We start from the raw sequence: 230,686 nt of genomic DNA on the forward strand, positions 1-230,686 counted from the left end.
GACAGACGGTCGTGGCAAAACGTCTTTACGGCATTGAAGTCGACCGACCACATGTGGCGGCTGAGATGCACGTTGCGGTAGTCGCCCGGACTCTGGTAGTCGGCTGTGACAAAGAATGAAAGCGTGCGCCCCAACCGGAAGTTGTTGGACAGCTTGACTATCCATATCGGGCTGCCCAAGCTGCAAGTGCCCATGCTCGTTGTCAGGTTCAGAAACTGCTTGTTAACCACCGTAGTAACCTGTGGCGTCCATGCCCCAAAGCTCTTTGAGACAACCACCGCCAGCCGCATCTCCTTGACCGAAGGCAGGTTGCGGTAAGACATTATTGACAATGCGCCCTGTGCATCCGACTGAGTACCCCAGTTGATGATTGCGTTGCGTGTGTCGGAGTAACCCAGCTGAAACTGCACCATACGCCACACGCCTTGCAGCGTCAACCCATGCACATACTCAGGTTGCAGCATTGGGTTGCCCATCTGCCACGTATAACGGCTGCCATAGAGCACATTCTTGCTCAATTGGCGGTATGTGGGGCGGTTTACTTCAGTGGAGTAAAGCAACTGGGCCTGCAACTGCCCTACGCGGATGCCCCACGACAGGTTGGGATAGACCTTGGTGAATGACTGGCTCACATCCCCCTCGCCATTGCCGGGATGAAAGGTGAACCGCGCATTCTCCACGCGGACGCCGAGACCGAAGAGGCCCACACGGGTAAGCACCGAATAGTCGGCAAAAGCCGCGCGCTGCGTCTCCCTGAGCAGGCTCTGCGCTGTGGGCATCTCGTCAAGGGTGCTGAGGTAGTTGTCGTTTCGCCGTGTGCGGACATACTCCACCCCCACGGTTGCATCGCCGCGCCACAGCTTGTGGACTGCCGAGGCGCGCAGCGACATCATCCGGTTGTTGACACGGCTGACAGCCGTGAACGCGCGACTGCTGCCGGCCCGGCTGGCCTCATCATATTCATTGTCTGTCTCGGTAGTGCTGCGGAGGTAGTCGAAGTCGGCATTGGCCTTGAAGCCGCCAATGGCCCCGGAATAATATGCGTTGACAAAGTGGCTGCGGTTGCCGTGCCCACGTTGCAGCCCTGTGGTAAGCAGCTGGTCGTATGGCTTGCCGTCTGCATAGACACTGTTGTCTGAGCTCAAATCCATTCGGCTGTAGGTATCGAATGTCAACATGTAGCGCCCGCCTACATACGACTGCCGGCCTATCTGCCAATCAATGCCCGTGGTGTTCTCTATGCGGTTGTGCCTGCGGTGCTCCTGCTCATTGCTCACTTCATTCCACAACGTGTCGGCATATACAGTCTGGGTGAGGTCTTTCCATGTCAGGTCGTTGTCAGAGCGGTATTCAAGGTTGTTGTATGCCGTCCACCGTTGTGCGCTGTAGCGCAAGCCCAACTGCTCTACCACACTGGCATTGCGGTTTTGGTACCATGTCGAGCGGGCATCCACGCTCAGCCCCCGTGCAAAGTTGGCATAGGTGGCAATCCTGACCACAGCCTTGACAGAAGCATCGTATTCAGAGCCCGGATTGGCAACCACCTCGATGCTTTCGATGTCAACAGACGAGAGACGGTCGAGCTCCGACAAATCGTATATGCGACGATTGTCAACAAAGAACACGGCCTGCCCCCGGCCCATCACATCGTATCCGCTTCCGGTCTTTCGCACAAGCGGCATCGAGGCCAACACATCTTCGAGCCTGCCGGCATGGGCCAGAGCCGTGCCACGTATTTTGTAGCGGAAGCCGCCGGGAGTGAGCTGCGACACCGGGCGCGAAGACCTGACCGTAACCTCGCCCAACCGATGCTGCGCCTCGATGAGAGTGACGGCCACCGAATCGCCATCCGGCCTGACCACGGCGGTCTCATAGCCCAGGCACGACACGGCCATCATCCATTTGCACCGGGGCCGCGGCATCACAAACCGGCCTTGTGCATCGCTCACACCGCCATTGATGTAGGCAGAGTCGGCACTGCTAAGCATTACGACTGTCGCTCCGGCAATAGCATTGCGTGAAGCGTCATACACATATCCCGTTATCTTCTCTTGCGCTACGATGGCCACCGACCACGAGGCTGCCAAAGCCATTGTCAATATCCTTATCATCTAATCAAACTAATTAATTGCCCGGTCTTCACCAAAGTTACACGCAGAAGTAACGCCTGTACAAAACACGGGGAAGACAAAGTAAAATCCAAATCCAATGGATTTTGCAATATCTCATCCCCGCTACTTCTCCAGATGTTTTCTTATACCGAATCCTTTTGTGATTTAGGTGCCGCCCTGATGCTTCAGGCATTGCGTTCTTTCTACGCCAAAATTAGTCAGAGATACAGATACGACAAAACAAATTCATATTTATCTTTGGCTTTTACTCAAAAAATCATACTTTTGTATAAGGCAAACATACCATACATTAAGTAAATCATACAAGGTATGACGATACAAGAAATAATGAAAGGCCTGCAGCAGGACGGCCATGGCACAAAGGCAATGGGAGGACAAGTTGCAGACGACATTCTCCCTTATGTGAAAAGTGCCCACGCCCTCGACAGGCTTGGGCATGGAAAGATTGTCGTGATTGATTTCGTGCATTGCTCATTCCCGTATGTTTCGCCATCCATTTTATTAAAATTGCAACAAATAAGGAATGCAAGGACAAAGGGCGACGAAGACTTAATTGACGACAGGCAGCTGTTTGACATAAAAAACATCATAAGCTCTTATTTCTCATTGCTGAAAAAAGCCAACACCATATCGGAGTCATCGGTCTTGCATTTTGACTTATCAATAGAGGCAACAGTATGCAAGGAAATGATACACATATCGTTAAGTCCCTGCCTATGCAATACAGAAAAAAGCGTAATACTCGGGGTGTGCATGCTGACTTATTCGGCGAGGAAACGACCGGGGAATGCTCTTGTAAAATTACCCCAGGCAGATGAACACTATGAATACAGACACGATGGATGGGTTCTGGCCAAGAACTCACATTTGACCAACATGGAAAAAGTTGTCATTGTGAATAGCATAAATGGTAAAAGCATAAAAGACATAGCAAAGATTCTGTCGGTTTCGATTGTTACTGTCAAGGCCCACAGAACCAACATATTCAAAAAGCTGAGGGTCAAAAACATTACCGAGGCTGTACAATATGCCGAGGATTACAATCTAATTTGAATGTCCGCAAGCTGCCTGCCGGTTACAGGCAGGCAACGGGAGCCCTGAGTTAGCTGACGCAAGCATTCCACGAGGCCCGCGGGGCTCACCTGATAAATCCTGGAGGCTTTTTTTAGAAGTTAAGAAGTTAGGAAGTTAAGGAGTTAAGACAATAGCTTTTGTGTATAATGAAGTTAGAAGGAGGGAGAAGGAGGGAGAAGGAGTTAGAGGACAATAGCTTTTGTGTATAATGAAGTTAGAGGGAGGTAGAAGGAGGGAGAAGGAGTTAGAGGACAATAGTTTTTGACTATCATCGCGCAGACCTTTTTAAATTCATAATTTTTAATTCTTTGCTCGGAGTACAGACTATAGTTATAGAACATGGGAGTTCTGGGAGTATGGGAGCTCTGGGAGCATGGGGAAAGTGTTGCAGGAAGACAGTCAAATACTATTGTCTTAACTCCTTAACTTCCTAACTCCTTAACTCCCTAACTCCTTAACTTCCTAACTCCCTAACTCCCTACCTCCCTAACTCCCCCCTATGTTTATTCGGGTGGCCCGCCCGGGCGTCAGAGCCACGTGAGCGCGGCAGCCACCACGCCCACGACCGCGGCGGCCACAGCCATGACAACCGCGCTGAGCCACAGCAGCCGCCGGGGCACGCCGCCGGCCATGCTCACCATGCCTTCGGAGCGCAGCTCAACGCCCCGTGGGCGCCCATTGTCGGAGTGTTTGTTTCCGTTCATAGCTCAAGCTGGTTTTTTACAAGTTGATAGTAAGCCCCGCGCATGGCGGTGAGCCCCTCGTGGGTGCCGCACTCCACTATGCGGCCACGGTCCATCACGGCAATGCGGTCGGCGTTTCTCACCGTGCTCAGGCGGTGGGCTATGACGAGCACCGTGCGCCCGCGCAGGAACTCGCCGAGGCTCTCGACGATGGCCCTCTCGTTGCTCGCGTCGAGCGAGTTGGTGGCCTCGTCCATGAACACATACTCGGGGTCTTTGTAGACGGCCCGCGCTATGAGTATGCGCTGCCGCTGGCCGGCGCTGAGCCCCATGCCGTTGCGCCCTATGCGCGTGTCGTAGCCCAGCGGCAGCGAGGCCACAAAGTCGTCGACGCGGGCCATGCGGGCGGCTGCCACGAGCCTGTCGGCGTCTATCTCGCCGTCGCCCACGGCGATGTTGCGCGCCACCGACTCAGAGAATATCACACCGTCTTGCATCACCACGCCCAGGCGGCTGCGCCACCACTGCGGGTCGTAGTCGGCGAGCGGGCGCCCGCCCACGGTAACCTGCCCGCCCTCGGGCGTGTAGTAGGCCAGCAGCAGCTTGAGCAGCGTGGTCTTGCCGCTGCCGCTGGCCCCCACTATGGCCGTGGTCTTGCCCTGCTCTATGTCGAGGCTTACGTCTTGGAGCGTGGGGCGCAGGGCGTTGCGGTCGTAGCGGAACGACAGCCCCACAACGCGTATGGTGCGGTCGGCCGAGGCGAAGGCCGCCATTGCGCCGTCGCGGCCCTCGGGGCGGGCGCGGTGTATCTCGTTGATGCGCTCGAGGCTCAGCCTGACGTCTTGCCACGAATAGACAAAGCCAAGCAGGCTGTCGACGGGTACGGCCAGCTGGCCCATGATGTACTGCACGGCGAGCATCTGGCCCAGCGTCATGCGCCCGTCGATCACGGCCATGGCCGCCATGACGGTTATGATGATGTCTTTGACGCTGCTTATGAGCACCCCGCCGGCCTCTTCGGCCTGCTGCAGCCTGAGAGCCTTCATCCTAATGCCAAACAGGCCGAGGCGGGTTTGCTCCCACTCTTGGCGGCGCCGGCGGCGGCAGTCTTGCAGCTTTATCTCCTGCATGGCCGTAACCATCTGCCATGTCTTGTCGTGGCTGTCGGCCTCGCGCTCAAAGCGCTCGTAGTCGAGCACACGACGGCGTCGCAGGAAGGCCGCCATCCACAGCCCATAGACCGCGCTGAAGGCCGCGAAGACGAGGAACAACACGGCGTCGTAGGCCAGCAGCATACAGCCGAACACGGCAATGGTCATGGTAGAGAAGAGCACCGTGAGCACATGGCCGGTGAGAAACTGCTCCACGCGGTCGTGGTCGGCCATGCGCTGCAGCAGGTCGCCGGTGTGCTTGGTGTCGAAGAAGGGCATGGGCAGGCTGAGCAGCTTGGCGAAGAAGTCGGACAGTATGCTAAGGTTGACCCTCATGCTGACGTGCGTAAGCAGCCAGCGGCGCACGAAGTCGAGGGCCGTGGCGCTGAACGTGAGCATGAGCTGGCCCGCCAGCACGAGCCACACAAAGCCAATGTCGCGCAGGGCTATGCCCCTGTCTACCACGGCCTGGGTGAGCAGGGGCAGCAGCAGCTGTATGGCACTGCCTATGGCCAACCCTGCCAGCACATGGGCGAAGGCAGCCTTGTAGCGGCGGACATAGGCCATCAGGAAGCGCACCGAGCCGGTGTCGCCGCCACGCTTGCCGGTGGCTGCCTCGGCGAAGGCCGGGGTGGTTTCCAAGAGCATGGCTATGCCCTTGTCTTCGCCATCGGAGCGCGAGCTGAGCCATCCCTCCTCAAGCTCGGCGCGCGAATATTCCACGAGGCCCTTGGCCGGGTCGGCCACACAGTAGCGCAACCTGCGCCCGCGCCCCCTGATGCGGTAGAGCACCACAAAGTGGCGCTGCCGCCAGTGGAGTATGCAGGGCAGAGGGGCCTTGGCAAGCATATCCACCGGCAGGCGCCCGCTGACGGTGTGCAGGCCCAGGGCCTCGGTGGCACGGCTCATGCCGAGCAGCGAGACACCCTCGGCCGTAGACGGACACAGCTCCTCGACCTCGGCCGCCGACATCTTGCGGCCGTGGTATTCGCACACCATCTGCAGGCAGGCTATGCCGCACTGCATGGCGTCGTGCTGCATGCGAAAGGGGAAAACGGACATTGAGAGCTTTGAGTTATGAGTTATGAGTTAAAAATTAAGAGTTAAGAACTTGATAAGTTAAGAATTAAGAATTACGAAAAGGCTGCGCGGTGATAGTCAAATGCAAATGTCTGTACTCCTACACTCCTGTCTCCTGTCTCCTGTCTCCTAAAGACGCATCCCGATGCAAATTCTTAAACATTTCACATCTTCATGATTCCCGACGAGCCACGGTCAACCTCAAGCTCGGTGCGCTCCACCTTCTTGCGGCCGAAGTCGAAACTGTAAGAAATCTTCAACCAAGCCGAACACATGTTGTTGTAAACGGTGGCTCGGTCATAGCTGTAAGTGCCGAAGTCAAACCATTGCCGCTTTTTGTAATCCTTGTCGAAGATGCGCTGGCATCCTATCTCTGCGTATAGCCCCTTGTGGTGCCAGGATGCAGTGAAATAGTATTGCGCCGGAGTTTCATTCCATTGCGAACCGGACAGTTCACTCATCTTTGAGGAATACATTGCCGTCAAGGTGAAGTTTTTTATATAATAGTTTGTTGACAATGAAAACAGCATACAGTCATTGTGTGCGGAATATACGCCTGTTAACCGTTGTCCTTTGTACATCAGTTGCCCCGACAATTGCAGTGAGCGGTTAAGCAGGCTCCACGCCACGGCTCCGCCGGCGATGCAAGAGTGCAATGCCCCGTCTGACATGTATGTGCTAACCATCGTTTCGCCTTCTGTCGTGTAGAAATCTTTCGTCAAGTCTGCGGCGATGAAGTAGTCTCCGAACAAAGACAGGTTGACATTCTTCAGTGCCAGGCTGTAGCCTATGTCAAAAAAGTGCAGCTTCTCTATCTCAAGGTTCGGGTTGCCGCGCTTTATGGTATATTGGTTTACCCTCTGCTCCGTGTTGTTGTAGAGATCCATGGTAGGCACGCTCGTACCCATCGACCAGTTGGCATACAGAGAGTTTTTGCTGTTTATGCTGTAGCTTGTTGATATAGTGGGGCGCCCTTGTATCTTTCTTGTTGCCCCTATTCCCTTTATGTAGTATCTCTCCCAATACAAACCAGGCTGTATGCCGATGCGCAGCTTTTTGGCGAATGTGTGGGTGTACATCGGCAGCAACTGCAATCCTCCGTCTTGAATCTCCTGTCCGGCGTCAATGGTTCCGATGTAGTCTGCCTTGCTCCATGTGTTGAATCCCCAAATGAATAAGGTTACGGAGTTGTTGTGGCGCAGGTCGGCCGTATATTTAACATGCGCGTCAAAGTTGTTTCTTATTTCCTTTGTGTCGGTGATAACAGGCGTCAGGCCACCCTCGGTGTAGTCGCGCCGGTAGGTGTTGTTGCCGTATGCGTAATTGGCCTGCACCCGCAACGTCTGCCCTTTGCCCGGCCTTGTCTCCATGAAGAGTGTGGCCTGCGGTGTTGCGTTGCGGCTTTGCGTCGTGGTTGTTGCCATGGCATCAGGGTATGCCTGAGGCGAATAGACTACAAGAGTGCTGTGCCGGTCGGTCGGCGTTTCACCCCAGCCAAGGCCGATGTCGGCGTATGCCGTTGTCTTGTCCGTCCGGTACGTCATGCGCATCTTGCCGTAGTAGTTGCGTTGCTTCGTCAGTCCGTAGGTGGCTGTGGTCTGCTTCGTGAAGGGCGCGTCAAAGGCATAGTGCTCCGTTCCCGATGTTCCAACAGCATCTTCACGGTCGAAGTCGGTACCGGCCAGCAGTGTTATGTTCATTTTGTTCATGTCAAAGCCAACCTGAGCCGAGTATCCTCCAACATTCAGCCCGGGATGGAATGTAGTCGACGTGCGCACGTCAACATACCCTCCGCGCCCATACTTTCTTGTTATGAAGTTCAGCACGCTCTGCTCTCCCGGAAATTCATCCGACGGTTGGTCATAGTATTCCACGCGCACAATGTCCTTCGGCCTCAGGCGGTCGGCCTCCATGGCATCGGCCTTGCGGTTGTCAATATATATTGTTGGAGCGGTGTTGTTGGCATTCTTTACTGTTCCGCTAACCCGGTCAACCGTCAGCTTGGGTATCATCATGTTGGCCAGCAAACCTATGCCCGAGTTGGCCGCGTCCACCTGCCGTTGCGTTGGCATGTAGGCGGTGTAGTCGCCTTTCTGTATGGCCGTGCGCCCCTCTACGGTGACGCCGCCAAGCTCCATCTGCCGGTATATGCTGTCACTTGCCGCCGGGGCGGTTTGCGTGCTGTCGGCCGGGACGGTCTGCGCCGATGCGCCGGCACAACAACATGCCAACGCCACTGATGCCAAAATCTCCTTCTCCATAATGCGTGTCTGTTTTATTGAATTAATGAACGTTAGCTTGCCCGGCAGCAGCCCCCTGATGCGGTAGAGCACAAAGAATTGACACAGCCGCCGATGGTGCATGCAGGGCAGAGAGGCCTTGGCAAGCATGCCCATCGGCATTGTACAGAACAGGCAAATACGCGGCCGCAAAGCTCAGAACGTGCCTTTGTCTGTATCCCGGTTTGTTATCTTCTTTCTTATCTTGCTGTCCTTGCCCTTGAACAGCGTGTAGCTTGCCCCTATGACAAACATAGAGGCATTGTCGTTGATGATGTTGGTAGATGAGTGAGCGATGATGTCGTTGGGCAATGTCTCGGAATGGTATTTTGACCTTGAGAACGCCCAGTAGCAGCCGACGTTCAGCATAAGCTGCTTGTGACGGTAATAGACCATGACGTGGCCAGCGTTTTCGTCGTCGGAGAGGTAGGGCCCGCTTATACACCTCGACACGATGTTGCCGGTATAGTAGGCCCCAAACCGCCCGTGGCTGAGGTTGACCGTATACCACAGCGGCGTATACCATTTTGAGCTCACCCCCATCAGCCTGCTGTCAATGCGCTGGTTGACAGCCTTTCCGTAGAGGTTAACCGTGAGAATCCCAGAGGAGAACGGGCGTATGGCAACAGAGTATGTGGCACCCATTTGCCTGAAGCTCTCGGCGTTCTCGTATGTCTGCACCACGCTGCCCGACTCTGTGGCATGGTAATACGTATTGATGGGGTTGTTGGTGAACGATGCAAGCATCGAGACGTTGAGGTCTATCCACGACAGGCGGTGGCCAACGCTAAGCGAGCATGAATATGTGTTTGAGCTGCGCAAATAGGGATTACCCCGCTTCACCAGCCTGTAGGCCAGCTGCACGGCGTTGTTGCTGAGCTGGGATATGCCGGGTGGCTCTGATTGCGACGACAATTCCAACCTCACAATGCCGTTTTTGTATGAATAAGACAGCAAAAGCTGAGGCGAGAACACCACTGATGTTTGATGGGTGTCGTCGTTGGAGGTGCGCAACAACGTTGCTCCTGCGCTCACCCTATATCCCAGCCGCTTATGTGAGCCGCCATATTCGGCGTAAGCGTAGTGGCTGCTGTTGGCCGAACGGTAGCGGTATTCGCGGTTGTCGCTGAGCGTGTTGCTGATGTAGGCCGTCGACCGCCCGGCCATTCCCCTGTATCCTATGTTCATTGAAGAGTTCTTCCACGATCGCGTATACATCATTTCCGCTATCAGCGAAACCTTGTGGTTGCGCGACGTCATGTTGTCGTCAAGCATTGTGGCGCCGTCATCGCACGCCCACTGCCTGTTGCTCTCGCTCTGGTCATTATGATAGTATGTGCCCACCACATCTGCAATAATCTCATGTTTTTTGCCAATCTTCTTGTTCAGATAAACGTTGACCGTAGGCCCAAATGTGTTGAGCTTTCTGTGGCTCTCGCCGTTTCCCCCGGCCCAGTTGTCATCACCAATGGTGGTGACCCGCATGTCGGACTGGCTGAACGAGTGTGACAGCGACGGGCTGAAGGCCACCTGCATCACCAGGTCTTCGGGCTTGTTGTAAGTGTATTTCAAGTCGAAGTCATTGTTTGTATATCCAAAGGGCCGGCTGTTATGGTATATGTAACTCGCCCCCTTGCCACTGCCGGGAATGTCGAACCGCTCTGTCCACTCGCAGTCACTGTAGTTACGGTAAGACAGCGAGTAGTCGAAAGACAGCTGGTGGCGCCCGGATGTGAGGCGCAGCCATGTGCCGGCATCGCCAAACTTTGTTGTCAGCGCGTGCTGTCCTCCGACACCAAGGGCAAACCCATTGTCAAGGCGCTTGGTGATTATGTCGACCACCGTTCCCATGCCAACATATTTGGCCGGTGGCACAACATATTGCTCCACCCTTATTACCTTGTTGGCAGGCACAGACTTCAAGTCGTAGTCAGAGCAAGGCACACCGTTGAGCAACAGCATAACCTTGCCACCGTCCATCATCTTCAGCCTGCTGCTCACAGGGTCAACATGAACATCACGCAATGTGGCCACGAGGTCGGCCGCATGCTGAGCTTTCTCCACCTGCTCTTCGGTAAACGTATACGTGTCACGGTCGGCACGGGTGGTCTTGCGGCTGCCTTTTACTGTCACTCCTGCCAGCTCCATCTGTCTGGACACACTGTCAAGGCTCACAGCCTCACGGGTGCTGTCGGCGGCGTTCACGTTTGCTTCTGCCCGCGTGCTGTCGGCCGGGACGGTCTGCGCCGATGCGCCGGCAAAACAACATGCCAACGCCACTGATGCCAAAATCTTCTTCTCCATAATGCGTGCTGTTTTATTGAATTGTTGAACGTTAGCTTGCCCGGATGTCAAGCACCCGGCAGCAGCCCCCTGATGCGGGCCTCATTGACAACATGACTCTCGGCGTAGTGCGGAAACCTATCCATGAAGCAATCTGGGCAGCCATAATTTATTGCATACCGGTGCAGCCTATCGGCATGGCTGCAATCTAATGACAAAAAGCAGGATTGTCTGCAACAGGACACCACTGCACAAAGTAACCACCTACCACTCCTCCGGCCACATGGGGTCTGTTATCCGTCATTGAGGCGTTGCATTATGGCTACCTCGTTCAACTTTTTATTTGTTTCCATTGTTTCTGGTTATTAATCGTAATTACCTACTCATATAGCTTTTCGGTTTCCGCTCCTTTTGGGTCTGGTCCATGCTTTTATCTATGCGCAGTAATAAAAGTCGGTATGTCGGAATTAGTCCCTGCGGAATGCGGCTCAGGGCCGGTATCATATAATCAATCAAACAGACGTGAGTCAAATATCTATATATCGCAAATATACAACATATTTTTTAAGTTTAGTTGTTTTGCCGCCATTATTTTTTATACTTATAAGCATTTGGCGGGTTATCGACCCATTGACATGACATTGCCACCAACAAGGCGTGATGCAGCAAGCACTCGGCGCCCAACCTTTAATTCTTAACTTTCAATTCTTAGATTCTGGCTGTCCTGTCGAGCCTCCACCGCGCTATGTCGGAGGCAAAGAACAGCACATCGAGAGCCACAAGCCAGAGCGGAAGCCAATGCCCCGGCTGAAAGTCTGAGCAACAGAAGGCATAAAGCATGATGGCCATGAACGCCAAGTCGAGCTCAAGGCCCACGCGGAGTTCGCGCCTGAGGCCGCCCCCAGCCGAACGCGGGCGCACCACAACCGCCAGCAGGCAGACGCAAAGCAACGACAGAACCACGGCCAGAGGCCACCTCCACGGCCCGACGCCCGAGGCAAAGGCCACGACGCCAACACCAACCAGCAGGGCCACACCAAGCACAAGCTGAGCCACGAACGACGCCACGACGCCACGGCCGGCATCGGCAACGGCACCATCAGACAGGCTGCCGCGCCACTGGCGGAACCACGCCGCCACGTCGGCGCACAGGAACACAGCCAAGGCGGCAAACACCATGTTGACCACCAAGGCCGACTGCTCAAGGCTGAGGCAGGCCAGGATGCCAACAAGCAGGATGCCGTCGACCATCAGCGTCTGGCCGGAAAGACGGCGCAAAAGCCCGCGCAGGCCAAGGGCAACCACCCCACATACGGACAAGCCCACAAGGGCCAAGGCCCAAAAGCCCCCGGCAATACTACCGAGCCACACGCCAAAAGCAGCAACGGCACAGCCACCCGTAAGCAGCAGCAACGATTTCCTGTCAAAATCTCCCATATTCAATATTCTAATCATTAATAAAAAACACTGTTTAACCAACATTTCAACCCATGGCTTAAAGACAGCTACAGCTGATTACCACTACTCAAAGAACCCGCTAAAACTATTCTTGCCGTAAGACAACTCAATGCTGTATTTTTCGTTGTCGTCAGGCAACGGTATCACACTTGCCGACGGTGACAGAGGCATGGCACCATGATAAATCACCTTGTTGGCAGAATCCTTTATGACAATGTCTACATTGGGAAGCAAATCCTTGGATTTTATCCATACATTATTTTCATCATAATTTACTGTGGGAGCTACGCTGCGATGACCTTTATTTGATGTTTCTTCATCATTATTTTCATTCAACTCCACTTCTTTTATATCAGCAAAGCAATTTGCCGAAACAAAAAGTCCAATTAACAATGTTGCAATTCTTACCATATCAGTCCTTTCTTTTTTATGGCAAAGTTAGCATTTTCAGAAGAAAGAGGAAAACTATTGGGTTTTCAAAAGTATTTTCAATTGGTTGCGACTGTTTTCAAAAGTGTTTTCATAAGAGCAACTAATTGATTTACAAATAATTACAAGCAGAACGCAAAGTAAGCGTAAAGTGTCAAAAATGGCATAACAGCCATGTCCACACGTCAAAGAGACTGTATGAAATTATCCCAATCGCTTCCGTTGCCGTCAACTCCGAAAATCTTACGGAACAATCGCCTGCGTATATTGCTTATTGTAGACGCCTCTTTAAATGTAAGCCGCGCTATTTCTGCCGGCTGCAAATCAATTTTTATAAGCAGGCAAACGTGATATTCTATTTCTGATATCCTCGTCTTTGACAACAGGCAATTCTTAAATCCTGGGTATATCTTGTTCACGCAGTCGTCCAATTCAGCCCAGTCATCATCCGTGAGCCTGTTTTCATTGCCTGCAGAGCATTTTGTATTGTCGTTTTTAATTCGTGTTATTTTCCGAACTATCGGCGTTGCCATCAAACGCTGTTTGCGTTCTGAAACAGAGACATCGGCACCATCTAGCGCTTCATCCATTCCATGCCCTACACGAACACGGTTATTACGAAGATGTTTCTTCAAAGACTTAAACACCAACATTGCCACAATCAAAGCTACGGCAGTGACCAAAAAGGCGGCATACCGATCTTTGCTTTCTCTTTTCCATTCGTTGTATTCTTCTTCAAATCTTATCTTTGCCAAGCTCTCTATGGCCCTGATTCTGTCTATGGAATCTGTCAGCTGCTTAAAATGCCTGAAATGGTAAGTGGCGGAATCCATCATGCTGTGTTTTGAATAAAACTCAGACAGATTGGCATGTGCATTTTGCTTGCCATACAGATTACCCATTACAACAAGCCGCTTATAGCATTCAATAGCCTTAGCCTCGCGATTCGTATCCTTGTAAAGACGCGCAGCTATAGACAAGACGGAAGTCCTGTCTACTGAATCGTCATAGGCTATAGCAACATTGAGCAAACGTTCTGCATCTGTGTATTTTCTCATATCGAGGTATACACGCGCCTTTTGAGCGCTTATTGAGGCTCTCATTGACTCATCACCACGCTCTACAGCCAACTTTAGACCTTTATTAAATAAGCACAACGCACTGTCAAATTGGCCAAGTTCACTATAACAACACGCCAAGTCGCGAAAATCGAACATCATTCCAATTGAATTTCCACGCATTGAATCACACAACAAAGCCTCGCGGTATGACTTTAAGGCCTCTTCGTAAAGCCTGTTCATGTAAAGCAAATTGGCTATTTGCGCATGGCACAGCGACATTATCTTCACGTCGCCGTATTCTTCTGCCACATCGATGGCGTTATATAAATACCTCAAGGCAGCGGCCGGCTTGTTCATGTCGCGATATGCACTGGCTGCATAATAATAGGCTGTGGGCAGCAGACGGCGGTCGCCGCCATGCTCGTAATAGCTCACGATACTGAGTATACCGTCGGTGGTGTCGTTAGGCTGGTAGGCCTTGTCACGGGCCTTTACCCTCAGCAGGGCGTAATACATGCTGTCCTGCAGGGGCATTGCGTGGGCGCTGTCGGCTATAGTGTCGAGCAAGGCCAGGGCGCTGTCGGCGTTGCACTCAGCAAGGCTGTCAGCAACCAGGAGCGACCGCGGATAGATGTGCCTGGTGTCGCACGACATGAAAACAGCCATGACAACTGCTGATGCAAACAAGAATAGCTTGGTGACAATACTCATAACAAATGCAAAAGTAACAAAAAAACTTTATAGTCTGTTATTATTTTATCAGAATTGTATGTTAAATACTCATTGAATCCACCTCATTGCACACCAAGCCGAAGCAGCAGAAGCGTCAGACACAGCCCCTACGCCACACATTTAATTCTTAACTCTTAATTCTTAATTTTCAATTCTTAGATTCTGGCTGTCCTGTCGAGCCTCCACCTCGCTATGTCGGAGGCAAAGAACAGCACATCGAGAGCCGCAAGCCAGAGCGGGAGCCAATGCCCCGGCTGAAAGTCTGAGCAACAGAAGGCATAAAGCGTGATGGCCATGAACGCCAAGTCGAGCTCAAGGCCCACACGGAGTTCGCGCCTTAGGACGCCCCCCGCCGAACGCGGGCGCACCACAACCGCCAGCAGGCAGACGCAAAGCAACGACAGAACCACGGCCAGAGGCCACCTCCACGGCCCGACGCCCGAGGCAAAGGCCACGACGCCAACACCAAGCAGCAGGGCCACACCAAGCACAAGCTGAGCCACGAACGACGCCACGACGCCACGGCCGGCATCGGCAACGGCACCATCAGACAGGCTGCCGCGCCACTGGCGGAACCACGCCGCCACGTCGGCGCACAGGAACACAGCCAAGGCGGCAAACACCATGTTGACCACCAAGGCCGACTGCTCAAGGCTGAGGCAGGCCAGGATGCCAACAAGCAGGATGCCGTCGACCATCAGCGTCTGGCCGGAAAGACGGTGCAAAAGCCCGCGCAGGCCCAGGGCAACCACCCCACACACAGACAAGCCCACAAGGGCCAAGGCCCAAAAGCCTCCGGCAATACTACCGAGCCACACGCCAAAAGCAGCAACGGCACAGCCACCCGTAAGCAGCAGCAATGATTTCCTGTCGAGATCTCCCATAATTATTGCTTGTTTATTTGTTACACATAACAACAGACAGCCATCGTTTGAACAAAAAAATTTTGCGACAACCCACGTTGCGATTACAAATATACAAAATAAACGGCTGTCTGCAAAACAAATTGCAACAAATGAAAAGACTTCACCGACAAAAGAAACAAAACCCACAGGCAATCAACCACGGCCAGAGCCCCCGCCATAAGCTTGGGCCACAACCTCTGTTTGGGATGGTGAAAGACCCAAAGGCAAGGCCGGGGCAAGTTGCAAGCAGCACCATGCCCCCGGCCCTGCCTTTCAGCGGGCAACTGACGGCCCGGCACCGCCACCTCCGCCCACCACGAGGGTGTTGGTGGTCATGCGCGTCATGTATTGCTGTATGATGGCTTTCAGCTCGCGCTCCATCGCTGCCTGCTCGCTGACGCGGCCCACGAGGTTGTGCTCAAGCAGCAGGTCGGTGCGGAAGCGGTAGACGGCCTTGGTGCGGCTGCCGTCGAACTGCAACAGGTAGTCGCCCTTGACATACTGGTAGATGCCGTTCAGGTAGTTGACGGCCCATGTGTCTTGCGGTTCGGTGTTGAAGAGGTCGCAGCCGAAGGCCACATACGGGCGGTCGTAGCCCAGGTAGCCCAGCACCGTTGGCATGATGTCAATCTGCTGCGCTATGGCGTCGCGCATTCCCGGCTTTATCTCGCCCGACGGGTCGAAGAATATGATGGGCGAGCAGAATCCGCCCAGGTCGGTCTGGTAATAGTCGTGGTCAGAGAGGTTGGTGTGGTCTGACGTTATCACGAAGAGCGTGTTTTTGTACCACGGCTGGCGGCTGGCTGTGGCGAAGAAGCGTCGCAGCGCGTTGTCGGTGTAGCGAATGCACTTGTGTATGGCTATGCCCTCCTCGGGGTAGACGTCTTTGTATTCGTCGGGTATTACGTAGGGGTGGTGCGACGATGCCGTGAACACAGCCGACATGAACGGCTGGCGGAACTCCGACATCTTGAGAGCGTAGAACTGCAGGAAGGGCTCGTCCCAGATGGCCCACATGCCGTCGAAGTCGCGGTCGCCGCCAAAGCGCTTGTCGTCGTTATACTCCGTGCGCCCGAAGTAGTCGTCGAAGCCCGTGGTGCGCGCAAAGGCCTGGAAGCCCATCGAGCCGTTCTCGGCCCCGTGGAAGAAAGCCGAGTAGTAGCCCTTGTGCTTAAGCTCGCCGGCCAGTCCGCTCACGTCGTTCATCGACGAGGGCGTGAGGAAGAACGGCTCCACAAACATTGGTATGCCCGAGAGTATGCTCGGCATGCCGTCGATGCTCTTGCGCCCGTTGCAGTATGAGTAGAGCCACGTGGCGCTGTGCTGCATTAGCGAGTCGACGAAAGGCGTATATCCCTTGTACTTGCCCCCGTCGAGCCAATGGTTGTAGCCCCCGATGTACTCGCGGCCGAAGCTCTCGACAATGAGCACCACCACATTCTTGCGGCGGGCCACCGCGCTGTCTTGCGGCATGTGCACCGGGGTGTATATGGCGTCGAGCTCGGCCGGGGCGAAATAGCCGGGCACGGTGAACACGGGCTTGTTGAACGTGCGTATGAGCGAGAACGGCGTGTTGAGCACCACGGCGGCCTCGAGCGGGCGGTCAACATACTGGTTGGCGTTGCTTATGGTGATGGGGCGCACGGCCGTGGTGGCCCCTCCGCGCATACCAATCACCGTCAGCGGCACATAGGCCAGCAGCCACAGCAGCTGAACGCCGTAGTAGGCCAGCGCAGGCTTGAGCCTCAGCGGCTTGCCCACACAGGACGGGCGCGGGCCCGAGGGCATGAAGTAAAGCCGCCACAGCCCCCACACGAGCACGGCGGCAAGCACCACGAGGTACCAGTGGCGCAGCAGCTCCACGCCTACCACCGAGCCGATGTTGTGCTCGGAGGCAAACTCTGAGAACACTGTCACCGTGGTGCGGCGCCCCGTATACTGGAAATATACCGAGTCGGCAAGGTTGGCCACTATGCACACGGCGTTGCACACCACGAACACCCAGCGCGCCACGCGCTGCCAGGCGTCGGTCTCCTTGTAGTGCAGGGGCAGCAGCATCAGCAGCGCGTAGAGCGCGTTGGTGTAGAGTATGGCCGACGTGTCGAACACCAACCCGCCGTGCAGCATCTCAAAAAACTTGCCCCACGTAAGGCTTGGGGCGAACGCCTGCCAGTTTTCAAGCAGGAAAGCCAGCCGGCACACCTCGTAGACCACATAGACGAGTACGAGGTTCATCACCAGGCACAACGGCCCGGAATAAATGGATTTGCGTATTCTGTTCATTGCTATCATGAGGCCCCTTTCCCGTCTCCCCTATGGGGAGAAGACCTGGGTGGAAGGGTGGCGGCCCCTCTCCCGTCTCCCCCGTGGGGAGAAGACCTGGGTGGAAGGGTGGCAGCCCCTCTCCCGTCTCCCCTATGGGGAGAAGATCTGGGCGGAAGGGTGGCAGCCCCTCTCCCGTCTCCCCCGTGGGGAGAAGCTCTGGGCGGAAGGGTGGCGGCCCCTCTCCCGTCTCCCCCATGGGGAGAAGCTCTGGGCGGAAGGGTGGCAGCCCCTCTCCCGTCTCCCCCGTAGGGAGAAGAGCTGGGCGGAAGAGTGGCAGCCCCTCTCCCGTCTCCCCCGTGGGGAGAAGAGCTGGGCGGAAGAGTGGCAGCCCCTCTCCCGTCTCCCCCGTGGGGAGAAGAGCTGGGCGGAAGGGCGTTCTGTTAATTAATTGTTTATATTATTATATTCTATTCTATCTTACCTGTGGGCAGCCTCACGTAGGCAGCGTAATATCCCACGTGGAAAGCTCCTCATCGGAAACGTTGTATTCCACGTGGAAAACTCGTCGGCATCGTAGCTTCTCCCCACGGGGGAGACGGGAGAGGGGCTTTACCTATACACCATCCTCAGTATGAGGAAGTTGGTTGGCACGGCCACCATCAGCACCAGCACCGGGGCCACGAGCCGGTGGATGCCCACGGCCACGAAGATGTTGAAGAGCACTATGTGCAGCGAGTAGTTCACCAGGTGGCTGAAGCCGAAGCCCGCCGCCTTGCCCGCCGATACGTGCGACCTGAAGGTGAAGTGGGTGGTCATGAAGAAGTTGCACACCAGGCTCACCACATATCCCACGGTGTAGTCGACGCTGAGCCACACGCCCCCCTTGAGGAAGAGCTGCATCAGGTAGTATACGCCGTAGTGTATGGCGGCGGCCACTGTGCCCACGATGCAGAACCTGACAAACTGCATCAGCTTATCTCTGCCGGGCATTCTCATGGGCTCGTAATGTTGTTGCGGCCGTGCGCGGGGCATAGTCGCGGGTTGTCATCTCCACCACGAGCTTTATCCATATCAGCACACAGGGCAGCGCCTTGAGCGCGTAGGGTTGCACGTAGTGCTTGCGCAGGTATGCGGGGAAGAGGTCGGAGGGCGACATCGACGTAAGTATGAAGGCGAAGACCATCAGCGCCACGTCGAGCCGCGACCGCTGCCACGGCGCCTTGACATACCACAGCGCGGCGCCCGTGAGGGCTATGATGTATGTCGACGACTCGCTGCCTGTGCTGAAGAGCACCACGAAGAGCAGCGTAGAGGCCAGGAAGGCGCACCGGAAGGCCTCGTGGCGCCACTGCCCCCGGCGCAGGTATGGCAGGGCAAAGGCCGCCAGGCCGGGCACTATGAGCCACAGGTCGGAGTACGACGGGCACCGGCTTATCTTGCGCACCAGGCCGAGCAGCGACTGGTTCTGCCCGCCGCTGAACATGTTGTCGGCGTTTTTCTCGGTCAGGCTCACCCACCACGCCTTGTACTGCCCCACTATATACTCGGGGCTGCTTATGGCCATGGGCAGCACGAAGAACACCGCGGCCCACACGGCCAGCCACATGGCGAAGCGGGCCTTGTGGCGCGAGAAGAAGAAGAAGGCCAGGCCCACAATGCCGTAGAGCTTGACAAACGTGCCGAGCATGACGAGGAAGGCCGCCGTGCCCTCGCGCTCGCGCTCCACGCAGACATAGGTGCCCACGATGATGGCGGCAATGGCTATGTTGAACTGGCTCATGAACAGGGCCGTGAGCAGCTCGTGGGCGCAAAACCAGTAGACAAACACCTGCTTGCGCCACTCCATGGGCAGCCGCCTCACGGCCACATAGAGCGACATGGCCAGCATCACCTCCCACAGGAGCAGGCCCAGCCACTGGGGCACCACGGCAAAGGGGGCTATCACCAGGCTGAACGCCGGGCCGTAATGGTTGGTGTCAAAGTATTCGGCCGGATAGGGCTCGTAGAGCGGCAGCTGCCCCCATGCATGCCAGAAGACATACTTGAAGATAAGGAAGTTGTTGCACTTGCTCAGCTTGAGCAGCGCGGCAATCACGGGCAAGAGCAGCCACAGGCCCACCAGCGTGCGCGGGTCGGTGAAGAACGGCTTGCGGAAGAAACGCCGCAAGGCTTCGGTCGTATTGTTCATCTCGCATTCAAATTTCATGCAAAAGTAGCTATTTTTCCCGAAATGATGCCGTTATCTCAATATTTTTGCATAGTTTTGCTTATCATTAAAAACAAAGCCACGACATGAGAATAGGTTTCGACGCCAAGAGAGCCGCCCAGAACCGCACCGGCCTGGGCAACTACAGCCGCTTCGTGGTGCGCATACTGTCGCAGGCGGAGCCCGCCAACGACTACCACCTCTACACCCCCAACGCAAGGCGCACGCCCTACCTGGGCGAGATACCCACGCTCGGGGCGCTCCACCTGCACACCCCCTGCCAGGCGGTGTGGCGGCGCCTTGGGTCGTTGTGGCGCGTGTGGGGCGTGGCCTCCGACCTGCGGCGCGACGCCATCGAGCTGTACCACGGGCTGAGCAACGAGCTGCCGCTGACCATAGGCAGGGCGGGCTGCCGCTCGGTGGTGACCATCCACGACCTAATCTTCATCCATTGCCCCGAATACTACCACCCCATAGACCGAATGATATACAACTACAAGTTCCGCCGCGCCTGCCGCGTGGCCGACAGGGTGATAGCCGTGAGCGAGTTTACCAAGCGCGAGCTGGTGCACTACTACGGCATCGACGAGGGCAAGATCGACGTGGTTTACCAGGGGTGCGACCCGGCCTTTGCCGCCGACATAGCCCCCGAAGCCCTTGCCGACGTGAGCCGCCGCTACTCGCTGCCGCCGCGCTTCGTGCTCTACGTGGGCAGCATAGAGCGGCGCAAAAACCTCATGCTGGCGGCCCGCGCCGTGGCGCTGATGGCCCGCCGGGGCCGGCAGGCGGCCGACATCGTGCCTGTGGTGGCCGTGGGGCGGCACACCGACTATGAAGACGAGCTGCGCAGCTACCTGCGCAGCGAGGGGCTGGAGCAGTCGTTCCGCTTCGTCCACGGTGTGCCCTTTGCCGACCTGCCGGCGTTCTACCGCCTGGCCACGGCCTTTGTCTACCCCTCGCGCATCGAGGGCTTCGGCATACCCATGCTCGAGGCCATCACCAGCGGCCTGCCGGCCATAGGCTGCACAGGCTCGTGCCTCGAGGAGGCCGGCGGCCCACACTCAATATACGTAGACCCCGACGACGCCGGGGCCATGGCCGACGCCATCGACACGGCTTGCACCGACGGGCCGCGCCGGCAGCAGATGATTGACCGCGGGCGCGAATATGCAGCACGCTTTGCCGACAGCCGCCTGGCTGCCGACCTCATGGCCGTCTACCGCAAGGCCATGGCCCGCGGCTGACAGGGACGGCAACCGCGCCGCTATTGGCACCGGCACGCACAAGGCAGTAACTCAACAACAAAGATATGGGAAATGAAAGCCACGCCGATGGCATATCGGTGGTTATCAACACTTACAACGCCTCGAGGCACCTCGACAGGGTGCTGCAGTCGGTCGGCGGCTTCGACGAGGTGGTGGTATGCGACATGGAAAGCACCGACGACACGGTGGCCATTGCCCGCCGACACGGGTGCAGGGTGGTGACGTTCGAGAAACGGGGGTGCAACATAGTGGAGCCCGCACGCCAGTTTGCCATCGGACAGGCCTCACGGCCGTGGGTGCTCGTGGTCGACGCCGACGAGCTTGTGCCCGAGGCGCTGCGCCGCTACCTCTACGAAATCATTGGCAGCGACGGATGCCCCGACGGACTGTGGATTCCGAGGAAGAACTACTTCATGGGCAGCTTCCTGCACAGCTGCTACCCCGACTACATACTGCGCTTCTTCAGGAAGTCGGTCACTACGTGGCCGCCCGTAATCCACACCGCCCCGCAGGTGGAGGGCCGCGTGGAGCGCATACCGCGCAACCGAAAAGACCTGGCCTTCGACCACCTGGCCAACGACAGCGTGGGCACCATACTGCGCAAGACCGACACCTATTCAGACCACGAACTGCCGCGACGCCGCCACAAGGGCTACGGCACGGTGGCGCTATTGGTGCGCCCCGCGTTCCGTTTCTTCAAGTCGTATGTTATAAAGAGGGGATTTCTCGACGGGCGGGCCGGCCTCATCCACGCCATGCTCGACGCCGTCTACCAGTTTGCGGTGGTGGCCAAGCTCATCGAGGAGCGCCGCAGGCAGTGAGCCGCCACGGCCCACATCGCCCTTGCCTAAGGCTCAGGGCCGTTCCACAGCCGGTCGGTGAACGTTGGCGGGTGTGCCCCACCGTCGGGCTTTATCTTGTATGTCAGCTTGTGGATGAACGAGCCACTGGCGGCCTCGGCCATCAGCTTGCCGTCGTAAGCCCGCCCTTCCTTCATGTATCCCAGCAGCACGTGGGTGGGAGCCTCGCCCACGCGGGCCATGCGCCCGTATTCCTCGCGCGCCACGGGGTCGGCCTCGACCATGGCCTTGAACATAAGGTGGAGCTGGAAGTAGTGCAGCAGGCGGGCGTCGGAGGCCCACAGCTCCTCCATGAGCTGGCGCCAGCGGCAGATGAGGTAGTTGCCCGCCGCGGCCCTGATGAAGCAGCTCTGTATTAGCGTATAGCCAAACTCGCCCTCAGAGTGGAACACGAAGAAGCCGGCGCGCGATATGCTCTCGGGTATTGGGGCGGTCATGAGGCAGGTGGCGTCGATCCAGAAGCCGCCGTAAGCCGACAGCAGCCATACGCGAAGCAGGTCGGAGAACTGGGCGTCGGCAATGCGCCCGGCGCGCCGCAGGGCCGTGATGCCCTCGGGCAGCGCCACATAGTCGGCATAGTTGGCCTCGGTGACGAGCACCACCTGCTGCCCCGGGGCGGCATGGCGGCGCACGGAGTCGAGGCAGCGGCGCACAAGGGCGGGCATTCGTTCCTCGCCCTGCAGCCAGCACTGCCATATATATTCAACCCCCGCCGACGGCTCGCGCCTGCGCTCCACAGACAATGCTGCGGGCGGCGTGCGCTCAACGTAGCGCCGCTTGAAGTAGGCCACGCACCGACGGTCGTTGAGCGGGTGCAGGCAGTAGCGCACGCGGTGGCGCGCCTCCCTGGCGGGTATGAGCGCCGAGACGCAGGTGGCCAGCAGTTTCTGAAGCCTTACGCGCAGTGTGTTCATGTCTGTTCTTATTATTGTTTCAGGTATTTGTCTATCCCGTTGTCACAGCGGCTTATGCGCCCCTGCTTCACCCTCTCCAGCTCGTCGAGGTGGCGCTGCTCGCCCGAGCGCGACGCCTCGGGGTGGTAAAGGTGGTAGACGCAGCCGCCCATCTTGAGCGACTTCTTCCCCACCCCTGCAAAGTGAAGGCGGAATGCTATCTCGCCGTCTTCGTGGCCCCACTGCGTGAGGTCTTCGTTGAAGCCGTTGACCCGTATCAGGTCGTCGCGCCAGAAAGCCATGTTGCAGCCCCTGAGGTGGTCTATGCGGCGGCCGTAGCGGGTGGCCATCCAGTGCCTCAGCAAGCGCGAGCGCAGGCTGTTGGCCGCAAAGCTCAGCGGCATGTTGAACAGCGTGGGCCTGAAATGCTCATCGGAGAGCACGCGGCGCGTCACCTCGGGCGAGAGCCTAACGCGGCTGCCGCATACGAAGAAGCCCCGTTCGGCCAGTTCAAGGTGGTCGCTGACGAAGTGGCGGCCCAGCAACACGTCGCCGTCCACCTGCAGTATGTAATCGCCCGACGCCCTGGCTATGGCCCTGTTGCGTATGGCCGAAAGGCGGAAGCCCCTGTCCTCTTGCCAGACATGCAGCACGGGTATGCTGCTCGCGCCCGCCAACGCCTCGACAACCGCACGTGTGTCGCCGGTGGAGCCGTCGTCGGCAACGATGATCTCATCCGGCGCGACTGTCTGCCTCAACATGCTCTCAAGCGAAAGCCTCAGGGCGTCGGGCCGGTTATACGTAGTGACTATTATACTCGTCGAAGGGGTGCTGGTTCTTTTTTCCATTGTCAATATCTTAATGATGCTACAATACGCCCTGCAGTTCACACATCCATGAACACATCGGCAAAGCGGCAGAAGCTACCTTCGGTGAGCTCCCCGCCCCTGCCGTCCATCCAGTGGAGCGGGCGGTCGTGGTAGAAAGCGGCCACGAGCGAGAAGGTGCTCTTCGGCCCCATGATGTAGTCGCACTCTGAGAGCAGGTAGAGGTCTTCGCCGGGGTTGCCCCGTGTGAGGTGCATGTCGGCCACGCCCGAGCGGCTGCGCAGCAGGCCCAGGTCGACCCGGGGGTCGTTGGTGGCCACGAGCACCTGCACTCTCTTGCCCGGGAAGAGGGCCGCAAACTGCCTTACGCGCTCTGCATACTCGTCGTCGGCGAAGAAGTAGGCCCCGCCCTGCCAGCGGGCGTAGTCGCCCCGGCGTATGTGCAGGCCCAGGCGCACGTCGGCCCCGGGCAGCGAGCGCAGCCATGCCGCCTTGGCCGCCACCTTGGCGGGGCGGAAGGCGAAGAGCGAGGCTATCTCGGCCCTGTACTTCATGAACAGCTGCGGATGGCGGAAGCTCCATCCGTCGGCGGCTATCAGGGGGCTGCGGCTCAGCAGGCGGTGCACCTCGGGGTCGGTGCGCTGACGCGGGTGCTGCAGCCACAGGCAGCGTATGAGCCTTGTCTTTATGAGCAGCTTGGCCGCAAGATAGGTGGCGGGGTTGTGCCACGGCGTTTCGCAGATGTGGAAATAGCGGTACTTGTAGGCGAAGCGCATCGACACCGTGCGCACCCCGTACTCCCTGCCCCATGCGTAGATGTGGGCGTACTGCAACCAGTTGTTGCACATCTGCCCATAGCCTTTTACGAATATCATTGGCTGTCGGTCGTTGTTATACAGCGGCAAAGGTAATAAAAAAAAACGAACGGCGGTCCGATGTGCATATTATATTCACCGCCTGCCGCCTACATTACAAAGGCCGCCAACAACCGGCCTGCGCCATATTCACCACCCAGAACACGTGCCAAAGCCATGTAGGCCAGCCACGGTGTGGGCCACATGTACCGTTCCGCAGTGCAGAACGGCACGTATTACGATGTCAAACGGGCCGTTTTGCGTTCCCAAACGGCACAAACGCTGCCGCATTACGGCCCGTCGCCCGGCAGCGGCTTGCCACTGCATACCGCACGGCACGCTTCCATCCGGTTTCAAAGCCATACTTTTTTACAGTAAACATCTTCCACGTGTTTCTTTTTTCACTATCTTTGCATACGATAAAGCTGCACTCGGAAGACTGAGAGCAAGCTCTCTCTTCGCTCGTTTGCATTATCCTTGCATACGATGAAGCTACACTCGGAAATGTGAGGGCAAACCCGAGCGCAGGCTGAATGCACTATGGCGGCCAATGGAATGACCACTTCTTAACAAAGGAACAAATGGACAACGGAATCGGAAACACAGACGTGGTAGGCGTGATTGTGACCTACAACCGCCTCGCCCTGCTGAAAGAGACAGTCGGGGCGGTGATGGGGCAGACGCACCCTCTGCGCAAGACCATCATAATAGACAATCACTCGACAGACGGCACGGCCGAATACCTGGCGTCGATAGGCGGCAACAAGGCCATAGAGACAGTGCGCCTGGCCACCAACACGGGCGGGGCCGGTGGCTTTGCCGAAGGCATCAGGAGGGCTGCGCTGTGCTCGCCGGGATGGATATGGGTGATGGACGACGACACGGTGCCCGCCCCCGACGCCGTGGAGCGCATGGTGCCGTTCATGGGGTGCAGCGGCGTGGGCTTCCTAAACAGCAAGGTGGTGTGGACCGACGGCAGCCTGCACCTGATGAACCTGCCCGGCCGCATCGACGACGAGGCCCGGCGCAAGGCCGCGCTCGAAAGGCTCGGGCTGGGCGAGGGCTGCGGGGCGGAGCCCATAGAGGGGGCGTCGTTTGTGTCGCTCTTCGTCCGCGGCTCGCTGCCGCGCGAGATTGGGTTGCCCTACAAGGAGTTTTTCATCTGGAGCGACGACGCCGAATACACCGAGCGGATAACCCGCAACGGATATGCCGGGCTGCTGGTGGAGGGCAGCGTGGCCACCCACAAGACGGCCGAGAACTATGCGGCATCGATAGACACGGTGCCGGCGGCGGCGGCATGGAAACTGTATTACGGCGAGCGCAACCAGTCGTTCATGCGCCGCGAGCGCAAAGGCGCATTGGCCTTCTTCTTCTCGCAGCTCAACGCCCTGCGGCTGCACGCACGCAAGATACGCAGGCGCAAACTGCCCAAGGACGAGGAGCGCAAGCTGCTGGCGGCCTGCCGCAAGGGGCTGCTGGCGGGCTTCACGTTCAGGCCAAGGGTGGAATACATAGACTGAAGGCCGGACGGGGTGGCCTACGGGGCGCAAATGGCAATGGCATTTGCGCGGCGCGCGGCGGCAAAAGAATCGGCAAAGAGATGCGCAGGCACTGTCAGCCCCGCGAGAGGGCAAACAGCAGGCGGGCCGAGGCCACCTTCAGGGGATTGACAAACAGACGCTCCAACCATCCGGCAAGCCGCCCCTTGACACGGCCGTTGCCCCGCACCTGCCCGTTGGATATGCGCGAGGCAAACACGGCCTGGCCGCCGGCATGGCGGCGCTCCACCTTCTCGACGTCGAGGCGGAAGGCGCGCGGCCTGTCCGATGCGCACACACAGGCCGTGAGCACAGCCTGGTCGTGGCGGTGCTCGCGGAAGCGGGGATGTTGCTCAGAACCAGCTGCGGCATCTACGAACAGCTCGGGGTGGGCGACGGCAAGGTCGTACCACCGCCTGAGCACCTCGTTGCGCCCACTCTTGCGGGCGATGATGAACGTGGCCTGCACCTGGCTGGCGTTCTTCCATGCGTCGCGCCTGGTGCCGAAGTAGTCGAACACCTCTTTCTTGCACCACTTGGCGCTCTTGCCCTCGGCCAGGAAGAACAGCTCCTCGCGCCCGTCGACGGCGTCGAAATAGCGCTGCCAGTCGGCGTGGGGCATCAGCGTGCACCCGGCGTCGGCATACACCACAATGTCGCCCTCGGCCGCACGGTCGAGCTCGCTGACAATCACGAAGGGCTTCCACAGCCAGTAGCCCCCGCCGCGTGGGTAGGCGCGGGTGTACGAGGCAAACGGCTCGGGCAGGTCGGCAGGCGTATAGAGCCTCACGGAGTCGAACACCCCTGTGGCCCGGGCCTCGCGCCCTATCCTCTCGAGCGACTCGCGGTAGTTGTCGTCGCCGTATGTCACAAACGTCTTCTTCATGCCCTCAAAGCCTGCTCAGCATCCGCCTGCGCTCCTCTTCCGAATACTCTTTGTTGAACTGCTCGCGCGTGCGCTTCCACCGATTGTGGCTCCACAGCCAGTACTGCGGCGCGCGGCGTATGCTGTCTTCGAGCATACTGAAGTAAAGGCGGGTATAGTGGAACTTGACATATCCGCCCGGCGGCAGCGGCATGGGCTTGAACGTACACACGTAGTAGCCCCGCCTGGGGCGCTCTATGTCGGCGTAGAACACCTCGGCGCCCGTGAGCATGGTTATCTTCTCAGCCCCGGTGAACACCGGCGTGTCGTGGTTGAGGAAGTCGACCCAGCAGTGCACGTTGTGCAGCCCCGGCACCTGGTCGGCAATGTAGCCCACGATGTTTGGCCTCTGCTGCTTTTTCCATGTGACGATGGTGCGGAACGAGTTGTCCATCTCTATGTTCGTACAGCCGAAACGGCTCCTGAGGCGCTGGAAGAGCATGTCGATGCCGCGGTTCTCGAGCGGGTGGTAAATCTGCGAGCAGATGCCCTCGTCGACCAGCAGCGGCAGCGACGTTATCCACTCCCAGTTGCAATAGTGGCCCAGGTATAGCGAGCACGTCTTGCCCTGCCGCAGCCTCTCCGACAGCTGCTCATGGCCCACGAAGCGCATCCTGCGGCTTATCTGCCGCTTGCTGATGGTGAGCAGCTTTAGCGTCTCTACGAAATAGTCGCAAAGCCAGGCGTAGAAGGCCCTCTCCACGCCTGCCACCCACTCTGCCGTCTTGTCGGGAAACGAGTCGGTGAGGTTTTTCCTGACAAGCGGGCGACGGTATTTCACAACATGGTATACGATGAAGAACAGCACGTCTGACAAACAGTAGAGCACCCTGAGCGGCAACAACGACACCAGGCAGCAGACTGCGTATATAGCGTGATAAGCAAAATTCATTATGACAAACTCTTTCGTTCCGTAATTGACAACAATAAAGCACTGCGGCAACAACACCGCCAGAGGGAGGCCTGCCGCCGGCACGGCCCCGCCAAGCACGCCCCGGGGCCGTTGGCGATGCAAATATATACAAAATAATCTGATTAGAAGCCTGCGGGAATAAAAATAAGAACAAAACTCTGCGAAATAGCGGCCAAAAGGGCCCCTGGGCACTTTTAACCGAAGAAAAACGGCGCGGCATTGGCCGATGACGATTTTTTCGACTATCTTTGTGCGACACAAGCCGCAACCGGCAAACGGCTGCCGGGCACGCCCGGCGCCAGAAAGCGGCACCGACGGCATAACAAACAAAACACGAGACAGATGAAAGCAATACAAAGGATGGCCCTCGCGGCCGCGACCCTGGCCGCATCGGCCACGGCGCAAGCACAAGACACAACATTCAAAATAACAGGCACCGCCCCGAAAGGCGCGCATACCATATACCTGTATGTGGCCGGAGAAAAGGACGCCGCCGACAGCGCGGCCGTGAGAGGCGGGCGGTTTGAGCTGAGCGGCAGGAGGCAGCTGAACGCCGCGCTTACCGTGGCCGACAGGCAGGAGGGATGGACGCTGTTCAACGACGGCACGCCCGCCGACTTAGACATGCGCACGCTCGAGGCCAAGGCGTCGCCACTCAACGAGCGCCTGTTCGGCGAATACCGCCGCATAAAGGCCCTCGACGACCGCGGCATGGAAATATACAACGAGTTTGAGAAGATAATGCAGGGCACCACGCCCGCCGACCAGGCCGAGAAGAGCAGGCTGTCGGCGCAGATGGACGCGCTCAGGGACTCGATGATGGCGCTCTACATGGAGATAATAGACAGCAACCGCGACAACCTGATAGCGGCCGTGTTCATAGACAACATTTACCGCGCCACCGACTACCAGACGCTGAAAGGCATGCTCGACCCGGCAGCGCCATACTACAGCCACCCGCTGCTCAACAACGCCAAGACGGCGCTCGCCGACATGGAGGCCAGCATAGCCAAGCGCAAGCCGGGCACCATGGTCACCGACATAGAGATGGCCGACACATCGGGCAAGGCGCGCAAGCTCAGCGAGTGGTGCGGCCGGGGCGGCTATGTGCTGATAGACTTCTGGGCCAGCTGGTGCGGGCCGTGCCGCATGGAGATGCCCAACGTGGTGGCCAACTACAAGAAATACCACCCGAAAGGCTTCGAGATAGTGGGCATATCCTTTGACAAGGACGCCTCGGCATGGCAGGACGCCATCAAGAGCATGGGCATGGAGTGGCCCCAGCTGAGCGACCTGAAGGGCTGGAACTCGGCCGGCTCGTCTACCTACGGCATACGGTCGATACCGTCGAGCATACTCGTCGACGGCTCCGGGCGCATTGTCGACGTAGACTTGCGAGGCCAGAGGCTCGGCCAGAAGCTGAAGGAAATCTACGGGTTCTGACAGCGCCGCCGGCAGGCGGCAGCCCCGGAGCGGGGCTGTCAGCGGCCGGCGAGGTACCACTCGGGCTCCTTGCGTTCGCGGCACAGCTTGGTTATCTTGCGCTGCGCCATCTTGTACATCATGCCCGAGAAGCACCGCGTGTGCTGGGAGCACACCTCGACGCACCTTCCGCACGACATGCAGATGTTGCCGTCGGTGCGCGTGGGCCGCAATGGCGAGATGGCATGGACAGGGCACAGGCGCACGCAAAGCTCGCAATGGGTGCACTTCTTGCGGCTGCCCGACGGGTAGATGGGTATGGCCCCGGGCGTCTTGTAGGGCCTGTTGCCCGGGACGGCCGGCGGCACCAGCCCGTATACCGACGGCAGCGAGGCCAGCAGCGAGGCGCAGGCGTCGCCAAAGCGACCTATGGCGGCCATGTCGGCCTCGTCGGGGCGTCCGGCCGCTATCGACGTGAATATGGAGTGCCGGGCCACAAAGGCCCCCGCCGCCACCACGCCGAAGCCGCCGTCGCCGAGCAGGTCGCACAGCTCCACCAGCGCGTCGTCGTAAGCACGGTTGCCATAGACACACACCGCAATGGCCGGGGTGCCCCTGCCGCGGAAGCGCAACAGCGCGTCGGCCGCCATGACAGGCACCCGCCCGGCATAGACCGGCACCCCCACCACCATGAGGTCGCCGCGGTCGGAGAGCGCCACGTCGTCGGGCGGCTCGAGGGCCGTGATGTCGTGCTCAACAACCGTGCCCGGCAGCCGAGCGGCCACCGCCCTGACCACCTTGCGGGTGGTGTAGGTCGCACTGAAATAAACAAGATGTACGTTCTCTATATTCATACTTCAGACTATCGTTGTGCGGCCGGGGCGCCGCCGGCCACATAGGCCTCGCGATGCCCCGCGCCCCTATATAAAATATGTACAAAACGATGCAGCCACACAACAGGCATCGTGCGGCTTGGGCAATGCAAAGATAATGAATTATGGCCAATAACCGGCCAACAGACAGAAAAAAGCATCAAAAAAGCTCGCCAAAGTTGCACAATCACCATATCTTTGTGCAAAAACAGATGCTTTTTACCCAAATTATTTGCGTAAGTGGATAAAAATTAGTTACTTTGCACCCGAATTTTTTGAGAATAGAAGTCATTATTAACATTTTAAAATTTACAATCATGTCAGAAATTGAATCAAAAGTTAAGGCAATCATCGTAGACAAACTTGGTGTAGACGAGGCAGAGGTAAAGCCCGAAGCAAGTTTCACAAACGACCTGGGCGCCGACTCTCTGGACACTGTTGAGCTCATCATGGAATTTGAGAAGGAGTTCGGCATTTCCATTCCCGACGATAAGGCTGAGAAGATTGCCACTGTTGGCGACGCAATAGCCTATATCGAAGAGAACGCAAAATAAATTTTTCTCACCGTCCGGGAATTGGGAAATGAGAGTTATGGCCATTGCCTGGTGGCTGTTTGCCCCGGCATGCGCATGATTCTCATTTCCGAATTCTCTTTTTTCAATTCATAGCATGGAACTAAAAAGAGTTGTTGTAACAGGGCTCGGAGCCGTGACACCGGTTGGCAACACTCCCGAAGAGACCTGGAACAACATGGTCAACGGAGTGAGCGGAGCCGCCCCTATTACATTATTTGACGCTTCCAAGTTCAAGACCCACTTTGCCTGCGAGGTGAAGGGGCTCAACGTGAACGACTACATAGACCGCAAGGAAGCCCGCAAGATGGACCGCTACACCCAGCTGGCCTTCATCTCGGCCATCCAGGCAGTCAACGACAGCGGCATGGACCTGGATGCGACAGACAAAGACCGCGTCGGCGTGATATTCGGCGTTGGCATCGGAGGCATCAAGACCTTTGAGGACGAAGTTGGCTACTACGGCGCCCACAAGGAAGACGGGCCCAAGTTCAACCCCTTCTTCATCCCGAAGATGATAGCCGACATAGCCGCCGGCCAAATCTCGATACACTTCGGGTTCCACGGCCCCAACTATGCCACCACATCGGCCTGCGCGTCGTCGACCAACGCCCTGGCCGACGCCTTCAACCAGCTGCGCCTGGGCAAGGCCGACGTGATACTGGCCGGAGGCGCCGAGGCCGCCATCTGCGCCTGCGGCGTGGGCGGGTTCAACGCCATGCACGCCCTGTCGACGCGCAACGACGACCCTGAGCACGCCTCGCGCCCGTTCAGCGCCAGCCGCGACGGATTCATCATGGGCGAGGGCGCAGGCTGCCTCATACTCGAGGAGCTGGAGCACGCCAAGGCCCGCGGAGCCAAGATATACGCCGAGATGGTGGGCGAGGGCGAAAGCGCCGACGCATACCACATCACGGCATCCCACCCCGAGGGTCTCGGAGCCAAGCTCGTGATGGAGCGCGCCCTGCAGGACGCCGGCCTGAAGCCTGAAGACATTGACTACATCAACGTACACGGCACATCGACGCCCGTGGGCGACGTGTCGGAGGCCAAGGCCATCAAGCAGGTGTTCGGCGACGCTGCCTACAAGCTCAACATCAGCTCTACGAAGTCGATGACGGGCCACCTGCTCGGAGCCGCCGGCGCCGTGGAGGCCATGGCAAGCGTGCTGGCTGTGCAGAACGACATCGTACCGCCCACCATCAACCACGAGGAAGGCGACAACGACCCCGAGATAGACTACAACCTCAACTTCACTTTCAACAAGGCACAGAAGCGCGAGGTGCGCGCCGCCATGAGCAACACGTTCGGATTCGGCGGCCACAACGCTTGCGTCATATTCAAGAAATATGCTGCTGAATAGTGACTTGATAGACAGGATAAAGCTCCCTTTCCGCAAGGACAAGGAGCTTTATTCTTCGCTCAGGGCCATCATGGGCTTCTACCCGCGCAACATTGAGCACTACAAGCTGGCGCTGATGCACAAGAGCGTGGCACGGCGCAACGCCAAGGGGCGCCCGCTGAACAACGAGAGGCTGGAGTTCCTGGGCGACGCCATACTCGACGCCGTGGTGGGCGACATAGTATACCGCCACTTCGAGGGCAAGCGCGAGGGCTTCCTGACCAACACTCGAAGCAAGCTCGTGCAGCGCGACACGCTCAACAGGCTGGCCCAGGAGATGGGCATCAACCAGCTCATTCTCTCGTCGACCCACTCGAACGCGCACAACAGCTACATGGGTGGCAACGCCTTCGAGGCACTGGTGGGCGCAATCTACCTCGACAGGGGTTACGACGCCTGCATGCGATTCATGCAGAACCGCATACTGTCGCAGATAATCAACATCGACAAGGTGGCCTACAAAGAGGTCAACTTCAAGAGCAAGCTGATAGAGTGGAGCCAGAAAAACCGCGTCAACCTCGAGTTCGCGCTCGTGAGCCAGTCGAAAGAAGACAACAGCAGCCCGGTGTTTGTATACAAGGCCGTCATCGAGGGCAAGGAAGCCGGCACAGGCAAGGGATACTCAAAGAAAGAAAGCCAGCAGCTGGCGTCGAAGGAGGCACTGCAGAAACTCCGACGCGAGCCGCAATTCATCGACGCCGTGTTCGCCGCCAAGGCCGAGCGCACCAAGATGGAAGAGGAGCCCGTGGCCACCGTGCCCGCCACCGACGACAAGGCCGACTTCATCATAGCCAAGGGTGAGGCCGCCGCCGCGCAGCCCAAGAGGCGCAAGCCGCAGGCCGAGAAACCGGCCGAGGCCCCCAAGCAGGCCGAGGCAGCCGACGACCACGACGAGTTTGACCTGTCGGACATCACGGCCACGCCCAAGGAGATGTCGCGCGAAGAGATAATAGCAATGGCCGAAGCGGCCGCCTTTGCCGAAGGCGAAGGCAGCAAGCCGGCACAACAATAGCCCCGCTGGGAAAGAGCAAGCCGGGGGATGCAGCAGGCAGGCAACCGCAACGGGCGGTAGGGCCGGGCCGGGCTGCATCCCCCGGCTTTTTCCATGCCCGGGCCTGCCCGCCATGCAGCCCCGGCCCTACGGCTCAGCAGACAAATCCAGAGGCTTTTTTAGGAGTGCAGGAGTACAGGAGTGCAGGAGTGCAGACAATAGTCTTTGTGTATAATGGAGTTAGAGGAAGGCAGAAGGAGCTACAAGGAGTTAGAGGACAATAGCATTGACTGTCTCTTCCTGCAATACGCTCCCCATGCCCCCAGGGTTTCCGTGCTCCCAAAACTATAGCCTAAACTCCTTAACCTCCTAACTCCTTAACACCAAAATATATACTAAACTATTGTCTGTACTCCTGCACTCCTGCACTCCTGAATTCCCAAGAATACACAAAGACTATTGTCTTAACTCCCTGACTCCCTGTACGCTTAAGCACCCTATGTTTATCGGGTGGCCCGGCCCTACGGCCGCGCCCTGCAAAACGGCCCCCGTCAGGCCGCAAAACGGGCCGTACGGCCACCCCAAACGGCCCTTTTCGCAGGCCGACGGCGCCACCCCCGGCAAAGGCCTGCACCACAGGCAGATATGCAAGCAAGCGCCACCGGACAGCCGGCAGCCACGGAACACCCGCGGCGGCACCGCCGAATGCAACCGTTTGCATAGATTTTTACACCCCGGGATATTGCATGGCAGGCATGATTGTCGTATCTTTGCAGAAGACAAGGCGGCACTCGGCAATGTGCGACCGATGTTGCATCGCGCCCGTTTGCAATGCACTTGCGGAAGGCAAGGCGGCAACAGGCACAGGGCGACACGGCTCGCCACCGCCCGGCCGCCATCGACACGGAAAGAAAGCCAACCAAGACAGACTGGCAAGCCACGGCCTCGGCCAAAGGCCGGGCCATTGCAACTGAAACAAACTGCTTAAGGGCCGGACAGGACAAAGCCTGAAAACGGCCCACCGCCACAGACGGTGGCGGCACATCAATATAAAACCAATAACTGATATTCTACAAATGACCAAACTGAAGACTATTGGAAGGACGGCACTTACAGTGCTGACGGTGGCCTCAATGACGACCGCGACGGCCGCCGAAGTTGAGTGGTACGACGGCACAAAGGCCGTGACTTACAGCGTGCAGAAAAATACCGACCCCGTGGTCGACATAGCCCTGCAGATGTTTGCATCCGACATGGAGGCCGTGACAGGGCGCAAGGCCGTGGCCGCCCCCGAAAGCAGTGCCGCCATACGGCTGGTGGAGCTCAACAAGGCCACGTCGGCTGTGCGCAAGAAGCTGGAAAAGAGCGGCGTGCCCGTCGACGAGCTTGAGGGCAAGACCGACGGGTTCCACATCTCGGTGGAAGGCAGCCAGGTGACCATCGTGGGCACCAACGGCCGAGGCACGGCCTACGGGCTGCTGGAGATGTCGCGCATGGCGGGCGTAAGCCCGTGGGTGTGGTGGGGCGACGTGGTGCCCGAGCGCAGGCAGCGGCTCACCATCGACAGCGAGTTTGAGACGCTGCAGGGAGCCTCGGTAGAGTACCGCGGCATATTCCTCAACGACGAAGACTGGTCGCTGCGCCCGTGGAGCTACGGCAACTACGAGCCGGGCAAGTTTGGCGAGATAGGGCCGAAGACATACAAGAAGGTGTTCCAGCTGCTGCTGCGCCTGCGCGCCAACGCCATCTGGCCCGGCATGCACACCGGCACCGTGGCGTTCTTCAAGATAAAAGGGGCAAAGGCCATGGCCGACAGCTGCGGCATAGCCATTGGCACGAGCCACTGCGAACCGCTGCTGAGGAACAACGTCGACGAGTGGGACACCAAGGAGCGCGGCCGCTTCAACTACATCACCAACAAAGACGCCGTGCAGCAGTACTGGATAGAGCGGCTCAAGGAAGTGAAGGGCTCGGCCGGCGGCAACATGTTCACCATCGGCATGCGCGGCATACACGACGGCTCGATGGAGGGCGTGAAGACCATGGACGAGAAGTTCAACGCCCTGCAGCAGGTGATAGACGACCAGCAGGAGCTGCTCGGCAAGTACATAGGCGACCCCGAGAAGCAGACGCAGGTGTTCGTGCCCTACAAAGAGGTGCTCGAGATATACGAGCGTGGGCTCAAGGTGCCCGACTATGTCACGCTGATGTGGTGCGACGACAACTACGGATACATGACACGCCTGTCTGACGAGGCCGAGCAGCGGCGCAGCGGAGGCGGCGGCGTATACTACCACCTTAGCTACTGGGGCCGCCCCCACGACTACCTGTGGCTCACCACCACCCAGCCGGGGCTGATATACAACGAGATGCGCGCCGCCTACGACCACAACGTGCGCAAGATATGGATAGTCAACGTGCACGACCCGAAGGTGGCCGGCTACGACCTCGAGCTGTTCCTCGACATGGCTTGGGACATCAACAGCGTCAGCGCATCGACCATAGCCGACCACTACCGCGCATGGCTGTGCCGGCAGTTCGGCAACGAGGCCGGCAACAAGCTCTATCCCGCCATGCACGAGTTCTACCGCCTGTGCGGAGAGCGGCGGCCCGAGTTCATGGGGTGGAGCCAGACAGAGCTGTCGAAGGCCACCTTCGACCGCGGACTGAGCCCCGTGCGCAACACACAGTTCAGCACGACGGCCTTCGGAGGCGAGCTCGACAGGTACCTGGAGCGCTACGCCGGTGTGGCCAAGACGGTGGGCGAGGCCGAGGCCCTGGTGCGGCCCGAGCTCAAGGACGCCTATTTCGCAGCCATAAAGTACCCGGTGCTGGCAGCCGAGGCCCACGCCCGCAAGATGCTCGAGGCCCAGCGCGCACGCCAGATGGCCAACGGCAGCACCACGAAAGGCATGTTCGACAGCAACCCCGCGCTCTACACGGCCGTGGCCAAGAGCCAGAAAGCATACGAAGAAATAAGGAAACTGACGGAATACTACAATGAGAGAATGTCTGGTGGCAAGTGGAACCGCTCCATGAACATGCGGCCGCGCGACCTGCCTGTCCATGGAGCGCCACTGCTGCCCACCATGCTGACCGACGAAGAGGTTGACGAGTGGCTGGCGAAAGCCCCCGTCGGCAAGGCCCACCCGGTGGAAGCCGACGGCACCGTCACCCGCAACGCCTGCGACTACCAGCAGGCCACCGAAGGGGCGCAGCCCGTCGAGATGCTGGGCCACAGCATGAACGCCGTGGCACTGCCCAAGGGCGGCACGCTGACATACACGTTCACCACGGCTAAAGACGGCGACGCCGTGCTCCGCACAGCCCTCATACCGACACAACCCAACGACAAAGGCGACATAAGGTTCAGCGTAAGCGTCGACGGGGCCGAGCCCACCGTCTACACGCTGAAGGAGAAGTTCCGCTCGGAAGGCTGGAAGCAAAACGTGCTCAGGGGCCAGGCCGTGCGCACGCTGAAGCTGCCCGGACTGGCGGCAGGCCAGCACAAGCTCGAGATAAAGGCCTTGGACAACCACATCGTGGTAGACCAGTGGATGGTTGACTACGACGCCGACCGAAAGTTCTACCTGTTCCCTACAACCGGCGAGAAATGAAACACTACATCATAACGCTTTCACTATTGGGCTGCTGCGTCATGGCAGCAGCCCAAAACACTGAGGTACAGTATCTTTCTGGCCGCGACGCGTCGGCCACCGTCGAGTGGAAGTTCTTCTGCTCGGCAGGCCAGAACAGCGGCAAGTGGCGCAAGATAGCCGTGCCCTCGTGCTGGGAGCAGCAGGGATTCGGCGAATACACCTACGGCAGGTGGTACAAGAAACCGGGCGGCAAGCCCAGCACCGAGACAGGGCGCTACCGCCACGAGTTCCGCGTGCCGGCCGCATGGCAGGGCAAGAAGGTAGAGATAGTGTTCGACGGCGTGATGACCGACGCCACGGTGAGCGTCAACGGCAAGACAGCCGGGCCCACCCACCGCGGGGCCTTCACGCGCTTCGCCTACGACATAAGCCGGCTGATAGACTACGGAGGCAAGAACACGCTCGAGGTGACGGTGAAGAAGCAGTCGGACGACAGCTCGGTAAACAACGCCGAACGGCGCGCCGACTGGTGGCTCTTCGGCGGCATCTACCGCCCGGTCTACCTGCGCGCGCTGCCCAAGACGCACATTGCCCACACCGGCATTGACGCAAAAGCAGACGGGACGCTCACGCTCGACCTCACCACAGAGGGCCTCGCCGACGGCTACAAGCTGGCCGCCTCGATAAGCCCCCTGCAAAGCCAAACCGCCCAACAATCACCGCAAAAATCAGTCTCGCTGTCTTCCGGGAAACGCCAGCGCGTGGCCTTGCGCTTCGATGGCGTGAAGCCATGGGACCCCGAGCACCCCAACATGTATGTGCTCACGCTCAGCCTCGTGGCGCCCGACGGCTCGGTGGCCCACCGCACAAGCGAGCGCGTGGGCTTCCGAACCATTGAGTTCCGACCGCGCGACGGCTTCTACCTCAACGGCACAAAGCTGAACATCAAGGGAGTGAACCGCCACTGCTTCTACCCGGAGACGGGGCGCACGCCCGACAAGAGGCGCGACATAGCCGACGTGCGCCTCATCAAGGGCATGAACGCCAACGCCATTCGCTCGCACTACCCGCCCGGAAGCCCCTTCCTCGACATCTGCGACTCGCTCGGGGTGCTATACTTCAACGAGCTGCCGGGCTGGCAGAACCATTACAGCACCGCCACCGGCACGCAGATACTGGGCGAGATGATGGCCGCCGAGGCCAACCACCCCTGCATCTTCGTCTGGGGCAACGGCAACGAGGGCGGCAACAACCTTAAGCTCGACCCGCTATTCGCCGAGCTCGACCCGCAACGGCGCCACGTGGTGCACCCGTGGGCACTGTGGAACGGCGTCGACTGCCACCACTACCCGGCCTACCAGACTGGCGCCGGGCGGCTGCACAACGGCACCGAGGTGTTCATGCCCACCGAGTTCCTGCACAGCCAGTATGACAAGGGTGGCGGGGCGTCGCTCGACGAGTACTGGGCGCAGTGGTCGCGCAACCCGCTCTTCGCCGGAGGCTTCATCTGGGCATGGGCCGACGAGGGCGTGATGCGCACCGACAGGGGCGACAGCATCGACACCGACGGCCCCAACGCACCCGACGGCATAGTGGGCCCGCACCGCGAGAAGGAGGGCAGCTGGTATACCATACGCGACGTATGGTCGCCCATACAGATTGCTCCCATGACCGTCAGGCCGCAATGGGACGGGCGCTTCAAGGTGGCCAACCGATTCCTGTTCAGCCGACTCACCGAGTGCAGCATGAGCTACAGCGTGACCACGCTGCCCTCGCCTGCATCCGACAGGAGGCGCACCGTGGCCGAGGGCACCGTGGCGCTGCCCGACATCGCGCCGGGCGAGACAGGCACGGCCGCCATCACACTGCCCGAAGGCTTTGCCGAGGGCGACGTGCTCACGCTGGTGGCCACCACGGCGGCTGGCGACACAATCAACACCTGGGCCTACCCCATGCGCTACGCCGACGAATACTATGCCTTGGCCAAGCCTGCGGCAGTGGCCGGACGGGCTGCCACGGCGGACGGCACAACCCTTGAGGGGGGCGGGGTGCGAGCCGAGTTCAACCCCGACGATGGCATGCTCAAGAGCGTCACCGTCGACGGAAAGGCGTTCCCCCTGTCAAACGGCCCGCTGCCCGTGGGCATGAAGATGAAACTCAAGGGCATCACGGCCCGCCAGGAAGGCGCCGACGCGCTGCTGGTGATGCGCTACCAGGGCGCGGCCGACTCGATAGTATGGCGCATGACGCCCGCAGGGGTGCTCGGCATGGACGCCGTGATACTCAACCGGCGCGACGGCGGCAAGTTCGGTGGCGAGTTCTTCGACCCCAAGGTGCGCAACCTCGGCTTCAGCTTCTCATACCCCGAAGAGGCAGCCAAGGGAGTGCGGTGGGTGGGCAAAGGCCCCTACCGCGTGTGGCGCAACCGCCTGCGCGGCCCGGTGTTCGGCCTGTGGCAGAAAGACTACAACAACACCGTGACCGGCGAGGGCGCCGGCAGGCTCGACTACCCCGAGTTCAAGGGTTACCACGCCAACGTCTACTGGGCCGAGATGCAGTCGGACACGGCACCGTTCAAGGTGTACAGCGAGACCGACGGGCTCTACCTGCGCCTGTTCACGCCCGAAGAGCCCAAGCACCGCAACGAGCGCACGATGCAGCCCTTCCCCGAAGGCGACATATCGTTCCTGCTCGAGATACCGGGCATGCGCTCATACAAGCCCATAGAGCAGCTCGGCCCCGAGGCGCAACCCAGCGGCATACGCATCAACAAGGGCGACGACGGGCTTAGGATAAAGCTCTGGTTCGACTTCAGGTGACGGCCGCCACAATGCGGCATAGGGCCCGGAAAGCGCCCGCCCCCGCCACGACACGCGGCAGGGGGCGGGCGCTTTTTTCAACCATACACGGCCCCCGACGGCCGCCACAAGGGCGCGGCAGCCCGGCAAACGGACACCACGGGGCCGAAAGCGGCCGCAAACGGCAGGCCGGGCTGCAAACAACGGACAGAGCGACGGGCCGGACGGCGGCCTGCCACCATGGGCGGCAAGCCCACGGCAAGCCCACGGCGGGGCCACGGCGAAATGAAAACATATACTAAAAGTGAGGCCATTATTTTGCCATACGGCAAAAAAACAGTATCTTTGCCTTATGCTGGCGGCTGCAGGCGCAACCGACAGCCACGCACACAAGCGCTGAAACAAACAAAGACAACAGACATAAACAACAGCTAAGATTATGAAGACAAACTATGAGATTCGCTATGCGGCCCACCCCGAGGACGCAAAAAGCTATGACACCAAGCGCATCAGGCGCGACTTCCTCATCGAGCGCGTGTTCGCAGCCGACGAAGTGAACATGGTGTACTCCATGTACGACCGAATGATAGTAGGCGGGGCAATGCCCGTCAGCGAAGAGCTGAAACTCGAGGCCATCGACCCGCTGAAGGCCGAATACTTCACCACGCGCCGCGAGGTGGGCATATTCAACGTCGGGCTGGGCGAAGGCACCGTTAAGGTGGGCAGCGAGACGTTCACCCTGGGCTACAAGGAAGCACTCTACATAGGCCGCGGCGACCGCGACGTGGTGTTCTGCAGCACCGACCCGCAGAAGCCGGCAAAGTTCTACTTCAACAGCGTCACCGCCCACAAGGAGTATCCCTGCAAGAAGGTAACCAAGGCCGACGCCGTGGTTGCACACATGGGCTCGCTCGAAATGAGCAACGAGCGCGACATCAACAAGATGCTCGTGAGCCAGGTGCTGCCCACATGCCAGCTGCAGATGGGCATGACCGAACTGGCGCCCGGCAGCGTATGGAACACCATGCCGGCCCACGTGCACAGCCGCCGCATGGAAGCCTACTTCTACTTCGAGGTGCCCGAGGAGCAAGCCGTATGCCACTTCATGGGGCAGGTGGACGAGACACGCCACATATGGATGAAGGGCGACCAGGCCGTGCTGTCGCCCGAGTGGAGCATACACAGCGCCGCCGCCACACACAACTACACATTCATCTGGGGAATGGGAGGCGAGAACCTCGACTACGGCGACCAGGACTTCTCGAAGATAACCGACCTCAAGTGACAACAACGCAAACAGAAACGGAAAGGAACAAAAGACAATGGAACCGATACTGAGCAAATTTTCGCTCGAGGGCAAGGTGGCCCTCGTCACGGGAGCAGCCTACGGCATAGGCTTCGCCATAGCCGAGGCATACGCCAACGCAGGCGCCAAGATAGCGTTCAACTGCCGCAGCCAGGAGCACATGGACAAGGCTCTGGCCGACTACAAGGCAAAGGGCATCGACGCCAAGGGATACATCTGCGACGTAACCAACGAAGAAGAGGTGAAGGCCATGGTGGCCGACATCGAGAAGGAGCTGGGCGTGATTGACATACTGGTCAACAACGCCGGCATCATCAAGCGCATCCCCATGACGGAGATGTCGGTCGAGGAATTCCGCCAGGTGGTAGACATCGACCTCAACGCGCCCTTCATTGTGTCGAAGGCCGTCATACCGGGCATGATAAAGAAAGGCCACGGCAAGATTATCAACGTCTGCTCGATGATGAGCGAGCTGGGCCGCGAGACCGTCTCGGCCTACGCTGCCGCCAAGGGAGGCCTGAAGATGCTCACACGCAACATCTGCTCTGAGTTCGGCGAGCACAACATACAGTGCAACGGCATAGGCCCGGGCTACATAGCCACACCGCAGACCGCGCCGCTGCGCGAGCGCCAGGCCGACGGCAGCCGCCACCCCTTCGACAGCTTCATAGTGTCGAAGACACCGGCAGCGCGCTGGGGAACACCCGAAGACCTAATGGGCCCGGCAGTGTTCCTGGCATCCGACGCCTCAGACTTCGTCAACGGGCACATCCTCTACGTTGACGGAGGCATACTGGCATACATCGGCAAGCAGCCATGACACGCCGCGGGCAGCAAGCCCGGGCATGAAAACACATCGGGCAGGCACTCTCACGAGTACCTGCCCGACGTTATTCTGGAGCACGATCAATTGATGGCATCGGCAAGCTCGGCACCTGCCTTGAACTTGACGAGCTTCTTGGCAGCAATCTGTATCTTCTCCTTTGTGGCCGGATTGATGCCTTCGTGAGCAGGGCGCTCGCTCACGCTGAATGTACCAAAGCCAACAAGTGAAACCTTGTCGCCTGCAACGAGTGCAGCCTGGATGGCCGATACCGCTGCCTCAAGCGCCTTCTTGGAGTCCGTCTTGGTCAGGCCTGAGCCTTCAGCGATCTTGTCGATTAATTCTGTCTTGTTCATAAACTTGATTTTTATTAAATAAATATGGTTGTAAATGAGGATTGCCCGATTTGTTCACGCAAATATAGGAGAAACAATTCAGAAAACAAACAAAAAATAAAAAAAAGTGAGTTTTTTGTTGAAAAAAGCCCCGAAACGCCCTTGTACAGTATAGTTTGACGGATATTTTTAGTAATTTTGCCCCCCGACAACAAGTATTCAACAACGAAACGACACAACGACACAGATATGTTTAATACACCCACAATCACAAAAAACCTGCTGATAATAAACGTGCTGGCATTCGTGGCCACACTGGTGTTCCCGAGCCTGGGCGACCTTGGCGGCCTTCACTTCTTCCTGGCCAGCGACTTCCACGTCTACCAGCTGCTCACCTACATGTTCCTCCACGCCAACTTCACCCACATACTCTTCAACATGTTTGCCCTGTGGATGTTCGGCCGCGTGATGGAAAGCGTGTGGGGTCCTAAGAAGTTCCTGTTCTACTACATCTCGTGCGGCATCGGCGCCGGCCTGATGCAGGAGATAGCCCAGTTCGTGCAGTTCTACCTCATCATGAAGGGAGAATTCCCCATGGGCAGCATAGCCGACATCTTCGAGATCGGCAAGTACAACGCCATGTACCTCAACGCCTGGACCACCGTGGGCGCGTCGGGCGCCATATACGCCATACTGCTCGCCTTCGGAATGACATTCCCCAACGAGCGCATATTCATCTTCCCGCTCCCGCTACCCATCAAGGCCAAGTGGTTCGTCATATTCTACGCAGCCATCGAGCTGCTATCGGCCGTCACCGCCTCGGGCGACGGCGTGGCCCACATGGCACACCTGGGCGGCATGCTCTTCGGCTTCCTCATGATACGCTACTGGCAGCGCCATCCCGGCGCCTACTACAGCAGGAGCAACGGCGCGCAGTTCTTCGAAAGCCTGAAGAACAAGTTCGACCAGTACCGCGAAAAGTACGACAGGGGCGGCCAAGGCAGCCACGGCGCCACCCAGGGCGGCGCCACCCGGCATGAGACCGACTGGGAATACAACGCCAAGAAGAAAGCCAACCAAGACGAGATAGACCGCATACTCGACAAGATACGCAAGAGCGGATACGACAGCCTTACCAAGGAAGAGAAGCAGAAACTGTTTGACAGCAGCAACAACGACTAACGACAGACGATGCTGAAGCAACTCAAGACATTCACAACCAACATGATAGCCGGGGCGAACATAGCCACCGGCATCATCATGTGGCTGGTGGGATTCTCCGACTACGCCAATCCCGCCACCCACCCCTACATTGCCACGGCGGGCCTGGTGTTCCCGGTGCTGCTGGCCATCAACCTGGCTTTCCTCGTCTTCTGGCTCGTCTTCAAGTGGAAGATGGCCGTGATACCCATAGCGGCCTATGCCGCCGCCATAGTGCCCATACGAATATACATGCCCATCAACCCGGCGTCGGAGCCACCGCAGGGCGCCATCAAGGTGCTGTCGTACAACGTAAAGAACTACTCGGGGCTGCCGGGGCACGACAAGCCCTACGACGACATGGTCGACTACATCAGCCGGAGCAAGGCCGACATTGTGTGCTTCCAGGAAGACGTCGACGGCAGCGGCAAGATGAAGCCCAGGATGGACAGCCTATACGCACACACCGACACCACCTACGTGGGCGACGAGGCAAGGCGCAGCAACGCCCTGGGCATATACACCCGCTTCCCGATATTGCGCAAGGAGCGCATAGAATACGAATCGACGGGCAACGGCAGCGTGGCCTACTACCTCAGGATAGGGCGCGACACGGTGCTCGTCATCAACAACCACTTCGAGAGCAACCACCTCGACCCCGACGAACGCCAGCGCTACAAAGACATGCTCAAGGGCGAGATGGCCCAGGACACGGCACGGGCCGAGTCGAAGAAACTGATAAAGAAGCTCGGCGACGCAGCCAGGATACGCGCCCGCCAGACCGACGCGGTGTATGCCTACATAAAGAACCACGCCAACTATCCCACAATACTGTGCGGCGACTTCAACGACACGCCCATATCCTACACACGCCGCATGATGGCCAAAGACCTGACCGACTGCTACGTGGCCACCGGGCGCGGCATTGGTTTGTCGTATAATCAGAAGGGATTCTACGTGAGGATAGACAACATAATGTGCTCTTCGCACTTCAAACCGTTTGGCTGTAAGGTCGATAGCAAAATCAAGGCTTCCGACCACTATCCCATTTATTGTTGGCTTAAAATGAAATAAAAGGCGTGAAAAATGGCGATAAATTTTCAACAATGTAAAAAAAATGCTATATTTGCAAGCTAAAAATGGCATAACAGGGAAATAATAATTAAAAAATAACATAACAACAGAAATGCAAAACAAAGGAATTGTAAAGTTTATCACACTTCTGCTTGTGCTTGTGTGCATATTCTACCTCTCCTTCTCGTTTGTGACGCGCCATTATGAGAACAAGGCCGCTGCCATGGGAGAAGAGGCGGGGCAAGAATATCTCGACTCAATCATGAACGAGAAAGTGTACCTCGGCATCTACTCGCTGAAGCAGTGCCGCGAGATGGAAATCGGCCTCGGTCTCGACCTGAAAGGCGGTATGAACGTTGTCCTCGAGGTGTCGGTGCCCGACGTGATATCCGTGCTGGCCGACCACAAGACCGACCCGGCCTTCGTCAAGTCGATGAACGAGGCGAAGCAGGAAGAGGAGACCAGCCAGGACGACTTCATCTCACTCTTTGTCAAGAGCTACCATAAGAACGCCCCGGGCCACCGCCTGGCCGAAATCTTCGCCACGCAGCAGATGAAGGGCAAGGTTAGCACGCAGAGCACCGACGCCGAAGTGGAGCGTGCCCTGCGCGCCGAAGTGCAGTCGGCCGTTGACAACTCGTTCAACGTGGTGCGCAACCGTATCGACAAGTTCGGCGTGGTTCAGCCCAACATCCAGAAGCTTGAGGGCCAGACAGGCCGCATCATGGTCGAGATGCCCGGCATCAAGGAGCCGGAGCGCGTGCGCAAGCTCTTGCAGGGAAGCGCCAACCTTGAGTTCTGGGAGACATACAACAGCCAGGAGATAGTGCCGTCGCTGGCACAGCTCAACCAGCGTTTTGCAGCTCTCGACAGCACATCGGCCACTGCAGCACCCGCCGACACGGCAAAGGCCGACACAACGGCAGCCAAGGCCGGGGCGGACAAGGGCTCGCTCGCAGCAGCGCTGGCCGCCAAGGGCACTGCCAAGAAGGCCGGCAGCAAGGACGCCGACGCCCAGGCCGAGCAGATACGCAGGCAAAACCCGCTCTTCTCGGTGTTCCAGCCTATGCAGGGCAACGCCCTCAGCGTGGTGGGATATGCCGTTGCGCGCGACACGGCCGACGTCAACAAGATAATCTACTCTGACATTGCACGCCAGGTGCTGCCCTCCGACCTGAAGCTGGTATGGAGCGCCAAGCCCGTCGACTTCGACAAGACCGGCACCATCTATGAGCTCCACGCCATCAAGGTGACCGAGCCGTCAGGGCGCGCACCGCTCGAGGGCAACGTGATCACTACCGCCCGCGACGGCTTCACCCAGATGGGACAGCCCTGCGTGACCATGCAGATGAACAGCGACGGCGCACGCCGCTGGGCACAGCTCACCAAGGCCAACATCAACCGCGCCATTGCCATAGTGCTCGACAACAGCGTATACAGCGCACCGAGGGTAAACGGCGAGATATCCGGCGGCAACTCAGAGATAACCGGAAACTTCACAATCGAGGAGACGAAAGACCTTGCCAACACGCTCAACTCAGGCAAGATGCCCGCCCCGACCCGCATCGTGCAGGAAGAGGTGGTGGGCCCGTCGCTCGGCATGGAGTCGATACAGCAAGGCTTCGTGTCGTTCATCATAGCCTTCGTGCTGCTCATGATCTACCTCATCATCCTCTATAACGTCATACCGGGCATGCTGGCCAACCTGGCCCTGCTGTTCAACCTGTTCTTCACGCTGGGCATCATGACCTCGTTCCAGTCGGTGCTCACCATGCCGGGCATTGCCGGATTGCTGCTCTCGCTGGGTATGGCCGTCGACGCCAACGTGCTCATCTACGAGCGCGCCAAGGAGGAGCTTGAGACAGGCATAGGCGTGAAGGAAGCCATCAACCGTGGTTACACCAACGCCTTCTCGGCAATCTTCGACTCCAACCTCACGTCAATCATCACCGGTGTCATACTGTTCGTGTTCGGCACAGGCCCCATCCGAGGCTTTGCCACCACAATGATTATCGGCTTGTGCTGCTCGTTCTTCACGGCAGTCTACATGACCCGCATCGTCTACGACCATCAGCTCAAGCGCGACAAGTGGCTCAACCTCACGTTCACCACTGCCATTTCGCGCAACATGATGAAGGACACCAAGATCAACTTCATGGGCAAGTACAAGAGCTCGTTCGCCATCTGGGGCATCGTAGCGCTCGTGTTCATAGGCAGCTTCGTGGTGCGCGGCTTCAGCCGGAGCATCGACTTCACCGGCGGACGCAACTATGTGCTGCAGTTTGAGAAGCCCGTGTCGCCCGAACAGGTGCGCGAGGTTCTGCAGGGCGCCTTCGGCGAGTCTACGTTCAGCGCCATAGCCCTCGGCACCGACGGCCACACCATCCGCATCTCCACCAACTACAAGATAGAGTCTAACGACCCCAACGTGGACAGCGAGATAGAGAACATACTCTACAAGGAGCTGTCGGCCGACGGGCTCGTCACCCAGAAGAGCGTCGAAGCCTTCAAGAACCCCGACATACGCGAGGGAGGCTCTATCATAAGCAGCTCAAAGGTGGGGCCGGCCATAGCCAAGGACATCACCTACGGTGCAATAGTCAGCGTGGTGATAGCCATCATAGCCATCTTCCTCTACATACTGTTGCGCTTCCGCAACGTGGCGTTCTCGCTGGGCTCTACGGTGGCCCTGGCCTTCGACACGCTCTTCGTGCTCGGCGTCTACTCTCTGCTCTGGGGAATGGTGCCCATGTCGCTCGAGATAGACCAGACGTTCATCGGAGCCATCCTGACCGTCATCGGTTACTCAATCAACGACAAGGTGGTGGTGTTCGACCGCATACGCGAGAACATGCACCTCTACTCCAAGCGCAACCTGTGGGACTTGTTCAACGACTCGCTGAACCAGACGCTGGCCCGTACCATCAACACCGGCTCGTCAACGCTGCTCGTGCTGCTCGTCATCATCTTCTTCGGAGGTGAGAGCATACGCAGCTTCTCGCTGGCAATGATACTCGGCATCGTGTTCGGTACGTTCTCGTCGATATTCATTGCAGCCCCCGTGGCCTACTTCACCATGGGCAAGGGCAGGCGCAATGCCGACAAAGAGATTGCCAAGGCATAAAAAATTGCGAATAACTAATACGATTTATATATAACTGTGGCGGCCGCTCTATGTGAATAGGGCGGTCGTTTTTTTATGCCATACCGGCCATGGCACGGCTTAGAGACCCAGTGATGCCGCCGCCCTGAGGCCTGCCCAGTTTGCCGGAGGGGCAGCCGTCGACGCCAAGTCCGGGCGGCACAGGCACTCAAGGCAACGTGATGAAATGCCCGGGGCGCTAACAAGCAGCTGTTCAAAATCAACCGATACAATTGACTTTGCAGGTGTACTCTATATATTTGCCACCATCTTGTGCGCTCTTTCGGGCCGCATACCAATGCCTCATCGGTAGCGCAGCCCGCCACTATCTCTCGCGGACTTTGGCATGCGGCCCGAAAGAGCGCACAATTTGATAGCAATTAGTTTTGAACACCTACTTACTCCATTTTGCAAAGATAAATGCGGGCAGTCGGGCTGATGCGCGAAGTTAGAATGAATTAGAGGAGTTAGAGGGAGTTACGATGAGACATGTGGTGCTGGTGGACATCAACTGTGAAAGCCGCCGGCCGCCACCCCCGGGCCACCGCAAGGAAACTCAACTCACGCTGACCACCCGTGACTACCCGGCAACATGCAGACATCCACATTGCACAGCATCTTTACACGGCTGACATCACCGAAGGCCGTCCCACGGCTTGTGGCTGCCATCACGCCCGACACCACGCAGACTGATGCCCTGCCGGGGGATTGCCGAGCGGCAAACCGACGGCAGGGCATCGGCGGCCAACTGCCGTGCAGACCGGACTGAGCGACCCCAAACCCCAAACGGGCCAAACGGCCGTGCAATACGGGCTGTTTCACACTGCAATACAGGCCGTTTGGCAGTGCAAAACGGCCTCCGCCGCAAGCCTGCTGCCACCAAGCCTGCAACTGCCTGTGGCTCAGCGGCTCTGCCCAACGGCCGGGGCGGGCGGCTGATGGATGGGTACGCAAAATGCCGCGAACGCGGTTTTCAACTAAAACAATAGTTAAATAATCGGCCGGAAACTTGGAAGCTATTGATAAATTAACTATATTTGCAGTCGAAACGACCAACAGGCAAAACCTTCAGGCCACAGGTTTGCATGCCACGAGGCAGCTGCACCGCATGGCAATCCGCCCCGGCCGGCATATCCGCACGGCCACCCAAAGGCCACAGCGCAGCCTGGACGCCACTAACAACAGACAAGAAACAAACCAATACGACTTAAAAACCAAAGGCAATGGAGAGACTGACTGCAAAAGAAGAGAGCATCATGGAGATGATATGGCAGATAGGAAGCTGCACGCCCAAAGACGTGCTCGCCATGATGCCCGAGCCCCGCCCGCACATCAACACGGTGTCGACGATAATCCAACTGCTCGAGAAGAAAGGCTACCTCACCCACCGCCCCCACGGCAGGGGCTACCTCTACATACCCGCCGTGAAGAAAGAGAACTACGGACGACGCAAGTTTGAGTCGTTTGTAAGCCGCTATTTCGGCAACTCCTACATGAACGTGGTGTCGGCGCTTGTCAAGGAGGAGAAGGTGAGCGAGAAGGAACTGATAGACTTTGTCGACAAACTGAAACGCGAGAAATGACATGGCAGCAGCTATAATCTACATCATCAAGTGGGCGGTGGCACTCACGCTGTTCCACTCGCTCTACGGTCTCTTCATGCGCCGCGAGACGTTCCACGCGCTCAACCGCGCCGTGCTAATTTTCATCCTCGTCGCCTCGGCTGCACTGCCGCTGTGCCACATCGAGACTTCGAGGCCCAGCCCAATAGCCGAGGCCACGGCCAGTGCCGAGACTTTCATCATCGAGCAGGCCTACGACGAGCCCGCAACCACAGCCGCCACAACCACGCAGCCACCGCGGCTGGCACTGTGGCCCCGACTGCTGGCCATGGCCTACGCCGCCGGCGTGGCCGTGGGCTGGCTGGCCTACATGCGCTCGCTGGCCTCGCTATGGATGCTCATGGCGCGCAGCAGGCGCATACGCACCGCCGCGGCGCCCCGGAGCGCGTCCGTGCTGGTGTCGGGCCGCATCACCGTGGCCTGCAGCTGGATGCGCTGGGTGATACTGCCCGAGGGGCTCGAAGGCCGGCAGCTGCGCTCGGTGCTCACCCACGAGCTGTCGCACGTGCGCCTGGGCCACTCGTGGGACATGCTGCTCTGTGAGTTCACGGCTCGCATGCTGTGGTTCCTGCCGTCGGCATGGCTGCTGCGCAAAGACCTCAGAGACGTACACGAATACCAGGCCGACAGCCACGTGCTGGCCAGCGGCATTGACAGCGACAGCTACCTGCGACTGCTCATAGCCGCAGCCGCCGGCAGCAGCGCAAGCCCGGCAGCCAACGCCTTCAACCACAGCCCCATCAAGAAGCGGCTCTACATGATGTGCCGCAAGCCATCGGCCAAGGCCGCGGCGCTCAAGGCGGCCTACCTGCTGCCCATCGTCGGCATGGCCGTGGCGGCCTTTGCCCGGCCCACAATAGTGGCCGACATCGGGCAACGACTGGCCACCGAAGAGGCCGAGGCGCCGCTCTTGTCGCCCAAGGCGCTCAACGAGGCCGTGGCCGGGGCCACAGCGCAACCGCCCGCCGAGGCCGCCGAGCCCGGCACACCGGCCGTCGACGAGCCTCAACCGGAACCGGTGGCCGAGCCCGCCCCTACCGAAGACTTCTCTACCGACCGCGCCATCCATGTGGTAGACAGCATAGCGCAAGGTCTGGGCATGAGCAAGATAGGCAGCGGCACATACCTGCGCAGGGCTGAAGGCAGCATCCACGCCGACACCATACGCATAGGCGAAATCTACCTCGACGGCAGTTTCCTGCTCAGGTTCAACAAAAACGCCGCTGCCAAGCCCACGCGCCGCAGCGGCGGGCAGGGCAACGCCCAGACCTTCAACGTGCACATCAAGCGGGGCGGGCCTACGGGCTACACCTGCGCCGGCTTCTCACCTGTCGGCGGCGACGGCCCGGCCAAGCCGGCCGACAAGCCACAAGCGGCACCGGGCAAGCCTGTGCGCGAGCTCGACGACACAGAAATCGTGCCGCTCACACTGAGTGAATACCGCCGCATGCACCACAAATACTGGATTGAGACCTATCCCGACGAGACCCACCTCGTGATGCTCAAGTACGTAGACAGAGACCGACAGCTCTTCCGCCTCGACGGCGTGACGCGCTACATCGAAGACCGCAAGACGGGCGACCGTTATATGTGCCGCGGCATCAAGGGCTATGGCAAGACGCAACTCGAGGGATATATCACGGGGCGGAAGGGCTCGATAGTGAAGTTTACGCTCATTTTCCCGCCTCTCGACAAGCATGTGGAGACCATTGCCGTGCGCAAGAAAGACGAGAGGTCGGTAACGCCGGTCCGACTGGACGACGTGATCCGCCGGCCGGCAAAGATAATAAGATGACACTTTAACAAACCCACTGAAATGACAAATCTACTGACACGAATGGCCCTCGCGGCCGCCACTGCCGCCTTGATGTGTGCCTGCGCCGCCTCACGGCAGGCCGCATACGACCCAAGGCCCGACAACATCGAACCGAAGCTGACACAGCCGCAGGCCGAAAACTATGACATCGACGACGCAAAGACTTTCGCCCGATACAGCTATCCCTACTCGGTGACCAGACCGGCCGGCCTCAGGCTGTTCCACTTGGCCTACTACCAGCTTTACCGGACGAAGGACGCCACCTACGTAACTGCCACATACGCGCATAACGACCGCAAGTTCTACTACTTCAACTCGGGCTGCACCATCATCGACAGCGACACCGGCGACCAGTACATGCTGCGCCGCCTAGAGTATTTCCCCACCGATACCTTCTTCTGGATTGATGCTATCGACGGCAACTTCGTGCGCTTTGTGCTCGTCTTCCCGCCGCTGCCGGACAACGTGGAGACCGTAGATTTCTTCATGCCGAGCAGCCCCGAGCGGCGCAATTTCAACGGAGAGGCCATGAGCGAGCGCGGCCTCAGCGTGAAAAATCTGCGCAAAGACGTGGACAAGACGTACAGGCAAACTCCGCTTAAGCGCGGACGCATCATCTACTGACGCCCAGACCGACGGCCGCAACGCGCAATCCTCCACAACCATGCACGCCCCCTCACCGGGCCCCGGCAACAGCCTTGGGGCTCCGGCAGGCGGAGATTGTCAACCATAAAAATGCTAACGGAATATGAACAGACTGCTCAACATCATCCTGGTCGCCGCACTTGCGGCCGCAATGCCATCGGCCGCGCAGGCCGCCGGCGGCAAGAAAGCCAAGGCAGATTCAGTATATGTCGGCGGCGAAGTCTACGACTCGTTCACCAAGGCGCGCATTAAGGCCGTGGTAACCATCACGAGCGAAGATTCCGCCCTGGCCAAGACAGACACATGCTACATCTGGCGGACAAGCTCAAGCTTCGGCTTCCGCGTGCCGAAGCGCCCCATGCGCTACTTCATCCGCGCCGAGGCCGAGGGCTACAAGACCCTGGCCGACACCTTCGACCTGAAGCCGCGGGGGCGCAAGGGCTATTACACCATACCACGGCTGCTCATGAAGCGCGGTCGCGACGACATATACAAGGACGTGGGGCTCAACGAGGTGGTGGTCCGCGGCACGCGCGTGCAGATAGCATACCGCGGCGACACCATCGTCTACGACGCCTCGGCGTTCAACCTCCCCGAGGGTTCGATGCTCGACGGGCTCATCCGCCAGATGCCGGGGGTGGAGCTCAAGGACAACGGCGACATATACGTCAACGGCAAGAAGGTTGACTACCTGCTGCTCAACGGCAAGGACTTCTTCAAGGGAAAGAACAAGGTGATGCTGGAAAACCTGCCTTATTTCACCGTGAAAAACGTCAAGGTGTATGACAAGAGCACCGAGAAGAGCGAGGCACTGGGCCGCGAGGTCGAGCCCAAGGACTTCGTGATGGACGTCAACCTGAAGCGGGAGTACGCCCGGAGCTACATTGCCAACGCCGAGGCGGGCGCCGGAACAGACAACCGATGGGCCGCCCGCGCCTTCGGACTCTACTTCGACGACCATACGCGCGTGGCCGTCTTCGGCAACGCCAACAACGTCAACGAGAACCGGCAACCCGGCAGCGACGGCGACTGGTCGCCCGCCAAGATGCAGCGCGGGCTGCTCGCCACCAAGCAAGCGGGGCTCAGCCTGCAGACCGAAGACAAGGACAAGCGCATCAAGGACAACTTCGACGCCCTGGTAAGATGGAACGACTCTGACAACGAGCGCCACAACTCTGTTGAGACATTCGCCTCAGACGGCAACATCGTGCGCGGCAGTTCGGCCTTCAACCGCAACAAGGACTTCAACCTGAACATCAACAACTACTTTACGCTGCCCAAGCTCCACATCTACAGCTACGCCTACCTCGACTACACAAACAGCAGCAACACCTCGTGGGGACGCGACTCAACGCTGCGCGACACGCTCACCAACCGCTCGTGGAGCGAAGGCCTCGGCCGCTCGCGCAGGCTCTATTTCAACGGCTATACGGGCTGGTCGCAGCCGCTGCCGTGGGGCGACTATCTCGTGCTCTTTGCTGACTACTCGTACAGCAGGCGCCGCCCCGCCGAGAGCTTCAGCCTTACTGGCACGCAGTATGCCGCCGACGGGGCCACCGACCGACGCAACAACTACGCCGACACGCGCTCCGACAACTACTCTTACGGCTTCAGCCTGAACTACGACTTCGCCCTGCCCGACCACTGGGCGGTGCGCCCGGGCGTGGCCTACCGCCAGGACCGCGAAATCAACGACAACGCCCACTACCGCCTCGACCGCCTTGCCAGCGACCGCTACGACGAACTTGGCCTGCTGCCGTCCACGCGCGACTCGCTGCTGCTGGCCCTCGACGCCGACAACAGCGCCTATACCAACGTGCTCACGCGGTCGTATGGCACGCATCTGGAAATCATGCACCCCATGGCCAAGAGCTATGTCTACGTGCGGCTGCCGTTATATTTCAGGCGCGAGGGAATGCACTACCGAAGCGGCGGGCTCGACACCGTGGCCTCACGCTCATACACCGACTTCGAGCCTTATGCACATATGGAGTTCAGCAAGGGCAAAAACAAGTTTGAACTGAACTACCGCATGCGCGTCACCCAGCCCGAGTTCCAGTCGCTCATGCCCTCCGACGACACCACCGACCCGCTGGCCCTGCGCATCAACAACCCCGACCTGAAGGCCATCACGCGCCACTGGCTGGGCGGAAAGGCCACGTTCCGCTGCGACTCCATAGACCTTACGTGGTACGCCGGGGCCCAGGCCTACATCGTGCGCAACGACTTCGGCACGCGCACCACATACAACTCGCAGACCGGCGCATACACTTACATAGACGACAACGTGGACGGCAACTGGGACTTCGAACTCAATGGAGGGCTCAACGGCACGTTCGACAAGAAGCGGCGGCTGCGCTATGTCTTCGACGCGAGCGTGAAATACATTCACAGCGTTGACTTCGACGTGGCCTACGACACCTCGGACGACGTGCTCAGCACGGTCGAGACAATGCGCACCAATCTCAACCTGAACCTCACTTACACGCTGGGAAAGCTCACGGCGGGCCTCGCGGGCAAGCTCACGGCGCGCAACAGCCGCAGCGACCGGCAAGGCTTCGAGGCCATAAACGCCTACGACTACCGGTACGGAGCAAACCTGAAGTACACCATCCCCGTGCTCAACCTCGACCTGTCGACCGACTTCAACGTGTTCAGCCGCCGCGGATACGGCAGCGCCGAGATGAACACCGACGACCCGGTGTGGAACGCCCAGCTCTCGAAGTCGTTCTTCAAGGGCAGTCTCGTGGCCAAGCTCACGGCCTACGACCTGCTACACCAGCTGTCAACCAAGAGCTACTCCATCAACGCACAGGGCCGCACAGAGACGCGATACAACTGCATTCCGCGCTACTTAATGTTCTCATTGGCATATAAATTCACAAGGAAAGCGAAACAAAACGATAAAAATTAACATACGGAAAGACAATTGCCAGTATGATTATAATATTTAAATGAATTTCACGTTGTATTAACATGAATACCAAAATTTATTTAACAATCATATTGACAATGCTGCTTGCCGCAGCAATGCCAGCCATGGCGAATGGCGCCGGGCGGCCCGCAAAGAAGGAGCGCACGGTGTTTCTCGGCGGCGAAGTCTACGACTCGTTCACCCGCACACGCGTAAAGGCCGTGGTGACGCTGCTGAACGCCGACTCGGCCACCGTCGACACAGACACGTGCGACCTGTGGCGGACATTCGCGAGCTTCGGTTTCACGGTGCCGCGACGCCCTGCCCGCTACGTGCTGAAGGTAGAGGCCGAGGGTTACGAGACGGCTTTCGTGCCCTACGACATGCAGCCCCGCGGCCGCAAGGCCGAATACCTGGTGCCCACCATACACATAAAGCGCGCCCAAAACGACATATATAGAAATGTGGGGCTCGACGAAGTGGTGGTCAGCGGCACGCGCGTGCAGATAGCATACCGCGGCGATACCATCGTCTACGACGCCTCGGCGTTCAACCTGCCCGACGGTTCGATGCTCGACGCGCTCATCCGCCAGATGCCCGGGGTAGAGCTCAAGGACAACGGAACGATATATGTGAACGGCAAGAAGGTAGACTACCTGCTGCTCAACGGCAAGGAATTCTTCCGCGGCAAGAACAAGGTGATGCTCGAAAACCTGCCTTACTTCACCGTGAAGGAAATCAAGATGTACGACAAGAGCACCGAGCGCAGCGAGATGCTCGGGCGCGACATAGAACCCAAAGACTTCGTGATGGATGTCAACCTGAAGCGTGAGTACGCCCGGAGCTACATTGCCAACGCCGAGGCGGGGGCCGGAACCGACAACCGCTGGGCCGCCCGCGCCTTCGGGCTATACTTCGACGACCGCCGCAGGGTGGCCGTATTCGGCAACGCCAACAACGTGAACGAAGACCGGCGGCCCGGCAGCCGGGGCGACTGGTCGCCCGCCAAGATGGAGCGCGGGCTGCTCGCCACCAAGCAGGCGGGGCTGAGCCTGCAGACCGAGACGGAGGAGAAGCGCGTGATGAACGACCTCGATGCCACCGTGACATGGAGCGACGCCGACAACGAACGGCACAACGCCACCGAGACCTTCGCCGCCGCCGGCAACATATTCGGCGGCAGCTCGTCGTTCAGCCGCGCCAAGGATTTCAACACTTCCGTAAGCGACTTCCTGCGCTTGCGCAAGCTCCACATACAGAGCCGAAACGCATTGCATTACACCAACAGCCGAAACACGGCGTGGGGGCGCGACTCTACGATGCGCGACACGCTGCTCAACCGCTCGTGGAGCGACGGTCTGGGCCGCTCGCGGTCGCTGTCGCTGAACGGCATCACCATGTGGTCGCAACCGCTGCCGTGGGGCGACATACTCTCAATAGACGCACAATACATGTGGCAGAAGCGCACTCCCGACGAGCTGTTCGGCCTCAGCGGCACGCAGTATGCCGCCTCGCTGCCTGCCGACCGCCGCAACTACTACACCGATGCCGCCGACGAGAGCTACAGCTACTCTATACAACTGGGCTATATGTTTGCCCTGCCCAAGGGCTGGTACGTGGAGCCCAACTTCACTTACGGGCAATACTGGCACTCGGCATCCACGAGCCGCTACCGCCTCGACCGCCTCGGCGATGGCTGGACCGACGCGACAGGCCTGCTGCCCTCGACCCGCGACTCGCTCCTGATGGCCTTCGACTGGGACAACAGCGACTGGGGCAACTCGCTGACGCGCTCATACTCTGGAGAGATATCAATACAGAAGAGCACCGACAACATGGAGTTCTTCCTCTCCCTGCCCGTGAAGCGCAGCCGCGAGAGGCTGCATTACAACGACTACTCGGTAGACACCGTGGCCACGCGCTCCTACACCGAGTTCAGCCCATGGCTTGAATACCGCTACAACAAGGGCCGCCAGCGCCACGAGCTGTCATACCAGATGCAGGTGGCGCAGCCCGAGTTTACGGCGCTCATGCCCGGCGACGACACCACCAACCCGCTCGCCCACATAGTGAGCAACCCCGACCTGAAGGCCCGCACCGACCACAGGCTGTCGTGGCAGACCACGCTGCGCTGCGACTCGGCGCGGCTAACGTGGTACGTGGGGGCCGACGCCACCTTCACCCACGGGGCATGGGGCGTGCGCACCACCTACGACACGCAGACCGGGGCATACACCTATACCGACGACAACGTTGACGGCAACTGGCAGACGGCCGTGAAGCTCGGGGTCAACGGCGCCCTCGACAGCAAGCGGCGGCTGCGCTATGCCGTAGGCGCCGCCACCAGATACGTGCACAGCGTAGACTTCGCCGTGGCCTACGACACGCCGTCCGACGACCTGAGCCGGGTCAACACCGTGCGCACGGGCCTCGACATGAGCCTCACCTACACCCTGGGCAAGCTCACGGCGGGCCTTGCCGGCAAGTATGCCTCGCACCACAGCCGCAGCGACCGCGCCGGTTTCAAGCCCATCGACGCGTTCGACTATCAGTACGGGGCAAGCCTGACATACACCATCCCCGTGGTCGACATCGACCTGTCGACCGACTTCAACGTGTTCTGCCGCCGCGGATACGGCAGCGCCGAGATGAACACCGACGACCCGGTGTGGAACGCCCAGCTCTCGAAGTCGTTCTTCAAGGGCAGCCTCGTGGCCAAGCTAACGGCCTTCGACCTGCTTCACCAACTGTCTAACAAAGACTACTCCGTGAACGCCCAGGGCCGCACCGAGACGCGATACAACAGCATCCCACGCTACCTCATGCTGTCGCTGGCCTACAAGTTTGCCCGCAAGGCAAAGCACTGAAGCCTCCGCCAGCCAACGGCGTGACTCAAAGTCAGGGCCGGGTGACAGTATGACACAATGTCGCACCAACCGTTTCCGGGGCAGGCCTGCACCAGACTGCCCCGGCATCGTGGGCGCGGGGCTGCACGGGGAGCACAGCCGTCGCAAGTCACCAATAATTGGTATGCCTGCAAAACGGCCCGTTTCAAGGTGCAAAACGGCACGTTTTAAGGTGCAAAACGGCCCGTTTTGCAACACCGAATGACCCGTTTTAGAACACCGCAACCGTTTTCCCGCCTCCATGCCCCTGCGCCGGGCATCACAGAGCGTGCCCCGAAGCCAGAGCCAACAGCCCGCACAGGCCTCCGCCGGGCGCGCCACAGCCGCTGCCCACGGCCAAAATACCTATTTATTATGATGCCCGTTTTTTTGCCGCCACGCTTTTTGGCACTATCTTTGTAGTCGTTTCAGCAAGAGACCATTTATTCAATTAAACGACAAATTAAAACATATAAGATTATGATCATCGAGAAAATCCACGCAAGAGAGATTCTGGATTCAAGAGGAAATCCAACGGTTGAGGTAGAAGTGACGCTCGAGTCGGGCTTCACCGGCCGCGCATCGGTACCGTCGGGAGCCTCGACAGGCGAGAACGAGGCGCTCGAACTGCGCGACGGCGACAAGCAGCGCTATGGCGGCAAGGGCGTGCTCAAGGCAGTCGAGAACGTCAACAAGGTGATAGCCCCCGCCCTTGTGGGCATGTCGGTGCTTGAGCAGCGCGCCATTGACCACAAGATGCTGGAGCTTGACGGCACCAAGACCAAGTCGAACCTTGGCGCCAACGCCATCCTTGGCGTGTCGCTGGCCGTGGCCCACGCAGCCGCCAACTACCTGCAGATACCTCTCTACCGCTACATAGGTGGCGCCAACACCTACGTGCTGCCCGTGCCGATGATGAACATCATCAACGGCGGAGCGCACTCAGACGCCCCCATCGCCTTCCAGGAATTCATGATACGCCCCGTCGGAGCGCCCTCAGAGCGCGAAGCCATACGCATGGGCGCCGAGGTGTTCCATGCCCTGGCAAAGCTGCTTAAGGGCCGCGGGCTCTCGACGGCCGTGGGCGACGAGGGTGGATTTGCCCCCGCACTGAACGGCATCGAGGACGCCCTCGACAGCATCTGCCAGGCCATCCGCGACGCAGGCTACGAGCCGGGCAAGGACGTTACCATAGCCATGGACTGCGCAGCCAGCGAGTTTGCAGTGCAGGAAAACGGCCAGTGGTTCTATGACTACCGCCAGCTGAAGGACGGAAAGAAGAAAGACCCCAACGGGCGCAAGCTCACGGCCGACGAGCAGATAAAGTATCTTGAGGAGCTGATAACCAAGTATCCCATCGACTCCATAGAGGACGGACTCGACGAGAACGACTGGGACAACTGGGTGAAGCTCACTGCCGCCATCGGCGACCGCTGCCAGCTGGTGGGCGACGACCTCTTCGTGACCAACGTAGACTTCCTTGCCAAGGGCATCAAGATGGGCGCAGGCAACGCCATTCTCATCAAGGTCAACCAGATAGGCTCGCTCACCGAGACGCTCGACGCCATCGAGATGGCCCACCGCCACGGCTACACCACAGTGACCAGCCACCGCTCGGGCGAGACCGAAGACACGACCATAGCCGACATTGCCGTGGCCACCAACTCCGGCCAGATAAAGACGGGCTCGATGAGCCGCACAGACCGCATGGCCAAGTACAACCAGCTGCTGCGCATCGAGGAGGAACTCGGAGCCACGGCAGCCTACGGCTACAAGAAGCTGAGGTAAGCGCGGGCCTCGCTTACAGAATGTTTATTTTACCTTTTCCTCAAAGGATGAACGGCGGAGACGCTCCCCCCGGGAGCCATCTCCGCCGTTTTGGATATGGCGGCCTGCCCCGCCCGCGCCGCCCACGGGTGCCTACGGTCAGCCCCTGGCATACTTCCCCGGGGGCACGCCATACTTTTCCTTGAAGCACTTGAAGAAATACGACCTGTTGTCCATGCCCACCTTATAGCCTGCCTCGCTCGCGGTGAGCCTGCCCTCCGACAGCAGCCGCGCCGCCACCTCGAGCCTCACGTCGAGTATGTAGCGGTTTGGCGTGGTGCCAAACAGCTCTTTCATCCTGCCGTAAAGTTTTGTCCGGCCCATGCACATGGCATCGGCCAGCTGGTCGACGCCGAAGCCCGGCTCGCCCAGGCGGGCCTCAACCACACGCCGCACGCTGTCCATGAACACCCTGTCGGCCCGTGCCGTCACCACGCCGCCCTGCCCCTCGGGCCGCCCTCCGGCAGCCTCGGCCCTGCCCTGCGACCGCCAGGCCATGAGCCGGGCGGCCTTGACGGCCAGCAGGGCAAAGTTGCAGGGCTTGCCCATATAGTCGTCTGCGCCAGCCTTGTAGCCGCGCAAGGCGTGCTCATCGTCGTCGAGCGCGGTGAGCATTATCACCGGCACCGACGCCGTGGCGGCGTTGTGGCGCAGGCGGCGAACCAGTTCGTAGCCGTCGATGCCCGGCAGCATCACGTCGCAAACCACCAGCGCCACACCCGAAGCGGCCAGGCCATCGGCCGCGCTCTCGCCGTCGGGATAGCACTCCGTGCGGAAGTAAGCGCCAATCTCGGTGCGCAGCTGCTCCATCATGTCGGGGTCGTCTTCCACTATGGCCACCGTCACATCGTTGAGCGGCTCGGGCAGCAGCTCGCGCACGTCGCCGCCAGCGCCGGGAGTGCCGGTTTCGTCGGCCGGAGGCTCTGCCCCGTAGTCGCCGGCGGCATACACCGACTCGTCGGCAGGCAGCTCCACGGTGAACACCGTCAGGCCCGCAGCCCTGCCGTAGGTAAGGTCGCCCTTGTGCAACAAGGCCATCTGCCGCGCCGTGTACAGCCCTATGCCCATGCCGCCGCTGCCTACATAGCCATGCATGAAGGGGCTGAACAGGCTCTTCTGCTGCTCTTCCGACAATCCGGGGCCGCTGTCTTCCACGCTGATGAGCACCTTGCGGCCGTCGAGCCGCAGGCGCAGCGTCACCGAGCCGCGCCTCGGCACATACTTGATGGCGTTGCTCAGCAGGTTGTAGACCATTGTCTCGACCATCCGCCGGTCGAAGGCCATGGTGTAGTCACGCCCAAAGGGCACCATGGTGAAAGCCACCTCTTTCTGCCGGGCCGCGCTGAAGAAGTCCATGTATATGCCCCTGACGAAGCCCACTATGTCGCCCCAGACCAGTTGCAGGCGCGCGTTGCCCGTGCTAATGCGCCTGAACTCCATGAGCATGTTTACCTGCCGGAGCAGCCGCGAGGTGCCCCGGCGCACCGTCTGCAGCGCCGAGCGCGACGGCGGGCGGCCGTCGTTGCGTGCCAGCCTGTCGGCCGCGCCCTGTATGAGGGCCAGCGGCGTGCGGAACTCGTGGGCTATCTGGGTGAACAGGTTCAGCCTGAACTCGCCCATGCGCCGCTCCGTCAGCACCTGCTGGCGCAGCCTGAAGCCACGCAGCCACAACAAGTAGAGCCAGGCCGACAGTGCCACCAGCACTACGGCATACACCACCCAGGCCCACCACCTGAGCCACCACGGATGCAGTATGGTTATGGCGAGCGTGGTGTCGGGGCTCCACCGCGTGTCGGCGGTCATGGCCCTTACGCGGAACGTGTATGTTCCCGGCCTCAGGTTGGCATACCGTGCCACCGCCCTTCCGTTGGCAGTGTGCCACTGGCGGTCTTCGCCTTCGAGCCTGTACATGAAGAACGACGACTCGGCGTTGGCGTAGTCCATGTTCGAGAAGCACAGCGTGATGTTGCCTTGGTCGTGCCCCAGCTCTATGCTCCCCGACATTCCGGCCCCGTAGGCCATGGCAGCCAGCGCGGTGTCCTGCCACGGTTCGAGCCCGTTGACCATTATATTGGTTATCAGCGGGGGCCGCGCCCTTGTCATGTCGCGCTCAGGGTTAACGGGGCTCACGGCCAGCATGCCGCCGAAAGTGCCGAAGAGCAGCGTGCCGTCGGGTGCCGCCACCGCCGCGCCCTCAGAGCAGATGTTGCCCTCCAAGGTGGTTCCGAAGCGGTAGCTTGTGGCAGTGTTGTTGCTCGGGTTGACCCTCGAGACGCCCTCTTCGGTGCCCGCCCAGATGTAGCCGTAACGGTCTTCCACCACCGAGCGCACGTTGTCGTTGACAAGCCCCTGCGCCATCGTTATCTGCTCATACTCCGGCCGGGCCCCGCCCTTGCCCGGAATGACCTTTATCAGGCCACACCCGAGCCCGCCGGCATATACGTTGCCATCCCTTGCCACGGTGAGGCAGATGATGTTGGTGGCCGGCAGCGACCCGTCGGCAGCGGCCAGACGCGTGAACGAGGCATTGTCTATGCGCCCCTGCCTTGTGTCGGCGGTGTAGAGACCGTTGCACGTGGCCACCCACGCCCGGCCGCTGCCGTCGATGCACACGCGGCGCACGCGCCTCTCGTCGCGCGTACGGTTGAGCATGGCCCTGAACCTGATGGGGCGCTGCCCGGGGTTGTCGGCCACGAGCAGCCCGCCGTCCCATGTGGCCACATAGATGCGGTCTCGGCCGTCTTGCGCCACGTCGTAAATGTCGTTTGACGGAATATGGCGCGCGGTCTCGTCGGTTGCATAGCGCAGACCGTCCACATAAAGGCCGTCGCCGCGCGTCCCAAGGTATGTATGGCCGTGCCTGTCGGTAAAGAAAGCGTAGGCGCAGGCCCTCAGGCGGCCTGTGGGCAGAAGCCCGCCCGTGGCCGGATTGTAGTCGTATATGGAGTTGTCCTTGGTGCTGACAAACATTTTCCCGTCGCCCCGCGTGGCAATCTGCCTCACGGTGTTGGCCAGACTGCCCATGCCGCCCGGCTCGGGCAAGATGTAGCGGGCCTGTGTCTGCCGGCCGGGAATGACGCACGTGACGCCCGCCGCCTCGTCGCCCACCAACAGGGTGCCGTCGCCTGTGGCCATGATACAGAGCAACATGTCCGACAGGGCGTCGGTGCCGACGGGCTCCTCCACCCGCGAAGGCATGGCGCCCCGGGCGGGGTCAAGGCAGAAAAGGCCGTTGCCGTTGGTGGCAATGTACAGGGCCTTGCCTGCCGCAGCCACCCTTATCTTCACACCTCCCTGCGAAGGGTTGAGCCCTCCGGGCAGCAGGTTGAAGCGCGAGGCCAGCCCGTCGGAGCGCAGAGTGAGCACGTCGCCCGAGCCGTTGGCCACTGCCTGCCAGCCGGGCGAGCTGCCCGGGCAGGCCACGGCGCCGGCTATCTGAAGGCTGTCGGGGCGGTACTGCCGCCCGGTGGCCATGTCTACGGCCAGCGTGCCGCCCGCTGTGAACAGCAGCAACTGCCCGCGCCACTCGCAGCAGTGGGTGAGCCGCCCGGCGCCGCGGTCGCCCACGCCGTCGGCCCTCAGCCGCCTGGAAAGCCTCAGCCGGCCGTCGTAGATGCCGATGGAGCCGTCGGCGCCAACGAGGGCCATGCCCCCGCCGACGGGCGCCATTCATTACGTCAACCCCAAAAAGGCCGTTTTACACAGTCGAACGTGCCGTTTTGCATGACGAAACGGCACGTTCGGGAAGCCCAAACAGGCCGTTTTGCAACACGCTGGCAATCAGGCCGTTGCGCATGGCGGCAGAAACGGCGCCGAAATCCAGCCCGTAAGGCTTAGGCGGGACGCCGGGGCGGTGTTGCCGGAAAACGGCGGGCGGGAAACAATATGAAAACAAACAAACTGCTATATGACAATATTCAACGACACAAAAAAACTTATCAACTGCGCAGTAGGCATCTTACTGGCTGCCTGCGCCGCGGCAATGAGCGCCCTGCCCGCGCTCGGCGCCGGCGAAGAGACGCGCTTTTCGCATGAGCCAATATACCCCGTGAGGGAGCGGATGGAGGTGACGAGCCTCGACGGGACGTGGCGGTTTAAACTCGCCAAGGGGCTTGAAGTGCCCCCAGAGTGGCTCGCGCCCGGGTTCGACGACAGCAGATGGGCGGGCATTGCCGTTCCCGGCACGTGGGAGACACAGGGATTCAAGGCCCCGGAATACGGCACCCGGCTCGGCGAGTGGATCGGCGTCTACCGCCGCTCGTTTGCCTACCGACCCGAGTGGCGGGGCCGACGGGTGGTGCTCAGGCTCGACGGTGTGGCCCAAGGATGCCGCATTTATGTCAACGGACACGAGGCGGGGGAGTGGGGTTCAAGCTTCACGATGTGCCAGACGGACATCACCCGGTGGCTCAGCGATGGCGAAAACAAGCTCTGCATAGTGGTGAACACGCGCTCAAGGGCATGGAAGTTCGACACGTTCGACGCCTGGTCGTTTTGCGGCATCACGTGCAGCGTCGAGCTGTTCAGCGTGTCGCCGCGCGGATTCCTGCGCGATGTGCGCTTCGTTTCCAACGTAGGGCCCGACAATTCGGCCAACATCACGGTCAAGGTGGTGGCGGGATGCTCCGAAGGGTCGGCCGACGGGCTGCGCGTGGAAGCCTCGCTGACAGACGAGGCCTACCGCCACGTGGCCAACATGCGCTCTACCGTAAGCGGCGCCACGGCCTCGCTGCGGGCACACCTGGCCGCGCCGAGGCTGTGGACGGCCGAGACCCCGACGCTCTACCGCCTGAACATAAAGCTGAAAGACGCCCGCGGCAACACGCTGCAGAGCGTAAACAGGCGCGTGGGCATAAGGGAAGTGCGCGTGGACGGCACCCGGTTGCTGCTGAACAACCGCCCCATCTTCCTGCGCGGAGCGTGCCTCTGCGAGTCTGACGCGCTGGAAGGCAGCGCCATGAGCTACGCTACCCGCCGCGCACAACTGGCAATGATGAAGCAGGCCAACATCAACTTCATTCGCACGGCCCACTATCCGTTCGACCCCACTTTCACCGACCTGTGCGACGAGATGGGCTTCTACGTGTGCGACGAGGTGCCTTTCGGCTCGCGGGGAGGCGAATACCTGAATGACACCACGTACCTGCGGGAGCTGACGGGGCGCGCCCAGTCGGCCATTCTGCGCGACTGCAACAGCCCGGCGGTGATAATGTGGAGCGTTGGCAACGAGAACAAGTTCAACAGCGCGGGCGACTCCGTGCTGGCATACGTGCGCAGCGAAGACCCCACGAGGCCGCGCGGCTGCCCGCAGTCGGTGGGCGCGTTTGGCAGTTTCGTGGCCAAGCCGTCGCCAAACGCCAACCTGCTGATGGGCCATTACCTCAACGACACGCGGCTCAACAACGCTGTGAGCAAGGCCACGATGCCCATCATCAACACCGAGTACGCCCATTCGCTCGGCCTGGCCTTCAGCGATCTCGAGGCCAAATACGCCCGCTACCGCCGCGAAGAGAAGATTGCGGGCGGCTCGGTGTGGTGCTTTGCCGACCAGGCCGTGCTCACCCATAACGACAACCAGCGCTCGCAGACGCTGAAGAGCGTGCGCGTAGACTCACTAAGGTTCATCGACACATACGGCCTCAACGACATACCAAAGGGCGTGAACGAACGCAACAAGGAGGGCGCCGACGGCGTTGTATTCGGCGACGGCTACCCGCAAGAAGACTATTTCCTGCTGTCGCAGGTCTACTCTCCGCTCGTGGTGACGACCGACAGCGTAAGTGCCGAGGCTGGGCGCAACACGTTCGCCATAGCCGTTGACAACCGCTTCGACTTCATTTCCGCCCGCGGCTACACCCTGTGCTGGCAGCTCTGCAGCCTCGACAGCATCGTCGGACAAGGCAGCGAGCCACTGTCGGCCGAGGCGGGCGAGACCGAGAGCGTGGCCATCGCGGCCGATGTGCCGGCCAACGTGCCCTTCGCCGACATGACGCTAAGGCTCGAAGTGCGCCGCCCCGACGGTTCGCTGTGCTACCACAAGGCTGTTACAGTGGGCCTGCCCGACGCCCGCGCCGACTACGCCGGGCTGCTGGTGCAGGCCGACGGGCAGAAGGTAAAGGTGAAGGCAACCGCCGACGGGCGGCTCACCGTGACCAAGGGGCGCGCCACTCTGCTCGACTCGCCGCTGCTGCTCCGCGTGGGCCGGAAGCCGTCGATTACCCTTGAGTGTCTCACCGGAGGCAAGCCATACGGCTGGCAGCCATACATACTCAACCCCAAAGTGCTCGGGGTGAAACGCAGCGGGGGCGGCTATGACGTGGAGTGCCGCTGGGAGCGCAAGCCCGGAAGCGCCCAGTATATAGACGGAACAGTGAGCATCTGCCTGACGGAAGGCGGAGCTGTGAGCATAGACTACGCCGTTTGCCCCTCCGACAGTGCCGAAGGCAGCCTGCTCGAGTACGGCATCACGCTCTCGCTGCCCTCCTCTTACGACACGTTCCACTGGCTCGGGCAAGGCCCTTACAGCCATACGCCGGGCAAGACAGCGTTCAACGACCGCGCACTGTGGCATCTTAACAAGTGCGACATACGCTTTGAGGGCAATCGCGGAGGCGTGGATCTCGCTGCCGTGACAGGCGGCCCGATGCCCATCGCGGTGGCCGTAGGCGGCGGAAACGCCGGCCTTGAGAACATTGACGGGTGCATAGTGCTCACCCAAAACCTTGCCGTGGCGGGCTACGGGGCCAAGTTTGTGGCGCCGCAAAGAGCGTTGCGGGCAGGCAAGGCAGGCCGAATGGTTGGCCGAATGGTGCTCGGCTTCGGAACGGAACGGCTGCTCCGCAATGTTTTCGGAACCCTGGAAGCCGCCAACGCCGAGCGTCCTTATATGGAGAATTATGGTAGATGAAGGTGAGAAAAGGATTTTTTAAGGAGTCAAAGGAGTTGTAACAAGTTATCGCTCCGCTTCGTTCCGCTTTGGAGTTAGAGGACAATAGTAGCCCCTCCCCAACCCTCCCCCATGGGGAGGGGGCTTATAAGACATTGGAATAATTAATGAATATGAAAAGAAAGACACTATCACTGCTGATTGCGCTGGCCGCCGTAGTGGCGGCGCAGGCGCGCGAGAAAATCAACATCAACCTCGGATGGAAGTTCATCCGCGAGGCCATCGAGGGGGCGCAGACCCCGGAATACAACGACGCGAAGTGGCAGACGGTAGACCTGCCGCACGATGCCGCCGTGCACCACGAGTTCCAGAAGAAGGGCGACGGGGCATCGTCGCGCGTCGGCTTCCTGCCGCTCGGGCGCGGATGGTACCGCCGCCACATTGCCTACGACAAGGCTTGGCAGGGCAAGCGCGTCATCATAGAGTTTGAAGGCGTATACCGCGACGCCCGCGTCTACGTCAACGGGGTGGACTGCGGCGGCCGTAACCCCAACGGATACCTCGACTTCGAGTATGACATAACCGACATGCTGCGCGACGGCGACAACGTGGTGGCCGTGTCGTACGACAACACCTTCAGGAGCAGTTCGCGCTGGTACAACGGCGAGGGCATCAACCGCGACGTGTGGCTCCACGTGGTCGACCCTGTTCACGTGGCCCGCTACGGTACCTACATCACCACCTCAAAGATATCGGCCGACCGCGCCCTCGTGGCCATAGAGACCTCGGTGCTCAACCGCCGGCGCGACTCGGTGCTGTGCCGGCTGGTCACCGACATTGTCGACCCGCAGGGACGGGTGGTGGCCTCGCGCGAGGCCGTGGCCCCGTTTGCCGCCGGCGAGACGTTCACCTTCCGCCAGGAGCTCAGCGTCGGGGCCCCTCAGCTGTGGGAGGTGGGCCGCGGCGTGCTCTACAAAGCCGTAAGCCGGGTGTATGTCGAGGGCCGCTATCCACAGTTCTCCCAAAACTCCCAGCCCTCCCACAGCTCCCAACCATCTGATGTTTACGAGACTTCTTTCGGCATACGCGACATAGAGTTCACGCCCGAACAGGGCCTGCTGGTCAACGGCAAGCGCGTCTACATAAACGGCGTATGCCTGCACACCGACCTGGGGCCGCTCGGCACGGCATCGTTCAGCGCCGCATGGGACCGCCGTCTCGAGGCCGTCACGCGCGACATGGGCTGCAACGGCATACGGCTGTCGCACAACGCCTACCCGAAATACGTGCTCGACTGGGCCGACCGCCACGGAGTGCTTGTGGTGGATGAGTTCTTTGACAAGTGGGAAGAGAGCTATTACGGGCCGAAAGCAAAGATGGGCGACCTGCACCTGCGCGACATACGCACGCAGATGGAGCGCGACCGCAACCACCCCTCGGTGTTCCTGTGGAGCGTGGGCAACGAGGTGTACCAGCAAATACAGGCCGACAAGACACGCAACGGGGGCGTCAACATGCTCAAGATGCTCGTGTACCACACGCGAAAGATTGACCCCTCGCGCAAGATAACGTACAGCCAGTATCCCAACCGATACGGAGACACGCGCAAGAAGAAGGATGTGAAAGCCTTCCTCGCGTCGGATCCCCACCAGTTTGAGTACTATTCGGACATCGTGAGCACCAATTACCTTGAGAACTTCTGGGACGAAGACCACAAGAAATACCCGCAGATGATGTTCATGGCGGGCGAACTGGCCGTGGGCGACCTTGGATACGACTACTTCAACTACGACCACTCGTACCCAATAGGCCACTTCTACTGGGGCGGCACCGACTACATTGGCGAGTCGTTCGGCTGGCCGTTGAAGGGCTGGACGCGCGGACTGATCGATTTCACCAACCGCGTGAAGCCGCTGGGGCAGAGCGTGCGCAGCTTCTACTGGCCCGAACCTATGGTCAAGATAGTGACGCGCCCGACCTCGGAACAAAGCTCGCTGGTATGGAACGACCTGAAGATGACGTGGACTAAGCTCGAGGAGCACTGGAACTACCGCCCGGGCGACACGCTCACGGTGCAGGTGATGAGCAACTGCGACGAGACGGAGCTGACGCTCAACGGCCGCTCGCTGGGCCGCAAACGGCTGCCGGCAGCAGGCACCCCGCCCGAGCTGACATGGCGGGTGGCATACGCCGAGGGCGAGCTAAAGGCCATAGGCTACAGGAACGGGGCCAAGGTGGCCGACGACGTGATACGCACCGCCGGCAAACCGGCACGCCTCGTGGTGAGCGCCAGCACCGACACGCTATGCGCCGACGGCCTCGACCTGGCCTACATAGACTATACGGTGGTTGACAAAGACGGCAATGTGTGCCCGGTGAACGACGTCAAGATTAGCTTCGACGTGAAGGGATGCGGCACCAACGCGGGCGTGGCCAACGCCGACATGCTGAGCAACGAGCCGTGGCAGGCCGACAGCCGCACCACCTACCAGGGCCGCGCGCAACTCATTGTGCGCTCAAAGGCCACGGAAGGGAGCATCAGCGTGAGGGCCAAGGCCAAAGGGCTGAAGGCCGTCGACACGCAAATCAGCGTGGCAAAACGCTGACACCACACCACGCAAGGCCACAAGGCGGGCCGCCGCGGCATTCCGATTGGCATGCCGGGCGGCCCGCCTGCCATATCGGGACAACCGCAACAAGCCGTGGCCCAGCGCCAAAACAGCAACAGCCGGCCAAGCATTAAAGGTGAGAACAGCAACAGAAGCAGGCCAAATACGGCATGGCCATCGGCGTGAATTTATTTTACAACAGCATAGGCAAGGCCGTTCCGTGGCGCAAGACGGCCCGTTTGGCCGCCCCGAACAGGCCGTTTTACACTGCAAAACGACCCATATTGCAGTACCGCGGGGCCACGTCGGCAAGTGGCTGTGGCACAGGGCATAAGGCTATAGGGGCGAGGCGCGAAAACATTTTACACCAAACATGGCTGCCGCCGCGGCCCTGGCAGCGCCGGGAATACCGAAAACAAAATGCCGCCCGGGCCTTGGAGCCCGGGCGGCACGGCATGAAAGCGGCGCTTGGCGTGCAGCCGCTGTGTCACTTGACGGCAAACTTGTATGTGGCGACAGAGCCGTCGGCGGCCTTCACCGTGGCCACATACACACCGGGCTGCAGCCCGGCAAGGCTCATGGTGCAGCCCCATGCCGTGCGCACGGTGCGCCCGCCCATGTCGGCCAGGGTCACCGACAGCGTGCCGTCGGCGGCCCGCAGCGAGCCGTCGCCCACCACGATGCCCGTCAGGCCATTGTCTACGGAGCCTATGCCCGACGCGGTGACTCCGCCATACAGTCCGATGTTGTCCATGGTCAGCGCGTCGCCGTTGGCCGTGACAAGGCGGAAGGCCAGGCTGAGGTCTTGCCCGGCATAGCCGGAAAGATTCAGGTAGCGCTCCGTCATGTATGCCGACTCGCCCTCGACGCTGTAGGCCGACACATAGTCGGCCACGCTCTCGCCTGCCGTCGAGGCCATCACCTCATAGCTTTCGGGGTAAGCCTCGTTGTAAGAACTGGCCGACCAAACAAGGTAAGCGCCATCGCCGGCCACGTGGACAGTGGGCAGCACGAGCCAGCGGTCGGCCCTGTCGGTGCCCTCGAGCCACGAGGTGAGCGCGAGCACATACTCGCCGTGATACTCGTTCTCGGCAATGTTGAACAGGCCCCAGCCCTCGGGCGTAAACTCGCTGCCAGCATCGGGGCTCACCGTGCCGCCGTCTTCAACCCTCATGCGCAGGTCGGAAGGCAGGCTGCCGCTCTCGAAGTCCCACAGCATGACAGGCTTGCCGAGCACCACAAAGTCGAGCGTGGCGGCGTTGTTGGTGGCGTCGGCATCGCCATCGGCAGCCACACTCACCTCCAGCCGGTGGTTGCCGGCAGCCAGGGTCTCGGTGACTCCGGCCATGGTGATGGTCTTTTGCTGGTTGGCTGCCAGGCTTACGGTGGTGTCTTTCACTGCCACCCCGTCTACCGTGGCGGCTATGCGGCCCACCATGTCGGTGATGCCGTTGTTGCTAACGCTGAATTCCACCCTGCCGTCGGCCTCGGCACGCACCACGCCCACGGGGTTGCTGATGCCGTCGACAGACAAGTCGGCGGCGGTGTCCTCAACCTTCACGAGCGACACATCGTCGATAGTAATCCAGTTTTGGTTCTTCGGGCTGTAGCAATGGAAGCCTATGCAGATGTCCTGCGGCTCTGTTATGTGCAGTATGTTGACAGCTTCCTGGTAGGCGCCCTGCTTCACCTCGGGGAAGTCGGCGAGCTTGTGGGCCATTGCCTGCGGCGTGGAGTCGTTGCCATAATACACCGCAAAGCTCTCAGTGTAAGAGTCGTCGCCCGAGTACCAGTAGTGAAGGGCGTAGTAGCCGGGCTCGTCTATCGATATGGGCTCGAGTATAGCCCAGTCGTCGCCGGCGTTGTCGCGGTCGTAGTTGTAGCCCAGCCATCCGTCGCCGGTGCGCGCCATGCTTATCCATCCGCCACCGACCTCGATGCCCCACGTGCCTCCGTCGCTGTTGAGGTTGAAGATACGAATCTCGTCGGTGTACTCATCGGGCTCGAAGCCCATGTAGTATGGCACCGTGGCCGGAGCGCGGTGGCGCACCCGTACCAGGCAAGTGTCGTTGCCGTGGTCAATGTCTGAGTCGAGCGTCGACCACACCTTGATGTCATAGTCGTGGCGCGGCACCGACAGGTCGGCCTTGGCCGAGAAGGTATAGTCCATCGACTCGCCGGCCTTGAGCGTGGCGCCTACGGCCTCGGTGGCCACGGTCTGTCCGTCGACGGCAAACGAAAGGCTGAAGCCCGAGGCGTCGGCACGGCCACGGTTCTCAACGCTCACCGTCACCGTCTCGTCGCCCAGAGAGCTGCCCGTGACCGGGCTCTTTACCTCGCCGATGGCCAGGTCGACCGGGTTTTCAACCGTCTCGACCTCGACCGAGCACAGGTAGAGCCTGAACAGATAGGCCGTCGACGTGGCCCTGAAGCCCACGCGGAAGGCCTGGCCGGGGGTGGCGTCGACGAGGAAGTAGCCCGTCTGCATGGAAGCCGGTATGGAAGGATAGGCTGCCTCGAGCCTGGTCATTGACTCGGGAGTGGTGCCCGTGCCCGAATAAACCTCCATGCTCTCGCCGTAACTGCTGCCGTAGAAGGAGTAACGCACGATGAGCGTGCCACCGGCGTCAGGCGTTATCTCGGGCGAGATGAGCCAGTCGTCGCCACTGTTGAAGTAGTCGTAGGAGTAGTAAACCTTCGAAGGGGTGCCCTCTTCGTCGAAAGTCCACTTGCCATCGTCATTGTTTGCATTGACAAGCGTCCACCGGCTGAAGTCGTCTGCCGTGGCAAAGGATGTGGAAAACAACGCGTCGGCAAGCGAAGGAACGGCCGACATGATCAGCAGCAACGCTAAAGTAAATGTTTTCTTCATAGAAAAGCGCAGCGGGTTCTGCTGTGAAACAACAATGCCCAAGAACGCCGACGGACCAGAACCCATTACATCCGACAGACTGTCCAGGAGCACATCATATTATGCAAATGTATGAAAATAATCTATAAATAGGTGAATTAGACTAATAATTTTAACTTCATTTTACCTTTGAACAAATGCCTTATGCCGTCTGCAAAGCATTCGCCGCAGACAGAGGCACGGCATCCGCGGGCGGCACGCCAACCGGCCGGCAGGCTGGCGGCAGCGGCGGCACGGCGGTAAACAATATTTACAGGCACAACGGCCTGACCGTACGGCCGGGCTAAACGGCCCGTTTGGCCGCCCCGGAGAGGCCGTTTTACGCTGCAATTCGGCCCGTTTCGGAGCGCCGCGGGGCCCGCGCCGCAAGCAGCTGTGGGCCAACGTGTTGCGCAGGCGGCGCGAGATGCGAAAATAGCCGACATGCCGCCGACATGAGCTACGGAGGAAAAGACGATGCAGACTGTGGCGCGCCGCAGGCGAGCAAAGGGCACCCGGCAGGCACGCCACCGCCGGCAAGGCCACTTTTCGGGCCGAAGGCTTGGCCGTGAGGCCAAAAAACCGTAACTTTGCGCCACCAAACCTACGACACGACAAACTATGAAAATGAAACTTGCTACAATCGCGGCAGCGACGATGCTGCCCCTGGCGGCCGCGGCACAGGCCGGGGCCGGGGCCATAATAAACGGTGTACCATGGTACGACGACCGCGACAGCGTGGTGAGCGCCCACGGGGCCAACATTGTGGCCGACGGCGGACGCTACTACATGTTCGGCGAAAACAAGACCGACAGCGCCAACACTTTCACCGGGTTCAGCTGCTATTCGTCGGCCAACCTCGTCGACTGGAAGTTCGAGCGCATAGCCCTCAAGACGCAGGCCGGCGGCAGGCTGGGGCCCGGCCGCGTGGGCGAGAGGCCCAAGGTGATGCGCTGCCCGCAGACAGGAGAGTATGTGATGCTGATGCACTCTGACGACTTGCGCTACAAAGACCCGTGCGTGGCCTATGCCACAAGCGACAGCATAAACGGCGAATACACCTTCCGCGGGCCGCTGCTATACAAGGGCAAGCCGATAAGGAAGTGGGACATAGGCGCGTTTGTCGACGACGACGGACAGGCTTACCTGCTCGTGCACCACGGATACATATACCGGCTGGCGCCCGACTTCCACTCGGCAGACTCGTGCCTCACGGCGGGTGTGAAGGGCGCGGGCGAGTCGCCGGCCATGTTCAAGCACGACGGCACTTACTACTGGCTGTCGTCGCACACCACGAGCTGGGAGCGCAACGACAACATGTACCACACGTCGAAGTCGCTATCGGGGCCGTGGCAGATGCAAGGCCCGTTCTGCCCCGAGGGCTCTCTGACCCACAACTCGCAGACAACCTACGTACTGCCGCTGACGATAGAGGGCCGGCAGGTGCCCATGTTCATGGGCGACAGGTGGTCGTTTCCAAAGCAGCACTCGGCTGCCACATACGTCTGGATGCCCATAACCATGGAAAACGGGCGCATGTCGATACCCGAGCTGTGGCAGGCATGGGACCCGCAGACAGGCCGGCAGGCCGACATCGGCATGCGCCCTGTGGGCCGCCGGTGGGCCTCGGACGCCGTGGGCGACACCATGTCGGTGGCCTTCAGCGGCTGCCGCGTGGGCCTCAAGGGCACGCTGGGCCCCGACTGCGGATACGCCCTGGTGAGAGTGACCGACGGGCAAGGGCGCACCGTGCAGAGCCAGACGGTAGACTTCTACGCCAAGAAAGCGTCGACAGGGCTGCGCTTCGTGAGCCGGCGGCTGCCCGAGGGGCGCTACACGCTGACCGTGACGGTGACGGGCTTCAGGCCGAACTGGACAGACAAGTCGAAGACCGTATACGGCAGCCGGGGCACATTCGTGCGCATCGACGACGTGGTGGTGATAGACTGAGCCGCCCCACGGCCAACGCGGCAAAAAACAATGCGCGCGGGCATCCGATGGCGGAGCCCGCGCGCATTTTCAGAAACGGCCTCGTCGGCCCATGGTGTCACCTCACCGTGATGAGGTAATAGTTCTTCTTGCCGCGCTGCACAAGCAGGTACTTGCCGTCGATGAGGTCGTCGGCCGTGACAGGGCGGTCGAACTCAGACAGCTTCTCCTTGTTGAGCGACACGCCGCCGCCCTGCACGAGCTTGCGCATCTCGCCCTTGCTGGCAAACACCGGGGCGGCCTGCGTGAAGAGCTCTACGGCGGGCTGGCCCAGCTGGTCGGCCGCAACGTCAAACTGCGGCACGCCCTCGAAGATGTCGAGCAGCGTCTGCTCGTCGAGCTTCAGCAGGCTGTCCTTGGTCGATTTGCCAAAGAGTATGTTGCTGGCCTCTATCGCCGCGTCGAACGCCTCGCGCGAATGCACCATCACCGTCACCTCTTCGGCCAGGCGGCGCTGCAGCGTGCGGCGGCCCGGATCCTGGCGGTGCTCCTCGACCAGGGCCTCGATGGTCTCGCGGTCGAGGCTGGTGAATATCTTGATGTAGCGCTCGGCGTCGTCGTCGCTGACGTTGAGCCAGAACTGATAGAACTTATACGGCGACGTGCGCTTGGGGTCGAGCCAGATGTTTCCGGTCTCGGTCTTGCCGAACTTCTTGCCGTCGGCCTTGGTGATCAGGGGGCATGTGAGGGCGAAAGTCTCTACCTCGTTGCCCAGTGTGCGGCGTATCAGTTCGGTGCCGGTGGTCATGTTGCCCCACTGGTCGTTGCCTCCGAGCTGCAGCTTGCAGCCCTTGTGCTGGTAGAGATACAGGAAGTCGTAGCCCTGGAGCAGCTGGTAGGTGAACTCGGTGAACGATAGTCCGTCGCGGGCGGTGCCGTTCAGCCGCTGCTGCACGCTCTCCTTGGCCATCATGTAGTTGACGGTGATGTGCTTGCCCACCTCGCGCGCAAAGTCGAGGAAGGTGAAGTCTTTCATCCAGTCGTAGTTGTTCACCATCTCAGCGCTGTTTGGCTCGTTGGTATCGAAGTCGAGGAACTTGGCCACCTGGGCCTTTATGCACTCTTGGTTGTGGTATAGCGTCTGGTCGTCGAGCAGGTTGCGCTCCTGGCTCTTGCCCGAGGGGTCGCCTATCATGCCCGTTGCGCCGCCCACAAGTATGATGGGCTTGTGGCCGCAACGCTGCAGGTGGCGCAGCATCATGATGCCGCAGAGGTGGCCTATGTGCAGCGAGTCGGCCGTGGGGTCGGTGCCGAGATAGGCGGTTGTCATCTCTTTCTGGAGCTGTTCTTCCGTTCCCGGCATTATCTGCGCGAGCATTCCGCGCCATCTCAGTTCTTCTACAAAGTTCTTTGTCATTGTATAATTGATTTTAATTTGTTTGTTATCTCGTTCTCGCGGAAGCCTGTCCGGCTGTAAACGCACTCGCCATCTTTGTCGAGTATTAGGTAAGAGGGCCAGCCGGAGAGCTTGTATCTCTCATACAGGTTGGCCGTCTGGGCGCCGGTGAGGCGGTAGTGGTGGCCCGGAATGCCGCTGGCCATGTTGCCCCACTCGTCTTCCGGCGACTTGTCGTCGGTGATATATACAAACGCCACGCCCTGCTCCATCAACCGGGCCTTGCCTTCCTCGAAGCGCTTAATTGCGCTTCGGCACGGCAAGCACCACGTTCCCCAAAAGTCGACGAGCACCGCCCGGCCCGCGTATTCGGCGGCTATGGCGGCCAAAGCCTCATCCCCGCTGCCTGCGGGAGCGGCGTGCATGGTGTATGTCCCGTTGCCCTTGCGGGCGGCGAGCGCTGCTTTCAGCTCCTCGTTGCGAGCCAGGTAGTAATCCCGTATGGCGGCGTTGGGCTGGCTGGCGAGCAGCTTCAACTGCTCGTCGGCAAACGGAGTCTGCCGGTTCATGCGTTCGGAGAAGTCGACGGAGAGCATCAAGTCGAACAGCGGGCCGTCGGTCCAGCCGAACACGCCGGCACGGTATTCGCGGTCGAAGGTCCGCACCGCCTGCATTGCAAAGTCGACGGCAGTGGGCGAGGCGGAGCGGTATATACCGCTCACCTTGTTGAAGTAGGCCGTGTCGCCGTTGAGAATGTATTGAAAACAGTTGGCCATGGTGTCGAAACTGCCGCTGTATGCCATCATCATGTCGTTTATGCCAAGCTGCCGGTAGGCGTCGAAGATGGAGCTGTCGAAGAGCGTCCGGCCTTCGGCATCGGCCTCGACGAAGCCTTCCCGCCACATCAGCGAGTACACGGTATGGTATGTCTGGACAGCCCGCATCACCTCTCTCGCCGAGCGTGACGGGCAGATGGAGTCGGCCGCCTTGAGGTTGTCGGCGTGCCACTGCATCACCTTTGCGCAATAGTCCTGCGGAGAGTACAGCGCGCCATCGGCCGGACGGTTATCTTTTGCCACACGGAAATCGCATGAATCCATGAGCTTACGCATAGCGGGATCGGCCAGCCGGTTGTTTACACCGGCCATGTCGCCGGCGAAATAAAGGCGATTCAAACCGCAGAGGCGGCCCTGGCCGGTGGCAGCCCAGTCCTCGGGCGAAACGCTGTGGCTGCCTTCCACGAGGTCGGCATACACCTCGCAGGTGCCTCCCTGGCGCACCACGACATCGCAACCGATGCCGTTCAGGCGCAACGCTACGGTCTGGCACGTTGCATACATAGGCACTTCGATGCAGAAAGTGCCGTCGGGTGCCACCGCTGTCTCAATCAAGTTGTCGCGTCTTGGGTCGATGGCCAGACCGGGAAACAGATTGATTTTTGTATTCATCTCGGGGCGGTAGCCGTACAGGCGGCCGCGTATGGTGGCCTTGCCATACTTCCATTGAGGCACAGGAAGGCCGCCGCCGGCATCGGCGGGGCTCAACGCAGCTGTCCTAACGGACTCGGGCATGCCCTCATAGTGGGGCTTGCGGCCTTCGGCAAGGCTTATCCCGAACACTTGGAAATCCCCTTCCGACTCGCCTTCAATGAAATCCACGGTCTCGGCATCGGCCGCCACGGGTGGGAAAACGAGCGTAAAGCGGCTGCACTTGGCTGTGTCCATGCGTACATTGCGCCCCGGGGTGATGCCTTCCGCGCGCCTCAGAGCCAACCGCTCAGCGCCAACCTTCAGGCTGCTGCCGGCGTCGATACTGTAACGGAACCCAGCCGGAAGATGCAAAGCGCAATGCAACAACGTGGCGGTGTCGCCCAGTTCAACGCCCTCAACAACAAAATTCGGATTCGTGCTCACGGCAAACTGCGGCGCGGCCACCACCCTCTTGCCTGCCATGCAGGCTGCGGCGACGGCCAAAAACGCGAAAAAAACAAGTTTCCTAAGCATAATTTTTGGGTTTTAAGACGTTTGAATGCGAAACCGGGCGGCGGCATTTCACGGCACGGGGTCGTAGCCGCTGCCTCCCCACGGGTGGCAACGCAGGATGCGGCGCAGGGCCAGCCACGTGCCACGGAGCGGCCCGTGCTTGATGATGGCCTGCCTGGCATACTCCGAGCACGTAGGTGTGAAGCGGCAACTTGGCGGCGTAAAGGGCGAGATGCAGCGCTGGTAGAACACGATGGGGAGGCAAAGGAGCTTCCCCACGAGCCCGGCCAGCAGCCTTAGAGGATGGTCTGGTGTGGCCTTCATAGCTTCTCGGCCATACGGCGCAGCAGAGAGGCCACGCTCGCATCGACGGTACGGCTGTCATGGAGCGAGTCCGACAGCCATAGGAAAGCGATGGCAAGGGCGGTGCCGGGCCTTTCCCGCAAGGCGTCACAGATGATGTGCTTGTTCTGCCTGAACGCCTCGCGCACCTGGCGCTTGGCCCTGTTGCGCTTCACGGCACGCTTGAAATGCCGCTTCGAGACGCTCACGAGCACCTGAACTGGCGCCATCTTGCTGTCAGCGGGCATTTCCATGAAGACCGCACGCACCGGGAAGGCCGCCATGGAACGATGGCCTCCGGCGAAGAGCTGCTCCATAAGCTTGCGGCTGGTCATGCGCTCTTGCTTGCTGAACGTGTGGCTTGATGGGTCAGGCATAACATTTTTATATTGTCACCGGCTGCCTGCAGGCATCCGGCTGGGGTCATCCCTGCTTCTCGAGCAGGTAGTGCTGCAGTGCTCCCGTCATCGAAGGGTACTTCTCTGAGGGTGCTTCGAGGTCGAGGCGCAGCCCGGCATCCTTTACGGCCTTGGCCGTGGTGGGCCCGAACGTGGCTATCGCGATGTCGCCCTGGTTGAAGTCCGGGAAGTTCTTTATGAGCGAGTCGACCCCCGACGGACTGAAGAATATGAGCATGTCGTAGTCGAACGTCTCGACCTCCTCCTTTGTGAAGTCGTTGCTCACGGTTCGGTACATCACGCACTCTTTGTGGGTCAGCTTCTTCGAGTCGAGCAGGTTGGCCACGCTGTCGTTGTGTACGTCGCTCATGGGGACGAGGTATCGCTCGCCCTTGTGCTTGACCATGGTGGGCAAAAGGTCGTCTATCTTGCCCGTGTTTCCAAAGAACACTTTGCGCTTGCGGTACTGGACATACTTCTGTATGTACAGGGCTATGGTCTCGGTAACGCAGAAATACTTCATGTCTTCAGGTATTGCGACCCTCATTTCCTTAGCCAGCGTGAAGAAGTTGTCTATGGCATGGCGCGAGGTGAACACTATTGCGGTGTAGTCCAAGATACTTATTTTCTGCTGACGGAATTCTCTTGGCGTCAATCCTTCTACCTTGATGAACGGGCGGAACACCAGTTCCACCCCGAAACGGGAAGCAATGTCAAAGTAAGGCGACTTCTCACTGCTCGGCTTGGGCTGCGAAACCAAAATCTTCTTAATCATTGGTGAGCTAAAAATTTATTTTCAAATAATTACCTGTTATTACCAAAGCGCCCCATAAGGTTGCCAGTGGTGCTGTTTCGAGGGCACAAAAGTACAAAATTATTTGCAGAAAACCGTTAAGCCCTCTGAAAAAGATGATGTAACACTTATAAAACGTCAGTATTTTAACGATAATCAATATAAAGAGCACGCTGTACGCCACTCCATGCGGAGACAGGTCGAAGTAAACCATGAGCAGCACGACAGGAAGCAGCAGCACCCCTTCGACGGATGTCACGAAGAGCAGGGACTTAAGCCAAAGCAGGTTTCGCCGCCACCCGAAGAAGGTGGTGTTGACAGCTGTGTAGAGCAGTCCGCGCAGCATGAAATAGGCCACGAAGTAGGCCAGGTAGATGGCCATGAGCTGGTATGGCGAGTCGAGCACGAACGTTGTGCCGATGTAGTTGAGCGTGTATGAATACTGCAGCAGCGAGAAGAGCAGGCATGTCTGCAGCACGAGGAATGCCTGGAAGCGCACCTCGCCCGATGTCTCGGTGATGCTGGTTTCCTCGCCCCGTGGCGCGTAGAAGAAGCTTTTGGCCTGCCTTGCTATGAACCTGCGGGAGCGGGATATGGCGGTCATGGCAATGATGAAGCACGCCAGGAGCACGAGCGTGACCACGTTGTCGGCGCGCATGGTCTGCGGCACCGGGTCGCCGGCCACCCCATACCTCCCTCCGTCGAGCTCGGGGTGGAACAGCGTGTCGCGTGCGAAGAAGCCCTCGCGGTAACATTCGGGCAGGCTCACGTCGTCAAGGCTCTTCCCCGGGCCGTGTCCCGGCAGGTGCAGCGTGTCGGGCCGCGAGCTGTACCGCACGGGCTTGGGATGGAACACGGCCTGTATGGCCGAGTCCTGCTGGGCCGGCGTGGCCCCCTCGGGCAGCGCGCGCAGCACCTCATAGGGCTTCAGCTCATGGCCTGCCGCGCGTGGCGCCGTGTCGGCAACCGGAGCGGCAGGCTGTGGTGCTATGGTGTCGGTGTGGCGCATTGTCAGAGTCCGAACGCCCTCTTGATGTCTTCAACGCAGTCGAGCTTCTCCCACGTGAACAGCTCCACTTCCATTTCCTTGTCCTCATGGTAGTGGCTTGTAAACCGCTTCACCACGGTTTCGGGCTTGCGGCCCATGTGGCCGTAGGCCGCCGTCTCGCTGTACATGGGCTGGCGGAGCTTGAGCGAGCGCTCGATGGCCCTCGGGCGCAGGTCGAAGAGCGTTGATATCTTGGCGGCAATCTCGCTGTCTTTCATGGCCACGTGGCTCCGCCCGTAGGTGTTGACGTATATGTTCATTGGCTCGGCCCGGCCTATGGCGTAGCTCACCTGCACGAGCATCTCGTCGGCCACGCCCGCCGCCACCATGTTCTTTGCGATGTGGCGCGCGGCGTAGGCTGCCGAGCGGTCAACCTTGCTCGAGTCCTTGCCGCTGAAGGCCCCGCCGCCGTGTGCGCCCTTGCCGCCGTAAGTGTCGACGATAATCTTCCGCCCCGTGAGCCCGGTGTCGCCGTGCGGCCCTCCGATGACAAACTTCCCGGTGGGGTTGACATGGTATGTTATGTCGTCGCCGAAGAGCGCCAGCACCTTGGGCGAGCTTATCTGCGCCTTCACCCTGGGCATGAGCACCTCCTTGACGTCGCGCCGTATCGAGGCCAGCATCTGCCTGTCGGCCTCCAGCTGCGCCTCCTCGCTGGCGTCGGCCGGGGCGACGAAGTCGTCGTGCTGCGTCGACACGACAATGGTGTCGATGCGCTCGGGCACGCCCTCGTCGCTGTATTGCACCGTCACCTGGCTCTTGGCGTCGGGGCGCAGGTAGGTCATCTGCCGGCCTTCCTTGCGTATGTCGGCCAGCGTGCGCACGATGAGGTGGGCCAGGTCGAGCGACACCGGCATGTAATTCTCGGTCTCATTGGTGGCGTAACCGAACATCATGCCCTGGTCGCCGGCCCCCTGCTCGTCTTCGTCGCTGCGGCTCACGCCCCTGTTTATGTCGCTGCTCTGCTCGTGGATGGCTGTCATTATGCCGCACGAGTTGCCGTCAAACTGGTATTCGGCCTTGGTGTAGCCTATGCGGTTGATGGTGTTGCGCGCCACAGTCTGCAGGTCTATGTACTCGGAGCTGTGCACCTCGCCCATTATCACCACCTGGCCGGTGGTGACAAAGGTCTCGCAGGCCACGTGGGCCTTGGGGTCGTAAGCCAGGAACTGGTCGAGTATGGCGTCTGATATCTGGTCGGCCACCTTGTCGGGATGGCCCTCCGACACTGATTCTGATGAAAAGAAATATGACATAATTTGTATTGTGTAATGTTGGTTGTTTATATATCGCGATGCAGCCCGGCGCCGGCCGCGGCTGCATATCCGATGCAAAGATACGGCAAGTTGGGCGAAACACAAAATAAATGGGCGCATTTCTTTCGGCTGCCCCGACGCCGCCCGGCCACCCGCCCTAAGCCAACGCCACTGTGCCGGGCTGCGGCGCGTGGCCCGGGCAGCCCGGCCGACGGCCCCGGGGGATGGGCGCCGGCAGACAGGGCTATGCACGCATGCCTGCGGGGGCGGCGCAGACGGCTACGCTTTTGTGTAAAACAAAATGACAGCACCGGCCCGTCAGCCCAACAGCCTGAATGCCAACACTTTGCAAAACGGGCCGCATTGCAACGCAGAACAGCCCGTTTCGCATTGCCGAACGGCCCTTGCGGCCGGGCGATACGGCCCGTTTGGCAATGCGCTATGGCGCGGGGGCCGAAACGCAACGGGGCGTGTAAGCATTTGTTGCCGCCGCCATGCCACCGCCACGGCATTGCGGCACCCTGCCGCGACGTCAGTCAACAGCTCCATCCGCGGCGCCTGATGCCATGCCGCACAAGCCCCACAGGGGCGACAATATGGCGCCGGAACCACTTTTTTGTAAGCAAACAAGCCTTTTTCGACATTAATTTAATATATTTGCACGGCAAAAAGCACAACCCCCGAATATGACAAGGAAAAAACTGATTGTCGCGTCTGCCGTCGTCGCCGCAGCCCTGTGCGCCGGCGTCACGGCTTGGCATTACTGCAGCGGAGAAGCCGGGCAAAAGCAAAGCGCGCAAGCCTTGCTGGCCAAAGGCATGGCCGACTTCAACCGCAACGACGTGGTGAAAGCCTTCGGGAGCCTGCAGCAGGCCGCCGCAGCATTCAAGCACGAGGGCGACAGCGACGGGCTCTTCGAGGCAACGGTGTACATGGCCATGCTCTACGACCAGATAGGGCAGCGCGACCAGGCGTACCGCACGCTGAAAACGGTCGAATTCCGCGACGTGCCCAACTACAAGGACTACAGTTCGCAGTACTATCTCAGGCTGATGGGATTCTACAAGTCGCTCTTCGACCGCGACTACACGTCGGCAGAGCGGTTCACGCGCAGGGCCATCGAGTTCTCAAAAGAGAAATATCCCGCCGACGCGGCATACATGTACATGGACATGGCCAACCTCGCCGAGTTCTACATAATGAGCGGCAAGACCGACAGCGCGAGGCTGATGCTCGACAGCCTGAAGCGCATGGCGCCCGTAAGGCGCGACATCTACCTCTCGGAGGCATACTACTGCCGCGGCCGCCTGTTCATGGCCGAAGGCAAGGCCGACTCCGCCCGGCGCTACCTCGAGGCCAGCATAGGCGTGTCGAGGCGCTACGGCTCGTTCGACAACGAGCTCATGGCACTGAGGCTGATGACCAAGATAGACAGCACCGCCGACGACCTGGGCAGCTACATAGCCCACCAAAGGGCATACGACAGCCTGAGGGAGAAGATAAGGGGCAACGAGATACACTACCGCGTGGCCATGCTGCGCGAAGAGCACAAGATTGACATGCTCAAGCAGCAAAGCGCCAAGAGCCGCACAATATTCCTGCTCTCGCTGTCTGTGCTGGCACTCGTGGCCCTGATACTGGCCGCGGCGTTCATCTACACGCTCAAACGGCTGAAGACGAGGCAGGAAATGGCCCGACTCGAAAAGCAACGGGCCGACGAGGCGGCCATGAGGGAGAGGCTCGAGAACGAGCTGCTGCAGCTTAAGATGGAACAGCAGGGCCGGATGCTCGACCACACCCAGAAGGAAAACATAGTAATGGGCATAAAACTGGTTGAGCAGGGAGGCGACGCCGACAAGATGAGGCCGCTCGACAGGGTGCTCAAAGAGACCGACAAAGACTTCATCAGGAAGCTCGAGACGCTATACCCGCAGCTATCGCGCAACGACATCAGGCTGATTTGCCTCATCAGGCTCGGCATGCCCTCGGGCGAGATATCCAAGCTTCTCAACATAACAATGGACAGCCTGCACAAGTCGAGGTACAGACTGCGCAAGAAAATGGGCCTCGAGGCCGGACAGATTCTGGAAACTTTCATCAACACCATATAATTATCAGCAGGCAAAGGCAGTGTTAACGTATTTAACATAGCTGTCCATGTCTTGTCCATGCCGTCTCCGCTAAAGTGTAACCGGAATCCATTAATTTTGCAAAAGACTGATAGTTTTTGTAGAATTATATATTTGAAATGGTATGGAGACGAAACAACTGTTAACACATCTGATTGTTGCCGCGGCACTGGCCGCCATGGGCAACGCCACCGCCCTGGCCCAGCCGGGGCCCGGAAGACATACCGTCAGCACCGAAGAGCAACCCCGAGGGGTGCTGCTCGAGGAATTTACCGGCATCAACTGCGGCTACTGCCCGCAGGGGCACGCCATAGCCGAGAAGCTGGCCACGGCTTGCGACCGCGTGTATGTGGTGGCCGTGCACGGCGGGATGTTCGCCACGCCTGCCCCCGACGAGCCCGACTTCCGCACCGACGAGGGCTCGCAACTCATCAGCGAGTTTGAAATCGAAAGAAACGGATACCCCAGCGGCATGGTCAACCGCCACGACTTCTACGGCAGCGGCTCGCCCGTCTGCTCACGGTCGTCGTGGAAACTGTTCACAAAGGCTGCCACGGCAGAGGCCGCCCCGGTAAACCTTTACTCCTCGGCCAGCTTCGACGGGCAATCGCGCAAGCTGGACATTCACGTAGAAGGGTTCTTCGTGGCCGACAACCAGCCCGCCGACCAGGAGCTGAACGTGGTCTGGACGCAGGACGACATACCCGGGCCGCAAAACGGCGGGCTCATGGGCGACGAATATCCACACCGCCATGTGCTGCGCGACTACGTCACCCCGATATGGGGCGACACGCTGGCCTCGCCGCAGCAGGGCCAATACTTCGAGCGCGACTACACCCTGACGCTGCCCGAAGACATCAACGGCGTGGAGGTGAAGGCCGAAGACATCAAGGTGGTGGCGTTCGTGACATGCGGCAAGGGCGACGTGGCCAACGTCACGGGGTGCAGGCCTCAATACGCAAACTACAGCAAGCCGCTGGCGGCGCGGCTGTCGGAGCCGAGCATACCGATAGGCAACTACTGGGGATGCAACTTCTTTGAGGCCACCGTCAAGAACCTGAGCGACCGCGAACTGACCGAGGCCACTTTCGACATCGACGTCAACGGCAGCGTGGCCACCGTGACATGGAACGGCAGCATCGAGCCTTTCGGCCAGCAGGAGATAAAGCTCAGCCGGCAATACGACACCGCCGACAACGGCCAGAACTCTTACTCGATAACGCTGAAGACGCTCAACGGCGAGAGCGTGGAGCCGTCGCAGCTCAGCGGCCGGTTTGCCTCGCCGCGGCAGGCAATGCCGTCTGTCACCGTGGAACTTAAGACAAACAACGAAGCCGGCGAGAATACGTTCTGTATAAAAGACGCCGACGGCAACCTTGTCAAGGAGTTCGGGCCATATCCCGACGGCCAGGTGACGCAAACAAGCGAAAGCGCCGAGCTCGAGGCGGGCAAGGTTTACTACTTCGAGGTGACCGACGCGTGGGGCGACGGCATATACAGTCCGGCCGGCTATTTCACCACACGGTCGGCCGACGGCAGCCTCATCGAGCAGGCGTATGCCATCGACGACTTCGGCACGAGAAGCGTTTTCGTGACCTCTAAGGCCGCCAGCGGCATACATGACGCCGTCGACAAGGCTGCCGACGGCGAGGCAATAGCCTACCGCACAGACGGCACCGTGGCCTACAAGGGCCCCAAATCAAGCATGAAACTGCCGACGGGCACATATATTATATATGACTGCGCATCGCGCACTGCCACGAAGGTGACTGCAAACAATAACAATTAACCAAAGCCATGAGTATGAAAAAGACTTTACTTTCTACGGCCGTGGCAGCCATCTGCTGCCTCGCCGCAAACGCACAGTATGTGGCCGACCCGGCGACAAACACACAAGTGAACCCAACGACGGGCAACTACGGCAACGAAGCGGTGGTCAACGCCAGCGGAGTGCTGTACTCGAAGACGCTCATTCCCGACAGCGACAATGAGCAACAGGGCGAGACCAACATCGCAAGCGTGATACAAGTGCTCGACAAGGACGGCCGCAAGGTGCTGCCGGGCGACGGCGAAGAGCTGTGGCACACGCGCAACCGGAGCTACACCATGGTCAACCAGACCATCTATGCCGACAACGACGGCAACTGCATATTGATATCGAGCGACTGCCGCAACGCCGAACCGACAACGACAAACCTCGGGTATACGGTGTACAAGATAGGGCCCGACGGCAAGCAGCTGTGGAGCGCCGACCTGGCCGACGGCACCGCGTTCGAGAGCGTGGCGCTGCTAAAGGTGGTGCAGACGTCCGACGGCGGCTATGTCTTCGCCTACGCGGTGTTCACCAACGACAACTCATTCCCGATGTACATACGCATGGAAAAGCTGACGGCCGACGGGCAGAAGGCATGGCAGGAGCCCGTGCTGCTGCAAGACTCAAGGACGTCTTACGCCTACCCCTACATCGTTGACGCCGGCGACAACCAGGTGATGCTCATCTATGCGCGCGGCTCCAGCCAGTACATCGAGGCCCAGCTCTACGACTTCGACGGCACCCCGCTGTGGGCAGAGCCGCTGACCGTATACCAGGGAGGGTTCGCCAGCGACATCCCCCTGCACACAATACTCAACGTGGTGAAGGCACCCGAGGGGGCGTTTGTGGCCTGGAGCGACGACCGCAGCTACGAGGGCTCTTTCTCAAACTATGTGTCTTACGTCAAGCGCGACGGCACGCTGGCATTCCCCGGGGGCATCAACGGGCTCAAGATAAGCTACGCCGACAGCTACTCCAGGCAGGTGCCGCAGCTGTATTACTGCGATGCCGACCAAAGCCTTTACGCCATCTACCGCCAATACAACCAGAGTTACCAGGCCCTGTGCGGCATCTACATGCAGCGCATAAGCGCTGACGGCGAACTCATGTGGGGCCCCGAGGGCAAGGACATCGTGGCCATGCAGCAGCAAAGGGCCGTGGGCTACGCCACGGTGCAGGGCGCCGGGGGCACCGACGTGGCAGTGTTCTACCAGACCAACAGCCAGAGCGGCGGCGACACCAAGACCTACGCAAGGCGCATGGACTGCGACGGCAACAACGCATGGCAGTCGCCTCTCGAGGTGTCGACGGTGACCAGCGAGAAGAGCGACCTGCAATCGTCGCAGCTCATCGACGGTTCTTACTGGATACTGACGTGGCTCGACCAGCGTGAGTCGGCCGACCGCATGCACGACGGGCTCTTCGCCCAGCGCGTCAACACCGACGGAACGCTCGGCTCTACAACCGCCGGCATCAGCCGCACCGAAACCGACAAGGCACCCGGGTCTGTCGACGTATACACCCTCGACGGCCGCACTGTCATGACAGGGGCCCCGGCCGGCAAGGCCGAAGGACTCGGCAAGGGCATCTACGTGGTGAAAGACAAGGCCACGGGCAAGGCCCGCAAGATTGCAGTGAAGTAAGGGGCGACACGCCTGCATCCCTCTGGCGGGGCGCGCCGGCAGCGGCCCCGGGCCGCCTCCCGGCGCGCCCCGCCCAACCACCTGACTACCAACGGTTTGCAAGACGTGCCGTTTTGGCATGCAAAACGGCACGTTCAACGAGGCCAAACGGCACGTCTTGCAAGCTGCTTTGGCCGGCATGGCCGCACCGAGCCACGGCCGGCCCACACCCACAAAGGAAACAACTAATGCAAAAGCGTATGAAAAGAAGACTTTATTCAGCGGTGGCTGCCATGCTGATGGCCCTCGCGGCAACGGCGCAAGTGACTACCGCCTACGACGTTTCAGGCTCCATAGGCCGGTATACTGAGATATCCGGCGGAAAGGCCATCGGCCTACTGCCAGAAGGCGAGGCCCTCAACGAGACCGTGCTCGACGGCGAAGGACACGCCATAGCGAAGGACACGGTGGTCACGGGCATGCCCATCGGCTTCGACTTCAAGTTCAACAACCAGGCCATGAACAGGTTTGCCATCGGGGCCAACGGCTACCTGCTGCTGGGCCGCGACCGGGTTGAGGTAAACAACTCGGCACCGAACGCCTTCAACCTGATGAGCAACGACGACGTGAGCAATGCCCTCGGCGCTGTGTCGAGGGGCAAGGCGTGCCGCATCGAGGGCACCGAGATAAGCTACCGCACCGACGGCCAGGCCCCCAACCGCACGCTCACGGTGCAATACAAGAACCTGGGCATAGACGTAGGCAACTGGGATCCCATATACGTCACGGTGCAACTGCAGATAAGGCTGCACGAAGACGGACGGGCAGAGATGGTGTTCAACGGCTGGAAACCCGACAATGAAGACATGCCTGCGTACTATTCGATGAAGGTGTTCCTGAAGGGCGACGGCGACGACCGGCTGCAGCTGGGCGGCTCATACACCGACTTCACGCTATCTACCGGCGACGCCACCAACATCACATGGAACAACGACAACTATCCCGCCGACGGCCAGACATACACGTTCACACCGCCCGCCGACTGCGAGAAGCCTGCCGCACAGCCCACCGGGCTCACGCTGCAAAGCTACAGCACCCGGGTGGAGGGATCGTTCACCCCGGCCGCGGGCGCCGACCACTACCTGGTGCTCGTCACCGAGGGGCAGTCGATGGATGAAATGCCTGCCGACGGCGTGCAGTATGCCGCAGGCGACAGCATAGGCAACGCCCTCGTGGTGGCCTACGACACGCTGACGGCATTCTCGACACCCGACGTGCTCAGCGGAGCGGGGCAATACACGGTGTGCGTCATGGCTGCCAACTCGCTGTGCATGTACGGCCCCAAATACCTCACCGAAACGCCGCTGCAGGCCACGACGACGACACTGCCCGACGCTCCGGCGTCTGTAGAGGCCGAAGCCAGCGACATCGACGCCATGACCGTAGGCATACGGGCCAATGCAGCCGGCGACAGGGTGCTCGTGGCCATGACGACCGAGCCCACCTACGACCAGTTCCGGCAAATCACCGGCATAGGGGCCTTCGGCACACCGACGGGCAACCTCGCCGCCGGCGACGAGATTGAGGGCGGCGGAACGGTGGTCTATGCTGGCGAGGCCCGCGACGGCATCAGCGTGACAGGGCTCAACCCCAACACCGCCTACTACCTCATGGCATGGAGCATTGGCCCCGACGGGCAGTACTCGTCGACCTCGGCAACGGCCACAACGGCCACCGGTGGCGAGGTGCCCTACAGCCCCGACTTCTCGAAAATGCAGCAGAACGTGGCCCCGATGGGCTGGCAGGCCGACGAAGACGGGTTCAACCTGGGCCAGGAATACAACGGGCCGTACAACATAAGCTGCCGCGTGATGCAGGCCGACCACACCAACGGGGTGGAGCACAGCATCACATCGCCGTGGATAAAGCTGGCCGACGGCTCCAACCGGGTGCTGATGGACGTCAACATGACGTGCTACCAGGGCCGCGTCAACGCCCCATACAACAACTGGGAGGCCAACGACACCGTGCTGGTACAGGTGTCTGCCGACGGCGAGCAGTTCACCACAATATACGGCATGGGCCCCGCCACAAGGCCATACATTGCCGACCTTGACAGCTACGTGACGATACGGATGCCCTTCGACGGCTTCGCCGGCGACAAAGTGAAAGTCCGCATAACATGGAAGACCTTCACCAACCCAACGTTTACCATCAAAAACTTCACTGTCGAGGAAAAGAAAGACTGCGACTATCCCATCGACCTGCACACCGTCGACGGCTCGGTGGCCGGCAACGTGGCCTCCATCGACTGGACACGGCAGGGCAACGAGAACGAATGGGAGCTGCGCTACAAGCCGGCCGGCAGCGAAGAGTGGAGCCAGACGGTGCAGGTGCTCAACAAGCCGTTCACGTTTGCCGACCTGCCGGGCCTGACATACATCGACGTGCAGCTGCGCGCCAAGTGCGACGCGAGCACCCACAGCGAATGGTCGGACACGCTTACGTTCCGCACGGGCTACACCATGCCGTTCACCGAGCGGTTCGACGCCACCGAGCTTCCCGACGGATGGGAGCCCCGCTCGGGCGTGCTGGCCACCCCGACGGTGTTCGACGACGGCGCCCGCACGGCATGGCAGTTCAGCAGCAGCAGCTTCATGAGGGGCTTGATGTTCAGTCCGTCGAGCCTTGACGCCTGCAACGAGTGGCTCGTAATGCCTACGCTCGACATGGACGACGGCTCGGCCAACTACGTGCTCACGCTCTACCTCACCAACATGCAGCAGGGACAGGGCACCGACGACAGCTATGCCGTGGTGGTGTCGCGCGACGGCGAGACGTTCAACGAGGCCGACGTGGTGAGCACCTTTGCCGCAACCGAACTGCCCCAGGCGGGCGCCAGCGGCTCCATCAGCGTGCCTCTGCGCGGCTACAGCGGCATGGTGAGGCCGGCGCTCTACATCAGCAGCACCGACGGACGGCCCGCCACGCTTAAGCTCGACTCTGTGGCCGTTACACCGACATGCCCGCAAGACGTGAGCGCCATCACCCTGTCGGACACCACCGAGACGTCGGTGAAGGTGAGCTGGCAGACGTCTGCCGAGCGCAGCTACATCTTCATACGCCGCGCCGGCGACACGGCCAAGCCGTACATCGAGACCGAACAGACCCAACATGAGTTCACTTCGCTCGAGCCGCGCACCGACTATGAGATTGGAATAACCAAGGTTTGCGAGCCGGGCGACACGGCCCGCGTGACCATCACCCGCGTGACGACGCTCGCGGCCGACGGCTGCCCCATGCCCGAAGGGCTGAGGGCCGAGCCGCAGAAATATGCCATCGCGCTGAGCTGGAACGGCGAAGGCCAGTCGTACAACGTGCGCTACCGCCGCTCCGGCACCGAGGCCTGGACGCAACGCGCCACCACCGGGACGTCGTTTGTGATAAGCGGGCTCGACGACGCCACCGCCTACGACTACGCCGTGCAGTCGCAATGCAGCACGCTCGAGGCCGACACGAGCGCCTATACGCCCACGGCCACGGCCACGACTCTGGCCGAGACGTGCTTCCCGCCTACGGAGATAGCCGTCAGCCCGGGCTACAACAGCGCCACGGCCACATGGGCCGGCGAGGCCGAGAGCTACAGGCTGGCATACGCCAGGGCCGGCAGCGACGAGTGGACCGAGGCTGCCGTGACGGGCAACACATACACCATAGAGGGCCTTGAGCCGCAAACCGACTACAGGTTGCGCATGCGCAGCTTCTGCTCGGCAACCGACTCGAGCCTGTGGAGCGACGAAGTGGCCTTCGCCACGACGGCCCTGCCCGAGTGCGTCACGCCGTTCGACCTTGCCGTGAGCAACATCTCGGAGTCAACGGCCATGCTGTCGTGGCAGGCCGGCGAGGGAAACCTGCGCTGGAACCTGCACTGGCGCAAGAGCGACGCATCGGCATGGACCGAGGTCGACGGACTGACGGCAACGAGCTACGAGCTTGCCGGGCTCGAGGAAGGTGCCTCCTACCTGTGGAGCGTCATGGCCGAATGCGAGCTGAACGAGAGCCGCTGGGCCACGCAAAACCGCTTCACGACCACGCTCTCGGGCATTGGCACGGCCGACATCAGCGGCGTCAGCGTGTTTGTCAAGGGCGGGGTGCTCAACATTGTCAACCCCGAGCGCGCCCACATTGGCAGCATACGCATTTTCAACTCTGCCGGGCAGATGGTAAAGGCATACGACGTTGACACGGCCGAGAACGTGTTCATACCGCTGGGCAGCACCGCCGGGCAAGTGCTCGTGATAAAGATTACAGGCCGCGACAGCGAGCGCACCATCAAGGTGGGCATCTGACGGGCCCGCCGCAGGCGCCTCGGCGCCACGCTGGACACGGGGCCCCGCAGCCGCACCGACGGCCGGCGGGGCCCTGTCGGCATAAGCCGGACACTGCACAAGGTGTAAAGAAACGATACCCCGCTGCGCTCCCCGCAAAGCCGCAAGGGCGATATCGCAACGCAAAACGGGCCGTTCCATCATGTGGAACGGCCCGTTTTGCATCCTTAAAAGACCCGTTTTGCAGCACCACGCGGCACTGGCGGCCAACTACCTGTGGCACAGGCTGTTGGCCGCAACGGCGAGACAGAATCACGATGTCATCATTTTTCCGCCGCTGCCGGTTGCGCCACATGCCGTCAGTCGGCCCCGCGGCCACCGTCGCCCCGCAGGTTGCGCGGGTGGTGCTCGAGTATGTCGCGGCGCAGCTTGGTCATGTCTATGTGCGTATATATCTCGGTCGTGCCTATGCTCTCGTGCCCCAGCAGCTCCTGTATGACGCTCAGGTCGGCCCCACCCTCGAGCAATGCCGTTGCGAAAGAGTGGCGCAGCGTGTGCGGACTGATGTTCTTGGCTATCCCGGCGGCGTCGGCCAGCCGTTTCACCATGATGAGAACCATGGTGCGGGTGAGCCGTTTGCCAAGTCGGCTCAAGAACACATAGTCTTCCTCGCCGGGCTTGATGTCAACCAGCCGGCGCCATTCAAACCAGTTGGCCAGCTCGGACACGGCCCTGCCCGACATGGGCACGAGGCGCTCCTTGGCCCCCTTGCCGCGCACGCGGACATACTGCTCGTCCATATAAAGGTCTGACAGGCGCAGCTGTATGAGCTCGCTCACGCGCAGCCCGCACGAAAACATCACCTCGACGATGGCCCTGTTGCGGTGGCCCTCGGGCTTCGACAGGTCGATGGCGGCCTCCATTCGGTCTACCTCGTCGACCGAGAGCACCTCCGGCAGGTGCTCGCCTGTCTTGGGCGACTCCACAAACTCCGTCGGGTCGTCGTCGCGGTAACCGTCGAGAACCATGAACCTGAACAGCGACCGCAGCCCGCTGAGCACCCTGCACTGCGACACCGCGCCCACGCCAAGGTCGTGGAGCGTGGCAATGAAGCCGTGCAGGTCGTCGGCCGTCACCTCGCGCACGCTGCGGCCCGACGGCTCCAGGTAGTCGATGAGCTTCTGTATGTCGCTCCGGTAGGCGTCGAGGGTGTTGGGCGAATAGTTGCGCTCCAGCTTCAGGTAGCGCATGTAGCTGCGCACAATGTCAGCATCTGTATTGCAATTCTTTTCCATCATAACAATCATTTTCATACTTCCTGCGGGCCAGCAAGCGCCGCCATGCCACCCCGGGGCGCACTGCCGGTGCAGCCATGGGCGTGTTTTATGCCGGGCGCCGCGGCCGTATGGAATATTTTTATTAACTTTGCCGGCCACGGGCGTCGCCTGCCGGGCCCAGCCATCCAGGGCTCCGCCACGCTGCACCAGGCCGCCAAGGCAGCCGGCAGCGGCATGGCAGGGGGCACGTCGCGTAGCCATGGCAAAGTTAACAAATAATTTCCATATATGAAAATACAGATAATCAACGGCCCAAACCTCAACCTGCTCGGCGTGCGCGAGCCGGGCATCTACGGCGACAGCTCGTTTGAGGCATACCTGCCTAAGCTCCGCGCCGCCTTCCCCGGCGTGGAGATAGACTACTACCAGAGCAACATCGAGGGCGAACTGATAGACAAAATGCAGGAAGTGGGGTTCTCGGCAGACGGCATTGTGCTCAACGCCGGGGCGTACACCCACACAAGCATCGCGCTGCAAGACTGCATCCGGTCGCTCAGGTGCCCCGTGGTCGAGGTGCACATCTCCAACGTTCACAAGCGCGAAGAGTTCCGGCACCACTCCTACATATCGTGCGTCTGCGCCGGGGTGATATGCGGCTTCGGCCTCGACTCGTACAGGCTGGCCACCGACTACCTGGTCAACAGGCAGTGACGGGGCCGCCACGGCAGCTCTACAAGCCACCAACCGACAACAGATATGAACGAAGAACTGGAGCAATACATACTCGGCCACATCGACCCCGAAGGCGATTACCTGCACCGGCTGTACAGGGCCACCCACCTGCACACGCTGCACGGGCGCATGGCCAGCGGCCACCTGCAGGGCAGGCTGCTCAGGATGATTGTAAGGATGATACGCCCCAAGAACATACTCGAGGTGGGAACGTTCAGCGGCTACAGCGCCATCTGCATGGCAGAAGGGCTCGACGAGGGCGGAAAGGTGTACACCTACGAGATAAACGACGAGCAGGAAGACTTCACAAGGCCCTGGATTGAAGGCTCAGACGTGGCCGACAAAATCGTGTTCGCCATCGGCGACGCCATCACCGAGGCCCCGCGGCTGGGCATTGTGTTCGACATGGCGTTCATCGACGGCGACAAGCGCACATACATCGAGGCATACGAAATGGCACTGGGCGTGGTAAGGCACGGCGGATTCATCCTGGCCGACAACACACTGTGGGACGGACACGTGGTAGACCGGGCCTACGACCGCGACAAGCAGACCCACGGCATCGAGGCTTTCAACGACTTCGTCGCCGCCGACAGCCGCGTGGAGCGGGTCATACTGCCGCTGCGCGACGGGCTCACCATAATAAGGAAGCTCTGACGCCAACCGCAACGCAGGCCTGAAACGGCGATGGCGACGCGAAAAAAGAAGCTGAAAAATTTGGAAATTAGCCCGAAAAGCGTTACCTTTGCACCCGCAGTGTCCAATGGTGTAATGGTAGCACAACAGGTTTTGGTTCTGTTTGTGGTGGTTCGAATCCGCCTTGGACAACGCAATGCCGCAGGCATAAAAGAGGGTTTCGGGCCCTCTTTTTTATTTATACATGCCCTTTTCCGTAAAATTGGTATCTTTTCAGTTAATCCGTATATAAGGACTGAATGTTTAAATGCGTAACTTTGCAACACGAAAACAAAGCAAAAGCTAAGCAGACAAGCACATGAGGATTAAACCACAACTGCTCTCGCTCATGGCCGCAGGCCTCGTTGCATCGAGCAACTCGATGGCGCAAAGCAACGACAACCAGCCAGGCTATGCCATGACCATCACCGCCAACGGCCACACAATGACGGCAACGATGCATGGCAACGACGCTACCGAGGCCTTGAGGCAGCGACTCGATGACGGCGGACTGACGCTGCGGCTCAGCGACTACGGCGACTTCGAGAAGGTGGGGGCCCTTGGCTTCACGCTGCCGCGCTCAGACAATCGGACGACAACGCAGCCGGGCGACATCGTTCTGCACCAAGGCAACCAGATAGTGATATTCTATGGGAGCAACACTTGGGACTACACAAGGCTCGGACACATAGACAACGCCACGGCCGAAGGCCTCAGGCAGACGCTCGGCGAGGGCGACGTGACCGTGACCCTGGCTCTCCCGGAGGCGTCATCGGTGGCAGACGCCGGACAAGCAAGCCCGCCGCTGTACACCGAAGTGTATACCGCCAACGGCCGGATGGTGCTCCGGCAACAGGGCGAAGCAGGCCTCGACAGGCTGGAACGCGGCCACTACATTGTCAGGAAGGCCTTTGCCAACAGGCAGGCCGAAACAAAGAAGATAACCAAATGAACGAGAAAACGACATAACTTTTTCAGACCTCACTTGTATTTTTAATGTAATCGTCTCTTTCGAAGACAGGCCGCAAGCAGCCATAAGCGACATTCGGAGCCAGACCTGCGGCCGGCCCGTCTCTCAAAACAAATGAAAATCTAACATAATCAGGGTAACACAAACAGACAAATAGGGTACATTCAACACGATGGCATCGCCGCCAGAGGGCGGAAGGATGCCATCTTTTGTAATGCCGCAACGCCCCGCCGTAAGGCCGCGACAACGACACCTGGCAACCGAAGGGCTGCCACCGACGGGCCGCAAGGCCCGCATCAGCCACTGCGTGGCGCTACTTGCCATTCCCGGCACCCATCTCCCTGACTATCTCATCGGATATTTCCTTGAAGAAATCGTGCCCCAATACCTCGCTTATCCGGAACAACAGGTCGATGCCGATGCTCTCGCGCTTGAATATGTTGTACACATTCGAGCGCTCACACGGTATCTGCGAGGCGAGCCAACAGGCATTGTGGCCCTGCTCCTCTAGCACTTCCTTTATCCGATTGCCAACATGCATCATACTTCAACAGTATATTTCAATCATATAAACTTAGAGTACAAATACAGCAAACCGCAGGGTTTCGACCATCCGCGCGGCCTGCCGAAGAGAGAATACGCCTGACCATGCCTATGCACCCAGGCATTGCTTGCCGGCACTGCCAAGCCCGCTGCATGGCCCGACGGCGCAACCAACGCCACCGCAGCCCCCGGCCGGCTGCCAGAGCGGCACCTTCAAAGCCCATGGCCTAAGCCACACTGCTGACCACGGCCTTATCACTTGAGCTCGCCTCGCGCTCGAACACGGTGGACAAATCGGCAAAAAAGTTGTATTCCATCACCAATGATATGGAATACAACAGCCCTGCGTCAATGTTGCAACGACGGAAGATGTTGTACACATTCGAGCGTTCGCAAGGTATGCGAGCAGCGAGCCAACTTACATTATGCCCCTGCTCACGAAGCACTTCCTTTATCCTTTTCCCTATGTGCATGGCCTTTTACTTGTTATTCAGGTTACTAACAAAACTTAATTCATATTAATTCACGTTGCAAGCGGCACGTGGCCGCAATCTCATTTTCCTCGGTTCAGGAAAGTTTCGCATACAAAGATACGAACTTTTCCTGTAATTATGCTTATCATCTCCCATGTAAATTATATATATTTTGGTTAACATTTGCAAATCGCGCAAATGCTTTGCCGGCGCTTCCTTCACATGGAAGGAGGCTTGCACCACAGGCCGTGGCGCCCCGGCACGCCTGCTGACAACAGGCAGACGTGCCGGGGTGCCACGCTGTCACATCATTATAAGTCCGCCCGACGGCTGCATGGTCACCTTCACCGTGCCGTTGCCGCCCACCTTCAGTTGCTTCACCTGGGCGTCGGGCAGCTGTCCTTCGGCCGCCTTCCGGTCGGTGTAGCAGTCCACCTTGCGCCCGGCCATCATCGGCAGGCTGAGCTTCAGCGTGATCGGTTCGGCGGTGGCGTTGAGCCCTGCCACATACCACGTGTCGCCATGGCGGCGCGCCAGCACCACGTAACGGCCCGGATAGCCGTCGACGAAGCGCGTCTCGTCCCACGCCGTAGGCACCCCTCGCAGGAAGTCGAGCTCGAAGCCGGGCAGCTCCCCGAGGTTGTTGGGCTGCAGGGCGATGCACTGCAGGCTTGCCTGGTTGACTATTGCGGCAGCCATCTCAAACACGTCTGACGTATAGCGGCTGTGCCTTGACTTGTTGTCGCGCGACATGCGGCGGTTCATTATCGTGCCTCCCCAGTCCATGGCAGCCACGGCATTGCGGCAGAAAGGGTGCAGGGTGAGGTCGAACGGCTCGCGCTTGGCGTGCGATTCCGAGAAGATTACGTTCTCCGAAGCAAGCACGGCCTCGCTCGAAACATAGTTGGGGTACATGCGTTCCCAGCCGCGCGGCAGCGTGCACCCGTGGAAAATCACCTGCAGCCCGTAGTCGTTGGCATCGCTCAGTATGTCTTCATACAGCTGCATGGTGTGCTGCTTGTCACCCCCGAAGAAGTCGACCTTGATGCCCTTCACGCCAATTCTCTTCATCCAGGCCATCTCGCGCTTGCGCGCCACGGCCGTGTTCATGCAGTTCTTCGGCCCCTGCGGCGCGTCGTTCTGGTTGCCGTTGGAGTTGTACCACAGCATCAGGCTCACGCCCTTCGACTGCGCATAGCGGCTCAGCTGCTCTATCTTGGCGCGCCCTATCTGCTTGTCCCACAGCCCGTCGACGAGCGTATACTCATACCCCATGGCCGCGGCCAGGTCTACAAACTTAACCTGGTCGTCATAGTTTGTGGCGTTGTCCTGCCATACAAGCCAGCTCCACGTGTAGCGCCCGGGCTTGTAGTCGGCGGCAGCCTCATACTTGGGGCCCACCACATCGTAGGCCACGGTGGTCTCGACGATGGGCTTCAGCGTGGCCCCCACGGTGATTGTGCGCCACGGGGTGCTGCCCGGCAGCGCCATGGCGGCGGTGGTAGAGCCGAAGCCGTTGGCCTCGCCGGCCATGGGGAAGGCTATGCGGTAGCCCGCCTGGGGGTCGTAGTCGCTCAGGTGGCAGCCCACGTAGCCGCCGTCGGTGCCGGTCTCGCTAAGTAGCACCCAGCCGTCGGCGCCCACGCGGAACAGCGCCGGGAACACGTAGCCCTGCCCGTACTGCGACTTGTCGGTGAGCGGCGCGTCGGCCGAGTAAACCTCTTCGTAGCTGGGCTTTGTGCGCTTCCAGCCTATCATCGGGTCTGACTGCGGGCTTATGAATGCCGTCGACTGCCCCGGCAGGCGGAAGGCCGTGGCCTCAGACTCGACCACCATGCAAGCCGTCTCGCCCTGCTGTGGGAACGTGTAGCGGAAGGCCACGTCGTTGTCCGACACGTTGAACGTGACGGTCATCAGGTCTTTGCCGGCATTTTCGTAGATAATGCCCATCTGGTTGGCCACGTAACGCACCTTCGAAGACTTTGTGCCGCGCATCGTATAGGTGGTGTCGGTCTGCTTGGTGCTCACGGCCCGCTCCCTGAGCCCGGTGCTGAAGTCGCCTATGTTGGCCTTCAGCCCAAGGCTGGATTTCTCGATCATGGGCTTGCCGTCGTACTTTACGGAGTAGAATATGCGCCCGCCCTCGTCGCCGACTGTGACCACCAGCCGCCCGTCGGGCGAAGCCACGTCGTTGGTTGCGGCCATGGCCGCGATGCCTGCCTGCAATGACAGCGCAATGGAAAGTAATGTATGTTTCATATAGACAGTATGTATTATCTGTAAATTAATAGCCCGTTTTTGCATGCAAATATAAGAAAAATAGTGAAAACGGCAAAGAAAAAGAGCCTTCAATGCACCATGCCATCATGCAGCATGCCCACCGGGTGTGTGCAGCAGGGCCTGCCACGCCATGTAGCGGTGTAAACAAAACATACCGAAAATTAACACTCGGCAAGGCTGCGAAACAGATATCGGATGGCCGTTTGGCGGCCGACGCACGCCGGCATGGCGGTGGCAAAACGGCCGGAAGGCCACTGTCGGCGGGCAAAACGGGCCGTACTGCAATGCAATACGGCCCGTTTTGCGGCCCCGAAAGGCATGTTTCATGGCTCAAAAACGGCCGTCGGGGCGGCCTTTCCGGCCTGTTTCGGCGTGTTTTTCCGCCCAAACGGGAGCAGAATGCGCTACCTTCGGAGCGCAACCGCCTATGGGTCAACCATTTGCGGAAAGTGCTCCGAGGATGGCGCATTTACGGCCGTCGGGCGCCCGACGGCCGCAGGCGCCGCTCTCGAAGGGGCTGTTGTAAACATTGTTCGCCGTTTTTAACAGTTCGTTCCCGTGCAGGCCGCAGTGCAGCCTCACGGGAACGAACCACCCACAAGCGCGCCCCGGGCCCGCGATGCTGGCCGGGGCGGCATGCCGTCAGCGCCCCAGGCTAACCTTGCGCCTGAAAGGCAGGGCCGGCAAACCCTCGCTGTTGACGAGGTTGGGCTGTGCCGTCTCGTCCCAACCGAAGCGTATCTCGGTGCGCCGGGCCAGTCCGTCGGTGCTTATATACACCTTGTTGCCGCGCAGGCTGGCCCTTACCCTCGAGTAGCGGCCCTTTTTCGTAAGCGCGTAAAACCAGTCGGGGGCCTTCCCGTCGCGCGTGGCCAGTCCGCCGGCCGTGCCTTCAAACTCAACCACAATGCTGTCGCCCTCAACCGAGAGGCTTTTTGCCACCGGCCCGCCGCACACCACATCGGTGCGCCCGTAGGTCTTGTTGAGGGCCAGCCGGGCCAGCCTTTCGCCCACAACCCACTTGTATGGCGGATGTATGTCGGCCAGGTCTTCGGGTATGTCGGTAGTGACCACCATCGCCGTGAGCGGAATCTCCTCGGCGCAACGCGCCTGTGCCTCCCAGAAACGGGGCAGGTCTTGCCATGTCTTGGCCACGGGGTCGGCCTTGCGGCCCGAATACAGCATTGGCGAAATCTGCACATAGTAGAACGGCAGCGAGCTGTCGGCCCACGCCTTTCGCCACGACTCCACCAGCAGCCTCATCTTTTCGGTGTATATGTCGGTGTCGCCCATGATGAGGTTTGTCTCGCCCTGATACCACAGCACGCCGCGCATAGCCATCGGGGCAATGGGCTCAATCATCTTGCGGTAGCGCCATCCCGCTTCCTGGCCGTTGGCCTTGAGGCGGTTGCCGGCCATCGCGGAGCCGAACAGCGGGCTCTCGCGGTATGCCCCGGCGGGCGTCCACGTCTCGATGGGGGTGCCTCCCCACGACGACGACACCACCCCCACGGGCACCCCGAGGCTGTCTTGCAGTGCCTTGGCAAAGAAATAGGCCGCCGCCGAGAATGGCTTGAGCGACTCGCGGCTTATGCGCTGCCAGCCGGCAGTGGGCAGCGTGTCGCTCTTCAGGTCTTTCCTGACATACAGCAGGCGTATCATGGGGTTGCCGGCCTGCTCGTACTCGTGGCGCAAACGGTCGGGGTCGCCCTTGCGCGGCTTGGCGTACCTGGGGTGGTTGGCCATGGAATACTCCATGTTCGACTGCCCCGAGGCGAGCCATACCTCGCCCACGAGCACGTCGCCCAGCTCTATGCGGCCGCCGTCGCCGCTCACCCTGAAGGCCACGGCCTTGCCCGAGGCCCGCAGCGGGGCCAGCCTGACGCTCCAACGCCCGTCGGCGGCGGCCACGGCCTTGCCTGTCTCGCGGCCCACTTTCACCTTTACCTCGGCTCCGGGGGTGGCCGTTCCCCATACGCTGAGCGGCTTGTCGCACTGCAGCACCATGCAGTCGGTGAACACTTCGGCCAGCTTCAGCTTGGCATCGGCCGCCAGAGCCATCAGCAGGGCGGCCGCAACAAAACACAGTCTCTTCATATTTCTTCAATCAATATTTCACCTCCATGAGGGTCAAAGTCAACCAGCGACTTGCCCGCGCGCACGCTAACGCTGAGCGGCCTGCCTCCCTGCACGGCCCTCACCGGGCGCCCGGACAGCACCACGAGGGTGAGCGGGTGGCGGCATTCGGCCAAGCCGGGCGCCAGCCGGGGCATAACGACGATGCCTCCGGGCCGCCTCACCGTGTCGAGGCGCACATTGTCGCGCTCGCGCACGTAGGCCGTTACCTCGGCCAGCGTGCCCACCCAGAGGCTGTCGCGCAGCGAAGCCACATAGTCGAGATGCGCCCAGAAGCGCGAAGGGTCGCCCAGCGCATCGTAACCCGTGGTTATGCCGTGGGTCATGGCAATGCCCCACTCGCCCCGCTCCACCAGGGCGTCGGCCCAGCGGCGCATCCACGCCGAGTCGCGCTTGCTGCCCATGCTCACCTGCCTGAGCCTGCTGCCCACGCGGCCTGCCTCGCAACTGGCCACGGCCAGGCTGTCCTTGCGGTTGCCGGGATAGAAATAGGTGAGCGGAAACGCCCCCACGCTGTCGCGGATGGCGCTGTCGTTGCGCTCTATCTCGTGGCGCAGGGCCTCCGGGCCGAGCGTTGTCACGTTGCGGTGCTCCCACCCGTGGCTGGCTATCTCCTGCCCGTCGGCGGCCATCTCGCGCAGCATGGCCCACGTGAGGCAGGGCGTTCCCTTCATGTCGCGCCCCACCTTGCTGCCTATTATGCCGAAGGTGGCCTTCAGCCCGCGCTTGCGCAGCTCGGGGAAAACGCGCGTGTAGTGCTCCAGCAGCCCGTCGTCGAAGGTGTAGGTCACGGCCGCCCGGCGGTCGCCGTAGTACTTGGCAACATGCACTTCCTGTGCCGTTGCCGCGCCGGCCCACGCCGCGAGCACCATCAAAAATGCCTTTTTTACCATCTGCATCAGTTTTTTGAGTTCTTGGGGTCGGTCACCCCATATTTCTTTCCGCCCGCGGCGGCCTTGCCGTCGGCAGCCTTCGCCCCACTCAGGTCGCGGCTCGTGGCCAGCGCAATGGTGCGTTTCCTGTTGTTGTCAACGGCACAATAGAAGTGATAGACCACGCCGTTGTGCTTAAGCACGCAGCTCTTGTGGGCGTAACGCGCGTCGTACTGCTCCGACGGACGCACCAAGACATCGCCCGTCCAGTCGGTCCAGTGCAGCAGGTCGTCGCTGTATGCCATCCAAGTCTCGTAGCCGCGGCCGTCGTAGTAGGCGTAAGTCATGCACCAGCGGTCGCCGTCGCGGAACACCGTAGGGCAGTCTACCATGTCTTTCGGGGCCGCCGCCTCCATCACGACACCATATTTATAAGGCGTCTTAACCTCATTGTAAATCTCTTGCATGCGCTCTTGCGGCACGCTCTGCTGCGCTTTCGCCGCCGCAACGCAAACAGCAAAGAGCGCCAAGACAAACTTATTCTTATTCATATATAGATAAAATCAGTAGTAATGACACGCCAAAACAAGCGCACGATGCATAGCTGCGGCGCCCCAGTCAGGGGGCGGCCGTCACTCAATGCCAACGACAACGCCCCACGGCCCTACCTTAACCGACGCGCCGCGCGACAGCTTCTGCCCGTCGAGCTGCGACTCGCTGTCGGCAAAAGGCCACGCCACGGTCTGCTCGACGGCCGAGAAATTGAACATGTAGTGAACGCCGCGGCCGTCGCCATTGGTGCCCGAGCGCAGCACAATCGGGAAGCGCAGCTTGCGCTCGGCGGTGGCGATGCCCTTGCGGTCGGCCGCGCGGGCGATGAGCTTCTGCAGCAGTTCCTGCGACGGCACGGCCCCGATGTACGTCAGGTGGCCCTTTCCGAAGCTGTTTTCGGTTACGCACGGCCACTTGCCGAAGAACTCGTGGTCGGCGTAGGCCAGCGGCTTGGCCGTGGTGGGGCACAGGAATTCCATCCACGTGCCGACCGTATTGTCGGCAGCCCCGATGTCGTTGGGGCGCAGGTTGAGCCTGCGTATCGACGAGAACTCCTGGTAAGTGAAGCCGCAGGCGGCCGCCAGCGGCCCCGGGGCGAGCACCGGCCTGACGGCGTCGTCCTCGTTGCAGTAGCAGCTCTTGTAGAGCATGACCACCTCGCCGCCCTGTTCCACGAAGTCGCTGATGCGCTGCAGCGTCTCGTCGGTGGCCACATAGAGCGGCGGAACCACCAGCATGTCGTAGCCGCTGAAGTCGTTCACCTTGTCGACCGACAGGATGTCGCACTCTATGTTCTGCCTGTAGAGGGCCTCATACACCATGTAATCCTTGTACTGGTCGCCGTTTGTGTATGGCATGAAGTCGAGTGCGTGCTTCGAGTCGTGGCTGAAGAGCATGGCAACACGGTTGCGTTTCTTCAGGTTTACGAGCTTCTTGCCCACCTTTTCGAGCTCCGCGGCCCCCCGGGTGAACTCGGCGTAGACGCGGTTTGGCTGCCCGTCGTGTCCGAGCAGGCCGCGCCAGTAGGTCTCCTGCCCGTAGTGCAGGGTGGCCCAGTGCCAGTATTCCACCATGTTGGCGCCCGAGGCGAGCATGGCATACATGTTCTGGCGCAGCTGTCCGTCGTATGGCGGGTACTGGTCGCGGCTCGACCAGCCCGTGCCCTGCGCGTTTGTCTCGGTGACGAGGAAGTTGCCGCGGCGGCACACGGGGCGCATGAAGTCGCCGGCATAGGCAATCCACATGCCGTCTTGTGCGTCTTGCATGGTGTAGTATATGTTTATGGCGGGATAGTCCATCTGTCGGAAGGCCTCAACCTGGTCTATGTTGTAGAAGTAAGGCATGAAGCAGTGGGTGACAAACTGGTCGGGCCGTCGGTACTCGTTGACGATGTCGGCCTGCCAGTTGAGGAAGTCGGCCGTCACCTTTCGGTTCCACCGCTCCCACCAGAGCTTGTACGACGGGTTGGTCACGCCCGGGCGGTCGTAGAACTCGTCCCAAGTGTTGATGTTCATTCCCCAGTAATTGAGTCCCCAACGGCGGTTGAGCTCCGCCAGGCTGTCGCCGAACTCACTGCGGATGTATTCGCGGAAGCCCTCGAAATAGTCGCGGTTGCCAATCTTGCGGGCCTCGACCTCGTTGTCGACCTGGTAACCTATGATGGCCGGATGGCCCGCAAAGTGCTCCATCATCTTGCGTATGATGCGCTCGCAGTATCGCCGGTAGGTTGGGTTGTATATGTCCATGTTCTGCCGTATGCCGTAATGCTCCTGCTTGCCGTCCCACCTTTGCGAGAGCACCTCGGGGTGGCGGGCGGCCATCCATGCCGGTATCGAGTAGGTGGGCGTGCCCAGTATCACCTTGATGCCGGCCTTGTGCAGGCGGTCGAGTATGCGGTCCATCCACTCAAAGCTGAACACCCCGTCTTGCGGTTCGAACAGCGACCACGTGCTTTCGCCCACCCTCACCACTGTGACGCCGGCCTCGCGCATGAGCCTGATGTCCTCGTCGAGGCGGTCGGTGGGTGTGTATCGCTGTAATAGGCGGCCCCGTAGAGGGGCTTGTCGAAGTCGTAGGCACCGGCGTTGCCGCCGGCCAGGGCCAGCATGAGGGCCGCCACGAATGTCGTTTTCTTCATCTCAGTTAGGTTGTTTGGTTATTGGCATTTGTTTGCATGCGCTTTTAGCGCCCGCTGCAATGCCTGCCGGCAAACGCCGGGAGGCACACCCGGCGTGGCCTCAGCCACCAAGCCGCCCCCACGGGCCGCGGCCGCAGCCCCACGCCTCGGCTCCCTTTGGCGCGGGCCATGGACGCATCGGCGTCACGGTATGGCCTCGCACACCTGGTCGGCAATCTGCTTCATGCCCACCACGCTGGGGTGGCCGCTCTTCTTGTCGATGCCCCTGAGCTGTATGAGTGGCACACCGTAGTGCGAGCAGATGGTGCCGGCAGACTGCGTTATGCTTTCCTTGAGCCCGTCGTTGGATATGAAATATATGTCGGCAGTGGGGTAAAGCTCTTTCATCCGCGCCAGCATGTAGGCCATGGCCGGGCGAAACGAGAAGAGGTCGGCGCGGCGAATGCCGTCGTACTTGAACTCCCCTATGGGCGAACCGGCCCAAGAATCGTTGGTGCCGCCGAAGATTAGGATGATGTCGGGCGTGCCCAAGGCGGTCATGCGGGTCACGAACGACTCGTGCGTATAGTCCTCGTCGCGGTATCCGGTGTTGCATACGGTGGAGCCGGAGTACGAGTTGTTCACCTCCAGCTTCCACCCCTTGCGTTTCAATACCTGGTGCCACCACGTCTGGTCGACGCCCTTCACGTCGGTGCGGCGGGTGTCGGGGGGCACCGTATACCACACGGCGTTGGTGTCGGGGGTGAGCCATCCCTCGAAGGTTGAGTACGAGTCGCCGAGTATCGACACCGACGGCTTTGCCTGTCCGAAGGCCGAAACGACGGCCGCGGCGGCTAAGATGAGCATTGAAATGTATCGTCTCATATCGTTGGTTTTATCATTGCGTCACATTGTTCAGCCGGCCGGCCAAGGCCACCGGGGCCGTGGGGGCGCGTTGCCGCGGCCGTCCTGCCAACCCTCTGGCACTCAGGCGGTTGGCCACAAGGGCCGTTTTGCACTGCGAAACAGGCCGTTTCACCATGCCAAACGGCCCGTATGGCACCGTCAAACGGCCCGTATTGCCCGGCCGCGGCAGCCCGGGGCAGCGCCGTCGGCACCATGGCGGTCAGTTGTCGGCGTAAGCGAAGTAGTCGAAACGGGCCTGGCCACGCGCTTTCTTGCCCGACGTGGTGGCATAGACGCCCACGCCGAGGCCGTTGAAGCGGTTGAGCTTGCCGTCGTCGGCCAGCCCCACAAGGCTCACGCGGGCGGCCTCGCGCATGTCGGTCTCCGTGGAGCCGTATTCCAGCACGGCCTCCATGCCGTCGGCCCGCAGGCGCATCACCACGTCGGAAGCGCCATACGGCACAGTCTTGGTGACCCGCCCGCTCTCCACCACGGCCAGCCCGCCGACGGTGCGTAGCAGTGCCACGTAGGCCGTGCTGTTGCGGTGGAGCACCAGCCCGGCGCGTTCGCCCTCGCGGCGTGGCCTGAAGCCCATCAGCGTCTGGGCAGTGTAGCGGTGGGAGCGCACGCGGCGCATCAGCATCGCGGGGCAAACCAGGCTGTCGATGGTCTCGGGCTGCGGTGTGATAAGCAGGCTTCCGCCGTCAAAGGCGTGGAAACGGGTGTGCGGAATGCGGTTGAAGTGCCAGTAGCCGAGCAGTTCCGGGCCGTCGAACGAGTCGCTGTCGGGCGGCAGCGCCACCGGGCTTTCGGGCAGGGCGGGCGCCTCGACCTCCATGGTCATGCCGCCGTGGCCGGGGTTGAATATGAATTCGCCGTCCTGGATGGCCACGGGGCAGATGAACGTCTCGCGCGTAAAGGAGTGCCGCCCGTCCACCATGCGCTTGCCCAGGGCCACGGCATACCACTGGCCAGGGCCGGTCTGCACCATGTCGGCGTGGCCAACGCACTGCAACGGGCTGCCGTGGCCAAACTGGCGCTGGCTCAACACGGGGTTCACCTGCTGCGGAATGTACGGCCCCATGAGGTTCCGGCTCGTGAACAACGTCACGGCGTGGTTGAAGTCGGTGCCGCCCTCGGCCACCGTGAGCACGTAGCGGCCGTCTATCTTATACAGGTGCGCCCCCTCGGCATACTTCGCATTGAAGGCGTGGCCCGTGGCTATGTAACTGCGTTCGCCCAGCAATTGGCCCGTGGCGAGGTCTATTTCCTGAATCCAGATGGCCGTAGAGGCTGGATGCTTGCGGCCCGGAAACTTGCCGGTGTTGGCCAGCAGGTAGCTCCGTCCGTCGTCGTCCCAGAAGATGTCGGGGTCAATTCCCGGCGCGCCCTTTATGAATACAGGGTCTGACCACGGCCCCCTCACGTCGTTGGCCGTGATGTAGAAGTTGCCGCCGTTGCTCACGTTGCAGAACAGATACCACTTTCCGCCGTGGTGGCGTAGCGTGGGTGCCCACACGCCGTCCTTGTCCCTGACCCCGTCGAGGGTCACCATGCCGGGGCGGTCGATGGCGTTAGCCACCTTCTCCCAGTGCCTGAGGTCGCGGCTGCGGTATATGGGCAGGCCGGGATACCACGTGAACGACGACGTGCAGATGTAGTAGTCGCTGTCCACGCGGCATATCGTCGGGTCGGGGTTGAAGCCCGGCAGAATCGGGTTCTCTATCTGCGCCGGGGCAGAGAGGGCCGCCGCCCACATGGCCACGGCAGCCAGTGATTTCTCAAGCCGGTACATATTCCATCACGGTTGTCAGTATTTCACACCGTTGACGGTCACGTCCTTCACCCGGCAGTCCTTTATATAAGATGTGTCGAAGCCGCCTTTCGGGTCTTCGGCCTTGATGTTCTCGAAGGTGAAGCCGCTGAGGTCGTACTTGTCAGACTGCTGTACGTCGTAGAATTTCTTGGTGCACCGCACGTCGACATTGCGCAGGGTGACGTTAGATACGCCCGAGCGCGGCATGTCGGGGCGGTCGAGCAGGTTGTAGAACTGCATCCACTTGGCCACGCGTATGCCGTTCTTTGGCGTCCCCGTGACGTTTTCCACGAGCACGTTGCCATATTTCTGGGGCGTGTCGGGGCGCATCTTGAAGAGCACCAGGTTGCCCGTGCCGGCAAAGGAGCAGTTGCGCAGGATGACGTTTGAGCAGTCCCAGGCCTCGCTGCCGAACGTCACGCCCGCGCCGGCCACGCCATACTCAACGCCCTCGATGAGGATATTGCGGCACGGCCCGTTGGTCGTGTCCTTGTCGACAAACGTTCCTTTGCCTCCCTTGAGGCACACGGCGTCGTCGTTGACGTTGATATATCCGCCGCGTATTAGCACGTCGGAGCAGGCGTCAAGGTCGATGGCGTCGGTGCTGGGGCCCTTGGGATATCCCGAGGTGGGCGCGTAGATGTAGCAGTCGAGGTAGCGCACGCGCGAGCAACGGTAGAGGTGGTTTGTCCAGAAGCCGCTGTATACCAGGCGTACGTCCTGCACCGTGACGTTCTTTGAGTCGGAGATGTAAATCATCCTCGGCCTGAGCGCTTCGAGGTTGGTGCACTTTGGGAACACCTTGCGGCGCAGCCAGAACTCGTCGTAGAACCGTTTCCCGTTGCCGTCGATGGTGCCTCGGCCTGTGATGGTGAAGCCGTCGACCCCGTTGGCGTTTATCAACGCTGCGAAATAGTTGAGCGTTTGGCCCTCAAGGCGCGTCTTTACGATTTTGTAGTGCGTTATTGCGTCGCTGCCTTTGAGCCTGCTTCCCTCTGCCATGTGCAGGTGGGTGCCGGGCCGGAAGAACAGCGAGCCGGTGAAAAACGTGCCCTTTGGCACCACCACCACGCCGCCGCCGTTGGCGGCCGCCGTGTCGATTACCTTCTGTATTGCCTCGGTCTGCAGCAGGGCCGAGTCGTTCTTCACCCCATAGTCGGTTATGACATACTGCTTGCCCAGCGCCGCCACGTCTACCTTGGCGGTGTCGCCGAACCATTGGTCCATGGCCGTGCCGTCGGGCCAAACGGACTGTTTCTTTTTCGCATCGGCCGTCACAGCTGACATGAGCATAAGAGCGACGGCAAGTAAAGTCGTTGTCTTCATATTCGCTTCAGGTATTTTGATTTGTCGTTCGTTCAGTCGGCAAAGCCTGGCGGGGCCCGGCGGCGGCTTCCACAGCGGAAACCGGCCCGGCGGCAGACACATCGGCGCTGCCACGCCACACCGGCATTGTGACTGCAAAAATAATGATTTTTCTGCTTAAAGCATTGATAAATGCGTACGAATATTGGTAAAATCGTACACTATTGGCCCCCGGTGGCCACTCGTTGACGCCGGAAGGGCCCCGCAGGCCGGCCTGAAGGCCGCATCGCGACAGCCTGAGGCAACGGGCCGCGCAGGCGGTAAAAACAACCGACAATGACGGGCCCACGCCGCCACAAGGACGCCGCCGTGGTGCAAAACGGGCCGTACAAGCATGCCGAACGGCCCATTCCGACCGACCAAACGGCCCATTTTGCATACGCATACGGCAGCCACCACAACGCGCTGTGGCACAGGATGTTACATAAAACAGCCCAAAAGGCAATAAATTTTTACAGAAATAGTTATCCAATGTAACGCTAAAATTGTTATCTTTGTAGCTGTTTAAAAACAGAGAAGAGTATGAAGATAAACAGAATCCTATCATTGTTCGTGCTTATAGTGGCCATGGCCACACAGGCGCAAGTAATGCAGCTGCCCCCCATACCGGCAGACCCAGACGTGCGCACGGGCAAACTGGCCAACGGCCTGACCTATTACATCAGGCACAACAACTGGCCCGAGAACCGTGCGGAGTTCTACATAGCGCAGCGTGTGGGCTCGCTCCAGGAGGAGGACAGCCAGCGCGGACTGGCACACTTCCTCGAGCACATGTGCTTCAACGGCACAAAGCACTTCAAGGGCAACGACCTCATACGCTACTGTGAGTCGATTGGCGTGCAGTTCGGGCGCGACCTCAACGCATACACGGCCATCGACCAGACGGTGTACAACATCTCAAACGTGCCCACCGACCGCCAGTCGGCACTCGACTCCTGTCTGCTCATACTCTACGACTGGGCCGACGGCCTGGTGCTCGACCCCGAGGAGATTGACAAGGAGCGCGGCGTGATCAACGAGGAATACCGCCTGCGCACCAGCGCATCGATGCGAATGTTTGAGCGTAGCCTGCCCAAGCTCTACCCGGGCAGCAAGTACGGCCACCGCATGCCCATCGGGCTGATGAGCGTCATCAACAGCTTCAAGCCCGAGACGCTGCGCGCCTACTACGAAAAGTGGTACAGGCCCGACAACCAGGGCATCATCGTGGTGGGCGATGTCGACGTCGACCACGTGGAAGCCGAGATAAAGAAGCTCTTCGGAAGCATACAGATGCCAGCCAACCCGGCGCCGGTCAAGGCCGAGCCCGTGCCCGACAACGCACAGCCCATCATAGTAATCGACAAGGACAAGGAGCAGCGCGTCAACACCATAGAGCTGATATTCAAGCACGACGCCATGCCCGACTCGATGAAAAACAACCTGGGCTACGTCATAGGGTGCTACATGCGGGACCTGGCCCTGTCGATGCTGAACGCCCGTCTCAACGAATATGCGCAGAAAGCCGAGAGCCCCTTCGTAGACGCATCGGCCATCTACAGCAGCTATATCTTCGCCAAGACCAAGGACGCGCTTGACATTTCGGCCCTGCCAAAGGACGGACAGACCGAAGCCGCGCTCGGTGCCATACTGCGAGAGGCACGCCGCGCCGCCGAGTTCGGGTTCACCCCGACCGAGTATGCGCGCGCCAAGGCCGACGCGCTGAGCTCGCTCGACAAGATGTACAGCAACAAGGACAAGCGCTTCAGTGCACAGTTCTGCAACGAATTCAAGGAGAACTTCATCAACGGCGAGCCCATCACTCCCATCGACTACTACTATGCCACGATGAAGCAGATAGTGCCCGAGATACCCATCGAGGTAATAAACGAGGCCATGAAGGAGCTCGTGCCAGCATCAGACAGCAACATGGTCATCATAAACTTCAACAGCGAGAAGGACGGGGCGGCATATCCCACCGAGCAAGGGCTGATGAAGGCCATCGCCGACGTGCGCGCCGAGCAGCTCACGCCCTACGTTGACAACGTGAAGAACGAGCCGCTCATCAAGACAATGCCCAAGAAGGGAAGCATCAAGAAGGAAGAGAGCAACGCCGAACTCGGCTACAAGGAGCTCACACTGTCAAACGGAGTGAAGGTGGTGCTTAAGCAGACAGACTACAAGAAAGACCAAGTGATGCTCACGGCCGAAGGCTTTGGCGGCTCGTCGCTCTACGGCGAGGCCGACTACTCGAACATAAAGCTGTTTGACGACGCCATCGAGGCCAGCGGACTGGGCAACTTCTCGCACACCGAACTGGAGAAGGCACTGGCCGGAAAGATAGCCTCGGCATCGATGTCGCTGGCCACCACGCGCCAGACCATAAGCGGATCGTCGACCCCCGACGACGTGGAGACGATGCTGCAGCTGGTATATCTCTACTTCACGGCCATCAACAAAGACCAGAGTTCGTACGACAACCTGATGAGAACCTATGAGATTGCGCTGAAGAACAAGGCCCTCTCGCCCGACAACGCCTTCAACGACTCGCTCATAGTGACGCTCAACTGCCACAACCCGAGGTTCACTTCGCTCGACACCGCCGACCTGGGCAAGGTGAGCTACGACCGCATCCTCGAGATGGCACGCCAGCTCACGGCCAACGCCGCGGCCTATACGTTTACCATCATCGGCAACTTCGACGAAGCCAAGCTGCGCCCGCTGCTCGAGCAATACGTGGCCTCGCTGCCCGCATCGAAGGACATCAGGAAGGGCCACCGCGTAGACACCGACGCCAAGGGCGTGGTGGTGAACAGCTTCAAGCGCAAGATGGAGACACCGAAGGCCATCACCGCCATGGTGTGGAGCAACGACGCGATGCCCTACACGCTCGACAACATAGTCAAGGCCGACATCACCGGCCAGGTGCTAAGCATGGTTTACCTCAAGAAGATACGCGAAGACGCAGGCGCGGCCTACTCTGTCGGGGCGCAGGGAACCATGGCCCGGCAGGACGACAAGATAGACTGCGGACTGTTTGCATACTGCCCGATGAAGTATGAAAAGGCCGACACGGTGCTCACGATACTGCGCGCCGAGGTCGACGCCATGACGCAAACGTGCGACGCCGACATGCTAAAGAAGGTGAAGGAGTTCATGCTCAAGAGCTTCGACGACCGCACCAAGACCAACAGCTACTGGCTGGGCGTGATCGACACCTACCGCACTTACGGCGTCGACCTGCACTCGGCATACAAGCAGACGGTGGAGGCGCAAACCCCGCAGACCATATCTGCCTTCGTCAAGGAGCTCATCAGCCAGGGCAACCGCGTCGAGGTGGTGATGATGCCCGACGTTGACGGCGAAAAGAAATGACGGCGCGCAAAATGCGCCACACGCAACACTGAAAGCCAAAACGGCCCGTTCCGACCCATGGAACGGGCCGTTTTGCATCCTGAAACGGGCCGTTTTGCACAGCAAAACGACCCATACCGCCAACCCGCTGTGGCCCAGCCACTTGCAGGCGGCGGCCCGGCAACACAGAAAACGACCCTCGCGACAGCCCGGCCACCACCGCCCCAACACCCCGCCACAGCCACCGCAACCAGTCCCACGGCCGCGCCCGGCAGCCGCGGCAACTGCACCACATGGCGGGTAAAATGATGCGAAAGAGGCTTTTTATATTTTTTTGCTTCCAAAATGATGCTAATATCGATAAAAATAAGTACTTTTGGCACGCCGTTGGGTGATTATCGACACCGAAGGCAAACACTTTCAACATCACAAACTCCAATCTGGAAATGGAAAAGATAGATAATCTTGACAAGAAGATATTGGGCATACTGTCGCAAAACGCGCGCATACCGTTTAAAGACGTGGCCGCCGAGTGCGGTGTGTCAAGGGCTGCCATACACCAGCGAGTGCAGCACCTGATAGACGACAACGTGATAACGGGCAGCGGGTTCGACGTCAATCCCAAGAGCCTGGGCTACTTCACATGCACCTATGTGGGCATAACGCTCGAGCGCGGAAGCATGTACAAAGACGTGGTAGAGCGCCTCAGGCAGGTGCCCGAGATAGTGGAGTGCCACTTCACCACGGGCCCTTACACCATGCTTGTAAAGCTATACGCGCGCGACAACGAGCAGCTCATGGACCTGCTCAACGGCCAGCTGCAGCGCATACCGGGCGTGGTGGCCACCGAGACGCTCATCTCGCTCGAGCAAAGCATCAAGCGCGAGATACCCGTGAAGGTAGACAAGGAGGGCGAATAAGCACTGCACATGGACCGCTTCGACATTGACGCACACCTCGAAAGCGCATACGCCGGCTTCCCCGAGGCCCAAGAGCGCCCCGTGATAGGCATCACGGGCAACTACGCCAGTCCTGAGTGCAAGCTGGCCGAAGGCTACTACAAGTCGGTGGTGGCCGCCGGCGGCACGCCACTCATCATACCTCCCGTGGCCGACACGGCCGCAATAATAAGTGCGCTCGACCGTGTGGACGCGCTACTGCTAAGCGGCGGGGCCGACATCAACCCGCTGTTCGGCGGCGAAGAGCCACAGCCCGCCCTGCACTCCATCAACAGCGAGCGCGACCTGCCGGAGCTGCTGACCATCCGGCTGGCCTACAACCGCCAGCTGCCCATGCTCGGCATCTGCCGCGGAATACAGGCCCTGGCCATGGCCCTGGGCGGAAGGGTGGAACAAGACATTGCGGGCAAGGCCACCGTGAAGCACTCGCAAGACGCCGACCGCAGCGAGCCCACCCACACGGTGAGCATAGCCGAGGGCAGCACGCTGCACTCAATATACGGCACGGACAGGCTGGCCGTCAACTCATTCCACCACCAGGCCGTGGCCGAGGCGGGCAAACGGTTCCGCGTGACGGCCACCGCCGCCGACGGAACGGTGGAAGCCATCGAGAGCAACGAGCTGAAGTCGATAATAGGGGTGCAGTGGCACCCGGAGTGCATGGCCGACGGCGACAGGCTGTTCGGCTGGCTCGTGGCCGAGGCGGCAAGCTACCGCCAGGCCCGCAAGGTGCACGACAGGGTGCTGACGCTCGACACCCACTGCGACACACCGATGTTCTTCGCCCAAGGGGTCGACTTCGGCAGGCGCGACCCGCGCCTGCTCGTCGACCTGCACAAGATGGACGAAGGGCGCCAGGACGCCACCATCATGGTGGCATACCTGCCCCAGCCGAAGCCGGGCGGGCGGTTTGCCGACGTCGTGCCGTTTGCAGCAGACAGCCCCGGGGCCTACGCCGACCTCATATTCGACAAGATAGAGGCCATGGTGGCGGACAACAGCGGCTGTGTGGCCATTGCCCGCACGCCGCAAGAGCTGGCCGACAACAAGCGCAGAGGGCTAAAGTCGATAATGCTCGGCATTGAGAACGGGCTCGCCCTGGGCACCGACACGGCCAGCGTGGCGCGCTACAGGCAGCGCGGCGTGGTCTATGTCACACTGTGCCACAACGGCGACAACGACCTGTGCGACAGCGCCCGAGGATGCAACACCCACGGAGGCGTGAGCCGGCTCGGCGCCGACATGATAGCGGAAATGAACCGGCGGGGGGTGATGGTCGACCTAAGCCACGCCTCGGAGCGCAGCTTCTACGACGCGCTTGACATGAGCCGGCTGCCCATAGTGTGCAGCCACAGCAGCTCGAGGGCGCTGTGCGACCACCCGCGCAACCTCACCGACGACCAGATGCGCGCCCTCGCGGCCAAGGGAGGGGTGGCGCAAACCACGCTATACCACGGCTTCCTGCGCACCGACGGCGAAGCCACGGTGCTCGACGCCATGGCACATCTGGAGCACGCCATAGCCGTGATGGGCATCGACCACGTGGGCATAGGCACCGACTTCGACGGCGACGGCGGCGTGAAAGGCTTCGAAAGCTCGTCGGAAGCCATCAGCTTCACACGCCGGTTGCTGGCCCGCCGCTACAGCGAGGCCGACATCCAGAAGATATGGGGCGGCAACTTCTTGCGTGTGATGGCACAGGTGCAGGCAGCAGCCGAGGCCTGACGCCGCGCCAAAGACAGTTGCATCGCGCACCGTGGCCAATGCTACGGAGCAGCCATACAACCAGAGACAACCCTAAGAATATGAGACAATACACCATGATATGCCTCATGCTGCTGGCCATGCTGGCAGCCTGCGGCAACAAGAAGAAACAGGCCGGCGACGCCGGCGATGGCGCCACACAGGCCGCCGGGCCACAGTTCAGCGCCGACAGCGCCTACGCCTATTGCGCCGCACAGTGTGCCTTCGGCCCGAGAACGATGAACAGCGCCGCGCACGACAGCTGCGGCAGGTGGATAGAATCTAAGTTCAGGCAGTACGGCATGGACGTCAGGCTGCAGCAAGCCACGCTGAGCGGCTACGACGGCACGCCGCTGAAGGCCACCAACATCATAGCCAGCTACAAGCCCGGACTGAAAGACAGGGTGCTGCTCTGCGCCCACTGGGACAGCCGCCCGTGGGCCGACAACGACCCGGACTCGGCCAACTGGCGCAAGCCGGTGATGGCGGCAAACGACGGGGCAAGCGGAGTGGCTGTGCTCATTGAGCTGGCCCGCCTCATCGGAGGGCATGACAGCCTGGGCATAGGCGTCGACTTTGTTTGCTTCGACGCCGAAGACTGGGGCACGCCACAGTGGAGCGACAAGCCCGACAACGGCGACTCGTGGGCACTGGGTGCCGCCCACTGGGCTGCAAACGCCGCCACCGAGGGCTACAAGGCGCGCTACGGCATACTGCTCGACATGGTTGGCGGCCGTGGGGCGCGCTTCTACCAGGAAGGCATGTCGCTGCAATATGCGCCCCAAGTGGTAGACAAGGTGTGGGCGGCAGCGGCCGGCCTGGGCTACGGAAGCTACTTCCCGACGGCAGCCGGCGGCATGGTGACCGACGACCACATACCTGTCAACGAAAAGGCCGGCATACCGACGATAGACATTGTGCCCTATTTCCCCGACTGCCCCGAGAGCAGTTTCGGGCCCACATGGCACACCCTGGCCGACAACATGGACAACATTGACCGCAACACGCTGAAGGCTGTGGGCCAGACGGTGGTGCAGGTGCTCTTCACCGAACAGTGAGCGGCCGGGCAGGCACGGCCCTGCCACAGCCCCATCGGTGTAAAAACATTTCGCCGCCACGACCCAGCAGCGCAACCAGCTGAGCCACAGTGCATTGCAATACGGGCCGTTTCAGTCTACAAAACGGCCCGCGCCATAGCGTCAAACGGCCCGTTCCGCAATACGGAACGGGCCGTTTGACGTTACATCAATGCCGCTGCCGCCACCCGGGCGCGGCCTTTGTAAACATCGGTTACCACCGCAGCAATCCAAAAAACTGCATCTTCAAAAGAATATTCCAGTATGTTTTATCCCTCAACGTTTAATCCACAAACCCGAGCCCTTGTAATCATTATCACTCAATACTTAATCCTTAATTCCCAAATCCCGGCCTTCCCCCAGCCTTAACACTTAATCCTTAACACTTAATACTAAACTTCCCCCTCTCATATCTGTCCGGCCTCGACCATCAGCACCACCCGCTCGGTGAGCCTGTCGGTGCCGTCGGGGTCGTACTCCTTGCGCAGGCTGGCCCCGAAAATAGACGAGAAAGCCTGCCAGAAGCCGGCGCGCATCGGCCCGAGAAACGCCTTGACGATGTCGTACGACGACGAGTTGCACTCGCGGTAGATGAGCTTTATGAGCAGCTTACCCTGCGAATAGGTGAGCTTTTTCATCTTCGGCTTATACTCTTGCACTATCCCTTTCTCCACCCTCTTCATGTGTTCCTCGCGCGATTTCTGGTCGGGCAGCGTCTCAAGATACTCATACGTCTCGAGGATAATCTTGTTGGCTTCCTTCGCTATGGGCAGCACCTTCTTGACATTGCGCACAAGCCGCATGTAAGCAGCGGCCTGTCGCTGGCTCTGGAACGTGAGTTTCGGATAGACGTAGACATTGTTCGTCTCCATATACAGGATGCTGTCGCCGGCGTCCATCACCTTGCCCACCTTCACCATCGGCACAAACGTAGGGCTGTCCATGGCGTCGAGCAGGTCGTCGGTCGTCGGCCTCTTGCCGTCGTCCTGCGCCTGCGCCGCTGCCGGGAGCATCATCCCGGCCATCATCATTGCTAAGAAAGCCTGTCTCATAACACCGGCAAAAGTAGCCATAATTTTCCGTCCGGCGAGCGACACACGGCAAATTTAGCATCTGCCATGCCCGAATTAAGAAAAATTACGGGTTGCGGCCCACGCCACGGGGCCCCCGGCCGGCGGCTGAGGCTTGGCCGCCGGCCACGCGGGGCGTCACATCCCCGACGGCGCCAGCTTGCGCCTGAGGTGCCTGTACAGCAACAGCATGCACGGCACGAGAAACATGTCGGCCGCCACCCAGGCCACGGGGTCGCCGTAGCAAACGCCAAGGAAGCCCAGCGCAGGCACCAGCCAGATGCTCACACCACACCGGGCCACCATCTCCATCACGCCCGACAGCATCGACAGGTTGCTGTAGCCCAGCCCCTGAATGCTGTACCTCAGTATGGTAAGCAAGCCCAGCACTGGGTAGAAATAGCACGATATGCGCATGTACATGGCCGCGTTGGAAATGATTTCCGTCTCGTCCGCGTCTACAAAAAGCATCATCATCTCCTCCGCCAGCGGCAGTATCAGCGCCAGGGTGGCGACGAAGTACACCGCCGTTATCTTGACGGCAGAGCGCAGTCCCATGGCTATGCGCCCCACGCGGCGCGCCCCTATGTTCTGCCCGCAGTAGGTTGCCATGGCCACCCCGATGTTTTCGAACACGCAGGTGAACAGGTATTTCACCCGCATCGAGGCCGTGAAGGCCGCCACATACACCGTGCCGAGCGCGTTGTTGGCGCTCTGCAGCATTATGCTGCCTATGGCCGTGATAGAGAACTGCAGCCCCATGGGCAGTCCGCTGGCCAGCAGCGATGCCGCCTTGGCCCTGTCGTAGCCCCGCTCGTCGGCCCACGGTATGAGCACGTCGAGCTTTCGCCGTATGTACGCATAGCACATGTAGGCCGATGCCGCCTGCGACATCATGGTGGCAAGACCCACTCCCTCAACCCCCAGTTTCATCCCTATGATGAACAGAAAGTCGAGTAGTATGTTGACCACCGATGAGAAAATGAGGAAGTAGAAGGGTTGCTTCGAGTTGCCAAGCGCGCGTATTAATCCCGCAAGAAGGTTGTAGGCGATGGTAAACGGGATGGCCGCGAACTGGAAGACAAGGAAGACATAGGCATCGGCGAATATCTCGGGCGGGGTGTTCACCATGCGCAATATGGGGCCGCAGAGGGCACATGTGACAGCCGTCATGGCCACGGCAATGACCGCCGCTATTCGCACGGCGTTGGCAACGTAATGGCGCATGGCCACAAAGTCCTTGGCCCCGAACGCCTGGGCCACCGGTATGGCGAAGCCGCTGCACGCCCCGTTGCAGAAGCCCATTATCAAAAACATGATCGAAGCAGACGCCCCGACGGCGGCAAGTGCACCCACGCTGACAAAGCGGCCTACGATGGCAGCGTCGATAATGAGGTACATCTGCTGCAGGATGTAGCCGCATACCAGCGGCACGGCAAACCTGATGATGCCGCGCGTGGGCGCCCCCACAGTCATGTCGTTAGTGTTACCCATACTGAAAACAATGCTCTTGTCGGGTGCAAAGTTACTCCGTTTTACGCATAGCGGGGCAAACGGCGCGTTAAACTTGTTGAAAACAAAGCGGGATGCGGCCCCCGGCCGCATCCCGCCCTCACAGTGTCAGCGAAGCGTTCACCGCGCTACATACTTCTTTCCGCCGCGTATGTATATGCTGCCCTTGGCCGGCCGCTCCACGCGGACGCCCTGCAGGGTGTACACGGCATCGTCGGCAGCGGCCTCGCCCGAGCCCACCTCGGTTATGGCATCGGGCGTTTCGGGCCTGTCGTAGGTGATTACGGGGCACACCGCCATCGAGACAGCATCGTCGACATTCTCGAACCACTGGCTCGTGCCGAGCGGATTGCCATACTCATCCTGGTCTTCCACAAGCTGCCATGTGGTGCCCTTCTGCCCCGGATTGCGCCTTACGCACGCCACGGCGATGTCGTCGGATGTGTAAGGCGGCTCTTCGAGCGAGTTGTTGGGCATGCCCTCGATTACCACGAAGAAGTCGCCCGTCACCTCGGCCGGCCTGTCCATCACGAAGGTAGTGGCAAGGAAAGTGTCGTCGGAATACCTTATCTCGCCGGCCTTCACCGATGCCGATGCTAGCGTCTCGCCCGGCTTGCCGTCGGCGTCGGGCCGGCGTATGCTCACGGTGATGTCGGCATCGGGCGTGACGGTGGTGTTAGAGATGAAGTAAACGTCCACGCTGTCTATCGTGGCCGGTGCCAGCGGTGCCTTGAAATGCTCGGCGAAAGCCGGCAGCCCGAGCCAGTTGGAGCCCGCATAGTTGCCGTAGAAGCCCAGCGAGAGCTTGGCCAGGCTGTTGCTCTCGCCTATCTCGAGGTTCCATACATACTGCGCCCCGCCGGCCTGTATGGCATACTGCATCATGTCGATGTCGGTGCCGGCGCCGTTGGTGGCCTGGAGCGCCACGCTGAACAGCCCTTTCCTGGTGTAAGTGACGGTGGGGTTGCGCTCGGCCGACTTCTCGGTGTCGGTGCCGTTGAACGTCCACAGCCACTCGGTTGGGTAGCCCCCGGACAGGTCGCGGAAGGTTACGGGCACCCCTGTAGGCACGAGCGTGCCCACGAAAGGCGACAGGTAGCCTTCTTCGGGCAGCCCTATGAGCGCCGACGGCTGCTCGGCCTTGACGTTGACGTAGCCCTGCCGCGTGACGGTGGATGTCGAAGTGCCGTCGCCCACGGTCAGGCTGACGCTGTAGGAGCCGGCCTCGGGGTAAGTGACGGTGGGGTTGCGCTCTGTCGACGTTGCCGGCACGCCTCCCTCAAACTCCCACAGCCACGAGGTGGCATTGCCCTGCGAGGCATCGGCAAAGCTCACCGAGTCGCCCTGGGCTATGTCGATTGACGAGCCCTCGGAGTCGTCGAGCTGCACCACCCTGAACCCGTCGATGAGCTGGGAGTCGCCCCCATTGCCCTTGTAATTGAACGAGAAGGTGACCGTCTTGCCCTCAACGCGGTCGAGCGGCAGGCGGAAGCGCAGCCACTTGGTCTCGTCGTAGGCCGACGTGTTGGCCCACAGGAACTGCTGCAGCAGCTGCACCGTGTCGCCCGTGGCCACGTCGGTGGCATACAAAGTCCAGCTTGCCTCGAAGAGCCAGACGGGAGAGAAGTAGTTGTAAAACTCGACACAGCTGTTCGGCCTGACGCTTATGGCAGGCGAAGTGACGGTCTCGTCGAAGTCGCTCTGGTTGTACTCGATGCCCAGCGAGAGCTTGCTGTCGGGGTCGATGGCGCCGAAGTCTATGCCCGACCCCATCGATGGCGTGAGCCTCCAGGTGTATTCGGGGTTGGTTTGCTCAAGCGTCCACGAGCCGAATTCGTCCTCAGAGTCGAATCCCTGGGTGTAATAAGGCTTGTAGGCATTGTCTGACGAGAATGCAGCCTGCAAGCCGTCGGCCTGTGCCATCAGCGGCACGGCAGCCATGATAAGAAGTAATGCTTTTTTCATAAGCGTTGTTTTATATGGATTTGAATATGCAAATATACGCAAAATAACGGCAAACAGCGATAAAATGAAACAAAATCTGCTCTGCAGCAAATATTTTCCAACAACCACGATATGGCGCGGAGGCCACAGTGGCCACACCCCGCGACGAGGCCCCGGCGGTGGTAACAAAACATGACAAAACCGGAATCCCATGACGCCGACGGCCAAACGGGCGCGCAACACGGGCCGTTCCGGGCTGCAAAAACGGCCGTTTGGCAGTGCCGGACGGCCCGTTTGGCAACCCGCAACGGCCCTTCGTAGCAACCACCTGGGCCTCAGCAACTTGGCAACATGCACGCAGACACGGCGCGGCGGGTAAAATATGCCGACACCAACGGGGCCGCCACAGCCACGGCCCGGCCCCGGCCGCGGCAACACATGGCCCACGCAGCGCCACGGAAAGCCCTCAGGCAGCCGGCATCAGGGCAGGCTGCAGGCCATGGCCCATAGCCTTAAATAATGTGAATTGTGGCATGGTTACGAAAGTTTAGCCTAAATTTGCACCGTAAAAACAATAATGCAATGAGCCTTACAAGGATAATAGGCAGGATGTTTGTGCCAAGGCAGAAAGAGCTCGAGCGGCACATCAGCGGCGGAGCAGACCTGCAACGACAGGTGTTGGAGCACCTCGTGGGCACAGCCAAGGACACAGAATACGGGCGCAACCACCTCTTCGGGGCCACACGAAGCTACGAAGACTTTGCACGCAACGTGCCCGTGAACACATACGAAGAACTGAAAGGCGACATAGACCGCATGCGCCACGGCGAGCGCGACGTGCTCTGGCCGGGCCGCGTGAAGTGGTACGCAAAGTCGTCGGGCACGACCAACGACAAGAGCAAGTTCATACCGGTGAGCCCCGACGGACTGCACGACACGCACTACCGCGGAGGCCAGGATTGCGTGGCCCTTTACCTGCGCAACAACCCGCACAGCCGCATGTTCGACGGCAAGGGCCTCATACTCGGCGGAAGCCATTCGCCCAACTACAACCTGCCCGGCAGCCTCGTGGGCGACCTCAGCGCAATACTCATCGAGAACATCAACCCGTTGGTGAACATGGTGCGCGTGCCCAAGAAACAGACCGCGCTGCTGTCTGACTTCGAGGTGAAGCGCGACCGGATAGCGCGCGAGACCATTGGCAAAAACGTGACAAACCTGAGCGGTGTGCCCTCGTGGATGCTCTCGGTGCTAAGCCGCGTGATGGAGCTCTCGGGCAAGCGGCACCTCGAAGAGGTGTGGCCGGGCATCGAGGTGTTCTTCCACGGAGGCGTGGCCTTCACCCCTTACCGCAGCCAGTACGAGCAGCTCATCACCTCGCCCGGCATGCACTACATGGAGACATACAACGCCAGCGAGGGCTTCTTCGGCCTGCAGGACGACCCGGCAGACAAGTCCATGCTGCTGATGCTTGACTACGGGGTGTTCTACGAGTTCATCCCCATGGACGAGTTCGGCTCCGACAACCCCACCGTGGTGCCGCTGTGGGGCGTGGAGACAGGGCGCAACTACGCCATGCTCATATCAACCACCTGCGGACTGTGGCGCTATGTGCTGGGCGACACCGTGAGCTTCACCCAGACAAACCCATACAAGTTCATCATCACCGGCCGGACAAAGTGCTTCATCAACGCCTTCGGCGAAGAGCTGATAGTGGACAACGCCGAGAGGGCGCTGGCCTACGCGTGCGACGAGACGGGCGCCGAGGTGACGGAATATACGGCCGCCCCCGTGTTCATGGACGGCCGGGGCAAGTGCCGCCACCAATGGCTCATCGAGTTTGCGCGCCAACCCGACGACGACGGACGGTTCGCACGGCTGCTCGACAAGAGGCTCCAGGAACTCAACAGCGACTACGAGGCCAAGCGGTTCAAGGACATAACGCTGCAGCACCTCGAGGTGGTCAGGGCACGGACGGGCCTGTTCAACGACTGGCTCAGGGTGAAAGGGAAGCTCGGAGGGCAGCACAAGATACCAAGGCTGAGCAACAGCCGCGACATCATAGACCAGCTGCTGCGCATGAACAGCACGGCGGCCAAGCACGAAACGACCACAAACGAAACTATCTGACATGGCCACCGACACACCGACACAACAACTACCGGGCACGGGCAAAGGCAACAGAGCAAGGCTGAGGCGAGCGGCACGCATGGCGGCCGCAGCCGCACTGCTGGCCCTGACCGTGGCATCGTGCGCCAGGATGGGCCAGCCCGACGGCGGATGGTACGACGACACGCCGCCACGGATAACCGGAACCTCGCCCAAAGACAAGGCTACCAACGTGACGGCAAGGAAGATTCACATCTACTTCGACGAATACATCAAGCTCGAAGACGCATCGAACAAGGTGGTGGTGTCGCCCCCGCAAGTGGAGATGCCGGAAATAAAGACGGCCGGAAAGGAGATAAGCATCGAGCTCAAAGACTCGCTGCGGCCCGACATGACATACACCATCGACTTCTCAGACGCCATCTCCGACAACAACGAAGGCAACCCGATGGGCAACTACACCTACAGCTTCTCGACGGGAGAGCGCATCGACACGTTCGAAGTGTCGGGCAATGTGATCGACGCCAGCAACCTCGAGCCAATCAAGGGCATACTCGTCGGGCTGTATGCCAACCTGTCTGACACCGCATTCACCACCACGCCGCTGCTCAGGGTGGCGCGAACCGACAGCCGCGGGCACTTCGTGATCAAGGGAGTGGCGCCGGGCACCTACCGCGCCTATGCCCTGCAAGACGCCGACGGCAACTACATGTACAGCCAGAAGAGCGAGATGGTGGCCTTCAACACCGACTCGATAAGCCCCTCGTGCGGCCCCGACATAAGGCAAGACACCATCTGGCGCGACTCGCTGCGCATCGACTCGATAATCAGGACGGGCTACACGCACTTCTATCCCGACGACATCGTGCTGCGCGCATTCTCCGTTCCGCTCACCGACAGATACCTCATCAAGACCGAAAGGCTGTCGCCCGAGAAGATTGGCATATACTTCAGCTACGGCAGCGACACCCTGCCAGTGATGCGGGGGCTGAACTTCGACGCCGAGAAAGCGTTCATAGTAGAGTCCACCGAGAAGCACGACACCATCACATACTGGATAAAAGACACTGCCTTGGTGAACAAAGACACGCTGCAATTCGCGCTCACCTACATGATGACCGACACGGCGGGAGTGCTCGTAAGCAACACCGACACCATCTCGGCAGTGCCCCGCATGTCGTACGAAAAGCGCATGAAACAACGCCAGAAAGAGTTTGAAGACTGGCAGAAGGAACAGGAAAAGGCCAAGAAAAAGGGCGAGCCCTACGACTCTGTGATGCCCCCGGCGCCGCTGGTGCCCAAAATCAGCGCCGGCACATCGCTCGACCCCGACCGCAACATTGCCATCGAGATGCCATCGCCGCTGGCACGGTGCGACACGGCGGCCATACACCTGTACTCCAAGCACGACACGCTGTGGTACAGGTCGCGGTTCGAACTGAGGCCCGTGCCGGGCAAGCTGAGGGCCTACACGCTGTTGGCCGAATGGCGGCCGGGCATAGAGTACAGCCTCGAAATAGACTCGGCGGCATTCGAAGACATCTACGGGCTGGTGTCAAACGCCTACAAGGCGGGCATCAGGGTGCGCGCCATGGACGAATACAGCTCGCTGACGGTGAACCTCACCGGCACGGCCGACACGGCCATCATAGTGCAACTGCTCAACGGGGCCGACGGAGTGGTGAAGCAAACGAAAGCCAGCGGTGGCTCGGCAGAGTTCTTCTACGTCAACCCGGGCACCTACTACCTGCGCGCTTTCGCCGACACCAACGGCAACGGGACATGGGACACGGGCGACTATCACGCCGGGCGCCAGCCCGAAACGGTGACTTACTATCCCAAGAAGATTGAATGCAAGGAGAAATGGGACGTGACCATAGGCTGGAACATGTCTGAGCTGCCCGGCAACCGGCAGAAGCCGATGGACATAACCAAGCAAAAGCCGGAACAGGAGCGCAAGCTGCGCAACCGCAACGCAGACAGGGCGCGCGACCTGGGCATAGAATACATAAAGCCGAACTAAGCGGCCCGGAATGACGGGCTCCCACGGCAACGGCACGGCCCTTGCCGCCACCGCACGCCGCCGCAGCCGCGCCGAAGGCCGGGAGCACAGCCATGACGTAGCCGGCGCCACTGCCTGTGGCAGCGGCAAAGCCATCAACGAAAACCAACAACAATGAGAAATATGAGACTGAAAGCTTTAGTGATATCACTGCTCATGGCAGTGAGCTTCGCGCCGGCGTCGGCCCAGTGCGGCATAAAGAACACGGCGTTCAAGTCGGGAGAGTTCCTTTACTACGACCTTTTCTTCAACTGGAAGTTCATCTGGGTAAAAGTCGGGACGGCATCGATGAGCACCGTCACGTCGAGATACGGCGGGCAGCAGGCTTACCGCGCCAGCCTGATAACCAGGAGCAACAACAAGCTCGACAAGTTCTTCACGCTCCGCGACACGCTACTGTCCTACTGCGCTACCGACCTGTCGCCTCTCTACTTCCGCAAAGGCGCCCGCGAAGGCGACAGATACTACGTAGACGAGATTTGGTACACCTATCCGCAGGGCAACTGCCACATGAAACAGCACCGGATAGAGAACGACGGGCGCCACGTATGGAAGCAGTCTGAATACCAAGACTGTGTGTACGACATGATGAGCATATTCCTGCGGGCCCGCAACTTCGACGTTTCCAAGTACAAAGTGGGCGACAACATCCCCATGCCGGTAAGCGACGCCAAGCGGCTGTCGAACTCCTGGCTCAAGTACCAGGGCAAGGAGACGTTCAAGATGGAGGGCAACAACGTGAAATACCGCTGCCTTGTCTTCTCGTTCATAGAGCGCGAGGACGGCAAGAACCACGAGTTGCTGCGCTTCTATGTAACCGACGACGCCAACCACATACCCGTGCGGCTCGACATGTTCCTCAGCTTCGGCTCGGCAAAGGCGTTCCTCCGCGGCTACAAGGGGGTGAAAAACCCCGTCACGTCGAGGCTCAACTGACTCCCGTGCCACCCTGCCGCCCCAACGGCCGTGAGCCCGCGGGGGAGCAACGGCGGCGGCCCGGCAGCCGGCCGGAAACGCAAAGAGGGGTGCATCCGCTGCGGATGCACCCCTCTTTGGGCAAATGCTGTCACTTAAGCTTGTCGTAGTCGGCGTCGGCAACAGGCTCAAGCCATTCGGTAGACGCCCCCTCTGCCGGCACGCTTATGGCCACGTGCTGGAACCAGCTGTCGGCCGCGGCCCCGTGCCAGTGCTTCACCCCGGCCGGTATGTCTACCACGTCGCCCGGCTGGAGCCTGCGCGCCGGCTTGCCCCACTCCTGATACCAGCCTTTGCCGTAGACGCAGATGAGAATCTGCCCGCCACCGTTGTGTATGTGCCAGTTGTTGCGGCAGCGCGGCTCAAAGGTGACGTTGCTCACCGGCAGACGGCCCTCGCCGTTGGCAAGCGGCGCAAGATAGCTCTTGCCGATGAAGTACTTGGCGTAAGCCGTGTTCTCGCCGCCCTTGGCGAATGGCAGCGGCTGCTCGCCCGCGAAAGCCTCGCCGTACACATCGGCAATGGCCTTAGAGGCCCTGTAGGCCGAGGCCTCGGCCCCGCGTGCGGCCAGCGTGAGCGGTATGGAGTGTATCTCGGCGTCGGAGAGCCCCATGTTGCGCGCCCCGTTGATGTGCGACCTGAGCTGCGGCTCGGCCCCCTCGATGCCCGACAGGGCGCTCACCGTTACCAGTTCGCGCTCGGCGAAGGTGAGGTTGTTGCGCGCGAAGATGTCGCCGAAGAGGTGGGCTTTGAGATAATAGTCGGTAGCGGGCGCGAACTTATAGTCGTATGGCTTGCCCGTCAGCTTTGTCTGCACCTCCGTGCCCTGCTTGAGGGCATCGTATCCTTCGGGCAGCGGGTCGGCGTCGCGGCCCTCTACGCTGGCCTTTCCGGCCTGCGCGCGCTCAGCCACCACGCGCTGCAGTGTGCCGAGGGCATTGAGACTGCGCGGGAACCCCGTGTAAGCGTAAAGCTGCGAAAGGGCCTCCTTGATGTCGTTTACAGTCACGCTGTCATCGAGCGCGGCCGAGATGGCCTCGCCCAGCAGGCCCTGTTCACCCCGGGCCTCAAGGTTTGCGATGGCGACAATGTGCTGCTGCCGCCTGTCAAGTACGTTTTCCATAACTCCGTTGTTTTTAGTCTGTGCGCCCGCCGTGGCCGTCACGATGGCTGCTGCGAGCACGGCAATGATTCTCTTAGCCTTTTTCATAATCGTATGTTTTAGCAGTTTGTGGGCCCGCAACGTCTCCGCCGGCCGCGCCGGGCCTTTCAATGGTGCAAAGGTAAGCAAAAAATGCGTGGCCGGCACAACCACAAACACTGATAGGTGTATGCTTTTTACAGATATTGCACTGCCCCGCGCGCCACGGCCGGCAACAGCCTCGCCCAGAGGCAGCGGCGGCCGCACAAGCCGCGGGCTTTGGCAATGGCGGGCGGCGACGCTGCGGCGGCACTGCTGAATGGGCCATACGGGGGGTGCGGAACGGGCCGTTTGGCAATACAAAACGTGCCGTTTCGCATTGCGAAACGGCACGTTTCACAACACACTGACAACCAGCGTGTTGCGGCATGCGGCCCGTAAGCCTTGGCAGCCGGGCGGTCAATACTTGAACGAACTGCCCCCGAGAAACTCGCGCAGCAGCGATGTCGACGGCACCTGGCGGTTGGGTATGGGCCTGATGTAGCGCAGGAACTTCAGCAGCCTGTACGCCTCGCTGTACTCGTCGGCGTTCTCAGGCACGAGCTCCAGCAGCGGCTCGGCCTGCGTCTTGAGCACGGCCAGCTCGAAAAGCATTGCCGTGTTGAACATGGCGTCGGCATTCTCCTGGTACGGGAAAATCCACTTGTTCTCGCCGGCCCTCACCGACGGCCACCGGCGTATGGTCTCGAGGGCCGACACCCCGCGGTATTTGTAGTCGCGGATGATGCGCCTCAGCAGCCTGTTGTCGGTCGTTGGGATGTAGTTGTGCGAATCGAGCAGGATGGTGGTCAGCGCCGATGCGTAGACGCGATAGATGAGCGGGTCGGGTATTTTCGACGTGAGCTCGGGGTTGAGCGCATGTATCCCCTCTACCACGAGCACCTCGTTGCCCTCGAGCCTCAGCCGCCTACCGCTGCGCTCGCTGCGCCCCGCCTGGAAGTTATACTTTGGCAGCTCCACCTCTTCGCCCCTGAACAGCGCGTTCAGCTGCTCGTTGAGCAGGTCGAGGTTGAGCGCATGCAGGTGCTCGAAGTCGTATTCGCCACTCTCGTCCTTGGGCGTCAGCTCCCGGTCTACGAAATAATCGTCGAGCGATATGGGCACCGGGTGCAGCCCGTTGGCCAGCAACTGTATCGAAAGGCGCTTGCATGTGGTGGTCTTCCCGCTCGACGACGGGCCCGCGATGAGCACCATCTTCACCCCGCGGCGGTCGGCAATGTCCTCGGCAATGTTCACTATCTTCTTCTCCTGCAGGGCCTCCGACAGGGTGATGAGCTGCGTGGCCATGCCCTTGTCGGCAGCCTCGTTGAGGTCGCCGATGGTTCTCAGCCCCAGTATCTGCTGCCAGTGGTGGTGCTCCTTGAATATCTCGAACAGCTTGTCTTGCTTGAGGAACTCGCCCAGCTTCGACGGGTCGTCCATCGACGGTATGCGCAGCAGCAGCCCGTCAAAATACTTCTCCAGCCCGAACAGGTGCAGGTAGGCCGTGTTTGTAAGCACCGTGCCATAGTAATTGTCGTAATACCCGTCAATCTCGTAGTACGTGGTGTACAGGCGCCCGGTGCTTTCGAGCAGCTTGACCTTCGACTCCGAGCCCAGCTTGCGGAATATCTCGATGGCCTCTTCCGTGGTGCTCTCGTGGCGGTGGATGGGCAGCGCCATGTCAATTATTTCCTGCATGCGCGCCCGCAAGCGGTCTACGTCGTCGTAAGTGATGTACCGCCCGATGTTCAGGTCGCAGTAGTAGCCGTTCGACACGGGTATGTCTATATACACTTTCCCGTCGGGATAAAGGTCGTGAACAGCCTTGCAGAGCACGAAAAAGAGGCTCCTGACGTATGCCCGCCACCCCGATGTGCACTTAAGCGAGAGGAACTCGACGTCCTTGCTGTTGTAAACGCGGTAATGCATCCCCTCAACTCGGTTGTTCACCTTGGCGCTCACAGGGCCATAGTCCATTTCGAGCCCAAATTCATCATATACCTCAGAAAGTGTGCTTCCGATGCGAATGTTTTTTGTTTTTTTATTATTTTTGCAACGGATTTGTATCATCTGTTCCATAACAATGGCCTTTTGGGATTAACGTTTGTAAAGTTACGCCGTTTTCCCGACATGACGCAATATCGCGAAACAAATTATATTAAAATATGTCGATTTGGATTTTTTTTAAGATTATCGGGTCCCTCGCACTGCTCATCTACGGAATGAAGGTCATGAGCGAAGCCCTGCAGAAAATGGCCGGGTCGCAATTGCGCCACATTCTGGGCACAATGACCAAGAACCGCGTTACCGGCATCATCACCGGAATGTTCGTCACGTGCGCCGTCCAGTCCTCATCAGCCACCACGGTGATGACCGTCTCGTTTGTCAATGCGGGCCTGCTGACCCTCGCCCAGGCCATCTCGGTCATAATGGGGGCAAACATCGGCACGACGCTGACGGCCTGGATAATGAGCCTCGGGTTCTCGTTCAACTTCACCAACGTTGTATTCCCCGCATTCATCATAGCCATACTGCTCATCTACACCAGGCGCCACAGATACCTCGGCGACTTCCTTTTCGGCATTGCCTTCATGTTTTTCTCACTCGCAATGCTCAGCGAGACCGGCGCGGCCATGGATCTCGGACACAACGAAGAGCTGCTTCGCTTCTTCAGCTCATTCGACACAAGCAGCTATATCACCATCGTCATATTCTTGCTCATAGGAACCCTGCTCACGTGCATACTGCAGTCGTCGGCCGCCCTCATGGCCATCACCATGGTGCTGTGCTCGAGCGGCGTGCTGCCGGTGTACCTCGGGATAGCCCTTGTCATGGGAGAGAACATCGGAACCACGGCCACCGCCAACCTTGCGGCGCTCGGGGCCAACACCCAGGCGCGCCGCGCCGCCCTGGCCCACCTGGTGTTCAATGTGTTCGGCGTGTTCTGGGTGCTGTGCTGCTTCTACCCCTTTGTCGACGCGGTGTGCAGCTTCGTCAACTACGACCCGCTCTCGGGAAGCACCGACCCGGTGAAACTCTCGGTGGTGCTTGCCGCGTTCCACACATCGTTCAACGTATGCAACACGTGCATACTCGTGTGGTTCATCCCGCAAATAGAGCGACTTGTGTGCTTGATGATAAAGCCACGGGGAACCGACGACGAAGACGAGTTCCGCCTGCGCTACATCGGCGGCAACGCAATCATGAAGACACCGGAGCTCTCCGTGCTCGAGGCGCAGAAGGAAATACAGGCCTTCGCCGAGCGCATACAGCGCATGTTCGGGTTCGTGCGCGAACTCCTCGGCACGCAGAACGACGCCGACTTCAACAAGCTATTCAGCAGAATAGAGAAGTATGAGGGCATTAGCGACAACATGGAGATAGAGATTGCCAAGTACTTGGACAGCGTTAGCGACGCCCACCTGAGCGACGAGACCAAGGCAAAGATACGGGCCATGCTGCGCGAGATATCCGAACTGGAAAGCATCGGCGACAGTTGCTACAACATAGCCCGCACAATCAACCGCAAGATGGCGGGCAAAGAAGACTTCACCGAGCGCCAGTACGAGCACCTGCACCAGATGTTTGAGCTCACCGACGACAGCCTGACGCAGATGAACGTGCTGCTCACGGGGCGCAAGGACAACTTCGACGTGAACCGTTCGTTTAACATCGAGAACGAGATAAACAACTACCGGAACCAGCTAAAGAGCCAGAACATCAACGATGTGAACAACCATGAGTACACTTACGCCATCGGAACGATGTACATGGACATCGTCAGCGAATGCGAAAAGTTGGGCGACTACGTTGTCAACGTGGTGGAAGCAAGGATGGGCACACGCCAGAAAGACGCGTAACGGAAGGAACCCGACGCCGCCAAGCAACATCAGGAACATGCTGCCGCGCACGGCTCTGGCCGTGTGCATGGCCCTTATGTGCGTGCAGCTGCGCGCACAGACTACCATCATCGGGCGCACGCTGACCACCAGCGAAGGCTTTCCCGACAACAACATACGATGCATCGCCCAAGACGAAGACGGCTTCATGTGGTTCGGCTCCATGTATGCGCTGTACAGGTATGACGGTTACACATACTCAAAATACGTGCCGACGGAGCGCGGCGACACGCGCCTGCTGTCGGCGCGCCACATAGAAGACATCAGGCAATGGCGCGACGGGCTGCTCTGGATAAGGCAGCACGGCAACTTCTACACTGCCTACGACTGCCGCAAAGGCAAGTTTGTAGACTACACCGGATGCGGTCTCTACGGCCTGTCGTTCAGCCACGCCACGATGAACGCCGACGGAAGCATCACCCTTGAAGACGAAAACAACGGCACGGCAACGGTTGCCTACAGCGGCGGGAAGTTCACCTACAGGCGCAACCCGGCCGGCAAAGGCGCGCCGCGCCGCAGCAGCAGGGGCACATTGGCAGACAACAAAGGCAACCACATAAGGTTTACCGCCAACGGAGACGTGGTGTACACCGACGCCAAGACAGGCAAGACGTTCACACTGAACGTATATCCGAAACTGCTCATACAGTCAAACCTCAGCCCGAGGGTAAAGGTGGTGTCGCAAGACAACGGCCTGGTGTGGATATCGACATACGGCAACGGGCTACACCTGTACGACAAACGGACGGGCCAGCACACCCACATCACCAAGGACGACAGCCGGAAACTGATAGGCAGCAACTTCATAATAGCACTGGCCGAAGACCGCAACGGCAACATCTGGCTAAGCCAGGAGCGGCAGGGAGTGGCCTGCCTGAAGGCCACGCAGAGCAACTTCAGGGTGATAAACCTCAACGCCGACGGGCAGCGCGACCGCTCCAACGAGACAAGGATGCTAAAAAGGCTGCCGGGCATAGGCATTGTGGCGTCAAACAACGCGGGCAGCCTGTTCGCCATCGAGGGCATGCAGCCAAGGCAACTGCGCCAGACGGACACCATAAGGTACATCTCCGCCGCCACGGGACCGGCCGGCGAGATGTGGATCGGGACGAAAAACGACGGCCTCATGGTAGGCGCGAAAGCCTACCGCCACACCCCCGGCAACCCGGCATCGCCGGCTGCCAACCGCATCGACTGCGTGCTCAGAGACCGAAAGGGGCGAATGTGGCTGTCAAGCCTCGAGGGATGCGTAGACCTTGCCGTGCCCACAGCCGGCGGAGGCATGGCCTTCCGCCACGTCATTGGGCCCGACAAAAAACTTGACGCCCGCAAGATGGCACTCGACAACAGGGGAAACATCGTGGTGGCATCAAACGACCGGGTGGTGTGCTTCAACCCCGACAGCATACTGACAGCCCCCGGCCGCATCGCCGAGACATGGCTCAAAAGCGGCGCCAAGGACAACGCCGTGCTGTGCCTGCTATGCGACGGCAGAGGGAACACATGGGTGGGAACCGACGGCAACGGCATCTACAGGCTCAGCCGAGGCCGGGTGGCAGAGCGAATAACCGTGGCCGACGGGCTCGCCAGCGACGTGGTCAAGGCCATCACGGCCGATGCTGCCGGCAACATCTGGGCCGCAACCATCGACGGATGCTCGGTGATAAGGCCCGACGGCACCATCGACAACATGCATTTCGGCACCGACCACCTGCTCAACACATTCAACGAAGACTGCGCCGCAAGCCTGGCCGACGGCAGGGTGATGCTCGGCTCGATGGCCGGGATTGTGGTGGCAGGCCCTGCCGCCGCCGCGACAGCCGAGCCCGGGCAGCCTATGCCGATGGCGCTGACGCAGGTGCTCGTCAACGGGTCGCCGCTGACCGGGCCGCCCCCGGCTGCCTTCGGGCGTGACGGAGGCCCCGAACTGAGGCTCGACCACGACCAGAACACAATAACGCTGCGCTTCTCTGACTTCAGCTACGGCATGGGAAGCCAGCAGTCAAGATACTCTTTCTTCCTCGAAGGCTACGACAGCCGGTGGAGCGAATGGTCGCCCATGAACATCGCCTCCTACCGCGACCTGCCCACGGGCCGATACACCCTCATGGTGAAGGCGTCGGGTTCAGGCACGGCCATCAGGCTGCCGGTGGTGGTGGCGCCGCCCCTGTGGGCCACGCCATGGGCCATTGCGCTATACATCATTGCGGCGGCAGCTGTGGCCTTCACCGCCTTCAGCCACCTGCGCACGGTCTACAGGCTGCGCCGTGACATAGCCATGGAAAAACGGCTCACCGACTTCAAGATTAAGTTCTTCACCGACATATCCCACGAATTCCGCACCCCGCTGACGCTCATCAGGGGCAACGTCGACGCCATGAGGCAGTCGGCCGACTTCCCAAAGGCGCTCAAGCAGTCGGCCGACAGCCTGAAACGCAACACCGACCGCATGATGCGGCTCATCAACCAACTGCTGGAGTTCAGGCGGATGGAGGAAGACAAGCTGCAGCCCTCACTCGAAGAGACCGACATCGTGGCCTTCCTCAGGGCCATTGCCGACTCGTTCCACGACGCGGCGGCCAACCGCGGGCTGTCGCTCGGCTTCATGCCGCAGGCAAGGCAGTGCATGGTTTACATAGACAGGGGCTTCGTCGACAAGATTGTCTACGAACTGCTGCAGAACGCAATGAAGTATACTCCGCGCGGAGGGAGCATCACACTGCGCACGGGAACCGACGGCAAGCAGCTCAACATATCGGTGGAAGACACGGGAATAGGCGTGCCCGACGACAAGCGACGCGAGATATTCGAGCGCTATGTGCACGGCAGGCACGACCGGGCCAGCCTCGGCATCGGCCTCAATTTCGTGGCGGCGCTGGCCAAGGCCCACCACGGCAGCATTGAGTGCAGGCCAAACCCGGGCGGAGGCACGGTCTTCACGCTGTCGGTGCCGGCCACGGCCGACGCCTACAGCCCCACCGACTTCATGGACAGGGGCACGGCAACGGCCACCGACGACGACACCATGCAGCCCGGGTTCCGGCCCACGGACAGCGCCGTGGCGGGCATGCCGATGAACAGTCTGCGCGTGCTCATCGTCGACGACGACGACGAGATGTGCATGTTCCTCAGGCAGGAGCTCGGCAAATACTTCATTACCGACGTCGCCTCCGACGGACAGGACGCCATGGACAAGATAAACGACCGGCGCCCCGACCTCGTGATAAGCGACGTGATGATGCCGCGCGTCGACGGCTTCGGCCTGACACGGTGGCTGCGGGCCAACACCGCCACCGCCGCCACGCCCATAATACTGCTCACGGCGCTCGATGGCGAAGACAAACGCTACCAAGGGCTGCAGACAGGGGCCGACGCCTACATTGCCAAACCGTTCAGCATGAGGCTGCTCGTGATGCAGTGCCGCAACCTGCTCATGCGCGTGGCGGCCGCCGCGGCCGCCGCCGATGACAACCGCGACGGCGCCGCACGGCTGCCGGAGGTTATCACCGACGAGGCCGACAGCCGCCTGCTCAAGGCCATCGGCGTATACATCGACTCGCACCTGGCCGACCCCGGCCTGTCGGTAGACAAGATTGCCGACGCCATGAACTACGGTCGCTCGAAGTTCTACGACAAGGTGAAGCACCTCACGGGCAAGACCCCAAACGACATCATACGCGAGAAACGGCTGCAACGGGCCGCCGAACTGCTGCGCGACGGCAGCATAACCGTGGCCGAGGTGGCCTACCAGGTGGGCATGTCGAGCCCGCAATACCTGTCGGTATGCTTCAAGAGGCGCTTCGGCATGAGCCCCACGCAATACCAGGGCGGGGGCAGCAACACCGGGAATGGCGGCCGGTGAGCCACCGGCGGGCCGAGGCAGCAAAACACCCTGAACGTCAGCACATTGCAAAACGGGCCGTATTGCAATGCAAAACAGCCCGTTTGACAATGCAAAACAGGCCGTCCGGCAACCCCGAACGGCCTGTCTTGCATCTTCACCCTTTGCCGGCGCCACCCCGGCCACGCCAGCCCCGCATCACACCGGGCCGCACAAGCCACGCCCAAACGGCCGCGCCCGCGGCCACGGTCACTTCTCGCGGCTGTCGCGCAGCGCATGGTCGGCACCCACGTCGGCACCCTCCCAGGCCCTGAGCGACGTCCACTTGCGGTGGGGGCCGCGCCAGAAGGCATCGTCGGCAGGCAGGCCCAGCGGCAGGAACACGGCCATGCACATATACTCGCTGCCCGTGTTTATATACTTCTCGCCCATGCGCGGCTGGCTGCCGGCAAAGCCCACGCGCAGCCATCCGCCGCTGTCAAACGTGCCGGGAGCACCGGCCTGCCGCCTTATCACGGCCGTCAGCGCGGGGCCCGCCTGCGAGGCCAGCCCCCGGGGCAGCACACCCATGAGCGCCGCCTGGGCCAAGGCGTGGAACACTCCGAAGCGATAAGTGATTGAACGGCCCACCACCGGGTATGTGCCTTCGGGCGAAATGAGGCGCTCCAATATGGCCGACTGCCTCACCAGACGCCTCACCTGGCGGTCGTAGACAGGGCGTGAGGCAAGGCCGTGGCGCACCATCACGCCGAGCACATCGGTGAGCATGGGGTGGATTACTATGCTGTTGTAATAGTCGAAGTGAAACTCCGCCCCGTCGCCAAACCACCCGTCGCCCTTATACCACCCGTCGTTGACAAAACGATTGACGCCATAGCACAGCCGTGCCGTGTCGCAGCGTCCGGTAAACTCGAGCAGCGCCGCCTCGACGGTCGAGGCAAACAGCAGCCAGTTGGTCTCGTTTGGCTTCACCGTGCGCGTGCGTTCCAACTCGGCCACAAGGCGCCGCCGGGTCACGCTGTCGAGCCTGAGCCACACCTGCCGCGGCGCCCGCAGCAGGCCCTGGGCCAGGAACGCCGCGTCGACAAGCGACTGGCTGATGCCCCGACCGAACGTCAGGTAGTCGGGCGACGACGGGTCGACTGCCCGGCGGAGCCCCTCGGCCACCATGCCGAGAAACTCGCCGCGCAGCCTTCCCTCTGCCGTCGAGTCGGCACCCAGCTCCAGCCACGGCGCCATGCCGCACAGCGTGCGGCCCACGGCCTCAAGGCGCGAGGCCACGCGGCGCGCGGGGTCGCGGCTGACGCTCTCGAACGGCATGCTGTCGTTGAGCGTGGCGCGGCTCAGGTTGGCCCACACAGGGCGGGCAATGCGCACCATCGTCGACACCCAAAGGTCTCTGTCGGCCTCTTGGGCCAGCGCTGCCGCCGCCAGCCACGAGGCCAGCAGCAGCGCAACAATCCTAACCCTGCCCATCAATAACCTTTTTAAGCCTCAGCAATGCCTCTACGAAGTAATAGTCGGCGTAGGAAAGCGGCGCATCCACCTCGGAGCGCTTGTTCATGTTTCCCACACTGTGCATGAGCACAAAACAGCCGTTACGGCCCGGTTCGGCCATGTAGCGGGGCGACGACAGCGAGCGCAGCTGGGCCACGCCGTAGTCGAGCCACCGGCTGCTGTCGGCGCTCTTGTCGAGCGTTGACAGCTCGATGAAGGCCGAAGCCATGATTGCCGCCGCCGACGCATCGCGGTAAGTGTCGGGCCGGCCGGGCGCGTCGAAATCCCAGTATGGCACCTTGTCGGCAGGCATGTCGGCCACGCCGGTGATGTAGGCGGCCACCCTGCGGGCATGGTTGAGGTAAGCCCTCACGCCGGTCTCGCGGTACATCATGGTGAATCCGTACAGCGCCCACGCCTGGCCTCGCGCCCACGCCGACTCGTCGGCATAGCCCTGGTGGGTGTGCTTGGCGTTTGGCTTGCCCGTGAGCGTGTCATACGACACCACATGATAAGAACTGTAGTCGCGCCTGAAGTGGTTGGCCATGGTGGTGTTGGAGTGCCTCCGCGCCAGCGTGTCGTAGCGCAAGTTGCCCGTTTCCTTTGCCATGAACTCAAGGAACTCAAGGTTCATCATGTTGTCTATTATCACCGGGAACTGCCATTTGCGGCTCGTTCCCCACGACTGTATGGCCCCCACGCGCTCATTGAAGCGCCCGGCAAGGTTGCGCGCGCCCTCGGCCATCACGTCAAGGTAATGCCTGTTGCCCGTCAACCGGTAGCCGTTGCCGAAGCTGCAGTAAAGCATGAAGCCCAGGTCGTGGGTGTTCTTGAGCCGCTTGGCAGGCTCTACGCGCGCCGTAAACTTCTCGGCCAGCGCCCGCAGGGTGTCGTTGCCGCTGTAACCATACAGCAGCCACAGCGTGCCGGGGTAGAAACCGCATATCCACGACTTGTATCCCGCCATGCGCACCCGCCTGCCTGTAAACGTGCGGGGCAGCACGCTGTCTTTCACTTCGGCCGTGCGCCCGAGGGCGATGCACTGCCGCTCGGCCACGGCCAGGCTTCGGCTTATCATCTGCTGCAGGCTTTCCTGTTGCCCGCACAGGGCCGGGCTCACGGCCGCGAGCATCACGGCGGCCGTGGCTGTGGCCCGTTTGGCGGCCCCGGCAACCGCAGAAGCCACGGCCGCCAGGGCTTTTGAGTATTCCATTTCCATTGTTATTGATGTCAATTGCCTGTATGTCTGTTCTCCGCCATTGGCACCATCAGGCCACGGCATGGGCGGAGCCTCACTCCCGGCGGCGGCCCGCTGCCACCTTGACCGCGCCGTGGGCGCCGCGCACTATGCGTATGCCGCCACAGCTAACGGCGCCCTCGGGCCTGCGGCGGCCCTGCAGGTCGAACACCGCCTCGGGCCCGCTGCCACCGCCTGCGGCCCATGCCGGCCTCACGCCATCGGCCCCGCACACCACCACGGTGATGGTGTCGGTGAGCCGTTCGCCCGAAAGGTCGCCCGAAGAGCGCACCTCAAACTCGTAGGTGCCGGCCTTCGGGGGCATGCCCGAGAGCGTGAAGGCGGCCCGGTCGCGGTCTACCTCGAAGGCAAAGCCGTCGGGGGCAGAGAAGCTCTTTATGCGTTCGCCGTCGAGATAGGTGGCCATGAGCATCGCCCCCGTGCAGTTTTTCAGGCGGCAGGCAACCGCCCTCATCGAGTCGCCCAGGGCCACCTGCTGCCACATGGGGCTGCCGCCGATGGGCACGAAGCTCGTGGCCACGGTGTCGGGCAGGTAATAGCCGAGGTGAGGAGGCTGGTTGTAGCCCGCGTTCTGCCACGCCACGCCCATGCGGTAGGTGTGGTCGTGCATCAGCGTCGGGATGGCGAAATCCGTCGGTTCGGTCGAGGTGAATATGTTGAGCGACGCCGAATCGGCGCTGTTGAAGAACACAAGCTCCTCCCGCCAGTCGCCTAACAGGTCGGTCTGAACCACCGGCGTGGCCTTGGAACCGAACGTTGTCGACTGCCCCATGTCGCTGAACGTGACAAGGCGGCGGCCCTGTCCGTCGGTCAGCTTTACCCCGTCGAGCAGGTTGTCGCGCAGCGTGCCGTCCCAGTATGTGCGGAAGCAGTAGCTCGGCCGGGCGGAGCTGACCACATTGCCGCCCGTGTCGTAGACGTCTTGCGACGCCGCCGACCAGAACTCATGGCCCCGTGTGCTGCCAAAGGCATCGGCAGCCATGCCCCGCCCGGTGTCTCCGTTGCCCCTGACGTGGAGCAACAGCTCGCCCGTGGCGGCGTCGTGCACGTCGAATCCCCACGGTTCGGTCTCGTGAACCTGGAACACCTCGAGCCCCGGTCGGTCGGGCATGAGGTCGCCCAGGTGCATGGCGTCGCCGTGGCCGAGCCCGGTTGAATACAGAATCCAGCCGTCGTGGTCGATGGTGGCGGCCCCGTAGACAATCTCGTCGCGCCCGTCGCCGTCGACATCGGCCACCGACAGGTTGTGGTTGCCCTGCCCGTAGGCGGTGAAGTTGCGGTTAAGGCCCGACGTGTTCTTGGTGTACGAGCGCGTCTGGGCGTTGCCCTGGGCGTCGGTGCGCGTCACCTTCGATATCGACGTCGACGCGTGCAGCCACTTGGTAGACAGCTTCCTGCCGTCGAGGTAGGCCACGCAGCACAGGAACCTGTCGCCTCGGTTGCCGTTGTCGTCGCCCCATGTTGTGCTGTAATCGGCAGCCCCGCCCGTGGTGAACGCCCTGTTGGGGTTGTACCACACGGTGTGCAGGGCCTTGCCGGTCTGCCCGTCGAACACGGTGAGAAACTCCGGGCCGCTGAGTATGCGTCCCTCGGCGTTGCGGTAGTCGGCCGCATTGTCGGTTCCGGCAATGCCGTCGTCGTCGGCCGCCATGCTCACATAGCGTCCCTGGCCGTCGGTGGTGCCGGGGGCAGTCTTGCATATCAGCTCGGCGCGCCCGTCGAGGTCGAAGTCGTAGACGGCCATCTGCGTGTAATGCGAGCCCGACCTGATGTTGATGCCCATGTCGATGCGCCACAGCCGCGTGCCGTCGAGGCGGTAGCAGTCTATGTAAGTCTTGTGGCTGAAGCCCGCCGTGGCGTTGTCCTTCCAGTCGGTGGGCAGCCATTTCACCACCAGCTCATACTCGCCGTCGGCGTCGACGTCGCCCACGGCAGCCTCGTGCGGCATGTATCCCACTCCGTCGGTGGTGGCGGGGCGGTCGAGCTGTATTCGCTTGAAGCCCTCTGCCCACACGGGTGTGCCCCCGGCGGCGTCGGCCCGGCCGGCCTCATTGTCGGCCACTACGGCGTAACGGCTGCCATCCGTGCCCCGGCTGTCGGCATAGTTGGTCACGGCCAGGCCGTCGGCAATGGGCTCGCCGTCGCGCAGCAGGGTGAAACGCGTGCCTTCCGGGTCGGTGCCCAGCAAACGCCAGCTCACGAAGTTGCCCTCGGCCGTATGCACGGCCACCACCCCTCGGGTGAGCGTCTCCATCTGGCTGACGGGCGTTTGCTGCGCCGCCGCGATGCAGCCCACGGCCAGGCACGGTGCCATGAGTACTTTACGTAATGTGTTTGTTGACATTGTCTTTCTTTTGTTTTTGGTTTGCGGCATGCCCGCCGCAGGGTTTCGGCTGCCCGGCGCGAGCCACTGGCCAAGGCCGCAGGGCGCAAAATATTTCAGCAAACGGCCCCGGCTGGCAAACAGCTGAGCCACAGCCACTTGCGGGTCAGGCCACCGTTGCGGTGCAAAACAGGCCGTCCGGCCCTATGAAACGGGCCGTTCGGGAGGGCCATACGGGCCGTCTTGGCTTGCCATACGGCCCATGTTGCAGCCCGGCAACCGCTGTGTCAACATATTTCATGTGCCGAAAGAAGCCCGCAGGTGGGGCCGGCGCCTCTATCGGCGCCGCCCCACCGTCAGGCCAAGATATGTATTTCAACTAACATCCTGAGGGCCGGAAGGCGTCACCTGACCACATATTTCTTTCCGTTGAATATGTAGATGCCGCGCGGCAGCCCTTCGAGCGACGTGGCACCCGAGCGCACCTTCTGCCCCGTGATGCTGTAGACGTCGCCCACGGCAGGCGTTGCGCTGTCGCCCTCAATGGCTTCTATCCCGTCGGCAACCTTGTCGCCATAGTAGCGCAGCTGCACCCCGGCCACGAAAGAATAGCTTGCACTGGGTATGTTGCAAACCGAAACGCCTATCTCCAACGGCCCGGCCTGCTCGAGCGAGAAGTCGAGCGTGGTGGTGTAATGGCCTGCCTCGATGAGCGGGAATATGTTGGTGCCGTGGCGGTAGTCGTCGAACGAGAGCTTGAGCACATTTTCAACATAGTCGCGGTCGGCGTTGGAGAGCAGCCCGCGCACGGGCACCGAGTCTTCATTTGCCACGAGGAACATAGGCTCCATGGCCTCGTAGTCGGCAAAGTTCCAGTCGTTGTCGGGCAGGTTCAGGCGGTATGTGGCACCTGTCTCAGCCTGGTAGGCACCGGCAGGCAGCCCCTGCAGCACCTGTGCCATGCGCGACGAGCGCAGCGTGCCGGCCCCGTAGTACAGGCTCACGCCTCCGTTGTCGGCTGCATGCCTGTCGCCCGAGCATGTCCATCCCACGGTTCCGTCGGCAAAGTCGGCGTTGGCAATGAGGGCGGTCAGGTCGAAATACTTGCCTTCGGCCGGCCATACGCCGCTCGTCATGAATGTGTTTCGGGCAGCGGCAAGCGCGTCGATGGCACCCCAGAGGGCACTGATGTCGGTGCTGCCGTCGCATACCGACCGCGCGTCGGATATGGCGTTGGCAAACGGCTTGGTGTCGACGCCGTTGGGGTTGCGTGATGAGCTCAGCATATCCTGAGCCTCACCGATAGCGGCTTCGAGGCTGTCGCGCACCGGACCCATAGCCGCCTTGATTGAATCGGCCACATATTTGTCGTAGTCGCCGTAGTAAGTGAGCGTGCATGCGCCGAAGTATATCTTGTTGCAGAGCTTGTTCTGCAGGGCGTCGAGGCCCACGCGGAGCGTCGTCGGCCCGTCGGTGACGGTGCGGACGGTGATGCGGTCGGGCGTGGCATCGGTATGCACCTGCACCCGGTTGTCGCCGCATATCAAGTAAACGCCGGTCTCCGGTCCGTCGAGAGACGACGAAGAGTTGTATGCGTAAATCTCGCACGTAAACTCATACATGCCTGCCCCGGCCACAGCCACGTCTTGCCAGGCATGGCGCGGGTCGTGTGCCGAGCTGCCGCGGTCGTATGCCAGCGCCCTGCCGGTGCTGAAGAGGCTGCTCGAACGCACCTTCCACGACTTGTCGTCTTCATGGTCCCAGCCTGTGGTACCGTTCGAGAAGTCGCCGTTGACGAGCCCCTGCAGGGCCGGGGTTGCATAACTTGCGTTGGCGTCATAGAACACCGTGCGGGCCGCAATGAGTGCCGCGTCGGCGCTGACCATGCCCACCGAGTCGCGGTTCTCGGCCGTCAGCGAGCCGTAGAAGGCCTCGGCCGTGCTGATGGCAGCGCCAAGTGCGTCCTTGCCGTTGGGCCTGCTGTCGTCGGCCATCAGCTCCTTGCAACCGGCGATGTCGTCGCCCAGGGTGACATACTCGGCGTTGATGGTGTGGAATGCGCTTATCGTCTTGTTGAGCTTCTGCGTCCGGTCTTCCACAACAGAGGCCTTGGTGGCGTTGTCGTAGGCGTCGCGGGCCAGCGCAAGGCTGTCGCCCAGCTCTTTCTTTGCATACAGATACCTGTCTGAGGCAAGCAAGACGCCGGCCGAATCGATAGACACCTTAAGGGCCGAACGGGCCGAGGCGAGCGCCTTCGAGTTTACGTAGTCTTCCACATCCGACACCGAACCGCCTATGAGACGGAGCTCCGTGTCGTCAAACTGGGCCGCGTTGCCCACGTTGCCGGGCAGGTAGTAGCCTATGGTGAGCGTCTCGCCTTCCTTTATCTCGGTAAGCACGGTGTAGGTGTTGAGCGACTTCGTGCTCACGGGGTAGCAGTCGGCAGAGTCGCCATTGAGGAATATCTTGATGCCGCCAAACTCCTTGCCCTGGTCAATGCGGTAGCCGTCGCGCTCGTCGGCGTACACTTGTGCACGCCCTTTCGTGGTGAACATGTACGTGCCGGCAGGCAGGTCGATGGTCTGGTACACCTTGCTCTCGGCCAGTTTCATGTGGCCCGGTATGCTGGCCTCTATGAAAGTGGAGGTGAAGGGGAAGCTCTCGGGGCGCACAAACCAGCGCCCTCCGGTGGCCGTCCAGCCGCCGCCGATGTTCGATACCTTCGACGCTATGGTCGCATCGTCAAAGTTCGGGCACTTGAGAAACGGCGTCACGTTGGCCGAATTGGCGTCGAGGAACTCCTGCAGCGGCGTGTTGTCAGGGCCAACGATGTAAGACAAGACGTCGTTAACCTCCTCAACGCCCATCTCTGTGCCCAACAACGACTTCAAGTCCTGTATCGGCATCTCGAGCGTTTCGCGCGAATTGGGGAACAGTTCCTTGTTTTCGTCGGCCAAAAACCATTCGAGCCGGCTTATGGCACGCTCTATCAGGCGGTCGTCGCCTACCTCGTTGCAGCGGTAAATGCTAAAGTCGGCATAGCTGTCGCCCTGCCTCAGGTTGCCCAAATCGACCAGTATGTAGCCGTCTTGGGCCGCCTCGTAGTCGTAGGTGATTGTTTTCCAGCCTGTGTCGTAGGTCTGCGACGTGGCAATGGCGTCGTAGCCGGCCGACGAAGTGCCCGCCGAGCCATCCTGGTTGAAGTAAACATTCTGGTAGTTCTTGCTCCCTTCCTTTATCGAAGTGGACGAAAGCGTGGAGGCAGCCTTTATGTTGTAGGATATGACATAGTCGCTGCCGGCTTCGGCGGGCACCTTGACAAAGAGCGACCCGGTGGGATCGGCACCGGCACTTGAGCTCACCACGATGCAGTTTTTGCCGTCGGGGCCACCTGCCACCACCGTAAACATGTCCTGGCTTACGGGCTCTCCGCTCTCGGTTACCCACCCGTCGAGGCCGGCGGAGAAGTCGCCGTTGGCTATCAGGTTGTCCGACAACACCTTGTAGCGCCCGCCCGACGTATAGACATAGCCGTCGGCAGGGACTGCGTTGGCTTGCGCAACAACGGCAAGCGCAACAATAAACATGGTCAATAGTCTTTTCATAACAGTTGTTTTATGCGATTAATAATATCATTTATGACTTTGTTGTAACATGGTTTCAATCATGCAAGGGCGTTGGGCCTGCACCGCAACACCTCCACCCGACGGCAAATATACAATTGCGGCAACGGTTTTGGCGTATAAAATCGTACGAAAGCGTATGTTTTCGTACCGATGCGGCACAGGCCCGGGGTTTGTCACTCAATGCAGAGCGTGCCGTTGTATGTGCCCTTCGACGGCAGTCGGGTGCCGGGTTCCTTAAGCCTGCCCTTCTCGGGGCGGCAGAGCACCCGTGTGGCAAAGCGCAACACGTCGGGCGAGGAGGCGTCGCGCACGAGATGGCCGGGTGCCGTCAGCCTGACCGTAAGGCCGCCGCTGCCCACCTCGGCCCACCTCATCTGCTTGGTGCCGTAGGCGTTTCGCCCGTCCCACAGGCCCATCACGGCGGCCTCCCGCTTGTTGGGATGAGTGTCGCAGGGGCCCAGTCCGAACCACCTTTCGAGCGTTGTGCCTGGCGACATTGCCGCCTGCAGCCCTACGAGCGGCAGCATGTTGGTCTGGAAGTCGGTCGCGATGGAGTATTCTACGGCCATCCTGCCGCTGCCGTCGATGCGGTAGCGCACGTCGGCCTCAAGCCTGTTGCTGTCGTTGGCCACATAAGCCACCACCGAGCGGAGCACGATGCAGCCGCTGTCGCGGGCCACGGTGAGCTCCGCCTTGCCCGGCACCAGCTTGTCGGGGCTTACGCCTTTGGCAAACTTACGGCCCCTGATGGTCATGTCTCCCTCGTTAAACTTGTGCCAAACGGTGGGCCGCATGGCCCCCATCACCTTCGTTCCGCCCTTCGATACGGACACCGGCATGCCCGTGGCGCGGCTGAACACATATTCCATGTCGCCGGCCCTGACGCTCAGCTCGTCACCGTTGTCGGCCACCGACGGCGCTGCCGCCGCGGCTGCAGGCTTCCCTTCGGCATACGAGGCGGGCTTCAGCTCTACGCTGTTGCGCCCAATCTCGCGGCCCAGCGAGTCGGCAAAGACTATCAGCACGTATGCCGTCTCTCCGCGCCCGACGGCGCCCAGCCTGCCGAGCGGCACCTTCACGAGCCCCAGCGAGTGGGGCGCGGCGTCGGCGCGGACGGTGGCCGAGTCGAGCCTCTGGCCGTCTTTGCACAGCGTCCAGGCCACTCTGACCGAGCCCAGTGGCGTGAAGTCGTAGTCGTTGCGCACAGCTATGAGGGCAGTGTCGGCCCCATCGGCAATGTCCACGCTGCCGCAGGCAGGCCTCACGGGGGCATATACGGCCTTCAGCTCAAGGTAGTCGCGCGTTGTGTTGCGGTAGGAGTCAACAATCCCGTCCCACCCGTTTGAGCTGATGCGCAGGTAAGGGTCGTCCTTGACAATGCCGCCATAGCGCTTCTCGTCGCGCCTCGTTGGCGTCTTGATGCCCTGGTCTGCCCACATCCACACAGCCCCGCCAGCCCCGGCCGGGTGGCTTGTGAGCGCGCGCCACCTGTCGGCCAGCCCCCCGAAACGGTCGGTGCCGAAGGCGTGGGTGTACTCTGTAGTTATCACAGGGCGGTCGCTTGTGGCCGCAAGAGAGTCGTATTCGCCCGCCGTCCAGTAGTGGGGCGCCCTGATGTCAATCTCTTCGGGCAGGCTGCCGTCGGCGTTCCACGGCAGCAATATGGGCCGCGTGCCGTCGAGAGCCTTTACCACCCGCGCCGCCCTGAGGTACATGCCGGTGAGCGCATCCTCGTTGCCCACCGACCAGTATATCACCGACGGGTTGTTGACGTCGCGCTCCACGGTCTCCACCGTGCGCAGCATCGAGCCCGCCGTGAAGCCCGGGTCGACGGCCATGCCGCCCGCCCCGCCGAGCGAAACCTCGCCCCCGACATACATGCCAATCGAGTCGCAAAGCTCGATGAAGCCCTTGGCGTGCTGGTAATGGGCCGTCCTGACATAGTTGATGTTGGCCGCCTTCATCAGCCGGAGGTCGCGCAGCCAGTGCTCGCGCGTGGTGGCGCGCCCCACGTCGGGGTGCTCGTCGTGGTGGTTGACGCCGCGCAGCTTCACCGGCCGGCCGTTGACGCGCAGCACGCCGCCGTCGGTGGTAACCTCGCGGAAGCCTATGCGCTGCACCGAAGCCTGGCTCACGCCGTCGGGCTCAACCAGTTCGACGCGCAGGATGTACAGGTATGGGTGCTCGGCATTCCACTGGCGGGGCTCCGCCACGCGCATGGTCACGGCTGTCTCGCGCCCGGTCGAGGTGTGGGCCGCCACGCGCCTTTCCACCGTCTGCACCGTTTCGCCGCCGGCATCGAGCAGCGTGAAGCGCAGCACATAGGGCTGCCCGGGGCTCCGGTAGTTGCCCGGCAGGGTGTTCTTGTGGCGGTCTATCACCATGACCTTCATCTTCAGGTCGGCGTCGCGGTAGTCTTTGTCGAAGTCGGTCACCACCCTCACGGCGTCAATCCAGCGCTTGGCGGGCATGGCTTCGAGCGTCACATCGCGGTAGATGCCGCCAAGCGACCAGTCGTCGTAGGTGTCGCAGACATACCCCGGGTACACTTGCCTGACGCGGACAGCAAGCAAATTGTCGGCGTCGGCGCTGACAAGGCCCGTCACGTCGTAGGAAAACGAGGTGAAACCGCTGTCGTGGCGCCCCACCCATCGGCCGTTGAGCCACACCTCGGCCGACGCCCACACGCCGCCGAAGTGCAGCAGCACGCGCTTGCCGGCAAACGAACGGGGCACGCGGAAGTGCCTGAGGTAGAAGCCTTCGCTGTGGGGCGCGTCCTTGAACTCGCGGTAGACGGGCTCCTCGAAGCCCTGCACGGCCCAGCACGACGGCACCTTGACCGTGGTGAAACCGCGCGCGGGGCGCTCCGGGTCGTAAAACCCCGACGCCGCTATCGAGTCGGCCTGGCGCGGGCCCGGGGCGTAGCGAAACTGCCAGTCGCCGTTGATGCAGACGCTCTCTTGCGCCGCCGACACCGCAAACGACATGGCCATCAATGACAATAATAAATTTCTCATCGTATGGTATCTATTGGTTTTGATTGTTGTTGACATTGTTATGAATGAATACTGATACGGCACGGGCGGCGCATTTCCGTAAAATATTGTTACCGTCGGCACGGGGCGGCGCAACCGCCTGGGTGACAGCGGGTTGCAAAACGGCCCGTTTCGGCCTGCGAAACGGCCCCGGCCACGCCCCAAAACGGCCTCCGCCGCACTGCAATACGGGCCGTTTGGCCATGCCGCCACGGCCGGGCCTCCGCGCGGCCGTGGCCGTTGTAAACAAAAGTTACGCTGCGGCCCACCAGCACCATGGCCACTACCGGCCCATGCCGAAGGCTAACGCCGCACATACTTCTTGCCGCCCCGGATGTAGATGCCGCGCCCGGGACGGTCGACAATGCGCCCGCCGAGGTCGTGGCAGGGCCCTTCGGCGGCAGGCGCGGCCACAGCCGCAGGCTCTATCCCGGAGGCTATGTCGTCGTCGGAAGTCAGGTCTGAGCCAAGGTAATAGCCCAGCTGGGTTGGCATGTTGTAGCCTATGTTCTGGTTGATTGCGCTCATGTGGTATACATGGTCGGTCATAAGCCACGGGAAGGAATGCTCCGTGGGATACCAGGTTGAGAAGATGCGCAACTCTTTTGTGAACGTGGTGTCGGGGAAGATGAGCTCTTCGCGCCAGTCGCCGAGCATGTCGCCATACCAGCAAGGGTTCTCCTTGGTGCCGTTGACGTAGCTCACGCCATAGCGGTATACTGTGAACACGCGGTCGTAAACCTCTTTGTTCATGGCGTCGATGCGCGTTCCGTTTAGCAGCTGGCGGTTGAGCTCGCCGCTGAACCACACGGCCATGTTGCACGAGGCGGGCTTGTAGCCCAGGTCGCGGCCGTCGATGGAATGGGCGTTGCCCCTGAACCACCACACCTCGCAGCCCGGATAGCGCGGGTCTATGTCGGCCACGCAGGCCCGGCCTACGTCGGAGTCGTCGTTATGCTGCCATATCACGCGCCCCGTTCTGGCGTCGCGCAGGGCCGCCCCCACGCTCCCTGTCTCGAAGCACGACCATATCTGCAGGCCGTCGGCGGCGGGGTCGAACTTGCCCAGGTGCAGGGCGTCGCCATGGCCCAGGCCGATGCAGTTGAGCCCCGTGCCGTCGTGGTCGATGGTGCACGACCCGTAGACCACCTCGTCGAAGCCGTCGCCGTCGACATCGCCCACGCTCAGGCTGTGGTATCCCTGCCCCGAGTAGTAGCGCTGGCCGCTGACCGACGAGTCGAAGCGCCACCGCCGCCGAAGCTCTCCGCCCGAATAGTCCCACGCCTCGAGCACCGACTTGCCGTAGACGCCGCGCGTGATGAGCACCGAGAGGCGCTCGCCGTCGAAGCACCCGGCCCCGATGCGGTAGCTGCTGGCCCGCTTGTAGTTGCTGTCGCCCCACTCCTCGCTCGTGCCCCGGGCTATGTAGTCGGCGCGGGCCAGCTCACGTCCGCTCGCGCCATCGATGACAGAGATGAACTCCGGGCCCGCCGGTATATACTGGCTTCCGTCTACGCGGTAGTCGGTGAGGCCGTCGCCGTCGGTGTCGCCTATCTCGGTGCCGTCGCCAAACACCGTTCCCTCCGACGTGCGCATGGCCACCTCGGCCCTTCCGTCGCCGTCGAAGTCGGCCACGGCAAACGACGCCGAGTTGCCCAAAGGTATGTTCGGGCCCGAGCACACCCGCCACATGAACGTGCCGTCGAGGCGGTAGGCCTCGAAGAGGGTGGTGTGGCGCACGTCGCGGGCCACGGCCCCCTCGCCCCCGTCAGTGGTCTCTGTGCTCACCAGCCGCTTCAGTACAATCTCGCAAATGCCGTCGCCATCAAGGTCGCCCACGCTCGCGTCGTTGGCCAGGTAGGCGTATGTGGGGTTCACCCCGGTGGTTGTGGCGAGCGGCACCGATATGTATGGCAATCCGGCCGAAGCCTGCCCGGCCTTCATGGTATACTCCGAGAGCGTGGCATCGCTGCCGTGGTAGGTCAGGCGGTAGGTGTTGTCGACAGTCCTGTCGGCCGCCGCGTCCTGGTAGTTGTACCTGCCCGCTATCGGCTCGGCGTTGACCTTGACCTCGCGTCCGCCCGCCGGCGTGCGGTAAAGGTCGAACGCCAGGCCGGCGCCATCGCCCGGCAGCTTGCGCCAACTGAGCAGTATCTTGTTGTTATGGTGGCTGAATATGCCTTTCGTGGCATCTTTCCGCCCGTTTATCGACCCCCACAGGGCCCTGCCTGCGGGTTCGCCCGCCACGGCGGGCACGGCTGCGCACAACAGTGCGGCCAGGCAAAGTGAAACAGTGTGTGACATATCTTAATGTTTTAGGTTTGTACTAAAGGATGCCGTCAAAGGCGGCAAGCGGGCGCCACGCCCACGGCCCGGCGCGCCAAGGTGGCGGGCAACGCCACGTGGCGCTGCCGCAGCGGCGCACGCAGACAGGCTGCGGCAGCGGGCCTCAGAGGCTGTCGAGCCAGGCCTCGAGCTCGCCCATGAGCTGGCGGCGGTAGGCAAACCGCCCGCCGAAGCCCCAGCCGTGGGCCCCCGTGGGATAGACGTGGAGCGCGGCCGGCACGCCGTTGGCCATCAGGGCAAGGTAATAGCTGATGGCGTTGCGGGCCGGAACCTTCACGTCGTCCTCGTTTGCCACGATGAAAGCGCGCGGCGACGTGGAGTCGACATTGAGCTCGTTGCTGTAGCGCCTGACGTCGGCCGCCGTGGCACGGGGCCCTATCAGGTTGTTGCGCGATGGCATGTGGGTGTACGACGAGTCCATGGTTACGACGGGATAAAACAGGCACTGGAAGTCGGGACGGGCCTCACCGCGCGAGTTGGTGGCCACATACGAGGCCAGATGGCCGCCGGCCGAGAAGCCGAAGATGCCCACCGCGTCGGGCCTTATGCCCCACTCCAACGCATGGCGCCTTACCAACGCCACGGCCTCCTCGGCATCGCGCACTGGCTTCGACGGGTCGCCGGCGGGCATGGTGTAGCGCAACACTATGGCCGCGCAGCCCATCGAGTTGAGGTAACCCACCCAGTCGAAGCCCTCGCTCTGCAGTTCAAGGTAACCGTAACGCCCGCCCGGGCACAACACCACGGCACGACCGTCGGCCCGACCGGCCTCGGGCAGCGACACATAGATGCGGCCCGTGCCCGAGCTGAGCACAATCTCCTTGCCCACCGGCGCCAGCGCCTTGGCTTCCAAACGCAGGCCCGGCACCACGGCCAGGGCCAACAGCAATGACATTATATATTTCATGACTATATTGTTTTTGCCGCAAAATTAAGCCATAGCCCCACCATGGCGCGTTCAAAATCGTACGTTTGCGTATGTTTTTGTACCACCTGGGGCTGCCACCATGCCCCCATGGCCACCCGAAGGCGGCGATAAGCCAATTTGACATGGCTAAAAACGGGATGCGGGGAAAATAAGTATGCACATGCAGCGTTATATCCTTAGGGCACGCTACGGCCCTGACCGAAAACAAGCAAAGGCTCGGGCGCGATGCCGACGGCCCCGGCACAAAAGCCCACGGCGCCCATCGGGATATGGCAGACGGCTGCCGCCGGAGGGCCTTACAGACAATTGCAAACCTAAACGACAACGATATGAAACAATCTGTCACATCATTGCTCTTCGCCATGATGCTGGTGCCGTGCCATGCACAGGTGCACCCGGCATGGGGCGACCGTGGCGACGGTACATACGCCAACCCCATATTGAACGCCGACTACAGCGACCCCGACGTCATACGGGTGGGCGACAAGTATTACATGGTGGCCTCCGACTTCCATTACATAGGCATCCAGGTGCTTGAGTCCGCCGACATGGTGAACTGGAAAATAGTCAGCCAGGTGTACGACCGGTTCGACATGCCGGGATGGGACGCCAACAACCACTACGGCGGAGGGTCGTGGGCACCGAGCATAAGGTGGCACGACGGGCGCTTCTGGGTGTTTTTCTGCACGCCCGACGACGGCCTGTTCATGAGCACGGCCACCGACGCGCGAGGGCCGTGGAGCCCGTTGCACTGTGTTGAGAAGGTGGAACGATGGGAAGACCCGTGCCCTCTGTGGGACGACGACGGGCAGGCTTACCTTGGCCATAGCGTGCTTGGCGCAGGCCCGATAATAGTGCACAGGATGGCGCCCGACGGCTCGCGGTTGCTCGACAAGGGCCGAACGGTATACACGGGGCCTGTGGCCGAAGGCACCAAATGGCTCAAGAAAGACGGCTACTACTACCTCATAATACCCGAGGGAGGGGTGGAAAGCGGATGGCAGACGGTGCTGCGGTCGCGCAACATCTACGGCCCCTATGAGCGGAAGGTGGTGCTCGAACAGGGCCCGACGCCCGTCAACGGGCCCCACCAGGGCGCCCTTGTCGACACGCCAAGCGGCGAATGGTGGTTCTTCCACTTCCAGTCGGTGAACCCCACGGGCAGGATTGTACACCTGCAACCGGCCGGATGGCGCGGCGGATGGCCCGAAATTGGCACCGACACCGACGGCAACGGCATAGGCGAACCCGTGGACAGCCACGGCAAACCGGCCACGACAGCGGCCGACAAGCCCTGCCTGCCACAGGCAAGCGACTGGTTTGACGGCAACGAACTGTACTGGCGGGGGCAGCACTCATCGAGGCTCATGCCGCAATGGCAGTGGTGCCACAACCCCGACAACAGCAAATGGAGCCTCGACGAGCGCCCCGGGTGGCTCACGCTGCACGCCGACAGGGCCGACAGCCTGCGCCCGTGCCGCAACATGCTTACGCAGAAGGCTATGGGATATGGGGGCACCGCCACCACCAAGGTGGAACTGACAGACAGCACCGGCAGCACCTTTGCCGGACTGCTATGCAACGGCAAGCAGTTCAGGGCCGTCGGACTGTGCCCCGAGGGGGTGTTCACCGAATGCGACGGACGGCGCACCATCGTTGCCAAAGGCCGCTTCAAGGGCGTCTGCCTAAGGGTCGTGACCAACCTGGAAGCCAACAGCCACCGCTTCTTCTACAGCCTCGACGGGGCCAGCTTCAGCCCCGCCGGCGAACCGTTTGCCATGAGCAACGGCTACTGGAAGGGCATGCGGCTCGGCCTGTTCTGCTATTCTACGGCCGACAACGGCGGACATGCCGACTTCGACTGCTTTGTCTACGACATCAGCGGGTGGCCCGCAGCCGGCAAAGGGTGGCGATGACGGCATTGCGCCGTGGCGCCGCAAGCCGGCTGGCGCCACCCCTCAGCCGCACAACACAAAAACCGACGACCGGCAATGCTGCACAGAACACAGCATTGCCGGCCGGCGGCCAAACATCGGGCAAAGGCCGGCGGCACAGCCGCGGCGCCCCCTTCGACATGACGGCAGGCAGCCGGCGCGTGCCGACGCGCCCCACCCCGACAACCGGCCTATAGACCGCCGGCCGGCAGGGTCTCGCCCTCGAGAGGCCAGTTGGGCGACGGGTGGTGCATGGCCTTCATCTCGCGGTCAAACCGCTCGACCATGTCGGGATGCTCGGCGGCAAGGTTGTGGCGCTCGCCGGGGTCGTCCTTGAGGTTGTAAAGCTCCAAGGGCTTGTTCTTCTTCACCGTCACACACTTCCAGTCGCCACGCCTTGCGGCACGCTGCTTGCCCGGAAACTCCCAGTAGAGCAGCCTGTTGTCGGTGTCGACCTGCCTGCCGTAGAATAGCGGCAGTATGTTCATGCCGTCGATGCCTTGGGGCAACGAGGCCTCGCCACCGGCCAGGGCGGCCAGCGTGGGCATCACATCGGGGAAGTAGATTATGTTGTCCAGCTTCTGCACAGGCACCTTCCCGGGCTGGTTAACGATGAAAGGCACACGAATGCCGCCCTCGTAAAGCATGCCCTTGCGGCCGTTGAAGCCGGCGTTGCAGCCCAGTTCCTTGAGCGGGGCCTGCACCGCCGCGCCGTTGTCGGAGGCGAAGATGACCATCGTGTTCTCCCTCAGCCCGATGCTGTCGAGGTGAGACAGCAACCTGCCAATGGCCTTGTCCATGTGCGTTATGAGCGAGGCGTAGCGCTTGGTGTTCATCGTCCAGTCGCTGCGGTCGTCATACCACGACGTGTCATCGATGACATAAGGCTCGTGGGGCGCGTCGTATGCCAGGTAGAGGAAGAACGGGCGCTCCCTGTTGCGGTCGATGAAAGCCAGCGCGTCGTCGGTGCTTATGTCGGTGTTGTGGCGCACGTGGGCGTCGTGGGCGTTGGCGTCGATGTGTATGAGGCTGTCGCCGTGGAACCTGTAGTACGGGTAATAATATGGCGAATTAGACTCGACAGTGCTTATTGTCCACCCGTAGAACTCGTGGAACCCCCTGTGGTTGGGCGCAGCCATGGGGTCGTAGCCGTCGAGGTGCCACTTGTTGACAAGGCAGGTGCGGTAGCCCGCCGCCGAGAGAACGGTTGCGACGGTGGTGTCGGAGGGCAGGAGGTTGGCCCGGCGTATGTATGTGGTGTCGCCGGCGGGCGACACCTTCACGCCGCGTATGCCCCCGGCAGTGCACTGGTTGTCGCGTATGGTTGTCTTGCCAGTGTTCTTTCCGGTCATCAGAGCACACCTTGAAGGCGACGATATGCCGCTCCCGGCGTAGCTCTGCGTAAACGACGTGCCCGTGCGGGCCAGGTTGTCGATGTTGGGAGTCTTCACAAAGCGGCTCCCGTAGCACGACAGGTCGCCGTAGCCAAGGTCGTCGGCAAGTATGAAGATGATGTTGGGGCGGTCGGGCGTGGCCTTGGCCTGCCCGTCGGCAGCCTGCGCCTCGGTTGCCGAAATGATGCCGATGGCGGCAAACGCGCCGCCTATGCGTGTCCATCTCTTTCTCATTGCGGTTGTTTTAGTCATTGTATGAATGCAAGCGCAGGCCCACACCCCACACCCATGGCTGCAGAGCCGCTGTGCGCCGAGGGGGCTTGCACCATGCAAAGGTAACTGAAAAAAGCGACACAAAGAAGCGAAATGCGAAAAAAAATGAGCCTGTTTCTCCTGACGCCATGGGCCGTTCGGAGGCGCCAAAGGTAAAAGATGCACTATTTTCTGTAATACATGTAACCGCCATAAGAGATTTATTGGCTATCTTTGCCATGCAAATCAAAGAGAAAACGACATGGAGCAGACATTGATAATAGACTCGATTGAGAGTTACAACAATTACTTCGGGTTTGAGACACAGCACCCGCTCGTGGCCGTGGTCGACCTCAGGAAGGCCAAGCCCGAATCATTCCCCATGGAGGCGGCATACGACTACATGGTCTACGCCCTCTTCCTAAAGCAGACATACTGCGGCGACATCACCTACGGCAGGCAGCCCTACGACTACCAGGAGGGCACCGTCACCAGCTTCGCCCCGGGACAAGTGGTGCACGTAAAGCGCATGCCGCACTTCGAACCCAACGCCCGCGGGCTGCTGTTCCACCCCGACCTCATACGGGGCACGTCGCTCGGAAAGGGCATAGGGCAGTATTCGTTTTTCGACTACTCCTCGCGCGAGGCGCTGCACCTGTCTGACGACGAGAAAAAGATATTCACCGACTGCCTCAACAAGATTGAGATGGAACTCGGACGTCCCATCGACCAGCACAGCAAGCCGCTGATATGCCGCAACATAGAGCTGCTGCTCGACTATTGCATGAGGTTCTACGACAGGCAGTTCATCACCCGCCGCGAAGCCAACCACGACGTGCTCACGCGCTTTGAGAACGAGCTCAACACCTACTTCAGGGGCAACCGGGCCGAGCGCGAGGGGCTGCCGTCGGTGAAATACTTCGCCGAAAGGTGCTTCCTTTCGCCCAACTACTTCGGCGACCTCGTGAAAAAAGAAACCGGACGGTCGCCGCAAGAGTTCATACAAGGAAAGATAATAGACCTGGCCAAGGACTTCCTGGCCGGCACAGACAAGTCGGTCACCGAGATTGCATACAGCCTGGGATTCCAGTATCCGCAGCACTTCAACCGCTACTTCAAGCGCGGGGTGGGCATGACGCCCATGGAGTACAGGCGCACAGGGGCCGAAGCATGAGGCAAACATCAATCCGAATGCCTATGAACGACACAGATACTTCGACCGTGTGCCGGTGCAACCGCATTTTCGGCGAGCGCACGCTGCACCCGCTGGCCAGCGTCATCGACCTGAGCCGGGCGGCCCCGCAGCAAGAGCTGAGCCTCGACTGCTATGCCGTGATGGTGGCCGGCAGGGTGCCGGGATGCCGCAACGGCACCCTGTGCAGCTGCGACTATGCCGACGCCACGGTGCTGTTTGCGCCGCCGGGCCACCACATAGAGGCCCAAGGCGAAGCCGACAGCCGGCTGCTGCTGTTCCACCCCGACCTGACAAGCCTCGACAGCCTGGGCATGAAGATGCCCGAATACACCTACTTCGGCTACAACAAGAGCGAGGCGCTGCGGCTGTCGCTGCGCGAAAAGAGGCAGGTGGAGCGATGCCTCGACTATATCGACGAAGAGCTGCACTGGGGCATCGACCGCTTCAGCCGCATACTGCTGTGCAACAAAATCGAACTGCTGCTCAACTACTGCCTCCGGTTCTATGCCAGGCAGTTCATACTGCGCCACGACATCATCAGCGAAGACATAGCGAAGGTAACCGAAAAGATTGACATATACCTCAGGTCGGGACGCGCCGCGGCCACAGGACTGCCCGGGGCACAGCTGGTGGCGCAATGGGCGGGGCACTCGCAGGCATACACGTCGGACATGCTGCACGCCGAAACGGGCCACACCACCGAGGAATATGTGCAGAAAAGACGCTTCGAGATGGCCAAGCAGATGCTCATAGGCACAGAAAGCAAGGTGAGCGAGATAGCCGCCACACTGGGATTCCCGTCGACACCGGCATTCACCATGCTCTTTGAGAAATGCACCGGATGCACGCCCAACGAGTACCGAAACCACTGACAGGACGCCCCGGGGCGGTAAACAATACATACAAAACGGCCTGCGACGATATGTCGCAGGCCGTTTTGCCTGATGGCGGAGGCCGTATTGCACCGCCGAACGGCCTCCGCCGCATTGCAATACATGCCGTTTGGCAGCGCTATACGGGCGTTGCCGCAAACCGCTATGGCAGAAGCACTTGCACCGGCGCGGGCGAATGGCTCCGCAATGCGAAAAATGCCGACACCGACTGGCATGGCAGACAGAACATCAAGACAATGGGCCACGACTCTTAACAAACAGCCTGCAGCCAAGCCGACGGGTGATATCACCCTGCGGCCCGGCCGTGCGAAAGCCTTATTCAGGCGGTAAGCACTATAGCTTTCGATAGCATGTTTTCATCAAAACAATAAATCCAAGTGTCAACAGAGCTTGCTTCTATCTAAAGCATCCGCCCAATCCATCACACACATTAATTAAGACAACCGGCAAAACCAACCGAACACAAGGCAAAACCAACCGAAGCGTTGCCACGTTTGCATAATGCCGACACCGACGCCGAGCGTCGGAAACAGAGCCAAAGAGCCCAAAGCGGCAGTCAAATACAATGGCAACGAGGCGGTCTGCAGGGGCAATCGGCCACATGGATTGCACATTATATATAATAAGGCCAGCCATCCTCGGCCTCGCAACATCAACCAACATACATATTTCCGCCGCAATCACCGGCCCCGTCACAACCTTTTCAGATACAGTTGCGCTGCCGGCGCCACGCCATCGGCAGGGCCCGGCCGCGCCCATGATGCCCCCGGCGTACGGCAGCAATAGCGCCGCAGGCTGCCTTTGCAACCAAGTTGCACAGGCTTCGGCATACCTTTGCCTGTGAAAAAGCGCAGCCCACGGGCCCCGGCGCAAGGGGCACGGCCTGCGCAACTACTTACACAGAGCAAACAAAAGCATAATAAGGATATGGAGGAAAACCACAACCACCACCACCATCATGCACATGTGCATGAGGTGAAATCGCTCAACGGCATTTTCATCTTGTCGATTGCGCTCAACGCCGCCTTTGTCATTGTCGAGGCAGCGGTGGGCTTTTTGGAAAACTCGCTGTCGCTGCTGTCCGACGCCGGCCACAACCTGGGCGACGTGTTCTCGCTGCTCCTTGTGCTCGCCGCCTTCAAGCTGGCCGCCGTGCACCCCTCGAAGCGGTTTACCTACGGCCTGAAGAAGAGCACCGTGCTCATATCGCTGCTCAACGCCATCATACTGCTCGTGGCCGTAGGGGCCATCATTCTGGAGAGCATACACAAGTTCCGCGAGCCCGCCCAGGTAGACGGCATTGCCGTGTCGTGGACGGCCTTCGTGGGCATAATCATCAACGGGGCCACCGCCCTGCTGCTCATGAGGGGCCAGAAGGGCGACATCAACGTGCGCGGGGCATTCCTGCACATGGCCGCCGACACGCTTGTGAGCGTGGGCGTGGTAATATCCGGCGTGGCCATCACCCTGACGGGATGCAACACCATCGACCCCATCGTGTCGCTCGTCATTGCCGCCGTGATACTGGTGTCTACCTGGAAGCTGCTCTCCGAGAGCCTGCGGCTGTCGCTCGACGGCACCCCCGAGGGCATCGACCCCGAGCACGTGATAGCCAAGATGGAGGGTTGCGCCCACGTGGTCAACGTGCACCACCTGCACATCTGGGCCATGAGCACCACGGCCAACGCCCTGACGGCCCACGTGGTGATAGACGACCTCGGGGCCATGGAGCAGGCCAAGGCCGGGATAAAGGCGGCGCTCATGGCCGAAGGCATTGCCCACAGCACTCTCGAGATGGAGACCGCCGACTGCCACTGCGCCGACCACGACACGCAATACGGAGGATGAGCAACCGAAGATTCTGTAATTCGGGTATGCCATGTATTGCAGATAATCAGTATCTTTGCCCCATCAAAACCACAAAAACATGAAAAAGCTACTGACTATCGCCATCGCCATGATGGCTGCGGCTGGCGCCATGGCCCAGTCGAAGGTGTATTTCACCAAAGAGATTACCCCTGAGTCGCTTGTCAAGGTTTACAAGGCCCTGGGCGTGGAACCCACCGGCCGCGTGGCCGTGAAGATAAGCACTGGCGAACCCGGAGGCCACAACTACCTGAAACCGACGCTCATACGCAACCTCGTCGACGAGGTAAAGGGCACCATTGTTGAGTGCAACACTGCCTACGGCGGGCGCCGCAGCACGTCGGCCGAGCACCGCAAGGCCATACACGAGCACGGCTTCGACAGCATAGCGCGTGTGGACATCATGGACGAGGAGGGAAACATGAACATACCGGTGAAGGACACCACGCACATAAAGTATGACATAGTGGGCTCGCACCTGGCCAACTACGACTTCATGGTAAACCTCGCCCACTTCAAGGGCCACGCCATGGGCGGGTTCGGAGGAGTGCTCAAGAATGCCAGCATAGGCGTTGCGTCGGCCGACGGAAAGGCTTACATACACTCGGCGGGCAAGGTGCAGAGCCCCAAGGAGCTGTGGCAGAACCTGCCGGCGCAAGACTATTTCCTCGAGTCGATGGCCGCTGCGGCGCAGGGAGTGCACGACTACATGAATGGTCGCGTGGTTTACATCAACGTGATGAACAACATGAGCGTTGACTGCGACTGCGACTCCCACCCGGCCGACCCGAAGATGAAGGATGTGGGCATACTGGCCTCAACCGACCCCGTGGCGCTCGACAAGGCTTGCCTCGACATTGTGTTCAACCACAAGGCCACGCCGGGCGACGACAACAAGCCGCTCATCGAGCGCATCAACCGCCAGCACGGTACTTACATCGTTGACTATGCCGAGCGGATTGGGCTCGGCTCGAAGAATTACGAGATTGTAGAGCTAAAGTAAAGCTGCCACAAACGACAAAGCCGGGGAGCGGACTTCCGTTCCCCGGCTTTGTCGTTTGCAGCCTGCTGCACCCCGCAGGCCTGCCTGCCGGCCACGCCCGGCCACGCCACGGCCCCGCTCCGGCCGCCGAGCCGCGGCCAGCGCTGCCCTCAGCAATACTCCGAGGGAGTCATGCCGGTGGCCTTCTTGAAGCACCTGCTGAAATATTTCGGGTCGGAGAAGCCACACTTGTAGGCCACCTCCGATATGTTGCCGCTGTGGGCGCGCAGCAGTTCCTTGGCGTAGGCTATGCGGGCCTCCTGCATGAAGTTGTTGGGGGTAACGCCAAACACCCGCTTCATGTTCAGGTAGAACACCGACCGGCTCATGCCCATGTCTTGCGCAAAGCTGTCGACGGTGAGCTCGGCGTTGGCCATGTTGCGCTCCATGTAGGCCCACACCTTGGCCGACCATGCGTCGTCCCGCTCACGCTCCACGTCGGCCTCGGGCGCCCCCTGGCCCGACACGTGCCTCTCGCCGTGCTTCAGCAGGGCGTATTCCACCTTCTCGCCGGTGGTCATCTTAATGTCGCTCAGCTCGCGCTGCAGCCGCCTGATGTATGCCGCCACCTTGAATATGGCGTAGAGCGCCACGAGTAGCAGCCCCCCGTAGAGCATCCATGCCATGGGCCTCTCGTTGAATGCGGGCGTGCGGTGTATCTCGATGGTGCGCTCGTTGTCGGTCCAGATGCCGTCGCCGTTGGTCGACTTTATGTGCAGCAGGTATTTCCCCGCCGGTATGTTGGCATAGCGAATGTGGCTGTCGGTGGTGTAGTTCCACGTCTCGTCCACCCCGTCGAGCTTGTAGGCATACTCTATCTGCTCGTTTTTGTTGTAGTCGAGTGCAGCCATCTCTATGCTCAGGCTCTTCTCGTTGGGGCCCAGCTCCACCCTGCTGCCGCAGTCAACGACTATTGGCGGCACGTAGCTGCTTTTCTTCAGCTCGGCCGGATTGAACTCCAGTATGCCCTGCGTGGTGCCCATCACGAGCCGCCCGTCGGCCATGCAGAGCGGGCGGGCCTCAGAGAAGACGAAGCCACCGCTGAACATGCTCCGCTTGAAGTTGGTGATGACGCCGGTGGACGGCACGAAGCAGCTCAGCGAGGCCCCCGACACGAGCCACAGCCGGCCCTGCTTGTCTTCGGTGACCGACATCACCACGTCGCTGGCCAGGCCGCTGTCGGTGGTGTAGGGCCTGAACGTTATGGTGTCGGAAAGCAGGTTGGTGCTCATTATTCGGCAAAGCCCGCCACCGTATGTAGACACGAAGATGTTGCCCGAGCGCGCCTGCACAATGTCGGTCACCCGGTTGTTGCTCAGCGAGGTGGCGTCGGCCGGGTCGCGCCGGTTGGCGTGAAACTTCATGGCAGCCGTGTTGCGCTCTATGCGCGCGGTGTAAAGGCCGGTGTTGGTGCCCACGAGCAGCACTCCGCCGGGCGTGATGGCCAGCCGGTGAATCTCTACGTCGCCCTCGTGGACGGGTGGCAGCCCGTTGCCGCTGTTGGCAAAGGTGACCCGTCCGCCCGGCCCCACGGTGGCCACGTTGAGCCCGCCTCCGTAAGTGCCAATCCACATGCGGCCGTACGAGTCTTCCACTATAGAGTATATGTCGTTGTGGTTTAGGTCGCCGTCTATGGGGTTGTTGGCCACGTAACGGTCTACGGCGAACCCCTTGTCCGACGGCGTCAGGCGGAACAGCCCGCTGCCCTTGGCCCCCATCCACACTGTGCCGCGGCTGTCTTCGCGTATGCAGTAGACGCTGTGGCCGAAGAGCACGGGCGCCGGCCTCAGGCTGCCGGAGGCGTCGAGGTAGCCCGCCAGCCGTCCGTCGCGGCCCACTATGCGCACATAGCCGTTTTTGTCGGCCACCCAGAGGCGCCCCTTGCTGTCTTCCATGAGACCGCGCACCTCTTCCTGCGGGGCGTCGGTGGCCTTGCGGTTGCTTATTGGCTTGCTAACAAACGATATGCGGTCGAGGCCCAGCATGGAGTACACCCATATCCCCCCCTGCCTGTCTTTGTAGAGAATGCGCACCGAAATGCCGGCATAGCGCGGCATGGCGGCCACCATGCGCTGCGTGGCCTCGTCGGGCATGTAGCGCACGTCGTGGGCCGAGCGCGGGCCAGTGTATGGCGTGAACTTGCGCGATGTGCGGTTGAATACGAAATAGTCGGAGCGCACCCGGCACAGGATGTTGCCGTCGGCGAGCTCGCGTATGTAGTCAATCCGGTTTGCCTCGAGGGGGCAGTTGTCGCCGGGCCGCGCCTTGTAGTTGCGCAGCCGGTAGCCGTCGTAGCGGTAAAGGCCGTCCCAGGTGGAAAACCATATTATCCCGGCGCGGTCTTGTATTATGCAGCTCACGCGGCTCTCGGCAAAGCCATCGCCCTCGTCGAAGGTCATTATCCGCACCTCGTCGGCAGCACGGAGGCCCATGCCCGAAAGCAGGGCTATGAGTATGAAAGCCAACAGTCGTCTCATTCCTGTCTATTGATGCAGTGTTCTTGCCTGCAAAGTTAGCGAAAAAATGTCTAAAAACTTAAGTGTTAGACCATTAAAATGCACGCCGGCAGGCAGATTGTCCGTACTCGGCCCCATGCCGCACCGGGGTCGGGGCAATGCGGCGCGGGCTATAAAAAACATTTACAACTCCCCTTCCGCGCAGCCACTTGCGCCGAATGGCGCTGCCAAACGTGCCCCGCGGCCGCCCCGAACAGCCTGTTTCGCCATGCAATAAGGCCTGTTTTGCAATGCCAAACGGCAGCCTGCCGCAGCCGCCTGTGTGCCAGCCACTTGCGCCGCGGGCCACGGCGCCGGTGCCTCGCGGCGCAAATTGTTACAAAAACCAGGCGGCCCGCAGGGCCATCAATGGCCGGAGCGGAGCACAGCCGCACGCGCCCGCGGGGCACGCCACGCCGAGCCATCGGGCGACAACGGCGGCAAGGCCGCGCCCGGGGGCCGCCGACAGGCGAAAACGAAGGTGTGAAAATCGTCCGTAACTGCCGTTTTGCCACGTGTTTACACGAAAATGCACCATGCCAACACGATTTTCCACCACACCGGCCGCCGTTTTTCGTAATTTTGCCGTGGTCAAAAACAGAAAACAAATTACTTGACTATATAAACATATTACTTAACTATTTCGTCTTAACCAGTGAGACAGTTTATTACGGTTATTGCATCGGCAGCGCTCGCGCTGTCGGTGCAAGCCAACCCAAAAGCACTGAACCTGTGGTACGGCTCGCCCGCCACGACATGGAACGAGGCCCTTCCCATAGGCAACGGACGCCTGGCTGCCATGGTGTTCGGCAATCCCGTCTGCGAGCAATTCCAGATAAACGAAGAGACCATATCCAACGGTTCGCCATACAGCAACCACAATCCCGACACCCCGAAATATCTCGACAATCTGCGCCAACTGATATTCAGCGGACGCAGCGACTCGGCGCAAGTGCTGGCCGAAACGCAGCTAATGGGCCCGAGGATATACGGCAAGGGAGGCGCATACCAGACTGCAGGCAGCCTGATGGTGCGCTTTGCCGACCACGGGGGCTACACCGGCTACCGGCGGAGTCTAAGCCTTGACAGCGCCCTCTCGACAACCACCTACAGCGTAGGCGGCGTGAGCTACAGGCAGGAAGCCTTCACCTCGTTAGCCGACCAGCTGCTCGTGATACGCTACACGGCATCGGAGCGCGGCAGGCTCAACTTCTCGGCGTCGCTGACATACCCCGAAGGCAACCCCACCAGGCGCAGCGCCCGGGGCGCCACGCTCACCATGGAGGGCACCACGCAGGCCGCCGGCCGCGCCGTGCCCGGCAAGGTGAGGTTTGTTGTCGACGCCAAGGTAGACAATGAAGGCGGCACGGTGACGGCAGCGGGCGACAGCCTCGTAGTGAGCGGGGCCGACGCCGTGACCATCTATGTGGCCATGGCCACCAACTTCGTCAACTACAAGGACATATCGGCCGACCCACGGCAGCGCATCGACCAATACATGGCGGCAAGCAACCGCCCCTATGCCGAGGCCAAGGCAGCCCACGTAGCCCGCTACAAGGAGCAGTTCGACCGCGTGAGCCTCGACCTCGGGCCCGACAAATATCCCGACAAGCCCACCGACGAGCGCATACGCGACTTCAAGGACGCAGCCGACAACTACCTCGTGGCGCTCTATTTCCAGTTTGGCCGCTACCTGCTCATAAGCTCGTCGCAGCCCGGATGCCAGCCCGCCAACCTGCAGGGCAAGTGGAACGCCAAGCTCAACCCGGCGTGGAGGTGCCGCTATACAGTAAACATAAACACCGAGATGAACTACTGGCCGGCCGAGCCCTGCAACCTGAGCGAGCTGCACGAGCCGCTGGTGCGCATGGTGGGCGAGCTGAGCCAGGCTGGAGCCGCCACGGCACGGCTGCAATACGGCTGCCGCGGATGGGTGGCCCACCACAACACCGACCTGTGGCGCATGACCGGACCGGTCGACGTTCCATACAGCGGAGCGTGGCCTATGTCGGGCGCATGGCTGTGCCAGCACCTATGGCAACGCTATCTCTACAACGGCGACCGCGACTACCTGCGCTCTGTCTACCCCTACATGAAGGGGGCGGCCGAGTTCTTCGTCGACTTCATGGTCACCGACCCGCGCAACGGCCACCTCGTGGTGTGCCCCTCGGTGTCGCCCGAAAACGCGCCGAAGCGCAAGCCCAAAGCCAACCTCTATGCCGGCATCACCATGGACAACCAGCTCGTGGCCGACCTGTTCACCAACACGGCAGCCGCCGCGGCAGCGCTCGGCACCGACCGGCTCTTTGCCGACACGCTGCTCGGCATGCGCTCAAGGCTCATCCCGCTGCGCATAGGGAAGCACGGACAACTGCAGGAGTGGGCCGACGACTGGGACAGCCCGACCGACCACCACCGCCATGTGTCGCACCTCTGGGCACTGTATCCCGGCACCGAGATTTCGCCGCTGCGCAACCCCGAGGCCTTCGACGCCGCCAGGGTGTCGCTCACACAGCGCGGCGACCGCTCCACCGGATGGTCAATGGGGTGGAAAGTGTGCCTGTGGGCGCGCCTGCTCGACGGCGACCATGCCTACAAGCTCATCAAAGACCAGCTATCGCTCGTGCCTGCCAACGTTGAGAAAGGACAGGGCGGAGGCACTTACCCCAACATGTTCGACGCCCACCCGCCATTCCAGATAGACGGCAACTTCGGCTGCACGGCCGGCATTGCCGAGATGATGGTGCAGAGCCACGACGGCGCGGTGTTCCTGCTGCCGGCCATACCGGCCGAATGGGCCGACGGAGAGGTGAGCGGATTGCGCACGGTGGGAGGCTTCGTGATTGAGAAAATGAAGTGGCAACGAGGCAAGCTGGCCGAGGCCACCATACGCAGCACCATCGGAGGCAACCTCAGGCTGCGCTCGGCTGTGCCGGTGGCGTCGGAAAGCCACACGCTGAAGGCCGCTGACTACGCACAGCCCAACCCCAACCCGCTGTTCGCCACGTGGACAATGCCCGTGGAGCGCGTCAACCCTGAGGGCGGGTATGTGCCCGCCGGCAACCAGGCCACGGGCACGGCGGCACGCAAGACGCATCTATACGATGTGGAGACCCAACCAGGAGACATCATAACACTGAAAGGCATTTAACATAACTTTTACAAAAACTTTTTTCTTCATTAGTGAGGTGCGCCTGATGTGAATCATGCGCACCTTCTTTATATGGCACTTGCGGCGGGCCCGGGCGGCATATCCCAAAACGTACCCGCATGCGCAACAATAAATAACACCATTCGCTTTGATTATCAAGATTAATGAAGTATCTTTGCAAGTGTGACAATACCAACGACTACCATCAAGCTAAAAACTAACTAAAAAATGAACAAAGGCATCATCGTTTGGGCCGCCCTGGCATACTCCGTAGCCGCCGGGGCACAGAAGGTCGACTTCAACAACACGTCGACATGGGCCGAAGACAGGCTCACCGAACCCGGCTACACGCCATGGGCAATAGGACAAGGCACGTCGGCATCGGCCACCATCGACGGCATCGGCATCACCGTGGGCGTGGCCGACGCACAGCAGGGACGGGTGATAAAAGGCAACTGGTGGAAGCAAGGGGTGCAGGCGTACTCCAAGCTCGTGAGCGACGGCATCGGCGTCTACGGCCTCGACGCCGACGGAAACACGCCGCAGATACAGCAGGGCAGCGTGGCACTCACGCTGACCATAAGCGGCCTGGCAGCGGGAGAGCACTCGCTGCTGGCCTACCACAACAATACCGACGGCTACAGCGGCCCGCCTATCGACGTGTTCGTGGGAGATGAGTGCGTGGCAAAGGGCATCAGGCAAACCAACAGGGCACAGACGCCGTCGGAAAGCGGACAGTCGTATGTCACGTTCACGGCCGAGGCAGGCACCGACGTGGTCATAACATACCGCACAATGCCCGAAGACGGGGTGGACTACACGGGGCAACAGATGACCACATCGCTCTTCCTCAACGCCATAGTGTTCGACCAGCCCAACCCGCTGACCACGGCCGCCGACCCGACACCGGCCAACGGCGACTGCCATGCAGCCACGACGGCCGGGCCGCAAGACGAGGCCGAGGGGGCCGTGGGGAGCATAGAGCTGAAGTGGACGGCCGCCACGGCGGCCACGCGCCACCACATCTACATAGGCACCGACCCCGAGTCTATGTCTGAAGCGGCCGTGACAACACAGCCAAGCCATACCGTCGACGGCCTCAGCCCGTTCGAGACATACTATTGGAGGGTCGACGAAGAAGACGCCGAAGGCAACACCTACACCGGCGAAGTGTGGTCGTTCCGGCCAAGGCGCATAGCTTTCCCGGGGGCAGAGGGCTACGGACGCTTCGCAATAGGAGGGCGCGGAGGCACCGTCTACCACGTGACGTCGCTTGACGACAACCCTTCCGACCCGCAGCCGGGCACCCTCCGCTACGGCATCACCAAGGTGGAAGGGCCTCGCACGATTGTCTTCGACGTCGGAGGGGTGATAGATCTCAAGGAAAGGCTTACCGTACCCGACAAGTATGTCACCATCGCCGGACAGACAGCACCTGGCCGCGGCATCATGATGAAGGGCAAACCGTTTGGCATGCAGAGCGACGGCATCACCAGGTTCGTCAGGATGAGAGTGGGAGGGGCCGACGACTGGGACGGCACCTCGCCCAACCCGAACACCAGCGACGGCCTGGGCATGGCCGGCAACGACCATTCCATCATGGACCACTGCTCTGTCAGCTGGACCATCGACGAGGCATTCAGCTCACGCAACGCCAAGAACGTAACGCTGCAGCGCACGCTCATCTCCGAGGCACTGAACCAGGCAGGCCACAAAAACTATGACAACTACACCAATCACGGCTATGCCGCCACCATCGGAGGCGACTACGGGTCGTACCACCACAACCTCATGGCACACTGCGAAGGCCGCAACTGGAGCATGGCGGGTGGCCTCGACGGCGACGGAGCCTACGCCGGGCACCACGATATGGTAAACAACGTGTGCTACAACTGGGGCGGACGGGCGTGCGACGGAGGCACCCACGAGGGCCAGTTTGTTGGCAACTACTACAAGATGGGGCCGTCGTCGACCCAGAAAACGCTGCTCAAGGCCGACCTGGAAGGCACCGGCACCGGCTCACAAAGCTACTACGTGAGCGGCAACATACGCGAGAACACCGATGGAAGCAAGTCGTCTGACAAGCTGGGCGACACCTACCGTTACACCACTTCGGGCGGTCAGGTGGTCGACTGGGAGGTGTTCAGCAGCGTGCCTTTCTTCGAGTCGCACATCACCACGGAGCCCGCCGAGCAGGCATTGCGCTCGGTTCTCTCTGACGTAGGGTGCAACCTGCCGGCCATCGACAACCACGACGAGCGCATGATCAGCGAGACTCTCAACGGAACCACGTCGACCGTGGGCAGCCGAACGGGCAAGAAGGGCCTCATAGACAAGGAGAGCGACGCCGAGGGATTTGCCGGGCTGAACATCACCGAGGCCTCCCGCCCCGAGGGATTCGACACCGACGGCGACGGCGTTCCCGACTGGTTTGAGGATGCCGTGGGCACCGACAAGGCCTCGGCCGACAACAACGGCCTGAGCAAAGACCACCCCACATACACCAACCTTGAGCGTTACATAAACTGGATTGCACTGCCCAACTTCATCATCAGGACCGGCAAACAGGCCGAAATAGACCTCAGCCCATACTTCGCCGGCTTCAACGGGGCGTCGTTCAGGCTCACCCAGGGCGACGCAACGGTCTCCGTCAGCTCCGGCGGTACCCTTACGGCAAGGTCTGACGAGCCTATGCTCACTACGGCCGGCGTCACCGTGACCGACGAAACCACCGGCAGCAGCATGACGCGGACGTTCAACTTCTGTTTCACCGACGAGATGCCGAACACCGAAGTGGGCGCCTCTATCGACAAGACTTTTGCTGAAACCGCCACAGACGATGCCCTTACGTACACTCTCTCGGGCATAGTGGCCGGCCGCAACGGGCGCGGGCTGTACATCAGCGGCGGCAAAAAATACGTCAGGAAATGACAAGCTGCGGCACGGCAACAGCCCCGCCGCAGCAACACTCCCCACATAAATACATGCGGCAACTATGACAAAGGCCGTCAGGCAGCGATGCGCAGCAATGCACACCGGCGCCTGACGGCCGTTTTTCATGCCCGCGCAAAAGCGCAGGAAAGGCTCAACGCACCACCACCTTGCGGCCTCCCTTGATGTAAATCCCCTTTGACGGAGCGTCAACCCTCACGCCCTGCAAGGTGTATATGTGGCCTTCGGCAACGGGGCTTGGCCCTGCCGTCACGCCGTAGATGGCCGATGGGCCTTCTCCCGGGGCAAACTGCCAGCCCATGCCGGCGCCATGGAGCGGGCTCGAAGGCACGAGCCGGAGGAAGTCGGTGTCGGGCAACGAACCGTCGGCCTTGCGCGGTGCCATCAGCTCACGGTAGTCGGTAGAGACAAAGTCTGACGGTTGCACCACACAGGCCGTGGGCAGAAACGAGTTGTTCTCTATCGTGCAGCGGTTGCGGTCTATCTGAGTCCAGTCGCCGCGGTTGGCCTGGTAAGAGACGTTAGAGCGCAGCGTGTGCCCGTATCCGTCGACGTCGACAGCCTCATCCCACGCCTTTTGGTTAACCAGACAGTAGTTGTACTTGTTTTTCCACGCCGTGTTGTTAAGCCAGTCGTTGCCCCCGAGGTGATGGTTGGCATAAAATCCGTTTGCCTTGTTTGAGTAAGCTATGCAGTTGTTTACGGTGTGGCGTGGCGCGTCGAAGGGCTCGTCCTGCACCTGCTTGCCATATCCCCCGGCCTTAAACCCGTTGCCGTCGCCCGGCGTCTTGCTGTCTTCGTCGCGGTATCCGCTGAACATGGCCCAGCAGTGGTCGAACGTCACGGGAGCGAAACAGTTGATGAGGTCGTAACCGTCGTCGCTGTTGCACCACGCCCGGCACCCACGGAACACGTTGCCCGTGTCTTGTCGCCGCACGTGGCACCCAAAGCCGTCGACGTTGCCGCCGCGCCCTCCCTCGCTCACCGAGTCGTAGTTGCGGTACGCATCGCAGTTGAGCACAAGGTTGTCGGAGCCCTTTGTGATGTACACCCCTATGGCCATGCCGTCGTGTATGGCCACGTTCTCGATGACATTGTGGCTATTGCCCCGGCGTATGGATATGGCCTCCGACTGCGTGTGGCCGGTGATGGTAACCTGCGTGCCCACAATGTCGAAGTTCTTCAGGTGCAGCCAGTTGGCATGTATGTAGAACACCGACACGCGCAACCCCTCGGGCTTCACCGCCGTGAGGTCGAACACTGGCCGCTCTCCGGGCATGCCGGCATACACTATGCGCGCGCCCTCGCGCCCGCTCTTGTTCAGGTTGAACACCGTGGCATATATTTTCTCCTCGACACCCATCACCTGGTCTTCGGTGATGTGGTAGGTGCCGCCGCGGAAGTAAGCCGTGTCGCCAGGTGCCAACAGCTGCTGTGCGGCCGCCAGGGTGGCCAGCGGACTGTCGATGGAGCCGCTGCCGGCGTCGTTGCCGTCGGGTGCCACATACACCACCTTGGCCTGCGCAGCAACGGAAAAGGCCAACACGGCCATGAAGTACAGTTTTCTCATACTTAAAGATTACTTTACGTAAGCGTTTGTTTTTATTTTAAATATATTGCAAACGGGGCGCCATGCAATTCCTCCATCGCACCGCCTGGTGCCGGTTTGCGTTCTGCAAAGGTACACGTTTTTTCTTAACGAGAACAAAAAACAAAGACAAAAATCCACCACGGCCACCGTCGCGGCAACAATCGGGCACAACAGCGCCATGCCGCCGCAAGCCCGCAGCGCGGCAGGCAGTGTAAAGGAAAACGCATCCAGCCCCATCCCCGCATAACAACCTGAGCCACAACCACTTGCAGCAGCGGTCGTTTTGCCTTGCAAAACCGGCCGAATGACTATGCCAAACGGCCCGTATGGCACCACGAAACAGGCCGTTCGGCAGTGCCATACGCAAGCCGCCCTGTCCCGATGAAGCCTTTTGTAAGCATTTGTCATGAATCCACGGCCTCACCGAGGCCCAAAAACCACTCAATGGAGCCGCATTGTTTGGCCGGTAAAAATAAAATTGCTACCTTTGTTTGGCATTCCGCCCCGCATGCAGGCAGGGCCGCACCCAAACGCAAACAATACAGACATGACAGACCAAAGCATATCGCCCATACTCGAGCTGCAGCGCCAGCGCGCGCTGCTGCAGATGGAATACGATGCCGACAAAGAGGAATTCCGCCGCCAGACCGAGGCCGTGGGCATGCGGCGCAAGGTGAAGCGCGGCGACGCATGGTGGCCGCTGCGCATGGGCCGCACCTATTACAACTCGCTCAACCAGTTTTGCATCGAGGTGTACCGCACGGCCGACACCGAGATAGAGCACAACTTCGAGTTCGGCAGGCCCGTGGTGTTCTTCCGCGCCACGGCCGACGGCGACGGCACCCGGGGCTCAAGGCATACCGGGGCCGAGCCACAGGGCAAGCTGAAATACTTCGGGTTTACGGCCACGGTGAGCTTTGTCGACGGCGACCGCATGGTGGTGGCACTGCCCGACGCCGCCGACGCCGTGGCGCTGCAGGCTGCCACCGACGCCGGCGTGCAGCTGTCGTTCGACGAGACGAGCTACCGCCTGATGTTCGACGCGCTCGACCGCACCATGCGGGCCAAGGGGCGGCTCGCCTACCTGCGCGACCTGTTCTACTCGCGCCGCGAGCCCGGCCGGCTCACCTTTGCCCCGATGCGCTTCTCCTACCTCAACGCCACGCAGCAAGACGCCGTCAACGAGGTGCTCAGGGCCAAGGACGTGGCCATAGTGCACGGCCCGCCGGGCACGGGCAAGACCACCACTCTGGTCGAGGCCATACACGAAACGCTGCTGCGCGAACCCCAGGTGATGGTGTGCGCGCAGAGCAACATGGCGGTAGACTGGATATCAGAGAAGCTCGTAGACCGCGGTGTGAGCGTGCTGCGCATAGGCAACCCCACGCGGGTGAACGACAAGATGCTGTCGTTTACCTACGAGCGCCGCTTCGAGTCGCACCCCGACTACCCGCAGCTGTGGGGCATACGGCGGGCCATACGCGAGCTGCGGGCCCACCGCCGCCGCGGCGACGACCGCTGGCACCAGCGCATGGAGAGCCTGAAGGGGCGGGCCGCCGAGATAGAGCTGCGCATCAACGCCGAGCTGTTTGGCGAGGCCCGCGTCATAGCCTCGACGCTGACGGGCTCGGCCAGCCGCCTGCTGGAGGGCATGAAGTTTGGCACGCTGTTCATCGACGAGGCCGCCCAGGCCCTCGAGGCGGCCTGCTGGATAGCCATAAGGCGGGCCGGGCGCGTGGTGCTGGCGGGCGACCACTGCCAGCTGCCGCCCACGGTGAAAAGCATCGGGGCCATGCGCGGCGGACTGGGGCGCACGCTCATGGAGCGCATTGTTGAGCTGCACCCCTCGGCGGTGACGCTTCTGCGCATGCAATACCGCATGAACGACGACATAATGCGCTTCTCGAGCCGGTGGTTCTACGGCGGCCGGGTGGAGTCGGCACCCGAGGTACGCCACCGCGGGATACTCGACCTCGACATCCCAATGACGTGGATAGACACGTCGCAGATGGCCGCCGCCGCGCCCGGCGAGGCCGACAGCGAGGCCAACCCCTTCAGGGAGGAGTTTGTGGGCGAGAGCTTCGGCCGCATCAACAAGGCCGAGGCCGAGCTCACCCTGGCCACCCTCGACGACTATTTCAACCGCATCGGCCGGCAGAGGATTGTCGACGAGCGCATCGACGTGGGCATAATATCGCCCTACAGGGCGCAAGTGCAATACCTGCGCCACCTCATCAGCCGGCGCGACAGCCTCAAGCCCATGCGCCGGAGCATATCGGTGAACACCGTCGACGGCTTCCAGGGGCAGGAGCGCGACATCATCCTGATTTCGCTCGTGCGCTCCAACGACAGCGGCGAGATAGGTTTCCTGCGCGACCTGCGCCGAATGAACGTGGCCATCACGCGCGCCCGGATGAAGCTCATCATACTCGGCGACGTGCCAACCATGACGCGCCACCCCTTCTACCGCCAGCTGTGGGAGTACATCGAAGGGCTGAAGGCCGCCTGCCGCCAACAGTGAGGCAACGCCGCAGGCGCGCCACCGCGCCGGGGCGCGGCAGCCACGGCACACCTGCATGACCATTGCCGCACGGCCAGTGAGCTGCGGCCGCAAACAAAAGGCGGTGCCCCGCCGGGGCACCGCCTTATATATTGGCCGGCCAACAAGCCTAAAGGGCAAACTTGTAGCCTACGGTTATAGAGAGCACGCCGTTCTTGCCATAGTCGTAGTCTACTTCGTCAAACTCAACGGTGTTGTTCTTTAATATGTCGGTGACGCCGATATTGTAGCGTGCATCGATAACGATGTTGCTGAACTCATACGAAAGTCCAACGGGAATAGAGAAGTCGAAAGTGTTGCATGCGTCCTTCCAGTCAACGCTCATGTCGTCGTAATCCTCCTTGGCCTTGGTCATGAAGCCGGGCTGGATGCCCGCATTGATGGAAAGACCCTTCCAAACATAGATGTGGGCGAGGATGGGAATGTTGATGTATTCGGTCTTGAACTTGCCGTCACCTTTGTCGGCCTTGTCACCCTGCATAGAGTAAAGGAGGCCTGCCGAGAGCCCGAACAGCTGCGAGAAGCGGTATTCGGCCTCGACACCGGCCACAGCTCCGGCTTTCATCTTAGTGTCATCAAAACCTGACTTAGCCATGTTAAGACCCACCTTTGGCATAAGGGTGAATGTTCCCGGCTCCGTCTGGGCCTTTACACCCAGACTCGACAGCACGATGGCTGCCATCAGTAATATCTTCTTCATAACCGATATGTTGCGCGCCCCCTGCTGTTGCTCTTCATGCCTCATGCCGGTCGAGGGCGCCTTAACCCGGACAAGGCATGACTAAATTCACTTATTGTAACTTTTTCGTGACCCTAACTTTAACCTGAAACTATTTTTCCCTGTCTCTTTCCTTGGTTTAACGGCAATGCAAACCGCGCGCAAGCAAACCTTGAAGCAATGCCCGCCGACACAGATTGCGTTTTCCAAAGGTAAGACAAAATAATCATATTATAACGTTATTATACATATAATTAAGCTAAATTAACCCAAGGAAGCAACCGTTAACAGGGCTATTTGTTACTTTTGCACCACTCTTTGGCTCTGTCAACAGCCCCGGAGCGACAACAGGCAACACTGCAACATAGCATGGCAATAAGGTATACACGCACCGAAGAGCGACTCAACGTATGGTCGCACGCAGCCGGCATGGCCATCGTCATGGCGGCCAGCGCGGCTCTGCTGGCAGCCTACGGCCCGTCCGACAGCCCGTGGTCGGCTTTGGGCCTGGGGCTCTACGCCCTCGGGGCCACGGCGTCGTATGCCGCATCGACGGCCTACCACGCCACCCCTCGCCGCCATCCCATGCGCGAACGGCTGCGGCGCGTGGACCACGCCGCCATCTACTGGCACATAGCCGGGAGCTACTCGCCCATCACCCTGGTGGCCCTGCGCGAGGCGGGCGGCTGGGGCTGGGGGCTGTTTGCGTTTGTGTGGCTGTGCGCGGCGGCCGGCACGGCGGCCACGTTTGTCAACCTCCGTGAGCACAGCAACACCGAGACGCTGTGCTTCGTGGGCATGGGGCTGTCGGTGCTGACGGCCTTCGGCCCGCTGTCGGCATGCACGTGCGGCGCCACCATTGCGTGGATAGTGGCCGAAGGGGTGATGTATGTCAGCGGGGCGGCCTTCTACTCGCTCAACAAGCGGCGCTACATGCACAGCGTGTTCCACTTTTTCGTGCTCGCCGGAACGCTCTGCCACCTCATGGCCCTGGCCCAGATGTTCAGCCATCTGTAGCAATGGAAGCAGCCGGAGCGCCACTGGCCGGCGGCCTATTTCTGTAAGAAAGCGTTACCACCGCCATCCCGTAGCGCAACAACCTGGTTGGCAGAGCGTTGCAAAACAGCCCGAACAGAGTTGCAAAACGGCCCGAACGGCGCGGCGATACGGGCCGAACGGCAGGGCCAAACGGCCCGTTTGGCAGCGCATAGCCACACTGCCGCCGCCACAAAGGGCACAAGTGTAAACTTTATTCGCAGCCCCGGACAGGCGCTGCCGCTGGCATGCAGGCCCGCGGCCGGCATCTGCGCCGAGTGCAGGGCGGCGGTGCCAACAGCCGTCTTTTCGCACTAAGGCGGCCAATTGCCATCAAAGCGGACATATTTTCTTGGCCCTTTGTGCTTCTTTCTTGATTAAAATCCCTACCTTTGCGCCCATGAAACGCATTTTATTCGTGACCGCGCTCACCGTGCTGCTTGCCCTGCAGGCCATGGCACAGGGCGCATTTGTGTTCCCGAGTGAAGTGAAGCCGCTGCTGCACACGTCGTGGGGGCAGGAGCACCCTTACAACAAGCTGTGCCCGTGGGAGCAGGTTGACACCATAGTGCGCCACTCGCCCGCCGGATGCGGGCCCCTGGTGATGGCCCAGGTGATGCGCCGCTACTCCTACCCGCAGCGCAGCCGGCTGATAGGCACGGCCTACGACTGGGCCGACATGCCGGCCGCGGCAACCGACTCTACGCCTACCGGGCAGCAAGACGCCGTGGCGCAGCTCATCGTCGACTGCGGCACGGCGGCGGGCACCGTCTACACCCAGAGCGCCAGCGCCACCAAGATAAACGGCGTGGTGGCCGGGCTGAAAAAGTATTTCGGCTACAGCCGCTACATGCACATAACCGACAAGGCCGACTATGCCGGCGCCGAGGGGCTGCAGGAGTGGAAACGGCTGATGTTCGGCGAGCTCAAGGCCGGGCGCCCGGTGGTCATCAGGGCCGAGCGCAACAGCCACGACGCCCACGTGTTCATCATCGACGGATGCCGCGACTCTGCCGTCCACGTCAACTGGGGATGGGGCGGGAAGCTCAACGGATACTACGACCCCGACACGCTGGGGGGCTACCGGCTCAACCAGCGCATGGTGGTCGACGTGGCACCCGAGCCATACCGCCCGGCCACGCGCACCATCACGCTCCGCCGACCCGGCACGCTGGCCGCCCACATAGGCCCCGCCGACAGGCTCACACTGAGGCACCTGAGGGTGGCGGGGGCAATCAACGGGGCCGACATACGCCTGATGAGGACACTCGCCGGCGGTGGGCCGAAAGGCCGCAGGGGCGGCGTGCTGGCCACCATCGACCTGAGCCGGGCCGTGATACTGACCATGCCCGACTCGGCTTTCTGCGGCTGCGCCAACCTAACCTACGTTGCCCTGCCGCTCACGCTGCCCGAGATAAGCCGCTACGCCTTCGCCTCGTGCCCCAACCTCAACCGTATTGACATACCGGCCATGGTGGGCGAGATAAAGCGGGGGGCGTTCTACGGCTGCTTCAACCTCATAGACGTGACCCTGCCGGCATCGCTCAGGGCGATAGGGGCAAGCGCGTTCAACTCGTGCACAAGCCTCACCGAGCTCCACCTGCCCCGCTCGGTGACGTCGGTTGGCCCCGGGGCGTTTGCATACTCAAAGAACCTGCACACGCTGACGGCCCCGAAGGCACTTCACAACATTGGCCGCGATGCCCTGAAAGGCACGGCCGTAACTAAAATCAACAGATTATGAACGGAATAACATTAGGTCTTCTCGTGCCATTCATGGGCACGGTGGTAGGCTCGGCGTTCGTGTTCTTCATGCGACACGAGATGAACGCCATAGTGCAAAAGGCGCTGCTGGGATTCGCATCGGGGGTGATGGTGGCCGCATCGGTGTGGTCGCTGCTCATACCTGCGCTCGAATTCAACAGCGACACCAACTCCGCGCCGCAGATAGTGCCGGCCGTCGTCGGCTTCCTTTCGGGCATGGCGTTCCTGCTTCTCATCGACTACATCACGCCCCACCTGCACCTCGGCACGTCCAAACCCGAAGGGCCCCACTCACGGCTGTCGCGCACGGCAATGCTCATGCTTGCCGTCACCATCCACAACCTGCCCGAAGGCATGGCCGTCGGGGCAGTGCTGGCCGGGGCGGCCGAGGGCCATGTGGGCATAAGCACGGCCGGGGCGCTGGCCATGTCGGTGGGCATAGCCATACAAAACGTGCCCGAGGGAGCCATCATATCCATGCCCATGCGTGCCGCCGGCAACAGCCGCTGGCGCTCATTCGTCATAGGCAGCCTCAGCGGGGCTGTAGAACCGCTGGGCGGACTGGCCGTCATACTGCTCACGGCATGGCTCACCCCGGCCATGCCATACCTGCTGGCGTTTGCCGCCGGAGCCATGCTCTATGTGGTAATCGAGGAACTCATACCCGAGGCAAGCACCGGAGAGCACAGCAACATGAGCACGGTGGGGTTCGCGCTCGGCTTTGTGCTCATGATGACGCTCGACGTTGTATTGGGATAAACAATACGGCGCAAACAGCGGCAGGGCCGCCAAAGGCCCGACGCCCCGCGCCGAAAACACACCGACATGCGCTTTCACACACTACATACCGACATAGCTCCGCCACCAAGGTTCACCTACCCGATGTGCTATGAGCCCCACCCGCTGTGCCTGATGGCCGCCGACGAGGTGCAGAGGCACATTGCGCAGGCCTCCGAGTGGCGCGAAGAGGCCGGACACGGAAAGATGTTCGGGGTGCTCGTGGCAGCCGCACCAGACGGCACGCTGGGCTACCTGGCTGCCTACTCAGGGCAGTTAGGCGGGCGCAACGACTGGCCTTTCTTCGTCCCGGCGGTGTTCGACATACTCTGCCCGGGCGGGCATTTCAAGACGCGCGAGGCCGAGATAACCGACATAAACCACAGGATAGCGCAACTGGAAGCCGGGGCCGACAGAGCCGGGGCGGCCGAGCGGCTCGACCACCTGCGCCGCAAGTGCGAGGCCGAAGAGGCCGGCTACAGGCTCTGCATGGCCGAAGCGAAGCGCCGGCGCGACGAGCTCAGGGCCGGCGGGGCCGACGAGGAGAGCCTGCGGCGCCAGAGCCAGCACATGAAAGCCGAACTGCGGCGGATGAAAAAACGCCACGCCGCCCTCATGGCCGAGGCCGCCGGTGACGTGGCAGAGGCCTGCCGCGAGGCCGAGGAGCTAAAGGCCAGGCGGCGGCAGATGTCAGACGAGCTGCAGGCATGGATATTCTCGCAGTTCAGGATGCTCAACGCGCTCGGGCAGCAACGCGACCTCAACGACATATTCGCTGCCGAGACGGGCGGCGCCCCGCCCTCGGGGGCCGGCGAGTGCTGCGCCCCCAAGCTGCTGCAATACGCCTACAGCCACGCGCTCAGGCCGCTATGCATGGCCGAGTTCTGGTGGGGCGAGTCGCCAAGGGCCGAGGTAAGGCGCCACCTCAACTACTACCCGGCGTGCCGGGGCAAGTGCCTGCCCATACTGAAACACATGCTGCAAGGCCTCGACGTAGACCCCGACCCGCTGGAAGGCGACGACGGCGGAAGGCTGCAGACGATATATGAAGACGGCCACATAGCCGTGGTCGACAAGCCGGCGGGCATGCTCTCGGTGCCGGGGCGCACGGGGCGACGCTCGGTGGCCGACGTGTTGCGGATGAAATGGGGCGACGGCGCAGAGCCGCTGGTGGCCCACCGCCTCGACATGGACACCTCGGGGCTGCTCGTGGTGGCCAAGAGCCCGGGCGACCTGAGGCTGCTGCAACGGCAGTTTGAGGGCCGGAGCGTAAAGAAACGATACATCGCGCTGGTAGACGCGCCCCACATAAGCCCGCCTGAGGGCCGCATCAGCCTGCCGCTGCGGCCCGACCCGCTCGACCGACCGCGCCAGGTGGTCGACCGGCAGCAAGGGCGCGAGGCCGTGACATACTACAGGGTGATGGCCGAACGCGACGGCAGGGTGCGCCTCGAGCTGCACCCCCTGACGGGCCGGACGCACCAGCTGAGGGTGCACTGCGCCCATCCCGACGGGCTCAACGCCCCAATCGTGGGCGACGCCCTGTACGGACAGCGCGCCGAAAGGCTATGCCTGCACGCCGAAAGCATTGAGTTCTGCCACCCGGCCACAGGCCAGGCGATGAGCTTCAGGAGCGAAGCGCCCTTCTGAGGCTTACGCCAAGACACTCGCACAAACAACGGCCCGGGCTCCAATTGCAAGCCCGAGCCGACCCCCCGACACCTCTGTCATGCAACAGTTTTTACTCAACACTCTCGCGGCGCAGCGGATAGTTGCCCCTCAGATGCTCGAAAAGGTCGGGCCTGCGCTTCAGCCTGTCGCTGTCGTCGAGCGGGTTGTAGAGCTGCAAGGGGTCGCCATCATACACAAAACCGGCCGGCAACCGCGGCGGATGGATGCGCCCTGGGTTGGGCAGGCCGAAGAAACGGCACAGCGCATCAATGGCCATGTTGTCGGCATTCACCTTACCGTCGGCCGAATACCCCGCAATGTGGGGCGTGCCTATGTACACCTGCGACAGCAGTTCCGGGTCGATGCCAGGCTCGTTCTCCCAAGTGTCGATGACAGCCTGGCGCACCCGGCCCTCCCTGAGCGCCTCTTTCAGCGCCGCGTTGTCTACCACCGCCCCGCGGCTCGTGTTTACCAGGAACGGCCTTCGGGCCAGGCGGCCGAAGAAAGCGGCGTCGGCCAGGTGGAGCGTGGGGCACGGGCCTCCGTCGGTGAGCGGCACGTGGAACGTGATGACGTCGGCCTCACGCTCTATGACGTCCATGCCCACATATCCCGGGGCGCCCACCGGGGGGTCGCACACAAGCACCCGCATGCCCAGCTCGCGCCCGACGCCACATACCAGCCGCCCCACGTGGCCGCAACCCACCACGCCCAGGGTGGCACCTGAGGGCTCAAGGCCGCAGTCGCGGCGCAGCAGCAGCAACGAGGAGCGCACATACTGGGCCACAGAAGAGGCGTTGCAACCGGGGCAGTTGGTCCAGCTGATGCCGGCGCGCCGCATGTATTCCGTGTCGATATGGTCGAAACCGATGGTGGCCGTGGCCACAAACCTCACCCGGCTGCCGGCGAGCAGCCGCTCGTCGCAGAGCGTGCGGGTGCGCACAATGAGCGCGTCGGCGTCTCTAACGTCGGCGGCGGTGATGTCGGCACCGCGCTTGTAAACAACACGAGGGGTGAGCTTGGCCACCGCTTCGCGTATGTAGGGAATCTTGTCGTCTATAACTATCTTTATGTCCATGGTGGCAAAAGTACACAAAAAAAGCCAACCGGCAAAACCTTCGCGGCACAATGGCTACGGCACGGCAACAGTGGCGGCCCGGCATACTGTAAAGATATAATGCGGAAATTTAACATTTCAGCATGCCGTGTTCCAGGTGCGGCAAGACGAAAAAGGGGCATGCGGAATCGCGAAAACACACGCGCCCCGACGCCAAACGGCCCCCGCCACAACACCAAACGGCCCGTTCGGCCTTGCAATAAAGGCCGTAATGCATCGTGGCGAGGCTCGCAGAAGTGGTAGATAACCCACATTTATCACCCTTTTTACAACGAAAAAGCCAGGCAACACCGCCCATGGCCAAGCACAGGATGCCAAAGGCAAGGGGCAAACCACAGCAGCTCAACGGTTTACGGCAGCAGCTTCGAGAATGGCGCATTTGCCGCAACAGGCAGTACGGCCGCCGGAAACACCATTCCCACGCACACACTTGTAATGATATTTCTACATGTTTAACATTTCCGGAAAAACTCAACCGGCACAAGGGCAAGCCGCAGCCACAGCGAGAAACAACCGCCGCGCAAGGCCGGCAAACAACAAAAAAGATGGCAGAAAACACGCAAAATATATATAAAAAGATTGGAATGAAGTGAAAAACTCTTCAATATAGTTGGGCGATTAAAAAAGTTTGTTTAGATTTGCAAATAAATACGCCCGCCAAGGCAAGCCGAAGCGGGCACAAACAACAAAGATGAAAGAAATGTCATTCGCAGAACACTGCAACGCAATCTTCGACAAAGTCGTGGCCGACTACCACCTGACGGACAACGTAGATACGCCCATCCAGAACCCATACAAGCGTGACTCGATAGACCACAGCCTGTATACGAAGTGCTGGATAGACACGGTGCAATGGCACCTGGAGGACATAATACGCGACCCACACATCGATCCCACCGACGCGCTGTCGCTGAAACGCCGCATAGACCGCAGCAACCAAGACCGCACCGACCTGGTGGAGCAGATAGACAGCCACTTCCGCCACACCTACAGCGAGGTGAAGCCGCTGCCCGACGCCCGCCTCAACACCGAGAGCCCGGCGTGGGCCGTGGACAGGCTCTCGATACTGGCACTGAAGATTTACCACATGAGCGAGGAGTCGAAAAGGCCCGAGGCCACCGACGAACACCGCTCACGGTGCGCAGCCAAGCTGGCCGTGCTCGAGGAACAGCGCTCAGACCTCACCACCGCCATCGACCAACTGCTCGAAGACATTGAGGCCGGCAGGAAGTACATGAAGGTGTACCGCCAAATGAAGATGTACAACGACCCCACCACAAACCCCGTGCTATATGGCAACAAAGGCTGAGCTGGCAACCAAGGCGGCGCCAACGCGCCTGCCGATGGCCGCAGCCGGGGAAATGACGGGATGCAGAAAACAAGCTGAGGAATGAAGAAAGAGCATATCCTCATAATGAGGTTCTCATCGCTCGGCGACGTGGCCATGACCGTGCCCGTGGTCTACTCGCTGGCCAAGGCCTACCCCGACGTGCGCATAACAGTGCTCAGCAGAGGCTACGCCAGGGCTTTCTTTGAAGACCTGGCGCCCAACGTCAGCTTCATGGAGGCCGACGTGAAGCACGAGTACCACGGCATAAGGGGGCTCAACGCCCTGTACCGGCGCCTGACAGCGAAGAACTTCACGGCCATTGCCGACTTCCACGACGTGCTGCGCTCCGAATACCTGCGCATGAGATTCAACGTCGAAGGATACAGGGTGGCCCACATCGACAAGCACAGGAGGCTGCGCAAACTGCTCACCGCGCAGCACCACAAGCGCCTCGAGCAGCTGCCTACGCCGTTCAAGAACTACGCCGACACGCTGGCACGGCTGGGCTACCCGGTCACGCTGGGCTTCCGGTCCATCTTCCCGGAAGAAGGCGGAAACCTGAACCTGCTGCCCGCCGTCATCGGACCGAAGAAAAACTACGAGCAGTGGATAGGCATCGCGCCGTTTGCAGCCCACCAAGGCAAGGTATACCCGGAGCGCCTGATGCGCCAGGTGATAGGCATGGTGGTCGGGCGGTTCCCTTCGGCAAGGCTGTTCCTGTTCGGCCGCGGCCAGGAAGAGGAGCGCACGTTCGACAAGTGGTGCGCCGAAGAGCCCCGGTGCGTCAATGTCAGCCGCCACCTCGAGGCCATGCAGCAGGAGCTTATACTAATGAGCCACCTCGACCTGATGCTTTCCATGGACAGCGCCAACATGCACCTGGCCTCAATAGTGGGCACACCGGTGGTCAGCGTATGGGGAGCCACACACCCGGCAGCGGGATTCATGGGCTGGAACCAGGCCGCCGACCGCGCCGTGCAGATAGACCTGCCATGCAGGCCGTGCAGCATCTACGGCAACAAGCCGTGCCTGCGGGGCGACTATGCCTGCATGAAGAACATACCACCAGAACAAATCGTGGAACGCATGGCTTTCGTACTGGCCAAGACAAGGGCCTCGGAGAAGGCTTTGCGGGAACGAGAATAAACAAAACCCAAATATCAATCAATTAAAAGAACAACAATTATGAAGAAGTACATTTGCGAGACCTGCGGTTATGTATATGACCCGGCAGAGGGCGATCCCGATAGCGGAATAGCCCCCGGAACAGCGTTTGAAGACCTGCCCGACGATTGGGTGTGCCCGCTCTGCGGTGTGGGCAAGGACGACTTCAAGCCCGAAGACTGACACAACGCTATAAGATGATGGCCGCGCACGATGCTGCGCGGCCATTATTGTAACGCCCGGCTGATAGGCGAAGGGGCGGCATGGGCAATAACCGCGGCCCACGGCATTTGGCGGGACGACGCCCACAGGGCGGCGGCCTCAGTCGGAAAGCATCAGCCCGCGGGCGAAGTGATAGATGATGATGCCAGCCGTGACCGACACGTTCATAGAGTGCTTAGTGCCAAACTGCGGTATCTCAAGGCACCCGTCGCACAGGTCGACCACCTCCTGGTGCACACCTTTCACCTCATTGCCAAGCACAACGGCATAGCGGCGGCCCGCCTCGGGCGCGAAGTGGTGCAGCTTCGTGCTGCCGACCACCTGCTCGACGGCATACACCTCGTAGCCCGCAGCGCGCAAATCGCCGACGGCCTCTGACGCCGAACGGTAATAACGCCATTCCACACTGTCTTCCGCGCCGAGGGCGGTCTTGTGTATCTCGGTGCTCGGAGGGGTGGCGCTGATGCCGCAAAGGCACACGGCCTCGATGCGGAAGGCGTCGCCCGTGCGGAAGACGCTGCCCACGTTGTACATCGAGCGCACGTCGTCGAGCACGACGACAAGCGGCATCTTTTCTGCATCCTTGAACTCGCTGACAGTCAGCCTGTCCATTTCTATAGTACGTAACTTTCTCATCACGGCTCCATTTTCGTCATACATTCGACCTTCCGCCAAGCGGCAGGCGGTGCAGCAGCGGCCGCGCCACAATCAGCGTGACGGCTACCAGTATCATAAGCGCGCCAAGTGCTATGCGCCCGGTGACGTGCTCGCCAAACACCGAAGCCCCTATTACCAGCGCCGTGACAGGCTCAAGCGCGCCGATGATGGCGCTGTATGTGGGTCCGACGTCTTTGATGGCAATGTTGATGAACAGTATCGGTATGATGGTAGGCACGAGGGCCACGCCCACAACGTTGGCAACCACGGCCGGGTCGGCGCCTATCGGGTGCAGGCGCGCGCCGAAGCCGGAGAGCGCGAAGAACACCGCGGCGCCCGAGGCGAGCACCCAGAACGTCATGCGGGCCGACGGAACGGTGCGCAACACGGAATGGTCGACACCCACGATATACAGGGCGTAGCACAGCGAAGAGGCCACCACGAGCATCAGTCCCACGGTGCTCAGCGCGCCGGAGCCGTCGCCCTGGTACAGCATGGCTATGCCGGCGGTGGCCAGCGCTATGCACCCGTAGGTAAGCAGCGACGCCCTCTCGTGGAAGAACAGCGTCATGATGACCGCCACGAGTATGGGATAGATGAACAGGATGGAGCAAGCCACGCCCGCATCCATGTAAAGGAAGCTCTGGTAGAGCGTCTGCGACGACATGGCGAACACCACCCCGGCCGGCACGAGGGCCATCAGCTGGCGGCGGCTCACGGCAAGGCTGTGGCGCGTGAGCAGCATGGCTGCGGCCAAAACGAGCGCGGCGAAGGCGAAACGGTAGAAGAGCACCGACTCAACATCCATGCCGGCGGCATACAGGTTGAGCGAGAAGAGCGGGTTGGTGCCATAGGCCACGGCGGCTATCACGCCGCAGGCAGCCCCCCTGACAGAGCTATTCATCGTCACCCCCTTCCCCCACGACAGTGGCCACGAGCGTGCGCGGGCCTCCGCAGTCGCGGTATTCGCAAAGGTATATGCCCTGCCACGTTCCCAGGTTGAGCCTGCCTCGGGTGACGGGCAGCGTGAGGCTCACGCCCGATATCACGGCCTTGGCGTGGCTGGGCATGTCGTCGGGGCCCTCGAGCGTATGGGTATACTCGGGCCGGTTCTCAGGCACAAGCCTGTCGAAGATGGCCCTCATGTCACGGCGCACGTCGGGGTCGGCGTTCTCATTGACGCAAAGCCCGCACGAGGTGTGCTTTACAAACAGGTGGAGCAGGCCTTGCCGCGGCAGCGGCGGCAGCTGTGCCACGACCTCGCGCGTGACGAGGTGAAAGCCCCTCGGACGGGGGCTGAGCTTGATTTCTGTCTGTCTTACAGTCATGGTCTCTTGTTTTGCGGCTGCAAAATTAGTCAAAAAAGCGTTACGGCGATGCTACGTTTGAATGATTTTTGGGCATTATGGGATAATGTTTGGCGCGTAACGCCTTTTTAACACAGAATACACGCACGGTTAACACATTCTCCGTAACTTTACGCCGACGCAACGGACAGCGGGCGCAACGTAGCCCGGCGGTGGCCCGGCACGCCTTGACATAGATAATATATTGGCATTTTGAACGTTATAAGAATATGAGAGTGTTATTCATTGTGCAGGGCGAGGGCCGCGGACACCTTACGCAGGCCCTCACGATGGAAGCCCTGCTGCGCCGCGAAGGCCACGAGGTGGTTGGCGCCCTGGTGGGAAAGAGCAGCGCCAGGGAGCTGCCCGCATTCTTCACGAGGGGCATGAAAGCCCCGGTGAGCCGCTTCGACAGCCCCAACTTCCTGCCCACCCCGGCCAACAAGCGGAGCAGCCTGCCGCGCAGCGTGGCCTACAACGTGCTGAGGGTGGCTGAGTTTGCCCGCAGCGTGTGGATGCTGCACAAGCGCATCGAGGCCGGCGACGTTGACCTGGTGGTCAATTTCTACGAGCTGCTGACGGGCATCACTTACTTCCTCTTCCGCCCCGCGGTGCCGCAGGTGAGCATCGGCCACCAATACCTGTTCCTACACCGCGGCTTCAACTTCCCGCGGGCCGGGCGCACAAGCCTTGCCCTGCTGCGACTGTTCACGCGCATGACGAGCCTCGGGGCGACAAAACGGTTGGCCCTGTCGTTCCGCCCCATGCCCGCCGACGAGGCGCAGCGCATAGCCGTGGTGCCGCCGCTGCTGCGCCGCGAGGTGGCGGCCATGAAACCGAGGCGTGGCAACTACATCCATGGCTACATGGTAAACTCGGGCTTCGCGCGCAGCATTGAGGAGTGGCACAAGTCGCACCCGAGCGTGCCGCTGCGCTTCTTCTGGGACCGCAAGGGCGCCGGGCGCGTGACGCGGGTTGACTCCACTCTCGAGTTCCATGCCATCGACGACCACGACTTTCTCTGTTCGCTCGCCTCGTGCCGCGCCTACGCCACCACGGCGGGGTTTGAGTCGGTGTGCGAGGCCATGTACCTGGGCAAGCCGATAATGATGGTGCCGGCCCACATAGAGCAAGACTGCAACGCCTACGACGCATGCCGATGCGGGGCGGGCATAGTGGCCGACGACTTCGACCTTGGCCGGCTGGCCGACTTCGCCGCCACGTTCAAGCCCTCGGCAGGCTTCAAGGCATGGGCCGACAGCGCCGCGGGCCACATCGTGCCCAGCCTGGAGAAGGCTGCCGAGACGGTGCCTGTATACCCGCTTTCGATAAGCACCATGTTCAAGTGACGGCCCTCCGCCTGGCCATTCGCCATGGCATTGCCTTTTCACGACGGCCGCGGCTGATGGCGCCTGCGGCCGCACGGCATTGCCAAACGGCCCGTATGGCTACTCAATATGGGCCATACGGCCCGGCAAAACGGCCCGTTCTGCATTGCAAAACGGGCCGTTTTGCCAACCACTTGGCACACAACGAGTTATGCAAACAAAGGCCAACCCCGCGGCATTTTGCAAAAAATGCCTCCAATAACTACCACCAATGCTGTCGTGCAGGCGCTGGAACAGGCCTGCGCCGAGGCCTGATGCATGGCGTGCCGCGCCGAGGCCGGGCGGAAAACAACATGCCGGAAAGGTGGGAAAAGCTGTCGGCAAGCATCAAGCAAGCGTAAGCCCCTGCTGCCGGCAAGCCTTCATCCTGCTCCATCCATGCCTCTGCCCCACGGCATCCGTACGCCGGCGACAGGCCGGGGCACGGGGGCACCATGGTCATAGGGCACAAAAAAGAGCGGCAGGCCGTGGTCGTCGCCACAGCCTGCCGCCATTTCCTACGCATGCCGGCCACCCCGCAGCCCCTCCAAAGGGCCACGGGCCATGCACCGGCCGTGCCATTGTCACTTCACATATTCGGCAAAGTCGGTAAGCCTCATGTCACCCTTGCGGGCCAGCGTGTCGTGCATGGCGAAGGCAGCCGTGAGGCAGTGGCGCGTATGGCCGCCGCACCCGAGCTTCAGGTAGTCGCGCAGCAGCGGGCGATAGTCGGGATGCGCGCAGTTCTCGATGATGCAGTGGGCACGCTCCATGGGGCTCTTGCCGCGCAGGTCGGCCACACCCTGCTCCGTCACAATCACGTTGACGTCGTGCTCCGAGTGGTCGTGGTGGCTCACCATGGGCACAATCGAGCTTATCAGTCCGTCCTTGGCCACCGACGGGCATGTGAATATGCTTATGTAGGCGTTGCGCTCAAAGTCGCCCGAGCCGCCAATGCCGTTCATCATCTTGGTGCCGCTGATGTGCGTAGAGTTGGCGTTGCCGTAGATGTCACACTCCAATGCGGTGTTGATGGCTATCACCCCGAGGCGGCGTATTAGCTCGGGCGAGTTGGAAATCTCGCTCGGGCGCAGCGTAAGGTGCTGGCGGAAGTAGTCTATGTTGTCGTAAACGCGGGCCAGGCTCTCGTTGGTCACGGTGAGCGAGCAGGCCGAGGCGTCCTTCACCCTGCCCTCGAGCATCATCTCGACCACAGCGTCCTGCAACACCTCGGTGAAGATGTTGAAGTCGGGCACGCTCTTGTCGTGGCTCAGGGCGGCAAGTATGGCGTTGGCCGTAGTGCCCACCCCGCTCTGCAACGGCAGGAACGACTGCGGTATGATGCCCCTCTTCATGTCTTGCATCAGGAATGCGGCCACGTTGTGGCCTATCTGCGAGGTCACGGGGTCTTCGCCCTTGAAGGCCCTTGCCTCGTCGGGTATGTTGCACTCCACCACTCCCACAATCTTCCTGGCGTCAATCTCGACATACGGCTTGCCTATCCTGTCGCTCACCTTCGTCAGCGGTATCGGCTGGCGCAGGGGCGGGTCTTGCAGCTCATAGACGTCGTGCAGGTACTTGGCGCCCACGCTGTGGAACGTGTTATGCTCCAGGATGACGTGCTTTGCCAGCCTGGCCGCCGTCGGACTGATGCCCCCGGCCGAGGTGAGGTAGGCCTTGCAGGTGTCTGCCCCCTCCTCCATGTCGCACACTTCGAGTATGGCCCAGTCCACCTGACCCATGAACCCGTAGCGCAGCTCCTGCGCCATCTGGCTCAGGTGAATGTCGTTGTAGGCAATCTCTCCCGCGTTAACATGGCGGCGGAAGTCGGAGTTGGTGGTGTAGGGCGCACGGTAGCGTATGGCCATGGCGTTCGACAGGTCGCCGTCGGTGCTCTGACCGGTAGACGCCCCGGTGAATATGCCAACCTTGAACTCGCGCCCCGCCTCGTGCTCGGCTACGGCAATCTTTGCCAGTTCCTTTGTGACGGCCTTGGCGGCACCCGAAGGTGTAAACCCGCTGAGCGCAATGTTCTCTCCGTTTTTAATCAATGCTGCGGCCTCGGCAGCAGTCAGTCGTGTATATGCCATATCTTGATAGGTATTTGAGTTTGTGTATTTGTCAGTGCCTAAACGATGCAAATTTACTGAAAATCAATGGGAAGGCAAAATAAAAAAGCCACTATTTTGCTTTGGCCGGGGCTTTGCCGCCCGCCAGAAGGCCGCAAGCCGCCCCGCAGGCATGCCTGCGTCACGCCTCGGTTCATTTTGTTACGCCTTTTTTTGCTACCGTCGCCAATTTGCATTAACTTTGCAGTCCACATATAACAAACATGATAAACGTATGGAACAGAGACTTGTAATCTACAATACACTGACGCGCTCGAAGCAGCCGTTCGTGCCGCTCCACGCGCCAAACGTGGGAATGTACGTGTGCGGGCCTACCGTCTACGGCGACCCTCACCTGGGCCACGCACGCCCGGCAATAACGTTCGACATCGTGTTCAGGTACCTTAGGCACCTCGGATACAAAGTGCGCTACGTAAGAAACATCACCGACGTGGGCCACCTGGAGCACGACGCAGACGAGGGCGACGACAAGATTGAAAAGAAAGCGAGGCTCGAACAGCTTGAGCCCATGGAGGTGGCGCAGCACTATACCAACCGTTACCACGACGCAATGCGCGCCCTAAACGTGCTGCCGCCAAGCATCGAGCCCCACGCCAGCGGCCACATCATAGAGCAGGAGGAGCTGGTAAGGCAAATAATGGACAACGGATATGCCTACGAAAGCAACGGAAGCATATACTTCGACGTGGAGAAATACAACCACGACCACCACTACGGAGTGCTTTCCGGGCGCAACATCGACGACGTGAAAGACGCAAGCCGTGAGCTCGACGGGGTGGGCGAAAAGCGCCACCAGGTGGATTTCGCGCTGTGGAAAAAGGCACAGCCCGAGCACATCATGCGCTGGCCGAGCCCCTGGAGCAACGGTTTCCCGGGCTGGCACTGCGAGTGCACGGCCATGGGCAGGAAGTATCTCGGGGCCGAGTTCGACATCCACGGCGGCGGCATGGACCTCGTTTTCCCGCACCACGAGTGCGAGATTGCACAGGCGGTGGCCGCACAAGGCAAGCCCATGGTGCGCTACTGGATGCACAACAACATGATTACCATCAACGGGCAGAAGATGGGCAAGAGCCTGGGAAACTTCATTACGCTCGAGCAATTCTTCACCGGCAGCCACCAAAGCCTTGAGAAGGCATACTCGCCGATGACCATCCGCTTCTTCATACTGAGCGCGCACTACCGCGGGACGGTAGACTTCTCCAACGAAGCGCTGCTCGCCAGCGAAAAGGGACTGGAGCGGCTGATGAACGGAATAAGCGACATGGAGCGCATACAGCCATCCGACAAGTGCGACGCCGAGACCGAAGCGTTTGTCAGCGGGTTGCGCCAGCGCTGCTACGACGCCATGAACGACGACTTCTCGACACCGCAGGTGATAAGCTACCTGTTTGAGGCGTGCAGCCACATCAACAAGATTCTCGACCACAAGGCGGCCATCTGCGCTGCCTGCCTCGAGGAGCTCAAGGCAACGATGCGCCTGTTCACCTTCGACCTTCTGGGCCTGAGCGAAGACAAGGGCGGCGCCGACAGCCACCGAGAGGAAGCCTTCGGCAAGGTGGTCGACATGGTTCTCGACCTCAGGGCCAAGGCCAAGGCCGCCAAAGACTGGGCCACAAGCGACCACATACGCGACGAACTGGCCGCCGCCGGCTTTGAAGTGAAAGACACCAAGGACGGTGTGACGTGGCGGCTTAACAAGTAGCTACTGATGGCTTGCGCCGCCCGTGGCAGCATTGGCAGGCTCAACGGCCGGCGCCCATGCCACATACGGCCGGCTGACGAACGCGCCCGACAACCTCGGGCACACATTTCCTAATCTCAACAGGCAGGCTGTCGACAAGCAAACTGTCTGCCGTGACAGTGAGCTTTGCCACCAGTCCGCGCCTGTTGAGCGGCCTGTCGAGGTCGAAGATGAAGTTGCCGAGACTGTAGAATATGGGGCGGTGGCGGTAGATCTCCACGTCCTGGGCCGTGTGCGAATGGTGTCCTATCACGGCATCGGCACCTGCATCCACCAGCATACGGCCTTCATGGCGCTGCATTAAGGTGGGGTGCAGCGTGTGCTCAACGCCCCAATGCAGGCAGACCACTATGCAGGCCGACGGCACCCGGCGGCGTATGGCACGCACGGAGTCGCAAAGCCTGCCCACCGAAGCCTCGGCTACAGACGGCCTGTCGGGCATGTACACATAGTTCTCCGACATCACCCGCAGCGACGCAAGCACGAACACAGGGCGCGGACCGCCGCCCACCATCACCGGACGGCATGCCTCGCTGTCGTTGCCGCCGTAGCCTATGGGCACCATCCCGGCGTTCAATATATTATTGTATGTGTCTTCCAGCCCTACTCGACCATGGTCGATGGTGTGGTTGTTGGCCATGTTCAGATGCGTGATGCCATGCTTCCGCAACACCGGAAGCACCGTGGTGTCGGCCCGGAACACAAAGCGCTTGTTGAGCGGCGACTCCTTCTGTGTGACAGGACACTCGATGTTGGCCACCACAACGTGGGCCGTGGCAAACAGAGAGTCGACCGATTGCGAGAAAAGACGGTCGGCACCACCATGGCGTATCAGCCGCCCCACGTCGCGACCGAGCATCACGTCGCCCGTGAAAAGCATGACAAGCGAGTCGGCACCGGCCACGGCGGCACCGCCACCGCATCCGTTTCCGGGGCTTACAGCATGCCCCTCGGCCCGGGCGAAGCCATGGTTGCGGCTTCGCTGCGCCGTTTTGCAACCGAGACACACGGCCATCAATGCGGCCACAAGCAGCCAAACACCCTTGATGCGCATGGCTTCAGCACCCCGAACTGTAGAAAATGAGCTCGTTGTCGGCAGGCACCGGGTCGGCAAGTATTATCCCGTCCATCCACGACGGCACCCCCTTGCGCGGCTCACGCTCCAGCATCTGCTGCCACTCGGCGTCGGTAAGGCGCGTTCCCAGCGGCATGGGGAACTCGCGATACGAGAACACCGCGCCCCTGGTAAGGTGCAGCATGCCGTTTATCTCGACCACAACGTATATGTCGTCAACGTATCCCGTGGCGGCATGGAGCACGCCCTTGTCGGGGTTGTTCGACCCGTTGGAAGTGTAAACGTCGGCCACCACGGCCACCGAACGGTCGGAGCCCTGCACGTCTTCCCACGACATGCCGTCCTGCCGGGCCTTGTCTTTCATTATGTCGAGCGTAAGCCACTCGTATGTACTCCCCAGTTTCTCAATGCTCTTGAACTCCTCGGCGGTGACTCTGCGGCCCTCTATCTCCTTCTGCGCAATGCGCAAGAGGAAGTCGGTCTGCTCTTCCACCTGGTCGGTAATGCTCTTTATGCGCGGCGTCATGAACCCGTAGTAGTCGACAACCGCCCGTATCCGGCGTATCAGTTCGAGCGCCTTGCCCCAGTAGGCCACGTTTGGCTCGACGTATCCCACCACCACCGGGTCGGGTATAGCGCCGCCGCACTCGGCCGCCATGGGCTGCTTGGCATAAAGAGTGATGTCGTGGCGCGTCTCGGCCCAGGCCGCGAGAGCGGCGTTAAGGCCCTTCCTGACCCACTGCGGCGTGCGCATGAAGTAAGGCAGGCGGTCGTCAGCCATGTCGGCCAGAGCCCCGAAGGCCTCCAGTCGCAAGTCGGAGAGAGTGGAGTCGCGCGTCAGCTCCGGCATCATGGCAGCCACAGAGTCGAGCCGCGCTGTGTATTCGGGCCATCTGTCGGCCACACCGAGCTCGCCTGTCAGGATGCCGCGGGCCGCCTCTGAGCCGAGAGCGGCCATCACGTCGAGCCCCGAGGGGTAGGCGCGGAGCGTCTGCGGACTGGTCTCCACGTCGACAAGCTCCTGCAACACCTCGCTGTCGAACACATAGCGCTGCGGCAGGAAGCATATCTTCTCGGCGCACGAGAGCTGCTCCTTGGGCCTGATGCGGGCCGCGGCCCGGCTCTTTGCCAGCAGCGAACGCTGCAGACGGGCCAGCAGGGCGTCGTCGCTCATCAGCCGCCCGGTGTTATATTTGCCGCGCTTCAGCTCGTCGGCCAGCGCGAGCACCGACAGTCCGTCGGGCCGCCCCACCATGAACGTGAGCAGATTGTCGATGAACATCAGGCTGCCCCGGGCCCTCGTGCTGCCGTTGACGGTGTCGGCCAGCCTCACGGCGCGGCGCAGCTGCACCTTGTCGTCGATGCAGAAGGGCGTCGACTGCAGCCACATCATAGAGCGGAAATACTTCTGCTGCAGCTCGCTCGCCATGTAGTAGCCGCGAGGACGGAACAGACTGTACATGAACTTGACGCCGGTCTGACCGAGAAACGGCGACTCGGCGTCGGCGGCCTGCATCACCCGCCCCACCTCGTCGGCCACGGCCTGCTCGTATCCCGCCGGGGCCTGCAACTGGTCGAGCCCCCACAAGCGGTCGTAGACAGCCAGCCAGGCCATGCACCAGCGCGCCGTCTCACGGCCGTTGTCGCTCGTCGACTGCGCCAGCGACTGCTCCAGCCGGGCGTATAGCTGCCTCGACAGCCCGCCGAGCCTCACCGCCAGCCCGCCGGCCTCTATATCCTGCATGAGCTTTGAATAGTATATGTGCATCAGCTGCAGGTGCAAGTCGGTGGTGATGAAACTGGGAAAGTCGTGGTAATCGTTGTTTTCGTAACAGTGAAACAGCTGTATGTTCTGCCTCGGCACTATGGCGAAGCCGTCGCGTGCGAGCCTCCTGTATAGCGGTTCTGACACCTCTTCGAGCTGGAACCCGTTGACAATGTTGCCCACGTTGACCCTCTCGCCGGGGCCACACTTGTAGTTCTGCGCCTTCAGCTCGGCCTCGCGGGCCTTTATTCGGTCGATGAATGCCAGTTCGTCCTTGGTGTATGTGATGGGCTTCTCGCCAGCCTCGCCCACCACCCGCTCGTACATCAGGCTGTCATACCACGACGTATGGCCGAACACGGCGCGCAGGGCATAGTCGATGAAGCAGTATCCCTGGCGCGCGGCGAAGGCGTTGCGCAGTATGCGCAGGTCTTGCAGGCTAAGCCCCGAGATGTCCATTGACGTGTCGATATGGCTGCCCAGGGCCTCGACGTCAATACGGCTGCCCACAGGCACAAACCCTTCGGCACCGCAGGCCGTGGCTGGCAGCACCATTGCCAAGGCCACAGCCAGGCCGTGAAAAAGTCTTGCAATCTTATTTGTCATAGGTTTCAAAATATTTGGCAGGCCCGCAAGGCACAGGCCGGCGGCCGCCGTCTGAGCCCTGTCGGGCCAATGCGCCCTGCCAGCAAAGATAATTAAAATATGGCATACGGCAAAGCGTTGCCATCAAAACTTGCCTTTGCTCACAGCCATACCGAGCCACCATTGCCCGGCCTACTACAGCCGCATGCTGCAAAACGGCCCGTATTGCAGTCCAATACAGCCCGTATGGCAATGCAAAACGGCACTAACGGCCAACCTGCTGACGGCCAACCATTTGGCCACCCGCACCCCCGGGCCGTGTCCAACCGCCCGCGCCGAGCAGCCGCCGGGCCTCGGCCTCGCTGCACTCGCGCGCCACGTAGCGCACAAAGTCCATGCCGAACGACCGCCAACGGTAGTCGGCCACAAGGTAAAGGCCGCTGCGCTCAACCTCCATCACGCGCAGCACGCCCTCCGGGACCACAAAGTGGAAGTCGGCGACGGGCTGCCCCAGCCGCGAGCCGAGCCACAGGGGGCGCACGTGGCCGCGGTAGTTTTTGTAGACAAACACCCGCCGGCGCACCTCAGGGTCGTAGCGGGTGGCTTTCACCACGCCCACGATGGCATCGGCAGAGCCGTCGCCGTTGACGTCGGCCACCTCGAAGCGGTAGACGGGGAAAGGCAGAAGCCAGCGGTCTTCGCCCAGAGTGAGCACACTGAGCGTGTCGGCCACGCGCTCCATGGCAAACGTGTCGGAGGCCTGGCCCTGTCCCGCCGACCCGCTGCCGCCGTCAACCGCCCCGGCAGGAGGAAAGGGGGCGGAGGCCGACAGGGCCACGGCCGACAATACAGCCGCCCCGCCCAGACATCGCCTTGCTACCGCATAGAGTGCCATGATACACATTATTATATATTGATACATGAATTATAACCAACCGGGGTAAATGCGGCCCGATGGCCGAAGCGGTTTTCCGCATTGCCGGAGCGGCCGGAAAGGCCGCGGCCCCGGGTGCATTTCCGGCCATGAAACAGCCCGTCAGAACTCGAAGTGCTGATAGTCTTTCACGCTGCGCCACGCCCCGCCCCAGCGGAACCCGGCAGCCGTGAACAGGCGGTAGGCCTCGTCGTTGCGGTCAATCTTGTACGGAATGTCGCTGCGCCGGGCTCGGTCGAAGGCATAGGGCCGCCCCTCGGATGGCTCCACGTGGAACGTTCCGTCGCGCCTCCGCCTCACATACGGGTTGTAAAGCGGGTTGATGTCGATGGCCAAACCCATGCCGTGCTTCGATATCCGGGTTGTCGAGCCGGTCTGGAACCTGAAGTTGAAGCACGAAGTATTGTTGGCCCGCATGGCCGTCTCGTCGTCGGCGCCATACTCATCGATAAGCACCATGCGCTCGATGCGGTAGCCCAGCTCGTAAAGACGGCGGAAGATGGCCACCACCTTGGTGGCTATCGTGGCGTTGACCACCATCTCTCCCATCTGCGGGCGGCCCTTGGCGTTGCGGTGCAGCAGCCTCAGGTAGCGCAGCCCACTGCGCTTCAGCGGGCAGTTGGCGGGCCACGAGCGGCCCTGCATGCGCGCAAACACGGCGTCGCTGACGGGTTCCGACACAAAGCAGCGGTCGAGCCCTGCAGCCGCCACGACCTCGGCGCTCACCTCGCAGCCTGGCCGCCAGCCACCGGGAAAGCCGTCGCCGCAGCCGGCCTTGGCGCCGACAGCCGCCAGCAAGGCAACGGCCAGCAGGCAAAACTTAAGTAGTTGCATATCGCTTTTTGGCCGTAAAGTTACGAAAAAAGCCTGTACCGGGTGACTAATAAGCCAAAAAAGCAGTATTTTTGCATGGCAAACAAATGTGAGAACCCACAAAGATGAACGAAATCCTTAACTGTATGGAGACACGCCGCAGTGTGCGTGGCTTCAAGCCGGACGCCATGCCGGCATACGAACTGATAGAGCAAGTGGCAAAGGCAGGCACATACGCCCCCACAGGCATGGGCGCCCAGTCGCCCGTGATAGTGGCCGTGACCAACCGCGAGGTGCGCGACCGCCTGTCGAAGCTCAACGCCGGGGTGCTGGGCACGCAGTCCGACCCGTTCTACGGCGCCCCCGTGGTGCTCGTGGTGCTGGCCGACAGGAGCCGCCCCACATATCTTTACGACGGCAGCCTGGTGATGGGCAACCTCATGAACGCCGCCCACGCCGTGGGGCTGGGCAGCTGCTGGATTCACCGCGCGCGCGAGGTGTTCGCCTCAGACGAGGGCAAGGCCCTGCTCGCAGAGTGGGGCATAGAGGGCGACTACGAGGGCATTGGCCACTGCGTGGTGGGTTATCCCGCCGAGGGGCAGCCCAAGGCAGCCAAGCCCCGCAAGCCCGGCTACGTGAGATGGGTCAGGTGACACACGCCGGCACTGATGCACCAAGAGGCCCGGACGGCTGCCGAAACCATGCCAGCAGCCCCGTCCGGGCCTCCCGGTGCATATACACGCCACTGCAGGCGGGCTCAGAGTTTGCAGAAAAACGTAACGAAGAACGGCACGCTGCAGTCTATCAGCAGGCCGTGGATGAGCGCAAACGGCACCATGGCCTGGCCCGATGCGCGCATGATGGATGGCAGGGCCACGTCGGCCGAGGTAACCCCTGCGGCCGATATCGGCGCCATTCGCCCGCAGAAACGGCTCAGGGCCGGGGCCAGCAGCAGCGCTAGCAGCTCGCGCATGATGTTGGTGAGCAGCGCAATGGTGGCCAGCTCGGTGGCCAGCTGCGCCCCCAGCGTGGGCATCTTGAGCTGCATGATGAGCACCGACGAGAGCGAATAGTAGCCCATGCCGCTGCACACAGCAAGGTAGTCGGCCACGCTCCAGCGGCTGAGCAGCAGGCCGGCAAGCGCCGAAAACGCCAGCGTGCCGGCAACACTGGCCGCCGGCAGCAGCAGCACCTTGGGCCCCACGGCCCGCAACACGGGCTTCAGGTTGTCGCGGCTGCCCAGGCCCAGCCCCACCTGGAGCATGAGGGCATAGAGAATGTAGACCGATATGCCGTGAACGTCGGGCACGTCGAACCCGGCCGCCACGGCCACTGCACCGGCCAGGCACCCCACGGCAAACATGCCTACCACGCCATAGCTGCCGCTCATAGCCCACCTCCTTTCTTGAAAAACAGCCGCCAGACGGCAGCCACAAACACTATGCTGCCCACCATGCCGGCAAGGCAGAGCAGCAGGGCCTGGCCTCCGAAGTTGCCGAGGTTGCCCATGACAAACGGGTCGGAACCTATCGACACGCCGAAGACGAAGAGCAACAGCCAAACCGTGACAGGCATGGTGCGGCCCAGCTCTTTCTGTATGGCGGTGTGGCGCAGCGCATAGCCGGCCATCACCCCCACGATTAGAAATGATATAAAGACAATCATCTGATGTTATTTTTTAGACAGCGTCATACTACTACGGTCCTGCCCGGGGCAGCGCCGCAACCTAATCTCTACAGAAAAGCATAACGGTCTATTGCAGATAGCCACTGAACCAATGGGCACGCTCGGCGTGGCTGAAGGTCCATCCGCCTTTAGCCACAATGAATCTGATATGCGTGCGCTCTGTGTACATAGTTGCCTTGCTATCCTGTTTTTGGGGCTGCAAAGGTAAACATTTATCCGGATATGGCCAAATTTTTATCCGCTTTTAATGTGTTTGCGCCCACAAAGCGCCTTCACGGGCTCGTGTCAGCGCGCCACGTCGGCCGGCATGACCACGGCAACGGTCTTTAGCCTGAGGTAGCTCTCGGCCATGTAGACCATGCCTCCGTAAGGGTTGCCCGTGCCCCACGAGTTTTTCATGATGTAGAAAAGCTCGCCACGGGCGTCGCGCGCCAGCCCCACCACGGCCATGCAATGGTCGTCGGTGGTAAGGAAGCGCTCGAAAGCCGCCTGCCGGTCGGCCTGCCCCGTGGCCTCGCCCTCGGGCAGTCGAGCCACCCCCCGGCCGAAAGAGAAGCCCGGCTCGGTGACGTCGCCCTCCCAGCACACGCCCCGCCCGGCCCTCACGGCGCGCTCCAGGCGCGTCATGAGCGTGTCGATGGGCACGTTGAAGAAAGGCTCGCGCCCGCTGTTGTCGGCCACCTCGAGGGCGAAGTCGGCATAAAACGGATGGTGGGTGAAGCTGGTCAGCGCCACATACTCGCCCGGGGCGCACACGCTGCGGGCAAACTCCTGCGGCGTATACTCGGCCCCGAGCATGAAGACACGGGCCGGCACGGGGCCCATGGTCTCGTCGAGCATGGCCCCGAGCTGCCTCTCGGCCGCAGCCAGCCCCGTGCGCCGCCTCACCGCCGAGGCCGCCATGCGCCCGGCCAGGCGTGCAGCCACGGCGGCCGCCTGTGCGTCGCCGCGTCCGTAGGCGTCGTAGGGCACGATGCCATGGGCCGCAATCGTGGATATGAGGGTCATGGCCGTGCCGCGCAGGGCCACCGTGTCGGCACCGCCGCCGAGGTAACTGCGGCGGAAGCCGTCGGCCACGGCCGAGCGCAGGGCGTAGGCCACCGACAGGCTGACGGAGTCGCCGCGCATGATGTGCTCGGTCTCGATGGCCGAGAGCATGGCATAGGCCCAGCAGCCGTCGCTGCGGCCCTGGTCTTTGACAGGGGTCGAGGCGTTCATCACCTCGACCGAGAAACGCTCGCCGGCGGGCCCGCGCCGGCTGCAGGCGGCAGCAAGCAGCAGCGCCGCCACGGCGGCGGCGGCAAACGGCAGGCACCTCATGGGGCCACCCTCTTGCACTTGCCCGAGGCCGACTCGATGGTGAAGCGCAGCACCTCGGTGCGGTGGAACGACGCTGCCGCATACCTCATGCCCACCTCTTCGTGGCCAGGCGAATACTTGCCCACTATCATTCGCAGCGCCTCCATGCGCTCGCCCTCGCCGAGCCCGCGGCTCACGGTGCCGCGCAACAGCACGCTCTCATACTCGGTGGTGAAGCCCCGGGGCACCACCCGCGTGGCCCCCACCACACAGAGCGTGGCCCCGGGGCTGGCGTCGAGGCAGCCCAGCTTGTGGCCCTCGGGCGCGCAGTGTATGTAGACAGAGGCCCCGCCGTCCCAGACGAAGCTCACGGGGATGCCGTAGCCGGCCGGGGTGCCGCCGCGGTTCTCGACCATCGAGAGCACGGCATACTCGCCCGTGCGCAGCAACTCGGCGGCGCGGCCAGCGTCGAGCAGGCGGTCACGGCGGCGCACACCGTCGTTGCAGTAATTCTGTATATCCATAATTCGGTATAAGTTTGCCGCAAAATTATCAATAAAATCTGAGAAAACATGGCGGCGGCAACGCTTTTTTGGCCTGTGGCCGCCGCGCAGCGCCACCTCGGCAGCGGGCAGACGGCCATGGCGGCTCTATGTCTGCAGGCCATGGCGGTGTAAACATTATATGCTGAAAATTAACACTCCGGCAACATGCAAACCAGGAAACGAAGTGCCGAAAACGGCCGTCGGCAGGGCGAAACGGCCCATACGCCATTGCAATACGGCACATACCGCACCGCGAAACGGCCCGTTTGGCATTGCAAAACGGCCCGTATGGCCGTGCAGGACATGGGGTTCGGGAGCTTGAAAAAACGCATTTTTGAGCCTTTCGGAAAAGAAATCGAGGCCCAAGGCCGCCGATGTTGCAGCAAAAAGCAGCCTCAACGAGAGGCAATCGGCTGTAAGCCTGCATGTTACGGCAACCGTTACGAGAACGGCCCATTTGCCTTCGGCAAAGGCCACGAAGCTGAAAAAGCCGGCCACGAGGGGTTTGTTGTAATGACTTTTCAACGTTTTTCACATTTTCCAAAAGCCTCAACGGCCTGCTACGGCCACCCCCTCGCCACAGCCACAAGCCCGCAGAGGCCCGCTAACAGAAATACTCGCGCAACTGCGCGGCATACGAAGCCAGCTCCACCGGGTCGGCATTGCCATAGCGAGACCACACCTCGCGGCATGCGTCGAGCAGCGCCCCGGCCCGCGGGGCGGCATGGCGCAGGTAGGGATCCAGATGGCGGTAGGCAGCCATGGCGTCGACCACGAGGTCGGCCCCCACCCGCATCAGCCTGCCAAGCTCGGCCACCTCGGGCGTGCGGGCCACCATAGTGGGGGGCGTAAGGCGGAAATAGAGGTCGAGAATGAGCACGAGCATCACCGGCTTCACGCCCGGCAGGCCTCCTACAGGCAGGAAGTCGCGCTCAAAGGTCTGGCAGACGGCCACGCCACTGTAGAAGGCCTCGGCATTGCCGAAGCCCCTCATGCTGCGCAACAGGGCCGCCACGCGGGCCAGCCGGCGCGGGTTGGCGCCGTATTTCTGCCACATGCGCTCAAGCAAAGGCGTTTCGAGGTTGGCCACGGAGCACATCCTGGCAAACAGTTCGCCGGGGGGCACGTGCAACTCGAGGGCCAAGTCGACCACAGGGCGGCTGTAGGGCGGCTTCAGCCCCACGGGCTTGCGCAGGTAAAGCTGCAATAGCAGCAGCCAGTCTTCGTCTGTCCAGTTGTTTGTCCTTGTCATTAACAGTAGGATTTATACATGTTGCAGACACCTCGGGGCGGCCAACCGCAAGTGGCCCTACGGGGCATCGGCAACGACAAAGATACGGAAATTCCGTTAAACAGCAAAATAATGGTACAATAAATGCAAGCTGACGGAATTATTGCTAACTTTGCATCGCGATAACAAATGGCAGGCAACTAAACACATTCTACATAAGATGGAACCATCACACAAAATCAACAAGGTGGAGCTGCGCAACCTGCGGATGGAAGACTACGCGCAGCTCTCCAAGTCGTTCAAGCGCATCTACGCCGACCACGACGTGTTCTGGACGCGCGAACAGATAAAGAAGCTCATCACTATCTTCCCCGAAGGACAGGTGGTAACGGTTGTCGACAACAAGATCGTGGGCTGCGCGCTTAGCATAATCGTAGACTACGACATGGTGAAGGGCGACCACACCTACGCCAAGGTGACGGGCAACGAGACCTTCAACACCCACAACCCCAACGGAAACATACTCTACGGCATCGAGGTCTTCATACATCCCGACTACCGCGGGCTGCGACTGGCGCGGCGCATGTACGAATACCGCAAGGAGCTTTGCGAGAAACTAAACCTCAAAGCCATCATGTTCGGGGGGCGCATACCCAACTACCACAAGTATGCCGACACCATGCGGCCCAAGGAATACATCGACAAGGTGCGCTCGAGGGAGATATACGACCCGGTGCTCACGTTCCAGCTGTCAAACGACTTCCACGTTCGACGCGTCATACGCAACTACCTTCCCAACGACGAAGAGTCGAAACACTGCGCCACGCTGCTGCAATGGGACAACATCTACTACCAGCCGCCCACCGACTCGTACGTCGACCGCAAGCCGATGGTGCGCATCGGGCTCGTGCAATGGCAGATGAGGGCCTACCACACCATCGACGACGTGTTCGAACAGGTGGAGTTTTTCGTAGACGCCGTGAGCGACTACAAGAGCGACTTCATCCTCTTCCCCGAATACTTCAACGCCCCGCTCATGGCCAAATACAACGACATGGGCGAAGCCCAGTCCATCCGCGCCCTGGCACAGTACACCGAACAGATGCGCGACAGGTTCGTCGAACTGGCCATAAGCTACAACATCAACATCATAACCGGCAGCATGCCGTATGTCAAGGCCGACGGGTCGCTATACAACGTGGGCTTCCTTTGCCGCCGCGACGGTTCATACGACATGTACGAAAAGATACACGTGACGCCCGACGAGGTGAAAAGCTGGGGACTGAGCGGCGGAAACCTCGTGCAGACTTTCGACACAGACTGCGCCAAGATAGGCATACTGATATGCTACGACGTCGAGTTCCCCGAGCTGTCGCGCCTCATGGCAGCCGAAGGAATGCAGATTCTCTTCGTGCCGTTCATGACCGACACGCAGAACGCTTACTCCCGGGTGAGGGTCTGCGCGCAGGCAAGGGCCATCGAAAACGAGTGCTTCGTGGCCATAGCGGGCAGCGTGGGCAACCTCCCCAGGGTGCACAACATGGACATACAGTACGCCCAGTCGGCCGTGTTCACGCCCTGCGACTTCGCCTTCCCCAACGACGGCAAGCGCGCAGAAGCCACGCCCAACACTGAGATGATACTCGTGTCCGACGTCGACCTCGACCTACTCAACGAGCTGCACACATACGGCAGCGTGAGAAACCTGCGCGACAGGCGAACCGACCTCTACGAGGTGAAGATGAAACGGGCGGCCATCGGGGCACAAGACAAAACCGAAGAAAAAGACAACACGAAATGAACAGCAAACTCACAGCGCTGGCCGCCGCCATCATGGTGGCAGCCGCAACAGGGGCACAAACCCCGAAACGCGACTTCAAGCGCGACATCAGGCTCTCGGCAAGCAACCTGCTTGCCTACCCGGGACCCGACAACAGCCGGAAGATGACGCCCGCCCCCGACAGCCTGAAGCCTTTCTACATAAGCCACTACGGCAGGCACGGCTCACGGTTCCTCATCGACCCGGAAGACTACGCCGAGCCGCTGGCAACGCTACACAGGGCCGACAGCATGGGCAAACTGACGCTGCGCGGCCGCGACCTGATGCGCCGCATTAGCTGGATGCAGGCCGAGGCCGACGGAAGACTGGGCGAACTGACCGAGATCGGGGCCAGGCAGCACCGCGGAATAGCCCGGAGGATGTATGAACGCTTCCCGGAAGTGTTTGCCCCGGGGGCGCACATAGACGCCCGGAGCACCGTGGTGATACGCTGCATACTGTCGATGGAGAACGAGCTCATGGAACTGGTGAGGCTCAACCCGGCCCTCAACGTGAGCCACGACGCAAGCCAGCACGACATGGTATACATGAACTTTGCCAACACCGCGCCCACGCCAAGCGCATGGACGCCCGAGGCCCGTGAGGCCATGAGGCAGCTTTACGACTCTATGGTAGACACGGTGAAGGTGATGCGGCGGCTGTTCAGCGACATGGACTACGCACGGGAGCACGTGGGCATGCGCCGCCTCAACGACCAGCTGTTCCGCCTTGCGTCGGCAACGCAGAACAGCGACGCCCGCTACAAGGTGACGCTGTACGACGTGTTCGACGACAATGACATCTACGCCAACTGGGTCTGCAACAACGCGGGGTGGTACTTGGGCTATGCCTGCTGCCCCATCAACGGCGGGCGGCAGCCTCTCACTCAGCGCAACCTGCTGAACAACATCATCAACGAGGCCGACAGCTGCATCAGGCTGGCCGGCACGGGGGCTTCGCTGCGCTTCGGCCACGAGACGGTGCTGCTGCCGCTGGTGTGCCTGATGGGCCTCGACGGCTACGGGATGAGCACCGACGACCTGCGACATCTTGACAGAAAGGGATGGATAGACTACAAGATTTTCCCCATGGGGAGCAACGTCCAGATAGTGTTCTACCGCAAAGACGCATCCGACACCGACCCCGTGGTGAAGGTGCTGCTCAACGAAAACGAGGCCAAGCTGCCCATAAAGGCTGTCAGCGGCCCGTATTACAGGTGGAGCGACGTGCGCGGCTACTGGCTGGAACGCATGGCGACAATGGGCAAGGCCACAACGGCCGACGCCGACTGACGCTGCCGCGGCACGGCTGCACGACGGCCGCAGACGCTCCGCCACAGCCATGCCTGCAGCCGGGGGCGCCGCACAAAAGAAACGGACTGCCACACCCGCCCCTGCAACACGCCGGGGAATAGGGCATGGCGGTCCGTTTCCTGTTACACAGGCAGGCCGGCGACAAGCACCGGCCACGCCTTCTTACATTGGGTATGCATGTTCAAACGGTGGCCGCCGACTGCGGGCGGCGCACACCCGGACAGCCGCAACAAGGGCATGGCCGGGCCTTGTCATTTGACCTCTTTGAGCGTATAGGTGGTTCCCTGCTCTATTGTGAATCCGTCTTCTGTCTCCTTGAAACCCTCGGTGAGCTCGAGGTTGCCTTTCCTGAAGTAGGCGGTGGCCACGCCGTAGATGCCATCCGGGTCAAACGCATTGGGGTCCCAGGAATACTCGAGCAGCCCATTCTCCTGGTTGCCCCAGCGCCATGTAGACACAGCAAGGTGGCTGTCGGCATAGGTAACCATGTATGTGCCCGACTTGGTGAACACAACCTGCTCGGGGCCGGTGGCGCTTGTGAAGTCGAGCAGGTAGTCGCCGTCGGTGTAGTCGGGGTCGTGCTCCCTGCCCCAAGCCTCGAGCTTGGCGTTGAGACCGTCGATGGTCGGGTCCGTGCAGTCAAACATGGTCACGCCATTATACCTCAGGAAGGCCCTCCACTGCACTATTTCCCACGTGCGGCACAGGTTGTCGGTCATCGTTCCCGACGAAGGCGTGCCGGCGCGGTTGCCTTTCAGCGAGTATGAATGGCCGCCCGAGAGCGTTATGTCGAGGCTGTACGACTGGTCGCCCGAGCCCGACACCACGAGCTTGCCGAAGCCCTCGAGCTCGTATTCGCCCTCGCCCGTCTTGGTGTATTTGCCAGACAGTATGTTAGAATAATGTATATAGCGCGTGTCAGGCCGCCCCGCGCCATCCGACATGACAGACATGCGCGTGGCAGGAGCGGCTGCCGCTGTGGCAGGAGCCTGCGATCCGCTGGTGAAGATGATGTAGTTGCCGCTGGCAGTGAGCTCCACCGAGGTGTATGGACTGCCGGCGTCGGTGATGGTATACTTGGCTGCCGACGACTCAAACCGGGGCGCCTCCATCTCCGTACCGTCCGACCCGCCACCTGAAGTGTCGTCGCCGCCATCACCATTGTTGCCGTCATCATCGCTGCACGACGCCATTGCGAACGCAGCAAACACGGCAAAAGCCATGTAAATGGCCCTGCCCATAACTGTTTTCAGCATTTCTCTTTTCATAAACAACTTGATTTTAATGTTACCAATTGTATGTAATTTAAACATATAGCCGTTGAAAATGTACCGTCGGATAAATAGCCCGGCAAACGTCTCACGACGCCACTTAATCGTATTTCTGCCGCAAATATACTAAAAAAAAGGTCAAAATGGTGTGTTTTAGACAAATTTATACGACGAAACAGCAATGTTTCGGGGCAATGGCACGCCACGTGCGGCAATGCCGCAACAGCCCCGGCAGCCGACGGCACGGCAGCGGCACGGAACCGCCTGACAGTCAACGGCTTTGCAAAACGGCCCGTATCGCAGCATGAAACGGGCCGTTTCGGAACGCAAAACGGCCCGAACGGCAACGCAAAACGGCCTCCGCCGCAAAGCCCCCACAAAGCAGCCTACGGCCGGGGCGCCCCAAACAGTCATGCGGCAGCAGCCACGCGGGCCTGCCGGCAACAGGCCGGCGACAAAGTGTAAATTAGGTTAATAAAGGACAAAAGACCATCCTTGCAGACAAATACGAAAGTCGGCATAAGAAATAATGTTGTAAATTTGCAGCCTGTTTTTAACGAAGACAATACAGAAATGAGACAAAACACTGCGGCAGCACTGCTGCTTGCCATTGCGCTGGCCATGCCGTCGAGAGGCGGGGCCGACGACCAAGTGGTGCCACTAAAGTATGGCAACATGGACCAATGGGTGGTTCGCCACATCAAAGAGTCGGGCATAATAGGCGGAAACACCAAGACACTGTATGAGATAGGGCCCAACAAGACCATCAACGGCAACATTCCTTACACCAACGCAGGGGGCTCGCCATGGGGCACTTCGAACGTCATGGCAAAGGTGATGGGCGTGGTCAAGACCAACAACTCGGTGTTCCGCGAGCGCCGCGGCAACGGCTACTGCGCCAAGATGACCACCCACCTGGAGAGCGTCAAGGTGCTCGGGCTGATGAACATCAAGGTGCTGGCAGCCGGCTCCATATTCCTGGGCGACATGAAAGAGCCCATCACCGGCACGAAAGAGGCGCAGAAGTGGCTCAACTTCGGCATCCCCTTCACCGGAAGGCCCAAGGCCGTGCGCTACGACTACCGCGTCTCGGTGCCGGGAACAAAGAACAGGGTGAGGCAAAACGGGTTCAGCCGCAAGCAGACCGTGGCCGGCCCCGACTACGCCACGGCCATACTGCTGCTGCAGAAACGCACGGAAGACGCCAACGGGAACATCACGGCAAAGCGCGTGGGCACAATGGTGGTGAGGTACGGCAAGTCGACCAACGGGTGGGTAAACAACGCCACGTACACCATAATGTATGGCGACATAAGGCACAACCCGCAATACAACGCCTCGACCATGGGACTGAGGCAGGCCGACTACGCGCGCAACAGCCGCGGGGAAAGCGTGCCCATCAGGGAGACGGGATGGGCCGACGCCGACGAAAAGCCCACCCACATGGTGCTGCAATTCTCGTCGAGCCACGGTGGAGCATACGTGGGAACCATCGGGAACACTCTCTGGATAGACAACGTGGAGCTCGTTTACTGAAAGAAACAACCAACCTGGCAACATGAAACGACTACTGCTGGCCCTGGCAGCCGCCGCATTGATAGGGGCCCACGGCCCGGCTGGGGCGCAAGAAGCAACGGCCGCCGACACGACAGCAGCCGCAATGACAGCGGCCCGCGACTCAGCTCAGAAAAAGAAAAGCCTGGGCAAGAAGCTGCTCGACTACTTCAGCAACGCCAACAAGGGCAAAAGCGACAAGAAATTTGACTTCAGCATACTCGGCGGACCGCACTTCAACACCAACACAAAGCTCGGACTGGGACTCGTGGCAGCCGGACTGTACAGCACGGACAGGGCCGACACGCTGCTGACGCCGTCGAACGTGTCGCTCTTCGGCGACGTCTCTACCGTGGGGTTCTACATGCTCGGGGTCAGGGGGCTGCACGTGGCAAGGCACGACCGCTACCGCATAGACTACACGGTATACTTCTACTCGTTCCCAACCAAGTTCTGGGGAATAGGCTACGACATGGGCAACGACGGCGGAAACGAATCGGACATGATGCGGTGGCAGGCGCAGGCCAAGGCCAGCTTCCTGTTCAGGATAGCGCCGAAACTGTATCTCGGCCCGACGGCATCGTTCGACTTCGTGCGCGGATACGACTTCGACAGGCCCGAACTCATCGAGGGCATGGACCAAAAGACGCTCAACTTCGGCCTCGGGCTGTCGCTCGTATACGACTCGCGCGACGTCACCACCAACCCGCACCGCGGCTTCTACGTCAACCTGTCGCAGTGCTTCCGGCCACGTTTCCTCGGCAACGACTACGCATTCAGCACCACCGAGATGATAGCCGACGCCTATGCAAAGGCCTGGAAGGGGGCCACCGTGGCGGCAGACCTGCGCGGCACGCTCAACTTCGGCAACCCCTCGTGGGGCATGATGGCCCAACTGGGAGGCCCATACTCCATGCGCGGCTACTACCAAGGCCGATACCGCGACAAGCACAAGGTGGAGGCGCAGGTCGAACTGCGCCAGCACGTGTGGAAACGGCACGGTGTGGTGGCGTGGGTTGGCGCCGGCACGGTGTTCGACAAGTTCAGTTCGATGCGCTTCGACCACATTTTGCCCAACTTCGGGGTGGGATATCGCTGGGAGTTCAAGAAGAACGTGAACGTCAGGCTCGACTATGGCTTCGGCAAAAGCGGCCAGTCGGGGTTCATGTTCAACATCAACGAGGCATTCTGAACCCAGCCCGCAACACAGCACAAAGGCTGCGCACGCCACATGGCATGCGCAGCCTTTGCCGCACAATGGGGCCCAGCGGGCCTGCTACTGCTTCTTCTTCGCGGCCCGCTCTATGCCGAAGTCGAGCTGCTTCTTCTCAAGGTTGGCCTTCGCAACCCTGATGGTTATCGGGTCGCCGAGCTGATACTTGTGGTGATGACGGCGCCCGACGAGGCAGTAGTTGCGCTCGTCGAAGTCGTAATAGTCGTCGTCCAGGTCGCGCATGGGCACCATTCCCTCGCAGTGGTTGTCGTCTATCTCGCAATAGATGCCGTACGACGTGATGCCGCTGATGTGCGCATCATAGACGTTCCCCACCTTGTCGGCCATGAACTCCACCATCTTGTACTTGATGGAGTCGCGCTCGGCGTTCTGCGCTATCAGCTCCATGTCGCTGCAATGGTCGCACAACTCCTCGTAATGCTCCTTGTTGGCAGAGCGCCCTCCATGCTGGTATCTGGTGAGAAGCCGGTGCACCATGGTGTCGGGATAGCGCCTGATGGGCGACGTGAAGTGTGTGTAGTAATCGAAGGCGAGGCCATAGTGCCCTATGTTGTGCACGCTGTAGCGCGCCTTCATCATGGCTCTCAGGGCCACGGTCTCTATCAGTTTCTGCTCCTTCCGGCCCGCGCAACTGTCCATGAGCGAGTTGATGCTCTTCGAAACGGCGCCCCGCGTGCCGGCAGTCTTAAGCTTGTAGCCAAACTTGACGACAAAGGTACGCAGCGCCTCGAGCTTGGTCGGGTCGGGCTGGTCGTGTATTCGGTATGGCAGCGTCTTTGGTTTCTGGCCCTTCTTCACGCGGCCCACGCTCTCGGCCACGGTGCGGTTGGCCAGCAGCATGAACTCCTCGATGAGCTTGTTGGCGTCTTTCGACTTCTTGAAATAGCACCGAGTGGGGTGCCCTTTGTCGTCGACGTCGAAGTGAAGTTCCTCGCGGTCGAACTTGACGGCGCCGTTCTTGAACCTCGCCTCGCGCAGTTTCTTGGCCAGGGCGTCGAGCTTCACGAGCTCGGCGGCATGCTCGCCGGCATACCCCCCGGGCCCCGGTGCGGGCGCAGGCAGGCCCGTCCCGTCCTTCACACCGTTCTGCTCGAGTATGGCCTGCACCTCTTCGTAGGCAAACCGGCGGTCGCTGCGTATGACGGTATGCACGATTCGCGATCCCTTGACGTTGGCGTCGTCGTCCATGTCGAAGATAACGCTGAACGTCAGCTTGTCTTCGTCGGGGCGGAGCGAGCAGATGTAGTTGCACAGACGCTCGGGAAGCATCGGTATGGTGCGGTCTACGAGGTAGACGCTCGTGGCCCGTTTCACTGCCTCCTTGTCGATGACGGAGCCTTCGGTGACGTAGTGCGACACGTCGGCGATGTGCACTCCCACCTCCCAGAGGCCGTTGCTGAGACGGCGTATCGACAGGGCGTCGTCGAAGTCCTTGGCGTCGTGCGGGTCGATGGTGCACGTGAAGACCTGCCTGAAGTCCTCCCTGCCCTCGAGGTCTTTGTCGGTTATCTCGGCCGGAATCTTCTCGGCGGCGTCCTCCACGGCCTTGGGGTACTTGTAGGGCAGTCCGTATTGTGCGAGGATAGAGTTCATCTCGACGTCGTTGTCGCCCTGCTCGCCGAGCACGTCGACCACTTCGCCCACGGGGTACTTATGCTCCGCGTCGGGCCATTGCTTTATCCTGACCACGGCTTTCTGCCCCGTCTTCCCCCCCTTCAGCTTCCTTTTGGGTATGAGGATGTCGGTAACGAAGATGGCTTCGGGCGTGATGAGGAACGCCACGTCTTTCTCTACCCTCAGGCGGCCCACAAACGTGTCGCGCGCCCGCTCCAGAATGGCCGTCACCATGGCCTCGCGCATGTGGTGCTGGCGGCGCGCCAGGAATGTGGCCTGCACGCGGTCGCCGTCGAGGGCGCACATGGAGTTGCGCTCGGCCACGAAGACCGGCTGCGAGCCGTCGTCGGGAACGAAGCTGTTTTTGCCGTTGGCCTTGCGCCTGAACCTTCCCTCCTGCACCTGCGTCTTGGTGTTGAGCCGGTAAGAGTTGTCGCTTACCTTGGCCAGATAGTCATCCCATGACATCTCGTCGAGCGTGTCGACGGCCAGCATCTTCAGCGGATGCGTGTTGAAACCAAGCTGCTTGAATATATACTTTAAGGTGAATGTGTCGCCCGGATGCGCCGAGAACAGTCCCTGCAGTGCCTCGGCCACTTGCTTCTTCGACATCCGCTTTCCGCCTTTTTTCTTTCCCATAGTCGTTCGTTTATAGTTAGGTGTGTGTGCGGCGGCAACTCGCTCCGGGTGTGTCGGGCCCCGCTCTTGCCGCCCGAATGCAAAGTAACTAAATAAAATCCGTATTTCCTCGCCATTTGAGTTATAATTTATTTAAAAGTAGTAACTTTGCAACCAAAATGCAACAAGATGAATACTAACGGCAGAGAGAGAGCCATACGCAACGTCACGCTGGCCGGCAGTGCCATCAACGTGGGCCTGGTGGTGTTCAAGTTTGTGAGCGGCATAGTGGGGTGCTCGGCAGCGATGATAGCCGACGCCGTCCATTCGCTCTCCGACCTGCTCACCGACGCCGTGGTGCTGGTGTTCGTCCACATCAGCGAGAAGCCGCAAGACAAAGACCACGACTACGGCCACGGCAAGTACGAGACCATGGCCTCGTCGATCATTGGCATAGCCCTGCTGCTCGTGGGGGCGGCCATCTGCTACGACGGTGTGCGCAGGATAGCCTCCGTGGTGCACGGCCACGCCCTCGAGCAACCCGGGTTCATTGCCCTCGTGGCGGCCCTGCTGAGCATAGCGCTCAAGGAGTGGGCCTACAGGTTTACCGCCCGCGTGGGCCGGAGGCTGGGCTCACCGGCCGTCATTGCCAACGCGTGGCACCACCGCAGCGACGCCCTCTCGTCGGTGGGCACGGCCGTCGGCATCGGCGGGGCCATCGTCCTGGGCAGCCACTGGGCCGTGCTCGACCCCATTGCAGCCGTGGTGGTGAGCCTGCTCATCATGCAGCAGGCGCTCAAGCAGATAAGGGAGTCGTCCGACGAGCTGCTCGAGAAGAGCCTGCCCGACGACACCGAGAAGCTCATAACAGACATAGTGATGCAGGAGCCGGGCGTGAGCGACATCCACAACCTGTGCACGAGGCGCATCGGAAGCGCCGTGGCAATGGAGATGCACATAAGGATGCCGGGGCAGATGACGCTCGCCGACTCGCACGCCCACGCCTCGGCGATAGAGCGGAGGCTGCGAAGCGAGTTCGGGCCGCGCACACACATCAGCCTGCACGTGGAGCCGGCGAAAGGCGACGGGGCCGACGGCGGCGGGGCGCAGCGGGCGTAAGAAAACATTACAATGGCCCCGGCATGGCGGCACGCCCCCCGGACAGGCCCGCCAAACGGCCCATACGGGGGCTCAAAACAGCCCGTTCGGGAGCGCCATACGGGCCGTTTGGCAAGGCAATGCGGCCCGTTTTGCAACGCGCTGTGGCCCAAGCACTTGGGCAACGCGCCCACTGTTGCGAACAAACTTTACAGACACTGGCTTGCAAGGGAGCGGGGCACGGGCCGCCGCCACGACCTTGAAGCACACCGACCAACGACAACCAAAAGACAAATGAACATACTCGTAACCGGAGCAACGGGCTTCATCGGAAGCTTCATCGTCGAAGAAGCCATCAAAAGGGGCATGAACGTGTGGGCTGCCGTGCGTCCCACGAGCAGCCGGAAATACATCTCCGACCCGCGCATCAACACCATTGAGCTCGACCTCGGCGACAAGCAGAGGCTGAAAGGGCAGCTCGGCGGCCACACGTTCGACTATGTGGTGCATGCCGCCGGGGCCACGAAGTGCCTGCACAAGGCCGACTTCTACAGGGTGAACACCGACGGCACGCGCCACCTGGCCGACGCGCTCGTAGAGCTGCGCATGCCGCTCAGGCGCTTTGTATTCCTGAGCAGCCTCAGCGTGATGGGCCCCGTGCGCGAGCAAAGGCCGTATGCCGACATTTCAGTCAACGACGATCCGAGGCCCGACACGGCCTACGGGATGAGCAAGCTCAAGGCCGAGAGATACCTCGACAGCCTCGACGGCTTCCCCGTGGTGACGCTGCGGCCCACAGGGGTGTACGGGCCGCGCGAGCACGACTACTTCATGATGGCGCAAAGCATAAAGAAGCACACCGACTTCGCGGCCGGGCTGAAGCCCCAAGACCTGACGTTTGTCTACGTGGCCGACGTGGTGCAGGCTGTGTTCCTGGCCCTGGAGCGCGGGCGCAACGGCGCAAAGTACTTCCTGAGCGACGGCTGTGTCTACGCCTCGCGCACGTTCAGCGACCTCATCATCGGCCAGCTGGGCCACCCGTGGGTGGTCAGGCTCAAGGCGCCGCTGTGGCTCCTGAGGGCCATAACCTTCTGCGGAGAGTATGCCGGCAGGCTTACAGGGCGGCCGACGGCACTGAACAACGACAAATACCGCATCATGAGGCAGCGCAACTGGAGGTGCGACATTGCCCCGACCAGGGCCGAACTGGGCTACGAACCGCAATACCGGCTGGAGCGCGGGGTCGCGGAGACCATCAGGTGGTACAAGGACAACGGGTGGATTTGAGGTATTAAGTATTAAGAATTAATGATTAAGAAAATATGCTTTGGATGGCATAACACAACACCATTGCCCTTTTTAGTACAAAAAACGGACGGTATGAAACACGCACTTTGCCCGTTTTCGTACAAAAGCCCAATAGCATGAAACTATCACCGCGTATGCTTAATCACCAAATACCAAATGGATGAAACAACCACTGTGTCTGTTTTATTACCAAATAACAAAGGGTTGAAACCATGTCTTGTGGCAGGCTGTCACCGCCTTAGGCCCTGTTTCGCAGCCGACATTGCGGATTATGAATTATGAATTGTGAATTATGAATTATAAAACGTTTGATTTTCTCAGCATTTTCAAGCTCGAAAAGAAACCCAAGAAAGGCTTGCTTGCAGCCGAGTGGGTCATGGTTGGCTACATGGCATTCACCCTGTTGCTCATGCTCTTCACATATACCAAGCTCGAAAACCCCGAGTCGATGCTCTGGGGGAGGCTGCGCATAGCCGTCATGACGGCCGCGCTGTGGGCCGTCTACCGCATGCTGCCGTGCCCCCTGACGCGTTTCGCGCGCGTGGCGGCCCAGATGGCGCTGCTCTCATGGTGGTACCCGGACACCTACGAGTTCAACCGCATGTTCCCAAACCTCGACCACCACTTCGCCACATGGGAGCAACAGCTCTTCGGATGCCAGCCGGCGCTGCTCTTCTGCCGCGCCCTGCCCGGCCCCGTGTTCAGCGAACTGATGGACCTGGGCTACGCTTCCTACTTCCCGATGATACTCGTCGTGACGCTGTTCTTCTTCATCTGGCGGTACAAAGACTTCCACCGCGCGGCCTTTGTCATACTCGCATCGTTCTTCATATACTACGTGATATACATCATACTGCCCGTGGCCGGGCCGCAGTATTACTATAAAGCCATAGGCATGGACGCCGCCGCACAGGGCCACTTCGCCGATGTGGGCAACTACTTCGCCACCCACCGCGAGGCACTGACAAGCCCGGGATACCGCGACGGGGTGTTCTACAAGATGGTGGCCGACGCCCACGAGGCAGGCGAACGCCCCACGGCAGCCTTCCCCAGCAGCCACGTGGGCATAAGCACCATACTGCTGCTGCTCGTGTGGAGGGCCCGCTCGCGCCGCCTGCTGCTCGCGCTGCTGCCGCTGTACGTGCTGCTCTGCCTGTCGACGGTGTACATCTACGCCCACTATGCCATCGACGTCTTTGCCGGATGGGCCTCGGCCGTGGTGCTGTTTGTGGCGCTCAACGCCGCCTACTCGCGCATACGGGAGTGACACGCCCACGCCACGAATGCAAGAGGGAGCCGGGCTCGCGCCCGGCTCCCTCTTGTTGTTGCCCGCAATGGCAGCCATGTCAGAACTCCCAGTCGGCGCCGGCCATGACCGTTGCGCGCGGCATCGGGTAGCCATAGTTTATCTCGTAGCCCTGGGCGAGCAGGTTTTCGCCGCGGGCAAACAGCCTGAAGCCCTTCGCAACGCGGCACGACGCGGTGAGATTCCACAGCCAGAAGTTCTCTGTGCGGTCTTCGCCGCCAACCGCCACGGTCGAGGTGTAAAGCCCGTCGACGTATTGCAGGCCCGTGGCAAAGGCAAAGCGGCCCACAGAATAGTTGGCCCCGACGTACAGCTTGTGCTCGGGCGCACCGGTGACAGGGTGGTTCATGTCAAGGAAACTGTAGTTGGCATTGAGCTTCAGGGCCCTGGTCACGTCGTAGGCGGCCTCAAGCTCGACGCCCCAATTCTCCATTTCGCCCGTGTTTATGTTGCTCGGGCGGCCGCCGGAGCGCACCGTCTCAATCAAGTTGTCGGCCTTGAGGTAGAACACGTTGGCCCCCAGCCGCAGCCGGTCGTGCATCAGCCGCTGCGTGAAAGCCAGCTCATAGTTCATCATCCGCTCAGGCTTGAGCTGGTCGTTGGCAGGCGGAAACATGTACATCTCGCGTATGGTGGGGTTACGGAAGCCCTTGCTCACCATGGCCTTCAGGTCGGCCTGCGGCGACAGTCGGAACGTGAGGCCTCCCTGCGGCACCAGTTCGGTGCCCGCCTGCGAGTGGTTGTCTACCCTGAGACCGGCGTCGACAGTGAGCCACGACCACAAATCCTGCCTCAGCTCGACATATCCTGCAAACTCATCCTGCTCTTTGTCGCCCAGCACAGACTCCTCCTTGGTGGTCATGACCTCGTTCCACGCGCGGCCGCCGAAGTGCTGGTAGTCGAAGCCGAGCGTCAGCCTGTTGCCTCGGAAGAGCGACATACTCTGGTAGACCGACACGCCGCCCATCATGTCGTCGTGCATGTAGAGCGCCTCTTGCGGCTGCTCCCCGGGCCCGTATCCGTCGTTTATCTCGTGGTGGCCCCAGTTGTAGAACACCCGTATGGCCCCCTCGGTGCGCCCGTAGGTGTTGGCCAGCGCCACCGAAGCCATGCCGCGGGTTATCCGCGAGTCGTTGTCGATGAGCGGACTGGCCACCTCTCCGGGGTTCTCGGCCTCGAAGTGGGTCAGGCTGATGTCGCCCGTGGCGCGCCAATGTGCGCTTATGTCGTAGCCCAGCTTGGCGAAACCGGAGTACTGGCTGAACTTCGAGTCGGGCCGGTGGCCGTCGGTATGGCTGTAATTGAAGCCCACGATGCTCTCCACCCTGCCTTTCCTCGTGGTGTTGGTGATGCCTCCCTCGATGGTGCCATAGGAGCCGCCTTGCAGCGTCACGTTGGTCCGTGAGCCGTCAGACAGCAGTTGCCGCGTTACTATATTGACCACTCCGCCCATGGCATTGCTGCCGTAGAGCAGCGAGGCAGGGCCCCTGAGCACCTCGACACGGTCGGCCAGCATGGTCTGGTAGGCGTCGGGGATGGGGTGGCCCATCAGTCCGGCATATTGCGGAACGCCGTCTATGAGCACGAGCATCGACGCCCCGCTGCCCATTCCGCGCACCTTTATGCCCCCGGCCGAACCTGTCGACACGCCGTAGCCAAGCACCCCGCGCGATGTCACAAACAGTCCGGGCACCTGCTCGTTGACAGTTGGCAGCAGCGCGGTGCGGTAGTTCTCGGTCAGTTTCTGCCTCCCCACCACAGAGACTGTCATTGGCAGGTGCCTGATGTCGGTGGCCCCGCGCGTCCCGGTCACCACTACCTCGCCGAGCCCGACACTGTCTGCCGTCTCTGTTGTTATGCCGGCAGCACGTGCCTGCAAGCCTGTGGCAGCCAGCAATGCCGCCATAAGTATGTCCTTCTTCATCCTTTTAATGTGTGTATGGTTATTTTCCAGTTTGTATCACGCTGCAAAATTACTCATAAAAGCGCACAAACCGTTAGCCGTTTTACGGATAAATCTACCACAATTACACTAATTTGTGGAGTATTTTCCAGGCATATTGCCACGCCTGGACAACGCCCCGCCAATCCGAAAAGAGCAAAGGAGCCAAGACGCCAATGCCATACGGAGCCCCCAAACAGGCCACAAGGCATACGTCTTAACTCCTTTACTCCCTTAACTCCTTAACTCCTGGAATATAACTCCTTAACTTCAGGAATACAAATCATCAACTCCCGGAACACAAGCCACAGGCTGCGGCCCTCCGCAACGGCTAAAGGGCCAGTTCGTAAATCTCGCGCGTGGCCTTCCGGTCAAGGCGAATGTAGTTGCCAACGAGCTCGCCCTTGTCCTCATGGAGCTTGTCGACAAGCAGCGATATGTCGGGATTGGCGATGCCCAGCTCGCCAAACGTCACGGGCATGCCTATGAAATGCAGGAAACGCTTGAAGCATGCCACGCCCTCAAGGGCCACCGACATGGCGTCGGCACCGGCCACCACGCCCCACACGCGGCGCGCCCACTGCTCCACCTTGCGCACGTTGTGCCCGGCCATGTAGGTGAGCCAGGCGGGGAAGATTACCGCCAGCCCGGCGCCGTGGGTAACTCCGTAGACGGCGCTCACCTCGTGTTCCATGAAGTGCGACGCCCAGTCTTCCTCGCATCCCACGCCGCACGTGCCGTTGTGAGCCACGGTGCCGGCCCACATCAGGTTGGCCCTTGCGCCATAGTCGTCGGGTTTGTGCAGGGCCTTGGGCGTCTCTTCTATTATTGAAAGCATCACTCCCTCACACATGCGGTCGGCCACCGAGGTGGCTTCGGTGTTGGTGAAGTACCGCTCCATGATATGCGCCATCATGTCGGTAGCGCCACATGCCGTCTGCCATGCGGGCAGAGTGAACGTCAGCGCGGGGTCCATCACGGCAAAGGCCGGGCGCAACACCTTCGGCGTGCGCAGGCTAAGCTTGTGCAACCCGTCCAGCTTGGTTATCACGCTGTTGCCCGACCCCTCGCTGCCGGCGGCCGGGATGGTGAGCACCACGCCCACGGGAAGGGCCTCGCCCGGCACGGCCCGCCCGGCGAAGAAATCCCAGAAGTCGCCACTGTAGGGCACTCCCGCCGCCATGGCCTTGGCTGTGTCGATGACCGAACCGCCGCCCACGGCAAGCAGGAAGTCGGCCTTGGCGCGGCGGCACAGGTCGATGCCCTCATACACCTTGGCGTCGGTGGGGTTGGGTTGCACCCCGCCAAGCTCGCAGTATTCCACGCCTGCCTCGGCCAGCGACTCCTCAACGCGGCCCAGCAAGCCGCTGCGCACGGCCGAGCCTCCACCATACACCACGATGGCTCGTGTGCCACCGTAAGCCCTGACAAGAGAACCTGTCTGATGCTCTGTGCCCCGTCCGAACACAAACTCGGTGGGGCTGTAAAATGTGAAATCCTTCATAAACCGAAAGTTGTCTATGAATGTTGAACCGACGCAAGCCATCCCGCGACGGGCATCCTGCTGCCTCTGGCCGGGCCGCGGCGCACGCTGCCCTGCCAGCGCATGCCAACGATGCGCCACGAAGCGACAAACACACATCCAACACTCGCATTCCTAAATCACTATATAATAAACCGACGGCGGCCACGGCAGCACGGGCACGCAACCACCTGACCCTCAATGTGTTGCAAAACGGGCCGTATTGTGCTGCAAAACGGGTCGTTTCACATTGCAAAACAGGCCGTTTTACACTCCCAAACGGCACATATCGCTGCCCGGGCCGCTACCGGCGGCCCGACAGCCACACCACCGCCAAGGCCAAATGCGGCCCGCCCGGGCATACCACAGGCTGCCCATGGCAACGGTCCGCGGCCCATTGCAACGTGCCCCGTCACTTGTTGCGGGGCTTGCTCCACGTGTCGTCCATCTTCAGCGCCTGCAGCGCGAGCGCATCGGGGGCAATGCCCAGGAACTTTAGCGTGGCCTTCTCGCCGCCGCCAAGGGGCATGGGCGTGTAGTAATCAATCTTCTCCCTGGCCAGGCGAACGCTCTTCCAAGGGTCGTCGGGACTGCCCGTGGAGAGCTGCACCCTCACCTCCGGCTTGTCTTTCTCTACCGGAAGGAAGATATACCGCTTCGGACTCGTTATCTCAACAATGGTAGTGTCGCCGCTCGTGCGCACGAAGATGGCTTGCGGCGAAAGCTCGGCAATGACCGTGTCGCCGCTGTGGTGCACGTTATAGTCCTGCGCTGCGGCAGCCTGTGCGGCCACCACCGTGACAGCAAAGGCTATTGCTCTTGTAATGAAAGTCTTGTTCATAGGTCTTTTGATTATTGGTTTGTTGGTATCGTCGTCTGCATGCGGGCCGTTTCCGGAGCCCGTCACTCACATAGACTGCTTCGTCTTGAAGGCCAGGGCGTACATGCGCATCTGTTTGATCATGGCCAGCAGGCCGTTGCTGCGCGTTGGGCTGAGGTGCTCCCTGAGCCCTATCTTCTCTATGAAATATAGGTCGGCATCGATTATCTCGTCGGGTGTGTGGCCGCTGAGCACCCTTATCAGCAGCGCTATGATGCCCTTTACGATGAGCGCGTCGCTCTCGGCGCTGAAGTCAATCACGCCGTCGTGATAGTCGGCCTGCAGCCATACGCGGCTCTGGCAGCCGTCGATGAGGTTGCTTTCCACCTTGTATCGCTCGTCGAGCGGCTGCTGCTCGTTGCCCAGGTCTATCAGCAGCTGGTACTTGTCCATCCAGTCGGTGAAGTCGGAAAACTCCTCTATCACCTCGTCTTGTGCTTCGTTGATTGTCATATCTGTTTGTTTTTAATTGCTATTGTCGTCGTCCGCCCTGCCCCGGGCGCCCCCTGCCTTCAGCCACGGCCCCACGGCAGCATGGCTCCGGCGGTCAGCCGGCAGCGCTGTCGATGCGGAAGAGCTTGTCGCTGGGGCGCACCTTGGCCGGCACCCGTATGGCCACACGTGTGCCCTGGCGCGCTGTCTGCACGGCCTGCACGTCGTCGTGAATCTCGTCGGGGGTCACATAGATTACTCCCGTGGTAGGCCCGGTGATGAGCAACTTGTCGCCCACGCTGAACTCGGCGGCGTCGACGCTGAACTCAGCCACCCCTATCTTGGCGAAATACTTTACCCCCCGGCCCACGTAAACCTTGCGCTCGGTGGCGTTGGAGCCGTAGTTGGTGTTCCACTCGCCGAGGGTCTGGCCCTGGTAGTAGCCGTCCCAGAAGCCGCGGTTGAACACAGTGGCGAGCCTGCGGTCCCATTCGTCCTTGCGCTCTTCGGTGAACGTGCCGTCAATCACGGCTGCAATGGCCTCCTTGTAGCATCTCACCACGTTGTATACATACTCAGGCCCGCGTGCGCGGCCCTCTATCTTGAACACCCTGACGCCGCTTTCCATCATGCGGTCGATGAAGCGCACGGTCTTCAAGTCCTTGGGGCTCATGATGTATTTGTTGTCTATCTCGAGCTGGTTGCCCGTCTCCGTGTCGGTAACGGTGTACGAGCGGCGGCATATCTGCACGCATTCGCCGCGGTTGGCCGAGCGCCCCGCGGTGTCGAGACTCATGTAGCACTTGCCGCTGATGGCCATGCACAGCGCCCCGTGGCAGAACATCTCGATGCGCACGGGCTGCCCCGACGGCCCGCAGATGGGCCCTTCGGCTATGCGCCTGTGTATCTCGGCCACCTGCTCGAGCCTCAGTTCGCGGGCCAGCACCACCACGTCGGCATAGCGGGCGTAGAAGCGCAGGGCCTCGGTGTTGCTGATGTTGAGCTGTGTGGAGAGGTGAACCTCCATGCCCACACGGCGGCAATACTCCATCACGGCCACGTCGCTGGCTATGACGGCGCTTATGCCGGCCTCAAGGGCGGCGTCGACGGTCTGGCGCATGGCGTCCATGTCTTCGTCGTAAATGATGGTGTTGACCGTCAGGTATGTCTTTATCCCGTGAGCGGAGCACTCCGAGGCTATGTCGCGCAGGTCGTCGGCAGTGAACGCGCTGGCCGAGTGGGCCCTCATGTTGAGCCTCCCTATGCCGAAGTAAACAGAGTCGGCGCCGGCCTGTATGGCTGCGGCCAGGCTCTCGCGCGACCCCACCGGGGCCATTATCTCAAAGTCTCTCAGTGTCTCTTCCATTCTATTCATTTCCGGTTGTGCGGTTTGCATGTTATGAAAATGCCCACCGTTAAGGACGATGGGCCTGCATATTGTCGTTCACAACGGAACAATCCGTATTGCGACTTGCTTTTTATCCGATTGCAAATATAATTAAATTAATCCGAACGGCCATCGCTCCGGCCCAATTTTTTTGCCTTCCGGCGCAAAAAACAAACCGCGTTGCAGGCACTCGCCCGGGCCACTGCATCTTGCGCTACGGGGCGCCCGGCACACCTACCCGGGGCGCATGGCAATGCCGTCGGGGCCGTTTGGCGATGCAATACGGCCCAAACGGCAACGCAAAACGTGCCGTTTGGCAATCCCAAACGGCACGTTTCACAACCCACTGGGCCACAGGCTGTTGCCCTGTCAGGCCCGCGATGGCTTGGTGGCGCGTATGAAGTAGGCTATTAGCAGCACGTAAGCCACCAATGCGCACACCTGCGACAGCGGGTTGGCCCACCATGCCGAGTAGTCGAAGCTGACGCCGCAGAAGCGCAGCAACGCGCTTACCACGCCCATGAGCGCGCCTCCGGCTATGAAGCCCGAGGCCAGCAGGTTGCCCTTCTCGCCGCGCTCGGCATTGGCCTTTGCATCCTTTGTGCGCGAGGTGACATACCAGTTGACGGCCCCTCCGACCAGCAGCGGTATGTTGAGCTCCATCGGTATGAACATGCCGAGGGCGAAAGCCAGTGCCGGAACGTTGCAAAGCGTGAGCACGATGGCTATCAGCGCGCCTATGCCATAGAGCACCCAGGGAGCCCCGACGCCGCTCATGAGCGGGTCGATCACGGCGGCCATGGCGTTGGCCTGGGGCGCGGCGAGCTGCCCGCTGGCAAACCCGTAGGTCTCGTTGAGCAGCATCATCACGCCGCCAACGGTGGCGGCAGACACCAGTGTGCCCAGGAACTTCCACGTTTCCTGCTTCTTTGGCGTGGTGCCGAGCCAGTAGCCTATCTTCAGGTCGGTGATGAACGAGCCCGACATCGACAGGGCCGTGCACACCACTCCGCCCATTATCAGCGCGGCGAGCATGCCGCCGGTGCCCTTGAGCCCCACGCCCACCATGACCACCGAGGCCAGGATGAGCGTCATGAGCGTCATGCCCGACACGGGGTTGGAGCCCACTATGGCTATGGCGTTGGCCGCCACGGTGGTGAAGAGGAAGGCGATGAGGGCCACAAGCACTATGCCGACGAGGGCAAAGAGCAGGTTGCCGTCCATCACGCCGAACCAGAAGAAGAGGAATATGGCCACTATGGTCACTATCGAGCCTATGGCTATGATCTTGAACGACAGGTCGCGCTGCGTGCGCAGCTGCTCCTTGCCGGCCGGCGTGCCTCCCTTCATCTCGCGTGCGGCCAGGCTCACGGCGCCCTTTATTATGCTCCACGACTTGATGATGCCTATTATGCCGGCCATGGCAATGCCGCCGATGCCTATGCTCTTGCCGTATGACGAGAATATCTGCTCGGGGCTCATGTCGCCTACGGCCGTGGCTATCGACGGATCCCACTGGTTGAGCACGCTGTCGCCGAACAACAGCGCCATGCCGGGCACGATGATCCACCACACCGAGAGCGAGCCGAGGCAGATGATGAGGGCGTATTTCAGGCCCACTATGTAGCCCAGGCCGAGCACGGCGGCCCCGGTGTTTACCTTGAACACGAGCTTTGCCTTGTCGGCCAGCATGTCGCCGGCACCGATGACGCGCGTGGTGAAGTTCTCGTTCCACAGGCCGAAGGTGGCCACCACGAAGTCGTAGAGACCTCCCACGAGCCCCGCCAGCAGCAGGGGCTTGGCCTGGTTGCCGCCACGGGCGCCGCTGACGAGCACCTGTGTGGTGGCCGTGGCCTCGGGGAACGGGTATTTCCCGTGCATGTCGCTCACGAAATACTTGCGGAACGGTATGAGGAACAGTATGCCGATGATGCCTCCGAGCAGCGAGGCCATGAATATCTTGATGAACGACGCGCTCAGCTCGGGATACTTGGCCTGCAGGATGTAGATGGCCGGCAGGGTGAAGATGGCCCCTGCGACGACAGCCCCCGAGCAGGCTCCGATGCTCTGTATGATGACGTTCTCGCCCAGGGCCTTGCTCCGCTTGGCCGCAGTGGACACGCCCACGGCAATGATTGCTATGGGGATGGCGGCCTCGAACACCTGCCCTACCTTCAGTCCGAGGTATGCGGCAGCGGCAGAGAAGAGCATGGCCATGAGCACTCCCCACGTCACCGACCAGCCGTTGACCTCGGGATAGCTTTCCCGCGGGTTCATCACCGGCTCATACTTCTCGCCTTCTTTCAGCTCCCGGAAAGCGTTCTCGGGCAGCTGCAGTCTTTCGTTTTCGTGATTTTCCATTAGTCGTATGTTTTGTTGTTGTCGTTAATGAGAAGCCCCTCCCCACCCCTCCCCCGTGGGGAGGGAGCTGCTGCGCCGCCACTCTTTGCAGGCAAACACATATATTGATGCCGCCGGGCCACCCGCTTAGGCAACTTTACGTGAGAGAAGGACACCGCCGGGCCGCCCGTTCCGACAGCCCGCCATGCAGAGGCCAAGCCGCCTACCACACGCTTTCGGGAGCCTCACCCACAGAGGGAGGTATGGAGGGGGCCCCGTCCAAATACTCCGCATATATCCTTGCGGCCGATATTATCTGCTTCACGCAAGGGCGCGTGCGGTAGTATTCGGCCGTGCGCTCAGAGGCTTCATAGTCGAGCGGCGCCCCCTTCTTGAGCCTGAGCAGCTCGGAGCAGACGATGGAACCGTGCTCGCGGCTGAACTCGGCAGCCAGTTGCTGCACCACCTTGTAGCAGGCCGACTTGCCCTGGCGGTCGCCCGGTGTGGCCGAGCCGCAGTCCATGCCGGCCAGCACGGCCATGCCGCAAACGGCGCCGCACGTGAGCCTCATGCGCCCAATGCCTGCACCGAGGCCCGCACTGAGCCGCAACGCCTGCTCGGGGGTGTAACCATATATGTCGGCAAAGGCCGCAACGACAGCCTGCGAGCAGTTGAACCCCTGCATGAACAGCTCTTCGGCGCGGCGCATACGCTCTTTCTTGTCAATATGCATCGTAGTTGGTTTTAGGTTGGGGGCCTGTTTGCAACGCTGCCGGGCTACAGCCTCAGCGCTACATTGAGCCATCACAGCCGCCTGTGCTACCATGATGCGGCCCTGCTGCGGGCATTGCAGCTTATCTTATGCAAAGATAATGCAAGCGAGGGCAATGCAAGTTTACTTGCCGATTGCCGAGTGCAGCTTATCTTATGCAAAGATAAGGCAAAATGACTTTAACTCAAAATAAATGCAAAGTTTTTTTAACGGCAGTGACAAACAAAGGCCACGGCTGCGGCAGGAGCAATCAACGGGAACGGCGGGAACGGCAAAAAAAGATGACAAACACCTCTCTGAGAATGGCGAAACTGCAACCGAGGGGCCGGCAGACGGCAAATGCGCCAGTTTCGGGCGGCAAACGCCAACCCGCTGTACCACAACGCATTGGCATCAGAAAAGGGCAATACAGCAAGGCAAAAAACCAAGACAAACGGTAGAACAGATGGATTAAAGTGGTGAAAACGCCACAAAACAATGTGCCGGACGGCTCATATTGCAATGCAATACGTGCCGTCCGGCAGGGCAAAACAGGCCGTTCGGCCTCGCCGTCGGGGCCGTTTGGTGCGGCGGCAGGGCCACGGCGGTGCAAAGAAGCGGCCGCGGCAGCCCGGCAAAACCCAGTTGGCGGGGCGGCAAAGCGAAAAAAACAGGCACTTTTTGTTTACAAGCCCACAGCCCCGCCGTGTGCTCACGGCCCGGCCGGATGCAGCCCGCCGACAGCGGGAGGCATCATTCTCCGCCGAGCACCTCCTTGATGTTGTACAGCGGGCGGCGCTTCACCTCCTTGTAAATCTTGCCGATGTAAGCCCCCACCACGCCCACTGAGAGCAGCACCACGCCGCCCACGAACCACACGCTGAGTATGAGCGACGACCATCCGGGCACGGCCGTGCCGGCCATGATGGCGTGAACCACATATACGGCAATGCCAAGGCTCACCAGTATGAAGGCCAGCCCGAGCCACAGTATGCAGTAGATGGGCTTGACGGAAAACGACGTTATGCCGTCGAGAGCCAGCGAAAGCATCTTGGCCAGCGTATACTTCGAGTGGCCGGCGCGCCGCTCGCTGATGACGTCGGGCACGGTGGTGGAGTCGAGACCGATAAGGGGTATGAGGCCGCGCAGGTAAAGGTTGGTCTCCTTGTAGCCCGAGAGCATCTGCAGGGCGCGGCGGCTCATCAGGCGGAAGTCGGCGTGGTTGTAAACGCTCTCAACGCCCATGCGCGCCTGTAGCTTGTAGAAGGCCACGGCCGAGAGCCGTTTGAGCAGCGGGTCGGCCGTGCGCTGCACCTTCACCCCGTAGACAATGTCGTATCCCCGGGCAAACTCGTCGACCATCTTCGGTATGGCCTTCAGGTCGTCCTGCAGGTCGGCGTCGATGGTTATCACCGCGTCGGCCCAGTCTTTTGCCGTCATCATGCCGGCCATGATAGCCGCCTGGTGGCCCACGTTGCGCGCCAGGTTGAGCCCGCGCACACGCTTGTCGGCCGCGTGCAGGGCCGCAATGATGTCCCAGGTGGCGTCGCGGCTGCCGTCGTTGACAAAGAGCATGAAGCTGTCGGGGCTTATCCGGCCGTCGGCCTCCATCTGCCCGAAGAGCCCGGCAAGCCGGCGGGCCGACTCGCGCAGCACCTCCTCCTCGTTGTAACAAGGCAATACAATGGCTAACTTTATCATATACCGCGTCGTTTATTGTTGTGTTTCAGACAGCTTTATGTCCACAAACTCATTGAAAGTGATGAAGTGGTGGCCCCTGCCCTTGAGCATCTTGATGAGCCTGTCGAGCCGGGCCACCATGGCGGCCCCGCTGTTGTTGCGTATGATGAAGGGCATGCGGAACTCCGGGTGCTCCCTGAGCTCGTAGAACTCCCACGGGTGGAAGTAGGTGACGAAGTAGCCGTCGTGGCGCAGCACGCGGCGCACAAGGGCATGGTATAGCCCCTCGGGCAGGTTGTGCAGGGCGAGCCAGAACAGCGGGAAGCGCACCCACGGCGTCACCGACGCCGGTATCTGCATCACGCTTCCTCGCATGAACCACGTGCGCGGGGCCGACAGGTGCATGTAGCGGCCGGGAATGAAGGCCGGGTTAAGCGAAGAGTTGTAGCGGTAGCCCATGCGTTCTATCTCCTCGTCGCTCACGGGGAACATCCTCGGCTGGCGGTAGCCGCTGACGGTGCGGCCCGTGACGCGCTCCACAATCTGCTTAGAGCGCTCCACGTCGGTGGCCTGGGGGCGCCAGTGGTCAACCCCGTGGCAGGCCACCTCGTGCCCCTCGGCCATGATGCGGCACATCACCTCGGGGGCGCGCTCGGCAAAGTTGCCTGTGCAGAAGAACGTGGCCCTGACCCCGTTCATGGCCAGACAGTCGAGAATGCGGTTGGTGCCGGCCACCGACACGTCCATCCCGCGCTCCAGAGAGAAGTCGACGCCGTGCTCGCGCGGCACGTCAAACTCCTCGGTATCAAAACTTAGTAGTATCATATTGCTACGAACATTATTCCTTTAACGATATAGTGACAGTCAGAACTCGTCTTCGCCACGGCGCAGGCGGCGCATCACCTCGGTGTAGTCGCGCCCGGTGTCGAAGTGCACATCGCCGTGCACGGTGGGCTCCCGGAGCGGTGTCATGTAGTCGCCGTAAAGCGCCGTGAGCAACTCGTGGTAGCCGGCAGGCGCCGGAACCATCGTGTCTTCAAACCGGAGCATCACGGTCTCGTCGTACCAATGGGCCATGATGGCCCCCCGGGTCTCCATCTTGTCGAGGCAACATCCCCAGTTGTATATCCTGGGATGCGTGGCCAGGTCGAACTGCCTGTAGCTCTGCTCATACCAGTCGAAGCACTTCTCGAACGACTTGAGCCTGTAGAAGCACTTCCGTATAAACGGCCCCACCTGGCGTACGGGGCGGTATTCGGTAAACACGCGCAGCTTCTTCATGCGCCGCTGCGTCTCGGCCACGGCGGCCAGGCGCTCCTCGCGTGTGGCCGGCACGCCGTCGAAGACGAAGATGTCGATGAAAATGCCCTGGTGGTAAGCCGCGTGCGAGTTGACGTCGGTGCGCAATATGGCCGCCGTGCCGTCCATCCTAAGCTGCGCATGGCCCCTGGCGTAACCCTTGTCGGTGTGGGCGCACTGCAGGAAATAGGGCCGCCTGAACTCGCCAGCCAGCGCCACGAGGCGGTCGTAGTCGGGGCGCATCATTATCATGTCGATGTCGTCGTCCCACGGTATGTAGCCTTTCTCGCGCACAGCGCCCAGCAGGCTGCCGCCGTCAATCCACACCTTGAGGCCGTGGCGGGCGCACACCTCGAGCAACTTGCGCATGAGCTGCATCTGCACCTCCCACACTTTCTTCATCCCAACAGTAACCACGTAACCTCCGCGTGACTCTTCATGCAAATCCATAGGGCAAATTCTTTATCTCAGACTTGTTGCTTAAACTGAATGCAAAGATACGCCTTTTTTCCCATTATCTATTTATCGGAGGCAAAAAATGCCACCGGCCGCCGCTTGGGTATGCACATATTTTAGTATATTTGCAAGTGAAATATATCACTACACAACACAACTTATCTGATGAATAATATGGAAAAATACGATTACCTCGTGGTGGGCGCAGGGCTCTTCGGGGCTGTTTTCGCTTACAGGGCACGCATGGCAGGCAGGCGTTGCCTCATCATCGACAAGCGCCCGCACACCGGCGGCAACCTGTACTGCGAGCAAGTGGAGGGCATCAACGTGCATAAGTACGGCGCGCACATATTCCACACGTCCGACAAAGGGGTGTGGCAGTTTGTCAACTCCATCGTGGAGTTCAACCGATACACCAACTCTCCCGTGGCCAACTACAAGGGAACGCTCTACAACCTGCCGTTCAACATGAACACGTTCAACCGCATGTGGGGCGTAAACACGCCGGCCGAGGCCGCCGCCATGATTGAAAGCCAGCGCAGCGAGGCCCTCGAGGCCATGCGCCGGACAGGCGTCAGCGAGCCGCGCAACGTCGAGGAGCAGGCCCTGGCGCTCGTGGGGCGCGACATATACGAGCGGCTTGTCAAGGGATACACGGAGAAACAGTGGGGCCGGAAGTGCACCGAGCTGCCGGCGTTCATCATAAAGCGGCTGCCCGTGAGGATGGTTTTCGACAACAATTACTTCAACGACAAGTACCAGGGCATACCCATCGGGGGCTACAACAGACTCATCGACGGGCTGATAGGCCCCACGCCGGTGCTCACCTCGACCGACTTCTTTGCCGACAGGGCCCGATGGGAGGCCGCGGCGGAGCGGATTGTGTTCACGGGAAAGATAGACGAGTACTACGGCTACCGCTTCGGCAGGCTGGAATACCGCACGGTGAGCTTCGAGCAAGAGGTGGTTGACACGCCCAACTACCAGGGCAACGCCGTGGTGAACTACACGGAGCGCAGCGTGCCCTACACCAGGGTGATAGAGCACAAGCACTTCGAGATGTTCGGCGACGAGGTGTACCGCTGCCCCAAGACGGTAATCTCGCGGGAGTACTCCACCGAATGGAACGACGGGATGGAGCCATACTACCCCATCAACGACGAGCGCAACAACGCCCTCTACCGCCAATACAAGGCGCTGGCCGACGCGGAGCAGCGCGTGATATTCGGCGGACGGCTGGCCGAATACAGGTATTACGACATGGCGCCGATAGTGGAGCGCGTGCTGAAGATGGATGTATGAGGATGCATTGACCGGGGAACAGGGCTGCAACAAGCCCTTCCACCGGCTGCCGGATGGCTTACGGTGCTCGCCATCACAGGCCATTGCGCCGGCCACTGCGGCGGAGCGACGCAACCGGCATCAAGCCACCGATGCATCAAATTATATTACACATGCTACAGCAGGGGCCGTTTCATGCAGCCATACAGGCCGGATGGCAGCATGAAACGGGCCATTCGGGCCTGCGATACGGCCGGTTTTGCAAGGCGAAACGGCCCAAACGCGCAAAGCATTGACACACAGCAAAATAGCAGACAAGCCCATATCTCGCCCCAACGGTAAAAATTTACTACAAAAACCACCACAAAACCAACAGCCAAAAACATTTGTCCTCTAACTCCATCTAACTCCCAATACCTCCCTATAACTCCAAATCTCAAAAACAAAATCCATCGTCTTAACTCCTTGACTATATAACTCCTTAACTCCTTACCACCAAAAACACACATAAAAAACATTTGTCCTCTAACTCCATCTACCTCCTTATAACTCCCTATAACTCCAAACCTCAAAAACAAAATCCATCGTCTTAACTCCTTGACTACATAACTCATTAACTCATTACCACCAAAAACACACATCAAAAACATTTGTCCTCTAACTCCCCCTACCTCCTTATAACTCCCTATAACTCCAAATTTCCAAAACAAAATCCATCGTCTTAACTCCTTGACTACATAACTCATTAACTCCTTACCACCGCCCCCGTTTAACTTCTTTTACTTCTCCACTTTCCCAGATATAGCATTTTATTCATAATTTTGCATCGTTTTTTAAAGAGACGATACCGTTATGAAACAACGTTTTGCATGGCTCATTAAACTATATCTTGCGCTGCTGGCCATATTCGTCACCCAAAAGGCGGCGTTCATGTGGATAGACAAGCCCGCCGGGGCCCACTATTCCGTGACCGACTGCATCAGCGTGATGGCCCACGGACTGCTGCTCGACATCCCCGTGACGGGCTACCTCATTGCCCTGCCGCTACTCGCGGCCATCGCGTCGGTGTGGATCGCACGCCGCATAAGGCTGCGCTCGGTGGCCACGGCCTACTATGTGGTGGTGGCCCTGTGCGCCTCTGTCATGTTCGTGGCCGACCTTTCGCTCTACCCTTTCTGGAAGTTTAAGCTCGACGCCACCATATTCTATTACACCGACTCGCCGAAAGACGCCCTGGCCAGCGTCTCGGCAGGCTACGTGGCCCTGCGCCTGGCGGTGATAGCAGCCTACGGCGCGCTGCTGCTATGGGTGCTGCGGGCCGTCACCCCGCGGCAGCTCGAACCCATGGCGGGGCTGAAAGGCAAGGCGGCTGCCACGCTGCTGATGATAGGCGCGGCGGCTCCGCTGGCCGTTTCTATAAGGGGCGGACTGGGAGAGTCGACGGCCAACATAGGCAAGGTGTACTTCTCGGAAGACGAATACCTAAACCACGCCGCCATAAACCCATGCTTCAGCATGCTGGCCTCGATAGGCAAGGCCGAAGACTACGCCGCCGAGTTCGACTACTTCGGCGAGAGCGAGCGCGCAAGGCTGTTCGACGGACTGTATGCACCCACCGAGACCGACACCGTGAGGCTGCTCAACACCGAGCGGCCCAACGTGGTGGTGATACTCATGGAGAGCTTCGGGGGGCAGTTTGTCGAGGCCGTCAGCGGGCGGAAAGACATTGCCCCCAACTACAACAGGCTGGCCCGCGAGGGCGTGATATTCACCAACTGCTACTCAAACAGCTTCCGTACCGACCGCGGCACGGTGTCGGCGCTGAGCGGCTACCCCAGCTTCCCCACGCAGTCGGTGATGAAACTGCCCATGAAGAGCCGCACGCTGCCGTGCCTGGCGGCGTCGCTCAACGCCCGGGGCTACCGCAGCAGCTTCATCTACGGTGGCGACATCAACTTCACCAACATGCAGAGCTACCTGCGAACGGGCGGCTACGGCTCGATAACGAGCGACGTAGACTTCAGCGCCGACGAGCGCAAGGACAACCCGTGGGGCGCCAACGACGACGTGACCTTTGCCCGGCTGGAGCGGATGATAGCCTCGCAGGGCAGCGGCCCGTGGCACATCTGCTTCCTGACGCTGAGCAGCCACGAGCCGTTTGAGGTGCCCTACAAGCGGCTGGACGACAAGATACCAAACGCATTCGCCTACACCGACCACTGCCTGGGGCAGTTTGTGGAGCGCCTCAGGAAGTCGCCCGCATGGCGCAACCTGCTCATAGTGTGCCTGCCCGACCACGGATTCCAGTACCCTTCGGACATCACCCACGAGCAGCACCACCACAACTCGATGCTCTGGATAGGCGGGGCGGTGAGGCAGCACCGCGTGGTGAGCACGCTGATGAACCAGAGCGACATGCCCGCCACGCTGCTCGGGCAGCTGCGCATACCGCACAAGGAGTATACGTTCAGCCGCGATGTGTTCAGCACCGACTACAAATACCCCTTCGCCTTCTTCACGTTCAAAGAGGGATTCGGCTTTGCCGACAGCACCGGCCACACCGTCTACGGCATCATAAGCGACAAGATAAACGAAGACTCGGCACGCAACGGCAAGCCGTCGGAGGCCGAAACGGCCGTCAGGGTGAATCGCGGCAAGGCCATACTGCAGTCTATCTACGACGACCTTGGGCGCCGCTGACCCCGTCAGACGCCCATAAGCAAACACCCGCAAGCAGCCTGCAGTAAGCTGCTTGCGGGTGTTTCATTTGCATCATTACCAAGCGCCGCACTCCAGCATGGCGCGCGCAACAGGCCGTTTGCCGCTGCGCCATGGCACAAACCCACGGCCGGGGCAACACCGTGGCACAGAAAACGCATACCGACCGCGCCGGAGCGAAGCACCCACTACAGCACACCGGCCCACCAAACGCGGCCGCCCTGCGGCGCAAGGCACAAAGAAGCCCGCCCGGCACAGGGCCGGACGGGCTTGAAATATGGTTGGTGTGTAGAATCCTTACAGATGCCTACGCCACAATACTAAGCTGCATTAGAGCTTCGGTCCGGCAGCCACGAGAGCCTTGCCTGCCTCGTTGCCTTCGTACTTGGCGAAGTTCTTGATGAAGCGTCCGGCCAGATCCTTGGCCTTCTCTTCCCACTGTGCAGCGTCGGCATAGGTGTCGCGCGGGTCGAGGATGTTGGGGTCAACGCCCTCAAGCTGTGTGGGAACCACGAAGTCGAAGTAAGGAATGGTCTTCGTGGGAGCCTTGTCGATAGAGTGGTCGAGTATGGCGTCGATGATGCCACGGGTGTCGCGGATGGATATACGCTTGCCTGTTCCGTTCCAACCTGTGTTCACCAGGTAAGCCTTGGCACCGTTCTTCTCCATCTTCTTTACCAGCTCCTCAGCATACTTTGTAGGATGCAGCTCGAGGAAAGCCTGGCCGAAGCAAGCCGAGAAGGTAGGAGTGGGCTCGGTGATGCCGCGCTCTGTACCGGCCAACTTGGCTGTGAAGCCAGAGAGGAAGTAGTACTTCGTCTGCTCGGGAGTAAGTATCGACACTGGAGGAAGCACTCCGAAGGCGTCGGCCGACAGGAATATCACCTGCTTGGCAGCCGGTGCGTGAGATATCGGGCGAACGATGTTCTTGATGTGATAGATAGGATACGACACGCGGGTGTTCTCGGTTACGCTCTTGTCGGCGAAGTCAATCTTGCCGTTTTCGTCCACTGTGACGTTCTCAAGCAGGGCGTCGCGCGTGATGGCATTGTAGATGTCGGGCTCGCTTTCCTTGTCGAGGTTGATCACCTTTGCGTAGCATCCGCCCTCAAAGTTGAACACTCCGTTGTCGTCCCAGCCGTGCTCGTCGTCGCCGATGAGCAGACGCTTCGGGTCGGTAGACAGAGTTGTCTTGCCCGTACCGGACAGACCGAAGAATATAGCGGTGTTCTCGCCGTTCTTGTCGCAGTTTGCCGAGCAGTGCATAGAGGCGATGCCCTTCAGCGGGAGGAAGTAGTTCATCATAGAGAACATGCCCTTCTTCATCTCGCCACCATACCAGGTGTTGAGTATAACCTGCTCCTTTGATGTCACGTTGAACACCACTGCAGTCTCTGAATGCAGGCCAAGCTCCTTCCAGTTCTCCACCTTTGCCTTAGAGGCATTGTAAACGATGAAGTCCGGCTCCTGCTCGAAGTCAGCCTCGCTCTGCGGGCGGATGAACATGTTGGTCACGAAGTGAGCCTGCCATGCCACCTCTACGATGAAGCGAACCTTCATGCGTGTGTCCTTGTTGGCGCCGCAGAAACCGTCTACAACGTACAGTTTCTTGTTTGAGAGCTCCTTCAATGCGAGGTCCTTGACGGTGGCCCAAGCCTCCTTGGTGGCACGGTGGTTGTCGTTGTGATACTCATCGCTGTCCCACCAAACGGTGTCGTGAGATGTCTCATCATCTACAATGAACTTATCTTTAGGTGAACGTCCGGTATAGACGCCGGTCATAACGTTTACAGCACCCAGCTCGGTCTCCTGGCCTTTGTCGAAACCTGTGAGCCCGTCTTTTGTCTCTTCGTTGAACAACACTTCGTAGGAAGGATTGTAAAGAACCTCAGTTGTACCTGTGATTCCATACTTTGTCAAAACTGACTTGTCAAACTTTGCCATTTTATAACTGTATTTTAGTTTGTTAGTTACACTTTCGTTGCCTTGTTCCTGAATCGACCGCAAAGTTAGTAAAAAAACGTATGAGAGCAAAGTTTGGGCGCGCAAAAAAGGCGACATATAAATCTTTTTAGGTTAAAGTATTAAAAAATAAGATGCCTTGTTGTGCATTTGCCATTCGCATGTTACAAAAAAAGCCGGATATTCCTTACCTTTGCATGATGGCTTCCGGGCAAGGGGGCTTTGCGGGCTGCTCCGTGCGGCGACAACATCCGGGTGAAACTTAAAATCAAGACAAGATATGAAGATCATAAACCTTAGCGAAACAGACTCAATTGTAAACCAATACGTGGCCGAGCTGCGCGACGTTGGCTACCAAGGCAACCGCCTTTTGTTCCGCAACAACATCTCGCGCGTTGGCGAGATGGAGGCCTACGAGATCAGCAAGACGCTGTGTTACGAGGAGCGTGAGGTGACCACCCCGCTGGGCACGTCGCGCGTGAGGGTGCCTGCCGACGGCATTGTGCTGGCCACAATATTCCGCGCCGGCCTGCCGTTCCACAACGGATTCCTCAATGTGTTCGACCATGCGGCCTGCGCGTTCGTCAGCGCTTACCGCGAGTACACCAACAAAGAGCACACCGAGGTGGGCATCCACGTGGAGTACCTGGCCACGCCAAGCATCGAGGGGAAGACGCTCGTGATAGCCGACCCCATGCTGGCCACGGGCTGTTCGATGGAGATGGCCTACAAGGCCTTCCTAACCCGCGGCGAGCCACGCCACATCCACGTGGCCTGTGTGCTTGCCACGCCCGACGGCATTGAGCACGTCAGGCGCACGCTGCCGGCCGAGAAGACCACCGTTTGGTGTGCCGCCATCGACCCGGTGCTCAACGAGCACAAGTACATAGTGCCCGGACTGGGCGACGCCGGCGACCTTTGCTACGGCGACAAGGTGTGAGCCGACGGCGCGGCGGCGGCCGCTGCAGGGGGCTTTATTCATTAAAAAGTTTAGCAACGCGCGCGCAACGGCGTAACCGCCTGTGCGACAACTGTTTGCAAGACGGCCTGTTTCACCGTGCCAAACGGCGCATATTGCAACGCCAAACGGCCCGTTCCGCATTGCGGAACGGGCCGTTTGGCGTTTTAACACCGGCCGTCGGGCAGCGCAATATGTGCCATCGGGCATCGAAAGACGTGCCGTCGGGCGGCGCTGCCAGCTCACTTCATCAGTGGCAGGCCGGCCAGCATGGCCTGCAGCCGCATGGCCGTTCGGGGCATGGGCTCGGCCACCGTGAGCGCCACCAAGTCTTTCTCGCGGGCTATGTCGTTGATTAAGCGCACCACGCCGGCCATCTTCATTCCGCCCGGAACCACGCCCACGGCTGCTATTATCTCCGAAGGGTCGAGCACATCCATGTCGAAATGCACCAACACCTTCGACGCTCCGCAACGGCGAAGCCAGCCTGTGAGCGCGTCGCTGCCGTCGACCACGTCTTCCGGGGCAAGGTGGGCAATGCCCAATTGCTGCTGCCTGAGCCGTATGTCGTCGCGCTCCCAGTCGCGCAACCCCACTATCATGATGCGCTCTGCGGGTATGGCGGCGGGCAGCGCCGACGTAATCTTCTTGTCGCCCATGCCCATGCAGGCCGTCACGGCCATGGCGTGATAGCCCGCATAGGGGTCGCCCGGCAGTGTTATGTCGGGGTGGGCGTCTATCCATACCATGGCCACGTCGCCGCCATACCTGTGGGCCATGTAAGTGAAAGGCACCACGCTGGTAGAGCATTCGCCCCCGAGCGTCACCACTCGGTCGGGGTTTGCCGCCTTCAGAATGGCCAGCGCGGCCTCTGTCTGTCGCACTATGGCGTCGCGGTCGAGCACCCCGTCGGTGACAACACGCTCGCCCGGGGCCACGTCGACAGGCACCGTATAAGTCTCCTGGTCGCTCTGCGGGGCAAGGAATTGCAGCAGCTGCGCCCCGAGCACATAGCCGCGGGCAGCCACGGCGGGGTCGCTCACCTCTGGTATCCACCGTGCGATGTCGCCACCCTGCCATTGCGGGTAAACAAGTCTTATCGTCTTCATTTCTCAATATTTATATAAAGCCAAAAAAACACGCAGGGCCGGCGGGTGTTGTCGCCATGCCGGCCCTGCGTGCCGTTGTCGGATGGTTCACTCGGCTGGCACACCGTCGATGTAGGTGTGGCGCTTGTCGCGCGCCACCCCGCGCCCAATGTACTTGAACGACTGCACGTGTGCGCCCTCCATACGCCGCCCGTTGTAGTACACGGCGTCGGCATCCTTGGCGTAGCCTCCGCCCACCGGCTTGAAGGTGGCGGCGTCGGCGCCGCTCACCGGGCAGCCGTTGAAGCAGGCATGGCGGCTGTCACAGTAATAGCCCCGGCAGGCACCGTGGCCGTAGGTACAGCCAGTCGATTCCTGTACGCAGTCGGTACGCCAGCGGCCGTGGCAGCAACCGCGCTGCGCCCGGTAGTAGTGTCCGTGACCGTTGGGGGCATACTCCTGCCCGCCTTGTCCCGTCTCGTGGCATTGGCTGCATGCCAGCGCGTATGCGCCGGTGGCCGCCGTGAGCGTCATCAGTGCGGCCATGCAGACCGTGATCAGTCTTCTTGTCCTCATAGTCTTATTTTTTTTGTGGTTCGGTTCCTAACTTCTGCATCCACTTGCCGCCCGCCATGCACATCA

158 protein-coding genes and 1 tRNA gene (1 of these 159 cut by a window edge) are annotated in these 230,686 nt (G+C 60.7%); 70 read left to right on the forward strand and 89 right to left on the reverse strand.

Annotated features, from left to right (window positions below; all coding sequences use genetic code 11):
• Window positions 1-2,111, reverse strand: a 2,111-nt coding sequence (locus M3089_RS01470; RefSeq protein ID WP_249081363.1) for a TonB-dependent receptor, incomplete at its 3' end; no start/stop codon positions are given.
• A 330-nt stretch (window positions 2,112-2,441) separates the two neighbouring features.
• Here M3089_RS01470 and M3089_RS01475 point away from each other — a divergent pair.
• Window positions 2,442-3,185 (forward strand): helix-turn-helix domain-containing protein, encoded by a 744-nt coding sequence (locus tag M3089_RS01475; RefSeq protein ID WP_249081364.1) that lies wholly within the window; start codon window positions 2,442-2,444, stop codon window positions 3,183-3,185.
• Between the two features lie 548 nt (window positions 3,186-3,733).
• On the opposite strand, the gene M3089_RS01480 is transcribed toward M3089_RS01475, so the two are convergent.
• The 11 genes from M3089_RS01480 to M3089_RS01530 all read right to left on the reverse strand — a co-directional run bounded on the left by M3089_RS01480 (window position 3,734) and on the right by M3089_RS01530 (window position 19,720).
• Window positions 3,734-3,910 (reverse strand): hypothetical protein, encoded by a 177-nt coding sequence (locus tag M3089_RS01480; RefSeq protein WP_249081366.1) that lies wholly within the window; start codon window positions 3,908-3,910, stop codon window positions 3,734-3,736.
• The gene (locus M3089_RS01485) at window positions 3,907-6,102 is read right to left on the reverse strand and encodes a peptidase domain-containing ABC transporter (RefSeq protein WP_249081367.1); all 2,196 of its coding nucleotides are present in this window, start codon (window positions 6,100-6,102) and stop codon (window positions 3,907-3,909) included. The genes M3089_RS01480 and M3089_RS01485 overlap by 4 nt, the downstream gene beginning before the upstream one ends.
• Before the next feature lie 182 nt (window positions 6,103-6,284).
• Entirely contained in the window at window positions 6,285-8,381 is a 2,097-nt protein-coding gene (locus tag M3089_RS01490; RefSeq protein WP_249081368.1) for an outer membrane beta-barrel protein, read from the reverse strand.
• Window positions 8,382-8,555: 174 nt separating this feature from the next.
• Window positions 8,556-10,703 (reverse strand): outer membrane beta-barrel protein, encoded by a 2,148-nt coding sequence (locus M3089_RS01495; protein ID WP_249081369.1) that lies wholly within the window; start codon window positions 10,701-10,703, stop codon window positions 8,556-8,558.
• Window positions 10,704-11,390: 687 nt separating this feature from the next.
• Window positions 11,391-12,137, reverse strand: coding sequence for a hypothetical protein (locus tag M3089_RS01500; protein WP_249081370.1), 747 nt, complete (start codon window positions 12,135-12,137; stop codon window positions 11,391-11,393).
• Between the two features lie 66 nt (window positions 12,138-12,203).
• Window positions 12,204-12,551 (reverse strand): DUF3244 domain-containing protein, encoded by a 348-nt coding sequence (locus M3089_RS01505; protein WP_249081371.1) that lies wholly within the window; start codon window positions 12,549-12,551, stop codon window positions 12,204-12,206.
• 203 nt (window positions 12,552-12,754) lie between these two features.
• Window positions 12,755-14,341, reverse strand: a complete 1,587-nt coding sequence (locus M3089_RS01510) for a tetratricopeptide repeat protein (RefSeq protein ID WP_249081372.1) — start codon at window positions 14,339-14,341, stop codon at window positions 12,755-12,757.
• A gap of 176 nt (window positions 14,342-14,517) precedes the next feature.
• A complete protein-coding gene (locus M3089_RS01515; protein ID WP_249081373.1) occupies window positions 14,518-15,246 on the reverse strand; it encodes a hypothetical protein in 729 nt (242 codons plus the stop codon).
• 294 nt (window positions 15,247-15,540) lie between these two features.
• On the reverse strand, window positions 15,541-17,559 hold the full coding sequence (locus M3089_RS01520; RefSeq protein ID WP_249081374.1) for an LTA synthase family protein: 2,019 nt from the start codon (window positions 17,557-17,559) through the stop codon (window positions 15,541-15,543).
• A 582-nt stretch (window positions 17,560-18,141) separates the two neighbouring features.
• Window positions 18,142-18,522 carry a GtrA family protein gene (locus M3089_RS01525; protein ID WP_249081376.1) on the reverse strand — a complete coding sequence of 127 codons (381 nt, stop codon included), beginning with the start codon at window positions 18,520-18,522 and terminating at the stop codon, window positions 18,142-18,144.
• Window positions 18,506-19,720, reverse strand: a complete 1,215-nt coding sequence (locus tag M3089_RS01530; RefSeq protein WP_394802235.1) for a glycosyltransferase family 87 protein — start codon at window positions 19,718-19,720, stop codon at window positions 18,506-18,508. Before M3089_RS01530 ends, M3089_RS01525 begins: the two co-directional genes overlap by 17 nt.
• Window positions 19,721-19,824: 104 nt before the next feature.
• On the opposite strand from M3089_RS01530, the gene M3089_RS01535 reads away from it, so the two are divergent.
• Both M3089_RS01535 and M3089_RS01540 read left to right on the forward strand, forming a co-directional pair.
• Complete coding sequence (locus M3089_RS01535; protein ID WP_249081378.1) at window positions 19,825-20,982, forward strand: glycosyltransferase family 4 protein; 1,158 nt, start codon at window positions 19,825-19,827, stop codon at window positions 20,980-20,982.
• Between the two features lie 65 nt (window positions 20,983-21,047).
• Window positions 21,048-21,824: a glycosyltransferase family 2 protein gene (locus tag M3089_RS01540; protein ID WP_249081379.1), complete on the forward strand. Its 777-nt coding sequence runs from the start codon at window positions 21,048-21,050 to the stop codon at window positions 21,822-21,824.
• A gap of 26 nt (window positions 21,825-21,850) precedes the next feature.
• On the opposite strand, the gene M3089_RS01545 is transcribed toward M3089_RS01540, so the two are convergent.
• From M3089_RS01545 to M3089_RS01555, 3 genes are read right to left on the reverse strand one after another with little or no spacing between them, the layout of a single operon-like run.
• Window positions 21,851-22,777: a capsular polysaccharide synthesis protein gene (locus M3089_RS01545; protein ID WP_249081380.1), complete on the reverse strand. Its 927-nt coding sequence runs from the start codon at window positions 22,775-22,777 to the stop codon at window positions 21,851-21,853.
• Between the two features lie 11 nt (window positions 22,778-22,788).
• Window positions 22,789-23,604 carry a glycosyltransferase family 2 protein gene (locus M3089_RS01550; RefSeq protein ID WP_249081381.1) on the reverse strand — a complete coding sequence of 272 codons (816 nt, stop codon included), beginning with the start codon at window positions 23,602-23,604 and terminating at the stop codon, window positions 22,789-22,791.
• A 38-nt stretch (window positions 23,605-23,642) separates the two neighbouring features.
• Entirely contained in the window at window positions 23,643-24,458 is an 816-nt protein-coding gene (locus M3089_RS01555; RefSeq protein WP_249081382.1) for an O-fucosyltransferase family protein, read from the reverse strand.
• A 560-nt stretch (window positions 24,459-25,018) separates the two neighbouring features.
• Between M3089_RS01555 and M3089_RS01560 the strand changes: the two genes are divergently transcribed.
• Window positions 25,019-25,960 carry a glycosyltransferase family 2 protein gene (locus M3089_RS01560; RefSeq protein WP_249081383.1) on the forward strand — a complete coding sequence of 314 codons (942 nt, stop codon included), beginning with the start codon at window positions 25,019-25,021 and terminating at the stop codon, window positions 25,958-25,960.
• 94 nt (window positions 25,961-26,054) lie between these two features.
• On the opposite strand, the gene M3089_RS01565 is transcribed toward M3089_RS01560, so the two are convergent.
• Together M3089_RS01565 and M3089_RS01570 are read right to left on the reverse strand one after the other, a co-directional pair.
• Complete coding sequence (locus M3089_RS01565; protein ID WP_249081384.1) at window positions 26,055-26,864, reverse strand: hypothetical protein; 810 nt, start codon at window positions 26,862-26,864, stop codon at window positions 26,055-26,057.
• A gap of 4 nt (window positions 26,865-26,868) precedes the next feature.
• A complete protein-coding gene (locus M3089_RS01570; protein WP_205111593.1) occupies window positions 26,869-27,795 on the reverse strand; it encodes a lysophospholipid acyltransferase family protein in 927 nt (308 codons plus the stop codon).
• Window positions 27,796-28,158: 363 nt separating this feature from the next.
• Here M3089_RS01570 and M3089_RS01575 point away from each other — a divergent pair, with 363 nt between their 5' ends.
• Window positions 28,159-29,259 carry a TlpA disulfide reductase family protein gene (locus tag M3089_RS01575; protein ID WP_249081386.1) on the forward strand — a complete coding sequence of 367 codons (1,101 nt, stop codon included), beginning with the start codon at window positions 28,159-28,161 and terminating at the stop codon, window positions 29,257-29,259.
• A gap of 38 nt (window positions 29,260-29,297) precedes the next feature.
• On the opposite strand, the gene M3089_RS01580 is transcribed toward M3089_RS01575, so the two are convergent.
• Window positions 29,298-30,092, reverse strand: coding sequence for a 4Fe-4S binding protein (locus M3089_RS01580; RefSeq protein WP_205111591.1), 795 nt, complete (start codon window positions 30,090-30,092; stop codon window positions 29,298-29,300).
• A gap of 335 nt (window positions 30,093-30,427) precedes the next feature.
• Here M3089_RS01580 and M3089_RS01585 point away from each other — a divergent pair, with 335 nt between their 5' ends.
• From M3089_RS01585 to M3089_RS01615, 7 genes are all read left to right on the forward strand, one after another.
• Window positions 30,428-30,664 (forward strand): acyl carrier protein, encoded by a 237-nt coding sequence (locus tag M3089_RS01585; protein ID WP_004383083.1) that lies wholly within the window; start codon window positions 30,428-30,430, stop codon window positions 30,662-30,664.
• 115 nt (window positions 30,665-30,779) lie between these two features.
• Window positions 30,780-32,045, forward strand: a complete 1,266-nt coding sequence (fabF, locus tag M3089_RS01590; RefSeq protein WP_205111590.1) for a beta-ketoacyl-ACP synthase II — start codon at window positions 30,780-30,782, stop codon at window positions 32,043-32,045.
• On the forward strand, window positions 32,032-33,096 hold the full coding sequence (gene rnc / locus M3089_RS01595; protein WP_394802231.1) for a ribonuclease III: 1,065 nt from the start codon (window positions 32,032-32,034) through the stop codon (window positions 33,094-33,096). The genes fabF and rnc overlap by 14 nt, the downstream gene beginning before the upstream one ends.
• Window positions 33,097-34,151: 1,055 nt before the next feature.
• Window positions 34,152-36,692 (forward strand): glycosyl hydrolase 115 family protein, encoded by a 2,541-nt coding sequence (locus M3089_RS01600; protein ID WP_249081387.1) that lies wholly within the window; start codon window positions 34,152-34,154, stop codon window positions 36,690-36,692.
• On the forward strand, window positions 36,689-39,493 hold the full coding sequence (locus tag M3089_RS01605) for a glycoside hydrolase family 2 protein (protein ID WP_249081388.1): 2,805 nt from the start codon (window positions 36,689-36,691) through the stop codon (window positions 39,491-39,493). The genes M3089_RS01600 and M3089_RS01605 overlap by 4 nt, the downstream gene beginning before the upstream one ends.
• A 418-nt stretch (window positions 39,494-39,911) precedes the next feature.
• Window positions 39,912-40,757, forward strand: a complete 846-nt coding sequence (gene kduI, locus M3089_RS01610) for a 5-dehydro-4-deoxy-D-glucuronate isomerase (RefSeq protein ID WP_205111584.1) — start codon at window positions 39,912-39,914, stop codon at window positions 40,755-40,757.
• Window positions 40,758-40,806: 49 nt separating this feature from the next.
• Window positions 40,807-41,598, forward strand: coding sequence for a gluconate 5-dehydrogenase (locus M3089_RS01615; protein ID WP_394802236.1), 792 nt, complete (start codon window positions 40,807-40,809; stop codon window positions 41,596-41,598).
• 86 nt (window positions 41,599-41,684) lie between these two features.
• Here the strand turns inward: M3089_RS01615 and M3089_RS01620 are convergent, their stop codons facing one another.
• A complete protein-coding gene (locus tag M3089_RS01620; protein WP_205111581.1) occupies window positions 41,685-41,957 on the reverse strand; it encodes an HU family DNA-binding protein in 273 nt (90 codons plus the stop codon).
• Window positions 41,958-42,185: 228 nt separating this feature from the next.
• Here M3089_RS01620 and M3089_RS01625 point away from each other — a divergent pair, with 228 nt between their 5' ends.
• From M3089_RS01625 to eno, 9 genes are all read left to right on the forward strand, one after another.
• Complete coding sequence (locus M3089_RS01625; RefSeq protein WP_249081389.1) at window positions 42,186-43,118, forward strand: rhomboid family intramembrane serine protease; 933 nt, start codon at window positions 42,186-42,188, stop codon at window positions 43,116-43,118.
• 9 nt (window positions 43,119-43,127) lie between these two features.
• The gene (locus tag M3089_RS01630) at window positions 43,128-44,210 is read left to right on the forward strand and encodes an endonuclease/exonuclease/phosphatase family protein (RefSeq protein WP_249081390.1); all 1,083 of its coding nucleotides are present in this window, start codon (window positions 43,128-43,130) and stop codon (window positions 44,208-44,210) included.
• 112 nt (window positions 44,211-44,322) lie between these two features.
• Window positions 44,323-47,334 carry a protein translocase subunit SecDF gene (secDF, locus tag M3089_RS01635; RefSeq protein ID WP_249081391.1) on the forward strand — a complete coding sequence of 1,004 codons (3,012 nt, stop codon included), beginning with the start codon at window positions 44,323-44,325 and terminating at the stop codon, window positions 47,332-47,334.
• 1,241 nt (window positions 47,335-48,575) lie between these two features.
• Window positions 48,576-48,935: a BlaI/MecI/CopY family transcriptional regulator gene (locus M3089_RS01640; protein WP_205111573.1), complete on the forward strand. Its 360-nt coding sequence runs from the start codon at window positions 48,576-48,578 to the stop codon at window positions 48,933-48,935.
• 1 nt (window position 48,936) lies between these two features.
• Window positions 48,937-50,769 (forward strand): M56 family metallopeptidase, encoded by a 1,833-nt coding sequence (locus M3089_RS01645; protein WP_249081392.1) that lies wholly within the window; start codon window positions 48,937-48,939, stop codon window positions 50,767-50,769.
• 21 nt (window positions 50,770-50,790) lie between these two features.
• Window positions 50,791-51,414, forward strand: coding sequence for a hypothetical protein (locus M3089_RS01650; protein WP_249081394.1), 624 nt, complete (start codon window positions 50,791-50,793; stop codon window positions 51,412-51,414).
• 124 nt (window positions 51,415-51,538) lie between these two features.
• Window positions 51,539-54,349, forward strand: coding sequence for an outer membrane beta-barrel protein (locus M3089_RS01655; protein ID WP_249081396.1), 2,811 nt, complete (start codon window positions 51,539-51,541; stop codon window positions 54,347-54,349).
• Window positions 54,350-54,411: 62 nt separating this feature from the next.
• Window positions 54,412-57,216, forward strand: a complete 2,805-nt coding sequence (locus M3089_RS01660) for an outer membrane beta-barrel protein (RefSeq protein ID WP_249081398.1) — start codon at window positions 54,412-54,414, stop codon at window positions 57,214-57,216.
• Window positions 57,217-57,714: 498 nt separating this feature from the next.
• Entirely contained in the window at window positions 57,715-59,022 is a 1,308-nt protein-coding gene (eno, locus tag M3089_RS01665; RefSeq protein WP_205107112.1) for a phosphopyruvate hydratase, read from the forward strand.
• Between the two features lie 138 nt (window positions 59,023-59,160).
• Here the strand turns inward: eno and M3089_RS01670 are convergent, their stop codons facing one another.
• Window positions 59,161-62,730 carry a hybrid sensor histidine kinase/response regulator transcription factor gene (locus M3089_RS01670; RefSeq protein ID WP_249081400.1) on the reverse strand — a complete coding sequence of 1,190 codons (3,570 nt, stop codon included), beginning with the start codon at window positions 62,728-62,730 and terminating at the stop codon, window positions 59,161-59,163.
• Between the two features lie 238 nt (window positions 62,731-62,968).
• Between M3089_RS01670 and M3089_RS01675 the strand changes: the two genes are divergently transcribed.
• Both M3089_RS01675 and M3089_RS01680 read left to right on the forward strand, forming a co-directional pair.
• Window positions 62,969-65,968 carry a glycoside hydrolase family 2 TIM barrel-domain containing protein gene (locus tag M3089_RS01675; RefSeq protein WP_249081402.1) on the forward strand — a complete coding sequence of 1,000 codons (3,000 nt, stop codon included), beginning with the start codon at window positions 62,969-62,971 and terminating at the stop codon, window positions 65,966-65,968.
• A gap of 152 nt (window positions 65,969-66,120) precedes the next feature.
• Window positions 66,121-68,553 carry a glycoside hydrolase family 2 protein gene (locus M3089_RS01680; protein ID WP_249081403.1) on the forward strand — a complete coding sequence of 811 codons (2,433 nt, stop codon included), beginning with the start codon at window positions 66,121-66,123 and terminating at the stop codon, window positions 68,551-68,553.
• 490 nt (window positions 68,554-69,043) lie between these two features.
• On the opposite strand, the gene M3089_RS01685 is transcribed toward M3089_RS01680, so the two are convergent.
• A complete protein-coding gene (locus M3089_RS01685) occupies window positions 69,044-71,428 on the reverse strand; it encodes a choice-of-anchor J domain-containing protein (protein WP_249081404.1) in 2,385 nt (794 codons plus the stop codon).
• Between the two features lie 645 nt (window positions 71,429-72,073).
• Here M3089_RS01685 and M3089_RS01690 point away from each other — a divergent pair.
• The gene (locus tag M3089_RS01690) at window positions 72,074-73,396 is read left to right on the forward strand and encodes a family 43 glycosylhydrolase (protein ID WP_249081405.1); all 1,323 of its coding nucleotides are present in this window, start codon (window positions 72,074-72,076) and stop codon (window positions 73,394-73,396) included.
• Window positions 73,397-73,493: 97 nt separating this feature from the next.
• On the opposite strand, the gene tyrS is transcribed toward M3089_RS01690, so the two are convergent.
• From tyrS to metK, 7 genes are read right to left on the reverse strand one after another with little or no spacing between them, the layout of a single operon-like run.
• Complete coding sequence (gene tyrS / locus M3089_RS01695) at window positions 73,494-74,792, reverse strand: tyrosine--tRNA ligase (protein WP_249081406.1); 1,299 nt, start codon at window positions 74,790-74,792, stop codon at window positions 73,494-73,496.
• A complete protein-coding gene (locus M3089_RS01700; protein WP_249081407.1) occupies window positions 74,789-76,774 on the reverse strand; it encodes a TlpA family protein disulfide reductase in 1,986 nt (661 codons plus the stop codon). The genes tyrS and M3089_RS01700 overlap by 4 nt, the downstream gene beginning before the upstream one ends.
• A gap of 48 nt (window positions 76,775-76,822) precedes the next feature.
• Window positions 76,823-77,077, reverse strand: coding sequence for a membrane protein insertion efficiency factor YidD (gene yidD, locus M3089_RS01705; RefSeq protein ID WP_205107092.1), 255 nt, complete (start codon window positions 77,075-77,077; stop codon window positions 76,823-76,825).
• Complete coding sequence (gene rnpA / locus M3089_RS01710) at window positions 77,074-77,472, reverse strand: ribonuclease P protein component (RefSeq protein ID WP_249081408.1); 399 nt, start codon at window positions 77,470-77,472, stop codon at window positions 77,074-77,076. The genes yidD and rnpA overlap by 4 nt, the downstream gene beginning before the upstream one ends.
• Before the next feature lie 46 nt (window positions 77,473-77,518).
• Entirely contained in the window at window positions 77,519-78,268 is a 750-nt protein-coding gene (locus M3089_RS01715; RefSeq protein WP_249081409.1) for a uroporphyrinogen-III synthase, read from the reverse strand.
• 7 nt (window positions 78,269-78,275) lie between these two features.
• Window positions 78,276-79,295, reverse strand: a complete 1,020-nt coding sequence (locus M3089_RS01720; protein ID WP_249081410.1) for a DUF4271 domain-containing protein — start codon at window positions 79,293-79,295, stop codon at window positions 78,276-78,278.
• A gap of 2 nt (window positions 79,296-79,297) precedes the next feature.
• On the reverse strand, window positions 79,298-80,590 hold the full coding sequence (gene metK, locus M3089_RS01725; protein WP_205107085.1) for a methionine adenosyltransferase: 1,293 nt from the start codon (window positions 80,588-80,590) through the stop codon (window positions 79,298-79,300).
• Between the two features lie 686 nt (window positions 80,591-81,276).
• Between metK and M3089_RS01730 the strand changes: the two genes are divergently transcribed.
• From M3089_RS01730 to M3089_RS01745, 4 genes are all read left to right on the forward strand, one after another.
• Window positions 81,277-82,701, forward strand: coding sequence for a hypothetical protein (locus tag M3089_RS01730; RefSeq protein WP_249081411.1), 1,425 nt, complete (start codon window positions 81,277-81,279; stop codon window positions 82,699-82,701).
• 142 nt (window positions 82,702-82,843) lie between these two features.
• Entirely contained in the window at window positions 82,844-84,508 is a 1,665-nt protein-coding gene (locus M3089_RS01735) for an Omp28-related outer membrane protein (RefSeq protein ID WP_249081412.1), read from the forward strand.
• Window positions 84,509-84,522: 14 nt separating this feature from the next.
• On the forward strand, window positions 84,523-86,175 hold the full coding sequence (locus M3089_RS01740; protein WP_249081413.1) for a hypothetical protein: 1,653 nt from the start codon (window positions 84,523-84,525) through the stop codon (window positions 86,173-86,175).
• Between the two features lie 239 nt (window positions 86,176-86,414).
• Window positions 86,415-90,503: a fibronectin type III domain-containing protein gene (locus M3089_RS01745; protein ID WP_249081414.1), complete on the forward strand. Its 4,089-nt coding sequence runs from the start codon at window positions 86,415-86,417 to the stop codon at window positions 90,501-90,503.
• 338 nt (window positions 90,504-90,841) lie between these two features.
• Here the strand turns inward: M3089_RS01745 and M3089_RS01750 are convergent, their stop codons facing one another.
• Entirely contained in the window at window positions 90,842-91,777 is a 936-nt protein-coding gene (locus tag M3089_RS01750; RefSeq protein ID WP_205107146.1) for a site-specific tyrosine recombinase, read from the reverse strand.
• Window positions 91,778-92,047: 270 nt separating this feature from the next.
• Here M3089_RS01750 and aroQ point away from each other — a divergent pair, with 270 nt between their 5' ends.
• From aroQ to M3089_RS01770, 4 genes are all read left to right on the forward strand, one after another.
• Window positions 92,048-92,470 (forward strand): type II 3-dehydroquinate dehydratase, encoded by a 423-nt coding sequence (gene aroQ, locus M3089_RS01755; RefSeq protein ID WP_205107074.1) that lies wholly within the window; start codon window positions 92,048-92,050, stop codon window positions 92,468-92,470.
• Between the two features lie 45 nt (window positions 92,471-92,515).
• Window positions 92,516-93,148, forward strand: coding sequence for an O-methyltransferase (locus M3089_RS01760; RefSeq protein ID WP_205107072.1), 633 nt, complete (start codon window positions 92,516-92,518; stop codon window positions 93,146-93,148).
• Between the two features lie 100 nt (window positions 93,149-93,248).
• Window positions 93,249-93,319 (forward strand) — tRNA-Gln (locus M3089_RS01765).
• 166 nt (window positions 93,320-93,485) lie between these two features.
• Complete coding sequence (locus M3089_RS01770; protein WP_249081415.1) at window positions 93,486-94,118, forward strand: cyclophilin-like fold protein; 633 nt, start codon at window positions 93,486-93,488, stop codon at window positions 94,116-94,118.
• Window positions 94,119-94,449: 331 nt separating this feature from the next.
• Here the strand turns inward: M3089_RS01770 and M3089_RS01775 are convergent, their stop codons facing one another.
• The 12 genes from M3089_RS01775 to M3089_RS01830 all read right to left on the reverse strand — a co-directional run bounded on the left by M3089_RS01775 (window position 94,450) and on the right by M3089_RS01830 (window position 107,742).
• Complete coding sequence (locus M3089_RS01775; RefSeq protein ID WP_249081416.1) at window positions 94,450-94,680, reverse strand: hypothetical protein; 231 nt, start codon at window positions 94,678-94,680, stop codon at window positions 94,450-94,452.
• A 226-nt stretch (window positions 94,681-94,906) separates the two neighbouring features.
• Window positions 94,907-95,152, reverse strand: coding sequence for an XRE family transcriptional regulator (locus tag M3089_RS01780; protein ID WP_205107066.1), 246 nt, complete (start codon window positions 95,150-95,152; stop codon window positions 94,907-94,909).
• A 303-nt stretch (window positions 95,153-95,455) separates the two neighbouring features.
• A complete protein-coding gene (locus M3089_RS01785) occupies window positions 95,456-97,411 on the reverse strand; it encodes a glycoside hydrolase family 97 protein (RefSeq protein ID WP_249081417.1) in 1,956 nt (651 codons plus the stop codon).
• Window positions 97,412-98,074: 663 nt separating this feature from the next.
• Window positions 98,075-99,529: a sialate O-acetylesterase gene (locus tag M3089_RS01790; protein WP_249081418.1), complete on the reverse strand. Its 1,455-nt coding sequence runs from the start codon at window positions 99,527-99,529 to the stop codon at window positions 98,075-98,077.
• Window positions 99,526-100,461 (reverse strand): polysaccharide deacetylase family protein, encoded by a 936-nt coding sequence (locus tag M3089_RS01795; protein WP_249081419.1) that lies wholly within the window; start codon window positions 100,459-100,461, stop codon window positions 99,526-99,528. The genes M3089_RS01790 and M3089_RS01795 overlap by 4 nt, the downstream gene beginning before the upstream one ends.
• A 5-nt stretch (window positions 100,462-100,466) precedes the next feature.
• Complete coding sequence (locus M3089_RS15885) at window positions 100,467-100,991, reverse strand: hypothetical protein (protein ID WP_249081420.1); 525 nt, start codon at window positions 100,989-100,991, stop codon at window positions 100,467-100,469.
• 81 nt (window positions 100,992-101,072) lie between these two features.
• Window positions 101,073-102,983: a beta-galactosidase gene (locus tag M3089_RS01805; RefSeq protein WP_249081421.1), complete on the reverse strand. Its 1,911-nt coding sequence runs from the start codon at window positions 102,981-102,983 to the stop codon at window positions 101,073-101,075.
• Window positions 102,956-103,129, reverse strand: coding sequence for a hypothetical protein (locus M3089_RS01810; protein ID WP_249081422.1), 174 nt, complete (start codon window positions 103,127-103,129; stop codon window positions 102,956-102,958). The genes M3089_RS01805 and M3089_RS01810 overlap by 28 nt, the downstream gene beginning before the upstream one ends.
• A gap of 183 nt (window positions 103,130-103,312) precedes the next feature.
• Entirely contained in the window at window positions 103,313-103,993 is a 681-nt protein-coding gene (locus M3089_RS01815) for an SGNH/GDSL hydrolase family protein (RefSeq protein WP_394802232.1), read from the reverse strand.
• A gap of 241 nt (window positions 103,994-104,234) precedes the next feature.
• Entirely contained in the window at window positions 104,235-105,809 is a 1,575-nt protein-coding gene (locus M3089_RS01820) for a glycoside hydrolase family 43 protein (RefSeq protein ID WP_249081424.1), read from the reverse strand.
• A 15-nt stretch (window positions 105,810-105,824) separates the two neighbouring features.
• Window positions 105,825-107,156, reverse strand: a complete 1,332-nt coding sequence (locus M3089_RS01825) for a glycoside hydrolase family 28 protein (RefSeq protein ID WP_249081425.1) — start codon at window positions 107,154-107,156, stop codon at window positions 105,825-105,827.
• A 7-nt stretch (window positions 107,157-107,163) separates the two neighbouring features.
• The gene (locus tag M3089_RS01830) at window positions 107,164-107,742 is read right to left on the reverse strand and encodes a hypothetical protein (protein WP_249081426.1); all 579 of its coding nucleotides are present in this window, start codon (window positions 107,740-107,742) and stop codon (window positions 107,164-107,166) included.
• Here M3089_RS01830 and M3089_RS01835 point away from each other — a divergent pair.
• The 4 genes from M3089_RS01835 to M3089_RS01850 all read left to right on the forward strand — a co-directional run bounded on the left by M3089_RS01835 (window position 107,718) and on the right by M3089_RS01850 (window position 114,288).
• The gene (locus M3089_RS01835) at window positions 107,718-110,549 is read left to right on the forward strand and encodes a M16 family metallopeptidase (RefSeq protein WP_249081427.1); all 2,832 of its coding nucleotides are present in this window, start codon (window positions 107,718-107,720) and stop codon (window positions 110,547-110,549) included. The genes M3089_RS01830 and M3089_RS01835 overlap by 25 nt on opposite strands.
• A 425-nt stretch (window positions 110,550-110,974) precedes the next feature.
• Complete coding sequence (locus M3089_RS01840) at window positions 110,975-111,448, forward strand: Lrp/AsnC family transcriptional regulator (RefSeq protein ID WP_205107048.1); 474 nt, start codon at window positions 110,975-110,977, stop codon at window positions 111,446-111,448.
• A gap of 9 nt (window positions 111,449-111,457) precedes the next feature.
• A complete protein-coding gene (locus M3089_RS01845) occupies window positions 111,458-113,212 on the forward strand; it encodes a membrane dipeptidase (RefSeq protein WP_249081428.1) in 1,755 nt (584 codons plus the stop codon).
• 80 nt (window positions 113,213-113,292) lie between these two features.
• A complete protein-coding gene (locus tag M3089_RS01850; RefSeq protein WP_205107044.1) occupies window positions 113,293-114,288 on the forward strand; it encodes a M28 family peptidase in 996 nt (331 codons plus the stop codon).
• 425 nt (window positions 114,289-114,713) lie between these two features.
• Here the strand turns inward: M3089_RS01850 and M3089_RS01855 are convergent, their stop codons facing one another.
• From M3089_RS01855 to M3089_RS01865, 3 genes are all read right to left on the reverse strand, one after another.
• Complete coding sequence (locus M3089_RS01855; protein ID WP_249081429.1) at window positions 114,714-115,358, reverse strand: DUF4294 domain-containing protein; 645 nt, start codon at window positions 115,356-115,358, stop codon at window positions 114,714-114,716.
• Window positions 115,359-115,514: 156 nt separating this feature from the next.
• The gene (locus tag M3089_RS01860) at window positions 115,515-116,870 is read right to left on the reverse strand and encodes an MATE family efflux transporter (protein ID WP_249081430.1); all 1,356 of its coding nucleotides are present in this window, start codon (window positions 116,868-116,870) and stop codon (window positions 115,515-115,517) included.
• A 138-nt stretch (window positions 116,871-117,008) separates the two neighbouring features.
• A complete protein-coding gene (locus M3089_RS01865) occupies window positions 117,009-118,853 on the reverse strand; it encodes a PKD domain-containing protein (RefSeq protein ID WP_249081431.1) in 1,845 nt (614 codons plus the stop codon).
• Between the two features lie 561 nt (window positions 118,854-119,414).
• On the opposite strand from M3089_RS01865, the gene M3089_RS01870 reads away from it, so the two are divergent.
• The 3 genes from M3089_RS01870 (at window position 119,415) to M3089_RS01880 (ending at window position 123,939) form a co-directional block, all read left to right on the forward strand.
• Window positions 119,415-120,962: a GH3 auxin-responsive promoter family protein gene (locus M3089_RS01870; protein ID WP_249081432.1), complete on the forward strand. Its 1,548-nt coding sequence runs from the start codon at window positions 119,415-119,417 to the stop codon at window positions 120,960-120,962.
• Between the two features lies 1 nt (window position 120,963).
• A complete protein-coding gene (locus M3089_RS01875; RefSeq protein ID WP_249081433.1) occupies window positions 120,964-122,964 on the forward strand; it encodes an Ig-like domain-containing protein in 2,001 nt (666 codons plus the stop codon).
• 162 nt (window positions 122,965-123,126) lie between these two features.
• Window positions 123,127-123,939, forward strand: a complete 813-nt coding sequence (locus tag M3089_RS01880) for a DUF3108 domain-containing protein (RefSeq protein WP_394802233.1) — start codon at window positions 123,127-123,129, stop codon at window positions 123,937-123,939.
• Window positions 123,940-124,069: 130 nt separating this feature from the next.
• On the opposite strand, the gene M3089_RS01885 is transcribed toward M3089_RS01880, so the two are convergent.
• Entirely contained in the window at window positions 124,070-125,188 is a 1,119-nt protein-coding gene (locus tag M3089_RS01885; RefSeq protein ID WP_239483427.1) for a carboxymuconolactone decarboxylase family protein, read from the reverse strand.
• A 390-nt stretch (window positions 125,189-125,578) separates the two neighbouring features.
• A complete protein-coding gene (locus tag M3089_RS01890; RefSeq protein ID WP_249081434.1) occupies window positions 125,579-127,240 on the reverse strand; it encodes a nucleoside kinase in 1,662 nt (553 codons plus the stop codon).
• Window positions 127,241-127,326: 86 nt separating this feature from the next.
• On the opposite strand from M3089_RS01890, the gene M3089_RS01895 reads away from it, so the two are divergent.
• Together M3089_RS01895 and M3089_RS01900 are read left to right on the forward strand one after the other, a co-directional pair.
• Window positions 127,327-129,021, forward strand: a complete 1,695-nt coding sequence (locus M3089_RS01895; RefSeq protein WP_249081436.1) for a Na/Pi cotransporter family protein — start codon at window positions 127,327-127,329, stop codon at window positions 129,019-129,021.
• 37 nt (window positions 129,022-129,058) lie between these two features.
• On the forward strand, window positions 129,059-132,922 hold the full coding sequence (locus M3089_RS01900; RefSeq protein ID WP_249081438.1) for a hybrid sensor histidine kinase/response regulator transcription factor: 3,864 nt from the start codon (window positions 129,059-129,061) through the stop codon (window positions 132,920-132,922).
• Window positions 132,923-133,150: 228 nt separating this feature from the next.
• On the opposite strand, the gene M3089_RS01905 is transcribed toward M3089_RS01900, so the two are convergent.
• From M3089_RS01905 to M3089_RS01935, 7 genes are all read right to left on the reverse strand, one after another.
• The gene (locus M3089_RS01905) at window positions 133,151-134,377 is read right to left on the reverse strand and encodes a DUF2264 domain-containing protein (RefSeq protein ID WP_249081440.1); all 1,227 of its coding nucleotides are present in this window, start codon (window positions 134,375-134,377) and stop codon (window positions 133,151-133,153) included.
• Window positions 134,364-135,530 carry a glycoside hydrolase family 88 protein gene (locus M3089_RS01910; RefSeq protein WP_249081593.1) on the reverse strand — a complete coding sequence of 389 codons (1,167 nt, stop codon included), beginning with the start codon at window positions 135,528-135,530 and terminating at the stop codon, window positions 134,364-134,366. The genes M3089_RS01905 and M3089_RS01910 overlap by 14 nt, the downstream gene beginning before the upstream one ends.
• Window positions 135,531-135,690: 160 nt before the next feature.
• Window positions 135,691-138,000, reverse strand: a complete 2,310-nt coding sequence (locus M3089_RS01915) for a rhamnogalacturonan lyase (protein ID WP_249081442.1) — start codon at window positions 137,998-138,000, stop codon at window positions 135,691-135,693.
• Between the two features lie 383 nt (window positions 138,001-138,383).
• Entirely contained in the window at window positions 138,384-141,584 is a 3,201-nt protein-coding gene (locus M3089_RS01920) for a carbohydrate binding domain-containing protein (protein ID WP_249081604.1), read from the reverse strand.
• 194 nt (window positions 141,585-141,778) lie between these two features.
• Complete coding sequence (locus M3089_RS01925) at window positions 141,779-144,622, reverse strand: glycoside hydrolase family 2 TIM barrel-domain containing protein (RefSeq protein ID WP_249081444.1); 2,844 nt, start codon at window positions 144,620-144,622, stop codon at window positions 141,779-141,781.
• A 321-nt stretch (window positions 144,623-144,943) separates the two neighbouring features.
• Complete coding sequence (locus M3089_RS01930) at window positions 144,944-146,944, reverse strand: rhamnogalacturonan lyase family protein (protein WP_249081446.1); 2,001 nt, start codon at window positions 146,942-146,944, stop codon at window positions 144,944-144,946.
• A 145-nt stretch (window positions 146,945-147,089) separates the two neighbouring features.
• The gene (locus tag M3089_RS01935) at window positions 147,090-147,893 is read right to left on the reverse strand and encodes an alpha/beta hydrolase (protein WP_249081448.1); all 804 of its coding nucleotides are present in this window, start codon (window positions 147,891-147,893) and stop codon (window positions 147,090-147,092) included.
• Window positions 147,894-148,243: 350 nt separating this feature from the next.
• Between M3089_RS01935 and M3089_RS01940 the strand changes: the two genes are divergently transcribed.
• Window positions 148,244-149,830 carry a glycoside hydrolase family 43 protein gene (locus M3089_RS01940; RefSeq protein WP_249081450.1) on the forward strand — a complete coding sequence of 529 codons (1,587 nt, stop codon included), beginning with the start codon at window positions 148,244-148,246 and terminating at the stop codon, window positions 149,828-149,830.
• A 209-nt stretch (window positions 149,831-150,039) separates the two neighbouring features.
• Here the strand turns inward: M3089_RS01940 and M3089_RS01945 are convergent, their stop codons facing one another.
• Window positions 150,040-151,476 (reverse strand): sulfatase-like hydrolase/transferase, encoded by a 1,437-nt coding sequence (locus M3089_RS01945; RefSeq protein ID WP_205107020.1) that lies wholly within the window; start codon window positions 151,474-151,476, stop codon window positions 150,040-150,042.
• Window positions 151,477-151,756: 280 nt separating this feature from the next.
• Here M3089_RS01945 and M3089_RS01950 point away from each other — a divergent pair, with 280 nt between their 5' ends.
• From M3089_RS01950 to M3089_RS01965, 4 genes are all read left to right on the forward strand, one after another.
• Complete coding sequence (locus tag M3089_RS01950) at window positions 151,757-152,668, forward strand: helix-turn-helix domain-containing protein (protein WP_249081452.1); 912 nt, start codon at window positions 151,757-151,759, stop codon at window positions 152,666-152,668.
• A 23-nt stretch (window positions 152,669-152,691) separates the two neighbouring features.
• Entirely contained in the window at window positions 152,692-153,561 is an 870-nt protein-coding gene (locus M3089_RS01955; protein ID WP_249081453.1) for a helix-turn-helix domain-containing protein, read from the forward strand.
• 948 nt (window positions 153,562-154,509) lie between these two features.
• Entirely contained in the window at window positions 154,510-155,430 is a 921-nt protein-coding gene (locus M3089_RS01960; RefSeq protein ID WP_249081455.1) for a cation diffusion facilitator family transporter, read from the forward strand.
• A gap of 79 nt (window positions 155,431-155,509) precedes the next feature.
• Complete coding sequence (locus M3089_RS01965; RefSeq protein ID WP_249081456.1) at window positions 155,510-156,451, forward strand: DUF362 domain-containing protein; 942 nt, start codon at window positions 155,510-155,512, stop codon at window positions 156,449-156,451.
• Window positions 156,452-156,600: 149 nt separating this feature from the next.
• Here M3089_RS01965 and M3089_RS01970 read toward each other — a convergent pair whose 3' ends face one another.
• Complete coding sequence (locus M3089_RS01970) at window positions 156,601-158,967, reverse strand: two-component regulator propeller domain-containing protein (protein WP_249081457.1); 2,367 nt, start codon at window positions 158,965-158,967, stop codon at window positions 156,601-156,603.
• Between the two features lie 673 nt (window positions 158,968-159,640).
• Between M3089_RS01970 and M3089_RS01975 the strand changes: the two genes are divergently transcribed.
• The gene (locus tag M3089_RS01975; protein ID WP_249081458.1) at window positions 159,641-162,136 is read left to right on the forward strand and encodes a glycoside hydrolase family 95 protein; all 2,496 of its coding nucleotides are present in this window, start codon (window positions 159,641-159,643) and stop codon (window positions 162,134-162,136) included.
• A 228-nt stretch (window positions 162,137-162,364) separates the two neighbouring features.
• Window positions 162,365-165,067, forward strand: coding sequence for a hypothetical protein (locus M3089_RS01980; RefSeq protein ID WP_249081459.1), 2,703 nt, complete (start codon window positions 162,365-162,367; stop codon window positions 165,065-165,067).
• Between the two features lie 154 nt (window positions 165,068-165,221).
• Here the strand turns inward: M3089_RS01980 and M3089_RS01985 are convergent, their stop codons facing one another.
• Window positions 165,222-166,658, reverse strand: a complete 1,437-nt coding sequence (locus M3089_RS01985) for a right-handed parallel beta-helix repeat-containing protein (protein ID WP_249081460.1) — start codon at window positions 166,656-166,658, stop codon at window positions 165,222-165,224.
• Window positions 166,659-167,226: 568 nt separating this feature from the next.
• Between M3089_RS01985 and M3089_RS01990 the strand changes: the two genes are divergently transcribed.
• Window positions 167,227-169,200, forward strand: coding sequence for an AAA domain-containing protein (locus M3089_RS01990; RefSeq protein WP_249081461.1), 1,974 nt, complete (start codon window positions 167,227-167,229; stop codon window positions 169,198-169,200).
• A 148-nt stretch (window positions 169,201-169,348) separates the two neighbouring features.
• On the opposite strand, the gene M3089_RS01995 is transcribed toward M3089_RS01990, so the two are convergent.
• Entirely contained in the window at window positions 169,349-169,939 is a 591-nt protein-coding gene (locus M3089_RS01995) for a porin family protein (RefSeq protein WP_249081462.1), read from the reverse strand.
• A gap of 387 nt (window positions 169,940-170,326) precedes the next feature.
• Here M3089_RS01995 and trhA point away from each other — a divergent pair, with 387 nt between their 5' ends.
• The 4 genes from trhA (at window position 170,327) to M3089_RS02015 (ending at window position 175,183) form a co-directional block, all read left to right on the forward strand.
• Window positions 170,327-170,974 (forward strand): PAQR family membrane homeostasis protein TrhA, encoded by a 648-nt coding sequence (trhA, locus tag M3089_RS02000; protein ID WP_249081463.1) that lies wholly within the window; start codon window positions 170,327-170,329, stop codon window positions 170,972-170,974.
• Window positions 170,975-171,392: 418 nt separating this feature from the next.
• Complete coding sequence (locus tag M3089_RS02005; protein ID WP_249081464.1) at window positions 171,393-172,736, forward strand: C10 family peptidase; 1,344 nt, start codon at window positions 171,393-171,395, stop codon at window positions 172,734-172,736.
• On the forward strand, window positions 172,733-173,515 hold the full coding sequence (locus M3089_RS02010) for a ZIP family metal transporter (RefSeq protein ID WP_249081466.1): 783 nt from the start codon (window positions 172,733-172,735) through the stop codon (window positions 173,513-173,515). The genes M3089_RS02005 and M3089_RS02010 overlap by 4 nt, the downstream gene beginning before the upstream one ends.
• 66 nt (window positions 173,516-173,581) lie before the next feature.
• On the forward strand, window positions 173,582-175,183 hold the full coding sequence (locus tag M3089_RS02015) for an RluA family pseudouridine synthase (RefSeq protein ID WP_249081467.1): 1,602 nt from the start codon (window positions 173,582-173,584) through the stop codon (window positions 175,181-175,183).
• Window positions 175,184-175,274: 91 nt separating this feature from the next.
• Here the strand turns inward: M3089_RS02015 and M3089_RS02020 are convergent, their stop codons facing one another.
• A complete protein-coding gene (locus tag M3089_RS02020) occupies window positions 175,275-176,276 on the reverse strand; it encodes a 4-phosphoerythronate dehydrogenase (protein WP_249081596.1) in 1,002 nt (333 codons plus the stop codon).
• A 745-nt stretch (window positions 176,277-177,021) separates the two neighbouring features.
• On the opposite strand from M3089_RS02020, the gene M3089_RS02025 reads away from it, so the two are divergent.
• The 3 genes from M3089_RS02025 to rd all read left to right on the forward strand — a co-directional run bounded on the left by M3089_RS02025 (window position 177,022) and on the right by rd (window position 178,998).
• A complete protein-coding gene (locus M3089_RS02025; RefSeq protein ID WP_249081598.1) occupies window positions 177,022-177,630 on the forward strand; it encodes a DUF4254 domain-containing protein in 609 nt (202 codons plus the stop codon).
• Window positions 177,631-177,711: 81 nt separating this feature from the next.
• Complete coding sequence (locus M3089_RS02030) at window positions 177,712-178,797, forward strand: glycosyltransferase family 9 protein (RefSeq protein WP_249081468.1); 1,086 nt, start codon at window positions 177,712-177,714, stop codon at window positions 178,795-178,797.
• A 39-nt stretch (window positions 178,798-178,836) separates the two neighbouring features.
• A complete protein-coding gene (rd, locus tag M3089_RS02035; RefSeq protein ID WP_205106988.1) occupies window positions 178,837-178,998 on the forward strand; it encodes a rubredoxin in 162 nt (53 codons plus the stop codon).
• 138 nt (window positions 178,999-179,136) lie between these two features.
• On the opposite strand, the gene M3089_RS02040 is transcribed toward rd, so the two are convergent.
• The 3 genes from M3089_RS02040 to M3089_RS02050 are packed head-to-tail and all read right to left on the reverse strand — an operon-like array spanning window position 179,137 to window position 181,022.
• Entirely contained in the window at window positions 179,137-179,673 is a 537-nt protein-coding gene (locus tag M3089_RS02040; RefSeq protein WP_205106986.1) for an RNA methyltransferase, read from the reverse strand.
• A gap of 16 nt (window positions 179,674-179,689) precedes the next feature.
• On the reverse strand, window positions 179,690-180,598 hold the full coding sequence (locus M3089_RS02045; RefSeq protein ID WP_249081469.1) for a DMT family transporter: 909 nt from the start codon (window positions 180,596-180,598) through the stop codon (window positions 179,690-179,692).
• Window positions 180,591-181,022, reverse strand: a complete 432-nt coding sequence (locus tag M3089_RS02050; RefSeq protein WP_205106976.1) for a secondary thiamine-phosphate synthase enzyme YjbQ — start codon at window positions 181,020-181,022, stop codon at window positions 180,591-180,593. Before M3089_RS02050 ends, M3089_RS02045 begins: the two co-directional genes overlap by 8 nt.
• A 248-nt stretch (window positions 181,023-181,270) precedes the next feature.
• Here M3089_RS02050 and M3089_RS02055 point away from each other — a divergent pair, with 248 nt between their 5' ends.
• Window positions 181,271-182,389 (forward strand): glycosyltransferase family protein, encoded by a 1,119-nt coding sequence (locus M3089_RS02055; protein ID WP_249081470.1) that lies wholly within the window; start codon window positions 181,271-181,273, stop codon window positions 182,387-182,389.
• Window positions 182,390-182,991: 602 nt separating this feature from the next.
• Here the strand turns inward: M3089_RS02055 and M3089_RS02060 are convergent.
• The gene (locus M3089_RS02060) at window positions 182,992-184,497 is read right to left on the reverse strand and encodes a succinate CoA transferase (RefSeq protein ID WP_205106972.1); all 1,506 of its coding nucleotides are present in this window, start codon (window positions 184,495-184,497) and stop codon (window positions 182,992-182,994) included.
• A 253-nt stretch (window positions 184,498-184,750) separates the two neighbouring features.
• Here M3089_RS02060 and cysS point away from each other — a divergent pair, with 253 nt between their 5' ends.
• On the forward strand, window positions 184,751-186,241 hold the full coding sequence (gene cysS, locus M3089_RS02065) for a cysteine--tRNA ligase (protein WP_249081471.1): 1,491 nt from the start codon (window positions 184,751-184,753) through the stop codon (window positions 186,239-186,241).
• 40 nt (window positions 186,242-186,281) lie between these two features.
• Here the strand turns inward: cysS and M3089_RS02070 are convergent, their stop codons facing one another.
• The 4 genes from M3089_RS02070 to M3089_RS02085 form a co-directional block, all read right to left on the reverse strand.
• Window positions 186,282-187,334, reverse strand: a complete 1,053-nt coding sequence (locus M3089_RS02070) for a CapA family protein (protein WP_249081472.1) — start codon at window positions 187,332-187,334, stop codon at window positions 186,282-186,284.
• A 4-nt stretch (window positions 187,335-187,338) separates the two neighbouring features.
• Entirely contained in the window at window positions 187,339-189,726 is a 2,388-nt protein-coding gene (locus M3089_RS02075; protein WP_249081473.1) for a DUF3160 domain-containing protein, read from the reverse strand.
• 244 nt (window positions 189,727-189,970) lie between these two features.
• Entirely contained in the window at window positions 189,971-190,600 is a 630-nt protein-coding gene (locus M3089_RS02080) for a hypothetical protein (RefSeq protein WP_249081474.1), read from the reverse strand.
• A gap of 141 nt (window positions 190,601-190,741) precedes the next feature.
• Window positions 190,742-191,473, reverse strand: a complete 732-nt coding sequence (locus M3089_RS02085; protein WP_249081475.1) for a M15 family metallopeptidase — start codon at window positions 191,471-191,473, stop codon at window positions 190,742-190,744.
• Window positions 191,474-191,577: 104 nt separating this feature from the next.
• Between M3089_RS02085 and M3089_RS02090 the strand changes: the two genes are divergently transcribed.
• Window positions 191,578-192,105 carry a nitroreductase gene (locus M3089_RS02090; RefSeq protein WP_249081476.1) on the forward strand — a complete coding sequence of 176 codons (528 nt, stop codon included), beginning with the start codon at window positions 191,578-191,580 and terminating at the stop codon, window positions 192,103-192,105.
• Window positions 192,106-192,209: 104 nt separating this feature from the next.
• Here M3089_RS02090 and M3089_RS02095 read toward each other — a convergent pair whose 3' ends face one another.
• The 6 genes from M3089_RS02095 to M3089_RS02120 form a co-directional block, all read right to left on the reverse strand.
• Window positions 192,210-192,842, reverse strand: a complete 633-nt coding sequence (locus tag M3089_RS02095) for a lysine exporter LysO family protein (RefSeq protein ID WP_205106957.1) — start codon at window positions 192,840-192,842, stop codon at window positions 192,210-192,212.
• Window positions 192,839-193,117, reverse strand: coding sequence for a LysO family transporter (locus M3089_RS02100; RefSeq protein ID WP_205106955.1), 279 nt, complete (start codon window positions 193,115-193,117; stop codon window positions 192,839-192,841). Before M3089_RS02100 ends, M3089_RS02095 begins: the two co-directional genes overlap by 4 nt.
• Before the next feature lie 306 nt (window positions 193,118-193,423).
• Window positions 193,424-194,458: a C1 family peptidase gene (locus M3089_RS02105; RefSeq protein WP_239483423.1), complete on the reverse strand. Its 1,035-nt coding sequence runs from the start codon at window positions 194,456-194,458 to the stop codon at window positions 193,424-193,426.
• The gene (locus tag M3089_RS02110) at window positions 194,455-194,961 is read right to left on the reverse strand and encodes a pyridoxamine 5'-phosphate oxidase family protein (RefSeq protein WP_249081477.1); all 507 of its coding nucleotides are present in this window, start codon (window positions 194,959-194,961) and stop codon (window positions 194,455-194,457) included. Before M3089_RS02110 ends, M3089_RS02105 begins: the two co-directional genes overlap by 4 nt.
• A 156-nt stretch (window positions 194,962-195,117) precedes the next feature.
• Window positions 195,118-195,507, reverse strand: coding sequence for a hypothetical protein (locus M3089_RS02115; RefSeq protein ID WP_249081478.1), 390 nt, complete (start codon window positions 195,505-195,507; stop codon window positions 195,118-195,120).
• A 79-nt stretch (window positions 195,508-195,586) separates the two neighbouring features.
• Entirely contained in the window at window positions 195,587-196,234 is a 648-nt protein-coding gene (locus M3089_RS02120) for a hypothetical protein (RefSeq protein ID WP_249081479.1), read from the reverse strand.
• A gap of 199 nt (window positions 196,235-196,433) precedes the next feature.
• Here M3089_RS02120 and M3089_RS02125 point away from each other — a divergent pair, with 199 nt between their 5' ends.
• Window positions 196,434-198,014, forward strand: a complete 1,581-nt coding sequence (locus M3089_RS02125; RefSeq protein ID WP_249081480.1) for a carbon-nitrogen hydrolase family protein — start codon at window positions 196,434-196,436, stop codon at window positions 198,012-198,014.
• On the forward strand, window positions 198,011-199,324 hold the full coding sequence (locus M3089_RS02130; protein ID WP_205106945.1) for a histidine-type phosphatase: 1,314 nt from the start codon (window positions 198,011-198,013) through the stop codon (window positions 199,322-199,324). Before M3089_RS02125 ends, M3089_RS02130 begins: the two co-directional genes overlap by 4 nt.
• Window positions 199,325-199,596: 272 nt before the next feature.
• Here M3089_RS02130 and M3089_RS02135 read toward each other — a convergent pair whose 3' ends face one another.
• A complete protein-coding gene (locus M3089_RS02135; RefSeq protein ID WP_249081481.1) occupies window positions 199,597-200,613 on the reverse strand; it encodes a hypothetical protein in 1,017 nt (338 codons plus the stop codon).
• A 624-nt stretch (window positions 200,614-201,237) separates the two neighbouring features.
• Here M3089_RS02135 and M3089_RS02140 point away from each other — a divergent pair.
• Entirely contained in the window at window positions 201,238-202,152 is a 915-nt protein-coding gene (locus tag M3089_RS02140; RefSeq protein WP_394802237.1) for a PCMD domain-containing protein, read from the forward strand.
• A gap of 22 nt (window positions 202,153-202,174) precedes the next feature.
• Window positions 202,175-203,362, forward strand: coding sequence for a BamA/TamA family outer membrane protein (locus tag M3089_RS02145; protein ID WP_394802234.1), 1,188 nt, complete (start codon window positions 202,175-202,177; stop codon window positions 203,360-203,362).
• Between the two features lie 84 nt (window positions 203,363-203,446).
• Here the strand turns inward: M3089_RS02145 and rnr are convergent, their stop codons facing one another.
• The gene (gene rnr / locus M3089_RS02150; RefSeq protein WP_249081483.1) at window positions 203,447-205,657 is read right to left on the reverse strand and encodes a ribonuclease R; all 2,211 of its coding nucleotides are present in this window, start codon (window positions 205,655-205,657) and stop codon (window positions 203,447-203,449) included.
• A gap of 168 nt (window positions 205,658-205,825) precedes the next feature.
• On the opposite strand from rnr, the gene M3089_RS02155 reads away from it, so the two are divergent.
• From M3089_RS02155 to M3089_RS02165, 3 genes are all read left to right on the forward strand, one after another.
• On the forward strand, window positions 205,826-206,755 hold the full coding sequence (locus M3089_RS02155; protein ID WP_205106935.1) for a cation diffusion facilitator family transporter: 930 nt from the start codon (window positions 205,826-205,828) through the stop codon (window positions 206,753-206,755).
• A gap of 273 nt (window positions 206,756-207,028) precedes the next feature.
• Window positions 207,029-208,021 carry an NAD-dependent epimerase/dehydratase family protein gene (locus M3089_RS02160; protein WP_249081485.1) on the forward strand — a complete coding sequence of 331 codons (993 nt, stop codon included), beginning with the start codon at window positions 207,029-207,031 and terminating at the stop codon, window positions 208,019-208,021.
• A gap of 313 nt (window positions 208,022-208,334) precedes the next feature.
• Entirely contained in the window at window positions 208,335-209,309 is a 975-nt protein-coding gene (locus M3089_RS02165) for a phosphatase PAP2 family protein (protein WP_249081486.1), read from the forward strand.
• A 79-nt stretch (window positions 209,310-209,388) separates the two neighbouring features.
• On the opposite strand, the gene M3089_RS02170 is transcribed toward M3089_RS02165, so the two are convergent.
• The 7 genes from M3089_RS02170 to M3089_RS02200 form a co-directional block, all read right to left on the reverse strand.
• Complete coding sequence (locus tag M3089_RS02170; protein ID WP_249081489.1) at window positions 209,389-211,272, reverse strand: TonB-dependent receptor plug domain-containing protein; 1,884 nt, start codon at window positions 211,270-211,272, stop codon at window positions 209,389-209,391.
• A 349-nt stretch (window positions 211,273-211,621) separates the two neighbouring features.
• A complete protein-coding gene (locus M3089_RS02175) occupies window positions 211,622-212,794 on the reverse strand; it encodes an iron-containing alcohol dehydrogenase (RefSeq protein ID WP_249081491.1) in 1,173 nt (390 codons plus the stop codon).
• A 430-nt stretch (window positions 212,795-213,224) separates the two neighbouring features.
• Window positions 213,225-213,653 carry a DUF4980 domain-containing protein gene (locus M3089_RS02180; protein ID WP_205106926.1) on the reverse strand — a complete coding sequence of 143 codons (429 nt, stop codon included), beginning with the start codon at window positions 213,651-213,653 and terminating at the stop codon, window positions 213,225-213,227.
• A 66-nt stretch (window positions 213,654-213,719) separates the two neighbouring features.
• Window positions 213,720-214,145 (reverse strand): SufE family protein, encoded by a 426-nt coding sequence (locus M3089_RS02185; protein WP_249081493.1) that lies wholly within the window; start codon window positions 214,143-214,145, stop codon window positions 213,720-213,722.
• 94 nt (window positions 214,146-214,239) lie between these two features.
• Complete coding sequence (locus M3089_RS02190) at window positions 214,240-215,490, reverse strand: peptidase U32 family protein (protein ID WP_249081600.1); 1,251 nt, start codon at window positions 215,488-215,490, stop codon at window positions 214,240-214,242.
• Between the two features lie 390 nt (window positions 215,491-215,880).
• Window positions 215,881-217,872, reverse strand: a complete 1,992-nt coding sequence (locus M3089_RS02195; protein WP_249081495.1) for an OPT family oligopeptide transporter — start codon at window positions 217,870-217,872, stop codon at window positions 215,881-215,883.
• A 202-nt stretch (window positions 217,873-218,074) separates the two neighbouring features.
• A complete protein-coding gene (locus M3089_RS02200) occupies window positions 218,075-218,584 on the reverse strand; it encodes a C-GCAxxG-C-C family protein (RefSeq protein WP_249081497.1) in 510 nt (169 codons plus the stop codon).
• 232 nt (window positions 218,585-218,816) lie between these two features.
• Between M3089_RS02200 and M3089_RS02205 the strand changes: the two genes are divergently transcribed.
• Window positions 218,817-219,077 carry a hypothetical protein gene (locus M3089_RS02205; protein ID WP_249081499.1) on the forward strand — a complete coding sequence of 87 codons (261 nt, stop codon included), beginning with the start codon at window positions 218,817-218,819 and terminating at the stop codon, window positions 219,075-219,077.
• A 278-nt stretch (window positions 219,078-219,355) separates the two neighbouring features.
• Here M3089_RS02205 and M3089_RS02210 read toward each other — a convergent pair whose 3' ends face one another.
• From M3089_RS02210 to M3089_RS02220, 3 genes are read right to left on the reverse strand one after another with little or no spacing between them, the layout of a single operon-like run.
• Window positions 219,356-220,303, reverse strand: a complete 948-nt coding sequence (locus M3089_RS02210; RefSeq protein WP_249081500.1) for a glycosyltransferase family 2 protein — start codon at window positions 220,301-220,303, stop codon at window positions 219,356-219,358.
• A gap of 12 nt (window positions 220,304-220,315) precedes the next feature.
• On the reverse strand, window positions 220,316-221,107 hold the full coding sequence (locus M3089_RS02215) for a polysaccharide deacetylase family protein (protein WP_249081502.1): 792 nt from the start codon (window positions 221,105-221,107) through the stop codon (window positions 220,316-220,318).
• A 39-nt stretch (window positions 221,108-221,146) separates the two neighbouring features.
• Window positions 221,147-222,031 carry a LicD family protein gene (locus tag M3089_RS02220; protein WP_249081504.1) on the reverse strand — a complete coding sequence of 295 codons (885 nt, stop codon included), beginning with the start codon at window positions 222,029-222,031 and terminating at the stop codon, window positions 221,147-221,149.
• 180 nt (window positions 222,032-222,211) lie between these two features.
• Here M3089_RS02220 and glf point away from each other — a divergent pair, with 180 nt between their 5' ends.
• Window positions 222,212-223,339, forward strand: coding sequence for a UDP-galactopyranose mutase (gene glf, locus M3089_RS02225; RefSeq protein ID WP_249081601.1), 1,128 nt, complete (start codon window positions 222,212-222,214; stop codon window positions 223,337-223,339).
• Between the two features lie 155 nt (window positions 223,340-223,494).
• Here glf and M3089_RS02230 read toward each other — a convergent pair whose 3' ends face one another.
• Window positions 223,495-224,028, reverse strand: coding sequence for a hypothetical protein (locus M3089_RS02230; RefSeq protein WP_249081505.1), 534 nt, complete (start codon window positions 224,026-224,028; stop codon window positions 223,495-223,497).
• 142 nt (window positions 224,029-224,170) lie between these two features.
• Between M3089_RS02230 and M3089_RS02235 the strand changes: the two genes are divergently transcribed.
• Window positions 224,171-226,018: an LTA synthase family protein gene (locus M3089_RS02235; RefSeq protein WP_249081506.1), complete on the forward strand. Its 1,848-nt coding sequence runs from the start codon at window positions 224,171-224,173 to the stop codon at window positions 226,016-226,018.
• Between the two features lie 348 nt (window positions 226,019-226,366).
• On the opposite strand, the gene pckA is transcribed toward M3089_RS02235, so the two are convergent.
• Window positions 226,367-227,980, reverse strand: coding sequence for a phosphoenolpyruvate carboxykinase (ATP) (gene pckA, locus M3089_RS02240; protein WP_205106909.1), 1,614 nt, complete (start codon window positions 227,978-227,980; stop codon window positions 226,367-226,369).
• A gap of 298 nt (window positions 227,981-228,278) precedes the next feature.
• On the opposite strand from pckA, the gene upp reads away from it, so the two are divergent.
• A complete protein-coding gene (gene upp / locus M3089_RS02245; RefSeq protein WP_249081507.1) occupies window positions 228,279-228,938 on the forward strand; it encodes a uracil phosphoribosyltransferase in 660 nt (219 codons plus the stop codon).
• Between the two features lie 260 nt (window positions 228,939-229,198).
• Here the strand turns inward: upp and M3089_RS02250 are convergent, their stop codons facing one another.
• From M3089_RS02250 to lgt, 3 genes are all read right to left on the reverse strand, one after another.
• Window positions 229,199-230,065 (reverse strand): arginase family protein, encoded by an 867-nt coding sequence (locus M3089_RS02250; protein ID WP_249081508.1) that lies wholly within the window; start codon window positions 230,063-230,065, stop codon window positions 229,199-229,201.
• Window positions 230,066-230,152: 87 nt separating this feature from the next.
• Window positions 230,153-230,620, reverse strand: coding sequence for a DKNYY domain-containing protein (locus tag M3089_RS02255; protein WP_249081509.1), 468 nt, complete (start codon window positions 230,618-230,620; stop codon window positions 230,153-230,155).
• Between the two features lie 4 nt (window positions 230,621-230,624).
• Window positions 230,625-230,686, reverse strand: the 3' portion of a protein-coding gene (gene lgt, locus M3089_RS02260) for a prolipoprotein diacylglyceryl transferase (RefSeq protein WP_249081510.1). Its footprint extends 784 nt past the window's final position; 62 of the gene's 846 nt are visible here — the last part of the coding sequence; its start codon lies beyond the right edge, outside the window — the gene reads right to left on this strand; the stop codon is at window positions 230,625-230,627.

It is taken from the genome of Marseilla massiliensis (assembly GCF_023336985.1).
Lineage (GTDB): Bacteria > Bacteroidota > Bacteroidia > Bacteroidales > Bacteroidaceae > Prevotella > Prevotella intestinigallinarum.

Excerpts from the sequence above, each read along its gene's own strand:
- M3089_RS01815 (WP_394802232.1), bottom strand. The coding sequence starts at position 103,993 with ATGAGACGATACATTTCAATGCTCATCTTAGCCGCCGCGGCCGTCGTT.
- M3089_RS01915 (WP_249081442.1), bottom strand. The coding sequence starts at position 138,000 with ATGTCAACAAACACATTACGTAAAGTACTCATGGCACCGTGCCTGGCC.
- M3089_RS01735 (WP_249081412.1), top strand. The coding sequence starts at position 82,844 with ATGGAGACGAAACAACTGTTAACACATCTGATTGTTGCCGCGGCACTG.
- M3089_RS02105 (WP_239483423.1), bottom strand. The coding sequence starts at position 194,458 with ATGAGGTGCCTGCCGTTTGCCGCCGCCGCCGTGGCGGCGCTGCTGCTT.
- M3089_RS02185 (WP_249081493.1), bottom strand. The coding sequence starts at position 214,145 with ATGACAATCAACGAAGCACAAGACGAGGTGATAGAGGAGTTTTCCGAC.
- M3089_RS02170 (WP_249081489.1), bottom strand. The coding sequence starts at position 211,272 with ATGAAGAAGGACATACTTATGGCGGCATTGCTGGCTGCCACAGGCTTG.
- M3089_RS02045 (WP_249081469.1), bottom strand. The coding sequence starts at position 180,598 with ATGAATAGCTCTGTCAGGGGGGCTGCCTGCGGCGTGATAGCCGCCGTG.
- rnr (WP_249081483.1), bottom strand. The coding sequence starts at position 205,657 with ATGGGAAAGAAAAAAGGCGGAAAGCGGATGTCGAAGAAGCAAGTGGCC.
- M3089_RS01620 (WP_205111581.1), bottom strand. The coding sequence starts at position 41,957 with ATGAACAAGACAGAATTAATCGACAAGATCGCTGAAGGCTCAGGCCTG.
- M3089_RS02025 (WP_249081598.1), top strand. The coding sequence starts at position 177,022 with ATGTCATTCGCAGAACACTGCAACGCAATCTTCGACAAAGTCGTGGCC.
- M3089_RS01770 (WP_249081415.1), top strand. The coding sequence starts at position 93,486 with ATGAGGATTAAACCACAACTGCTCTCGCTCATGGCCGCAGGCCTCGTT.
- M3089_RS01990 (WP_249081461.1), top strand. The coding sequence starts at position 167,227 with ATGACAGACCAAAGCATATCGCCCATACTCGAGCTGCAGCGCCAGCGC.
- M3089_RS01730 (WP_249081411.1), top strand. The coding sequence starts at position 81,277 with ATGACAAGGAAAAAACTGATTGTCGCGTCTGCCGTCGTCGCCGCAGCC.
- M3089_RS01550 (WP_249081381.1), bottom strand. The coding sequence starts at position 23,604 with ATGGAAAAAAGAACCAGCACCCCTTCGACGAGTATAATAGTCACTACG.
- M3089_RS01995 (WP_249081462.1), bottom strand. The coding sequence starts at position 169,939 with ATGAAGAAGATATTACTGATGGCAGCCATCGTGCTGTCGAGTCTGGGT.
- M3089_RS02070 (WP_249081472.1), bottom strand. The coding sequence starts at position 187,334 with ATGCGCATCAAGGGTGTTTGGCTGCTTGTGGCCGCATTGATGGCCGTG.
- M3089_RS01545 (WP_249081380.1), bottom strand. The coding sequence starts at position 22,777 with ATGAACACACTGCGCGTAAGGCTTCAGAAACTGCTGGCCACCTGCGTC.
- aroQ (WP_205107074.1), top strand. The coding sequence starts at position 92,048 with ATGAAAATACAGATAATCAACGGCCCAAACCTCAACCTGCTCGGCGTG.
- M3089_RS02095 (WP_205106957.1), bottom strand. The coding sequence starts at position 192,842 with ATGAGCGGCAGCTATGGCGTGGTAGGCATGTTTGCCGTGGGGTGCCTG.
- M3089_RS01945 (WP_205107020.1), bottom strand. The coding sequence starts at position 151,476 with ATGAGAAAGAGATGGACACGCATAGGCGGCGCGTTTGCCGCCATCGGC.
- M3089_RS02015 (WP_249081467.1), top strand. The coding sequence starts at position 173,582 with ATGCGCTTTCACACACTACATACCGACATAGCTCCGCCACCAAGGTTC.
- M3089_RS01645 (WP_249081392.1), top strand. The coding sequence starts at position 48,937 with ATGGCAGCAGCTATAATCTACATCATCAAGTGGGCGGTGGCACTCACG.
- trhA (WP_249081463.1), top strand. The coding sequence starts at position 170,327 with ATGGCAATAAGGTATACACGCACCGAAGAGCGACTCAACGTATGGTCG.
- M3089_RS15885 (WP_249081420.1), bottom strand. The coding sequence starts at position 100,991 with ATGAATAAGAATAAGTTTGTCTTGGCGCTCTTTGCTGTTTGCGTTGCG.
- M3089_RS01700 (WP_249081407.1), bottom strand. The coding sequence starts at position 76,774 with ATGCTTAGGAAACTTGTTTTTTTCGCGTTTTTGGCCGTCGCCGCAGCC.
- M3089_RS02190 (WP_249081600.1), bottom strand. The coding sequence starts at position 215,490 with ATGGAAGAGACACTGAGAGACTTTGAGATAATGGCCCCGGTGGGGTCG.
- glf (WP_249081601.1), top strand. The coding sequence starts at position 222,212 with ATGGAAAAATACGATTACCTCGTGGTGGGCGCAGGGCTCTTCGGGGCT.
- M3089_RS02075 (WP_249081473.1), bottom strand. The coding sequence starts at position 189,726 with ATGACAAATAAGATTGCAAGACTTTTTCACGGCCTGGCTGTGGCCTTG.
- M3089_RS01840 (WP_205107048.1), top strand. The coding sequence starts at position 110,975 with ATGGAAAAGATAGATAATCTTGACAAGAAGATATTGGGCATACTGTCG.
- M3089_RS01895 (WP_249081436.1), top strand. The coding sequence starts at position 127,327 with ATGTCGATTTGGATTTTTTTTAAGATTATCGGGTCCCTCGCACTGCTC.
- M3089_RS01570 (WP_205111593.1), bottom strand. The coding sequence starts at position 27,795 with ATGAATTTTGCTTATCACGCTATATACGCAGTCTGCTGCCTGGTGTCG.
- M3089_RS02060 (WP_205106972.1), bottom strand. The coding sequence starts at position 184,497 with ATGGCATATACACGACTGACTGCTGCCGAGGCCGCAGCATTGATTAAA.
- M3089_RS02010 (WP_249081466.1), top strand. The coding sequence starts at position 172,733 with ATGAACGGAATAACATTAGGTCTTCTCGTGCCATTCATGGGCACGGTG.
- fabF (WP_205111590.1), top strand. The coding sequence starts at position 30,780 with ATGGAACTAAAAAGAGTTGTTGTAACAGGGCTCGGAGCCGTGACACCG.
- M3089_RS02100 (WP_205106955.1), bottom strand. The coding sequence starts at position 193,117 with ATGATTGTCTTTATATCATTTCTAATCGTGGGGGTGATGGCCGGCTAT.
- M3089_RS01690 (WP_249081405.1), top strand. The coding sequence starts at position 72,074 with ATGAAACTTGCTACAATCGCGGCAGCGACGATGCTGCCCCTGGCGGCC.
- M3089_RS02205 (WP_249081499.1), top strand. The coding sequence starts at position 218,817 with ATGCAAAGTTTTTTTAACGGCAGTGACAAACAAAGGCCACGGCTGCGG.
- M3089_RS01625 (WP_249081389.1), top strand. The coding sequence starts at position 42,186 with ATGTTTAATACACCCACAATCACAAAAAACCTGCTGATAATAAACGTG.
- M3089_RS02040 (WP_205106986.1), bottom strand. The coding sequence starts at position 179,673 with ATGAGAAAGTTACGTACTATAGAAATGGACAGGCTGACTGTCAGCGAG.
- M3089_RS01605 (WP_249081388.1), top strand. The coding sequence starts at position 36,689 with ATGAAACACTACATCATAACGCTTTCACTATTGGGCTGCTGCGTCATG.
- M3089_RS02175 (WP_249081491.1), bottom strand. The coding sequence starts at position 212,794 with ATGAAGGATTTCACATTTTACAGCCCCACCGAGTTTGTGTTCGGACGG.
- M3089_RS01795 (WP_249081419.1), bottom strand. The coding sequence starts at position 100,461 with ATGGTAAAAAAGGCATTTTTGATGGTGCTCGCGGCGTGGGCCGGCGCG.
- kduI (WP_205111584.1), top strand. The coding sequence starts at position 39,912 with ATGAAGACAAACTATGAGATTCGCTATGCGGCCCACCCCGAGGACGCA.
- M3089_RS01875 (WP_249081433.1), top strand. The coding sequence starts at position 120,964 with ATGGCCACCGACACACCGACACAACAACTACCGGGCACGGGCAAAGGC.
- M3089_RS01780 (WP_205107066.1), bottom strand. The coding sequence starts at position 95,152 with ATGCACATAGGGAAAAGGATAAAGGAAGTGCTTCGTGAGCAGGGGCAT.
- rd (WP_205106988.1), top strand. The coding sequence starts at position 178,837 with ATGAAGAAGTACATTTGCGAGACCTGCGGTTATGTATATGACCCGGCA.
- M3089_RS01540 (WP_249081379.1), top strand. The coding sequence starts at position 21,048 with ATGGGAAATGAAAGCCACGCCGATGGCATATCGGTGGTTATCAACACT.
- M3089_RS01600 (WP_249081387.1), top strand. The coding sequence starts at position 34,152 with ATGACCAAACTGAAGACTATTGGAAGGACGGCACTTACAGTGCTGACG.
- M3089_RS02250 (WP_249081508.1), bottom strand. The coding sequence starts at position 230,065 with ATGAAGACGATAAGACTTGTTTACCCGCAATGGCAGGGTGGCGACATC.
- M3089_RS01660 (WP_249081398.1), top strand. The coding sequence starts at position 54,412 with ATGAATACCAAAATTTATTTAACAATCATATTGACAATGCTGCTTGCC.
- M3089_RS02215 (WP_249081502.1), bottom strand. The coding sequence starts at position 221,107 with ATGATACTACTAAGTTTTGATACCGAGGAGTTTGACGTGCCGCGCGAG.
- M3089_RS01475 (WP_249081364.1), top strand. The coding sequence starts at position 2,442 with ATGACGATACAAGAAATAATGAAAGGCCTGCAGCAGGACGGCCATGGC.
- M3089_RS02085 (WP_249081475.1), bottom strand. The coding sequence starts at position 191,473 with ATGCAACTACTTAAGTTTTGCCTGCTGGCCGTTGCCTTGCTGGCGGCT.
- M3089_RS01910 (WP_249081593.1), bottom strand. The coding sequence starts at position 135,530 with ATGCTCGCGGCCGTGAGCCCGGCCCTGTGCGGGCAACAGGAAAGCCTG.
- M3089_RS01670 (WP_249081400.1), bottom strand. The coding sequence starts at position 62,730 with ATGGCGCCCGTCGGCGGGGGCATGGCCCTCGTTGGCGCCGACGGCTCC.
- M3089_RS01785 (WP_249081417.1), bottom strand. The coding sequence starts at position 97,411 with ATGAAACATACATTACTTTCCATTGCGCTGTCATTGCAGGCAGGCATC.
- M3089_RS01825 (WP_249081425.1), bottom strand. The coding sequence starts at position 107,156 with ATGAAGACAACGACTTTACTTGCCGTCGCTCTTATGCTCATGTCAGCT.
- M3089_RS01560 (WP_249081383.1), top strand. The coding sequence starts at position 25,019 with ATGGACAACGGAATCGGAAACACAGACGTGGTAGGCGTGATTGTGACC.
- M3089_RS02135 (WP_249081481.1), bottom strand. The coding sequence starts at position 200,613 with ATGAAAAGAGAAATGCTGAAAACAGTTATGGGCAGGGCCATTTACATG.
- M3089_RS01520 (WP_249081374.1), bottom strand. The coding sequence starts at position 17,559 with ATGATAGCAATGAACAGAATACGCAAATCCATTTATTCCGGGCCGTTG.
- M3089_RS01940 (WP_249081450.1), top strand. The coding sequence starts at position 148,244 with ATGAAACAATCTGTCACATCATTGCTCTTCGCCATGATGCTGGTGCCG.
- M3089_RS01555 (WP_249081382.1), bottom strand. The coding sequence starts at position 24,458 with ATGATATTCGTAAAAGGCTATGGGCAGATGTGCAACAACTGGTTGCAG.
- M3089_RS01850 (WP_205107044.1), top strand. The coding sequence starts at position 113,293 with ATGAGACAATACACCATGATATGCCTCATGCTGCTGGCCATGCTGGCA.
- M3089_RS01515 (WP_249081373.1), bottom strand. The coding sequence starts at position 15,246 with ATGGGAGATCTCGACAGGAAATCATTGCTGCTGCTTACGGGTGGCTGT.
- M3089_RS01935 (WP_249081448.1), bottom strand. The coding sequence starts at position 147,893 with ATGAAATATATAATGTCATTGCTGTTGGCCCTGGCCGTGGTGCCGGGC.
- M3089_RS01500 (WP_249081370.1), bottom strand. The coding sequence starts at position 12,137 with ATGATTAGAATATTGAATATGGGAGATTTTGACAGGAAATCGTTGCTG.
- M3089_RS01830 (WP_249081426.1), bottom strand. The coding sequence starts at position 107,742 with ATGATAGGATTCTGTTTATCTTCATACTCTTCTCTGTTTTTAAACAGC.
- M3089_RS01485 (WP_249081367.1), bottom strand. The coding sequence starts at position 6,102 with ATGTCCGTTTTCCCCTTTCGCATGCAGCACGACGCCATGCAGTGCGGC.
- M3089_RS01965 (WP_249081456.1), top strand. The coding sequence starts at position 155,510 with ATGAAAAAGCTACTGACTATCGCCATCGCCATGATGGCTGCGGCTGGC.
- M3089_RS01930 (WP_249081446.1), bottom strand. The coding sequence starts at position 146,944 with ATGTCACACACTGTTTCACTTTGCCTGGCCGCACTGTTGTGCGCAGCC.
- M3089_RS01480 (WP_249081366.1), bottom strand. The coding sequence starts at position 3,910 with ATGAACGGAAACAAACACTCCGACAATGGGCGCCCACGGGGCGTTGAG.
- rnpA (WP_249081408.1), bottom strand. The coding sequence starts at position 77,472 with ATGCCTGACCCATCAAGCCACACGTTCAGCAAGCAAGAGCGCATGACC.
- M3089_RS01720 (WP_249081410.1), bottom strand. The coding sequence starts at position 79,295 with ATGCGCCACACCGACACCATAGCACCACAGCCTGCCGCTCCGGTTGCC.
- M3089_RS02195 (WP_249081495.1), bottom strand. The coding sequence starts at position 217,872 with ATGGAAAATCACGAAAACGAAAGACTGCAGCTGCCCGAGAACGCTTTC.
- M3089_RS02080 (WP_249081474.1), bottom strand. The coding sequence starts at position 190,600 with ATGGCACTCTATGCGGTAGCAAGGCGATGTCTGGGCGGGGCGGCTGTA.
- M3089_RS01885 (WP_239483427.1), bottom strand. The coding sequence starts at position 125,188 with ATGAAAAAGGCTAAGAGAATCATTGCCGTGCTCGCAGCAGCCATCGTG.
- upp (WP_249081507.1), top strand. The coding sequence starts at position 228,279 with ATGAAGATCATAAACCTTAGCGAAACAGACTCAATTGTAAACCAATAC.
- M3089_RS01805 (WP_249081421.1), bottom strand. The coding sequence starts at position 102,983 with ATGCGCGAGGCCGGCGTCACAGTGGTGAGGGTGGGCGAAAGCACGTGG.
- secDF (WP_249081391.1), top strand. The coding sequence starts at position 44,323 with ATGCAAAACAAAGGAATTGTAAAGTTTATCACACTTCTGCTTGTGCTT.
- M3089_RS01960 (WP_249081455.1), top strand. The coding sequence starts at position 154,510 with ATGGAGGAAAACCACAACCACCACCACCATCATGCACATGTGCATGAG.
- M3089_RS01925 (WP_249081444.1), bottom strand. The coding sequence starts at position 144,622 with ATGAGAAATTTATTATTGTCATTGATGGCCATGTCGTTTGCGGTGTCG.
- M3089_RS01865 (WP_249081431.1), bottom strand. The coding sequence starts at position 118,853 with ATGAAAAAAGCATTACTTCTTATCATGGCTGCCGTGCCGCTGATGGCA.
- M3089_RS01490 (WP_249081368.1), bottom strand. The coding sequence starts at position 8,381 with ATGGAGAAGGAGATTTTGGCATCAGTGGCGTTGGCATGTTGTTGTGCC.
- M3089_RS02200 (WP_249081497.1), bottom strand. The coding sequence starts at position 218,584 with ATGCATATTGACAAGAAAGAGCGTATGCGCCGCGCCGAAGAGCTGTTC.
- cysS (WP_249081471.1), top strand. The coding sequence starts at position 184,751 with ATGGAACAGAGACTTGTAATCTACAATACACTGACGCGCTCGAAGCAG.
- M3089_RS01535 (WP_249081378.1), top strand. The coding sequence starts at position 19,825 with ATGAGAATAGGTTTCGACGCCAAGAGAGCCGCCCAGAACCGCACCGGC.
- M3089_RS02255 (WP_249081509.1), bottom strand. The coding sequence starts at position 230,620 with ATGAGGACAAGAAGACTGATCACGGTCTGCATGGCCGCACTGATGACG.
- M3089_RS02125 (WP_249081480.1), top strand. The coding sequence starts at position 196,434 with ATGGAACCATCACACAAAATCAACAAGGTGGAGCTGCGCAACCTGCGG.
- M3089_RS02155 (WP_205106935.1), top strand. The coding sequence starts at position 205,826 with ATGAATACTAACGGCAGAGAGAGAGCCATACGCAACGTCACGCTGGCC.
- M3089_RS01575 (WP_249081386.1), top strand. The coding sequence starts at position 28,159 with ATGAAAGCAATACAAAGGATGGCCCTCGCGGCCGCGACCCTGGCCGCA.
- M3089_RS01845 (WP_249081428.1), top strand. The coding sequence starts at position 111,458 with ATGGACCGCTTCGACATTGACGCACACCTCGAAAGCGCATACGCCGGC.
- M3089_RS01745 (WP_249081414.1), top strand. The coding sequence starts at position 86,415 with ATGAAAAGAAGACTTTATTCAGCGGTGGCTGCCATGCTGATGGCCCTC.
- M3089_RS01680 (WP_249081403.1), top strand. The coding sequence starts at position 66,121 with ATGAAAAGAAAGACACTATCACTGCTGATTGCGCTGGCCGCCGTAGTG.
- M3089_RS01580 (WP_205111591.1), bottom strand. The coding sequence starts at position 30,092 with ATGAATATAGAGAACGTACATCTTGTTTATTTCAGTGCGACCTACACC.
- metK (WP_205107085.1), bottom strand. The coding sequence starts at position 80,590 with ATGTCATATTTCTTTTCATCAGAATCAGTGTCGGAGGGCCATCCCGAC.
- M3089_RS01810 (WP_249081422.1), bottom strand. The coding sequence starts at position 103,129 with ATGAAGAAAACGACATTCGTGGCGGCCCTCATGCTGGCCCTGGCCGGC.
- M3089_RS01970 (WP_249081457.1), bottom strand. The coding sequence starts at position 158,967 with ATGAGACGACTGTTGGCTTTCATACTCATAGCCCTGCTTTCGGGCATG.
- M3089_RS02165 (WP_249081486.1), top strand. The coding sequence starts at position 208,335 with ATGAATTATAAAACGTTTGATTTTCTCAGCATTTTCAAGCTCGAAAAG.
- M3089_RS02130 (WP_205106945.1), top strand. The coding sequence starts at position 198,011 with ATGAACAGCAAACTCACAGCGCTGGCCGCCGCCATCATGGTGGCAGCC.
- M3089_RS01880 (WP_394802233.1), top strand. The coding sequence starts at position 123,127 with ATGAGACTGAAAGCTTTAGTGATATCACTGCTCATGGCAGTGAGCTTC.
- M3089_RS01790 (WP_249081418.1), bottom strand. The coding sequence starts at position 99,529 with ATGAAGAGACTGTGTTTTGTTGCGGCCGCCCTGCTGATGGCTCTGGCG.
- M3089_RS01905 (WP_249081440.1), bottom strand. The coding sequence starts at position 134,377 with ATGGGCAGGGTTAGGATTGTTGCGCTGCTGCTGGCCTCGTGGCTGGCG.
- M3089_RS01870 (WP_249081432.1), top strand. The coding sequence starts at position 119,415 with ATGAGCCTTACAAGGATAATAGGCAGGATGTTTGTGCCAAGGCAGAAA.
- M3089_RS01820 (WP_249081424.1), bottom strand. The coding sequence starts at position 105,809 with ATGTACCGGCTTGAGAAATCACTGGCTGCCGTGGCCATGTGGGCGGCG.
- M3089_RS02140 (WP_394802237.1), top strand. The coding sequence starts at position 201,238 with ATGCCGTCGAGAGGCGGGGCCGACGACCAAGTGGTGCCACTAAAGTAT.
- M3089_RS01675 (WP_249081402.1), top strand. The coding sequence starts at position 62,969 with ATGACAATATTCAACGACACAAAAAAACTTATCAACTGCGCAGTAGGC.
- M3089_RS01980 (WP_249081459.1), top strand. The coding sequence starts at position 162,365 with ATGAACAAAGGCATCATCGTTTGGGCCGCCCTGGCATACTCCGTAGCC.
- M3089_RS01950 (WP_249081452.1), top strand. The coding sequence starts at position 151,757 with ATGGAGCAGACATTGATAATAGACTCGATTGAGAGTTACAACAATTAC.
- M3089_RS02235 (WP_249081506.1), top strand. The coding sequence starts at position 224,171 with ATGAAACAACGTTTTGCATGGCTCATTAAACTATATCTTGCGCTGCTG.
- M3089_RS01565 (WP_249081384.1), bottom strand. The coding sequence starts at position 26,864 with ATGAAGAAGACGTTTGTGACATACGGCGACGACAACTACCGCGAGTCG.
- M3089_RS02180 (WP_205106926.1), bottom strand. The coding sequence starts at position 213,653 with ATGAACAAGACTTTCATTACAAGAGCAATAGCCTTTGCTGTCACGGTG.
- M3089_RS01630 (WP_249081390.1), top strand. The coding sequence starts at position 43,128 with ATGCTGAAGCAACTCAAGACATTCACAACCAACATGATAGCCGGGGCG.
- M3089_RS02210 (WP_249081500.1), bottom strand. The coding sequence starts at position 220,303 with ATGATAAAGTTAGCCATTGTATTGCCTTGTTACAACGAGGAGGAGGTG.
- M3089_RS01900 (WP_249081438.1), top strand. The coding sequence starts at position 129,059 with ATGCTGCCGCGCACGGCTCTGGCCGTGTGCATGGCCCTTATGTGCGTG.
- M3089_RS01740 (WP_249081413.1), top strand. The coding sequence starts at position 84,523 with ATGAAAAAGACTTTACTTTCTACGGCCGTGGCAGCCATCTGCTGCCTC.
- M3089_RS01685 (WP_249081404.1), bottom strand. The coding sequence starts at position 71,428 with ATGAAGAAAACATTTACTTTAGCGTTGCTGCTGATCATGTCGGCCGTT.
- M3089_RS01530 (WP_394802235.1), bottom strand. The coding sequence starts at position 19,720 with ATGAACAATACGACCGAAGCCTTGCGGCGTTTCTTCCGCAAGCCGTTC.
- M3089_RS01640 (WP_205111573.1), top strand. The coding sequence starts at position 48,576 with ATGGAGAGACTGACTGCAAAAGAAGAGAGCATCATGGAGATGATATGG.
- pckA (WP_205106909.1), bottom strand. The coding sequence starts at position 227,980 with ATGGCAAAGTTTGACAAGTCAGTTTTGACAAAGTATGGAATCACAGGT.
- M3089_RS02090 (WP_249081476.1), top strand. The coding sequence starts at position 191,578 with ATGAACGAAATCCTTAACTGTATGGAGACACGCCGCAGTGTGCGTGGC.
- M3089_RS02160 (WP_249081485.1), top strand. The coding sequence starts at position 207,029 with ATGAACATACTCGTAACCGGAGCAACGGGCTTCATCGGAAGCTTCATC.
- rnc (WP_394802231.1), top strand. The coding sequence starts at position 32,032 with ATGCTGCTGAATAGTGACTTGATAGACAGGATAAAGCTCCCTTTCCGC.
- M3089_RS01495 (WP_249081369.1), bottom strand. The coding sequence starts at position 10,703 with ATGGAGAAGAAGATTTTGGCATCAGTGGCGTTGGCATGTTGTTTTGCC.
- M3089_RS02005 (WP_249081464.1), top strand. The coding sequence starts at position 171,393 with ATGAAACGCATTTTATTCGTGACCGCGCTCACCGTGCTGCTTGCCCTG.
- M3089_RS01855 (WP_249081429.1), bottom strand. The coding sequence starts at position 115,358 with ATGAGACAGGCTTTCTTAGCAATGATGATGGCCGGGATGATGCTCCCG.
- M3089_RS01650 (WP_249081394.1), top strand. The coding sequence starts at position 50,791 with ATGACAAATCTACTGACACGAATGGCCCTCGCGGCCGCCACTGCCGCC.
- M3089_RS02110 (WP_249081477.1), bottom strand. The coding sequence starts at position 194,961 with ATGGATATACAGAATTACTGCAACGACGGTGTGCGCCGCCGTGACCGC.
- M3089_RS01920 (WP_249081604.1), bottom strand. The coding sequence starts at position 141,584 with ATGAAAAGACTATTGACCATGTTTATTGTTGCGCTTGCCGTTGTTGCG.
- eno (WP_205107112.1), top strand. The coding sequence starts at position 57,715 with ATGATCATCGAGAAAATCCACGCAAGAGAGATTCTGGATTCAAGAGGA.
- M3089_RS01955 (WP_249081453.1), top strand. The coding sequence starts at position 152,692 with ATGAACGACACAGATACTTCGACCGTGTGCCGGTGCAACCGCATTTTC.
- M3089_RS02030 (WP_249081468.1), top strand. The coding sequence starts at position 177,712 with ATGAAGAAAGAGCATATCCTCATAATGAGGTTCTCATCGCTCGGCGAC.
- M3089_RS01505 (WP_249081371.1), bottom strand. The coding sequence starts at position 12,551 with ATGGTAAGAATTGCAACATTGTTAATTGGACTTTTTGTTTCGGCAAAT.
- M3089_RS01510 (WP_249081372.1), bottom strand. The coding sequence starts at position 14,341 with ATGAGTATTGTCACCAAGCTATTCTTGTTTGCATCAGCAGTTGTCATG.
- M3089_RS01715 (WP_249081409.1), bottom strand. The coding sequence starts at position 78,268 with ATGATTAAGAAGATTTTGGTTTCGCAGCCCAAGCCGAGCAGTGAGAAG.
- M3089_RS02220 (WP_249081504.1), bottom strand. The coding sequence starts at position 222,031 with ATGGATTTGCATGAAGAGTCACGCGGAGGTTACGTGGTTACTGTTGGG.
- M3089_RS02055 (WP_249081470.1), top strand. The coding sequence starts at position 181,271 with ATGAGAGTGTTATTCATTGTGCAGGGCGAGGGCCGCGGACACCTTACG.
- M3089_RS01750 (WP_205107146.1), bottom strand. The coding sequence starts at position 91,777 with ATGGAAAAGAATTGCAATACAGATGCTGACATTGTGCGCAGCTACATG.
- M3089_RS01775 (WP_249081416.1), bottom strand. The coding sequence starts at position 94,680 with ATGATGCATGTTGGCAATCGGATAAAGGAAGTGCTAGAGGAGCAGGGC.
- M3089_RS01525 (WP_249081376.1), bottom strand. The coding sequence starts at position 18,522 with ATGCCCGGCAGAGATAAGCTGATGCAGTTTGTCAGGTTCTGCATCGTG.
- tyrS (WP_249081406.1), bottom strand. The coding sequence starts at position 74,792 with ATGACAAAGAACTTTGTAGAAGAACTGAGATGGCGCGGAATGCTCGCG.
- M3089_RS01760 (WP_205107072.1), top strand. The coding sequence starts at position 92,516 with ATGAACGAAGAACTGGAGCAATACATACTCGGCCACATCGACCCCGAA.
- M3089_RS01860 (WP_249081430.1), bottom strand. The coding sequence starts at position 116,870 with ATGGGTAACACTAACGACATGACTGTGGGGGCGCCCACGCGCGGCATC.
- M3089_RS01585 (WP_004383083.1), top strand. The coding sequence starts at position 30,428 with ATGTCAGAAATTGAATCAAAAGTTAAGGCAATCATCGTAGACAAACTT.
- M3089_RS02120 (WP_249081479.1), bottom strand. The coding sequence starts at position 196,234 with ATGACAAGGACAAACAACTGGACAGACGAAGACTGGCTGCTGCTATTG.
- M3089_RS01835 (WP_249081427.1), top strand. The coding sequence starts at position 107,718 with ATGAAGATAAACAGAATCCTATCATTGTTCGTGCTTATAGTGGCCATG.
- M3089_RS01655 (WP_249081396.1), top strand. The coding sequence starts at position 51,539 with ATGAACAGACTGCTCAACATCATCCTGGTCGCCGCACTTGCGGCCGCA.
- M3089_RS01985 (WP_249081460.1), bottom strand. The coding sequence starts at position 166,658 with ATGAGAAAACTGTACTTCATGGCCGTGTTGGCCTTTTCCGTTGCTGCG.
- M3089_RS01890 (WP_249081434.1), bottom strand. The coding sequence starts at position 127,240 with ATGGAACAGATGATACAAATCCGTTGCAAAAATAATAAAAAAACAAAA.
- M3089_RS02050 (WP_205106976.1), bottom strand. The coding sequence starts at position 181,022 with ATGACTGTAAGACAGACAGAAATCAAGCTCAGCCCCCGTCCGAGGGGC.
- yidD (WP_205107092.1), bottom strand. The coding sequence starts at position 77,077 with ATGAAGGCCACACCAGACCATCCTCTAAGGCTGCTGGCCGGGCTCGTG.
- M3089_RS02145 (WP_394802234.1), top strand. The coding sequence starts at position 202,175 with ATGAAACGACTACTGCTGGCCCTGGCAGCCGCCGCATTGATAGGGGCC.